This is a genomic window from Micromonospora sp. CA-248089, from assembly GCF_050948515.1.
Classification (GTDB): Bacteria; Actinomycetota; Actinomycetes; order Mycobacteriales; family Micromonosporaceae; genus Micromonospora.
The window spans coordinates 2,107,006-2,335,279 of record NZ_CP192016.1 but is presented as its reverse complement, the minus strand read 5'-3'; the positions used below and the strand labels follow the sequence as shown (position 1 = coordinate 2,335,279).

At 73.4% G+C, this 228,274-nt stretch carries 203 protein-coding genes, 5 pseudogenes and 1 riboswitch (2 of these 209 running past the window's edge); of the genes and pseudogenes, 113 read left to right on the top strand and 95 right to left on the bottom strand.

Features of this window, described 5'->3' with window-relative positions; all coding sequences use genetic code 11:
- Positions 1–1,830 carry the 3' portion of a glycoside hydrolase family 9 protein gene (locus ACQP26_RS11125; RefSeq protein WP_433495658.1) on the top strand. 777 nt of this gene lie to the left of the window's left edge, so the window shows 1,830 of its 2,607 coding nt (coding positions 778–2,607); its start codon lies beyond the left edge, outside the window; it ends in the stop codon at positions 1,828–1,830.
- Between the two features lie 44 nt (positions 1,831–1,874).
- Positions 1,875–2,195 (top strand): DMT family transporter, encoded by a 321-nt coding sequence (locus ACQP26_RS11120; protein ID WP_120570628.1) that lies wholly within the window; start codon positions 1,875–1,877, stop codon positions 2,193–2,195.
- 12 nt (positions 2,196–2,207) lie between these two features.
- Here ACQP26_RS11120 and ACQP26_RS11115 read toward each other — a convergent pair whose 3' ends face one another.
- Entirely contained in the window at positions 2,208–2,738 is a 531-nt protein-coding gene (locus ACQP26_RS11115; protein ID WP_433495657.1) for a DinB family protein, read from the bottom strand.
- Between the two features lie 291 nt (positions 2,739–3,029).
- On the opposite strand from ACQP26_RS11115, the gene ACQP26_RS11110 reads away from it, so the two are divergent.
- Positions 3,030–3,905, top strand: coding sequence for a hypothetical protein (locus ACQP26_RS11110; protein WP_433495656.1), 876 nt, complete (start codon positions 3,030–3,032; stop codon positions 3,903–3,905).
- Between the two features lie 240 nt (positions 3,906–4,145).
- On the opposite strand, the gene ACQP26_RS11105 is transcribed toward ACQP26_RS11110, so the two are convergent.
- Entirely contained in the window at positions 4,146–4,673 is a 528-nt protein-coding gene (locus tag ACQP26_RS11105; RefSeq protein WP_231915570.1) for a GNAT family N-acetyltransferase, read from the bottom strand.
- 196 nt (positions 4,674–4,869) lie between these two features.
- Here ACQP26_RS11105 and ACQP26_RS11100 point away from each other — a divergent pair, with 196 nt between their 5' ends.
- Both ACQP26_RS11100 and ACQP26_RS11095 read left to right on the top strand, forming a co-directional pair.
- A complete protein-coding gene (locus tag ACQP26_RS11100) occupies positions 4,870–6,189 on the top strand; it encodes an MFS transporter (RefSeq protein WP_433495655.1) in 1,320 nt (439 codons plus the stop codon).
- 23 nt (positions 6,190–6,212) lie between these two features.
- Positions 6,213–6,746, top strand: coding sequence for a GNAT family N-acetyltransferase (locus ACQP26_RS11095; protein WP_433495654.1), 534 nt, complete (start codon positions 6,213–6,215; stop codon positions 6,744–6,746).
- A gap of 1 nt (position 6,747) precedes the next feature.
- On the opposite strand, the gene ACQP26_RS11090 is transcribed toward ACQP26_RS11095, so the two are convergent.
- From ACQP26_RS11090 to ACQP26_RS11070, 5 genes are all read right to left on the bottom strand, one after another.
- Positions 6,748–7,005, bottom strand: a complete 258-nt coding sequence (locus ACQP26_RS11090) for a UBP-type zinc finger domain-containing protein (RefSeq protein WP_210894907.1) — start codon at positions 7,003–7,005, stop codon at positions 6,748–6,750.
- A complete protein-coding gene (locus ACQP26_RS11085; RefSeq protein ID WP_269700634.1) occupies positions 7,002–8,582 on the bottom strand; it encodes a Na+/H+ antiporter in 1,581 nt (526 codons plus the stop codon). Before ACQP26_RS11085 ends, ACQP26_RS11090 begins: the two co-directional genes overlap by 4 nt.
- Before the next feature lie 37 nt (positions 8,583–8,619).
- A complete protein-coding gene (locus ACQP26_RS11080) occupies positions 8,620–9,585 on the bottom strand; it encodes a TIGR03885 family FMN-dependent LLM class oxidoreductase (protein WP_281578381.1) in 966 nt (321 codons plus the stop codon).
- An 88-nt stretch (positions 9,586–9,673) separates the two neighbouring features.
- Positions 9,674–11,086: an NADP-dependent succinic semialdehyde dehydrogenase gene (locus tag ACQP26_RS11075; protein ID WP_269700638.1), complete on the bottom strand. Its 1,413-nt coding sequence runs from the start codon at positions 11,084–11,086 to the stop codon at positions 9,674–9,676.
- 12 nt (positions 11,087–11,098) lie between these two features.
- Positions 11,099–11,362, bottom strand: coding sequence for a DUF6343 family protein (locus ACQP26_RS11070; protein WP_433495653.1), 264 nt, complete (start codon positions 11,360–11,362; stop codon positions 11,099–11,101).
- Between the two features lie 162 nt (positions 11,363–11,524).
- Between ACQP26_RS11070 and ACQP26_RS11065 the strand changes: the two genes are divergently transcribed.
- Both ACQP26_RS11065 and ACQP26_RS11060 read left to right on the top strand, forming a co-directional pair.
- Complete coding sequence (locus ACQP26_RS11065) at positions 11,525–12,118, top strand: antibiotic biosynthesis monooxygenase (RefSeq protein ID WP_269700641.1); 594 nt, start codon at positions 11,525–11,527, stop codon at positions 12,116–12,118.
- 99 nt (positions 12,119–12,217) lie between these two features.
- Positions 12,218–13,072, top strand: coding sequence for a GDSL-type esterase/lipase family protein (locus ACQP26_RS11060; protein ID WP_433495652.1), 855 nt, complete (start codon positions 12,218–12,220; stop codon positions 13,070–13,072).
- On the opposite strand, the gene ACQP26_RS11055 is transcribed toward ACQP26_RS11060, so the two are convergent.
- The 3 genes from ACQP26_RS11055 to ACQP26_RS11045 all read right to left on the bottom strand — a co-directional run bounded on the left by ACQP26_RS11055 (position 13,049) and on the right by ACQP26_RS11045 (position 14,920).
- Positions 13,049–13,792, bottom strand: a complete 744-nt coding sequence (locus ACQP26_RS11055) for an EcsC family protein (RefSeq protein ID WP_269700644.1) — start codon at positions 13,790–13,792, stop codon at positions 13,049–13,051. The genes ACQP26_RS11060 and ACQP26_RS11055 overlap by 24 nt on opposite strands.
- Positions 13,793–13,832: 40 nt before the next feature.
- Positions 13,833–13,979 (bottom strand): hypothetical protein, encoded by a 147-nt coding sequence (locus ACQP26_RS11050; RefSeq protein ID WP_166456378.1) that lies wholly within the window; start codon positions 13,977–13,979, stop codon positions 13,833–13,835.
- A gap of 95 nt (positions 13,980–14,074) precedes the next feature.
- Complete coding sequence (locus ACQP26_RS11045; RefSeq protein ID WP_433495651.1) at positions 14,075–14,920, bottom strand: peptidase M23; 846 nt, start codon at positions 14,918–14,920, stop codon at positions 14,075–14,077.
- Between the two features lie 393 nt (positions 14,921–15,313).
- Between ACQP26_RS11045 and ACQP26_RS11040 the strand changes: the two genes are divergently transcribed.
- From ACQP26_RS11040 to ACQP26_RS11030, 3 genes are read left to right on the top strand one after another with little or no spacing between them, the layout of a single operon-like run.
- On the top strand, positions 15,314–16,234 hold the full coding sequence (locus tag ACQP26_RS11040; protein WP_433495650.1) for a proteasome assembly chaperone family protein: 921 nt from the start codon (positions 15,314–15,316) through the stop codon (positions 16,232–16,234).
- A gap of 37 nt (positions 16,235–16,271) precedes the next feature.
- Positions 16,272–17,069 (top strand): exodeoxyribonuclease III, encoded by a 798-nt coding sequence (locus ACQP26_RS11035; protein ID WP_433495649.1) that lies wholly within the window; start codon positions 16,272–16,274, stop codon positions 17,067–17,069.
- A gap of 25 nt (positions 17,070–17,094) precedes the next feature.
- On the top strand, positions 17,095–17,409 hold the full coding sequence (locus ACQP26_RS11030; protein WP_433495648.1) for an antibiotic biosynthesis monooxygenase family protein: 315 nt from the start codon (positions 17,095–17,097) through the stop codon (positions 17,407–17,409).
- A gap of 279 nt (positions 17,410–17,688) precedes the next feature.
- Here ACQP26_RS11030 and ACQP26_RS11025 read toward each other — a convergent pair whose 3' ends face one another.
- Together ACQP26_RS11025 and ACQP26_RS11020 are read right to left on the bottom strand one after the other, a co-directional pair.
- On the bottom strand, positions 17,689–18,453 hold the full coding sequence (locus ACQP26_RS11025) for a class F sortase (protein WP_433496126.1): 765 nt from the start codon (positions 18,451–18,453) through the stop codon (positions 17,689–17,691).
- Between the two features lie 197 nt (positions 18,454–18,650).
- Positions 18,651–19,232: a hypothetical protein gene (locus tag ACQP26_RS11020; protein ID WP_281578385.1), complete on the bottom strand. Its 582-nt coding sequence runs from the start codon at positions 19,230–19,232 to the stop codon at positions 18,651–18,653.
- A 79-nt stretch (positions 19,233–19,311) separates the two neighbouring features.
- On the opposite strand from ACQP26_RS11020, the gene trmB reads away from it, so the two are divergent.
- The 4 genes from trmB to ACQP26_RS11000 all read left to right on the top strand — a co-directional run bounded on the left by trmB (position 19,312) and on the right by ACQP26_RS11000 (position 24,906).
- Positions 19,312–19,998 (top strand): tRNA (guanosine(46)-N7)-methyltransferase TrmB, encoded by a 687-nt coding sequence (trmB, locus tag ACQP26_RS11015; protein ID WP_281578386.1) that lies wholly within the window; start codon positions 19,312–19,314, stop codon positions 19,996–19,998.
- Between the two features lie 117 nt (positions 19,999–20,115).
- The gene (locus ACQP26_RS11010) at positions 20,116–22,620 is read left to right on the top strand and encodes a DEAD/DEAH box helicase (RefSeq protein WP_269700654.1); all 2,505 of its coding nucleotides are present in this window, start codon (positions 20,116–20,118) and stop codon (positions 22,618–22,620) included.
- Between the two features lie 119 nt (positions 22,621–22,739).
- On the top strand, positions 22,740–23,387 hold the full coding sequence (locus ACQP26_RS11005) for a hypothetical protein (protein WP_262012281.1): 648 nt from the start codon (positions 22,740–22,742) through the stop codon (positions 23,385–23,387).
- Positions 23,388–23,646: 259 nt separating this feature from the next.
- Positions 23,647–24,906: an Nramp family divalent metal transporter gene (locus ACQP26_RS11000; RefSeq protein ID WP_281578388.1), complete on the top strand. Its 1,260-nt coding sequence runs from the start codon at positions 23,647–23,649 to the stop codon at positions 24,904–24,906.
- A 55-nt stretch (positions 24,907–24,961) separates the two neighbouring features.
- On the opposite strand, the gene ACQP26_RS10995 is transcribed toward ACQP26_RS11000, so the two are convergent.
- The 4 genes from ACQP26_RS10995 to ACQP26_RS10980 form a co-directional block, all read right to left on the bottom strand.
- Positions 24,962–25,906, bottom strand: coding sequence for an ABC transporter substrate-binding protein (locus ACQP26_RS10995; protein WP_281578389.1), 945 nt, complete (start codon positions 25,904–25,906; stop codon positions 24,962–24,964).
- Positions 25,907–25,938: 32 nt separating this feature from the next.
- On the bottom strand, positions 25,939–26,811 hold the full coding sequence (locus ACQP26_RS10990; RefSeq protein ID WP_433495647.1) for an ABC transporter ATP-binding protein: 873 nt from the start codon (positions 26,809–26,811) through the stop codon (positions 25,939–25,941).
- On the bottom strand, positions 26,808–27,797 hold the full coding sequence (locus ACQP26_RS10985; RefSeq protein WP_433495646.1) for a FecCD family ABC transporter permease: 990 nt from the start codon (positions 27,795–27,797) through the stop codon (positions 26,808–26,810). The genes ACQP26_RS10990 and ACQP26_RS10985 overlap by 4 nt, the downstream gene beginning before the upstream one ends.
- A 146-nt stretch (positions 27,798–27,943) precedes the next feature.
- Positions 27,944–28,990, bottom strand: a complete 1,047-nt coding sequence (locus ACQP26_RS10980) for a FecCD family ABC transporter permease (RefSeq protein WP_433495645.1) — start codon at positions 28,988–28,990, stop codon at positions 27,944–27,946.
- A 105-nt stretch (positions 28,991–29,095) separates the two neighbouring features.
- Between ACQP26_RS10980 and ACQP26_RS10975 the strand changes: the two genes are divergently transcribed.
- Positions 29,096–30,028, top strand: a complete 933-nt coding sequence (locus ACQP26_RS10975; RefSeq protein ID WP_433495644.1) for a MerR family transcriptional regulator — start codon at positions 29,096–29,098, stop codon at positions 30,026–30,028.
- Positions 30,029–30,032: 4 nt separating this feature from the next.
- Positions 30,033–30,392, top strand: coding sequence for a YciI family protein (locus ACQP26_RS10970; protein WP_433495643.1), 360 nt, complete (start codon positions 30,033–30,035; stop codon positions 30,390–30,392).
- Positions 30,393–30,418: 26 nt separating this feature from the next.
- On the opposite strand, the gene ACQP26_RS10965 is transcribed toward ACQP26_RS10970, so the two are convergent.
- The gene (locus tag ACQP26_RS10965; RefSeq protein ID WP_433495642.1) at positions 30,419–30,886 is read right to left on the bottom strand and encodes a cytidine deaminase family protein; all 468 of its coding nucleotides are present in this window, start codon (positions 30,884–30,886) and stop codon (positions 30,419–30,421) included.
- A 147-nt stretch (positions 30,887–31,033) separates the two neighbouring features.
- On the opposite strand from ACQP26_RS10965, the gene hrpA reads away from it, so the two are divergent.
- Positions 31,034–35,029 (top strand): ATP-dependent RNA helicase HrpA, encoded by a 3,996-nt coding sequence (gene hrpA / locus ACQP26_RS10960; protein WP_433495641.1) that lies wholly within the window; start codon positions 31,034–31,036, stop codon positions 35,027–35,029.
- A gap of 139 nt (positions 35,030–35,168) precedes the next feature.
- On the opposite strand, the gene ACQP26_RS10955 is transcribed toward hrpA, so the two are convergent.
- A complete protein-coding gene (locus ACQP26_RS10955; protein ID WP_281578397.1) occupies positions 35,169–36,098 on the bottom strand; it encodes a LysR family transcriptional regulator in 930 nt (309 codons plus the stop codon).
- 134 nt (positions 36,099–36,232) lie between these two features.
- Here ACQP26_RS10955 and ACQP26_RS10950 point away from each other — a divergent pair, with 134 nt between their 5' ends.
- The 4 genes from ACQP26_RS10950 (at position 36,233) to ACQP26_RS10935 (ending at position 40,395) form a co-directional block, all read left to right on the top strand.
- Positions 36,233–36,865 (top strand): succinate dehydrogenase cytochrome b subunit, encoded by a 633-nt coding sequence (locus tag ACQP26_RS10950; protein ID WP_433496125.1) that lies wholly within the window; start codon positions 36,233–36,235, stop codon positions 36,863–36,865.
- Between the two features lies 1 nt (position 36,866).
- Entirely contained in the window at positions 36,867–38,804 is a 1,938-nt protein-coding gene (locus ACQP26_RS10945) for a fumarate reductase/succinate dehydrogenase flavoprotein subunit (RefSeq protein ID WP_269700669.1), read from the top strand.
- On the top strand, positions 38,801–39,553 hold the full coding sequence (locus ACQP26_RS10940; RefSeq protein ID WP_013285329.1) for a succinate dehydrogenase/fumarate reductase iron-sulfur subunit: 753 nt from the start codon (positions 38,801–38,803) through the stop codon (positions 39,551–39,553). The genes ACQP26_RS10945 and ACQP26_RS10940 overlap by 4 nt, the downstream gene beginning before the upstream one ends.
- 134 nt (positions 39,554–39,687) lie before the next feature.
- A complete protein-coding gene (locus tag ACQP26_RS10935) occupies positions 39,688–40,395 on the top strand; it encodes a TetR/AcrR family transcriptional regulator (protein WP_433495640.1) in 708 nt (235 codons plus the stop codon).
- Here ACQP26_RS10935 and ACQP26_RS10930 read toward each other — a convergent pair.
- From ACQP26_RS10930 to ACQP26_RS10915, 4 genes are read right to left on the bottom strand one after another with little or no spacing between them, the layout of a single operon-like run.
- Complete coding sequence (locus tag ACQP26_RS10930; protein WP_433495639.1) at positions 40,381–41,514, bottom strand: acyl-CoA dehydrogenase family protein; 1,134 nt, start codon at positions 41,512–41,514, stop codon at positions 40,381–40,383. The genes ACQP26_RS10935 and ACQP26_RS10930 overlap by 15 nt on opposite strands.
- A 20-nt stretch (positions 41,515–41,534) precedes the next feature.
- On the bottom strand, positions 41,535–42,563 hold the full coding sequence (locus tag ACQP26_RS10925) for an LLM class F420-dependent oxidoreductase (protein ID WP_433495638.1): 1,029 nt from the start codon (positions 42,561–42,563) through the stop codon (positions 41,535–41,537).
- Entirely contained in the window at positions 42,563–43,723 is a 1,161-nt protein-coding gene (locus tag ACQP26_RS10920) for a CaiB/BaiF CoA transferase family protein (protein WP_433495637.1), read from the bottom strand. The genes ACQP26_RS10925 and ACQP26_RS10920 overlap by 1 nt, the downstream gene beginning before the upstream one ends.
- Positions 43,720–44,475 (bottom strand): enoyl-CoA hydratase-related protein, encoded by a 756-nt coding sequence (locus ACQP26_RS10915; RefSeq protein WP_433495636.1) that lies wholly within the window; start codon positions 44,473–44,475, stop codon positions 43,720–43,722. Before ACQP26_RS10915 ends, ACQP26_RS10920 begins: the two co-directional genes overlap by 4 nt.
- A 67-nt stretch (positions 44,476–44,542) precedes the next feature.
- On the opposite strand from ACQP26_RS10915, the gene ACQP26_RS10910 reads away from it, so the two are divergent.
- Positions 44,543–45,223 (top strand): GntR family transcriptional regulator, encoded by a 681-nt coding sequence (locus ACQP26_RS10910; protein ID WP_269700676.1) that lies wholly within the window; start codon positions 44,543–44,545, stop codon positions 45,221–45,223.
- Position 45,224: 1 nt separating this feature from the next.
- On the opposite strand, the gene ACQP26_RS10905 is transcribed toward ACQP26_RS10910, so the two are convergent.
- Positions 45,225–46,715 (bottom strand): aldehyde dehydrogenase family protein, encoded by a 1,491-nt coding sequence (locus ACQP26_RS10905; protein ID WP_433495635.1) that lies wholly within the window; start codon positions 46,713–46,715, stop codon positions 45,225–45,227.
- Between the two features lie 76 nt (positions 46,716–46,791).
- Between ACQP26_RS10905 and ACQP26_RS10900 the strand changes: the two genes are divergently transcribed.
- Positions 46,792–47,943 carry an acyl-CoA dehydrogenase family protein gene (locus ACQP26_RS10900; RefSeq protein ID WP_281578403.1) on the top strand — a complete coding sequence of 384 codons (1,152 nt, stop codon included), beginning with the start codon at positions 46,792–46,794 and terminating at the stop codon, positions 47,941–47,943.
- A 55-nt stretch (positions 47,944–47,998) separates the two neighbouring features.
- Here ACQP26_RS10900 and ACQP26_RS10895 read toward each other — a convergent pair whose 3' ends face one another.
- The gene (locus ACQP26_RS10895; protein ID WP_433495634.1) at positions 47,999–50,146 is read right to left on the bottom strand and encodes a 3-hydroxyacyl-CoA dehydrogenase NAD-binding domain-containing protein; all 2,148 of its coding nucleotides are present in this window, start codon (positions 50,144–50,146) and stop codon (positions 47,999–48,001) included.
- 9 nt (positions 50,147–50,155) lie between these two features.
- The gene (locus tag ACQP26_RS10890; protein WP_433495633.1) at positions 50,156–51,370 is read right to left on the bottom strand and encodes an acetyl-CoA C-acetyltransferase; all 1,215 of its coding nucleotides are present in this window, start codon (positions 51,368–51,370) and stop codon (positions 50,156–50,158) included.
- A 163-nt stretch (positions 51,371–51,533) separates the two neighbouring features.
- On the opposite strand from ACQP26_RS10890, the gene ACQP26_RS10885 reads away from it, so the two are divergent.
- Both ACQP26_RS10885 and ACQP26_RS10880 read left to right on the top strand, forming a co-directional pair.
- Positions 51,534–52,736, top strand: coding sequence for a TetR/AcrR family transcriptional regulator (locus tag ACQP26_RS10885; protein ID WP_433495632.1), 1,203 nt, complete (start codon positions 51,534–51,536; stop codon positions 52,734–52,736).
- Positions 52,737–52,799: 63 nt separating this feature from the next.
- Positions 52,800–53,993, top strand: a complete 1,194-nt coding sequence (locus ACQP26_RS10880) for a TetR/AcrR family transcriptional regulator (protein ID WP_281578407.1) — start codon at positions 52,800–52,802, stop codon at positions 53,991–53,993.
- 12 nt (positions 53,994–54,005) lie between these two features.
- Here ACQP26_RS10880 and ACQP26_RS10875 read toward each other — a convergent pair whose 3' ends face one another.
- On the bottom strand, positions 54,006–55,223 hold the full coding sequence (locus tag ACQP26_RS10875) for an oxygenase MpaB family protein (protein ID WP_269700683.1): 1,218 nt from the start codon (positions 55,221–55,223) through the stop codon (positions 54,006–54,008).
- 139 nt (positions 55,224–55,362) lie between these two features.
- Here ACQP26_RS10875 and ACQP26_RS10870 point away from each other — a divergent pair, with 139 nt between their 5' ends.
- Positions 55,363–56,349: an oxygenase MpaB family protein gene (locus ACQP26_RS10870; RefSeq protein ID WP_433495631.1), complete on the top strand. Its 987-nt coding sequence runs from the start codon at positions 55,363–55,365 to the stop codon at positions 56,347–56,349.
- On the opposite strand, the gene ACQP26_RS10865 is transcribed toward ACQP26_RS10870, so the two are convergent.
- Together ACQP26_RS10865 and ACQP26_RS10860 are read right to left on the bottom strand one after the other, a co-directional pair.
- Positions 56,257–58,119, bottom strand: a complete 1,863-nt coding sequence (locus ACQP26_RS10865; RefSeq protein ID WP_433495630.1) for an AMP-dependent synthetase/ligase — start codon at positions 58,117–58,119, stop codon at positions 56,257–56,259. The two genes, ACQP26_RS10870 and ACQP26_RS10865, sit on opposite strands and share 93 nt — an antisense overlap.
- A gap of 205 nt (positions 58,120–58,324) precedes the next feature.
- Entirely contained in the window at positions 58,325–59,092 is a 768-nt protein-coding gene (locus tag ACQP26_RS10860) for an SDR family NAD(P)-dependent oxidoreductase (protein ID WP_433495629.1), read from the bottom strand.
- A gap of 137 nt (positions 59,093–59,229) precedes the next feature.
- On the opposite strand from ACQP26_RS10860, the gene ACQP26_RS10855 reads away from it, so the two are divergent.
- From ACQP26_RS10855 to ACQP26_RS10825, 7 genes are all read left to right on the top strand, one after another.
- Entirely contained in the window at positions 59,230–60,453 is a 1,224-nt protein-coding gene (locus ACQP26_RS10855) for an oxygenase MpaB family protein (protein ID WP_281578410.1), read from the top strand.
- Positions 60,454–60,475: 22 nt separating this feature from the next.
- Positions 60,476–61,057, top strand: coding sequence for an isoquinoline 1-oxidoreductase (locus tag ACQP26_RS10850; RefSeq protein WP_281578411.1), 582 nt, complete (start codon positions 60,476–60,478; stop codon positions 61,055–61,057).
- A 74-nt stretch (positions 61,058–61,131) separates the two neighbouring features.
- Positions 61,132–62,316, top strand: coding sequence for a zinc-dependent alcohol dehydrogenase (locus ACQP26_RS10845; RefSeq protein ID WP_281578412.1), 1,185 nt, complete (start codon positions 61,132–61,134; stop codon positions 62,314–62,316).
- Positions 62,313–63,257 (top strand): SDR family NAD(P)-dependent oxidoreductase, encoded by a 945-nt coding sequence (locus tag ACQP26_RS10840; protein WP_281578413.1) that lies wholly within the window; start codon positions 62,313–62,315, stop codon positions 63,255–63,257. The genes ACQP26_RS10845 and ACQP26_RS10840 overlap by 4 nt, the downstream gene beginning before the upstream one ends.
- Positions 63,258–63,325: 68 nt before the next feature.
- Positions 63,326–64,474: an MBL fold metallo-hydrolase gene (locus ACQP26_RS10835; RefSeq protein ID WP_269700691.1), complete on the top strand. Its 1,149-nt coding sequence runs from the start codon at positions 63,326–63,328 to the stop codon at positions 64,472–64,474.
- Positions 64,475–64,583: 109 nt separating this feature from the next.
- Positions 64,584–65,261 carry a sugar transferase gene (locus ACQP26_RS10830; protein ID WP_433495628.1) on the top strand — a complete coding sequence of 226 codons (678 nt, stop codon included), beginning with the start codon at positions 64,584–64,586 and terminating at the stop codon, positions 65,259–65,261.
- Entirely contained in the window at positions 65,258–65,902 is a 645-nt protein-coding gene (locus ACQP26_RS10825; protein ID WP_269700693.1) for a NeuD/PglB/VioB family sugar acetyltransferase, read from the top strand. The genes ACQP26_RS10830 and ACQP26_RS10825 overlap by 4 nt, the downstream gene beginning before the upstream one ends.
- Positions 65,903–65,909: 7 nt before the next feature.
- Here the strand turns inward: ACQP26_RS10825 and ACQP26_RS10820 are convergent, their stop codons facing one another.
- Entirely contained in the window at positions 65,910–67,421 is a 1,512-nt protein-coding gene (locus ACQP26_RS10820; protein WP_433495627.1) for a deoxyguanosinetriphosphate triphosphohydrolase family protein, read from the bottom strand.
- A gap of 49 nt (positions 67,422–67,470) precedes the next feature.
- Positions 67,471–68,931 carry a D-glucuronyl C5-epimerase family protein gene (locus ACQP26_RS10815; protein WP_433495626.1) on the bottom strand — a complete coding sequence of 487 codons (1,461 nt, stop codon included), beginning with the start codon at positions 68,929–68,931 and terminating at the stop codon, positions 67,471–67,473.
- A 208-nt stretch (positions 68,932–69,139) separates the two neighbouring features.
- On the opposite strand from ACQP26_RS10815, the gene ACQP26_RS10810 reads away from it, so the two are divergent.
- Both ACQP26_RS10810 and ACQP26_RS10805 read left to right on the top strand, forming a co-directional pair.
- The gene (locus ACQP26_RS10810) at positions 69,140–71,572 is read left to right on the top strand and encodes a Tex family protein (protein ID WP_433495625.1); all 2,433 of its coding nucleotides are present in this window, start codon (positions 69,140–69,142) and stop codon (positions 71,570–71,572) included.
- A gap of 77 nt (positions 71,573–71,649) precedes the next feature.
- Positions 71,650–72,084 (top strand): hypothetical protein, encoded by a 435-nt coding sequence (locus tag ACQP26_RS10805; protein WP_269700697.1) that lies wholly within the window; start codon positions 71,650–71,652, stop codon positions 72,082–72,084.
- Here ACQP26_RS10805 and ACQP26_RS10800 read toward each other — a convergent pair.
- On the bottom strand, positions 72,047–73,060 hold the full coding sequence (locus tag ACQP26_RS10800) for a DUF389 domain-containing protein (RefSeq protein WP_433495624.1): 1,014 nt from the start codon (positions 73,058–73,060) through the stop codon (positions 72,047–72,049). The genes ACQP26_RS10805 and ACQP26_RS10800 overlap by 38 nt on opposite strands.
- Positions 73,061–73,241: 181 nt before the next feature.
- On the opposite strand from ACQP26_RS10800, the gene ACQP26_RS10795 reads away from it, so the two are divergent.
- From ACQP26_RS10795 to ACQP26_RS10785, 3 genes are read left to right on the top strand one after another with little or no spacing between them, the layout of a single operon-like run.
- Positions 73,242–74,372, top strand: a complete 1,131-nt coding sequence (locus ACQP26_RS10795) for a DegT/DnrJ/EryC1/StrS family aminotransferase (protein ID WP_281578417.1) — start codon at positions 73,242–73,244, stop codon at positions 74,370–74,372.
- The gene (locus tag ACQP26_RS10790) at positions 74,369–75,577 is read left to right on the top strand and encodes a glycosyltransferase family 4 protein (RefSeq protein ID WP_433495623.1); all 1,209 of its coding nucleotides are present in this window, start codon (positions 74,369–74,371) and stop codon (positions 75,575–75,577) included. Before ACQP26_RS10795 ends, ACQP26_RS10790 begins: the two co-directional genes overlap by 4 nt.
- Positions 75,577–76,797, top strand: coding sequence for a glycosyltransferase (locus ACQP26_RS10785; RefSeq protein WP_433495622.1), 1,221 nt, complete (start codon positions 75,577–75,579; stop codon positions 76,795–76,797). The genes ACQP26_RS10790 and ACQP26_RS10785 overlap by 1 nt, the downstream gene beginning before the upstream one ends.
- A gap of 54 nt (positions 76,798–76,851) precedes the next feature.
- Here the strand turns inward: ACQP26_RS10785 and ACQP26_RS10780 are convergent, their stop codons facing one another.
- The 6 genes from ACQP26_RS10780 to ACQP26_RS10755 are packed head-to-tail and all read right to left on the bottom strand — an operon-like array spanning position 76,852 to position 83,543.
- Positions 76,852–78,186, bottom strand: coding sequence for a glycosyltransferase (locus tag ACQP26_RS10780; protein ID WP_433495621.1), 1,335 nt, complete (start codon positions 78,184–78,186; stop codon positions 76,852–76,854).
- 49 nt (positions 78,187–78,235) lie between these two features.
- Positions 78,236–79,561 (bottom strand): lipopolysaccharide biosynthesis protein, encoded by a 1,326-nt coding sequence (locus ACQP26_RS10775; protein WP_433495620.1) that lies wholly within the window; start codon positions 79,559–79,561, stop codon positions 78,236–78,238.
- Positions 79,558–80,838, bottom strand: coding sequence for an O-antigen ligase family protein (locus tag ACQP26_RS10770; RefSeq protein ID WP_433496124.1), 1,281 nt, complete (start codon positions 80,836–80,838; stop codon positions 79,558–79,560). The genes ACQP26_RS10775 and ACQP26_RS10770 overlap by 4 nt, the downstream gene beginning before the upstream one ends.
- A 37-nt stretch (positions 80,839–80,875) precedes the next feature.
- Positions 80,876–81,883: an SDR family NAD(P)-dependent oxidoreductase gene (locus ACQP26_RS10765; protein WP_433495619.1), complete on the bottom strand. Its 1,008-nt coding sequence runs from the start codon at positions 81,881–81,883 to the stop codon at positions 80,876–80,878.
- Positions 81,880–82,818: an NAD-dependent epimerase/dehydratase family protein gene (locus tag ACQP26_RS10760; RefSeq protein ID WP_433495618.1), complete on the bottom strand. Its 939-nt coding sequence runs from the start codon at positions 82,816–82,818 to the stop codon at positions 81,880–81,882. The genes ACQP26_RS10765 and ACQP26_RS10760 overlap by 4 nt, the downstream gene beginning before the upstream one ends.
- Complete coding sequence (locus tag ACQP26_RS10755) at positions 82,815–83,543, bottom strand: sugar phosphate nucleotidyltransferase (RefSeq protein WP_433495617.1); 729 nt, start codon at positions 83,541–83,543, stop codon at positions 82,815–82,817. The genes ACQP26_RS10760 and ACQP26_RS10755 overlap by 4 nt, the downstream gene beginning before the upstream one ends.
- A 149-nt stretch (positions 83,544–83,692) precedes the next feature.
- Between ACQP26_RS10755 and ACQP26_RS10750 the strand changes: the two genes are divergently transcribed.
- Complete coding sequence (locus ACQP26_RS10750) at positions 83,693–84,622, top strand: NAD(+)/NADH kinase (protein ID WP_269700708.1); 930 nt, start codon at positions 83,693–83,695, stop codon at positions 84,620–84,622.
- Between the two features lie 6 nt (positions 84,623–84,628).
- Here ACQP26_RS10750 and pgm read toward each other — a convergent pair whose 3' ends face one another.
- Both pgm and glgC read right to left on the bottom strand, forming a co-directional pair.
- Positions 84,629–86,272 carry a phosphoglucomutase (alpha-D-glucose-1,6-bisphosphate-dependent) gene (gene pgm / locus ACQP26_RS10745; protein ID WP_433495616.1) on the bottom strand — a complete coding sequence of 548 codons (1,644 nt, stop codon included), beginning with the start codon at positions 86,270–86,272 and terminating at the stop codon, positions 84,629–84,631.
- A gap of 33 nt (positions 86,273–86,305) precedes the next feature.
- Positions 86,306–87,538: a glucose-1-phosphate adenylyltransferase gene (gene glgC, locus ACQP26_RS10740; RefSeq protein WP_269700711.1), complete on the bottom strand. Its 1,233-nt coding sequence runs from the start codon at positions 87,536–87,538 to the stop codon at positions 86,306–86,308.
- 94 nt (positions 87,539–87,632) lie between these two features.
- On the opposite strand from glgC, the gene glgA reads away from it, so the two are divergent.
- From glgA to glgB, 4 genes are all read left to right on the top strand, one after another.
- The gene (gene glgA, locus ACQP26_RS10735) at positions 87,633–88,826 is read left to right on the top strand and encodes a glycogen synthase (protein ID WP_269700712.1); all 1,194 of its coding nucleotides are present in this window, start codon (positions 87,633–87,635) and stop codon (positions 88,824–88,826) included.
- A gap of 91 nt (positions 88,827–88,917) precedes the next feature.
- Positions 88,918–89,646, top strand: a complete 729-nt coding sequence (locus ACQP26_RS10730; protein WP_433495615.1) for a class I SAM-dependent methyltransferase — start codon at positions 88,918–88,920, stop codon at positions 89,644–89,646.
- A gap of 299 nt (positions 89,647–89,945) precedes the next feature.
- On the top strand, positions 89,946–92,042 hold the full coding sequence (locus tag ACQP26_RS10725; protein ID WP_433495614.1) for a maltotransferase domain-containing protein: 2,097 nt from the start codon (positions 89,946–89,948) through the stop codon (positions 92,040–92,042).
- Positions 92,030–94,132, top strand: coding sequence for a 1,4-alpha-glucan branching protein GlgB (gene glgB, locus ACQP26_RS10720; protein ID WP_433495613.1), 2,103 nt, complete (start codon positions 92,030–92,032; stop codon positions 94,130–94,132). Before ACQP26_RS10725 ends, glgB begins: the two co-directional genes overlap by 13 nt.
- A gap of 240 nt (positions 94,133–94,372) precedes the next feature.
- On the opposite strand, the gene ACQP26_RS10715 is transcribed toward glgB, so the two are convergent.
- Positions 94,373–95,413, bottom strand: a complete 1,041-nt coding sequence (locus tag ACQP26_RS10715) for an App1 family protein (protein ID WP_269700719.1) — start codon at positions 95,411–95,413, stop codon at positions 94,373–94,375.
- Between the two features lie 118 nt (positions 95,414–95,531).
- Between ACQP26_RS10715 and ACQP26_RS10710 the strand changes: the two genes are divergently transcribed.
- The 4 genes from ACQP26_RS10710 to ACQP26_RS10695 all read left to right on the top strand — a co-directional run bounded on the left by ACQP26_RS10710 (position 95,532) and on the right by ACQP26_RS10695 (position 99,733).
- Positions 95,532–97,136, top strand: coding sequence for a hypothetical protein (locus tag ACQP26_RS10710; RefSeq protein ID WP_433495612.1), 1,605 nt, complete (start codon positions 95,532–95,534; stop codon positions 97,134–97,136).
- Between the two features lie 16 nt (positions 97,137–97,152).
- On the top strand, positions 97,153–97,956 hold the full coding sequence (yaaA, locus tag ACQP26_RS10705) for a peroxide stress protein YaaA (protein WP_433496123.1): 804 nt from the start codon (positions 97,153–97,155) through the stop codon (positions 97,954–97,956).
- A gap of 107 nt (positions 97,957–98,063) precedes the next feature.
- The gene (locus ACQP26_RS10700) at positions 98,064–98,711 is read left to right on the top strand and encodes a hypothetical protein (protein ID WP_269700723.1); all 648 of its coding nucleotides are present in this window, start codon (positions 98,064–98,066) and stop codon (positions 98,709–98,711) included.
- A gap of 80 nt (positions 98,712–98,791) precedes the next feature.
- On the top strand, positions 98,792–99,733 hold the full coding sequence (locus ACQP26_RS10695; protein WP_269700725.1) for a TAXI family TRAP transporter solute-binding subunit: 942 nt from the start codon (positions 98,792–98,794) through the stop codon (positions 99,731–99,733).
- A 3-nt stretch (positions 99,734–99,736) separates the two neighbouring features.
- On the opposite strand, the gene ACQP26_RS10690 is transcribed toward ACQP26_RS10695, so the two are convergent.
- Entirely contained in the window at positions 99,737–101,125 is a 1,389-nt protein-coding gene (locus ACQP26_RS10690; RefSeq protein WP_433495611.1) for a sensor histidine kinase, read from the bottom strand.
- A 10-nt stretch (positions 101,126–101,135) separates the two neighbouring features.
- Positions 101,136–101,792: a response regulator transcription factor gene (locus tag ACQP26_RS10685; protein WP_433495610.1), complete on the bottom strand. Its 657-nt coding sequence runs from the start codon at positions 101,790–101,792 to the stop codon at positions 101,136–101,138.
- 84 nt (positions 101,793–101,876) lie between these two features.
- Here ACQP26_RS10685 and ACQP26_RS10680 point away from each other — a divergent pair, with 84 nt between their 5' ends.
- Entirely contained in the window at positions 101,877–102,215 is a 339-nt protein-coding gene (locus ACQP26_RS10680; RefSeq protein WP_269700728.1) for a DUF952 domain-containing protein, read from the top strand.
- 65 nt (positions 102,216–102,280) lie between these two features.
- Positions 102,281–102,823 carry an acyltransferase gene (locus ACQP26_RS10675; RefSeq protein WP_269700730.1) on the top strand — a complete coding sequence of 181 codons (543 nt, stop codon included), beginning with the start codon at positions 102,281–102,283 and terminating at the stop codon, positions 102,821–102,823.
- A gap of 51 nt (positions 102,824–102,874) precedes the next feature.
- On the opposite strand, the gene ACQP26_RS10670 is transcribed toward ACQP26_RS10675, so the two are convergent.
- The 4 genes from ACQP26_RS10670 to ACQP26_RS10655 all read right to left on the bottom strand — a co-directional run bounded on the left by ACQP26_RS10670 (position 102,875) and on the right by ACQP26_RS10655 (position 109,233).
- Positions 102,875–104,623, bottom strand: coding sequence for a CDP-glycerol glycerophosphotransferase family protein (locus ACQP26_RS10670; RefSeq protein ID WP_433495609.1), 1,749 nt, complete (start codon positions 104,621–104,623; stop codon positions 102,875–102,877).
- Between the two features lie 192 nt (positions 104,624–104,815).
- Positions 104,816–106,099 (bottom strand): nucleotide sugar dehydrogenase, encoded by a 1,284-nt coding sequence (locus ACQP26_RS10665; RefSeq protein WP_269700733.1) that lies wholly within the window; start codon positions 106,097–106,099, stop codon positions 104,816–104,818.
- A 3-nt stretch (positions 106,100–106,102) separates the two neighbouring features.
- Positions 106,103–107,671 (bottom strand): glycosyltransferase family 2 protein, encoded by a 1,569-nt coding sequence (locus ACQP26_RS10660; protein ID WP_433495608.1) that lies wholly within the window; start codon positions 107,669–107,671, stop codon positions 106,103–106,105.
- Entirely contained in the window at positions 107,668–109,233 is a 1,566-nt protein-coding gene (locus ACQP26_RS10655; RefSeq protein WP_281578426.1) for a glycosyltransferase family 4 protein, read from the bottom strand. The genes ACQP26_RS10660 and ACQP26_RS10655 overlap by 4 nt, the downstream gene beginning before the upstream one ends.
- A gap of 281 nt (positions 109,234–109,514) precedes the next feature.
- On the opposite strand from ACQP26_RS10655, the gene ACQP26_RS10650 reads away from it, so the two are divergent.
- Positions 109,515–110,705, top strand: a complete 1,191-nt coding sequence (locus ACQP26_RS10650) for a hypothetical protein (protein WP_433495607.1) — start codon at positions 109,515–109,517, stop codon at positions 110,703–110,705.
- A 3-nt stretch (positions 110,706–110,708) separates the two neighbouring features.
- On the opposite strand, the gene ACQP26_RS10645 is transcribed toward ACQP26_RS10650, so the two are convergent.
- On the bottom strand, positions 110,709–112,628 hold the full coding sequence (locus tag ACQP26_RS10645) for a hypothetical protein (RefSeq protein ID WP_433495606.1): 1,920 nt from the start codon (positions 112,626–112,628) through the stop codon (positions 110,709–110,711).
- Positions 112,629–113,067: 439 nt separating this feature from the next.
- On the opposite strand from ACQP26_RS10645, the gene wecB reads away from it, so the two are divergent.
- The 3 genes from wecB to ACQP26_RS10630 are packed head-to-tail and all read left to right on the top strand — an operon-like array spanning position 113,068 to position 117,720.
- The gene (gene wecB / locus ACQP26_RS10640; protein ID WP_433495605.1) at positions 113,068–114,153 is read left to right on the top strand and encodes a non-hydrolyzing UDP-N-acetylglucosamine 2-epimerase; all 1,086 of its coding nucleotides are present in this window, start codon (positions 113,068–113,070) and stop codon (positions 114,151–114,153) included.
- Between the two features lie 34 nt (positions 114,154–114,187).
- Positions 114,188–115,600, top strand: a complete 1,413-nt coding sequence (locus tag ACQP26_RS10635; RefSeq protein ID WP_269700739.1) for a glycosyl transferase — start codon at positions 114,188–114,190, stop codon at positions 115,598–115,600.
- Positions 115,597–117,720, top strand: coding sequence for a glycosyltransferase family 1 protein (locus tag ACQP26_RS10630; protein WP_433495604.1), 2,124 nt, complete (start codon positions 115,597–115,599; stop codon positions 117,718–117,720). The genes ACQP26_RS10635 and ACQP26_RS10630 overlap by 4 nt, the downstream gene beginning before the upstream one ends.
- Before the next feature lie 59 nt (positions 117,721–117,779).
- Here the strand turns inward: ACQP26_RS10630 and ACQP26_RS10625 are convergent, their stop codons facing one another.
- The 5 genes from ACQP26_RS10625 to ACQP26_RS10605 all read right to left on the bottom strand — a co-directional run bounded on the left by ACQP26_RS10625 (position 117,780) and on the right by ACQP26_RS10605 (position 124,125).
- Positions 117,780–119,366: a glycosyltransferase gene (locus ACQP26_RS10625; RefSeq protein ID WP_269700741.1), complete on the bottom strand. Its 1,587-nt coding sequence runs from the start codon at positions 119,364–119,366 to the stop codon at positions 117,780–117,782.
- A 98-nt stretch (positions 119,367–119,464) separates the two neighbouring features.
- Positions 119,465–121,120, bottom strand: a complete 1,656-nt coding sequence (locus ACQP26_RS10620; protein ID WP_269700742.1) for a glycosyl transferase family 1 — start codon at positions 121,118–121,120, stop codon at positions 119,465–119,467.
- Between the two features lie 32 nt (positions 121,121–121,152).
- Positions 121,153–122,178: a Gfo/Idh/MocA family protein gene (locus tag ACQP26_RS10615; protein ID WP_269700743.1), complete on the bottom strand. Its 1,026-nt coding sequence runs from the start codon at positions 122,176–122,178 to the stop codon at positions 121,153–121,155.
- 56 nt (positions 122,179–122,234) lie between these two features.
- Positions 122,235–123,341 (bottom strand): DegT/DnrJ/EryC1/StrS family aminotransferase, encoded by a 1,107-nt coding sequence (locus ACQP26_RS10610; RefSeq protein WP_433495603.1) that lies wholly within the window; start codon positions 123,339–123,341, stop codon positions 122,235–122,237.
- A gap of 151 nt (positions 123,342–123,492) precedes the next feature.
- Positions 123,493–124,125 carry a TetR/AcrR family transcriptional regulator gene (locus tag ACQP26_RS10605; protein ID WP_018784870.1) on the bottom strand — a complete coding sequence of 211 codons (633 nt, stop codon included), beginning with the start codon at positions 124,123–124,125 and terminating at the stop codon, positions 123,493–123,495.
- A 155-nt stretch (positions 124,126–124,280) separates the two neighbouring features.
- Here ACQP26_RS10605 and ACQP26_RS10600 point away from each other — a divergent pair, with 155 nt between their 5' ends.
- From ACQP26_RS10600 to ACQP26_RS10585, 4 genes are all read left to right on the top strand, one after another.
- Positions 124,281–125,183: an ABC transporter permease gene (locus ACQP26_RS10600; protein ID WP_281578432.1), complete on the top strand. Its 903-nt coding sequence runs from the start codon at positions 124,281–124,283 to the stop codon at positions 125,181–125,183.
- Positions 125,176–125,976 carry an ABC transporter ATP-binding protein gene (locus ACQP26_RS10595; RefSeq protein ID WP_433495602.1) on the top strand — a complete coding sequence of 267 codons (801 nt, stop codon included), beginning with the start codon at positions 125,176–125,178 and terminating at the stop codon, positions 125,974–125,976. Before ACQP26_RS10600 ends, ACQP26_RS10595 begins: the two co-directional genes overlap by 8 nt.
- A gap of 105 nt (positions 125,977–126,081) precedes the next feature.
- Positions 126,082–127,584 (top strand): bifunctional cytidylyltransferase/SDR family oxidoreductase, encoded by a 1,503-nt coding sequence (locus ACQP26_RS10590; RefSeq protein WP_269700747.1) that lies wholly within the window; start codon positions 126,082–126,084, stop codon positions 127,582–127,584.
- Positions 127,585–127,603: 19 nt separating this feature from the next.
- On the top strand, positions 127,604–129,280 hold the full coding sequence (locus ACQP26_RS10585; protein WP_433495601.1) for a CDP-glycerol glycerophosphotransferase family protein: 1,677 nt from the start codon (positions 127,604–127,606) through the stop codon (positions 129,278–129,280).
- 6 nt (positions 129,281–129,286) lie between these two features.
- On the opposite strand, the gene ACQP26_RS10580 is transcribed toward ACQP26_RS10585, so the two are convergent.
- The 4 genes from ACQP26_RS10580 to ACQP26_RS10565 form a co-directional block, all read right to left on the bottom strand.
- The gene (locus tag ACQP26_RS10580; RefSeq protein WP_433495600.1) at positions 129,287–130,033 is read right to left on the bottom strand and encodes an alpha/beta fold hydrolase; all 747 of its coding nucleotides are present in this window, start codon (positions 130,031–130,033) and stop codon (positions 129,287–129,289) included.
- Between the two features lie 182 nt (positions 130,034–130,215).
- Positions 130,216–131,070: a C39 family peptidase gene (locus tag ACQP26_RS10575; RefSeq protein ID WP_269700750.1), complete on the bottom strand. Its 855-nt coding sequence runs from the start codon at positions 131,068–131,070 to the stop codon at positions 130,216–130,218.
- 193 nt (positions 131,071–131,263) lie between these two features.
- Positions 131,264–131,406: riboswitch (cyclic di-AMP (ydaO/yuaA leader) on the bottom strand.
- A 309-nt stretch (positions 131,407–131,715) separates the two neighbouring features.
- Positions 131,716–132,480, bottom strand: coding sequence for a hypothetical protein (locus tag ACQP26_RS10570; RefSeq protein ID WP_433495599.1), 765 nt, complete (start codon positions 132,478–132,480; stop codon positions 131,716–131,718).
- Between the two features lie 561 nt (positions 132,481–133,041).
- A complete protein-coding gene (locus tag ACQP26_RS10565) occupies positions 133,042–134,271 on the bottom strand; it encodes an acyltransferase family protein (protein WP_433495598.1) in 1,230 nt (409 codons plus the stop codon).
- Between the two features lie 159 nt (positions 134,272–134,430).
- Here ACQP26_RS10565 and ACQP26_RS10560 point away from each other — a divergent pair, with 159 nt between their 5' ends.
- The 3 genes from ACQP26_RS10560 (at position 134,431) to ACQP26_RS10550 (ending at position 137,865) form a co-directional block, all read left to right on the top strand.
- Positions 134,431–135,756: a polysaccharide pyruvyl transferase family protein gene (locus tag ACQP26_RS10560; RefSeq protein WP_433495597.1), complete on the top strand. Its 1,326-nt coding sequence runs from the start codon at positions 134,431–134,433 to the stop codon at positions 135,754–135,756.
- Positions 135,757–135,796: 40 nt separating this feature from the next.
- Complete coding sequence (locus ACQP26_RS10555; protein ID WP_281578435.1) at positions 135,797–136,432, top strand: alpha-ketoglutarate-dependent dioxygenase AlkB; 636 nt, start codon at positions 135,797–135,799, stop codon at positions 136,430–136,432.
- A gap of 95 nt (positions 136,433–136,527) precedes the next feature.
- The gene (locus tag ACQP26_RS10550) at positions 136,528–137,865 is read left to right on the top strand and encodes a uracil-xanthine permease family protein (RefSeq protein WP_269700759.1); all 1,338 of its coding nucleotides are present in this window, start codon (positions 136,528–136,530) and stop codon (positions 137,863–137,865) included.
- 428 nt (positions 137,866–138,293) lie between these two features.
- Here the strand turns inward: ACQP26_RS10550 and ACQP26_RS10545 are convergent.
- From ACQP26_RS10545 to ACQP26_RS10530, 4 genes and pseudogenes are all read right to left on the bottom strand, one after another.
- Positions 138,294–140,375: pseudogene (locus tag ACQP26_RS10545) on the bottom strand (DNA gyrase subunit A); the annotation flags it as partial.
- Between the two features lie 441 nt (positions 140,376–140,816).
- Positions 140,817–141,602, bottom strand: a pseudogene (locus ACQP26_RS10540) (LAGLIDADG family homing endonuclease); the annotation flags it as partial.
- A pseudogene (locus tag ACQP26_RS10535) lies at positions 141,582–142,070 on the bottom strand (DNA gyrase subunit A); the annotation flags it as partial. The pseudogenes ACQP26_RS10535 and ACQP26_RS10540, both read right to left, overlap by 21 nt.
- Before the next feature lie 32 nt (positions 142,071–142,102).
- Positions 142,103–144,217 carry a DNA gyrase/topoisomerase IV subunit B gene (locus ACQP26_RS10530; protein ID WP_269700761.1) on the bottom strand — a complete coding sequence of 705 codons (2,115 nt, stop codon included), beginning with the start codon at positions 144,215–144,217 and terminating at the stop codon, positions 142,103–142,105.
- Between the two features lie 290 nt (positions 144,218–144,507).
- On the opposite strand from ACQP26_RS10530, the gene ACQP26_RS10525 reads away from it, so the two are divergent.
- Positions 144,508–145,764: a hypothetical protein gene (locus ACQP26_RS10525; protein ID WP_269700762.1), complete on the top strand. Its 1,257-nt coding sequence runs from the start codon at positions 144,508–144,510 to the stop codon at positions 145,762–145,764.
- A 40-nt stretch (positions 145,765–145,804) separates the two neighbouring features.
- On the opposite strand, the gene ACQP26_RS10520 is transcribed toward ACQP26_RS10525, so the two are convergent.
- Positions 145,805–146,437, bottom strand: a complete 633-nt coding sequence (locus ACQP26_RS10520; protein WP_433495596.1) for a class I SAM-dependent methyltransferase — start codon at positions 146,435–146,437, stop codon at positions 145,805–145,807.
- A complete protein-coding gene (locus ACQP26_RS10515; protein ID WP_269700765.1) occupies positions 146,437–146,874 on the bottom strand; it encodes an RrF2 family transcriptional regulator in 438 nt (145 codons plus the stop codon). The genes ACQP26_RS10520 and ACQP26_RS10515 overlap by 1 nt, the downstream gene beginning before the upstream one ends.
- A 155-nt stretch (positions 146,875–147,029) precedes the next feature.
- Between ACQP26_RS10515 and ACQP26_RS10510 the strand changes: the two genes are divergently transcribed.
- The 5 genes from ACQP26_RS10510 to ACQP26_RS10490 all read left to right on the top strand — a co-directional run bounded on the left by ACQP26_RS10510 (position 147,030) and on the right by ACQP26_RS10490 (position 151,914).
- Positions 147,030–148,241 (top strand): globin domain-containing protein, encoded by a 1,212-nt coding sequence (locus ACQP26_RS10510; protein ID WP_269700767.1) that lies wholly within the window; start codon positions 147,030–147,032, stop codon positions 148,239–148,241.
- Positions 148,242–148,542: 301 nt separating this feature from the next.
- Entirely contained in the window at positions 148,543–149,760 is a 1,218-nt protein-coding gene (locus ACQP26_RS10505) for a glycosyltransferase (protein WP_269706876.1), read from the top strand.
- Between the two features lie 92 nt (positions 149,761–149,852).
- Positions 149,853–150,710 (top strand): alpha/beta hydrolase family protein, encoded by an 858-nt coding sequence (locus tag ACQP26_RS10500; protein ID WP_433495595.1) that lies wholly within the window; start codon positions 149,853–149,855, stop codon positions 150,708–150,710.
- An 85-nt stretch (positions 150,711–150,795) separates the two neighbouring features.
- Entirely contained in the window at positions 150,796–151,425 is a 630-nt protein-coding gene (locus ACQP26_RS10495) for a hypothetical protein (RefSeq protein WP_269700771.1), read from the top strand.
- Between the two features lie 111 nt (positions 151,426–151,536).
- On the top strand, positions 151,537–151,914 hold the full coding sequence (locus ACQP26_RS10490) for a hypothetical protein (protein ID WP_433495594.1): 378 nt from the start codon (positions 151,537–151,539) through the stop codon (positions 151,912–151,914).
- A gap of 4 nt (positions 151,915–151,918) precedes the next feature.
- Here the strand turns inward: ACQP26_RS10490 and ACQP26_RS10485 are convergent, their stop codons facing one another.
- On the bottom strand, positions 151,919–152,119 hold the full coding sequence (locus tag ACQP26_RS10485) for a GTPase activator (RefSeq protein WP_269700775.1): 201 nt from the start codon (positions 152,117–152,119) through the stop codon (positions 151,919–151,921).
- 36 nt (positions 152,120–152,155) lie between these two features.
- A complete protein-coding gene (locus ACQP26_RS10480) occupies positions 152,156–153,046 on the bottom strand; it encodes a DUF72 domain-containing protein (RefSeq protein ID WP_433495593.1) in 891 nt (296 codons plus the stop codon).
- A gap of 144 nt (positions 153,047–153,190) precedes the next feature.
- On the opposite strand from ACQP26_RS10480, the gene ACQP26_RS10475 reads away from it, so the two are divergent.
- Complete coding sequence (locus ACQP26_RS10475) at positions 153,191–153,919, top strand: hypothetical protein (RefSeq protein WP_433495592.1); 729 nt, start codon at positions 153,191–153,193, stop codon at positions 153,917–153,919.
- A 23-nt stretch (positions 153,920–153,942) separates the two neighbouring features.
- Positions 153,943–154,695, top strand: coding sequence for a Pr6Pr family membrane protein (locus ACQP26_RS10470; protein ID WP_269700779.1), 753 nt, complete (start codon positions 153,943–153,945; stop codon positions 154,693–154,695).
- Between the two features lie 21 nt (positions 154,696–154,716).
- Here the strand turns inward: ACQP26_RS10470 and ACQP26_RS10465 are convergent, their stop codons facing one another.
- Positions 154,717–156,795 (bottom strand): amylo-alpha-1,6-glucosidase, encoded by a 2,079-nt coding sequence (locus ACQP26_RS10465; RefSeq protein ID WP_433495591.1) that lies wholly within the window; start codon positions 156,793–156,795, stop codon positions 154,717–154,719.
- Entirely contained in the window at positions 156,792–157,169 is a 378-nt protein-coding gene (locus ACQP26_RS10460) for an SCP2 sterol-binding domain-containing protein (protein ID WP_194800863.1), read from the bottom strand. The genes ACQP26_RS10465 and ACQP26_RS10460 overlap by 4 nt, the downstream gene beginning before the upstream one ends.
- A gap of 123 nt (positions 157,170–157,292) precedes the next feature.
- Here ACQP26_RS10460 and ACQP26_RS10455 point away from each other — a divergent pair, with 123 nt between their 5' ends.
- Positions 157,293–158,270, top strand: a complete 978-nt coding sequence (locus tag ACQP26_RS10455; protein WP_433495590.1) for a glycoside hydrolase family 88 protein — start codon at positions 157,293–157,295, stop codon at positions 158,268–158,270.
- Here the strand turns inward: ACQP26_RS10455 and ACQP26_RS10450 are convergent.
- Positions 158,257–158,763, bottom strand: coding sequence for a mycothiol transferase (locus ACQP26_RS10450; protein WP_194800861.1), 507 nt, complete (start codon positions 158,761–158,763; stop codon positions 158,257–158,259). The genes ACQP26_RS10455 and ACQP26_RS10450 overlap by 14 nt on opposite strands.
- Before the next feature lie 99 nt (positions 158,764–158,862).
- On the opposite strand from ACQP26_RS10450, the gene ACQP26_RS10445 reads away from it, so the two are divergent.
- Positions 158,863–159,438 (top strand): 2'-5' RNA ligase family protein, encoded by a 576-nt coding sequence (locus ACQP26_RS10445; protein WP_433495589.1) that lies wholly within the window; start codon positions 158,863–158,865, stop codon positions 159,436–159,438.
- A 147-nt stretch (positions 159,439–159,585) separates the two neighbouring features.
- On the opposite strand, the gene ACQP26_RS10440 is transcribed toward ACQP26_RS10445, so the two are convergent.
- Positions 159,586–160,110, bottom strand: a complete 525-nt coding sequence (locus ACQP26_RS10440) for an N-acetyltransferase family protein (RefSeq protein ID WP_433495588.1) — start codon at positions 160,108–160,110, stop codon at positions 159,586–159,588.
- Positions 160,111–160,235: 125 nt separating this feature from the next.
- On the opposite strand from ACQP26_RS10440, the gene ACQP26_RS10435 reads away from it, so the two are divergent.
- The 11 genes and pseudogenes from ACQP26_RS10435 (at position 160,236) to ACQP26_RS10385 (ending at position 172,799) form a co-directional block, all read left to right on the top strand.
- A complete protein-coding gene (locus ACQP26_RS10435; protein ID WP_433495587.1) occupies positions 160,236–161,345 on the top strand; it encodes a hypothetical protein in 1,110 nt (369 codons plus the stop codon).
- A gap of 23 nt (positions 161,346–161,368) precedes the next feature.
- Positions 161,369–162,196 (top strand): MEDS domain-containing protein, encoded by an 828-nt coding sequence (locus ACQP26_RS10430; protein WP_433495586.1) that lies wholly within the window; start codon positions 161,369–161,371, stop codon positions 162,194–162,196.
- Positions 162,193–163,155, top strand: coding sequence for an anti-sigma factor RsbA family regulatory protein (locus ACQP26_RS10425; RefSeq protein ID WP_433495585.1), 963 nt, complete (start codon positions 162,193–162,195; stop codon positions 163,153–163,155). The genes ACQP26_RS10430 and ACQP26_RS10425 overlap by 4 nt, the downstream gene beginning before the upstream one ends.
- A gap of 136 nt (positions 163,156–163,291) precedes the next feature.
- Complete coding sequence (locus tag ACQP26_RS10420; RefSeq protein WP_281578447.1) at positions 163,292–164,761, top strand: hypothetical protein; 1,470 nt, start codon at positions 163,292–163,294, stop codon at positions 164,759–164,761.
- A 124-nt stretch (positions 164,762–164,885) separates the two neighbouring features.
- Positions 164,886–165,260: a hypothetical protein gene (locus tag ACQP26_RS10415; protein ID WP_433495584.1), complete on the top strand. Its 375-nt coding sequence runs from the start codon at positions 164,886–164,888 to the stop codon at positions 165,258–165,260.
- 43 nt (positions 165,261–165,303) lie between these two features.
- Positions 165,304–166,308: a prolyl aminopeptidase gene (pip, locus tag ACQP26_RS10410; RefSeq protein WP_433495583.1), complete on the top strand. Its 1,005-nt coding sequence runs from the start codon at positions 165,304–165,306 to the stop codon at positions 166,306–166,308.
- On the top strand, positions 166,305–167,129 hold the full coding sequence (locus ACQP26_RS10405) for a metallophosphoesterase family protein (RefSeq protein WP_269700801.1): 825 nt from the start codon (positions 166,305–166,307) through the stop codon (positions 167,127–167,129). Before pip ends, ACQP26_RS10405 begins: the two co-directional genes overlap by 4 nt.
- The gene (locus ACQP26_RS10400) at positions 167,126–167,788 is read left to right on the top strand and encodes a 4'-phosphopantetheinyl transferase family protein (protein ID WP_269700802.1); all 663 of its coding nucleotides are present in this window, start codon (positions 167,126–167,128) and stop codon (positions 167,786–167,788) included. The genes ACQP26_RS10405 and ACQP26_RS10400 overlap by 4 nt, the downstream gene beginning before the upstream one ends.
- Positions 167,789–167,880: 92 nt before the next feature.
- Positions 167,881–170,116: pseudogene (locus tag ACQP26_RS10395) on the top strand (catalase).
- Between the two features lie 88 nt (positions 170,117–170,204).
- Entirely contained in the window at positions 170,205–171,305 is a 1,101-nt protein-coding gene (locus ACQP26_RS10390) for an L-dopachrome tautomerase-related protein (protein ID WP_269700804.1), read from the top strand.
- 120 nt (positions 171,306–171,425) lie between these two features.
- Positions 171,426–172,799, top strand: a complete 1,374-nt coding sequence (locus ACQP26_RS10385; protein WP_433495582.1) for a glycosyl hydrolase family 18 protein — start codon at positions 171,426–171,428, stop codon at positions 172,797–172,799.
- A gap of 43 nt (positions 172,800–172,842) precedes the next feature.
- Here ACQP26_RS10385 and ACQP26_RS10380 read toward each other — a convergent pair whose 3' ends face one another.
- Both ACQP26_RS10380 and ACQP26_RS10375 read right to left on the bottom strand, forming a co-directional pair.
- On the bottom strand, positions 172,843–173,820 hold the full coding sequence (locus tag ACQP26_RS10380) for a DUF2804 domain-containing protein (RefSeq protein ID WP_433495581.1): 978 nt from the start codon (positions 173,818–173,820) through the stop codon (positions 172,843–172,845).
- A 70-nt stretch (positions 173,821–173,890) separates the two neighbouring features.
- Positions 173,891–174,649 (bottom strand): peptidylprolyl isomerase, encoded by a 759-nt coding sequence (locus ACQP26_RS10375; protein ID WP_281578453.1) that lies wholly within the window; start codon positions 174,647–174,649, stop codon positions 173,891–173,893.
- Positions 174,650–174,867: 218 nt separating this feature from the next.
- Between ACQP26_RS10375 and ACQP26_RS10370 the strand changes: the two genes are divergently transcribed.
- Positions 174,868–176,016, top strand: a complete 1,149-nt coding sequence (locus ACQP26_RS10370) for an RNA ligase RtcB family protein (RefSeq protein ID WP_433495580.1) — start codon at positions 174,868–174,870, stop codon at positions 176,014–176,016.
- Positions 176,013–176,618: a peptide chain release factor H gene (prfH, locus tag ACQP26_RS10365; protein ID WP_433495579.1), complete on the top strand. Its 606-nt coding sequence runs from the start codon at positions 176,013–176,015 to the stop codon at positions 176,616–176,618. Before ACQP26_RS10370 ends, prfH begins: the two co-directional genes overlap by 4 nt.
- Before the next feature lie 28 nt (positions 176,619–176,646).
- On the opposite strand, the gene ACQP26_RS10360 is transcribed toward prfH, so the two are convergent.
- Positions 176,647–177,072, bottom strand: coding sequence for a VOC family protein (locus ACQP26_RS10360; protein ID WP_433495578.1), 426 nt, complete (start codon positions 177,070–177,072; stop codon positions 176,647–176,649).
- Between the two features lie 128 nt (positions 177,073–177,200).
- Between ACQP26_RS10360 and ACQP26_RS10355 the strand changes: the two genes are divergently transcribed.
- The 3 genes from ACQP26_RS10355 to ACQP26_RS10345 are packed head-to-tail and all read left to right on the top strand — an operon-like array spanning position 177,201 to position 179,022.
- Complete coding sequence (locus ACQP26_RS10355; RefSeq protein ID WP_269700811.1) at positions 177,201–177,539, top strand: hypothetical protein; 339 nt, start codon at positions 177,201–177,203, stop codon at positions 177,537–177,539.
- On the top strand, positions 177,536–178,165 hold the full coding sequence (locus ACQP26_RS10350; protein ID WP_433495577.1) for a hypothetical protein: 630 nt from the start codon (positions 177,536–177,538) through the stop codon (positions 178,163–178,165). The genes ACQP26_RS10355 and ACQP26_RS10350 overlap by 4 nt, the downstream gene beginning before the upstream one ends.
- Positions 178,166–178,194: 29 nt before the next feature.
- A complete protein-coding gene (locus ACQP26_RS10345) occupies positions 178,195–179,022 on the top strand; it encodes a DUF72 domain-containing protein (protein ID WP_433496122.1) in 828 nt (275 codons plus the stop codon).
- Positions 179,023–179,112: 90 nt separating this feature from the next.
- Here ACQP26_RS10345 and ACQP26_RS10340 read toward each other — a convergent pair whose 3' ends face one another.
- A complete protein-coding gene (locus ACQP26_RS10340; protein ID WP_433495576.1) occupies positions 179,113–179,907 on the bottom strand; it encodes a DUF3152 domain-containing protein in 795 nt (264 codons plus the stop codon).
- Between the two features lie 136 nt (positions 179,908–180,043).
- Between ACQP26_RS10340 and ACQP26_RS10335 the strand changes: the two genes are divergently transcribed.
- From ACQP26_RS10335 to ACQP26_RS10325, 3 genes are all read left to right on the top strand, one after another.
- The gene (locus tag ACQP26_RS10335; protein ID WP_433495575.1) at positions 180,044–180,547 is read left to right on the top strand and encodes a SigE family RNA polymerase sigma factor; all 504 of its coding nucleotides are present in this window, start codon (positions 180,044–180,046) and stop codon (positions 180,545–180,547) included.
- A 5-nt stretch (positions 180,548–180,552) separates the two neighbouring features.
- Entirely contained in the window at positions 180,553–181,272 is a 720-nt protein-coding gene (locus ACQP26_RS10330; RefSeq protein WP_433496121.1) for a hypothetical protein, read from the top strand.
- A gap of 495 nt (positions 181,273–181,767) precedes the next feature.
- Positions 181,768–182,814, top strand: coding sequence for a zinc-dependent alcohol dehydrogenase family protein (locus ACQP26_RS10325; protein ID WP_433495574.1), 1,047 nt, complete (start codon positions 181,768–181,770; stop codon positions 182,812–182,814).
- Positions 182,815–182,881: 67 nt separating this feature from the next.
- On the opposite strand, the gene ACQP26_RS10320 is transcribed toward ACQP26_RS10325, so the two are convergent.
- Both ACQP26_RS10320 and ACQP26_RS10315 read right to left on the bottom strand, forming a co-directional pair.
- On the bottom strand, positions 182,882–186,112 hold the full coding sequence (locus tag ACQP26_RS10320) for an Ig-like domain-containing protein (protein WP_433495573.1): 3,231 nt from the start codon (positions 186,110–186,112) through the stop codon (positions 182,882–182,884).
- Between the two features lie 248 nt (positions 186,113–186,360).
- Positions 186,361–186,933 (bottom strand): winged helix-turn-helix domain-containing protein, encoded by a 573-nt coding sequence (locus ACQP26_RS10315; protein WP_281578461.1) that lies wholly within the window; start codon positions 186,931–186,933, stop codon positions 186,361–186,363.
- 257 nt (positions 186,934–187,190) lie between these two features.
- On the opposite strand from ACQP26_RS10315, the gene ACQP26_RS10310 reads away from it, so the two are divergent.
- Positions 187,191–191,588 (top strand): S8 family serine peptidase, encoded by a 4,398-nt coding sequence (locus ACQP26_RS10310; RefSeq protein WP_433495572.1) that lies wholly within the window; start codon positions 187,191–187,193, stop codon positions 191,586–191,588.
- Positions 191,589–191,957: 369 nt separating this feature from the next.
- On the opposite strand, the gene ACQP26_RS10305 is transcribed toward ACQP26_RS10310, so the two are convergent.
- Positions 191,958–192,446: a winged helix-turn-helix domain-containing protein gene (locus ACQP26_RS10305; protein ID WP_433495571.1), complete on the bottom strand. Its 489-nt coding sequence runs from the start codon at positions 192,444–192,446 to the stop codon at positions 191,958–191,960.
- Positions 192,447–192,698: 252 nt separating this feature from the next.
- Between ACQP26_RS10305 and ACQP26_RS10300 the strand changes: the two are divergent.
- Positions 192,699–192,932: pseudogene (locus ACQP26_RS10300) on the top strand (hypothetical protein); the annotation flags it as partial.
- 30 nt (positions 192,933–192,962) lie between these two features.
- On the opposite strand, the gene ACQP26_RS10295 reads toward ACQP26_RS10300, so the two are convergent.
- Positions 192,963–193,997 (bottom strand): sigma-70 family RNA polymerase sigma factor, encoded by a 1,035-nt coding sequence (locus ACQP26_RS10295; protein WP_281578464.1) that lies wholly within the window; start codon positions 193,995–193,997, stop codon positions 192,963–192,965.
- A gap of 96 nt (positions 193,998–194,093) precedes the next feature.
- Between ACQP26_RS10295 and ACQP26_RS10290 the strand changes: the two genes are divergently transcribed.
- Positions 194,094–194,921 (top strand): alpha/beta fold hydrolase, encoded by an 828-nt coding sequence (locus ACQP26_RS10290; protein WP_281578465.1) that lies wholly within the window; start codon positions 194,094–194,096, stop codon positions 194,919–194,921.
- A gap of 4 nt (positions 194,922–194,925) precedes the next feature.
- On the opposite strand, the gene ACQP26_RS10285 is transcribed toward ACQP26_RS10290, so the two are convergent.
- The gene (locus tag ACQP26_RS10285; RefSeq protein ID WP_433493753.1) at positions 194,926–196,473 is read right to left on the bottom strand and encodes an IS110 family transposase; all 1,548 of its coding nucleotides are present in this window, start codon (positions 196,471–196,473) and stop codon (positions 194,926–194,928) included.
- Between the two features lie 301 nt (positions 196,474–196,774).
- On the opposite strand from ACQP26_RS10285, the gene ACQP26_RS10280 reads away from it, so the two are divergent.
- Positions 196,775–197,002: a hypothetical protein gene (locus ACQP26_RS10280; protein ID WP_269700829.1), complete on the top strand. Its 228-nt coding sequence runs from the start codon at positions 196,775–196,777 to the stop codon at positions 197,000–197,002.
- A 52-nt stretch (positions 197,003–197,054) separates the two neighbouring features.
- Here the strand turns inward: ACQP26_RS10280 and surE are convergent, their stop codons facing one another.
- The 3 genes from surE to ACQP26_RS10265 form a co-directional block, all read right to left on the bottom strand.
- Positions 197,055–197,885 (bottom strand): 5'/3'-nucleotidase SurE, encoded by an 831-nt coding sequence (gene surE, locus ACQP26_RS10275; protein WP_281578466.1) that lies wholly within the window; start codon positions 197,883–197,885, stop codon positions 197,055–197,057.
- Positions 197,875–198,816: a 1-phosphofructokinase family hexose kinase gene (locus ACQP26_RS10270; protein WP_433495570.1), complete on the bottom strand. Its 942-nt coding sequence runs from the start codon at positions 198,814–198,816 to the stop codon at positions 197,875–197,877. The genes surE and ACQP26_RS10270 overlap by 11 nt, the downstream gene beginning before the upstream one ends.
- Positions 198,817–198,884: 68 nt before the next feature.
- Positions 198,885–199,829 (bottom strand): FAD-dependent oxidoreductase, encoded by a 945-nt coding sequence (locus ACQP26_RS10265; RefSeq protein WP_433495569.1) that lies wholly within the window; start codon positions 199,827–199,829, stop codon positions 198,885–198,887.
- A gap of 148 nt (positions 199,830–199,977) precedes the next feature.
- On the opposite strand from ACQP26_RS10265, the gene ACQP26_RS10260 reads away from it, so the two are divergent.
- The 6 genes from ACQP26_RS10260 to ACQP26_RS10235 are packed head-to-tail and all read left to right on the top strand — an operon-like array spanning position 199,978 to position 202,810.
- Positions 199,978–200,391, top strand: a complete 414-nt coding sequence (locus ACQP26_RS10260) for a YbaB/EbfC family nucleoid-associated protein (RefSeq protein ID WP_433495568.1) — start codon at positions 199,978–199,980, stop codon at positions 200,389–200,391.
- Positions 200,388–200,717, top strand: coding sequence for a hypothetical protein (locus tag ACQP26_RS10255; protein ID WP_433495567.1), 330 nt, complete (start codon positions 200,388–200,390; stop codon positions 200,715–200,717). The genes ACQP26_RS10260 and ACQP26_RS10255 overlap by 4 nt, the downstream gene beginning before the upstream one ends.
- Before the next feature lie 3 nt (positions 200,718–200,720).
- Positions 200,721–201,215 (top strand): hypothetical protein, encoded by a 495-nt coding sequence (locus tag ACQP26_RS10250; RefSeq protein WP_281578470.1) that lies wholly within the window; start codon positions 200,721–200,723, stop codon positions 201,213–201,215.
- The gene (locus ACQP26_RS10245) at positions 201,208–201,735 is read left to right on the top strand and encodes an endonuclease (protein WP_269700837.1); all 528 of its coding nucleotides are present in this window, start codon (positions 201,208–201,210) and stop codon (positions 201,733–201,735) included. Before ACQP26_RS10250 ends, ACQP26_RS10245 begins: the two co-directional genes overlap by 8 nt.
- Positions 201,732–202,277, top strand: coding sequence for an SUKH-4 family immunity protein (locus ACQP26_RS10240; RefSeq protein WP_281578471.1), 546 nt, complete (start codon positions 201,732–201,734; stop codon positions 202,275–202,277). The genes ACQP26_RS10245 and ACQP26_RS10240 overlap by 4 nt, the downstream gene beginning before the upstream one ends.
- Positions 202,274–202,810 carry an SUKH-4 family immunity protein gene (locus ACQP26_RS10235; protein ID WP_269700841.1) on the top strand — a complete coding sequence of 179 codons (537 nt, stop codon included), beginning with the start codon at positions 202,274–202,276 and terminating at the stop codon, positions 202,808–202,810. Before ACQP26_RS10240 ends, ACQP26_RS10235 begins: the two co-directional genes overlap by 4 nt.
- A 2-nt stretch (positions 202,811–202,812) precedes the next feature.
- On the opposite strand, the gene ACQP26_RS10230 is transcribed toward ACQP26_RS10235, so the two are convergent.
- Both ACQP26_RS10230 and ACQP26_RS10225 read right to left on the bottom strand, forming a co-directional pair.
- Positions 202,813–203,706, bottom strand: coding sequence for a hypothetical protein (locus ACQP26_RS10230; protein WP_433495566.1), 894 nt, complete (start codon positions 203,704–203,706; stop codon positions 202,813–202,815).
- Positions 203,707–203,753: 47 nt separating this feature from the next.
- Complete coding sequence (locus ACQP26_RS10225; RefSeq protein ID WP_433495565.1) at positions 203,754–204,368, bottom strand: dihydrofolate reductase family protein; 615 nt, start codon at positions 204,366–204,368, stop codon at positions 203,754–203,756.
- A gap of 159 nt (positions 204,369–204,527) precedes the next feature.
- On the opposite strand from ACQP26_RS10225, the gene ACQP26_RS10220 reads away from it, so the two are divergent.
- Positions 204,528–204,890, top strand: coding sequence for an ADP-ribosylation/crystallin J1 (locus ACQP26_RS10220; RefSeq protein ID WP_433495564.1), 363 nt, complete (start codon positions 204,528–204,530; stop codon positions 204,888–204,890).
- A gap of 40 nt (positions 204,891–204,930) precedes the next feature.
- On the opposite strand, the gene ACQP26_RS10215 is transcribed toward ACQP26_RS10220, so the two are convergent.
- Positions 204,931–205,668 carry a VOC family protein gene (locus tag ACQP26_RS10215; protein WP_433495563.1) on the bottom strand — a complete coding sequence of 246 codons (738 nt, stop codon included), beginning with the start codon at positions 205,666–205,668 and terminating at the stop codon, positions 204,931–204,933.
- A 143-nt stretch (positions 205,669–205,811) separates the two neighbouring features.
- Here ACQP26_RS10215 and ACQP26_RS10210 point away from each other — a divergent pair, with 143 nt between their 5' ends.
- Positions 205,812–206,237, top strand: coding sequence for an iron chaperone (locus ACQP26_RS10210; RefSeq protein ID WP_269700850.1), 426 nt, complete (start codon positions 205,812–205,814; stop codon positions 206,235–206,237).
- An 8-nt stretch (positions 206,238–206,245) separates the two neighbouring features.
- Here the strand turns inward: ACQP26_RS10210 and ACQP26_RS10205 are convergent, their stop codons facing one another.
- Both ACQP26_RS10205 and ACQP26_RS10200 read right to left on the bottom strand, forming a co-directional pair.
- Complete coding sequence (locus tag ACQP26_RS10205) at positions 206,246–207,199, bottom strand: FAD-dependent oxidoreductase (RefSeq protein WP_433495562.1); 954 nt, start codon at positions 207,197–207,199, stop codon at positions 206,246–206,248.
- 95 nt (positions 207,200–207,294) lie between these two features.
- Positions 207,295–207,990, bottom strand: a complete 696-nt coding sequence (locus ACQP26_RS10200) for a hypothetical protein (protein ID WP_433495561.1) — start codon at positions 207,988–207,990, stop codon at positions 207,295–207,297.
- 200 nt (positions 207,991–208,190) lie between these two features.
- Between ACQP26_RS10200 and ACQP26_RS10195 the strand changes: the two genes are divergently transcribed.
- The 5 genes from ACQP26_RS10195 to ACQP26_RS10175 are packed head-to-tail and all read left to right on the top strand — an operon-like array spanning position 208,191 to position 210,657.
- Complete coding sequence (locus ACQP26_RS10195) at positions 208,191–208,640, top strand: MarR family winged helix-turn-helix transcriptional regulator (RefSeq protein ID WP_433495560.1); 450 nt, start codon at positions 208,191–208,193, stop codon at positions 208,638–208,640.
- Positions 208,637–209,452, top strand: a complete 816-nt coding sequence (locus tag ACQP26_RS10190) for an NAD-dependent epimerase/dehydratase family protein (protein WP_433495559.1) — start codon at positions 208,637–208,639, stop codon at positions 209,450–209,452. Before ACQP26_RS10195 ends, ACQP26_RS10190 begins: the two co-directional genes overlap by 4 nt.
- Before the next feature lie 53 nt (positions 209,453–209,505).
- Positions 209,506–209,838 (top strand): ArsR/SmtB family transcription factor, encoded by a 333-nt coding sequence (locus ACQP26_RS10185; RefSeq protein ID WP_433495558.1) that lies wholly within the window; start codon positions 209,506–209,508, stop codon positions 209,836–209,838.
- Positions 209,835–210,311 carry an SRPBCC family protein gene (locus tag ACQP26_RS10180; protein WP_269700858.1) on the top strand — a complete coding sequence of 159 codons (477 nt, stop codon included), beginning with the start codon at positions 209,835–209,837 and terminating at the stop codon, positions 210,309–210,311. Before ACQP26_RS10185 ends, ACQP26_RS10180 begins: the two co-directional genes overlap by 4 nt.
- The gene (locus ACQP26_RS10175; RefSeq protein WP_269700860.1) at positions 210,289–210,657 is read left to right on the top strand and encodes a nuclear transport factor 2 family protein; all 369 of its coding nucleotides are present in this window, start codon (positions 210,289–210,291) and stop codon (positions 210,655–210,657) included. The genes ACQP26_RS10180 and ACQP26_RS10175 overlap by 23 nt, the downstream gene beginning before the upstream one ends.
- Here ACQP26_RS10175 and ftrA read toward each other — a convergent pair.
- Positions 210,624–211,625: a transcriptional regulator FtrA gene (gene ftrA, locus ACQP26_RS10170; RefSeq protein ID WP_269700862.1), complete on the bottom strand. Its 1,002-nt coding sequence runs from the start codon at positions 211,623–211,625 to the stop codon at positions 210,624–210,626. The genes ACQP26_RS10175 and ftrA overlap by 34 nt on opposite strands.
- A 70-nt stretch (positions 211,626–211,695) precedes the next feature.
- Between ftrA and ACQP26_RS10165 the strand changes: the two genes are divergently transcribed.
- A complete protein-coding gene (locus ACQP26_RS10165; protein WP_269700864.1) occupies positions 211,696–212,151 on the top strand; it encodes a rhodanese-like domain-containing protein in 456 nt (151 codons plus the stop codon).
- 54 nt (positions 212,152–212,205) lie between these two features.
- Positions 212,206–212,784, top strand: coding sequence for a dihydrofolate reductase family protein (locus ACQP26_RS10160; RefSeq protein WP_269700866.1), 579 nt, complete (start codon positions 212,206–212,208; stop codon positions 212,782–212,784).
- Here the strand turns inward: ACQP26_RS10160 and ACQP26_RS10155 are convergent.
- Entirely contained in the window at positions 212,766–213,476 is a 711-nt protein-coding gene (locus ACQP26_RS10155; RefSeq protein ID WP_269700868.1) for a helix-turn-helix domain-containing protein, read from the bottom strand. The two genes, ACQP26_RS10160 and ACQP26_RS10155, sit on opposite strands and share 19 nt — an antisense overlap.
- A 21-nt stretch (positions 213,477–213,497) precedes the next feature.
- Positions 213,498–214,373, bottom strand: coding sequence for a sulfotransferase domain-containing protein (locus ACQP26_RS10150; protein WP_269700870.1), 876 nt, complete (start codon positions 214,371–214,373; stop codon positions 213,498–213,500).
- A 243-nt stretch (positions 214,374–214,616) separates the two neighbouring features.
- Between ACQP26_RS10150 and ACQP26_RS10145 the strand changes: the two genes are divergently transcribed.
- Positions 214,617–217,889 carry a hypothetical protein gene (locus ACQP26_RS10145; RefSeq protein WP_269700872.1) on the top strand — a complete coding sequence of 1,091 codons (3,273 nt, stop codon included), beginning with the start codon at positions 214,617–214,619 and terminating at the stop codon, positions 217,887–217,889.
- 45 nt (positions 217,890–217,934) lie between these two features.
- Complete coding sequence (locus ACQP26_RS10140) at positions 217,935–218,360, top strand: VOC family protein (RefSeq protein WP_269706879.1); 426 nt, start codon at positions 217,935–217,937, stop codon at positions 218,358–218,360.
- Positions 218,361–218,363: 3 nt separating this feature from the next.
- Here ACQP26_RS10140 and ACQP26_RS10135 read toward each other — a convergent pair whose 3' ends face one another.
- The 3 genes from ACQP26_RS10135 to ACQP26_RS10125 all read right to left on the bottom strand — a co-directional run bounded on the left by ACQP26_RS10135 (position 218,364) and on the right by ACQP26_RS10125 (position 220,863).
- Positions 218,364–219,353 (bottom strand): BtrH N-terminal domain-containing protein, encoded by a 990-nt coding sequence (locus ACQP26_RS10135; protein ID WP_269700874.1) that lies wholly within the window; start codon positions 219,351–219,353, stop codon positions 218,364–218,366.
- On the bottom strand, positions 219,350–220,306 hold the full coding sequence (locus ACQP26_RS10130) for a DUF3800 domain-containing protein (RefSeq protein WP_269700875.1): 957 nt from the start codon (positions 220,304–220,306) through the stop codon (positions 219,350–219,352). The genes ACQP26_RS10135 and ACQP26_RS10130 overlap by 4 nt, the downstream gene beginning before the upstream one ends.
- A gap of 77 nt (positions 220,307–220,383) precedes the next feature.
- Entirely contained in the window at positions 220,384–220,863 is a 480-nt protein-coding gene (locus tag ACQP26_RS10125; protein ID WP_269700877.1) for a DUF4240 domain-containing protein, read from the bottom strand.
- Between the two features lie 179 nt (positions 220,864–221,042).
- Here ACQP26_RS10125 and ACQP26_RS10120 point away from each other — a divergent pair, with 179 nt between their 5' ends.
- Both ACQP26_RS10120 and ACQP26_RS10115 read left to right on the top strand, forming a co-directional pair.
- A complete protein-coding gene (locus ACQP26_RS10120) occupies positions 221,043–221,984 on the top strand; it encodes an ATP-binding cassette domain-containing protein (RefSeq protein ID WP_269700879.1) in 942 nt (313 codons plus the stop codon).
- The gene (locus tag ACQP26_RS10115; protein ID WP_269700880.1) at positions 221,981–222,727 is read left to right on the top strand and encodes an ABC transporter permease; all 747 of its coding nucleotides are present in this window, start codon (positions 221,981–221,983) and stop codon (positions 222,725–222,727) included. The genes ACQP26_RS10120 and ACQP26_RS10115 overlap by 4 nt, the downstream gene beginning before the upstream one ends.
- Here ACQP26_RS10115 and ACQP26_RS10110 read toward each other — a convergent pair.
- From ACQP26_RS10110 to ACQP26_RS10095, 4 genes are read right to left on the bottom strand one after another with little or no spacing between them, the layout of a single operon-like run.
- Positions 222,711–225,848 carry a BTAD domain-containing putative transcriptional regulator gene (locus tag ACQP26_RS10110; protein ID WP_433495557.1) on the bottom strand — a complete coding sequence of 1,046 codons (3,138 nt, stop codon included), beginning with the start codon at positions 225,846–225,848 and terminating at the stop codon, positions 222,711–222,713. The two genes, ACQP26_RS10115 and ACQP26_RS10110, sit on opposite strands and share 17 nt — an antisense overlap.
- A gap of 53 nt (positions 225,849–225,901) precedes the next feature.
- On the bottom strand, positions 225,902–226,588 hold the full coding sequence (locus tag ACQP26_RS10105) for a hypothetical protein (RefSeq protein WP_433495556.1): 687 nt from the start codon (positions 226,586–226,588) through the stop codon (positions 225,902–225,904).
- Entirely contained in the window at positions 226,585–227,406 is an 822-nt protein-coding gene (locus ACQP26_RS10100) for an ATP-binding cassette domain-containing protein (RefSeq protein WP_433495555.1), read from the bottom strand. The genes ACQP26_RS10105 and ACQP26_RS10100 overlap by 4 nt, the downstream gene beginning before the upstream one ends.
- Positions 227,403–227,741 (bottom strand): PadR family transcriptional regulator, encoded by a 339-nt coding sequence (locus ACQP26_RS10095; protein ID WP_174533405.1) that lies wholly within the window; start codon positions 227,739–227,741, stop codon positions 227,403–227,405. The genes ACQP26_RS10100 and ACQP26_RS10095 overlap by 4 nt, the downstream gene beginning before the upstream one ends.
- 136 nt (positions 227,742–227,877) lie before the next feature.
- Here ACQP26_RS10095 and ACQP26_RS10090 point away from each other — a divergent pair, with 136 nt between their 5' ends.
- A protein-coding gene (locus tag ACQP26_RS10090) for a hypothetical protein (protein WP_433495554.1) crosses the window boundary here: on the top strand, positions 227,878–228,274 show its 5' portion. 449 nt of this gene lie beyond the right edge of the window; 397 of the gene's 846 nt are visible here — the first part of the coding sequence; its start codon is at positions 227,878–227,880; the stop codon falls past the right edge of the window.

The window sequence follows — 228,274 nt, the reverse complement described above, 5'->3', positions numbered from 1 at the left end:
CTGACCGTGGACGGCGAGACCAGCCACCCGTTCGACATCTCCGGCGCGCTCTACGACCGGCTGCGCTCCGACTCGCTGCAGTTCTTCTACGCCCAGCGCAGCGGCATCGAGATCGACGGCGACCTGATCGGCGAGGAGTACGCCCGCCCGGCCGGCCACCTCGGCGTCGCGCCCAACCAGGGTGACACCGACGTGCCGTGCAAGGCCGGCGTCTGCGACTACTCGCTGGACGTACGCGGCGGCTGGTACGACGCGGGCGACCACGGCAAGTACGTCGTCAACGGCGGCATCGCCACCTACCAGCTCCTGAGCACGTTCGAGCGGACCAAGACCGCCGAGACCGCCGACGGCGGCGCCGCCCTGGGCGACTCCACGCTGCGGCTGCCCGAGCGCGGCAACGACGTGCCGGACGTGCTCGACGAGGCGCGCTGGGAGCTGGAGTTCCTGCTGCGCATGCAGGTGCCCGCGGGCAAGCCGCTGGCCGGGATGGTCCACCACAAGATCCACGACCGGAACTGGACCGGCCTGCCGCTGCAGCCCCAGGACGACCCGGAGCCGCGCGAGCTGCACGCGCCGTCCACCGCCGCCACGCTGAACCTGGCCGCCGTCGCCGCGCAGTGCCAGCGGCTGTACGCCCCGTACGACGCCGCGTTCGCCGCGCGCTGCGGCACCGCCGCGAAGACCGCGTACGCGGCGGCCAAGGCGAACCCGGCGATCTACGCGCCGGCCAGCGACAGCACCGGCGGCGGCGCGTACGACGACACCAACGTCAGCGACGAGTTCTACTGGGCCGCGGCCGAGCTGTGGCTGACCACCGGCGACAAGGCGTACCTGGCCGACGTCACCGGCTCGCCGCTGCACACCGCCGACGTGTTCGCCCCGAACGGCGCGTTCGGCTGGCAGAGCGTCGCCGCGCTGGGCCGCATGGACCTGGCCACCGTGCCGAACACGCTGCCGGCCGCGGAGAAGACCCGCATCCGCGAGTCGATCACCGCCGCCGCCGACAGCTACCTGGCCACGATCGCCGGCCAGGCGTACGGGCTGCCGTTCCCGGGCAGCGCCGACGCGTACGTCTGGGGCAGCAACAGCAACCTGGTGAACAACGCGATCGTGCTGGCCACCGCGTTCGACCTGAGCCGGGACGCGAAGTACCGGGACGGCGCGGTGCAGGCCGCCGACTACCTGTTCGGCCGCAACGCGCTGAACATGTCGTACGTGACCGGGTGGGGCGAGCAGCACGCCCGCAACCAGCACAGCCGGATCTTCGGCCACCAGCTGAACCCGGACCTGCCGCGCCCGCCGGCCGGTTCGCTCGCCGGTGGTCCGAACGCCGCCCTGCAGGACCCGTTCGCGGCGAGCCTGCTCGCCGGGTGCGCGCCGATGTTCTGCTTCGTCGACGACATCAACTCGTACGCGACGAACGAGGTGGCGATCAACTGGAACTCGGCGCTGGCCTGGCTCGCGTCGTTCCTGGCCGACCAGGGTGACGCGGGCGCGGTCCCGGCGCCGTCCTGTGCGGTCACCTACACCACGCACGGGAGCTGGCCGTCCGGCTTCACCACCCAGGTGACGGTGCGCAACACCGGCACCACGGCGGTGAACGGGTGGAGCCTGCGCTGGGCGTTCCTCGGCGACCAGAAGGTGGACCACGCGTGGTCGGCGCAGCTCGGCCAGAGCGGCGCCACCGTCACCGCGAAGAACATGTCCTGGAACGCGAAGCTGGCGCCGGGCGCGTCCACCACGTTCGGCTTCAACGGCACCGCCTCCCGGTTCCCCAACCCGGATCCGGGGCTGGTCACCCTGAACGGCAAGGCCTGCACGGTCTCCTGACCGAGCTGACCGGGCGCCATCGCAGGACCGGGTACGGTCCTGCGATGGCGTACCTGTTCCTGCTCGGCGCGATCACCGCCGAGGTGATCGGCACCAGTCTGCTCAAGGCCACCGACGGCTTCACCCGCCTCTGGCCGACGCTCGGCCTCGCCGTGGCGTACCTGTCCGCGTTCGGGCTGCTCTCGCTGGCCGTGAAGGACATCCCGGTCGGTGTCGCGTACGCGGTCTGGTCCGGCCTCGGCACCGCCGCCATCATGGCAATCGGCGCGGCGTTCCTCGGTGAGCCGCTGAGCGTGACGAAGGTGGTCGGGGCGGGACTGGTCATCGCCGGGGTGGTGGTGCTCAACCTCGGCGGCGCGCACTGAGCACGGCCCGGCTCAGGCCGGCAGCCCCGCCGCGCGCAGCAGCCGGAGCTGCCCGATCTCGGCCACGTTCTTCATCAGCTCGGCGTTCACCCACGCGGCCAGGTCCGCGACGGTGAGCCCCGCGTCGGCGGGCCAGGGGTACGCGGACGGCCGGTCCAGGTCGTCCTCGGCCAGCGCGTCCAGCGCGCCCGCCCACTCCGTCCGCAGCTCCCGCAGCCAGGCGAGCGTGTCGTCCCCCGGCCCGGGCCAGCGGATGTCGTCGCGTTCCCGCGCCGGCCGCTGCCGCACGTGGTCGGCGGCGACCGACCACCACCAGCCGATGTGCCAGGTGAGCCAGGCGATCGTGGGCACCGGCACCGGATCCGGCTCGGTGTCGGCCCAGGCCGGGCTCCACCCGCCCGCCGGGTCCCGGCGCATCGTCCAGCAGAGTGCGGCCGGCTCCCAGAGGAAGTCCGCCGGCTCCAGCCGGTCGAGGTGGTACTCGGCGAGCGCCCAGGTCAGATCGAACTGCCGGCGCAGCAGGGCGGTCACGGAGGCGGGCACCGCGCGATCGTGGCACGGCAGGCGCCCCCGGTCGACCGGTTAACCCGCCGCGCGGGGTCGGCGTGTTGCCCGGGTTCGGCGTGTCGCCCCGGAAGAGAAGGGTTTCCCCTCCGGCGTTATGCCTCTCAGGCATATTCATGACTGAGAGGCATAGCGCTCAGAGCTCATCCTTCCCGCGGTGCCTGCCGACCGCGCGTCACCCCGCTGACGAGAATCCGGTGGACTCGCACACGCACGTGCGCGACCGTGACCTTCGTGGGCGGCGACGCGGAACGTCGGGTGTGGGCGGCAATGCCAGCCGGTAGCCGCGAGGCGCTCGCCGCGATCCCGGCGGCGGACCTGCGAACGCTGCTTCTCGGCGTCGCCCGGGACCGCGCCGGGGCCGTCCGTCCCGCGCAGGTGCTGCGGCGCTGGAATGAGGACCGCTTCGTCCGGCCGTCCGCTGCCGACCCGCGTGTGCTGTCCCGCTTGGAGGGTCGGATCTGGGCGCTGTTGCCGCCGGATGCGGCAGGGGTGGAGTTGTCGCCGGTGGCGCCACTCGGCACCTGCGCCGCCGTCGCACCGGTCAGCCAGCACCGGATCGTCTCCACGATGCGCGGCACGGAGGTGGTCAGCGACCCGACGAACGCCTTGGCGGTGGAGGCAGCGGCGCGCCGCAGCCAGGCCGACGAGGTGCACCTGGCCGCGATGCACCGGGTGCTGCGGGCACAGGACTTCGGTCCTGACGCGTCCACCCACTTCCGGCTCTGCGCGCTGGTCTCCACCACACGGGACACCGGTTCGGGGCGCACCGAGGCCCGACTGCTTCTGCGGCATCTCACCTTCTGGCGCACCGTGCTGACCGAGCTGGCTCCGGCGGCCGCACCGCGGTTGCACGTCACGGCCCTGGACCCGATCGTCGGCGAACGGCTCCACGACACCGTCCGGCCCGCGTTCGGCGACAGCCTTGTTCCCCTGCACGACGAGCCGGAGCGAAAACGCGGTCGCGGCTACTACCGGGGCGCCGCGCTGCGCGTCTCGCTGCACGACGACAAGCGGGATGTCGGTGACGGCGGCTTCACCGACTGGACCGCCCGACTGCTCGGCGACGCCAAGGAGCGCTGCCTGATCTCCTGCCTGGCGACCGAACGCCTCGCCGACTTGACACCTTGGTCCGACGGACGCTGAACGGCGCGCTCACCGGAGCGCGGGGATTGATCCGCGGGGTGAGCGGCATCGCTTTGTCCAGGGCACCGCGACAGCCGACCCGCGCCTAGCGTCGACCTCATGGCCCCGGCCGGACCCCGCTGATGGGCCGGCCGGGCGCTCTACCTGGCCCGGAACGTGGGACTGGCTCGTACGCGACGGACGGGGTGGCGATCAACCGGAACGTGGCACTGCCCCGATGCCCGGTCGACGGTCAACCGCTCAGTCGGGTAGGCGTGCGGGGACGGGGCGGCGCATCGCGATCCGCTCGGCCGGGTCGAGGCCCAGCGCCGCCTCGGCGGCCAGCAGCTCGATCAGGCCGGGCGTCAACTCCGCGCCGCTCAGCTCGCGGAATCCGCACCGCACGTAGTAGGGCCCGTTCCACGGCACCGAGCGGAACGTGGTCAGCGTCAACGCCGGCAACCCCTGCGACGACGCCCACACCGCCACCCGGTCGAGCAGACGCCGCCCGATGCCACGGCGGGCGTACGCCGGATCGACGCTGAGCTGCTGCACGTGCGCCGCGCCGTCGACCAGATCGGCGAGCACGAACGCGATCGGCCGGTCGGCCGGGTCGGTCGCCACCCACAGCCGGCCGGCGCGCTGCCCGGCGGCCAGCGCCTCCACCGGCAGCGGCGGCATGTCGGCCACCAGGGTCATGCCGATCTCCCGGAACGGGGTGCCGGAAGCCACCTCGATCCGCTGCACCTCGGTCAGTTCCTCGGCCCTGGCGATCCTGCTGCGCTCCACGGCGCCGACCCTGGCAGAGCGGGGACTGGCAGGCGAGCGGATTTCCCGCACCGCGCTCGCTCCGGATGTTTCGGCGGTGACCGGCGGCGGCGACGCCCGGCGGGCTCGCGGTGTGACAGGCGTCGCCCCCCGCGGGGCTCCGGGCCAGCCGGAACAGTCCTAGCGTCGACCCCATGGCCCCCGCCGGACCCCGCTGATGGGACGCGTCTCGCCGCTCCCGCCGCCCGGGCCGCTACGCACCCTCGCGTACGCCACGCTGGTCAACACGGTCGGCGCGGGCCTGTGGCTGGCGGGCGGGGCGCTCTACCTGACCCGGGACGTGGGCCTCTCCGCCACCTCGGTGGGCGCCGGGCTCACCGTCGCCGGGCTGGTCGGGCTGAGCGCGAGCGTGCCGCTGGGCGCGCTGGCCGACAGGTGGGATCCGCGTACGCTCCGGGCCGTCCTCCAGGTGGGCCAGGCGGTCGCCGCGCTCGCGTACCTGCTGGTCGGCTCGTTCCCGGCGTTCCTGGCGGTGGCGGTGCCGGAGGCGCTGCTCGCGGCCGGCAACCTGGCGGTACGGGCGGCGCTCGTCGCGGCGGTGGGCGGCCCGGACGGCCGGGTGCACGCCTTCGCCACGCTGCGCGCGGTGGCGAACCTGGGCATCACCGTCGGTACCGCGCTGGCCGGAATCGCGCTCGCGGTGGACACGCACCGGGCGTACCAGGTGCTCGTGGTCGGCAACGCGGCCACCTACCTGCTCTCGGCGGCACTGCTGCTGCGCCTGCCGCCGCAGCCGGCCGCCGACGCGCGCCGGGCCACGGCGGCGAGGCCGGCACCCGACGCGGAGACGACGCCCGGAACGATGACGACCGGCGGCGGCACCCGACGCGGACCGGGCGCGCGGCGGCGCGGCGGACCGCTGCGGGACGGACGGTTCCTCGCGGTGAGCGGCGCGTCGGCGGTGCTGAGCACGCACGTGACGGTGCTCGTGCTCGTCGTGCCGCTGTGGACGGTGGACCGCGCCGGCGCGCCGCCGCCCGTGGTGTCGGCGGTGCTGCTCGCCAACACGGTCCTCACCGTGCTGCTCGCGGTCCGGCTGAGCCGGGGCGCGGAGCGGGCCGCGCCGGCCGCCCGGAAGCTGCGCCGGGCCGGGCTGGTGCTCGCCGCGGCGACACCCCTGTACGCCGTGACCGGCGTCCTGCCGGTGCTCCCGGCGGTCGTCCTGCTGCTCGTGGCCACGGCGGTGTGGACGGTGGGCGACCTGTGGCACGGCGCGGCCGGCGCGGGCCTCGCCTACGACCTGGCCCCACCCGGGGCGATCGGGGCCTACCAGGGCGCCGACGGCCTGCTCGCCGGGCTGGCCCAGGCGCTCGGCCGGGGCCTGCTCACGCTGCTGGTGCTCGGCGGCGGTCCGGCCGGCTGGCTGGTCCTCGGCGGGGTCTTCGCCGCCGCCGGGCTGGCCGCCCCGGCGCTGGCCCGCCGGGCGATCGCCAACCGGCCGGCGCCGGAGGCCCGGCCCGCCGGGGTGCCCGGGTGAGCGGCGTGTAGCAGCATGGCGGCATGACCGACCAGCAGAGCATCACGATCCGCCCGGGTGGGCCCGGCGACGCCCCGACGCTGCTCCGGCTTCTCGACAGCGCCACCGCCTGGCTGGCCGAACTCGGGCGTACCGACCAGTGGGGCACCGAGCCGGCGTCGATCGACCCGCGCCGCATCGCCCAGGCCGACGCGTGGGCGGCCGGGAACGGCCTGTACCTCGCGGAGATCGACGCGACGGTGGTGGGCGCGCTGGTGGTGGGCGCGGCGACCGAGTACGTGCCGCCGGCCACCGAACCGGAGCTGTACGTGAACCTGCTGGTCACCGACCGGGCGTACGCGGGGTACGGGATCGGGGCGCGGTTGCTGGCGTACGCGGCGGAACTGGCCCGCGACCGCGGCGTCGGCCTGCTGCGGGTCGACTGCTTCCGCAGCCCGGACCGGGCGCTCGTGCGGTTCTACGAGCGCTGCGGGTTCACCGCCACCGAGCCGTTCACGGTGGAGCGGCCGGGCCGCCCGACGTGGACCGGGCAGGTGCTGGAGCGCCGGGTCGGCTGAGTCAGCCGATCTCCTCGTCCACGAAGCACCAGCGCCACGACTCCCCCGGCTGCACCGACCGCATCACCGGGTGCCCGGTGGACTCGAAGTGCTTCGTGGCGTGCTGGTACGGCGACGAGTCGCAGCAGCCCACGTGCCCGCAGGTCAGGCAGGCGCGCAGGTGCACCCAGTCCGGGTTGCCGATCGCCACGCAGTCCGGGCACTCGGTCGTGGTGCCGGGCTCGGCGGTGCCCGCCTCGGCCAGGTGCTGGCAGCTCATTCGACGACCTCCTGTCGCAGCATGGACTCCTCCAGATCCAGATCACGGTAGGCGCGGGTGAGCACCTCCTCCGGGATCTGGCCGGAGTCGCGGGCGGCCCGGAACACCTCCCGCTCCGCGTCGATCATCTCCTGCCGCAGGCGCGCGTACGCCTGGGAGGGGGTTTCCCGTTCGGTGCCGCCCAGTCGCTCCCAGGCCAGGTTGGCGCGGGAGGTGGTCAGCCCGCGCAGGCGTTCCACCACCGCCTCCGGCGCGCCCTCGGCCAGCTCGTCGAGGCGTTCCCGGGCGGCCCGGCTGGCCCGCTGCTGCACCCCGGCGGCGGACAGCGCGTCCTGCACCGGGTCGTCCGGCGGCAGCCGCAGCCGCCGCGCCAGCCAGGGCAGCGTGGCGCCCTGCCCGACAAGCGTCGCGACGATCACCGCGAAGGCCAGCCAGATGAGCAGCGCACGCGGGTACGGCGCGTCGTCGGCGAGGGTGAGCGGCAGGCCCAGCGCGGCAGCGAGCGTCACCACGCCCCGCATGCCGGCCCAGCCGATGACGACGGGGAACTGCACCGGCGGCACCGGGTCGCGCCGGCGGATCCGGGGCACGAGGCGGGCCAGGTAGGTGGCCGGGAACACCCAGACGAACCGGGACAGGAAGACGGCGGCCAGCACCCCGGCGGTGATCGCGGCCAGCGAGCCGATCGGCTCGTCGAGGTCGCGGACCACCTCCGGCAGTTGCAGGCCGACCAGCAGGAACACCAGTCCTTCGAGGAGGAACCGGATCAGCCGCCAGAACGCGGTCACCTGCAGCCGGGAGGCCGCCGACAGCAACAACGGCAACTTGTGCCCGATACCGAGGCCGGTCACCACCACAGCGACCACGCCGGAGGCGTGGATCTCCTCGGCGGCGAAGACCACGGCGAACGGCACGATCAACGACAGCGCGTTGTCCAGCACCGGGTCGGTGATGCGCTTGTGCAGGTAGCCGAAGACCACCACGCCCAGCAGACCGACCAGGATGCCGCCGCCGGCCGCGACGACCACCTCCCGGGCCACCGCGCCGACGCCGACGCCACCGGTGGTGGCGGTCGCGGCGACGATCGCCACCCGCAGCAGCACCAGCGCGGTGGCGTCGTTGACCAGGCTCTCGCCCTCCAGGATGGTGACGACCCGCCGGGGCAGGCCGACCCGCCGGGCCACCGCGGTGGCGGCGACCGCGTCCGGCGGCGCCACCACCGCGCCGAGCGCCAGGCAGATCGCGTACGGCAGTCCGGGCAGGAACCAGTGCACGACGGTGCCCACCACGAACGCGGTGAAGATGACCAGCCCGACGGCGAGCAGCAGGATCGGCCGCAGGTTGAGCCGGAACGCCGGCACCGACGTCTCCAACGCCGCCACGTAGAGCAGCGGCGGCAGGATGCCCACCAGCACCAGGTCCGGGTCCAGCCGCACGTGCGGGAAGAACGGCAGGAACGACAACGCGAGGCCGAGCACCACCAGCAGGATCGGCGCCAGCAGGCCGAGCCGGCGGGCCAGCGCCGCACCGAAGGTCGCGATGGCCAGGAAGACCACGACCTCGAACAGAGCATCCACGAACGACGAGCCTATGTGCCGCGGCGCCGATGTGTGATCAGGCGGCGGAGCGCAGCTTCGGCAGCACCTCGGCGCCGAACGTGTCGATGAAGGCGCGCTGCTCCTGCCCGACGTGGTGCAGCGCGATCTGGTCGAAGCCCAGCGCCACGTACTCCTCCAGCCAGCCGATGTGCCGTCCCAGGTCGGCGGAGACGTTCACCGTCTCGGCGACCTTCGACATCGGCACGTCGGCGCTCGCCACGTCGAAGTGCTCGGGGGTTTCCAGATCCCAGCAGACCGGCGGCGCGAACACGTTGCTGCGCCACTGCTCGTACGCGATCGCCTCGGCCTGTTCCTGCTCGGGCGCCCAGCTCACGTGCACCTGCAGGTGCAGCGGGCCGCGTCCGCCCGCGTCCCGGTAGGCGTCGATCATCTGCCGCAGGTGCTCGACCGGCGCGTTGACGGTGATCAGTCCGTCCGCCCACTCGGCGCACCAGCGCGCGGTGGCGACGCTGACCGCGGCGCCGACCAGCGCGGGCGGCTCCTCCGGCCGGGTCCACAGCTTCGCCCGGTCCACTGTGACGAGGCCGTCGTGGCTGACCTCCTCGCCGGCGAGCAGCGCCCGGATCACGTCGACGCACTCGCGCAGCCGGGCGCTGCGGACGTCCTTGCGGGGCCAGACCTCGCCGGTGATGTGCTCGTTCGCGGCCTCACCGGTGCCCAGCGCGGCCCAGAATCGTCCCGGGTACATGGCGCCGAGCGTGCCGATGGCCTGCGCGATGATCGCCGGGTGGTAGCGCTGGCCGGGCGCGTTCACCACGCCGAAGGACAGGTTCGTGGCCTGGAGCGCGGCGCCGAGCCAGGACCAGGCGAACCCGGACTGGCCCTGCCGCTCGCTCCACGGCGAGAAGTGGTCGGAGCACATGGCCGCGTCGAAGCCGGCGCGCTCGGCGTGGATCACCGCCTCCAGCAGCCGGGCCGGGTGGATCTGCTCGTGGGATGCGTGGAAGCCGAACGCCGTCATGGTGGGCACTCCTACCCACCACGGGGGAGATGTAAGCAGGGGCCCCTTCTTAACGCCTCCGGTAGAGGAAGGGGCCCCTGTTAACACCTCACTCGGAGTGCGCCCCGGCGCCCGCGCCGGCCTGGCCCTCGCCGATCCACACGGTCTTGGTGTTGCAGAACTCGCGCATCCCGGCGGCGGACAGCTCGCGGCCGTACCCGGAGTTCTTCACACCGCCGAACGGCAGCTCCGGATAGGACGTGGTCATGCCGTTGATGAAGACGTTGCCGGCGTCCAGGTCGACGGCGAAGCGCTCCTGCTCGGCCGGGTCGTTGGTCCAGGCGTTGGAGCCGAGGCCGAAGCTGGTGCCGTTGGCGACAGCGATCGCCTCGTCGTACGAGCCGACCCGGTAGAGCCCGGCGACCGGCCCGAACACCTCCTCGCTCCACATCCGCATCTCCGGGCGCAGGTCGGTGACCACCGTCGGCGGGTAGTACCAGCCGTCCCCGGCCGGCTTCTCGCCGCCGCAGAGCACCGTCGCGCCCTGGTCCACCGCGTCGGTGACCTGGGCGTGCACCTCGTCGCGGCCGCGTTCGCTGGCCAGCGGGCCGACGTCGGTGCCGTCGTCCATCGGGTCGCCGACGCGCAGCGCCGCCATCCGGGCGGCGAACTTCTCGGCGAACGCGTCGAAGACGTCGGTGTGCACGATGAACCGCTTCGCGGCGATGCAGGACTGCCCGTTGTTCTGGCAGCGGGCGGTGGTGGCGACCTCGGCGGCGGTGTCCAGGTCGGCCGAGGGCATCACCACGAACGGGTCGCTGCCGCCCAGCTCCAGCACCGTCTTCTTGATCTCCCGGCCGGCGATCTGGGCGATGGACCGGCCGGCCGGCTCGCTGCCGGTGAGGGTCGCGGCGCGGACGCGGGGGTCGCTGAGGATCCGGTCGACCGCGTCCGAGCCGACCAGCAGCGTGGTGAACGCGCCCTCTCCGAAGCCGGCCCGGCGGAACAGGTCCTCCAGGTAGAGCGCGGTCTGCGGAACGTTGGAGGCGTGCTTGAGCAGGCCGGTGTTGCCCGCCATCAGCGCCGGGGCGGCGAACCGCATCACCTGCCACAGCGGGAAGTTCCACGGCATCACCGCGAGCACCGGGCCGATCGGCTGGTAGCGCACGTACGCCCGCTTCGCCTTGACCGCGGCGGCGTCGGCCGGCTCGTCCGCGAGCATCCGGGGCGCGTTCTCGGCGTAGAAGCGGCAGGCGGTGGCGCACTTGGTGACCTCCGCCTTGGCGGCGGCGTACGTCTTGCCCATCTCGGTGGTCATCAGCCGGGCCGTCTCGTCGCGCTCGGCGTCGAGCAGGTCGGCGGCGGCGGTGAGCCAGCGGGCCCGCTGCGCGATGGTGGTGTCGCGCAACTGCCGGAAGGCGAGGTCGGCCCGCTCGATCGCGGCGTCGATCTGCTCGTCCGACATCGCCTCGTACGTCTTGAGCACCTGTCCGGTGGCGGGATTTGTGGTGGCGATGGGCATCTCGTACTCCTGTCACTCGAACAGCGAGTGCCGCACGCCCGGTTCCTCCCGGCGGCGCGCGGCGCGGCGGCGCTGAATCACGACCAGGTCGACCACCGCCACCACGGCGAGCAGCACGCAGACGACACCCAGCCAGACGATGTTCGCGGCGAACGCGAGCACCGCGAAGACGGTCATCACGACCAGACCGAACGTGGCGAGCGCGAGCCGCAGGTTCAGCGCGCTGTTCGCGTGGCCGACCGTGCCACGGGCGCGACGGGGCTGTGATCGGGTCATTCCTGGGGCCTACCCCGGCACGGGCGGGGATAACCGGTCGGGGCGGGACCGCCGGTGATCCGGGACACCCGGCGGGCAGGCGCCGGATGCGCCCGGCGGGCGGGTGCGTTACATCGGTGCGCCGGTACCGGCGGAGATCCCGCGGACGGTGGAGAGGATGGCATGACCACGACGCAGGCCGTACCCGTGACCGTCGCCGTGTCCCGGCGCGCCGACCCGGCGCGTACCGACGAGGTGGTGGCGTGGATGCGGGCCGGGACGGCGCTCGCGGAGAGCTTCCCCGGCTTCCTCGGCGCCGGTTTCGTCCGCAGCGCCCCCGGCTCGGGCGAGTGGCACGTGATGTACCGCTTCGCCGACGCGGACACGCTGCGCGGCTGGGAGGACTCGCCGCAGCGGCGCTGGTGGCTCAGCTCGGCGCAGGGCATCGTCGAGCACACCCGGGTGGAGCGGCGCACCGGCATCGAGGGCTGGTTCGACCCGCCGGTGGACCACGTGGTCGAGACGTTCGGCGAGCCGGAGCCGGCCGCGCCGCCGCGCTGGAAGCAGGCGGTCACGATCTGGCTGGCGTTCTTCCCGCTCAGCCTGGCCGCCACGCTGCTGACCACCCGGTTCCTCGCCGGCGTGCCGCTGGCCGGGCGGACGCTGCTGATGACGCTCGTGCTCACCCCGCTGATGACCTACCTGGTGCTGCCCCGGATCACCCGGTTGCTGCACCGGTGGCTGCACGGCCGGCCCGCGCCGACACGACAGATGTGAACGACGGTGGTCGATGCCCGATAGCCGACAGAACCGCCGCCGGAGCCCCGCCGGGGCATAGGGTCGACGCGCCCGTTGCCGCCGCCGGACGGGGGACCGATGAGACGCTGGATCACCGCACTGGCCTGCCTGGCGGCGCTCGTCGCGCTGGCCTGTGACGGCTCCGGCGACGCGTCGCCCCGGCCCTCCGGCACGCCGCGCCCCGGCGAGCCCGGGGTGCTGGTCGCGCTGGGCGACTCGGTCACCACCGGCTACGGCTCCTGCCTGGTGCTGGTGAGCTGCGAACGCCACTCCTGGTCGACCGGGGACGGCCTGCGGGTGAAGAGCCTCTACCGGCGGCTGCGCGCCGACGCGCCGGGGCTGCGGGCGTACAACCGGGCCGCGCCGGGAGCCCGCGCGGCCGCGCTGACCGGCCAGGCCCGGTCGGCGGTACGCGACAAGGCCGACCTGGTCACCGTGCTGATCGGAGCGAACGACGCCTGCCGGGGCGACGTCGACGACATGACACCCGTGGCGACCTTCCGCGACCAGGTCGACGCGGCGCTGGGCGTGCTGCGCGAGGGCCGCCCCAAGGCCCGGGTGCTGGTGGTCAGCATCCCGGACCTGTACCGGCTCTGGCAGATCGGGCACACCGAGCCCCGCGCCGTGCGGGCCTGGTCGCGGGGCGTCTGCCCGTCGCTGCTCGCAGGCGCCACGTCGAGAGCGCCCGCCGCGGAGGCCCGCCGGGCCCGTGTGAAGGACCGGATCGAGGCGTACGACGGGCAACTGCGCGCCGCCTGCCGGGCCTACGGGTCACGCTGCCGGTGGGACGGCGGCGCGGTGCACCGCCACCGCTTCACGCTGGACCAGGTCAACGCGCTGGACTGGTTCCACCCGAACGCGGCCGGGCAGCGCCGGCTGGCCGAGGTGGCCTGGAACGCCTCCGGCTGGTCAGGGCTGACGCGGGCCCGGTAGCTGCTGCGGGCCGGCGGCGCGGTAGAGGGCGCGCGTACGGTCGGCCAGTTCCTTCGTGGCCGACGAGTTGGCCCAGGTGCCGAGCACGATCGCGGCACCCGGTACGACCTTGGCGAACATCCGCTTGGCGGCGCGCACCCCGGCCATCCTCGCCAGCCGGACGCCGAGCTGGAGCATCACCCGGCCCAGCGCGCGGTCACCGGCGGCGCCGAACAACGCCCCGGCCCGCTCCCGGCCGGCGGCGACCCCCAGCGCGAGGCGGGCGGTCGTGGCGGCCTTGTGCACCCGCTGGAGCACCAGCAGGTCGGTGGCCCGGTCGGGGTGCGCCGGGTCGGCGCCGTAGGCGGCCGCGACGTGCAGCACCAGCCGGGCCTGGGTCCAGGCCAGCACGCCCACGTCGATCACCGCGCCGGGCAGCCCGGCCGCGCCGGACACCGCACCGGAGAGCCGGGCGTGGTTGACGAACTTGCGGACCGCCTGGTCGGCGAGCTGCTCCGGTGGCACGCCCGGCCGCAGCGCGCGCTCCCGGGCGGCCCACTGGGCGGCTTCCGGGCCGAGCCGGCGTACCGCCTCCAGGGCCAGGTGCTCCGGCGCGTACTGCGGGTCCTCCCGCATCCGGTCCCACAGCTTGGCCGGTGGTGCCTCGGGCACCTCCACCGGCGGGACGGGGGCGGTGGGGACGGCGTTGGGCTCCCCGTCGACGGGGGCGGGGTCGGTCACGAAGGGCTCCGGAGGGCTCGTGCGGCGGGGGTGACGCGGGTCAGCGCCGGCGCGACTGCAGCCGGGTCGCGATCTGCCGCAGCCGGGCCTGGTTCTCCGGCTTCGACATCTCACGCCGGCCGCGATCGACCAGCTGCTGGCCCCGCGGCGATCGCAGGAAGGCGGTGATCCGTTGCATCAGCGACATGAGGGTCCTCCCGTCCCGCGGTCCCCTTCATGTGTACCTGGGACCGGCAAGCCCTCTGATACCCGAATCGGCCCTTCGGCAACCACCCGTCCGGGTCAGCCCAGGATCTCGGCCACCACTTCGCCGGCCCGCCACTCGTGCTGGGCGTACGCGTCCGGGAACGCCGAGATCTGCACTGCCTGGGCGGCCACCGAGAGCGGCAGGTCCTGCCAGCCGGGGATCTCGGCCAGCGCGGACAGGAACGCCTTCGTCGCGTACTCCGGGTCCATCAGCTGCTCGACGGTGCCCCAGCCGCTGCTCGGGCGCTGCTGGAACAGTCCGACCGAGTCGTGGTCCCAGCCGATCGCCTGGTGCGGGTAGCTCTGCGACTCGGGCAGGACGCCGCTGGCGTAGTTGAGCAGGGTGCTCTCCTGCATGGCGGTGGCCACCGCGATGACCAGGGCGCGGCGCGGCATGCCCATCTCCTTGCCGGCCTGCACGATCTTCTTGGCGTTGTTCATCTGGGTGCGGTCCAGGCCGGCGACCGGGACGATCTGCCGGACCGTCTTCTTCGGCTTGGGCTTGGCGGTCGCCTTCGGGCTCGCCGTCGCGGACGGGGCGGCGCTGGGGGTGGCGGGGGCGGTGCTCGGCCGGGCCATGGCCCGGGAGGCGGCGTCGGCCTCCGCGCGCTCGGCGACCTCCGTCGAGGGCGCCGGGTCGGCGGCGCGATCGGGGGCGCCGAAGCCGGCCTGGCTGACGCCGACCAGGCCCAGGCAGCAGGCCGCGCCGGTGGCGACCGCGAGCTTCGTCCGGCCGGGCCGGGGGTTCGTCGGCGCCCAGAAGCGGGTACGCCGGACCAGTCCCCGGAGCGTCGCCAGACGGTTGGTGGAGGGGGTATCGTCCGAACGGTCAGCCGGGCGGCCGGAGCCGAACGGGTCGTCGAGGTTGCCGTCGTTACGCATCCGACGAGGCTAGGCAGGGCAAACCGGGATCACCCAGGCCGAAAGGGTGGCCCTCGCCACACTTCGGCTGCCGCTAGCCCGACATCACCCCACAGCCCGCCGCAGGGCGTGACAGACCTCGGGAACCGGGCCAACCACCCGTGCGCCCGGCCCGGCGGTGACGCGGGCAGGAACCTCGCAGACCTCCCGGTCCCGCCCGATGATCGACTAACTCGTCCGTTCGGACGATCCGGATATGGGTCGCCGGACCGGGGCGTAGCCGAATCGTGATCATCATCCGGGCATCGGACGTGGCCGTAACGGAATGGACCACCCGTCCCGGTACGTTGGCCGAACCGGGGAGACCGCACGCTCGGCGCTCCCCCGTACGCGTCGACAGGGAGGACCCCACCGGTGCTCGATCCACACGAGCTCTACGAACTCACCGACGAGCTGCCCGAGCTCGGCCAGCCGGTGCTGATCCAGGCGCTCACCGGCTTCGTCGACGCCGGTAACGCCACCCGGCTGGCCCGGGAACAGCTGCTGACATCGCTCGACGCCCGGGTGATCGCCCGGTTCGACGTCGACCAGATGTTCGACTACCGCTCCCGCCGCCCGGTGATGACGTTCGTCGAGGACCACTGGGAGTCCTACGACGCCCCGGCGCTGGAGCTGCACCTGCTGCGCGACGACGACGAGACCCCGTTCCTGCTGCTCACCGGCCCGGAGCCGGACCTGCAGTGGGAGCGTTTCGTCGCCGCCGTCGCCGGGCTCAGCGCCCGCCTCGACGTCCGGCTCACCGTCGGGCTCAACTCGATCCCGATGGCGGTGCCGCACACCCGGCCCAGCGGCGTCACCGCGCACGCCACCCGCAAGGACCTGATCGCCGGGCACGAGCCGTGGCTGCAGAAGGTGCAGGTGCCGGCCAGCGTCGGCCACCTGCTGGAGTACCGCCTCGGCGAGCAGGGGCGCGACGCCCTCGGGTTCGCCGCGCACGTGCCGCACTACGTGGCCCAGGCCGAGTACCCGGCCGCCGCCGAGGCGCTGCTGTCCGCCGTGTCCCGCAGCACCGGCCTGCTGCTGCCCGTCGAGGCGCTGCGTACCGCCGCCGAGTCGGTCCGGGTGGAGATCGACCGCCAGGTCACCCAGACCGAGGAGGCGGCGACGCTGGTCCAGGCGCTGGAGGAGCAGTACGACACGTTCGCCCGCGGCCGGGGCGAGAAGAGCCTGCTCGCCGGCGAGACCGGTCCGCTGCCCACCGCCGACGAACTCGGCGCCGAGCTGGAACGCTTCCTCGCCGAGCAGACCCGCCCCGGCGACACCCCGGAGCGCTGAGGCGGCGGGGCGGGCGGGGATGCGGCAGGCTGGGGACATGCGCCTGGCGACCTGGAACGTCAACTCGGTGAAGGCCCGCCTGCCCCGGCTGCTCGACTGGCTGGCCACCACGAAGCCCGACGTCGTGTGCCTGCAGGAGACCAAGTGCCCCGACGGGGCCTTCCCGGTCGCCGAGGTGGGTGAGCTGGGCTACGAGGTGGCCAGCCACAGCGACGGGCGGTGGAACGGCGTGGCGGTGCTGTCCCGGGTCGGGCTGGCCGACGTGGTGGTCGGTTTTCCCGGCGAACCCGGGTTCCCCGAGCCCGAGGCCCGCGCCATCTCGGCCACCTGCGACGGGCTGCGGGTCTGGTCGGTGTACGTGCCGAACGGCCGCGCCCCGGACGACCCGCACTACGCGTACAAGCTGGCCTGGTTCGCGGCGCTGCGCGACGCCCTCGAACCGGAGGTGGCCGGCCCGCTGCCGGTGGCCGTGTGCGGTGACTTCAACGTGGCGCCCACCGACGCCGACGTCTGGGACCCGGCGCTGTTCGTCACCTCCACCCACGTCACCCCGGCCGAGCGGGCCGCGCTGGCCGCGTTGCGCGACCTGGGACTCGAGGACGTGGTGCCGACGCCGATGAAGGGACCGCACCCGTTCACGTACTGGGACTACCGGGCCGGGATGTTCCACCAGAACAAGGGCATGCGGATCGACCTGGTGTACGCGAGCGCGACGTTCGCCCGCGCGGTCCGCTCCGCGTACGTGGACCGGGAGGCCCGCAAGGGCAAGGGCCCCTCCGACCACGCACCGATCGTGGTGGACGCGGACCTGGTACCGGCCGTCGAGACGTTCTGAGTCCAGGGCTCGTTAGGGTGGACCCATGGCTGTCGTGAAGATCAACGCGATCGACGTCCCGGCCGGTGCCGGCGAGGAACTGGAGAAGCGGTTCGCGGCCCGGGCCGGCGCGGTGGAGAACTCCCCCGGCTTCCTCGGCTTCGAGCTGCTGCGCCCGGTCGCCGGGGACACCCGCTACTTCGTGTACACGCGCTGGGAGAGCGAGGAGGCGTACCAGGCGTGGGCGCAGGGCCCGTCCCGGGCCGCGCACGCCGAGGGCGGCGAACCCCGCAAGCCCGTCGCCACCGGCGCCACCCTGCTGGAGTTCGAGGTGGTCCAGCAGGTCCCCGCCAAACCCTGACCCCCTTTTCTTTCCGGTCGATCATGAAGTTGGCGGCGCCAGGCGTCCGTTTCGTCACCGCCAACCTCATGATCGACGTGGTCAGGGCCGGGGCGCGCGCAGATCTTGGAAGATTTGGGCCCCCATAGGGGCCGTTTCCTACCAAGATCTCCCGCGGTCCCGGCGCTCCGCGTCTCCGCTCGGCGATCATGAAGTTGGCGGGGACGAAGCGGGCAACCTGCGCCGCTAACCTCATGATCGACGTGGTCAGGGCGGGTCGGGCGGGCCGGGTGGGAGCGGTCAGCGAGCGAGGGACGCGAAGACGATCACGTTGTCCTGGTAGCCGGTCCGGCCGCCTACCCACTCGCCGCCGCAGGTGATCAGGCGCAGCTCGGCCGGGCCCGAGTCGCCGTAGACCCGCGCGGCCGGCAGGTTCGCCTTGTCGAAGTACTCGACGCTGTCCACCCTGAACGTCACCACGCTGCGGTCCGCGCGGGTCACCGTGATCTTGGCACCCGGCTTGAGCGAGCGCAGCCGGTAGAAGACGGCCGGGCCGCTCTTGGTGTCGACGTGACCCACGATGATCGCCCGGCCCGGGTCGCCGGGCACCGCTCCCCTGTCGTACCAGCCGGTCTGGTCGTGCTCGGTCAGCGGCGGTACGTCCACCGACCCGTCCTTCGCCTGCCCGACCGGGGTGACCGGCGCGTTGACCTTGATGGCCGGCACCGACAGGCGTACCGGCCGGCTCGCGGGCTTCCGGACCGGCGCGGCCGCACTCGCCGGTGCCGCCCCGGCGCCCGAACCGCTCGACCGGCTCGACTCGGTCGACGCGTCGGCGAAGTCGAACGGCCCGGCCGTGCGGCCGAGTCCGGCGCCGGTGGCGAACACACCGACCAGCACCAGCACCACTGCCAGCGGCTTCGACCAGGAACCCCGGCCCCGATCCCCCCTGCCCGGCGACGCCGGTGGCGGCTCGACCGGCGGCGGCCCGGCAGACCGTGGGCGCAGGGCCGGCGGCTCAGCCGACGGCGGGTACCACGGCCGCGACGCGGCGGGCGGCGGCATCCACGGCCGCGCCCCGGAGACCGGCGCGGCCGGCGAGCCGGCGGTCGGCCCGCTCCGGGCGGCGGCGTCCGGGTCAGCCCTGGACGGCCGGGCCGCATCGACGGACGGCGCGGCGGGCGGGGGCAGGGCCAGGAACGACCGGCCGGAGCGCCGGGATCCGGCGGACGGCGGAACGATGTGCTCGGCCATGGCGGGCCTCAGCGTCCGGCGGCGCCGCGGGCCTGCCGGCGGGACGCGGCCACGCCGAGCCCGGCGCCGACCACTGTGACCGCCAGCCCCACCGGCACCAGCAGGCCACCGAGGTCGGGACCGGCGGTGCCGCCGAAGCCGGTCGCCGGGCCGCGGCTGGGCAGATGACTGGGCCCGTGGCTCGGCTGCCGGGTGGGCTGTCCCTGCTTCACCACCTGGAGCATGGTCGAGGCGGTCTCCCCGCCCGGGCACTCCAGCTTGACCCGGTAGTTGCCGGGCCGGGTGCGCTCGTGGACCATCGGCGAGGCGGTGAGCAGGCCGCGCTGCGGCTGCACCTGGATCTTGCCGAACGCGTCCGAGGTCACGATCGCCGGTACGGAGTTGTTCCGGCAGCTCGCCCTGATGCCGACGAGGTAGCCGGGGGAGACGGTGCCCGGGGTGACCTCCACGAAGATCACGTCGGCCGGGGGCTGTTCCGGCACCGGTTCGGCGGCGCGCGGCGCGGCCTGGGCGGGCAGCGCGCCGACCAGCGGGGCGGCGCACGCGGCGACCGCGACCAGCAGCGCCTCACGTACCCTCAACGACCCCATGACCCCTCCCGGCGTACGGGATGAATCCTCTCACCCCCGGCCGCACATCACATCCGATCCGGGCTAGGCTCGGCTCGTTGTGACCCTCACCGACCTTCCCGCCACCCGCATCCGCACCTTCCATCCGCGTCGCGGACGGATGAGCGAGCGGCAGCGCGACGCGCTGGACCGGCTCTGGCCCGCGTACGGCCTCGAGATCGCCGCCCTCGACGGGGCGTGCGATCCGACGGCGCTGTTCGGACGACGGGCGCCGCTGGTGCTGGAGATCGGCTCCGGCATGGGCGACGCCACCGCCGCCATGGCGGCGGCCGACCGGGACCGACACTATCTGGCGGTCGAGGTCCATACGCCGGGAATCGCCAACCTGCTCGAGCTGGTCGAACGCCACGGTCTGGACAACGTGCGGGTGGCCGAGGGGGACGCGCTGGACCTGGTCCGGGCCATGCCCGAGGGCTGCCTGGACGCGGTGCACGTCTTCTTCCCCGACCCGTGGCCGAAGACCCGGCACCACAAGCGGCGGATCATCGCGCCGGCGCACGTGGCGCTGCTGCGGTCCCGGCTGGCGCCGGGCGGCACGCTGCACTGCGCGACGGACTGGGCGCAGTACGCCGAGTCGATGCGCGAGACGCTCACCGCCGACCCGGAGCTGGTCGACGTGTACGGCGGCTACGCGCCGCGTCCGGCGCACCGGCCGGTGACGAAGTTCGAACGCCGGGCGCTGACCGCCGGCCGAGAGGTCTTCGACCTGATCCACCGGCGGCGCTGAAGCCGGTGCGCTGAGCCCTGCGCGCTGAGCCCGGTGCGCTGAAGCCGATGCAGCGAACCCGAGGCGTCGAACCCGGTTGGCGCGGCGCGGTGGGATCCAGGCACGATGGGAGCCGCCATGACTCTCACCGCCGCGCTGCCGAAGACCGCCGACCCCGACACCCTCTACGACGCGTTCGCCTCCTGGGCGTCCGAGCGCGGCCTGGACCTCTACCCCCACCAGGAGGAGGCGGTCATCGAGATCGTCTCCGGCGCGAACGTGATCATGAATACGCCGACCGGCTCGGGCAAGAGCCTGGTCGCGATCGCGGCGCACTTCGCCGCGCTGGCCGACGACCGGACGACCTTCTACACCGCGCCGATCAAGGCGCTGGTCTCGGAGAAGTTCTTCGCGCTGTGCGAGGTCTTCGGCGCGGAGAACGTCGGCATGCTCACCGGCGACGCCAGCGTCAACGCGGACGCGCCGATCATCTGCTGCACCGCGGAGATCCTGGCCAACCTGGCGCTGCGCGAGGGCCGCCGCGCCGACGTCGGCCAGGTGATCATGGACGAGTTCCACTTCTACGCCGAGCCGGATCGGGGCTGGGCGTGGCAGGTGCCGCTGATCGAGCTGCCGCAGGCCCAGTTCGTGCTGATGTCGGCCACGCTCGGCGACACCACCCGCTTCGTCGACGACCTGACCCGGCGTACCGGGCGGCCGACCGCCGTCGTCCGCTCGGCCGAGCGGCCGGTCCCGCTCCTCTTCTCGTACGCGACCACGCCGTTGCACGAGACCCTGGAGGAGCTGCTGGAGACCAAGCAGGCCCCGGTGTACGTCGTGCACTTCACCCAGGCCGCCGCGCTGGAACGCGCCCAGGCGCTGATGAGCGTGAACGTCTGCACGCGCGCCGAGAAGGACATGATCGCGCAGGCGATCGGCAACTTCCGGTTCACCTCGGGCTTCGGCAAGACGCTGTCCCGGCTGGTCCGGCACGGCATCGGTGTGCACCACGCGGGCATGCTGCCCAAGTACCGCCGCCTGGTCGAGACGCTCGCCCAGGCCGGCCTGCTCAAGGTCATCTGCGGTACGGACACGCTCGGCGTCGGCATCAACGTGCCGATCCGTACCGTGCTGTTCACCGGCCTGAGCAAGTACGACGGCACCCGCACCCGGCTGCTCAAGGCCCGCGAGTTCCACCAGATCGCCGGCCGCGCCGGACGGGCCGGGTTCGACACGCTGGGCCGGGTCGTGGTGCAGGCCCCCGAGCACGTGATCGAGAACGAGAAGGCGCTCGCGAAGGCCGGCGACGATCCGAAGAAGCGCCGCAAGGTGGTGAAGAAGAAGCCGCCGGAGGGGTCGATCGGCTGGGGCGAGCCGACGTTCCAGCGCCTGGTCGAGGCCGAGCCGGAGCCGCTCACCTCCAGCTTCCAGGTCAGCCACTCGATGCTGCTCAACGTGATCGGCCGCCCCGGCGACGCGTTCGCCTCGATGCGGCACCTGCTCACCGACAACCACGAGGACCCGGCCGCGCAGCGCCGGCACATCCGCCGGGCCATCGCCATCTACCGGGCGCTGCGCGCCGGCGGCGTGGTCGAGGAGCTGCCCGAGCCGGACGAGACGGGCCGCCGGGTACGCCTCACCGTCGACCTCCAGCTCGACTTCGCGCTCAACCAGCCGCTGTCGCCGCTGGCGCTGGCCACCGTCGAGCTGCTCGACCGGGAGTCCCCGTCGTACGCGCTCGACGTGCTCAGCGTGATCGAGTCGATCCTGGACGACCCGCGCCAGGTGCTGTCCGCGCAACAGTTCAAGGCCCGCGGCGAGGCGGTCGCCGCGATGAAGGCCGAGGGCATCGAGTACGAGGCACGCCTCGAACTGCTCGACGACGTGACCTGGCCCAAGCCGCTCGCCGAGCTGCTGGAGTCCGCGTACGAGATGTACCGGCAGGGGCACCCGTGGGTCGCCGACCACCAGCTCTCCCCCAAGTCCGTGGTGCGGGACATGTACGAGCGGGCCATGACGTTCCCGGAGTACGTCCAGTTCTACGGGCTGTCCCGGTCCGAGGGGCTGGTGCTGCGCTACCTCGCCGACGCGTACAAGACGCTGCGCCAGACCGTGCCGGAGGACGCGAAGACCGAGGAGCTGGTCGACCTCATCGAGTGGCTGGGCGAGCTGGTCCGCCAGGTCGACTCCAGCCTGATCGACGAGTGGGAGCGGCTGCGCAACCCGTCGGACGTGGCCGAGGTCGCGGCCTCGCTGGACGACCGGCCGCCGGCGGTCACGCGCAACGCGCGGGCGTTCCGGGTGCTGGTGCGCAACGCGATGTTCCGCCGGGTCGAGCTGGCCGCGCTGCGCCGCTGGGACCTGCTCGGTGAGCTGGACGCCGGTGACGGCTGGAACGCCGACGCCTGGGCCGACGCGCTGGAGCCGTACTTCGAGGCGTACGACTCCATCGGGGTGGGACCGGACGCGCGCGGGCCCGCGCTGCTGATGATCGAGCAGGGCCGCGAGAGGTGGACCGTCCGGCAGATCCTGGACGACCCGGACGGCGACCACGACTGGGGCATCAGCGCCGAGATCGACCTCGCGGCCTCGGACGAGATCGGCGCGGCGGCGGTCCGGATCACCGACGTCGGCCAGCTCTAGGACTACGCGAAAAAGGGCCGCCCGGGATGTCCGGGCGGCCCTTTTCGTACCCTGGGCGATGTCAGACCTGTCGATTAGAATATATGTACTAATCGAGCTGCTGACCTGGGAGGATGCTCGTGACTGCGCCCACCTCCGCGACCCCTGTCACCCCCTACGCCACCCTCCTCGGATTCACCCGGTACGTCGACCGCACCGGCCCCACCAAGGCCACCTTCGTCGGCGGGCTGCGCCGGCAACGGGCCAGCCGGCACGGCTTCAACCCGCACGGCCAGTTCGTCAAGGCGCTCAAGGCCGACGTCGCCTTCCATACCGGTGGCACGCACCTGGCGCAGGTCGCCGACCTGGTCAAGCCGCGCTGGCGCCCGCTCTACGAGACGCTCGTGCCGGGCGCGACCCGCTGGCTGCACTCGCTGGGCGAGCCGGCCGGCGTCGACCTGGCCCAGACCCGCGACGCCCTCGCGATGCTGGGTGACCTGCCCGTGAAGATCAACCCACAGTTCGGCGTCCGGTACGCCGACGGCCGGGCCGAGGCGATCCGGCTGCACTTCGACGAGGCGCCGCCGAGTGAGGAGGCCACCCTCGCCACGCTGCACCTGATGGCCCGGCACATGGACGCGGTACTGCCGCACGCCGAGCCGGTCCTGGTCGACGTGCGGCGCGGCGAGGCGCACCGGATGCCCGCCGACGTCAAGCCCGAGCAGATCGAGCAGTGGCTGGCCGGTGAGGCGGCCGCGTTCCGGGCCATCTGGTCCACCGCCGCCTGACCGAACGGTCCGATCCGGCTCACCGCCGCCCCACCGAACGGCCGTCCCGCACCCGGGACGGCCGTTCGGCGTGCTGCGCCCGGGGCGACCGACCGGGCCGCAGGAGCCGCCGCAGCGGGCGGCACTGTCCCTCGTGTGCGCTTTCCCCTCTGCGCCTCAGATTGGTGGCATATGTGAGTAATAGCCGGGAACAACCCGCCTGACTCCGCCTCGCCCCCCGTTCGTCGTCCCGCCGACCGTCGTCCGTCGAGGAGCACCAGTGGTAACAAACGACTCGCCTGTCGTACCCCCGCTGCGGACCGCCCCCGCCCCGCGCCCGGTACGGGGCCGCCTCATCCTGCTCGGACCGGCGTTCGTGGCCGCGGTGGCCTACGTCGACCCCGGCAACTTCGCCACCAACTCCACCGCCGGGGCGCAGTACGGGTACCTGCTGGTCTGGGTGGTGGTGGCGGCGAACCTGGCCGCCATGCTGGTGCAGACGCTCACCGCCAAGCTCGGCCTGGCCACCGGGCGCAGCCTGCCCGAACTGTGCCGGGAGCACCTGCCCCGGCCGCTCAACCGGGTCATGTGGGCGCAGGCCGAACTGGTCGCCATGGCCACCGACCTGGCCGAGGTGATCGGCGGGGCGGTCGCGCTGTACCTGCTGTTCGGCGTCCCGCTGCTGCCCGGCGGCCTGATCATCGGCGCCGCCTCGTTCGCCGTCCTGGCGCTGCGCGCCAGGGGTTTCCGGTCGTTCGAGATCGCCATCGCCGTGCTGCTCGGCGTGATCGTGCTGGCGTTCGCGGTCAACCTGGTCAGCGCGCAACCGGACGTCTCCGACGCCGCGGCCGGCCTGCTGCCCCGGATGCAGGGCACCGACAGCATGCTGCTCGCCGCCGGCATCCTCGGCGCGACGGTGATGCCGCACGTCATCTACGTGCACTCGGCGCTGACCCCGAACCGCCTGCCCGCCGAGGGCGAGACGCAGCGGCGGGTGATCGCCAAGGGCCTGCGGATCGACGTGCTGATCGCGCTCGGCGTCGCCGGCGCGGTCAACCTGGCCATGCTGCTGGTCGCCGCGAGCAGCTTCCACGGCACCTCGATCCCCGGCACCGACACCTTGGAAGGTGTGCACGCCGGGCTCGCCACCACGCTCGGCACGGCCGCGGCGGTCGGCTTCGCCGTCGCCCTGCTCCTGTCCGGTCTCGCCTCCACGAGCGTCGGCACGTACGCCGGCGAGATCATCATGCAGGGCTTCCTGCGCCGCCGGATCCCGCTGCTGATCCGCCGGATGATCACGCTGCTGCCCGCGCTGGTCGTGCTCGCGATCGGCGTGGACCCGACCCGCGCGCTGGTGCTGTCCCAGGTGGTGTTGAGCTTCGGCATCCCGTTCGCGCTGATCCCGGTGGTGCTGTTCACGCGCCGCCGGGACCTGATGGGCAGCCTGGTCAACCGCCGGGCCACCACCGCCGCCGCGGTGGCGATCACCGCGTTCGTGGTGGCGCTCAACGCGTTCCTGCTCTGGCAACTGGCGGGCTGAGACACGCCCGCGCCCGTCCGGCCTGTGCGGCGGGACGGGCGCGGGTGATCGGGGCTCAGGCGGCCAGGTACTTCTCCAGGTCGTCCAGGATCTTGTTGGCGGCGCCCACGCCGATGCCGGTCATCCAGATCTCGTCGGAGACCACGTGCGCCTTGCCGGCCTTGACCGCGGACAGGCCCTTCCACAGCGTGCCCCCGGTGACCTTGGCCTGCTCGGCGGCGGCCTTCTCGCCGTACGCGGTCACGAACACCACGTCGCCGTCGGCCTCGGCGATGCGCTCCGGGCTGACCCGGTCCATGCGCTTGTCCTCCTTGCCGGCGAGCATCTGCCGCTCGGGGCGGCCCAGGCCGGTGTCGCCGACGACGATGCCGGAGAACGAGTCCGGCCCGTACAGGCGGATCTCGGTCGGCATGAAGCGCACGATGGAGACCTTGCGGGACTCCGCGTCGCCGAGCTTGGCGCCGAAGTCCTTCGCCCGCTTCTCGTACTCGGCCAGCAGGTCCTTGGCCTGCTGTTCCTTGCCCAGCGCCGCGCCGTCGAGGAGGAAGTTCTCCTTCCAGGTGATGCCGACCTTCTCGGTGAACACGGTCGGGGCGATCTTGGCCAGCTCGTCGTAGAACTTCTCCTGGCGGAACTTGCTGCCGAGGATCAGGTCCGGGTTGAGCGCGTTGATCGCCTCCAGGTCCGGCTCGGTGAGCACGCCGACCTCGGTGATGCCGGCGAGCTTGTCCGCGCCGAAGTAGGTGGGCCAGCTCTTCGCCTCACCGGCGGTCGCCGCGCCGACCGGGGTGACGCCCAGCGACAGCGCGGTGTCGATCTTGTCGGTGTCGAGCACGACCACGCGCTTGGGCTCGGCGGGCACCTTGGTGGTGCCCATGGCGTGGGTGATCTCCCGGGTCTCCCCGGTACCGGTGCCGGCGACGGGATCGCTCTCCCCGCATGCGGTGAGGCCGGCGCCGAGAGCGAGCGCGGCGGTGAGTGCGACGGCGAGACGACGCATCAGGTTCCTTTCGGTGGTGCGGGTCGGCGCGCTCAGGCGTCGCCGACAGGGGCGCCGGCCGTGGCCGGCGTGACGGCCGGAGCGGCCGAGGTCTGAGTGGGTCCGGTCTCGGTGCGGCCGGTCTGGGTGAGGGCCGGCACCACGAGCGGGGCGCCGCTGACCGGGCAGGGCACGACCACGCAGTCCAGCCCGAACACGTCGCGGACCAGGTCCGCGGTGAGGATCTCGCGCGGCTTGCCGGCGGCCACCACCGCGCCGTCGCGCATGGCGATCAGGTGGTCGGCGTACCGGGCCGCCTGGTTGAGGTCGTGCAGCACGGCCACCACGGTGCGGCCGCGTTCGGCGCGCAGCCGGTGCAGCAGGTCCAGCACCTCCACCTGGTGGGCCAGGTCGAGGAACGTGGTCGGCTCGTCCAGCAGCAGCGCGTCGGTGTCCTGGGCCAGCGTCATCGCGATCCACACCCGCTGGCGCTGCCCGCCGGAGAGCGTGTCCACGGGACGGTCGGCGAGCGCGCTGACGTCGGCCAGCCGCATGGCCTCCTCGACCGCCCGCCCGTCCTCGGCCGACCACTGCCGCCACCACCGCTGGTAGGGCTGGCGTCCGCGCCCGACCAGGTCGGCCACGGTGATCCCCTCGGGCACCAGCGGGCTCTGCGGCAGCACGCCGAGCCGCCGGGCCACGTCCCGGGTCGGCAGGTCGCGGATCGCCGCGCCGTCGAGCAGCACCGCGCCGCGCCGGGGCGTGAGCAACCGGGCCATCGTGCGCAGCAGCGTCGACTTGCCGCAGGCGTTCGGTCCGACGATCACGGTGAACGTGTCGGCCGGCAGGTCGAGGTCGAGTCCGTCCAGCACGGTGCGGCCCTCGTAGCCGACGACCAGGTCGCGGGTGGACAGCAGCGCGGTCACGACCGCCTCCCTCGGGTGCGCAGCAGCACGAAGATCAGGTACGGCCCGCCGATCGCCGCGGTGAGCACGCCGGCCGGCAGTTGGGTCGGCGCCAGCAGCCGGCGGGCGCCCAGGTCCGCGAGGACCAGCAGCAACGCGCCAAGCAGCGCGGCGCAGAGCAGCGGCGGACGCTCGGCGCGGACCAGCCGGCGGGCCACCTGCGGGGCCACCAGTGCGACGAAGTCGACGGCGCCGACCTGGGCGGTGACCATCGCGGCGGCCAGCACACCGGTGCCGGCCAAGCCGATCCGCCGGGCCACCGGCCGCAGGCCGATCCCCCGCGCCGTGTCGTCGTCGAGCGTGCTGCTGCGCAGCGCCCAGCCGGCCCAGAGCAGCACCGGCAGCAGCACGGCGAGCGTGCCGGCGATCCAGGCCGCCTCGCTCCACCCCTTGCCGGCGAGCGTGCCGATCAGCCAGATCTGCGCGCGCAGCCCGTCGATCGGGTCAGCGGTGAGCATGACCACCTCGATCAGCGCCCGGAACGCGAACGCCACCGCCACACCGGCGAGCACGAACCGCTGGGCCGCCAGGCCGTGCCGGGCGCCGAGCGCGAACACCGCGACCGCCGCGGCCAAGCCGCCGAGCAGCGCCGCCGGCGCCACCAGCACCGCCGCCGCGCCGCTGGTCAGCGCGATCGTCGCGGCCAGCCCAGCGCCCTGGGTGACGCCGATGACGTCGGGGCTGGCCAGCGGATTGCGGGCCACGCTCTGGATCAGCGTGCCGGCCACGCCGAAGGCCGCCCCGGCCACCGCCGCGAGGACCGCGCGAGGCAGTCGCAGGTCGCGCACCACGAGGTCGTACGGGGTGCCCGCGCCGGAGAGCGACCGCACCACGTCCACCGGGGCGACGTACGGCGTACCCAGCGACAGGCTGACCACCACCGCGAGGCAGAGCAGCACGAACAGCACCACCGCCACCACGACCGGCCGCCACCGGAACGGCACCACGACGGCTCCGACCCGCAGCACCCCGCGCCCGCGCGGCCCGCCTCCCCCACGTCGCTGATCTTGCACTTCGGGCCCTTGAGGTGCCCGGAATATCCCGTCCGCCGGGGCAGCGAGTGCAAGATCGCGGGGGTGGGGGGCGGGGCGGGTCATGTCGTTACCGTCTTGGCTCGGTGGACCAGGAAGGCCAGGAGGGGCGCGCCGAGCAGGGCCGTGATGATGCCGGCGGGGATCTCGCCGGGCGGGGCGACGAGGCGGCCGGCCACGTCGGCGGTGAGCAGCAGCGCGGGGCCGAGCAGGGCGGCGACCAGGAGCGTCCACCGCTGATCCGCGCCGACGAGCGCCCGGGCCAGGTGCGGCACGGCCAGCCCGACGAAGGCGATCGGCCCGGCGGCAGCCACCGCGGCGCCGGTGAGCAGCACCCCACCGGCCCCGGCGGCGAGCCGGACCAGGGCGACCCGGTGTCCGAGTCCCCGGGCCACGTCGTCGCCGAGCGCGAGGGCATCCAGGCCACGGGCGGCGAGCGCCGCCAGCAGCACCCCGGCCACCACGAACGGCAGCACCTGCCCGGCCACGCCGACGCCCCGGCCGGTCAGCCCGCCGACCACCCAGAAGCGGTACTCCTCGAACGTGCGGGCGTCGATGCTGAGCAGCGCGTACACCAGGGCGCCGAGACCGGCGTCGAGGGCCGCGCCGACGAGCGCGAGGGTGACCGGGCTGGCGCCCTCGCGGGCGCGGTTGGCGACGGCGAACACGAGCAGCCCGGTGAGCAGCGCGCCGGCGATGCCGAACCAGACGTACCCGGCGAGCGTGCCCACCCCGAACACGGCGATGGCCAGGACCACGCCGAACGACGCCCCGGCGCTGATGCCGAGGATGCGCGGCTCGGCCAGCGGGTTGCGGGTGACCGCCTGGAACAGCACCCCGGCCAGCGCCAGCGCCAGGCCGACGACGAGCCCGAGGACGGTACGCGGCAGCCGCATGTCCCGGACCACTGTGGTGGCGTCGCCGCCGTCCGGGGACACCAGCGCGTGCCACACCTGGTCGACGGGGAGGTGCCGGCTGCCGAGCGCCAGGCTGGCGAGCAGCGCCAGCAGGAGCAGGAGTGCCGCCGTCACGGTGACCGCGACGCGGCGGACGGTGCCGCGGCGGACGGGAGCCCCGGCCCGCGCGGGCCGGACGGCGACGGTGGTCACGAGGGGTTTCGCCTTCCGGTTAGGTGCGCCTTACCTTAGCTGACCTGCTAAGGCGTACCTGAACGGGTTGCGCCTCCACCAGGGGGAGGCGCAAAGGTGGATGCCATGGACGGTGCGGAGCGCTACTCGATCGGTGACCTTGCCCGGCGGACCGGGCTGCCGGTGAAGACCATCCGGTTCTGGTCCGACCGCGGCATCGTGCCGCCCACCGACCGGGGACCGGCCGGTCAGCGCCGCTACGACGCGGCCGCGGTGGCCCGGCTCGACCTGGTACGGACATTGCGCGAGTTGGGTGTGGACCTGCCCACCGTGCGCCGGGTGGTGACCCGGGAGGTCACCCTGGCCGAGGTCGCCTCGGCGCACGCGGACGCGCTGATCGCGCAGATCCGGCTGCTGCGGACGCGCCGCGCGGTGCTCACGGTGATCGCCCGGCGCGGGGCCACCCCGTCCGAGGCCGACCTGCTGCACCGGCTGGCCGGCCTGGTCGCGCGGGAGCGACGGCGGCTGGCCGACGAGTTCCTCGACGCGGCGTTCGGCGGCCTGACCGATCCGGGGTTCGTGGGCATCCGCCGGTCGCTGACGCCGGAGCTGCCGGACGATCCGGACGACGCCCAGATCGAGGCGTGGGTGGAGCTGGCCGAGCTGGCTCTGGACCCGGGATTCCGGGCCGGGCTGCGCCGGCTGGCCGAGCAGCACGCGACGGACCGGGCCGGCGTCGAAGGCGTACGCAGGGACGTGGTCGCCGTGGTCCGGGAGGAGGTGGCCCCGGCGCTGGCCGCCGGTGTCGAGCCGGCCTCGCCCGGCGCCGATGCCGTCCTGGCCCGGGTCGCGGACCGGTACGCGCGACTCTGCGGCCGGCCGGACGACGCCGACCTGCGCCGGCGGATGCTGGACCGGTTGCGGACCGCGCGCGACCCTCGCCGCGAGCGGTACCTGGAGCTGCTCTCGCTGGTCAACGGCTGGCCACCGGCCGAGAGCCTGGCGCCGGTGCTGGACTGGTTGATCCGGGCACTACAGGCCCGGCAGCACCTAGCCTGAGGTCATGCGATTCGACAGGCACACGGTGGTGCTCCTGGTCCGTCCGGACGACGCGCCGGACCTGCCGCCCGACGCCCTCGACCGGATTCAGGACGCCCACCTGGCACACCAGGCCGGGCTGGTGGAGCAGGGCGCGGTGCTCGCGGCGGGACCGTTCCTGGACGGCGACGACGGGCGCGTCCGCGGTTTCGTGGTGCTGTCGGTGGACCCGCAGATGGCCCGTGAGCTGTACGCCAACGACCCGGCGGTCCGCGCGGGCCGGCTCGTCGCGCAGGTCAGCAGCTGGATGGTGCCGGAGGGCCAGGTCCGCTTCGAGCAGGTGCCGGTGCCCCGCTCGATGCTGGAGGCCGCAGCCGGCGACTGAGCGTCGCGGCTCGGCCGGGGCGCGGGTCAGTCCTCGGCGGCCTGCCGGACTCCCGGCACCACAGGGGTGGGCCACAGCGGGGCACGCGGTCCGGCCGGCACCTCGACCTGCTGGTCCGACCAGACGTACGTCTCGGGCAGCAGGTCGGCGATCGGGACCGCGCGCAGCCCGTCGGGCGGGCCGACGATCACCCTGATCGACGGGAAGTAGTCGAGCAGCACCTGACGGCAGCGCCCGCACGGCGGCAGGACGCCCCGGCCCCGGTCCCCCACCGCGACGATGGCCTCCAGGTCACCCGCGCCCTGGGTCGCGGCGGCCCCGAGGGCCACCACCTCGGCGCACGGGCCGCCGGTGAAGTGGTAGACGTTGACGCCACTGAACACCCGGCCGTCGGTGCTGCGTACGGCGGCGGCGACGGTGTGGTTGTCGCTGCGGCAGCGCAGCTTCGCGACGGCGGTGGCGGCCTGCACGAGCGCCCGGTCGGTGTCCCGCATGATCATCCCCGCCCCTCGTCGGCCTCGTCCGTCGGCCTCGTCGGCGGCAACTTTATCCGGCGGGGACGCCCTGAACCGGGAGGGCACGCCCAGCGCCCGGTAACCCGGGGGCGGTCCGCCGCACGGCTGCCTATCCTTGGCGACGACATGCAGAATCCAGCCGTACCCGCCGCCCCTGAGACCGCCCGCGACCTGCACCGCCGCCTCGCCCCCCTGATGTTCCGCGACCAGCGGCGGCTCCAGCGGCGGCTCGACGGCGTGCGCAAGCTGCGCGACCCGCAGCGGCGGGGGGCGGCGCTGGCCGAGATCGCGACCGAGGTGACCCGGGCCGAGGCGCGGCTGGAGTCCCGCCGCGCGGCCGTCCCGGCGATCACCTATCCGCCGCAGTTGCCGGTCAGCGAGCGCAAGGACGACATCGCCGCCGCGATCCGCGACCACCAGGTGGTGATCGTGGCCGGTGAGACCGGCTCCGGGAAGACGACCCAGCTTCCCAAGATCTGCCTGGAGCTGGGGCGCGGCATCACCGGCCTGATCGGGCACACCCAGCCCCGCCGGCTGGCGGCCCGCACTGTCGCCGACCGGATCGCCGACGAACTCGGTACGGAGCTGGGCGACGTGGTCGGCTACAAGGTGCGCTTCACCGACCAGGTGGGCGACAACAGCCTGGTCAAGCTGATGACCGACGGCATCCTGCTGGCCGAGTTGCAGAACGACCGGATGCTGCGGCAGTACGACACGCTGATCATCGACGAGGCGCACGAGCGCAGCCTCAACATCGACTTCATCCTCGGGTACCTCAGGCAGCTCCTGCCCCGCCGGCCCGACCTCAAGGTCGTCATCACGTCGGCGACGATCGAGACCGACCGGTTCGCGAAGCACTTCGCCGACGCCGACGGCAACCCGGCGCCGGTGGTCGAGGTGTCCGGGCGCACGTACCCGGTGGAGGTCCGCTACCGGCCGCTGGTCGAGGTCACCGAGGCCGAGGAGGAGGACGAGGCCGACGAGGAGAACGTGCGGGACCAGATCCAGGCCATCGGCGATGCGGTCGAGGAACTGGCCGCCGAGGGGCCCGGCGACATCCTGGTGTTCCTCAGCGGCGAGCGGGAGATCCGGGACACCGCCGACGCGCTGGGCAAGCTGGTGCAGAAGAAGCGGTCGCTGCTCGGCACCGAGATCCTGCCGCTGTACGCCCGGCTCTCCACCGCCGAGCAGCACCGGGTCTTCGCCGCGCACAGCAACCGCCGGGTGGTGCTGGCCACGAACGTCGCGGAGACCTCGCTGACGGTGCCCGGCATCAAGTACGTGGTGGACCCGGGTACGGCCCGGATTTCCCGCTACTCCAGCCGGCTCAAGGTGCAGCGGCTGCCGATCGAGCCGGTCTCGCAGGCCAGCGCCAACCAGCGCAAGGGCCGCTGCGGGCGTACCTCCGACGGCATCTGCATCCGCCTCTACGACGAGCAGGACTTCGACTCCCGCCCCGAGTTCACCGACCCGGAGATCCTGCGGACCAACCTGGCCTCGGTCATCCTCCAGATGACGTCGATCGGGCTCGGCGACGTCGCGGCGTTCCCGTTCATCGACCCGCCGGACCGGCGCAACGTCACCGACGGCGTGAACCTGCTGCACGAGCTGGGCGCGCTCGACCCGGCCGAGACCGACCCGGCGAAGCGGCTCACCGCGCTGGGCCGGCGGCTGGCCCAGCTCCCTGTCGACCCCCGGCTGGCCCGGATGGTCCTCGAGGGCGAGCGCAACGGCTGCGCCACCGAGGTCGTGGTGATCGCCGCCGCGCTGTCCATCCAGGACCCGCGTGAACGCCCGGCCGACAAGCAGGCCCAGGCCGACCAGGCGCACGCCCGGTTCGCCGACAAGGAGTCGGACTTCGTCGCGTACCTGAACCTGTGGCGCTACCTGCGGGAGAAGCAGCGGGAGCTGTCGTCCAGCGCGTTCCGCCGGATGTGCAAGGCCGAATACCTCAACTACCTTCGCGTACGCGAATGGCAGGACATCGTCAGCCAGTTGCGCCAGGTCCTGCGTACCTCGGACAAGGGTGAGGGCCGGCGCGGCGCCGGCGCCGACCTGCCGGAGGAGATCGACACCCCGAAGGTGCACCAGTCGCTGCTGCCCGGCCTGCTGTCGCACCTCGGCCTCAAGGACGCGCAGAAGCACGAGTACCTGGGCGCGCGGGGCGCGAAGTTCGCGGTCTTCCCCGGGTCGGCGTTGTTCAAGAAGCCGCCGCGCTGGGTGATGGCGGCGGAGCTGGTGGAGACGTCCCGGCTGTGGGGCCGGGTGGCCGGTCGGGTCGAGCCGGAGTGGGTCGAGCCGCTGGCCCAGCACCTGGTCAAGCGCAGCTACAGCGAGCCGCACTGGGAGAAGAAGCAGGCCGCGGTGATGGCCTACGAGAAGGTCACGCTGTACGGCATCCCGATCGTCACCTCCCGCAAGGTGAACTTCGGGCGGATCGACCCGGTGCTGAGCCGGGAGCTGTTCATCAGGCACGCCCTGGTGGAGGGCGACTGGCAGACCCACCACCAGTTCTGGCGGGACAACCAGAAGCTGCTGACCGAGATCGAGGAACTGGAGAACCGGGCCCGGCGCCGCGACATCCTGGTCGACGACGAGACCATCTTCGCCTTCTACGACCAGCGGATCCCCGCCGACGTGGTCTCCGGCCGGCACTTCGACTCGTGGTGGAAGAAGACCCGCCGGGAACGGCCCGACCTGCTCACGTTCACCCGCGAACTGCTCGTCAACGCCGGCCGGGGCGGGGTGGACGAGGAGGACTTCCCGGACGAGTGGCGGGCCGACGGCGTGACGCTGCCGCTGACGTACACGTTCGACCCGACCGCGCCCACCGACGGCGTCACTGTGGACATCCCGTTGCCGCTGCTCAACCAGGTGCCGGCGGAGAGCTTCGACTGGCAGGTGCCGGGGCTGCGCGAGGAGCTGGTGATCGCACTGATCCGGTCGCTGCCCAAGCCGGTACGGCGCAACTTCGTGCCGGTGCCCGACTACGCCCGCGCCGCGCTGGCCGCGATCACCCCGGGTGAGGAGCCGCTGCTCACGGCGCTGACCCGGCAGCTGCGCCGGATGACCGGGGTGACCGTCCCGGCGGACGCGTGGGACCTGAGCCGGCTGCCGCCGCACCTGCGGGTCACGTTCCGGGTGCTCGGCGACGACGACAAGCCGGTCGCCGAGGGCAAGGACCTGCCGGCCTTGCAACGCGAGCTGCGCCAGGAGGTACGCCAGGTCGTGGCGGCCGCCGCACCCGACGTGGCCCGGACCGGGCTGACCGAGTGGTCCGTCGGCGCGCTGCCGCGCACCATCGAGCAGGTACGCGCCGGCTTCGCGGTGACCGCGTACCCGGCACTGGTGGACGAGGGCACGACGGTCGGGGTGAAGGTGTTCGACTCCGCCGCCGAGCAGGAGGCGGCGCACTGGGCGGGCACCCGGCGGCTGCTGCGGCTGACGCTGCCGTCACCGGCGAAGTTCCTGCAGGGGCGGCTGAGCAACGAGGCGAAGCTGGCGCTGTCGCGCAATCCGCACGGCAGCGTGCCGGAGCTGATCGAGGACGCGGCCGGCGCGGCGATCGACAAGCTGATCGGTGACGCGGGCGGCCCGGCCTGGGACGCCGAGGGCTTCGCCGCGCTGCGCGACACGGTCCGCGCGGACCTGGTGGACACCGTGGTCGAGGTGATGGAGCGGGTCCGGCGCGTGCTGGCCGCCGGGTACGCGGTGGAGCAGCGGCTCGGCGCCACCCGGAACCTCGCGGTGGTGGCCGCCCTGGCCGACATCCGCAACCAGCTCACCGGCCTGGTGCACAAGGGCTTCGTGACCGAGACGGGATACGCGCGCCTGCCCGACCTGCTGCGCTACCTGACCGCAATCGAGCGGCGGCTGGACCGGTTGCCGGGCAACCCGCAGCGCGACAAACAGCAGCAGGACCGGGTCGCCGTGGTGCAGAAGGAGTACCAGGACATGCTCGCCGCGCTGCCCCCGGCCCGGCGCCAGGAGGCGGCGGTCCGCCAGATCCGCTGGATGATCGAGGAGCTGCGGGTGAACGTCTTCGCCCAGGCCCTCGGCACCCCCTACCCCGTGTCGGAGCAGCGCATCTACCGAGCCATGGACGACGCCGAGTCCCGCTGACCCGGAGCCCCCGTCGATCTTGCACTTTGCGCCCCCGCGCCGAGGCTTTCGCACCTTTCGCCGGGGCCGAATGTGCAAGATCGGCGCGGCGAGGCGGTGGGGCGGCGGGGGCGGGGCGGGGAGGCGGGGCGGGGCGGGGCTACAAGGGCTCTACGCCTGGGGGGAGTTCGGCGGTGGCGGTGGCGTCGTGGACGTACTCCAGGAGGATGCGGCGCAGCTCGCGCCCGGCGTGGGTGGGCACCACGTCGCGGCGGCGGGCCACCGCGATGGTCCGGCGGACGCCGGGCGGGACGAGCCGGGTGACCCGGATTCCGGGGCGGCGGGCCACCACGATGCCGGGCACCAGCGCGACGCCGAGCCCGGCCTCGACGAAGCTGAGCACCGCGTCCATCTCCCCGCCGTCGACGGACAGCGTCGGCTCGAATCCGGCCGCCCGGCACGCCTGGAGCGTGGCGTCGCGCAGGTCGTAGCCTTCGCGGAACATGACGAGCGGCTGGTCGCGCAGGTCGGCGATGCGCAGCTCCCCGGCTTCCGAGACGCCCGGCAGCGGGTCGACCGAGGCGACCACCAGGCTCTCCCGCAGGATCGGGTCGGCCCGCAACCCGGGGTCGGTGCCGGCCGACGGCATGATGATCAACGCGAGGTCGAGGTCGCCGCGGAGCAGGTCCCGGACGAGGTCCTGCGAGCCGCCCTCCTCCACGCGCAGGTCGATCGTGGGGTGCGCGTCGCGGAACCGGCGCAGCACCGGCGGGGCGAGCGAGGTGGCCAGGCTGGGTGTGGCGCCGAGCCGGACCCGGCCCCGGCGCAGCCCCACCAGCTCCTGCACCTCGCGGGTGGCGGTCTCCACGTCGGCGAGGATCCGCTTGGCCAGCGGCAGCAGCACCTCACCGGCAGCGGTCAGTGTGATGTTGCCCCTTACCCGTTCGAACAACGGGGCCCCCAGGTCGGTCTCCAGCGCGTGAATTTGCTTACTCAACGAGGGCTGGGTTATGCCGACAAGATCGGCTGCCTGGGTGAAATGTCGTACTTCGGCGACCGCTACGAAGTACCGAAGCTGATGGAGCTGCATCTACATAGCTTACGGCTATCAACACTGCGATTTCGATGCATTGGACGCCTGATCGAAGTGCTCCTAGCGTCGACCGCGTGGTAATCACGAAAACTCGGTCGCCCATCCGCTCGAACGTCGGCCTCAAGGCCGTCATGGCGGTGACGGGCATCATCCTCGTGCTGTTCCTGATCGCGCACATGCTCGGCAACCTGAAGATCTTCACGGGCGAGACGGCGTTCGACCACTACGCGCACTGGCTGCGCGACATCGGCACGCCACTGCTGCCGACGACGTGGTTCCTGTGGATCCAGCGCGCGGTGCTCACCCTGGCCGTCCTCGGGCACATCGGCGCGGCCACCGTGCTCGCGATGCGGTCCCGGGCCGCGCGCCCGGTGCGGTACGCGCACCGCCGCAAGATCCACGTGAACTACGCGGCCCGCACGATGCGCTGGGGTGGTGTGATCATCCTGCTCTTCGTGATCTACCACATCCTCGACCTGACCACGGGTCACCTGAACCCGCAGGGCGACCCGGCCAACCCGTACGGCAACGTGGTCGCCGGCTTCGCGCCGGAACGCTGGTACGTCACGCTCTTCTACACCCTCGCGCTGGTGACCCTCGGCTTCCACCTGCGCCACGGCGCGTTCAGCGCGTTCCGCAGCCTCGGCCAGCAGACCCCGAAGGGCGAGCAGCGGGCCAAGATCGCCGCGCTCGTCTTCGCCGTCGCGCTCGTCGGCGGCTACCTGCTGGTCCCGTTCGCCGTGATCACCGGATTGGTGTCCTGACATGGATCTGTACCGCGAAGGCGACCCGATCGCCGACACCCGGGCCCCGGACGGCCCGATCGAGACGCGGTGGGAGCGCCACCGCTTCGAGATGAAGCTGGTCAACCCGGCCAACCGCCGCAAGATGACGGTCATCGTGGTCGGCACCGGCCTGGCCGGCGGCTCCGCCGCCGCCACGCTGGCCGAGCAGGGCTACCGGGTGCGGTCCTACTGCTACCAGGACAGCCCGCGGCGGGCCCACTCGATCGCCGCTCAGGGCGGCATCAACGCCGCCAAGAACTACCGCAACGACGGCGACTCGGTGCACCGCCTGTTCTACGACACGGTCAAGGGCGGCGACTTCCGCTCCCGCGAGTCGAACGTGCACCGGCTGGCCGAGGTGTCGGTGAACATCATCGACCAGTGCGTGGCCCAGGGCGTGCCGTTCGCCCGCGAGTACGGCGGCCTGCTCGACACCCGCTCCTTCGGCGGCGCGCAGGTGCAGCGCACCTTCTACGCCCGGGGCCAGACGGGCCAGCAGCTGCTGCTCGGCGCGTACCAGGCGCTGGAGCGGCAGATCGGCCTGGGCAACGTCGAGATGAACGCCCGCCACGAGATGCTCGAGCTGGTGATCGTCGACGGCCGGGCGCGCGGCATCGTGGTCCGCGACATGGTCACCGGCGAGATCAGCACCGAGATGGCCGACGCGGTAGTGCTCGCCACCGGCGGGTACGGCAACGTCTTCTACCTCTCCACGAACGCCAAGGGCTGCAACGTCACCGCCTCGTGGCGGGCGCACCGCAAGGGCGCGTACTTCGCCAACCCCTGCTACACGCAGATCCACCCGACCTGCATCCCGGTCTCCGGCGACCACCAGTCGAAGCTGACCCTGATGAGCGAGTCGCTGCGCAACGACGGCCGGGTGTGGGTGCCCAAGGCCAAGGGCGACCAGCGCAGCCCCCGGGAGATCCCCGAGGACGAGCGGGACTACTACCTGGAGCGGATCTACCCGTCCTTCGGCAACCTGGTCCCCCGCGACATCGCCTCCCGCGCCGCAAAGAACGTGTGTGACGAGGGGCGCGGCGTCGGCCCGACCGGGCTCGGCGTCTACCTGGACTTCGCCGACGCGATCAACCGGCTCGGCCGCAAGGCCATCGAGGCCAAGTACGGCAACCTCTTCGAGATGTACGAGCGGATCACCGGCGAGGACCCGTACGAGGTCCCGATGCGGATCTACCCCGCCGTGCACTACACGATGGGTGGCCTCTGGGTCGACTACGACCTGCAGTCGAGCATCCCCGGCCTGTTCGTGATCGGTGAGGCCAACTTCTCCGACCACGGCGCGAACCGGCTCGGCGCGTCGGCGCTGATGCAGGGCCTGGCGGACGGCTACTTCGTGCTGCCGAACACGCTCGCCAACTATCTGGCCTCCTCCGGCCCGCTGGACAAGGTCGACGCGAGCCACCCCGAGGCGGTCGCGGCGCGGACCGACGTCGAGGACCGGATCAAGCGGCTGCTGGCGATCAACGGCGACCGCACCGTGGACTCGTTCCACCGCGAGCTGGGCCAGATCATGTGGGAGCACTGCGGCATGGAGCGCTCCGAGGCCGGGCTGCGCAAGGCGATCGACGAGATCCGCGCGCTGCGCGAGCAGTTCTGGCAGCGGGTGCGCGTCCCGGGTGACGGCGAGGGCCTCAACCAGTCGCTGGAGAAGGCCGGCCGGGTGGCCGACTTCTTCGAGCTGGCCGAGCTGATGTGCATCGACGCCCTGCACCGCGAGGAGTCCTGTGGCGGCCACTTCCGGGCCGAGCACCAGACGCCCGACGGCGAGGCGCAGCGCGACGACGACCGGTTCGCCTACGTGGCGGCCTGGGAGTACACCGGCACCGGTGAGCCCGTGCTGCACAAGGAAGACCTGACCTTCGAATACGTCCACCCCACGCAGCGGAGCTACAAGTGAACCTGACCCTGCGCATCTGGCGCCAGACCGGCCCCGAGGACAAGGGTCGGATGGTGACCTACCCGGTGCAGGACGTGTCGCCGGACATGTCCTTCCTGGAGATGCTCGACGTACTGAACGAGCGGCTGATCCTCGACGGCGAGGAGCCCGTGGCGTTCGACCACGACTGCCGCGAGGGCATCTGCGGCATGTGCAGCCTCATGATCAACGGTGAGGCGCACGGCCCGCAGCGCGGCACCACCGCCTGCCAGCTGCACATGCGGCAGTTCTCCGACGGCGACACGATCGACATCGAGCCGTGGCGGGCCCGCGCCTTCCCGGTCGTCAAGGACCTGGTGGTCAACCGCAACGCGTTCGACCAGATCATCGCCGCTGGCGGCTACGTCACCGCGCCGACCGGCAGCGCCCCGGAGGCGCACTCGGTGCCGGTGCCGAAGGCCGACGCGGACGCCGCGTTCGAGTCGGCTGCCTGCATCGGCTGCGGCGCCTGCGTGGCGGCCTGCCCGAACGGCTCCGGCATGCTGTTCACCGCCGCGAAGATCACCCAGCTCTCGCTGCTGCCGCAGGGCCAGCCGGAGCGCTACACCCGGGTGATCGGCATGGTGGACGCGCACGACGAGGCCGGCTTCGGCGGCTGCACGAACATCGGCGAGTGCGCGGCGGCCTGCCCGAAGGGCATCCCGCTGAACACCATCGGCCGGCTCAACCGGGACTACCTGAAGGCCACGGCCAAGCGCTCCGGCTCCTGACCGGACACCGCACGACAGACGCGACCGCCGCGCCCCGCATCCGGGCGCGGCGGTCGCGCTCGCATCGGGGTACGCCCCGGCGATTGGTACGGTGAAGCGCCAGCCGCGTCACCGTCTCTCCCGGGAGGGCACCCATGGCCCGGACCGCTCCCCCGCAGGCGTCCTCCCCGCAGGCGGGTCACGACGGACCGGCCGGCCCGCCGGAGTCGCTGCTGGAACGCGCCTTCACCGAGGCGCTGCACAGCCCCGGCGACAGCGACGAGGTCGCGACCCGGATCCTCGACGCCGCCTACGAGCAGTTCTGCCGCATGGGCATCCGCCGCTCCACCATGGAGGACGTGGCCCGCCGGGCGGGCGTCTCCCGGATCACCGCGTACCGCCGGTTCGCCACCAAGGACCGGCTGGTCGAGCAGGTGGTCCGCCGCGAGTTCCGGCGCTACTTCGACCGGTTCCTGGTCGACATCCAGCAGGCGGAGACGGTCGGTGACCGGGTGGTGCTGGGCTTCGTCAGCGCGCTGGACGCGATCCGCCGCAACCCGCTGATCGGCGGGCTGATGAGCGTCGAACCGGACGTGCTCATCCCCTCGATGATCAGTGACGGGGGGCGGACGCTGGCCACCGTGCAGCGGTTCGTCGCCGGGCAGCTGTGCCGCGAGCAGCGCGCCGGCACCATCGCCGCCACAGTCGACGTGGAGGTGGTGGCCGAGCTGATGACCCGGCTGTCCTGCTCCTTCCTGCTCACCCCGAGCCACGTCATCGACCTGGACGACGCCGACGAGCTGCGGCAGATGGCCCGCCGCTTCCTCGTACCGATGCTGGAGCCCGGCTCACAGGCCGAGTGACCGGCCGATCACCTCCTTCATGATCTCGGTGGTGCCGCCGTAGATGGTCTGCACGCGGGCGTCCAGGTAGGCACGGGCCACCGGGTACTCGCGCATGTAGCCGTAGCCGCCGTGCAGCTGCAGGCACCGGTCCACGACGCGCTGCTGCAACTCGGTGCACCACCACTTCGCCATCGCCGCCGTCTCCGCGCCCAGATCCGGCGCGACCAGGCACTGGTCCACGAAGACCCGGCCCAGACGCAGCTCGGTGGCGAGTTCGGCGAGCACGAACCGGTTGTGCTGGAAGCTGCCGATGGGACGGCCGAACGCCTGGCGCTGCTTGCAGTAGTCGAGCGTCTGCGCGAACACCGTCTCCGCGCCGGCGAGCGCCGCGACGGCTATGGACAGCCGTTCCAGCGGCAGGTTGCGCATCAGGTAGGCGAAGCCCTCGCCCTCCGTGCCGAGCAGGTTGGCCGCGGGTACGCGGACGTCGGCGAAGAACAGCTCGGCGGTGTCCTGCGCCTTCTGCCCGAGCTTGTCGAGGTTGCGGCCGCGCTCGAATCCGGGCATGCCGCGTTCGACCACGAGCAGGCTGATCCCCCGCCGCCCGGCGCCGGGGGCGGTACGGGCCACCACGATCACCAGGTCGGCCAGGATGCCGTTGCTGATGAACGTCTTCTGCCCGTTGAGGACCCAGTCGTCGCCGTCGCGTACCGCTGTGGTGGTGATGCCCTGAAGGTCGCTGCCGGCGCCCGGCTCGGACATGGCGATGGCGGTGACGATCTCGCCGGAGCAGAAGCCCGGCAGCCAGCGCTGCTTCTGCTCCTCGGTGGTCAGGTCGGTCAGGTACGGACCGATGATGTCGTTGTGCAGGCCGAACGCGGGACCGCTCGCGCCGGCCCGGGCGAGTTCCTCGGTCAGGACGGCGTGGAACCGCCGGTCGGTCACCCCGGCGCCGCCGTACCGTTCGTCGACGAAGAAGCCGAGCAGCCCGGCGGCGCCGGCGGCCCGCCACACGCCGCGGTCGACGATGCCGTCGGCCTCCCAGCGCTCGTGATGCGGGGTGATCTCCTTGTCGATGAACGCACGCACCAGTTCGGCGAACGCGAGATGGTCGGCGGTGAAGATCGCGCGGTCCATGTGTCAGCTCCCTCCCCGCGCTACCGGGCCATGTCCGCGACGGCGGCGACGAGACGCCGCGGGTCCTCGCCCAGCGGCGCGACGTTGAGGATCGTCACGCCCGCGTCGCGATACTCCTGGACCCGGTCGCGCACGTAGCTCTCCGGCCCGATCAGGCTGGTGCGTTCCAGCAGTTCGGCCGGCACCGCGGCGGCGGCCTCGGCCTTGCGGCCGGCCAGGTAGAGCTCCTGGATGCGGTCCGCCTCGGCGGCGTAGCCGTAGCGGCACAGCAGGTCGTGGTAGAAGTTGCGGCCCTTGGCGCCCATCCCGCCCACGTAGAGGGCGACCAGCGGCCGGGCGAGGTCGCGCAGCCCGGTCACGCCCGGGCCGATCGCCAGCGGCCCACCGGCCACCACGTCCAGCGGCCCGAGATCAGCCGACCGCTTCGCGCGGCCGGCGGCCAGCGCGGCGCCCCAGACGTCGCCCGCGCGGGCCGGGTCGTAGAGGAACGGCAGCCACCCGTCGGCGATCTCGGCGGTCATCCGGACGTTCCGGTCGCCCAGGCTCGCCACGTGGATCGGGATGCGGTCGCGGACCGGGTGGGTGAGGATCTTCAGCGGCTTGCCCAGCCCGGTGCCCTCGCCGGGCGGCAGCGGCAGCCGGTAGAGGCCGTCGTTCGTCAGCGTCTCGCGCCGCCACACCCGCCGGCAGATGTCGATCACCTCGCGGGTGCGGGCCAGCGGCCGGTCGTAGGCGACGCCGTGCCATCCCTCGATCACCTGCGGTCCGGACGCGCCCAGGCCGAGGATGGCCCGGCCACCGGACATGGCGTCCAGGCCCGCCGCGGTCTGCGCCAGCAGAGCCGGGGTACGCGAGAAGATCGGCAGGATCGCGGAGCCGATGTGCGCCCGGCTCGTCCGGGCGGCCAGGTAACCCATCACCGTGGGCGCGTCGAAGCCGTACGCCTCGGACACCCAGATCACGTCCAGGCCGTCCTGTTCCCAGGCGGCGACCTCGTCGGCGCCGCTCCGGGGGTCGGCGGCGTACGCCAGTGTCGTCCCGATACGCATCAGTGCGTTGCTCCCTGCTTCCGGCCGACGGCGCCGCCGTCCAGCCACCCCGGTAGGTGTTCGCCCAGCCCCCAGTCGGTGAGCACGGGCTCGGTGTCCGCGCCGGGTGCGGGCGGCGGGCCGCCGACCCGGCCGGGTGTCCCGGACAGGCGGGGCGCCACGGCGGGTTGCCGGACGCCGAAGTGCTCCTCGTACGTGCCGCGCGCGGTCAGGTGCGGGTGGCCCGGCGCCTCGGCCAGGGAGAGCACCGGCGCGACGCAGGCGTCGGTGCCGTCGAACACGGCCGTCCACTCGTCGCGGGTACGCCCGGCGAACACCTCGGCGAAGCGGGCGCGCAGCACCGGCCATCCGGTGACGTCGTGCCGGTCCGGCAGGTCCGCGTCTGCGAGCCCCAGCAGCCGCAGCAGTTCGGCGTAGAACTGCGGCTCCAGCGCGCCCACCGCCATGTGCCCGCCGTCGGCGGTGGCGTACACGTCGTAGAACGGCGCGCCGCCGTCGAGCAGGTTGCGGCCCCGCTCGGCGCGCCAGACGCCTTCGGCGAGCAGCCCGGCGAACGGGGTGGTGAGGTGGGCCGCGCCGTCCACGATGGCGGCGTCGACGACCTGTCCTCGCCCGGTGGCGCCGGCGACGTGCAGCGCCGCCAGGATGCCGACGACCAGGTAGAGCGCGCCGCCGCCGAAGTCGCCGACCAGGTTGAGCGGGATCTGCGGCGGCCCGCCGGCCCGGCCGATCGGGTGCAGCGCCCCGGCGACGGCGATGTAGCCGATGTCGTGGCCCGCGGCGCGGGCCAGCGGCCCGTCCTGTCCCCACCCGGTCATCCGTCCGTAGACCAGCCCCGGGTTGCGGGCCAGCACGGCCTCCGGTCCGACGCCGAGGCGCTCGGCCACGCCGGGACGCCAGCCCTCGATCAGGATCGCGGCCCGGTCGGCCAGCGCGAGGACCACCTCGGCACCCTCGGGATGCTTCAGGTCGACCACGACCGAGCGCTTGCCCCGGTTGAGCAGGTTCCGCCCGGGGTCGCCGGCGGCGAACGCGCCGGGCTCCGGCCGGTCGACGCGCACCACGTCGGCGCCGAGGTCGGCGAGCAGCATGGCGGCGAACGGGCCGGGGCCGATCCCGGCCAGTTCCAGGACCCGGACGCCGTCCAGGGGCCCGCTCACGCGCCGGCCCGGGGGGCGAAGCGGGGCGGTCGGCCCTGGGCCCGGCTGAGCAGGGCCTCGCCGAAGTCGGCGCCGGCCAGGGACTCGACCATGAGCCGGATCGCGTCGGTGGCGGCCTCGGCGGCGCCGGTCTCCGCACCCGACCACACCTGCCGCCGGATCACCGCCATGGAGGCCGGTGAGCAGTGCTGCGCCAGGGCCGCGGCATAGGCTTGTGCCTCGGCCAGCACCTCGTCGCGCGGGAGCACGCGTTGCACAAGTCCGATCCGGAACGCCTCGACCGCGTCGACCTTGCGGCCGGACAGCAGCAGGTCCAGCGCGGCGCCGACGCCGATCAGCCGGGGCAGCAGCCAGGCGCTGCCGTACTCGGCGACGAGGCCGAGCCGGCTGAACGAGGTGGACAGGCGCGCCTCCGCCGCCATGAAGCGCACGTCGGCGTAGAGCGCGTGGACCAGGCCGAGGCCGGCCGCACCGCCGTTCATCGCGGCGACGATCGGCGTGCCGAGCGTCAGCGGCAGGTGCGGCGGGAAGCCGAAATCGCCGGCGAGCAGGTCGCGGTTGCGTTCGTCGAGCAGCGCGGCGAGCGCCTCCGGGTCCGCGCCGGCGCAGAACCAGTCACCGGAGCCGGTGACCACCACCGCCCGGACCTCCGGGTCGGCGTCCGCCGCCACCAGGGCCGCGTAGTAGTCGCGGAACATCTCCAGCGACATCGCGTTGCGCCGGTCGGGCCGGTCGAACCAGATGGTGCGCACGCCGTCGCTGGTGGCGGCCCGCAAGCCGACGCCTATTCTGACATTTGACATTTGATACCCTCAGGTGGTGGCGGACCGCGGCAGGATCCAGAACGTCTCTCAGCCCCAGCTCTCCGAGACCGTGGCGAGCCTGCTGCGCGACCGGATCATGTCCGGCCAGCTGCGACCCGGCGAACGCATCCGGCTCGAGGAGGTCGCCCAGGAGACCGGACTGAGCATCACGCCGGTACGCGAGGCGCTGCTGATGCTGCGCGCGGAGGACATGGTCGAGCTGCAACCGCGTCGCGGGCACGTGGTGGCGCCGCTGTCGAGGCAGGACATCATCGACGTGTTCAGCCTCCAGGGCCACATCGCCGGTGAGCTGGCCGCCCGGGTGGCCGTCGGCATCACCCCGGAGCAGCTCGACGACCTGCGGCAGCAGCACGAGCGGCTGCGCCGAGCCGCCCAGGCCCGGCAGGTCAGCCGGGTCGAGCAGCTCGAATACGAGTTCCACCGCCGGATCAACCGGCTCGCCGACGCGCGCAAGCTGTCCTGGCTGCTGCGCACCGTGACCCGCTACACGCCGTCGCGGTTCTACGCCGCCGACCCGGAGTGGCGGGCCGGCATGATCGCCGATCACGAGGCGCTGCTCGACGCGCTCGCGGCGGGCGACCCGGAGCGCGTCCGGCCGGTCATGGCCCGGCACTTCACCGACGGCGCGGAACGGCTGGTCAAGCACCTCGACGGGCTGGGCGTGTGGGCGCAGTGAGTCACCGGCGGCCATGACGCCACGCGAACATCGCCAGCGACCGCTTCATCGCCGACGCGGACGGCTGGAGCGTCATCACCTCGATCAGCGGCCGGAACCGCTGCCACGTCACCGATCGCGGCCGGGCGAACTCGCGCAGGCCGTCCGCGCCGTGGACCCGCCCGAACCCCGAGTCGCCCACCCCGCCGAAGGGCAGTGACGGCACGCCCGCGTATCCCAGCACCGAGTTGACCGACACCGCGCCGGCCCGCAGCCGCCCGGCGAGCGCCAGCCCACGGCGGCGGTCGCGGGTGAAGATCGAGCCGGAGAGCCCGTAGCTCGTCGCGTTCGTCCGGCGTACCGCCTCGTCGGCGTCGGCCACCGGGTTGACCACGAGCACCGGGCCGAACGTCTCCTCGGTGACGGCGGTGCTGTCCTCGGGCACGTCGGTCAGCACGACCGGCTCCACGAACGGGGGCCGCACGGAGGCCGCGTCACCCACCACCGCCCGGGCGCCCCGGTCGAGGGCGTCGGTGACGTGCCGGAGCACGACGTCCGGCTGGGTGGGCGTGGTCATCGGCCCGTACGGCGCGTCCGGCTCGGCACCGGGCCGGACCTGCCGCGCCAGCTCGGTGAGCGTGGCCAGGAACGGCTCGTAGACGGACCGTTCGACGTAGACGCGCTCGACGCCGGCGCAGGTCTGCCCGGCGTTGCCCAGGCCGCCGAAGACCGCCGCCCGCGCGGCGGCGTCGAGGTCGGCGTCGGCGGTGACGATCAGCGCGTCCTTGCCGCCGCCCTCGATCACCACCGGGGTCAGGGTCTCGGCGCAGGCGGCCATGACGGCGCGCCCGGTCGCCGCCGAGCCGGTGAACGCGATCTTGTCGGCCGAGGCGCGGCACAGCGCTGCCCCGGTCGTGCCGTCACCGGTGACCACCTGGAGGACCGGGTGGTCGGGAAGCAGCTCGCGCCAGCGCTCGGCCAGCCACACCCCGACGCCGGGGGTGAACTCGCTGGGCTTGAACACCACCGCGTTGCCGGCGGCGAGCGCGTGCGACACCGCACCCATCGGGGTGTAGACGGGGTAGTTCCACGGGCCGATCACGCCGACCACGCCGTACGGCACGTACTCGACGGAGGCGGCCTGGTTGAACGCGAGCAGGCCGGAGGAGACCGACCGCCGCCGGAGCACCCGCGCGGCGTGCCGGGCCGCCCAGTCCAGGTGCTCGACGGCGAGCATCACCTCGAGCTGCGCCCCGGCGAGGCTCTTGCCGGTCTCGCTCCGGATGATCCCGGCCAGTTCCTCGATGCCGCCGGCGACCGCCGCCTTGTACGCCAGCAGGTGCCGGCGGCGCTGCCTGGCGTCCAGCCCGGCCCACCAGTCGGCCGCCTCGCGGGCCCGCGACACGGCGGCGCGTACGGCGGCGTCGTCGGCGAGGTCGTAGTCGGCGCGGTGCTCGCCTGTCACCGGGTCGACGACGCGCAGCCGGCGAGGGTGCTCCACGAGGGACGTCATCGGCAGCCTCCTGACATTTGATATTCGATAGTCTAGCCTTGCTGTCAATCCCTGCTGACGCGCTGGAGGTACCGCGGTGGAGTGGAGCGACGAGCAACGATCCCTGGTCGAGGCGGTGCGGGACTTCTGCCGCCGCGAGGTGGGCACCCGCGAGCAGCGGCAGAACCTCACGAACGGCGGCCGGGAACCGCACAGCCCGGAGCTGTACCGCAGGATGGCCGACCTCGGTTGGCTGGGCCTGTCCCTGCCGGAGGAGTTCGACGGCGGCGGCGCCGGCATGACGGAGCTGTGCCTGTTCCTGGAGGAGACGGCCCGCGCGATGGCCCCGATCGGCGGCTTCACCACCTCGATCATCGTGGCCGCCACCTACCAGCGGTTCGGCACGCCGGCGCAGAAGAAGCTGATCCTGTCCGGGGTGGCCCGCGGCGTCATCGAGGCGGTCGCGATGTCCGAACCCGAGGCCGGCTCGGACGTGGCGAACCTGAGCTGCCGCGCCGAGCGCACCGACGACGGATACGTCGTCAACGGCCAGAAGACGTGGTGTTCGAACGCCCACCTGGCCGAGCACATCCTGCTGGTCGCCCGCACCTCCGGCCGGGCCGGCGACCACCACGGCCTGACCATGTTCCTGGTCCCCGCCTCGGCGCCCGGCCTGACCGTCTCCGGCATCGACACCATGGGCGGCCGGGAGGTGAACGACCTCTACTTCACCGACTGCCTGCTGCCCGCCGACGCCGTGGTCGGCGAGGTCGACAACGGCTGGCGGCAACTGATGGCCGGGCTCAACATGGAGCGGTTGATCCTCGCCAGCGTCATGCTCGGCACCGCGCAGCGGGCGTTCGACGACGTCGTGGAGTACGTGAAGAACCGGCGGCAGTTCCGCCGGCCGATCGGCTCGTTCCAGGTGCTCCGGCACCGGCTGGCCGACCTGGCCACCGAGATCGAGTGCGCCCGGCTGCTCGTCTACGACACCGCCGCGAAGGTCGACAAGGCGCCGGACACGGTGCTGCCCCGGGAGAGTTCGATGGCGAAGCTCAAGGCCACCGAGACCGCCCGCCGGGTCGCCCTGGACGCGATGCAGATGATGGGCGGCTACGGCTACACCACCGAGTTCGACATGGAGCGCCTGGTCCGCTCGTCGATCGTGTCCACCGTCTACGGCGGCGCCAGCGAGATCCAGCGCGAGATCATCGCCAAGACGTACGGTCTGTCCGAGCAGATGTCCTGACACGAAGTGGCCCGGCCGGTGAGGGGCATACCCACCGGCCGGACCGCGTCGTCGTCTACTCGAACCGCTCCCCCCGCTCGGCCATGGCCACCAGCGTCGGCGGCGGGTCGAACCGCTCGCCGTAGCGCTCGGCGAGCACCCGGGCGCGGGCCACGAAGCCCGGCAGCCCGCCGTCGTACTGGTTGACGTACTGCAGGACGCCGCCGGTCCAGCTCGGATAACCGATGCCCAGGATCGAGCCGACGTTGGCGTCGGCCACCGAGGTCAGCACGCCCTCATCCAGGCACCGCACCGACTCGATCGCCTCGATGAAGAGCATCCGCTCCTTGAGGTCCTCGAACGGCGTGTCCAGGTTCGTGCCGCCGAACTGCTCCCGCAGCCCCGGCCAGAGCCCGGCCCGCTTGCCGTCGCGGTAGTCGTAGAAGCCGGCGCCGCCCGAGCGTCCGGTCCGGCCGCACTCGTCGATCATCCGGTCGATGACCGCGTCGGCAGCGTGCGGTTGCCAGGTGCCCCCGGCGGCAACAGTCGCCGCGGCCGTCTCCAGGCGGATCCTGCGGGGCAGGGTGAGGGTGAGCTCGTCCATCAGCGCGAGGACCGGCGCGGGATACCCGGCCTGGCTGCTGGCCTGCTCGATCGTCGCCGCCGGGATGCCCTCGGCCAGCATCGCCACGCCCTCGTTGGTGAACGTGCCGATGACCCGGCTGGTGAAGAATCCCCGGCTGTCGTTGACGACGATCGGCGTCTTGCGCAGCTGACGGACGACACCCAGCGCCCGGCCCACCGTGGCCTCGTCGGTCCGCTCCCCGCGGATCACCTCGACCAGCGGCATCTTGTCCACCGGGGAGAAGAAGTGCAGCCCGACGAACTCCTCCGGCCGGCTGACGCCCTCGGCGAGCAGCGTGATGGGCAGCGTGGAGGTGTTGGAGGCGATCAGCGCGTCCGGCGCCACCTGCTCGATCTCGGCGTACACCTTGTGCTTGAGCGCCGGGTCCTCGAAGACCGCCTCGATCGCGAGGTCGACGCCGGCCAGGTCGGCGAGGTCGCCGGTGGCGTGGATGCGGCCCAGGATCTCGTCGCGCTTCTCCGGCGTGGACCGGCCCCGGGCGACCGCCTTGTCGAGCAGGCCCGCCGAGTACGCCTTGCCCCGCGCCGCCCCCTCGGCGGTGACGTCCTTGAGCACCACCCGCATCCCGGCGCGGGCGCAGACGTACGCGATGGCGGCGCCCATCATGCCCGCGCCGACGACGGCGACGCTGCGCACCGGCTCGTGGTCGCCACCGGCGGTCCGGGACCGGGCGGCCTGGAGGTCGAAGAAGAGCGCCTTGATCATGTTTTTGGCGACCTGGCCGGTGGCCAGCTCGGTGAAGTACCGCCCCTCGATCGTGAACGCGGTGTCCAGGTCGACCTGGGCGCCTTCGACGGCGGCGGCGAGGATGTTGCGCGGCGCCGGGTAGGGCGCGCCCTTGAGCTGCTTGCGCAGCAGCGCCGGCATGGCCGGCAACTGCGTCGCGAGCCCCGGGCTTGAGGGGGTGCCGCCGGGCATCCGGTAGCCCTTGCGGTCGTACGGCTGGGTCGCGTCCGCGTTCGCGGCGATCCAGGCGCGGGCGGCGGCCATGAGGGCGTCCCGGTCGGCGGCCAGCTCGTCGACCAGTCCGTGCGCGAGCGCGTCCTGCGGGCGGCGGCGCTGGCCACGCAGCAGCCAGTTCGTCAGCGCGGCGGTGACGCCGAGCAGCCGGACGGTGCGCACCACGCCGCCGCAGCCGGGCAGCAGACCGAGCGTGACCTCGGGAAAGCCGATCTCGATGCCCGGGTCGTCGAGCACGATGCGGTGGTGGCAGCCCAGGGCCAGTTCGAGTCCGCCGCCGAGAGCCGATCCGTTGATCGCGGCGACCACCGGACGGCCGAGCGTCTCCAGCCGGCGTACGGCGTGCTTGAGCGCGGCCGCGCCGGCCGCCGACGTCCCGGCGTCGGCGGGCGTGAGCCGTACCAGGGTCTCCAGGTCGCCGCCGGCGAAGAACGTCTTCTTGGCCGAGGTGACGATCACGCCGGCGATCCGGTCGCGCTCGGCCTCGAGCCGGTCCACAGTGGCGGTCAGGCTCTCGCCGAACTCCGCGTTCATCACGTTCGCCGAGCGGCCGGGGTGGTCGAGGGTGAGCAGCACGATGCCGTCGTCGCCGTGCTCCCACCGGATGGTGTTTGCCATTCGTGCTCCTCAGATTCGTTCGATCACGGTCGCGATGCCCATGCCGCCGCCCGCGCACAGCGTGGCCAGGCCGTAGCGGCCGCCGCGTCGTTCCAGCTCGTCGACGAGCGTGCCGAGGATCATGGCGCCGGTCGCGCCCAGCGGGTGGCCCATCGCGATCGCCCCGCCGTTGACGTTGACGATCTCCGGCTCGATCCCGAGGTCGGCGACGAACCGCAGGACCACCGCGGCGAACGCCTCGTTGATCTCGACCAGGTCGAGGTCGTCGACGCCGAGGCCGGCCTTCGCCAGCGCCTTGCGGGCGGCCGGGGCCGGGCCGGTGAGCATGATGGTGGGGTCGGCGCCGCTGAGCGCTGTCGCCACGACGCGGGCGCGCGGGGTGAGACCGGCGGCGACGCCGGCCGCCTCGCTGCCGATCGCGACGAGCGCGGCGCCGTCGACGATGCCGGAGGAGTTGCCCGCCGTGTGGACGTGCTCGATGCGCTCGACCCAGTGGTACTTCTGCAGGGCGACCGCGTCGAAGCCCGCCTTCTCGCCGATCTCGGCGAACGAGGGGCGCAGCGCGGCGAGGCTCTCCGCCGTCGAGTCGGCCCGGATGTGCTCGTCCCGGTCCAGCACGGTCAGCCCGTTGCGGTCGCGGACCGGCACCACGGAACGGGCGAAGTAGCCGTTGGCCCAGGCCTTCGCGGCCCGCGCCTGCGACTGGAGCGCGAACGCGTCGACCGTCTCCCGGTCGAACCCGGCGATGGTGGCGATGAGGTCGGCGCTGATGCCCTGCGGCACGAACCCGGTGGTGAAGTTGACCTCCGGGTCCAGCGCCCACGCCCCGCCGTCGGAGCCCATCGGCACCCGGGACATGGACTCGACGCCACCGGCCAGGACGAGGTCCTCCCAGCCGGAGCGCACCTTCTGCGCGGCGATGTTCACCGCCTCCAGGCCGGAGGCGCAGAAGCGGTTGAGCTGCACGCCGGCCACCGTGTCGGGCAGGCCGGCCGCGACGGCAGCGGTCCGGGCGATGTCGGCGCCCTGGTCGCCGAGGGGGGACACCACCCCGAGCACGATGTCGTCGATCAGCGCCGGGTCGAGGCCGGGCATCCGCCGCAGGGTCTCCTCGATCAGGCCGGTGATCAGCGAAACCGGCTTCACCCCGTACAGCGATCCGGTCGGCTTGCCCCGCCCGCGCGGCGTGCGCAACGCGTCGTAGATGAACGCATCGGTCGTCATGCCAAGCTCCTCATTGCTCACCCGCATGCGAATTTCGCCTAACTTTTCTTGAGCCTGCTGCTGCTTGTCAAGAAGCGTCAGGCGCTGCCCGGCTTCAACCTCGGCGCAGGAATCCGCCGAGGGGCGCCACGGGATCCGCGCGAGGGGGCGCTAACGTGTAGCTGTGCGACGAGCAGCAGGCGACACCGCCCCGGCACCGGTCAAGCGGCCCAAGGACCGCAAGGCCCGCATCGCGCTCGCCGGGGCCGAGCTGTTCTGCGAGCGGGGCTACCACGGCGTCTCGGTGGACGAGATCGCCGCCGCCGTCGGCATCAGCGGGCCGGCCGTCTACCGGCACTTCCCGAACAAGTACGCGATCCTCGTGCACGCCACCCGGGAGGTCGTCGGCGCCCTGCTCGCCGCCACCGGACAGCCGACGGCGAGCAGTGCCGACGGGCTGCTCGACGAACTGCTGCGCGCGCTCGCCGAGGTCGCGGTGAGCAGGCGGCGGGTGGCCGGGCTGTACCAGTGGGAGGGCCGCTACCTGACGCCCGAGCACCGGCAGGAGTTCGCCGCGTCGATGGCCACTCTCGTCGGCCGCGTCGCCGGGCCGCTGCGCGAGCTGCGCCCCGAGCTGACCGCCGAGCAGGCGGACCTGCTGGTGAACGCGGCGCTGAGCGCGTTCGGCAGCGTGACCACGTACCGGGCCGCCGGCGCCGACACCGAGCACCTGCTCACCCGGGTCGCCTGGACGCTGCTGCGGACCGACGCGCCGGCGGTGCCGCCCCGGCGGCGTCCCGCGCCGGACGGCGCGCCCGCCACCGGGCCGGTGCGTCCGGCGTCGCGCCGCGAGCTGCTGCTGATCGAGGCGATGCGCCTGTTCCACAGGCACGGCTACCACGCCGTCGCGGTGGAGGACATCGGCCGCGCCGCGGGCATGCAGGCCTCCAGCGTGTACCGCTACTTCCCGGGCAAGGCCGACCTGCTCGCGGCCGCCTACTACCGGGCCACCGACCGGCTGACCGGGGCCACCACCGCGGCGATCGCCGAGGCGAGCGACCCGGCCGACGCGCTGCACCGGGTGGTACGGGCCTACGTCGACTTCGCGTTCGGCCAGAGCGATCTGATCGCGGTGTACCTGGCGGAGAACAACAACCTGCCGGACCGGGACCGCCACCAGTTACGCGGCGCGCAGCGCCTGCACGTCGAGGAGTGGGTGGGGCTGGTCCGGGCGGTCCGGCCGGACCTGCCGGCCGCCGACGCCCGGGTGCTCGTACACGCCGCGCTGAACGTCGTCACCGACGTCGGGCGGCTCGGCCGCTTCGACCGCACCGAGGGCTACGACGACCAGACCGCCCGGCTCGCGCTCGCCGTGCTGCACGCCTGACCGGGGCCGTCGCGAGCGCGCGGGCGGCGTGAGGCGCTGTGGTTGACTGACACCCATGGTTCCGTGCCCGTCCGCGTCCTCCCGGACGACCCGGTGACCACCGGGCCGGCCGCGGCCACCCGGCCCCGCAACCGCAGGCAGGTCATCGTCGAGTCGGCCGGGCAGGTGTTCAGCGAGCGCGGCTACCACGGCGCCTCCATGGAGGAGATCGCCGCGGCGGTCGGGATCAGCGCGCCCGCGCTGTACCGGCACTTCCCGAACAAGTACGCGTTGTTCGCCGAGTGCGCGAACGTCATGGTGGACAACCTGGTCGAGGCCGTCGACGCGTGGCCGCCGGACGCGGCGCTGGCCGACGTGCTGCTGGCCCTCACCCGGGTCACCGTCGCGCACCGCGCCTCCGGCGGCATCTACCGGTGGGAGGCCCGCTATCTCGGGCGCCCGGACCGCCACCTGCTCCGCGCGAAGTTCGGCCACGTCGTGGGCCGGGTGACCGAGATGGTACGGCGGGAGTACCCGCTGCCCGACGAGCGCCTGCGGGCGGTGGCTGCGCTCGGGGTGATCGGTTCGGTGACCATGCACCGCACCTCGATCGCCCAGCGCCGGATCGAGGATCTGGTGCTGCGCTCCGCGATGCGGGTGGTGGCCACCGACCCGGCGACCGCCGCCGGGACGGCGGGGCTGGTGGAGCTGCCCGCCCAGCCGGTGCCCCGGACCCGGCGCGCGGAGATCCTGGCCGCGGCCGTACCGCTGTTCGCCCGGGACGGGTTCGCCACGGTCACCAACGCGCAGATCGCCCAGGCGGTGGGGCTGGCCCCGTCGGCGATCTACCGCCACTACCCCGGCAAGGTGGACATCCTCGTGGCCGCCTGCCTCCAGGCGGCGGAACTGCTCGCCCAGGCGGTGGACCGCAGCCTCCAGCGGGCTGCCGACCCGCGTCAGGCGGTGGTCGCGCTGGCGGCGGCGTACGTGGCCTACTGCTTCGAGCACAACACCCTCAACAGCGTCGCCGAGGCCGAGGTGGCCGGGCTTCCGGAGGACGTCCGGCGTCCGCTCGTCCTCGCCCAGCGGGAGCACATCGCGGTCTGGGAGCAGCAGTTGCGGGCGGTCCGGCCGGACCTGGACCGGCGGCAGGCCCGGCTGCTGGTGCACGCCGGGTTCGGCGTGGCGGTGGAGGCCGGGCGCGCCCTGCGCTGGCAGGACTCGCCCGGCCACCGGGACGCGGTCACCGCGCTGGTCACCGGTGCCCTGACGCTGTGACGCGGCACCTGATCAGGTGCCCGGCCGGTTCATGACCGGGATCGTGATCGGGGTGTGCGACGCGGACGAGCCGTTGTTGAGGAACAGCATCGCCAGGCCGCGGATGAACCTGTCGAACAGGCCGAACGTCTCCGGCATCAGCGGCGAGAGCCCTTCGCGGAACATCACGTACGTGGGCCAGCCGGCCTCGATCACGCCCCGGGAGATGTAGTCGCGGGGCAGCCGCAGCCAGTCGCCGATCCGGTCGGTGAGCACGTAGCGCGCGAACTCCCGCTGGAATCCGCGAGTGACGCCCAGGTCCACCGAGGACGTCAGGTTCAGCAGGATATCGGCCAGGTCGATGCCCTCGGGCGTCGGCGCGAGGAGCGGGTTCAGCGCGTACCGGGACTGCTCCTCGGCGGCGGCCCAGCTGTTCGGGATGAACTCGTCGCGCACGCCGAGCAGGTGCAGCGCGACCTGCCACATGTGCAGGTAGGCCTCCTCCTCCGCGGCCGACATCCGCAGTCCCCAGCGACGCCAGTCGAGCAGCTTGCGGTGCACGTACGTGCCGAGGCTGTGGAAGGTGATGAGGATGTCGCCGTTGCTGATCGGGATCGGGTGGTCGGTGACGCCGCGCCACGGCGCGGACTGCGGCAGCAGGTGCCGTACGGCCGCGTGGGTCAGCCGGGTCTTGTGCGAGGTGACCACGAAGCTGCCGGTGGCCTTGAACGCGTCGGGGGCGCTCAGGTCGTAGCCGTAGGTGAAGGTCTTCGCGGCGCGCGCCTTCATGTCCGCGCCGCCCTCGGACCAGTAGACGTTGCGGGCCTCGCGCGGGATCACCGTGCTCATGATCCCGCTGCCCAGGCCGTAGAGCAGGAACAGGTACATGCTCATGCGCTTGTTGAACTGGGCGGCCCGGTCCAGCTTGGCCTGGTCGGCCCAGGACGGCAGCGTGTTGACGCGCCGCAGGTAGGTGGTGAGCGCCGGGGGCAGGCCGGCGGGCAGCGCGTCGCCGTTGCGGATCCAGGACGCGAACGCGGTGTTCACCGCCGGGATCTGGCCGGCGTCCAGCAGCGAGGCGACGAGCGGGTCGGTGTCGTCGTCCCAGACGTCCCACGGGTCGGTGACCGTGTCGGTCCCGGCGATCGAGCCGGACGACGACCACGCCCACGCCTTCGGAGTGTCCGCCACCGCTACCAGTCCCAGCGCGGCACCGAGCGTCAGGACGCTTCGTCTACTGAGATTCTCCATTAGCACCACTTCCCGGTTTCGACCGGACATCGCCCTGAACACCGGCTCGTGAGGTGCGCACAAGCAGGTTTCGAGTTATCCGGGGATGTGATTTTCTATTAACATAGAGGAGCTTGACTGCATCGGCAAGGGTGGGACGGTGGGGGTGGTCGCGATGGCCGAGGGCGGGCGGTACCGCTGGTTGCGCCGGATCGAGACGCTCGATCCGGTCCGCGACCATCACGAGATCTACCGGCTCTCCGCCGGGTACGAGTTCCCCTTCGACTACCAGCGGGCGCTGGAGCTGGCGCTGCTGCGCACGTTCTGCGTGCCGAGCATCTCCGCGCTACTCGACGCGACAGGCGAGTTCCGGCTGCGGGCGCAGCAGCGCTACGACGACACCGCGCTGCTGATGGCCGAGCTGCTGGAGCACGGGTACGACTCGCCGCGCGGCCGGGAGGCGCTGCGGGTGGTCAACCGGGCGCACGGCCGGTACGCGATCTCGAACGACGACATGCGCTACGTGCTGTCCACGTTCGTCTACGAGCCGATCGACTGGCTGGACCGGTACGGCTGGCGCCCGCTGCACGAGCACGAGCGGCTGGCCGCGTTCCACTACTACCGCGCGGTCGGCGCGCGCATGGGCATCCGGGACGTCCCGGCGGACTTCGACGCGTTCCGGGACTTCAAGGACGCGTACGAGCGGGACACGTTCCGCCGCACGCCGAGCAACGAGCGGGTCGCGGCGTACACGCTGGAGCTGTTCGCGTCCTGGTACCCGGCGCCGCTGCGCCCGGCCGCGCGCCTCGGCGTGCGCGCGCTGCTGCCGCCCGAGATGCGCGCCGCCTTCGGGCTGCCGGCCGCGCCGCGACCGCTGCCCGCGCTGGTCGGCGGCGCGCTGCGCGCCCGGGCCGCAGTGGTGCGGCTGCTGCCCGCGCGGACCGTGAGCCGGTTGACCCGCGCGCCGCGCAACCGCACCTATCCCGGCTACCCGCGGGGGTACCGGCCCGCCGATCTCGGCGCGCCGCCACCCCCGCCCGGCATCGACCCGGCGCTACTGGGTAACGGGCTCCGCCGCCGCGTCACCCGGCCGGTAGAGGGCGTCGATCCGGTCGCCGTACCGGTCGACGATGACCCGGCGCCGTAGCTTCAACGTCGGGGTCAGCTCGCCCGACTCCGGCGTCCACGCCGACGGCAGCACCTGGAACGTCTTGACCTGCTCGGGCCGGGCCAGCCGTGCGTTCGCCGCGTCCACAGCGGCCTGGATCTCGGCCCGCAGCACCGGATCCGAGGCCAGGGCGGGCAGCTGCGGGTCGCTGATGCCGTGCGTACGCGCCCACTGGGGTGCCACCTCCTCGTCCAGCACGATCAGCGCCGTGACGTACGGCCGCCGGTCGCCGATCGCGACTGCCTGACCGATGAGCGGGTGCGCCCGCAGCAGGTTCTCGATCTGCGCCGGCGAGATGTTCTTCCCGCTGGACGTGATGATGAGTTCCTTCTTGCGGTCGGTGATGGTGAGGAACCCGTCCTCGTCGAGCGTTCCGACGTCGCCGGTCGCCAGCCAGCCGTCCGCGTCGACCACCGGCTCGACGCCGCCGTCCTCGCGCAGGTAGCCGGAGCAGACCAGCGGACCCCGGACGAGGATCTCGCCGTCGTCGGCGAGGCGTACCTCCATGCCCACGTTCGGGCGGCCGACCGTCCCGGTGCGGAAGCAGTAGGGGGTGTTGAGGGTGGCGGTGCCGGTGGTCTCGGTCAGACCCCACACCTCCAGCACGTCGATGCCGAGTCCGGCGAGGAACCGCAGCACGTCCACCGGGATCGGGGCGGCGCCGCTGCCGGGCCAGACCATGTTCTGCAGCCCGAGGCTCGCCTGCAACGGTCGCAACACGGTGTCCCGGGCCTGCGCCACCCGGGCGGCCAGCTCGTCCGGCACCGGCTTTCCGGCGGCGCGCAACTCGTACGCCTCCAGTGTCACAGCGCTCGCGGCGGCGACGGCGGCGCGGACCGCGGGCTCGGCGGTCGCCAGGTGGGCCTGGACGCCGGCGGCCATCTTCTCCCAGACCCGCGGCACCCCGAAGAACGAGGCGGGACCGACGGTGCGCAGCGCCGCGACGAGCTGCGTGGCGTCGGGGCAGATGGTCACGTGCCCGGCGCGGTAGATCGGGTTGTAGATGCCGAGGAACCGTTCGGCGATGTGCGCGAGCGGCAGGTAGGCCACGGTCGGCGCGTGGTCGGGGACGGACACCATCGCGTCCAGCGCCACCGCCTGGTAGATCACGTTGTGGTGGCTGAGCACGACGCCCTTCGGGTTGCCGGTCGTCCCGGACGTGTAGAGCAGCGTCACCGGCTGCCCGGGCCGGATCGTGCGCCAGCGCCGCTCGAAGGCGTCCGGGTCCGCCGCGTGGGCGGCCCGGCCGAGGGTACGCACGCGCGACAGCGGCACGGTGTCGGTGGCCGCTTCGGCGGGCTCGTCCACCAGCACCACCCGGAGCAGGTCCGGCAGCTCGGCCAGGATCGGCCGCCAGCGCTCCAGCTCGGCCGGCCCTTCCAGCACGAGCACCTGGGCGGCGCTGTGCCGGGCCAGGTAGCGCATCTGCTCGGCGCTGAGCGTCGGGTAGATCGTGGACGGCACCGCGCCCAGGTGGACCGCGGCGAGGTCGACCAGCCAGTGCTCGGTCCGGCCGGACATCATGATCAGCATGTGCCGCCCGGTCTCCAGGCCGATCTCGGCCAGGCCGGCGGACAGCTCGGCGACCTCGTCGCGCAGCTGCGACCAGGTGCGGGTGTCGTCCCGGCCGAGCGTGGTCAGGGCGGGCCGGTCGGCGTACTCGGTGGCGTTGCGGTGCAGCAGCGCCGGGACGGTCAGGTCGGCGGCTTTCTTGGCGCAGTCCTCGGCGAGGACGTCGGCGGGGTCCATGGGCTACTCCTTCACACGCAACCGGGCCTGGTGGTGGCAGAGCTGGCCGCACCCCTCGCCGTGGTGCCCGCGCGGGTTTCCGCAGCCGATGGCAGCACTGTAAACGAGGGTTAACTTTCTGGGAAGAAGTCCCGGTGGATCGCGCCTGAACCGAGCCGCCGCGATGATCCGGCGACGAACCTGGACTAACCAAACGGGTCCCCGGTCACTGCGCGGTCCAGCCACCGTCCACGTGCAACACACTGCCCGTGACGTAGCTCGCGGCGTCCGAGGCCAGGAACAGCACCGCGCCGACGACCTCCTCGGGGCGGCCGAACCGGCCCATCGGGATGCGCTCGCGCAACCGCTTCGACCACTGCTCGTGGCCGCGCAGCCCCTCCGTCATCGGGGTCTCCAGGTAGCCGGGCGCGACCGCGTTGACGCGTACGCCGGCCGCCGCCCACTCCAGCGCCAGCGTGCGGGTGAGCTGCTCGACGCCGCCCTTGCTGGCGCTGTACGCGGCCAGTCGTGGGAACCCCACCTGACCGTGCACGGAGGACATGTTGACGATGCTGCCCGCACCCTGCTCGACCATGAGCGCGCCGGCCGCGCGGGCGCAGACGAACACGCCGGACAGGTTGGTGTCGATCACCTGCTGCCAGTCACCGAGACTCAGCCGCTCGCTGCGGTGCAGCGCCGGGCTGATGCCGGCGTTGTTGACGAGGACGTCCAGCCGGCCCCAGCGCTGCCGCGCGAGGCCGACGACGGCGTCGGCGGCGGACTCGTCGGCGACGTCCCCGGCGACCACGGCCGCCGTGCCGCCGCCGGCCGCGATCCGGTCCCGCACCTCGTCGAGCGCGTCCGGCCGACGGGACTGGAGGATCACCGACGCGCCGGCCCGCGCCAGCCCTTCGGCGATCGCCGCGCCGACGCCCTGACTCGCGCCGGTCACCCACGCCACCTTGCCCGACAGCATCCCCTCGACCTGCGCCACCGTGGACTCCCCTCATCGCAAAACATCGACAGATGTCGTCATGGGCCTTGTGGACACCGTTACCACGTGCTCTCATGTGATACACGGGCGCAATATTTGTTTCACCGTATCAGCGGCCTCGACCCCGAGGAGTGGACGTGGAACCGGTAAGCAGGCGCAAGATGTTGAAGGCCGGCGGGGCACTGGGAGCGCTCGGCGCGCTGAGCGTCGCCGCCCCCGCGCAGGCCCGATCGGCGTGGACCTGGTCCCCCACGGGATCAGTGGCCGGCGCCGGGGCGGGCGTGGACCCGCGCTGGGTGTGGGACGAGGAGGCCGACCCGCTCGTCGCCTCCCTCCTGGACCGGGGCGACGCACCACTGGTCAACCAGCTGCTGCGGACGTGGACGAAGAACGGCCAGCCGCTGCCGTCCGGCCTCCCGGCGGACGTCCGCGCGTTCATCGAACGCGCACGCGTGCTGCCGTCCTGGGTGGACCAGGGCAAGCTCGCCACCGCCGTGCGCTTCAACGAGAAGCGCGGCCTTTACCTCGGCGTGCTCTACGGCCTGGCCAGCGGCATGATGAGCACCGTCATCCCGAAGGAGGCGCGCGCCGTCTACTACTCCAAGGGCGGCGCGGACATGAAGGACCGCATCTCCAAGACCGCCAAGCTCGGGTACGACATCGGCACCGCCAACGCCTACCAGCCCGACGGCTCGATGATCGTGACCGCCGTGAAGACCCGGCTCGCGCACGCCGGTGTGCGTCACCTCCTGCCGCAGTCGCCCGAGTGGGCCGACGTCGCGCCCGAGGACATCCCGATCAGCCAGCGGGACCTGATGGTCACCTGGCACAGCCTGCCGACCACTGTGATGCGGAAGCTGACCGACTGGCGGGTGCCGATCCCGGCCGCCGAGTCGGCAGCGTTCCTGCACCTGTGGCAGGTGGCCGCGCACATGCTCGGCATCCGGGACGAGTACATCCCGGCCACGTGGAGCGAGGCGAACTCCCAGGCCGGCGAGGTCCTCGACCCGATCCTCGCGCCCACCCGCGAGGGCAACGCGCTCGCCGACATCCTGCTCGGCCTCGGCAAGGAGATCGACGCCGGGCTGCTCAGCAAGCCCATCCTCGGCTCGTTCACCCGGTTCATGCTCGGCAACCAGATCGCCAACTGGCTGGAGATCCCGCGCGACCTGCTCTGGGACACGCTGCTGCGGACGAGCTGGGGCCCGTTCGTCGCGGTCCGGGAGGCGCTGCTGCCGTTCCCGCTCGCACCGGAGTGCTACTGGCTGTTCGACGAGTTCCTCCGCAAGCTCGCCCTGCTGTTCCTGTCCGAGGGGCAGTCGATAAACATCGAGATCCCGCTCGGCAACCGCGAGTTCTGACCACCGGGTCGCGGTGAGCACCATGACCGCGCCCCTCCCCCCGTTCCTGGGGTACGTGCTCGCCGCGCCGGTCCTCGTGGCCGCCGCCGAACTCACTGTGGGATATCCGGCCACCGCCCGCACGCCGTCGCCGGACGTGGCCGGACTGCTCGGCCTCGGCGAGATCATGACGGCCACGGCCCTGCCCGGGGCGGCCCTGATCTCCGTCGAGGTCGGCCCGGACGGGACCGTGTCGTTCACGCCGCCGCCGGGCCGCTGCGGGTACGACTGCCACACCTCGGCCGCTGAACTGATCGCCGACGGGCTGTCGGTACCGCGCCGGCGCGTCCGCGTGCCACCGCCACGGCCGGCAGCGGGCCGGACCCGTCGCGCACCCCATCCGGCCGCCGGCACCCGTACCCCGCTCCGGGTCGCCGTGGCGGTGGCCCGGCGACGGCTGCTGGAGGCCGCGTCGGCGGCGCTCGGCACGCCCGTCGCCGACCTGCGGCTCGCGGCCGGCGCCGTCACCGACGGCGCGGGCCGCCGCGTCGACATCGGCGCCCTCGCCGGCTCCGCCGCCAGCACCAGCACGATCGCCGTGCCGGTCGACCTCGAGCCACGATGACCGGCGCCGCCGATTCAACGGGCCTGTGCCGGGTAGCAGTCCGATGGACGGCACCGGAGAGGGGACATACAGGCATGAAGGCACTGACCTGGCACGGCAAGCGGGACGTCCGCGTCGAGGACGTCCCGGACCCCCGGATCAAGGAGCCGACCGACGCGATCATCCGGATCACCTCGACCGCCATCTGCGGTTCCGACCTGCACCTGTACGAGGTGCTCGGGCCGTACCTGAAGCCCGGCGACATCCTCGGGCACGAGCCGATGGGCATCGTCGAGGAGGTCGGATCCGGCGTGACCCGGCTCAAGAAGGGCGACCGGGTGGTCGTCCCGTTCAACATCTCCTGCGGCTCGTGCTGGATGTGCGAGCGGCAGCTCTACGCGCAGTGCGAGACCACGCAGGTGACCAGCCAGGGCAAGGGCGCGTCCCTGTTCGGCTACACCTCGCTGTACGGCTCGATCCCCGGCGGCCAGGCCGAGTACCTGCGCGTCCCGCAGGCCCAGTTCGGCCCGATCACCATCCCGGACAGCGGCCCGGACGAGCGCTGGCTCTACCTGTCCGACATCCTGCCGACCGCCTGGCAGGCGGTGAAGTACGCGGACACCCCGCCCGGCGGCACGCTCGCCGTGTTCGGGCTCGGCCCGGTCGGCCAGTTCAGCGCCCGGATCGGCCGCCACCTGGGCGCCGGCCGGGTGATCGGCCTGGACCTGGTGCCGGAGCGGCTGGAGATGGCCCGCCGCCACGGCATCGAGGTGCTCGACGTCAGCCAGCTCGACGACGTGCCCGGCGCGCTCATCGACCTGGTCGACGGGCGCGGCCCGGACGCGGTGATCGACGCGGTCGGCATGGAGGCGCACGGCGCGCCGCTGGGCAAGATGGCCCAGACCGCCGCCGGGCTGCTGCCCGACAAGCTGGCCCAGGCCATGACCGACAAGGCCGGTGTGGACCGGCTCGTGGTGCTGCACGCCGCGCTCAAGGCGGTCCGGCGCGGCGGCACCGTGTCGATCTCCGGCGTGTACGGCGGCGAGCAGGACCCGATGCCGCTGATGGAGATGTTCGACAGGGGCATCCAGCTGCGCATGGGGCAGTGCCACGTGCGGCGCTGGGTCGACGAGATCATCCCGCTGCTGGAGCGCGACGACGACCCGCTGGGCGTGGAGGACCTGCGCACCCACCGGCTGCCGCTGACCGACGCGCCGGGGGCGTACGAGATGTTCCAGAAGAAGGAGGACGGCTGCGTCAAGGTCGTGCTCGCGCCGTGACCCGGACGGTGGTCGTCACCGGCGCGACCAGCGGGATCGGCCGGGCGACCGCCAGGGAGCTGGCGGGCCGCGGGGACCGGCTGGTCCTCGCGGCCCGCTCCCCCGCCACCCTCGACGAGGTACGCGACGAGTGCCGGGCGGCGGGCGCGCGGGCGATCGCCGTACCGATGGACGTGACAGAGCCCGGCGCGGTGGCCGCGCTCGCCGACGCGGCGCGAGCCGAGTTCGGCCGCGTCGACGCCTGGGTGCACACCGCCGCGGTGATGTCCTACGGCCGCTTCGACGAGACCCCGGCCGAGGTGTTCGAGCAGGTGGTCCGCACCGACCTGCTGGCCGCCGCCGCGGTGGCCCGGGAGGCGCTGCGCCGGTTCCGGGACAACGGCGGCGGCACACTCGTGCTCACCGGCTCGGTGCTCGGGCACATCACCGCCCCCTACATGAGCGGCTACGTGGCCGCCAAGTGGGGCCTGCAGGGGTTGGCCCGCACCCTGCAGCAGGAGGCGCGGGAGACGCCCGGCATCGCGATCTGCCTGGTCAACCCGGGCAGCGTCGACACACCCGTGTACCGGCAGGCGGCCAACTACCTGGGCCGCGTCGGCCGGCCGCCGCCCCCGATCGCGTCGCCCGAACGGGTGGCGCGGGCCATCGCGCACTGCCTCGACCGGCCGCGCCGCGAGGTCTCGGTGGGACGGCTCAACGTGATCATGCGCTTCGGCTTCACCGCCCTGCCCGGCGTGTACGACGTGCTGGTCGGGCCGCTGATGCGCCTGGCCGGGCTGACCCGGACGCCGGTCGCCGCGCACCAGGGCATCGTGTTCACGCCCAACCCGGCCGGCGAGGCGGTCCGGGGCGGATGGCTGCCCGACGTGTCCCAGGTGGTCCGGGCCGTGGGCGGACGCGCGGCCACTGTGGCGTCCGCGGTGCGGCGCCGGCTGCCCTGACCGTGGCGTGGGCGGGCCGGGACGACTGTGGTTACCGTGTACGGCGGGACACGGCGGAGGGGACGAGCATGCGGGAAGCAACGGGGCGGGAACCCGGCCGGACGCGCGGCGGGCGGGTGTGGAAGCTCGCCGGGCTGGCCGCCGTCGCCGGGCTGGCCTGGGCGGCGCGGGACGTACCGGCGCAACTCGGCGGCCGGCTCACCGGCACCCGGGCGGAACGGGCGGCCCGGTCACCGCGCTTTCGCGACGGCACGTTCCACAATCCGGCCGGCGCCAGCGCCACCATGGTCGCCGACCCGGGCCGCAACCTGCTCCGTGAGCTGATCTTCGGCAAGCAGAAGCGGCGACCGGGCAGCCCGGTGCCGCTGCTGCGTCCGGGTGCCGCGCCCGCCGCCGCCGACCCGGCCCGCGAACTGAACGTCATCTGGTACGGCCACGCCTCCACGCTCGTCGAGATCGAGGGACACCGGGTGCTGCTCGACCCGGTGTGGAGCGACAGGTGCTCCCCGTCCGGGCTGGTCGGCCCGCGGCGCATCCACGAGCCGCCGGTCCGCCTGACCGACCTGCCCCCGCTGGACGCCGTGCTGATCTCGCACGACCACTACGACCACCTGGACATGGAGACCGTCCGCCGGCTGGCCGATCTCCAGTCCGCGCCGTTCGTGGTGCCGCTGGGCGTCGGCGCCCACCTGGCCCGCTGGGGCGTACCCGAGCACCGCATCGTCGAGCTGGACTGGTCGGAGAGCCACCGGGTCGGCGGCCTGACGCTCACCGCCACCGCCGCGCAGCACTTCTCCGGGCGCGGCCTGCGCCGCGACGGCACGCTCTGGAGCTCCTGGACGATCACCGGCGCGCACCGGAAGGTCTTCTACACCGGCGACTCCGGCTACTTCGATGGGTACGCCGCGATCGGCGCCGAGCACGGCCCGTTCGACCTGACGCTCATGCAGATCGGCGCGTACGACAGGGCCTGGCCGCACATCCACATGTTCCCGGAGGAGGCGGTCGCCGCCCACCTCGACGTGCGCGGCGGGCTGCTGGTGCCGGTGCACTGGGGCACGTTCAACCTGGCCCTGCACGACTGGTCCGAGCCGGTGGACCGGCTCTGGGCCGAGGCGAAGGCGCGCGACGTCCGGCTGGCAGTGCCGCGTCCCGGTGAGCGGGTGGTGGTGGACGAGCCGCCGGCGGTGGACGGGTGGTGGCAGGCGGTCGCCTGAGACGCGCCGAAAAAACCGGACAAGGCATTCTTCTGCGCATATTTGCGTACTCTGTTCGCTGACGAGTCAGCGGCCGGAGGACAGCATGCAGGTTCGCCTCTCCCCAGGCGTGGAAGATCTCCGTACACCCACCCCGCCGGCGAGCGGCGCCGCGGCCGTCAAGCGGGGTGTCGACGTCGTCGTGTCGGCCACGGCCCTGCTGGTGGCGGCGCCGGTCCTCGCCGTGGTCGCGGTCGCGGTGCTGCTCGGGATGGGCCGTCCGATCATCTTCCGGCAGCGGCGGATCGGCCGGCACGGCCGGGAGTTCACCATCCTGAAGTTCCGGTCCATGGCGGGCGGGGGCGACAGCTTCTCCCCCGGCGACGACCAGGCGCGGCTGACGCCCCTGGGGCGGTGGCTGCGCGCCACGAGCCTGGACGAGCTGCCCAGCCTCTGGAACATCCTGCGCGGTGACATGAGCCTCGTGGGCCCGCGCCCGTTCCCGACCAGCTACCGCGACCTCTACACACCGCGGGAGTTCCGCCGGCACGACGTCCGGCCCGGCCTCACCGGGCTCGCGCAGGTGAACGGCCGCAACGCGCTGGGCTGGGCGGAGCGTTTCGCCTACGACCTGCACTACGTGGAGCACTGGAGCCTGCGGCTGGACGCCCGCATCCTGGCGCGGACCGCGGTCGCCGTGCTCCGCCGGCAGGGCATCAGCGCGCCCGGCGCCGCCACCGCACACGAGTTCCGTGGCACCGCCTCGGAGCAGGCCGTGGCGGCGACAGCGGGAAGCGGATCCCGGTGAGCCTCGACCTCGTCGTCGTCGGGTGCGGCGGCCACGGCCGGGAGATCGCCCAGATCGTGGCGGCGGTGAACGAGTCCTCGGCCCGGCCACCCTGGCGGCTGGCCGGCTTCGTCGACGACGACCCGTCCGAGTCGAACCGTAAACGCGCCGAGGCGTGCGGCGCGCCGTTCCTCGGGACCCTGGCGGCGATCGGTCAGCTACCGCCGGAGACCCACGTCGTCATCGGGGTGGGCGACCCACGGGTCCGGCAGAAGGTGGCCGCGCGGATCGACACGTACCGGAGGCCGGCGGCGAGCCTCGTCCACCCGGACGCCACCGTCGGCCCGGACCTGGTGTCGGCCGAGGGTCTCGTGGTGTTCGCCGGTGGCCGGATCACCACGAACGTCACCGCCGGACGGCACCTGCACGTCAACCAGAACGCCACGCTCGCGCACGACTGCGTGGTCGGCGACTACGTCTCCCTGCATCCGCTCGCGGCCGTGTCGGGCGACTGCCGCCTCGGCACCGCCGCGCTGATCGGCGCGGGCGCCGTGGTGCTCCAGGGCCTGCGCGTCGGCGCCGGCGCGACGGTCGGCGCCGGCGCGTGCGTGGTGCGCGACGTGCCGCCGCGGACAGTGGTCAAGGGCGTGCCGGCGCGCTGAGCCGTCCTCAGAGCACGAAGGCGTCCGTCCACAGCGCGCCCGAGCGGCCCGACAACGCGTCCAGCATCGCCACCGCCTGACCGTCGGTGAGCTGCGCGACGAAGTCGATGATGGCCCGGCCCCGGGCCCGGCCGATCCGGTCCGGGGTACGCGGGTGCAGCTCCGCCTCGGCCAGCTCCACCAGGTCGTGCAGCCGGCGCGGCAGCCGGGACTCCTCGTCCGGATCCAGCAGCCACTCCCAGAGCGCCTCCACCAGCGTGCCCAGCAGCCGGGCCTGGCCGCGCTGGTGCAGGGCCAGGTCCGGGCGGGCCAGCACGAACCGGTGGTGCACGAACTTGAGCACCTGCACCTCGTGCCACTGCGCCTTCGCCAGCAGCACATAGCCGGAGCGGACGTCCGGGTCCGGCGTCACCGTGATGGCGTCCACGAAGCGGGTGGACCAGCGGGCGGAGAAGCGGGCGACGTACTGCTCCGCCTCGATCGAGCCGTCGAACGGCAGCGCCAGCAGCCCTTCCACCAGTTCCTCGCGCACATGCTCGACCGCGTCGGCGAACGCCTCGTCGTCGGCGATCCAGCCGTCCTTGCGGTGCAGTTGCCGGCGCAGCCGCTCGATCGCCGCGCCCGGCCGCCGGGCCGCCGCCTCCAGCGCCGAGGCGGTGATCGACCGCAGGTGCCCGCACTCGCGCTGCCAGGCCATCAGCTCGGCCGCCACGGTGCCCTGCTGCAGCACCCCGACGCGGTAGAAGTCCTCCACGTCGTGGATCGCGTACGCGATGTCGTCGGCGGTGTCCATCACCGACGCCTCGGGGGTCTGCTGCCAGTCCGGGATCCGCCCGGCGAACGGCTCCCGCGCCTGGCGCAGGTCGTCCAGCTCGGTGCGGTACGCGCCGAACTTCACCGAGCCGCTCTCCGGGTCCTCCGGCGGGGCCGCCGCGCCCCGGGGCGCCGGTTCGAGGTGGCGCGGGTGCGGGTCGGGATGGTCGAGCCGGGTCCACGGGTACTTCAGCATCGCGGCCCGGACCGCGGCGGTCAGATCCAGTCCGGTGGTCGCCGCGCCACGGATCTCGGTGCTGGTGACGATCCGGTACGACTGGGCGTTGCCCTCGAATCCGTCGGCCAGCCCGAGCCGCTGCCGGGCCAGCCGGTCGAGCACCCGCTCCCCCAGGTGCCCGAACGGCGGGTGCCCGAGGTCGTGCGCGAGCGCGGCGGCCTCCACCACCTCCGGGTCGCAGCCGCCGAGCTTGTCCAGCAGGGCCCGGTGCGCCGGATCGGCGGTCAGCCGCTCGGCGATCGCGCGGGCCACCTGGGCCACCTTCAGGCTGTGGGTCAGCCGGTTGTGTACGAGCAGCCCCGATCCGCCCGGGCTGATCACCTGGGTCACGCCGCCCAGCCGGGCGAAGAACGGCGACCCGACGATCCGGTCCCGGTCGGCCCGGAACGGGCCGGCGGCCAGGTCGCCGAGCGCCCGGGCGCTGCCTCCGAAGAGCCGCCGGGCCCGCGGATCCGCAGGTACCTCCATGATCGCCACGCTAGCGCAGCCGTACCGGACGGCGGGCCGCGACCTGTGCCTAGGCCAGCGGGGGCGCGTCCCCCAGCACCAGACCGGGTGCCGCCGGCAGCCAGTAGCCGAGGTAGGTGCCGGCGGTGACCTGGTAGCTCAGGCGCCCGTTCACCCAGGCGCTGGCGCTGAGGAACGCGCCCGAGGCGCGCGGGAAGGTGACGGTCTTGGACCCGACGACCTGCCACCTGCTGTCGTACGCGTAGCCGGTGTAGGTGCCGGGCTCGACGGTCAGCAGCCGGGTGGGCGCGTACGTGTGCTCGACGAACTTCCCGGCGAGCCACCGGTTCTGCGCGTCCTCCGCCACGAACATGCCGGCGAACACCCCGTTCGCCATGCGGTAGTGCACGCCCCGGCCGGTCACCCGGACGCGCTGGTCGGCGGTGGCGGTGGAGAACCGGATCAGGTTGATCGACTTCTGCGCGACGACCCGGCCGGCGGCGTCGAACTGGTAGGCGACGTGGGAGCCGGGACCGAACCACACGATGCCGTCGACAGGCGGGTACGGGTAGTCGGCGCGCAGCACGTCGGCGTACGCGGCGAACACGCCGGCGTGGGTGAGCTGGTGCAGCGCGAGCATCTGCTGGGTGTGCACCTGGTGGTAGCTCGGGTAGGACCGGGCGCAGCCGACCGAATAGCGGCTGGCCCACTGCGGGACGCGCAGCGTGGCCGGCACGTAGCGCCGCACCGTCGTGGCCGTCCCGTCCATCAGGCTCACCGCCCGGCTGTCCCGGGTGATCCGCCAGTAGTCGTACACGCCGTAGAACGCGTAGATCATGCCGTTGAGGACCCGTTCCCCGCGCACCCCCGGGCTGTCCGGATACTCCTCCAGCCACAGGTAGCCGTCCGTGTCGGTCCAGCTCACCCAGGGCACCCCGAGCTGTGGTCCGAGGGTGAGGCTGAGGAACGTACGGTCCGCCGCCGTACGCCAGGTGGCGTCGCCGGTCACCTCGTACAGCCGCACGAACAGGCTGAGCAGCTCCCCCTGTGCCATCGCGCTGTACCAGGGCGCCTGGAGCACCAGCCCGGTGCACCGGGGCAGGTCGAAGGGGTACGAGTACCACCACGCGCCGCGGGACTCCACCTTGCGGTCCAGGTTCCGCCGCGCCTGCGCGATCGCCCGGTCGAGGAAGAACCGGTCGCCCGTGACCTGGTAGGCGTTGAGGTTGTCCAGTCCCCAGTCGGCCTGGACCACCGGGTGGTCGTAGAGGACGCCCTGCCAGGTGAAGAGCCGCACACCGGAGGCGTCGTGCGCCAGCGGGTCGGTCCGCGGGACTGTCATCTGACGCGAGGTCGGTGAGACCGAGCCGGGCAGCAGGCGCGGCAGGTAGCCGTCCCGGGCGTACGCGGCGAGCGTCGCGCTCCGCCCGGAGAGTGCGGTGGCGGCCGCCGCGCCGGTCACCGGCGTCCCCGTCAGGCCGACGGCGAGCACCGCCGCCACCCACGCGCGCCAGGCCAGCCGGATCCTCATGGGACCTCCAAGGTCGGGAGTGTCCTCCCATCCCAGCAACCGCATGTCGCTTTTGCCAGACTCCTTTCATCATGCGTGGAATAGGCGCACATAACATGAGTATTCGTGACTGTTACCGACCGTCCGGCGAGGCGGGCGGGCGCGCACGCCGGTCGCGGGCCGGGACGGCAGAATGCACGGGAACCCACCCGAGAAGGCGGATCAGATCGTGACCCAGTCAGTGCACCAGCGCATCGCCGAGGAACTCGGCGTCGCCGAACGGCAGGTGCGGGCGGCAGTCGAGCTGCTCGACGGCGGCGCCACAGTGCCGTTCATCGCCCGCTACCGCAAGGAGGCCACCGGCCTGCTCGACGACGCGCAGCTGCGCACGCTGGAGGAGCGGCTGCGCTACCTGCGCGAGCTGGACGAGCGGCGCGCGGCGGTGCTGGAGTCGATCCGGAGCCAGGGCAAACTCGACGAGGCGCTGGAGGCGCAGATCCTCGCCGCCGACTCCAAGTCCCGCCTGGAGGACATCTACCTGCCCTACAAGCCGAAGCGGCGCACCCGCGCGCAGATCGCCCGCGAGGCCGGGCTGGAGCCGCTCGCGGACACGCTCCTGGCCGACCCGGCGCAGGACCCGAAGACGGTCGCCGCCGGGTTCGCCGACCCGGACAGGGGCGTCGCGGACGCCGCGGCCGCCCTGGACGGGGCGCGGGCCATCCTGATCGAGCGCTTCGCCGAGGACGCCGACCTGATCGGCACGCTGCGCGAGCAGATGTGGTCGCGGGGCCGGCTGGTCTCCCGGGTACGCGACGGCCAGGAGACCGCGGGCGCGAAGTTCGCCGACTACTTCGACTTCGCCGAGCCGTACCCGAAGCTGCCCTCGCACCGCATCCTCGCCATGTTCCGGGGCGAGAAGGAGGGCGTGCTGGAGCTGACCATGGACCCGGAGGGCGAGGGCGACGCCGACGCGGCGACCGGACCGAGCCGCTACGAGGCCGCCGTGGCCGGACGCTTCGGCATCAGCGACCAGGGACGGCCCGCCGACAAGTGGCTGGCCGACACGGTGCGCTGGGCCTGGCGTACCCGGATCCTCATCCACCTCGGCGCGGACCTGCGGATGCGGCTGTGGCAGGTGGCCGAGGAGGAGGCCGTGCGGGTCTTCGCCACCAACCTGCGTGACCTGCTGCTGGCCGCACCGGCCGGGGCGCGGGCGACGATGGGCCTCGACCCGGGCCTGCGTACCGGGGTGAAGGTCGCGGTGGTCGACGCCACCGGCAAGGTGGTCGCCACCGACACGATCTACCCGCACGAGCCGCGCCGGCAGTGGGACGCCTCGCTGCACACGCTCGCCACGCTCGCCGCCGCGCACGGCGTCGAGCTGGTCGCGATCGGCAACGGCACCGCCAGCCGGGAGACCGACAAGCTCGCCGGTGACCTGATCAAGCGGCACCCGGAGCTGAAGCTGACCAAGGTGGTGGTCTCCGAGGCCGGCGCGTCGGTCTACTCCGCCTCCGCGTACGCCTCGCAGGAGCTGCCCGGCCTGGACGTCTCGCTGCGCGGCGCGGTGTCGATCGCCCGCCGCCTCCAGGACCCGCTGGCCGAGCTGGTGAAGATCGACCCGCGGTCGATCGGCGTCGGGCAGTACCAGCACGACCTGTCCGAGGTGAAGCTGTCCCGCTCGCTCGACGCGGTGGTCGAGGACTGCGTCAACGCGGTCGGCGTGGACGTGAACACCGCCTCCGCGCCGCTGCTCACCCGGGTCTCCGGCATCGGCGCCGGGCTGGCCGAGAACATCGTGCTGCACCGCGACGCCAACGGGCCGTTCCGCACCCGCGCCGAGCTGAAGAAGGTGCCGCGGCTCGGGCCGAAGGCGTTCGAGCAGTGCGCCGGCTTCCTGCGCATCCCCGGCGGCGACGACCCGCTCGACTCCTCCAGCGTGCACCCGGAGGCGTACCCGATGGTGCGCCGCATCCTCTCCTCCACCGGGCAGGACCTGCGCGGTCTGATCGGGAAGTCGGCCATCCTGCGCGGCCTGCGCGCGACCGACTTCGTCGACGAGACGTTCGGCCTGCCCACCGTCACCGACATCCTGGCCGAGCTGGAGAAGCCCGGCCGTGACCCGCGCCCGGAGTTCCGCACCGCGACGTTCGTCGAGGGCGTGGAGAAGATCGGCGACCTGACGCCGGGCATGGTGCTGGAGGGCGTGGTGACGAACGTGGCCGCGTTCGGCGCGTTCGTCGACGTGGGCGTGCACCAGGACGGCCTGGTGCACGTCTCGGCCATGTCGCACACCTTCGTGAAGGATCCGCGCGACGTGGTGAAGTCCGGCGACGTGGTCAAGGTCCGGGTACTCGACGTGGACGTGCCCCGCAAGCGGATCTCGCTGACGCTGCGGCTGGACGACGAGGCGCCGGCCGGCGGTGGTCGCCCGGCGGGCGGCGACGGACGGCGGGACCGGGGCGGGCAGGGCGGCGCCGCTCCGCGGGCCGGCGGCCAGGGTCGCGGCCAGGGCCGGGGCGGGCAGGGCGGCGGTGGCCAGCGGGGTGACCGGGGCGCGTCGCGCGGCGGCCAGCAGCAGCGGCCGGGGCGCGGTGGCGGCGGTTCCGCCCCGCTCAACGACGCCATGGCCGAGGCGCTGCGCCGCGCCGGGCTGGCCTGATCTCCCGGGGTGCGCTGCCGAGCTGTCGACTCAGCTCGGCAGCGCGCCGTGCGCGCGGCGCGCGTACCCTCGCGGTCGTGGGTGGCGAGGACGACGAGCGGTGGCGGGAACGACGACGCCACGCGGTGCGGGCGCACGCGGAGGCCGCTGATCGGGAACGCGCCGCGGAGCAGGCGGAGGCCGCGGAGCTGGTGGCCCGGTTCGCCGCCGAGGCGCTGCGGCGCGGGCTGCGCACCGACCGGCTGACCGCGACCGGCCACGACGGGCGCGGGCGTTACCGCACACGACTGACCGGGTGGTACGTGGACCGGGCGCACAGCCGCGCGGTGGACACCGACGGGTGCTTCTACCTGCTCACCGTGACGCCCGGTCTGCGCGCGCGGCTGTTCGGGGCCGACCCGCGGCCCAGCGCACCGCCGCTGGTGGTCGGCCGGGGCGGTCGCGACGGCGAGTCGGTGCCGCTGGCGGCGCTGCTCAGCCGGCGTCTCGACGCGGGCGACGACTGGCGCTGAGGGCGGCGGCCGGCCGCTGATCGGCCCGCTGCCGCGGCACCGGGCGCGCGGCGCGCCGGGCGACGTGCCGCCACCAGCACAGCTGCACCACGAGCGTGAGCAGCCCGGCGAGCACGATCGCGGCCAGGTTGATCACCAGTTGGAGGGCCGAGCCGGCCGCCTCGTGCCACACGCCGTACGCGGACGCCACGGCCACGTTCGCCGCCGCCGGCACGGTGGTCACCGAGATCAGCACGCCCACGAGCGAGCCGGACTTCTTCGACGTCAGCGACAGCATGCCGGCGATGCCGGCGAGCAGGCCCACCACCCAGGACAACGCGTCCGGGCGCCAGATGAAGTCGGTCATCGGCCGCTCGGCCAGCAGCATGTCCCGGCCGACCAGGCCCGCTGCGGTGAGCGCCCAGGTGCTCAGCACTGTCGCCGCCATGGCGACCAGGAAGCCGACGGTCAGGGCCTGCACCGAGCGGCCGGCCACGCGCGGCTGCCGGCGCAGCAGCGCCACGCAGAGCGCGGCGAGCGGACCGAACTCGGGGCCGACCACCATCGCGCCGACGATCAGGATCGGCTGGTCCAGCAGCACGCCGATGCCGGCGATCATGGTGGCCACCACGATCAGGGCGAGGAACGTGCCGGTGAGCACCGTCTGCTCGCCGGTCTTCGCGGCGATCTCGTCCCAGACCACGGCGTCCTCGCCGTGCCCCGGCGCCTCCTCGGCGGCCCGGTCGGCCGCCTCGGACAGCGTCAGCTCCACGTCGTCGGCCGCGATCGCCCCGTGCGCCTCGACACCCAGTTCCTGGAGCCGGCTCAGCACGCCGTCGGCGCTCTCCCGGACGACGTCGCAGGTGACGTAGTCACCGGCGGGCTGGCGGGCGGCCCCGGGCAGCACCACGAGGTGCGTGACGCCGGGATCGGCGGCCAGCAGGTCCACGACCGCCGACGACTGGTCACTCGACGCGATCACCCTCAGGTGCAGCACTCGGGGCTCCTGGCTCGTCGATTCCTGTGCGGGGCCGCCGAACTCTACTCGGTCGCGGCCCGATCGTGTGCTTTTCGGCACGAACCCGGCGTACGCCATCACCCCTCGGCAGGTCGGCCGTTTTACCGTCCGTGACCCTTCGATGCCACGACTGTGATCCCACCGCGGGGACGGAGGCTCGATGACCGGCCGAATCTACCTGTCGCCGCCCGATGTCGGGCCCCTGGAGGAGTCCTACGTGCTCCGCGCGATCCGCTCGGGCTGGGTCGCGCCGCTCGGCCCCGAGGTGGAGGCGTTCGAGCGGGAGGTCGCGCAGCGAGTCGGGGCGGCTCACGCGCTGGCCCTGAACTCCGGTACGTCCGCGCTGCACCTGGCCCTGCTCGCCCTGGGGGCCGGGCCGGGAAGCGTGGTGGCGGCACCGACCATGACCTTCGCGGCGACCGCGAACGCCGCCGTCTACACCGGCGCCGAACCGGTCTTCGTCGACTGCGACCCGGCGACCGGCAACATGGACGTGACAGCGCTCGCCGAGATGCTCGACCGGCTGGGCCGGTCCGGCGAGAAGGTCGCCGCGGTGCTGATCGCGGACATGTTCGGCACCTGCGCCGACTACGACGAACTGCTGCCGGTGTGCGAGGCGGCGGGAGTGCCGGTCGTCGAGGACGCCGCGCAGGCGCTGGGCGCGACCTACCGCGGGCGTCCGGCCGCCTCCTTCGGGCGGCTCAACGCGCTGTCCTTCAACGGAAACAAGATCATCACAACCTCCGGCGGAGGGATGCTGCTCTCCGACGACGAAGCGTTGCTCGCCCGCTGCCGACACCTGGCGACCCAGGCACGCGAACCCGTGCCGCACTACGAACACGTCGACGTGGGTTACAACTACCGGCTCAGCAACCTGCTCGCCGCCCTGGGGCGGGCGCAGCTGCACCGGCTGGACGGGATGATGCGGCGCCGCCGGCTGCTCCGCGAGCGCTACGCCAAGCTGTTCTCCGGCGTTCCCGGCGTCCGGCTGCTCGGCGACGGGGACGAGGGCTCGAACTGCTGGCTGACCAGCATCGTGGTCGACCCCGAGCGGACCGGCTGGCCGGCGGCGGACCTCGGAGCGCACCTGGCCGCGCGCGACATCGAGACCCGGCACGTGTGGAAGCCGATGCACCGGCAGCCGGTCTTCGCCGGGTGCCGGTCGGTCGTCACGGGCGCCGCGGACCGCCTGTTCGCCCAGGGTCTCACCCTGCCCAGCGGTTCCGCCCTGGACGACGACCGGGCGGCGCGGGTCATCGGTGCCGTCGAGCAGTTCCTGGACGCCCGGTGACGGCCGGCGCGGGCGCGCGTCCGCTGCGGATCGTCGTCCTGCTGAAGACGGACCAGGGCGGGCTCTGGGTCCTCCCCCAGGTCGAGGAACTGCGCCGCCGCGGGCACCAGGTCGTCGCGGTCCTGCCGCGCACCACCGGGCGCCTGACCGGCGAACTCCGGCAGCGAGGCGTCGAGGTGCACGACTCGCCGTTCGACTTCCGCTTCCGGCCGCGCCCGTCGACGCTGCGGGACCTGTGGCGGCTCCGCCGCCTGATCAGCCGGCTCCGCCCGGACGTCCTCAAGTACCACCTGTACGCGTCCGCGCTCGCCGCCCGCTTCGCGAGCCTGCGCCTGCCGCTGCGTCGCGTCCACATGGTGGCCGGGCCGCTCTACCTGGAGTCTCCGCTGATCAAGGTCGTCGAGCGGGCGTTGTGGCGGCTCGACCACGTCACCATCTGCGGCACCGGCCACACCTCCGGTCTCTACGGCGCACTCGGGTGTCCCGCGCCCCGGCGCCCGGTCGTCACCTACGGCGCCAGGGCCGCGCACTTCGCCGAACTCGAGGGCGCGGCCGGCCGGCGAGAGGTGCGCGCCAAGGCGCGCGCCGAACTCGGCATCGAGGAGGACGCTTTCGTCGTCATCATGGTCGCCTACGTCTATCCGCCGCGCCGACTGGTCCACCAGGGCCGCGGCATCAAGGGCCACGACGTGCTGCTGGCGGCCTGGCGGGAGTTCCGCGCCGACCACCCGGACGCCCGGCTGCTCCTGGTGGGCGCCGGCTTCTCCCCGGCCGGAGAGACACACCGGCGGGAGCTGATCCGGCGCTTCGAGGTCGACCGGGATCCGAGCGTGACGTGGTTGACGTCGGTGTCGGACGTGCGGGACTGCTACCGCGCCGCCGACCTGAGCGTCAGTCCCTCCCTCTCCGAGGGGCACGGCGCGGCCTGCGAGGCGGGAGCCTCCGGGGTGCCCAGCGTCGTCAGCGACGCCGGCGGCCTGCCCGAGACCGTCGACGAGACAACCGGGTGGGTGGTGCCGCGCAACGACGTGCCGGCGCTGGTCGCCGCGCTGCGCAACGCCCACCGGGAGTTCACCGACGGCCGGCTCCGTCTGCGCGGTGAGCGGGCCCAGCAGTTCGCCCTGCGGCACTTCGACGACACGGTGGCCGCCGCCGCCGTGGCCGACGTGGTGGAGGCCACCTGCCGGACCGGCGGGAGATCCTGATGCGGGTCGTGGTCACGTCGGAGTCGCGCTTCAGCCGGACTCCGGACGGTGCGGTGTGGGTCGAGGCCGGCCCCGACCACACGATCTGGCGGCGGTACCTGGCCGCCTTCGACCGCGTACGCGTCGCCGCCCGGGTCCGGGACGTCGCGCAGCGGCCGCCGGCCGCCTCCCGGGTCGACGGGGACGGCGTCGAGGTCTGGGCGCTGCCGTACTACGTGGGGCCACGGGGCTACCTGCTCGGGCGGCGGACGCTCGCCGAAGCGGTGACCGCCGCCGCGGAGCCTCGGGACGCCGTGGTGCTCCGGGTGCCGTCGCCGATCGGCGCGCTTCTGGCCCGGGCGCGCAGCCGGGCCCGCCTCCCGTACGCGCTCGAGGTGATCGGCGATCCGTACGACGTGCTCGCCCCGGGGGTCGTCCGGCATCCGCTGCGGCCCGTGCTGCGGACGCTGTCGACCCGCACGCTGCGCAGGCAGTGCCGGGAGGCCGCCGCGGTGGCGTACGAGACGGAACGGCGCCTGCAACTGCGGTACCCGACGCTGCCGACCACGCCGACGGCGGGCATCTCCAGCGTCGACCTGCCACCCGCGGCGTTCGTCCCGCGAGCCCGGCCGCTCCGGCAACCGCCGGCGGAGCCGACGCTGGTGTCGGTCGGCTCGCTCGAACAGCTCTACAAGGGCATCGACACGCTCATCTCGGCGCTGGCGCTGATGCCCGCCGACGGGCCGCGGGCCCGGCTCGTGCACGTCGGCGTGGGTGCCTACCGGCCCCACCTGGAGCAGCTGGCCGCCCGGTCGGGCGTGGCCGGCCGGGTGAGCTTCACCGGCCCTCTCCCCGACGCCGAGGCGGTCCGCCGGACGCTGGACTCGGCGGACCTGTTCGTGATGCCGTCGCGCACCGAAGGTCTGCCCCGGGCGCTCATCGAGGCGATGGCCAGGGCGCTCCCGGCCGTGGGTTCGACCGCCGGCGGCATCCCGGAACTGCTCGAACCGGACTGCCTGGTGCCGCCCGACGACCCGGCCGCCCTCGCCGCCACCGTCACCGCGATGCTCGCCGCCCCGGACCGGCTGGCGGCGGCCTCGGCCCGCAACCTCGGCCGGGCCCGTGACTTCTCCGCCGAAACGCTCGACGCCCGCCGGGCGTGGTTCTACCGGACCGTCGTCGAGGTCGCCGCCGGCCGGCCGGACCGGCGGTCACCGGTCGCCCTGCGGTCCGGACGCTGACGTACGGCGCCGGCGCACCTCCGAGGTGCGCCGGCGCCCCGCGGCCGGGACCGCTCAGTGCACGGGGTGTCCCGGACGCACGTCCCCTCGGGTCACGCCTCGGAGGATGTCGAGGTAGCGGCCGAGCTGGTCCTCCCGGAACAGTCCGTCGAGCGCGGTCGCCGGCACCGCCGGCACCCGTCCGGTCCGGTCCTTCACGGCCAGCCACTCCCGCAACCGGGCCGCGATCGCGGCCGGATCGTTCGCCACGACACCCGCGCCGCGATCACGCAGCAGGCGTGCGGCCACGCCGTCCGCGAAGCCGAGCAGGAGGACGGGACGGCGGGCCTGGAGGTAGTCGAAGATCTTGCCGGTCATCGTGCCGGCGTCCCGGGGGTCGTTCCACATGAGCAGCACGAGCGCGTCCGCGTCCGCCTGGATCCGCCACGACTTCTCCGGCGAGACCTGGCCGAGAAGGGTGACGGAGTCGGTCACGCCGGCTCGTTCGGCGGCGGCGCGGACGATGCCGTGGTCCTCCCCCGCGAAGATCACATGCACCTTCGCGGCGTCCGGCCCGAGCAGGGCGATCGCGTCGAGGAGAGGACCGGGGTCACGCTTGCCCGGATAGATGTAACCGGTGTGCGCGAGCGTGAGTGTGCCGTACGGCACCTCGACACCGGCCGGGGTCGCGGGTGCGGGCCGGCGGTCGATGCCGTTCATGACCACGTGCGTCCGGACCCCGAACGTGCGGCGGATCGTCTCGGCCAGCGGCTCCGAGATCGTCACGCACGCTGCCACGGTACGCAGCACCCGGCGTTCCAGCCGCTCGTCGACGGCTCGGCGCAGCGGCGTCCGTACCCAGTGGTCGTTGCCGACGGACCACAGATCCCGGTAGTCGGCGACCCAGGGCACCCGGAACCGCCGGGCGAGCGTCGCGGCCACGACGAACCCGGAGAAGGGCGGGCCGGACACGAGGATGACGTCCGGGCGCCAGCCCGCCGCGAACCTGTCGAACTCGCGCACCGGCGGCCGGATCCAGTTGAGCTGTGGGTCCGGCAGCAACAGCTCCATGCCGGCCCTGACCAGCAGCCGTCGGGCACCCGCGCGGGTCCGGCCGAGGCGGGAACGCACGGGTGCCGGGCCGCCCGCCGCCGAGCCGTGCCCGGTGCCGCCGGGCCGGGGAAGACGCGGTGCCGGCGCGATCCGGATCAGCCGGTCCTCGGGCACCGGGACGGGAGCTCCGCCCTGGTCCGCGCCGACGGCGGTGAGTACCCGGACGTCCCACCCCTGTCGCGCCGCGTACGCCGCGAGGGCGGCGGGCCGGCGGGCACCGACGGTCTCCGCCGGCGGGAAGTGGTACGAGACGATCAGCAGGCGCGGAGTCGGCTCCGGGTGCGGGTCGTTCGTCATAGCGGGGTCAACCATTCCTTCCGGTACACGGACATGACGACGAGGAGCCTCAGCTCTGCGGGACGAGTCGCGGCGCGGGACGAGGACGGCCGTGTTCGCGTCCGGCCGCCGTCACGACGCGCAGCGACATCAGCCACCCGACCCCGTACGCCAGCGCGCCGGACACCCCGAACGCCCACACCGCGGTCAGCGGTGACCCGCCGGCCAGCGCCACCACCGAGACGGCACCGGCCACCACCACGACCCGGCCCGCGTCCCAGACGAGCTGGAGAGCCTGGCGTTCGTACACGACGAGCGTCTGCGACAGCGGCGAGACGACGAGCTGAGCCGCCATGAAGACGGCGAGGGCCTGGGCGTAGACGCCGCTGCTGTGCCACTGCGCGCCGAAGACCAGGCTGAAGGCCGTGGGCGCGGCGACCACGACGAGGAGCGCGCCGGGACCCGCGATCAGTGCGAGCTTCCGGCTGGCGTCCAGGAAGACGCGCCGGCCGCCCCGCGGCTGCTCCCGCGCGATCCGCGCGATCTCCCCCAGGTAGACCTGCGCCACCGCGGACGCCACGAGCGCGGCGGGCATGGCGATCATCCGCTGGGTCAGCCCCAGCCAGCCGGCCACCGCCGAGCCGTACCAGTAGGCGATGAGCAGCACCGGCAACTGCATGCCGAGGATGTTGAGCAGGCCGGACGGAGCCAGCAGGAAGGGAAACCGCCGGTAGCGGCGCGCCACCGCCAGCAGGCGGGGCCGCCGCCGAGGCGTCCGGGCGGTCGCGTCGCGTCCACCGGCGCCCCGGAGCAGGACCGCGGCGGCCGCGACCTGGCCGAACCCGAAGCCGAGCGCCAGGCCACCGGGACGAAGCCCCGCCACCCCCGCCCCGACCTGGGTGACCACGACCGCCAAGGACTGCAGGAGGTTGCGCCGGCCGATCACGCCGTAACGACGATGCCGCACCGCGAACTGGTTGAGCACCAGGACGACACCCATCGCCGCGGCGGAGGGCGGCACCACCCAGAGCCAGTGGACCAGCTCGGGCTGACCGAACCAGGCGGCCACCCGGTCTCCCACCAGCAGGACCACGACCGATCCCAGGAGCGCCGTACCCGCGGCCGCGGCGAGACCGAGCCGCACCAGCGCCCGTGCGTCCTCCTCCCGTTCCGGCAGCGGAACCGCCATCTCGAACCGGAGCGCGGCCACCGTGCCCACGATCACCACCAGTGCGGCGATCACCGCGAGGACGCCGAAATCGACAGGGCGGTAGAGCCTCGCCAGCAACGGCGCCGCGGCCAGCGCCAGCAGTTGACCGCCGGCCGATCCGGCGGCGATGCCCACCACTCCGCGCCGCCCGCTCGACATGGCGAGCCGCCTGGCACGCCACCTCACCCAGGGACACCCGGCCGGTCGGCCGGCCGTGTCCGCCCGCCGCGGACCGGCATACCGGTGCGCTGCGTCGCACCGGCCATCACGAGCACACCGAGAGCCAGTGCGGCGAAGAGCGGACGGCCCGCGTTCACGTCACCGGAGGTCGACACCGCCACCACGTTGAACGCCAGCACCGCCAGGACGAACCCGGCGACCGGGTCACGCCGGGTCGCGCGCCAGAGCCCCGCGGCCACGACGAGAGTGGCCAGGATGAAGGCCCCGCCCACCAGCCAGCCCGCTTCGGCCGGCAGCTCCAGCCAGAGGTTGTGCGGGTAGTTGTGCACCAACATGCCGGAGTAGTCGGACCAGTTGCCGTAACCGACCCCGCCCGGATGCTCGGCGATCATCGGCACGCTGACGTCACGCATCTCCGCCCGGGCGGTGCCGACCATCTCCTCGCTCGGGTCGACCAGGAGCGCGTACACCCGGGGCGGCAGCAGCGACGGCATGGCGATGACGGCCAGCACCAGGGCACCCATCAGGCCCAGACCGACCCACTCGCGCCGGCCCCGCCGCAGCTTGAGGCGGAACCCGGCCAGCACCAGGACGAAGAGGGCGACCACGGTGGCCAGGAGCGGTCCCCGGGAGCCGGTCGCGAACAGTGCGAGGCCGAGCAGCACCGCCAGGCCCGCCGCCCACCAGGCCGCCACCCGCTTCTGCAGGTAGAGCCAGGTGAGAGCGACGAGCGCACCCCCGATGGCCCGGGCCAGCCAGATCGGGTTGGAGCCGAAGCCGTCGGCCCGCCCGTCCTGCGGATCGCCGGTGAGCGTGGCGATCGCGAGCACCACCCCGGACAGCACGAACACGGCGGCGAACATCTCCACGTCACGTCGTCCGCGCAGCACCGCGACCGCCAGCGTGGCGAACATCGTCAACGTCAGGAGCAGCAGGAACTTCTGCCGGCCGTAGTCGGTCTCCGGGGGGTGCAGGAAGCCCGGCAACGCGAGGACACCGAAGACCACCAGAACCCAGAAGATCACCGTGCGGGCCCGGGAGGACGGACGGAGGATCTCGTGCAGGAGCAACGGCACCGCGAGCACGACCGCGGCGATGAGGAAGCCGCGGCCGACCTCACGCGTGAACTGGTCGAAGTTGAGCAGCAGCACCACGGCGGTGGCGCGCAGCACCGCCGAGACGAGACCACCTGTTCGCCGTACCGGTGCCTCCGGCCGGGCGGGCCCGGCGGCGCCGCGAACCGTACCGATCGCCGACGACCGCCGGTTGTCCTGCATCACCATCACGTTCGAGCCTCCTGCGGCACCGAGCTGGGAACCCTCACACCGCCCGGTCGGAGCGGTAGCGCGCGAGGTTGGCCGGATCGAGGAACCACTCGACGGTCGCCTTGAGCCCCTCGTCGATGCTCGTGGCCGGCTGCCAGCCGGTCCGCGCCCGGAGCAGGCCGGCGTCGCCGAGCAGGCGCTCGACCTCGGACTCCGCGGGGCGGAGCCGGGACTCGGAGACCTCCACCTCCGGCTGGACGCCGAACATCGCGGCGATCTTGCGCACCAGGTCGCCGATCGAGGTCTCCCGGCCGGTCGCGGCCTGGAACACGCCGCCCACGACCGCCTCGTCGGGCGCGGTGCCGACGGCTCGGAAGGCCGCCACGGTGTCCGTCACGTAAAGCAGGTCGCGGGTGGTACGCAGCGCGCCGAGCCGGACCACCCCGCCGTCCTTGGCCAGCTGGCTGATGATGGTGGGGATGACCGCCCTGGTGGACTGACGCGGGCCGTACGTGTTGAACGGCCGGAGGGTGACCACCGGCAGGCCGAAACTGAGGTGGTAGCTCTCGGCCAGCTTGTCCGCACCGATCTTGGAGGCCGAGTACGGCGACTGCCCGCGCAGCCGGTGCTGCTCGGTCATCGGGACCGTGGTGGCCGTCCCGTACACCTCGCTGGTGGAGGTGACGACGACGCGGCCCACGCCGGCGGTCCGCGCGCTCTCCAGCACGTTGAGCGTGCCGGTGATGTTGGTGTCCACGTAGGACTGCGGTGCCAGGTACGAGTACGGGATGCCGCCCAGCGCGGCCAGGTGGTAGACGGTGGAGGTGCCGTCGACCAGCCGCTGCACCATTCCCCGGTCGCGGATGTCCCCCGCCACGACCTCGACGCCCGTCAACTGGTCCGGGTCGAAGGTGTCCAGCCAGCCGTGCGATCCGGCGCCGTTGTAGTGCACGAGGGCGCGTACCGGGTGGCCCGCGGCGACGAGGGCCTCGACCAGGTGGGACCCGATGAAGCCACCGGCTCCGGTCACCACCACCGGTCCGCCGGACGAGTGTGCCGTCATGGTTCGCTCCTCCTCTGCGCCGGTCCGGCGGTGACCGGTACCGGGTCGGTTCCACGAGCCGGTGCCGCCTGACTCCACAGCGCACCGACCGAGTCGTACAGGTCGTGTTCGGGGACCCACCCCAGGACCGAGGCGGCCCGGCCGACATCGGCGCGCATCCAGCCGACCTCGGCGGACCGGGGGGACGGTGGGCGGTCCTCCCGGATGCGGACCGGCCGGCCGGCGACCGAGATCAGCAGGTGGACGACGTCGCGCACCGGCACCGCCCGGCCGCTGCCCACGTTCAGGACACAGGCCCCTGGCGCGGTGATGGTCACGGCCCGCCGGACCGCGGCGGCCACATCCCGGACGTCGACGAAGTCCCGGTACGCCCCGAGCGGACCGGTGCGCAGGTCCTCGCCGGGCGCGAGGCGGGCCAGCAGCGCCGCCACCCGGCCGAGCAGTGTGGTGCCGGGCATGCCGGGGCCGACGGGGTTGAACACCCGGAGCACGACCGCGTCCACCCGGCCGGCGTCGGCCGCCAGCTCCATGAGCCGGGTCGCCGCCGCCTGGCTCACGCCGTAGGCGCTGACCGGTGCCGGGGGAAGGTCCTCGGTGGCCGCGGTGCCGAACGGCACCGGACCGTACTCGGCCGCGGAGCCGAGACGGACCAGCCGTGCGCCGGGCGCGGCGTCGGCGACCGCGTCCACCAGCTTGGCGGTCGCCGTCGTGTTCGCCCGGACGAGATCCTCGGCCGCGCCGCTGACCGCGCCCGCGCAGCTGACCACGGCGTCCGGCCCGGCCCGGCCGAGCAGCGCCCGCAGCGCCTCCGGCGTCGCGGTGACCAGGTCGCACTCGGCGCGCGACGGGCACACCACCTCGGCGGTGGTCGCCAGTTCCCGTCGTACGTGCGCGCCGATGAAGCCGGAGGCGCCGAAGAGGAGGACGCGCATCATGCCCCGGCCGGCGCGCCGGCGGGCAGGAGCACGTCCCGCAGCTCGGCGAAGCAGCGGTTGGCCTCGTCGTAGTCCTCGGGGCGGCCGATGTCCAGCCAGTAGCCGTCGAACTCGTAGCCGGCCGGTGGCTCCCCCCGGCCCAGCAGGTCCAGCACCAGCTGGTCGAACCCGAACGGTTGCCCCGCCGGGTAGTGGGCGATGGTGTTCCGGGAGAGCCCGTAGACACCCATGCTCACCCGGTAGTGCAGGACGGGCTTCTCGGAGAAAGAAGTGATCTTGTCGCCGGCCAGCTCCAGGACCCCGAAGTCGATCTTCACGGTACGCCGGTAGGTGGCGACGGTCAGCGGTGCGCCCGACCGCGCGTGAGTGGCCAGCAGGTCGGCGTAGTCGAGGTCGGTGAGCACGTCGCCGTTCATCACCAGGAAGTGCTCGGGCAGGCGGTGCCGGATGCCGAAGAGCGGGCCGATGGTGGACAGCGGCCGGTCCTCCTCGACGTAGTCGACGGCCAGGCCGAACCGGGAGCCGTCGCCGACGAAGGCCCGGATCAGCGCGCCCAGGTGGTTGATCGCCAGGGTGACGTGGGTGAAACCGCGATCCGCGAGCTGGCGCAGCACGATCTCGAGGATCGCGTAGCTCTCCCCGATCGGCACGAGCGGTTTCGGCAGCGTGGAGGTGTAGGGACGCAGCCGGACCCCCGCGCCGCCCGCCATGATCACGACATGCATCGACTCTCCACTCGTCCCCACGCCCTACCTCGCGTCCAACGAGCCGGACCGGCACCCGGGTACGGAAATCACCTGTTCGGGGCACGTCCCCCGCGTCACGCCTGCGGGTAAGGCCGGCGGGCGGCACGCCGCTGTGATGAGCTGTACCGGTGGCGGGAGATGTGCTGGGGCTGGTGCTGCACCCCACCCGGGACGTCTCCGAGGTGGTGCGGATCATCGCGGACTGGGCCGCCCGGCACCGGATCACCCTCGCGGTACGCGCGGAGGACCGCGCGCGGGTACCCGCCTCGGTGGAGGCGATCGCCGCGGACGAACTGGCCGACCGCTGCGCCGCGCTGATCAGCATCGGCGGCGACGGCACCATGCTCGGCGCGCTGCGGATGGCCGTCCGCGACCCGAAGCCGGTGCTCGGCGTACATCTGGGCCGAGTGGGCTTCCTGGTCGAGGTGGAGCCGCCGGACCTGCCCCGGGCGCTGGAACGGCTGGTGGAGCACGACTTCACCGTCGAGTCGCACGCCTGCCTGGCCTGCGACGTCTGCGGCGACGACGTGGTGGCGTTCAACGACATCGCCCTGGTCCGGCAGCCCGGCGCCGGGTTCGTCACGGCCACGCTGGCGGTGGACGGCCAGCGGTACGGCTACTACCGCTGCGACGCGCTGGTGGTGAGCACGCCGACCGGCTCGACCGCGTACAGCTACGCCGCGGGCGGGCCACTGATCTCACCGGCCACGGAGGCGATGGTGGTGACGCCGTCCGCGCCGATGGCCGGGATCTCCCGCTCGGTGCTGCTCTCCGCGCACGAGACGGTGCACCTGGAGCTGCGCGCGGACTCGGCACCGGTGGCGGTGGAGATGGACGGCCTCCTGATCCGCCAGGCGGCGACCGAGGGTTCGGTGCACATCCGGTACGTCAAGGACGCCGGCCGCGTGGTCCGCCTCGACCCGCGCCGCTACCAGGAGCGCAACCAGCTCAAGCTGAGCCTGCTGGACCTGCCGCTGCTGCCGGACCAGCTGCGGGAGCTGTTGCCGGACGGGTTGCGGGAGCAGCTCAACCGCCGGGAGCTGCCCCCGCCCCGCTGAGCCGGGTCAGACGGTGGCGAGCACCCCGTCGACCAGCGCCTTGGCCTCCTCCTGGATCCGGGCCAGGTGCTCCGGGCCCTGGAACGACTCGGCGTAGATCTTGTAGACGTCCTCGGTGCCGGACGGGCGGGCGGCGAACCAGCCCGACTCGGTGGTCACCTTGAGCCCGCCGATCGCGGCGCCGTTGCCGGGCGCGGTGGTGAGGGTCGCGGTGATCGGCTCACCGGCCAGCTCGGTCGCGGTGACCTGCTCCGGCGAGAGCTTCGCCAGGACGGCCTTCTGCGCCCGGTCGGCCGGCGCGTCGATCCGGGCGTACGCGGGCGCGCCGAAGCGGTCGGCCAGCTCGGCCCAGTGCTCGCTGGGCGTACGGCCGGTGGTGGCGATGATCTCGGCGGCGAGCAGGCAGAGCAGGATGCCGTCCTTGTCGGTGGTCCACGTGCTGCCGTCGCGGCGCAGGAACGACGCGCCGGCGCTCTCCTCGCCGCCGAAGCCGACGGTGCCGTCGAGCAGGCCGGGCACGAACCACTTGAACCCGACCGGCACCTCCAGCAGCGGGCGGCCCAGGTCGGCCGCGACCCGGTCGATCATCGAGGAGGAGACGAGCGTCTTGCCCACCGCCGCAGCCGGGCCCCACTGCTCCCGGGTACGGAACAGGTGGCCGATCGCCACAGCCAGGTAGTGGTTGGGATTCATCAGGCCGCCGTCGGGCGTGACGATGCCGTGCCGGTCGGCGTCGGCGTCGTTGCCGGTGGAGACCGCGTAGTCGTCCCGGGCGGCGATCAGCGAGGCCATCGCGTTCGGCGACGAGCAGTCCATCCGGATCTTGCCGTCGCCGTCGAGCGTCATGAACCGCCACGTCGGGTCCACGAGCGGGTTGATCACCGTCAGGTCGAGGCGGTGCCGCTCGGCGATCTCCCCCCAGTACGCCACGCTCGCCCCGCCCATCGGGTCCGCGCCGATGCGCACACCGGCGTCGCGGATCGCGTCGATGTCCAGCGCGGCGGGCAGGTCGTCGACGTACCGGGCGAGAAAGTCGTACTCGCCGGTGGTGTCGGCGGCGCGCGCCCGCGCGTACGGGATGCGTTTCACCTCCTTGAGCCCGGCGGCGAGGATGGCGTTCGCGCGGTCCTGGATCCACTTGGTGGCGTCGGTGTCGGCGGGCCCGCCGTTGGTGGGGTTGTACTTGAAGCCGCCGTCGGACGGCGGGTTGTGCGACGGGGTGATCACGATGCCGTCGGCGAGGCCGCTGGTCCGCCCCCGGTTGTGGGTGAGGATGGCGTGCGAGACCGCGGGCGTCGGGGTGTAGCCGTCGCGACTGTCGCGCAGCACCGTGACGTTGTTGGCGGCGAGCACCTCCAGCGCGTCGGCCTCGGCCGGCGCGGACAGCGCGTGGGTGTCCCGGCCGAGGAACAGCGGCCCGGAAAGGCCCTGCTCGCGGCGGTAGTCGCAGAGCGCCTGGGTGACCGCGAGGATGTGGTCGGAGTTGAAGGCGTTGCGCAGGCTGGACCCGCGGTGCCCGGAGGTGCCGAAGGAGACCTGCTGCGCCGGGTCGTCCGGGTCCGGGTGCTCGGCGTAGTAGGCGGTGACCAGCCGGGGCACGTCGACCAGGTCGTCGGGCTGGGCGGGCCGGCCGGCACGGGGGTGGGCCACTGCGGGATCCTCCTCGGGAAACGGTGGGACTGCTCAGGGCTCGACGCGCTGACCCTTGCCGATGACGACGATGCCGTTGTCGGACACGGTGTAGCGCTGGCGGTCCTTCTCCAGGTCGACGCCGATCTCGGCGCCCTCCGGGACGTGGACGTTCTTGTCCAGGATCGCGCGCCGGACGACCGCGTGGCGGCCGATCTGGACACCCTCCATCAGCACGGCGCCGTCGACGTGCGCCCAGGAGTGCACCTTCACCTTCGGCGCCACGATCGAGTTCTCCACCAGCGAGCCGGAGATCACCGAGCCGGGCGAGACCATCGAGCTGACCGCGCGGCCCACGCGCTCGCCCCAGGCGTGCACGAACTTGGCCGGCGGGTACGGCGGCTGCTCGGTGTAGATCGGCCACTCGAAGTTGTAGAGGTTGAACACCGGGTGCACGTTGATCAGATCCATGTGCGCGTCGTAGAACGAGTCGAGCGTCCCCACGTCCCGCCAGTAGCCGCGGTCGCGGTCGGTGCTGCCCGGCACCTCGTTGTCCTTGAAGTCGTAGACGTTGGCCTCGCCGCGCTCGACGAGCATCGGGATGATGCTGCCGCCCATGTCGTGCTTGCTCGTCTTGTCCGCCGCGTCGCGCTCGACCGCCTCGCACAGCGCCCGGGTGGTGAACACGTAGTTGCCCATCGAGGCGTAGATCTGGTCCGGCGCGTCGGGCAGCCCGACCGCGTCGGTGGGCTTCTCCCGGAACGCGCGGATGCGCTTGCCGTCCTCGCCGACCTCGATCACGCCGAACTGGTCGGCCGTCGACAACGGCTGCCGGATGCCCGCGACCGTCACCCCGGCCCCGGAGGCGATGTGGTCGTCGACCATCTGCCGGGGGTCCATCCGGTAGATGTGGTCGGCGCCGAAGACGATCACGTAGTCGGGCTGCTCGTCGTTGATCAGGTTGAAGCTCTGGTAGATCGCGTCGGCCGAGCCGGCGAACCACCACGGGCCGCGGCGCTGCTGCGCGGGCACCGGCGTGACGTAGTTGCCGAGCAGCGTCGACATCCGCCAGGTCTTGGTGATGTGGCGGTCCAGCGAGTGCGACTTGTACTGGGTCAGCACCACGATCTTGAGGAAGCCGGCGTTCGCCAGGTTGGACAGGACGAAGTCGACCATGCGGTACATCCCGCCGAAGGGGACGGCGGGCTTCGCCCGGTCGGTCGTCAGGGGCATCAGGCGCTTGCCCTCCCCGCCGGCCAGGACGATCGCGAGCACCTTGGCAGCCATGCTCAGACGCTAACGACCTGGACCCGACTTCACCACTCGGACGCCCACACTTGCGCACCGCGTGGGACACCCGGCTCTGCACTAGGGTGCGGGCATGGCACCGATGCGCGTCGACCTGCTCACCCGCGAGTACCCGCCGGAGGTCTACGGCGGCGCCGGGGTGCACGTGGAATACCTCGCCCGCGAACTGCGCCGGCTCGCCGACGTCCGGGTGCACTGCTTCGGCGCGCCCCGCGACGAGAAGGGCGTGACCGCGTACGCCGAACCGGCCGCGCTGGCCGGCGCCAACGCCGCGCTGCGCGTCATGGGCGTCGACCTGGAGATGGCCGCCGGTACGGCCGGCACCGACGTGGTGCACAGCCACACCTGGTACGCCAACCTGGCCGGGCACACCGCGAAGCTGCTGCACGGGGTGCCGCACGTGGTGACCGCGCACAGCCTGGAGCCGCTGCGCCCGTGGAAGGCCGAGCAGCTCGGCGGCGGGTACGCGCTCTCCTCCTGGTGCGAGCGGACCGCGTTCGAGGCGGCCGACGCGATCATCGCGGTCAGCGCGGGCATGCGCCGCGACGTGCTCACCGCGTACCCGGCGGTGAACCCCGACCGGGTCCGCGTGGTCTACAACGGCATCGACACCGCGCAGTACGCCCCGGACCCGGCCACCGACGTGCTCGACCGGCTCGGCATCGACCCGGGGAGGCCCAGCGTCGTCTACGTCGGGCGGATCACCCGGCAGAAGGGCCTGCCGTACCTGCTGCGGGCGGCCCGCGAGCTGCCCGCCGACACCCAGCTGGTGCTGCTCGCCGGCGCGCCGGACACCCCGGAGATCGCCGCCGAGGTGGAGGGCCTCGTGGCGGAGCTGCGGGCGAAGCGCTCGGGGGTGATCTGGGTGGCGGCGATGCTGCCCAAGCACGAGGTGATCCAGGTGCTCACCCACGCCACCGTCTTCGCCTGCCCGTCCGTCTACGAGCCGATGGGCATCGTCAACCTGGAGGCGATGGCCTGCGAAACCGCCGTGGTGGCGACCGCCACCGGCGGCATCCCGGAGGTGGTCGCCGACGGCGAGACCGGGCTGCTGGTGCCGATCGAGCAGGCCGGCGACGGCTCCGGCACGCCGCTGGACCCGGAGCGCTTCGTGGCCGACCTGGCCGCGCGCATCAACGAGCTGCTGGCCGACCCGGAGCGGATCGCGGCGTTCGGCGCGGCAGGGCGGCGGCGGGCGGTCGAGCACTTCTCCTGGGACGCGATCGCCCGCCAGACGCTTGAGGTCTACCGCTCGGTGGGGGTGTAAGGAAGGGCCCCTTCTTAACGCCTGCGGTAGAGGAAGGGCCCCCTTCTTGACAGCACGCCCGGTCGCGGTCGGCGGGGGATACAGTCCCCGGATGCCGGATGCGATCTTCGCCCATCCTCGGCTCGCGCCCGTCTACGACGCGTTCGACGGCGACCGGGACGGCCTGGACGCGTACCTCGCGATCGCCGACGAGCTGGACGCGCGCGTGGTGCTCGACCTCGGCTGCGGCACCGGGAACCTGGCCCTGCTGCTCGCCCCGCACGGCCGTACCGTCGTGGGGGTCGACCCGGCCGAGGCGTCCCTCGCCGTCGCCCGGTCGAAGGACCGCGAAGGCCGCGTGCGCTGGGTGCACGGCGACGCCACGACGCTGCCACCGCTGCGCGCCGACCTGGCCGTGATGACCGGTAACGTGGCGCAGGTGTTCTGCACCGACGACGACTGGGCGCGCACCCTGCGGGGCGTCCACGCGGCGCTGCGGCCCGGCGGGCATCTCGTGTTCGAGGCGCGGCGTCCCGAGCGCCGGGCGTGGGAGGAGTGGGCGGCGGACAGCGCGCCGGTGACTCGGGACGTGCCGGGCGTCGGGCCGGTGGAACGACGTCTCGAGGTCACCGCTGTGGAACTGCCGTTCGTGTCCTTCCGGTTCACGTACCGGTTCCCGGCCGACGGCGCCGTCCTCACGTCGGACTCGACGCTGCGGTTCCGCGACCGGGACGAGGTCGAGGCGAGCCTGGCGGCCGCCGGCTACCGGGTGCTCGACGTGCGGGACGCGCCCGACCGCCCCGGCCGGGAGTTCGTCTTCGTCGCCCAGCGGTCGACCTGAATGTCGCTGTCGGACGGGCCAGAGCGCCCGGAGCCCGCCGACCCTGTGCCCGAGGCGCGGACAGAGGCCGTTCGTGGCACCGGGGCCGGCCGCCGGAAGTCCGCCACCCGTTCGGTGGAACGCCATGGGTGCCTCAGCGCCCATTTGACACCCATAGCGTTCCACTCACCGCAGCCCACGCTCGTTCGGTGGAACGGCACGGGTGCCTCACCGGCACGGACTCGACGCCCTCGTGAGCGGGTTGAGGGCTGAGGTGAAGTCGCCGAGCGCGAGAGGATCTCGCGCAGTAGGTTGAGCGGGTGACTGGACGGTTCCCGATCGAAGACGTCTCCCCCGTCGTCTCCTGCGGTCGCTACCCGGCCAAGGCGGTGGTCGGCGAGGTCGTGCCGGTGTCGGCACGGGCCTATCGCGAGGGCCACGACGCGCTCGGGTGCAACGTGGTCTGGCTCGGCCCGGACGGCGTGGCCCGCCCGTTCACCCGGATGCGCCCGGGCGAGCCCGGCCAGGACCGCTGGCACGCCACCATCCGCCCGGACGCGGTGGGCCTGTGGCGCTTCGCCGTTGAGGCGTTCGGAGACCCGTACCTCACCTGGCAGAACGCGGTCACCAAGAAGCTCGCCGCCGGCCAGGGCGCGGCCGAGCTGGCGAACGACCTGGCCGAGGGCGTACGCGTGCTCATCGCCGCGCTCGACCTGGTGCCGAAGGCCGACCGGGATCGCGTACGCGAAGCCGTGCGGGCCCTGGCCGACGACGACCTGGACCTGCCGCGGCGGGTGAGCGCGGCGCTGGATCTGGCCGACCTGCTCTGGGAGCACCCGGTCCGGGAGCTGGTCACCACCGGCGAGGAGCGCACGCTGTGGGTGGACCGGCCCCGGGCGCTCTTCTCCGCCTGGTACGAGTTCTTCCCCCGCTCGGAGGGCGCGGTCCCGGCGACCGTCGACGCGCCGGCCCGTTCCGGCACGTTCGCCACCGCGATCCAGCGGCTGCCGGGTGTCGCGGCGATGGGTTTCGACGTGCTCTACCTGCCGCCGATCCACCCGATCGGCCGGGTCAACCGCAAGGGCCGCAACAACGCGCTCACCGCCGGGCCGGACGACGTGGGCTCGCCGTGGGCGATCGGCGCGGCCGAGGGCGGCCACGACGCCATCCACCCCGACCTGGGTACGCCGGAGGACTTCCGCGACTTCGTCGCGGCCGCCGCCGAGCAGGGGCTGGAGGTGGCGATGGACCTGGCGTTGCAGTGCGCGCCGGACCACCCGTGGGTCACCGAGCACCCGGAGTGGTTCACCACCCGGGCCGACGGCAGCATCGCGTACGCGGAGAACCCGCCGAAGAAATACCAGGACATCTACCCGCTGAACTTCGACAACGACCCGGAGGGCATCCGGGCCGAGGTGCTGCGGGTGGTGCTGCACTGGGTCGGCGAGGGCGTCCGGATCTTCCGGGTGGACAACCCGCACACCAAGCCGTTCGACTTCTGGCACTGGCTGATCGCCGAGGTCAAGAAGGTCGACCCGGACGTGCTGTTCCTGGCCGAGGCGTTCACCCGGCCGGCGATCATGCACGGGCTCGGCAAGATCGGCTTCACCCAGTCGTACACCTATTTCACCTGGCGCACGACGGCGGTTGAGATGCGGGAGTACTGCGAGGAGCTGGTCGCCTCGGTCGACTGGATGCGGCCGAACTTCTGGCCCAACACGCCGGACATCCTGCACTCGTCGTTGCAGCACGGCGGCCCGCCGATGTTCAAGATCCGGGCGGTGCTGGCCGCGCTGCTGTCCCCCTCCTGGGGCATGTACGCCGGGTTCGAGCTGTTCGAGCACGTGGCCCGGCCGGGCGCCGAGGAGTACCTGGACAACGAGAAGTACGAGCTGCGGCCCCGGGACTGGGACGCGGCGCTGGCGCAGGGCCGGTCGCTGGCGCCGTTCATCACCACGCTGAACCGGGTACGCCGGGACAACCCCGCCCTGCACCAGCTGCGCAACCTGCGGTTCCACGACATCGACAACCCGGCGCTGCTGTGCTGGTCGAAGCACGACCCGGAGACCGGCAACACGGTGATCGTGGTCTGCTCGTTCGACTCCCGCGAGGTGCAGTGGGGCAACACCACACTCGACATGCCGGCGCTCGGGCTGGACTGGCACGAGCGGTTCACCGTGCGCGACGAGCTGACCGGCGCCGAGTACGACTGGGGACAGCGCAACGCGGTACGCCTCGACCCGTACCTGCAACCGGCGCACGTGCTGACCGTGCGCCGCCCGGCCGCACCGGCTCCCGCCGAACCGGAGCACCCGGCCGCGCCCGACCTGACAGTGGAAGACGTACCCGCCGACCTCTCCGGCGGCACCGCCCCGACCGCACCGGCCGACAAGGACGACGCCCGATGGACCAGCTGATCACCGGCGAGGTACACGACCCGCACGCCGTGCTCGGCGCGCACCCGGCCGGCGGGAGCACCACGATCCGGACGCTGCGCCGGGGCGCCGGCGAGGTGACGGTGCTGGTCGACGGCGAGGCGCACCCGATGAAGCGGGTGCACGACGCCGGTGTCTTCGAGGCGGTGCTCCCCGGCGAGGTGCTCGACTACCGGGTCGAGGTGGACGGCACGACGCACGACGACCCGTACCGTTATCCGCCCACGCTCGGCGACCTCGACCTGCACCTGATCGGCGAGGGCCGCCACGAGCGGCTCTGGGCGGCGCTCGGCGCCCGCGTGTTCGACGAGGGCGTCGCGTTCACCGTCTGGGCGCCCAACGCGCGCGCGGTGCGGCTCGTCGGCGACGTGACCGGCTGGGCGCCCGACGACGGATGGCCGATGCGGTCGCTCGGCTCCAGCGGCGTGTGGGAGATCTTCGTGCCGGGCCTACCGGTGGGCAGCCGCTACAAGTACCGCATCCTGGGCGCCGACGGCCGGTGGCGGGACAAGGCCGACCCGATGGCCGCGCGCACCGAGGTGCCGCCGGCCACCGCGTCGGTGGTGCACGAGTCACGGTACGAGTGGGGCGACGCGGACTGGCTCGCGCGCCGGTCCCGGCAGGCGCCGCACCAGGAGCCGATGAGCGTGTACGAGGTGCACCTGGGCTCCTGGCGGCCCGGCCTCGGCTACCGGGAACTGGCCGAGCAGCTCACCGCGTACGTGCTGGAGATGGGCTTCACCCACGTGGAGTTCCTGCCGGTGATGGAGCACCCGTTCGGCGGCTCGTGGGGCTACCAGGTCACCGGCTACTACGCGCCGACCGCCCGGTTCGGCGACCCGGACGACTTCCGATACCTGGTGGACCGGCTGCACGCGGCCGGCATCGGCGTGCTCCTGGACTGGGTACCGGCGCACTTCCCCAAGGACGAGTGGGCGCTCGCGCGCTTCGACGGCACCCCGCTGTACGAGCACCCCGACCCGCGTCGCGGCGAGCACCCCGACTGGGGCACGTACGTCTTCGACTTCGGCCGCAACGAGGTGCGCAACTTCCTCGTCGCCAACGCGCTGTACTGGCTCGACGAGTTCCACATCGACGGGCTGCGGGTGGACGCGGTGGCGTCGATGCTCTACCTGGACTACTCGCGCTCCGACGGGCAGTGGGCACCGAACGTGCACGGCGGCCGGGAGAACCTGGAGGCGATCGCGTTCCTCCAGGAGGTCAACGCCACCGTCTACCGGCACCACCCGGGCGTGCTGATGATCGCCGAGGAGTCCACGGCGTGGCCCGGCGTCACCAGGCCGACCTCCGAGGGCGGGCTCGGGTTCGGGTTCAAGTGGAACATGGGCTGGATGCACGACACCCTGCTCTACACCTCCAAGGACCCGATCTACCGGCAGCACCACCACCATCAGCTCACGTTCTCGCTGGCGTACGCGTGGAGCGAGAACTACGTGCTGCCGATCAGCCACGACGAGGTGGTGCACGGCAAGGGGTCACTGGCGGGCAAGATGCCCGGCGACACCTGGCAGCGGCTGGCGACGGTACGGGCACTGCTGGCGTACATGTGGGCGCACCCGGGCAAGCAACTGCTGTTCATGGGCTGCGAGCTGGCCGACGACAGGGAGTGGAGCGAGGAACGCGGCCTCGACTGGTACCTCACCCACGACCCGGCCCGCGCCGGTGTGCAGCGGCTGGTCGCCGACCTGAACCGCGTCTACCGGGCCAGCCCGGCGCTCTGGGCGCAGGACACCGACCCGGCCGGTTTCCGCTGGATCGCCGGGGACGACGTCGCCAACAACGCGGTGTCGTTCATCCGGATCGCCCCGGACGGACAGACGCTGGTGTGCGTGGCGAATTTCTCCGCGTTGCCGCTGGAGGACTACCGGATCGGTCTGCCGGCCGCAGGTACGTGGGCCGAGGCGCTGAACACCGACGCCCACCACTACGGCGGTTCCGGCGTGGGCAACCTGGGCGAGGTGCACGCGGAGAACGTCCCGTGGCACGGCCTGCCCGCGTCGGTCGCCCTGCGCGTCCCCCCGCTTGGCGTCCTCTGGCTCCGCCCGGCCTGACGGCGTCGCCCGATGGTCGGCCGGCCCGATCGGCGACCGCCCCACACCGCACCCTGCTCCCGGCCGGCAGATCACCCTCGCCGGTGCTGCCCGGGCCGGCGGAAGGTTCTCGGTTTGAGCGTTATGACTCAGAGGCATATTTATGCCTCTGAGTCATACCCGTCGCGGGGAGTAGTTTCCTGGGGCGGGACTACGCAACGTGTTGAGGGACCGCCCGTCGGCGCGGGCCGACCGCAGGAGTCAGACCAGGTCGGCTTCGCGCAGGAGCTTCCAGAGGCCGGCGCCGTCGGGGGCGCTGAGCCACTTCTGGCCCACCGGGCCCGAGGACGACCGCCCGGCCGGTGCGGGCAGGCTGCCGGCCAGCACCGACTGGGTCGGGGACAGCTGCCGGATCGCCACCCCTGCGACGTGGTCCGGGTGCGCGGCGGCGAACTCCCGGTAGATCTCCGGGTCGTGCTGCCCGTCGTCGCCGATGAGCAGCCACCGCACCTCGGGGAACTCCCGGGACAGCCGGGCCAGCGTGGCCCGCTTGTGTTCCCGGCCGCTGCGGAACCACCTGTCGGCGGTCGGCCCCCAGTCGGTGAGCAGCAGCGGCCCGGCCGGGTAGAGGTGCCGGGACAGGAACCGGGTGAGCGTCGGCGCGACGTTCCAGGCGCCGGTGGACAGGTAGAAGACCGGCGCGCCCGGGTGGGCGGTGGCCAGCCGCTCGTACAGCACCGCCATGCCGGGCACCGCCGTACGGGCGTGCTCGTCCAGCACGAACGTGTTCCACGCGGCGAGCAGCGGCCGGGGCAGCGCGGTCACCATGACGGTGTCGTCGATGTCGGAGATGATGCCGAACCGGACGGCCGGGTCGAGGACGCGGACCAGCGCCTCCACCGGCTCGGCGTCGGCGACGCTGAGGCGTACGCAGCCCCAGCCCGGGGTGAAGTCGGCCTCGATCACGGTGTCGACGAAGCCGCTGCGGTCGGCGGTCACCTCCTGGCGCACGCCGTCGGCCTCGATGGTCACCTTCACGTGCTTGGCGGGCAGTGTGGCGAAGCTGCGCCAGCCCCGCACCTTGTCCAGCCGGCCCCGCCGCCGCGTGTCCGGACGCCCGAGCAGCACCCGGCAGAGCACGCGCGCCCAGCCCGGGGCGCCGTAGCCCGCGTACGCGATGATGTTCGGCTGCCACCCGGTGCGCCGCAACCGGCGCTCCACCAGGCCGTGCACGGCGTCCTCGAAGCGCGCGGCGCGGTGCAGTTGCGGTACGGCCAGCTGGTCCGGTGGTGTGGGTGGCACACGGCAACAGTGCCACAACCGGCCCGGCCGGGCCACGCGAGTGATCCACGCCGATCCGCCCAAAGGCCGGGCGCCGCCGTGACAGACTTCGGTCGGGACGACGACGGGGGCGTTGGTCGTGTCGACGACGAAGCGGGACCGGGTACGGCCGCGTCCGGACGCGGCGGCGCTGGTGGCGCTGCTGCTCGGTGCCGCGGGGGTCGGCTACCGGCTGGTGCTGACACTGCTCACGGTGCCCGCGTCGAACAGCGACGAGGCCACGTTCGGCCTGGCGGCGCTGCACATCGCCGCCGGTGACGAGCGGCCGGTCTTCCTCTACGGCCAGCGCTACATGGGCGTGCTGGAGTCGTACCTGGCCGCGCCGCTGGTCGGCTGGGCCGGGCCGAGCTGGCCGGTGCTGCGGCTGCCGCTGCTCGCACTGTTCGCGGTCTTCCTGTGGCTGGCGTACCGGCTGACCCGCCGCCTGTTCTCCCCCTGGCTCGCCGTCGCCGTGGTGGGCCTGCTCGCGCTCGGCTCGGAGCGGGTGGTCCGCGACCAGCTCACAGTGGTCGGCGGTCGCCCGGAGGTGAAGCCGGCGGTGCTGGCGATGCTGCTGATCGCGGTCGCCCTCGGCGACCGGCGGATCCGGCACCACTGGCTGGCCACCGGCGCGTTCGGGCTGCTCGCCGGGCTGGCCCTCTGGTCGGACTGGCTGATCGCGCCGTACCTGCTGGTGGCGGCCGTGGTGCTCGCGGTGGCGGTGCCCCGGGACCTGATCGGCTGGCCGGGCGTGCTGCTGGTCGTGGGCTTCCTGGCCGGGATCGCCCCGGTGGTCAAGGACAACCTCGTCGCCCCGCCCGGACAGGACTCGCTGTCGGTGTTCCGCGAGATCAGCACCAAGGAGGGGGTCGCGCCGTCGCTCGCCGAGCGGCTGCGCGGCGGGCTGCTGGAGGGCGTGCCGCTGGCCTCCGGCATGTGCCCGATGGACGGCTGCGCGCGCTGGGCGCAGTGGTTCGGCGTGCTCTACCCGGTGCTGCTGGTGGCCGCCGCCGCGCTCGGGCTGGTCGCCTACCGCCGGGCCGCCGACCACGCCGCGCGGGTCCGGGCCGTGGCGATCCTCGCCCTGGTCGTGGGCGCGGCGCTGACCCTTCTGGCGTACGTGCGCAGCCCGCTCGCCGCGACCGACCCGCTCGGCAACGCCCGCTACCTGTCGGTGCTCCAGATCTCGCTGCCGGCCGTGCTGTGGCCGCTCTGGCTGGCCGCCGCGCACGCGCTGCGGGCCACCGCCGGGTGGGCGGCCCGGCTCGGCGGCGCCACGGCGGCGGTGGTGCTGGCCGCGCTGACCGCCGCCACGCTGGCCGGCACCGTGGCGTTCCTGGCCGGCGTGCCGGGCGTACGGGACGAGGAACGCGCCGCCCGCCGCCTGGCCGACGCGGTGCGGGCGGCGGGTCTGCACGAGGTGTACGGGGACTACTGGACCTGCAACCGGATGATCTTCAACACCGGCGAGGCGGTGGCCTGCGGTGTGCTCGACGAACGGCTGACGCCGGGGCAGAACCGCTATCCGGCGTACTGGCGGCGGGTGGCGCGCGCGGACCGGCCCGGGTACGTGCTGGCCGCCGGCTCCCCCGCCGAACGCACCCTGCGGCGGCTCCTGGGCGAGCGTGCCGACGCGGCGGTGGTGGCCGAGGTGGGCGGCAGTCGCGTGTACCACCCCGACCGTGCCGTGCGGCCGTGGCGCTGAGCCCGGCCCGTACGCTGTGCCGGTGCTCATCCTGCTGCCCCCGTCGGAGGGGAAGGCCGAGGCCGGCACCGGCCGCCGGCTGGACCTGTCCCGGCTGTCCCTGACCGCGCTGAACCCGGCCCGGGAGGCGGTCCTGACCGCACTCGTCGACCTGTGCGCCGGGCCGGACGAGACGGCGGCCCGGACCGCGCTGGGCCTGACCGAGGGGCAGCGCGGCGAACTGCGGCGCAACGCCCGGCTGCGGGAGGCGGCGACCGCACCGGCCGGGCGGCTCTACACCGGGGTGCTCTACGAGGCGCTCGGTCTGGACACGCTGCCGCCCGACGCGCAGCGGGCGGCCCGCCGCCAGGTGCTGATCAGCTCCGGCCTGTGGGGCGCGGTACGCCTCGCCGACCGGATCCCGCCGTACCGCTGCCCGATCGGGGCGCGGCTACCGGGCCTCGGGGCGCTGTCGGCGTACTGGCGGGAGGCGCTCGGCCCGGTGCTGGAGCCCGCCGCCGGACGCGGCCCGGTGCTGGACCTGCGCTCCGGGGCGTACGCGGCCACCTGGACGCCGCGCGGCGCGCTCGCCGAACGCACGGTGACCGTACGGGTGCTCCACGAGCGGACCGTGGACGGCACGCCGACCCGGTCGGTGGTGAGCCACTTCAACAAGGCGACGAAGGGCCGCTTGGTGCGGGACCTGCTGCTCGCCGACGCCCGGCCGCGCACCGCCGACGCGCTGGTGGGGGCGCTGCGGGAGCTGAAGTACACGGTCGAGGAGGCGCCCCGGGCGACCGGCCGGCCCCGGCAGGTCGACCTGGTGGTCACCGAACTCTGAGGCGCGCGCTTCCCGCAAATTTTCCTCAAGGCTCGGGCGCAGCGGTTCCCGGTCCGGCGCTCGGCAGCGACGGTAGAGGTACCCCGACTCTGACCGAGGAGCGCGCCATGCTCACCACGCTGCTCGACCGCCCGCGACCGTCGCCGCCGCCGCTGGACTGGCTGACTCTCACCGACGCCTTCGAGATCGCCTGCATGGTGCGCTGCACGCCGCCGCCGGCCGCCGACGTCCGCCGGCTCGACTCCGGACCGCACCGGGGTGGAATCGCCGAGTTCAACCGCGAGGACGCGGCGCAGCGGATGCGACAGCTGCTGGGACGCCTCGACGTACCTGTGGAACACGAACTGACCACCGGTGGCCTGCGCCGCCGCTACGAGCTGCACCGGCTGTCGGTGCCGCCGCCGCACCGGGCGGCGTACGCGAATCTGCTGACCGCGGGCTGGCGGCAGGGTCGCCGGGAACTGCTCGGCGGGCCGTTCCCCGGCGCCTCGACGGCGCGCCGGCTGTGGCGTCCCCGGCTGGCGGCGGCGGCCTGGCGGGCCGCGCTGCTGGCGGGCGGGCGGCACGTACGCCGGCACTGCCTCGGCATCCGGCTCGCCGACCGGGACCTGGCGGCGGTGCTGGTACGCGGCGCGGCGCTGCTGGACGTGCCGGCGGCGCTGCGGCCCGGTTCGGGCTGTTTCCTGGTGGTCGTGCCCAACGGCGAGCACCGGGAACGGATCACCGAGAGCGCGGAGCTGGCCCCGGCGAGCTGACCGGCCCGGTGCGGGCGCTCGGCGGTGCCCGCACCGTGCGGGCTTGCGCCGCGACGGGTGCACGGCGCAGAGTGCAGCCCGTGAGCCGACACTGGCCTGTGCGCGCCGCCGCCCCGCTCGTGCTGGTGCTGCTGCTCGTCGCCGGGCTGGCCGCATGCCGGGACGAGCCGTCCGAGCCGACCCGGATCCGCATCGCCACCGGCAGCCCGACCGCCGTCTACCACGCCTTCGGCCAGTCGCTGGCGTCCCTGCTCAACCGGGAGGTGCCCGGCGTACGGGCCGAGGTGGTGGTCACCGCCGCGTCGGCGCAGAACGTCCGGCTGGTCGGCGCCAGGGAGGCGGAGCTGGGCTTCACCCAGGCCGACGTGCTGCCGCCGCGCGAGCCCGAGCACCCGTCGGTGCTCGCCGTAGCCCGGGTCTACGACGACCTGCTGCACCTGGTCACCCGCGCCGGCGGGCCGATCCGCACGCTCGGCGACCTGCGCGGCCGGCGGGTGTCGGTGGGCGCCGACGGCTCCGGTACCGAGATCACCGCCAGCCGTCTGCTGGAGGTGGCCCAGCTCGGCGGGAACCGGGTCCGCCAGGAGCACCTGGGGCTGGACGACTCGGTGGCGGCCCTGCGGGAGGGGCGGATCGACGCGTTCTTCTTCTCCGGCGGGCTACCCGTACGCGGCGTCGCCGAGCTGGCCCAGCGGACCTCGCTGCGGATCGTGGACCTGGGCGACTGGACCGAGCCGCTGCGCCGGGCGTACGGGCAGGTCTACGTGACCCGGGACGTGCCGCGTTCGGTGTACCGGGCCGACCCGGTCAGCACCGTGGCGAACCCGAACTATCTGATCGTCCGCGCCGACCTGCCCGCCGCGCTGGTGCGGGAGGTGACGCGGCTGCTGATGGACCGCCGGCAGGAACTGGCCGCCGCACACCCGGCGGCGGGACGGATGAGTCCCCGGTCGGCGATCGTCACCACCCCGCTGCCGCTGCATCCGGGCGCGGCCCAGTGGTACCGCGCCGCGAAGCCCTGAGGATCAGCACCGCACCGGCACGTCGGCGGGCGCCGGGAACCACAGCTCGGCGACCAGGCCGCGGGGATCGCCCTGGCGCATGGTGAGCCGGCCGTCGGAGGCGTCCACGAGCACCGCCGCGATGGTCAGCCCCAGACCGGCGCCGTCCACGTTCTGCGCGTCCGGTGCCCGCCAGAACCGCTCGGTGGCCTGGTCGAGCTGACTCGCCGTCATGCCCGGACCGGTGTCGCTGACGGTCAGCACCGTCCCGCCGCCGTCGGCGCGTACGGTCACCGTCACCTCTCCCCCGGTTCCGCTGAACTTCACCGCGTTGTCGATCAGGGCGTCCAGCGCCTGGTCGATGGCGGTCGGCACGGTCCAGGCGTACACCGGCGCGTCCCCGGCGTCGAGGCGGAGCGTGACGCCGCGGTGCCGGGCCAGCGGCAACCAGGCCGACACCCGGGAGGCGGCGGTGGCGGTGGCGTCCACGGTCACCCGCTGGTTCTCCTCCCGCTCGGCGCGGGCCAGGGTGAGCAGCGCGTCGAGCACGGTGGCGAGCCGGTCGGTCTCCTCCAGCGCCAGCCGGTGCTCGGCGCGCCCGTCCGGGTCGGTCAGGCTCGGGCCCAGTTCCTCCACCCGCAGCCGCAGCGCGGTCAGCGGGTTGCGGAGCTGGTGGCTGGCGTGCGCGACGAAGGCGCGTTGCCGGTCCATCACGTCGGACACCGCGTCGGCCATGTCGTTGAAGCTGGTCGCCAGCCGGCGCAGCTCGGGCGGACCGAGCCGGGCGCGGACCCGCGCGGTGCGGCGGCCCTCGGCGATCTCGTGGGTCACCGCGTCCAGCTCGGTGACCGGGCGCAGCACCCAGCCGGCCAGCCCGAACGCGGTCGAGACGCAGGCCAGCACCGCCAGCAGGCCGATGCCGGCGAGCAGCAGCCACCACACGGTGACGGTGCGGCGGACCCCGTCGGCCGGGCTGGTCGTGACGACGGCGCCGAGCACCTCGCCGCCGTCGTTGATCGGCACCGCCGTCACCACCGGGCCGCTGACCCAGGGCCAGACCGACTCCGGGCCGCTGAACTGCTGCCCGGACAGCGCGGTGTCGAGCGCCGGGCCGGTGCCCGCGTCCGGCTCCCACCCGGACGAGGCCACCACGGTACGGCGTTCCCGGTCCACCACCGCCGCGCCGATGCCGTAGAGCGCGTCGTAGGCGGCCAGTTCCCCGTCCAGCGGCCCGGGACCGCCGCCCCGCAACGCCGGCCCGGCCAGCGAGGCGAAGCGGGTGGCGTCGGCGAGGCGGTCGGCGCGTACCCGGTCGGTCTCCCGGGTTGCCAGCGTGGCCGCCAGCGGGGTCTCCAGGGCGATCAGGACCAGCACCATCAGCAGCAGGTAGCTGATCACCAGCCGGCGGCGCACGGACCCCTCCTCACGCGTCGCGGAGCCGGTAGCCGACCCCGCGTACGGTCTCCACGATCGTCGGGTCGCCGAGCTTGCCGCGCAGCGACCCGACGTGCACCTCCACGGTGTGCCGGTCGGCCCAGGTGGTGCCCCAGACGTCGAGCAGGATCCGCTCGCGCGGCACCGCCACCCCCGGCTGGCGGGCCAGGGACAACAGGATGTCGAACTCCTTGCGGGTGAGCGAGACGTCCCGGCCGGCCACCGTCACCGTCCGGCCGCCCACGTCGATGCGGACCGTGCCGGCCTCGATCAGGCTGCGCTGCGGCGCGGTGTGCGCGGCCCGGCGCAGCACCGCCTCGATCCGCGCCTGCAACTCCACCATCGAGAACGGCTTCACCACGTAGTCGTCGGCGCCCAGCCGCAGCCCCAGCACCCGGTCGCGTTCCTCGCCGCGCGCGGTCACCGCGATGATGCCGAGCCGGCTGCTGCGCCGCCGCAGCTCGCGGCACAGGTCGGTGCCGTCGCCGTCGGGCAGCCCCAGGTCGAGCAGCACCAGGTCGCAGGGGGCGGCGGAGAGCGCGGCGGCCACCGTCGCGGCGTGTTCCACCTGGTAGCCGCGCCTCGTCAGCGCGGACGACAACGCCGCGGCGACCCGGCGGTCGTCCTCGACCAGGAGGATCCGCACCCGTTGCCTCCCTCACTCGACGTGTTGCCCTGCGAATGGTGGCAGACGCGCCGCCGGGACGCGAGGCCGCTCTAGGCTGCTGCCGTGATCTACAAGATTCTCTCCGACGACGAGTGGGCGCAGGCGCGGGCGGACGGGCGGTTCGCCGGCACCGCGATGGACCGCCAGGACGGCTACGTCCACCTCTCCGCCGCCGACCAGGTGGTGGAGACCGCCCGGCGCTTCTTCGCCGGGGTCACCGGCCTGACGGTGCTCGCTGTCGACGAGGCCCGGCTCGGTGACGCGCTGCGCTGGGAGGAGTCCCGCGGTGGCGCCCTGTTCCCGCACCTGTACGCGGCGCTGCCGGTGGACGCGGTCCTCGCCGCGCACCCGCTGCCGGCCGACCGGCCCGCCGCCGACGCGGTGGCCGAACTGCTCGGGTGAGCGCTCGTTATGCTGCGTCGAGCCCGCCCGACGGCGCGACGCGCCCTGGCATGATGCGAGTTGAGATGACTGACAGCAACGACCGGTCCGCCTCCGTCTTCGTCCACCCGACGGCCGACGTGGAGGACGGCGCCCAGGTCGGGGACGGCACCAAGGTCTGGCACCTGGCGCACATCCGGTCCAGCGCCCAGGTCGGCGCCGGCTGCGTGATCGGCCGCAACGTCTACGTCGACGCGGGCGTCACCGTCGGCGACCTGGTGAAGATCCAGAACAACGTCTCGGTCTACCAGGGCGTGACCATCGAGGACGAGGTGTTCGTGGGCCCGTGCGCGGTGTTCACGAACGACTTCCGGCCGCGCGCCCAGAATCCGGACTGGACGATCACCCCGACGCTGGTCCGCCGGGGCGCGTCGATCGGCGCCAACGCCACGCTCGTGTGCGGCATCGAGGTCGGCGAGTACGCGATGATCGCGGCCGGCTCGGTGGTGACCCGCGACGTCAAGCCGTACCAGCTCGTGGCCGGCAACCCGGCCCGCCCGAAGGGCTGGGTCGACGCCAAGGGCGAGGTCATCTCCCGCGACGTCGACAACCCGCCGCAGCAGGGCTGAACGCGACGAGGGCGACGACCGCGCCGGTCGTCGCCCTCACGTCGGTACGCCTCAGCCGCAGAGCCGGCCGATCTCGTCCCGGAACCGGTCCATCGGATTCGACCCGGCCGGGCCGAGCAGGTACTCCTTCAGCTCCCGCCGCGCTCCGGCCATCGGATCGTCGGCGGCCCGGGACACGTCGAGGATCTTCGCCAGCTCGCCGCAGTCCGCCGAGAGCAGGTACGCCGCCCGCGCGGTCGGGAACTGCCGCCGGAACTCGTCCTCGGGCAGGCCGGCCGGGTTGGCCACCACGTACGGGCGCTCGCTCTGCACGAAGTCGGAGACCACGCTGGACACGTCGCTGACCAGCAGGTCGGTGACGTTGAAGCAGTCGAACAGCCCCGGGGTGCGGCCGGTGACGACCAGGTGCGCAGCACCGTCCAGTGAGGACGGATCGGTCTCGCCGCCGGCAGCCTTGATCCGGGACACGATCCGCTCGTGCACGGCGCGGGCCTTGGGCGAGCGCGTCCCGGTCAGCGGGTGCGGCTTGTAGATCACCCGCACGTCCCCGGCGGCGAGCAGACCGGACACGATCCGCTCCCCCATCAGCACCAGCGACGTGTGGTACGGGTCGTCGTCGAGCCAACCCTCCCAGGTGGGCGCGTACAGCACGGTGAAGCGGTGGTCGGCGGCCCCGGAACCGAACGTGTGCACCCCGGCCAGCTGCGGCCGGCCGATCTCCACGATGTCGCGGTCCAGCACGCCGACGTCGGCGCGGGCGTACCGTTCCCGCCCGGCCGGCCCGGCCACCCAGACCTCGTCGTACACCTTGCTGTACGGGTTGACGCTCGCCTGCTTGTCGCTGTCGCCGTGACCCACGAAGACGTGCTTGACGCCCGGCTCCCGCAGCAGGTGGATGTTGGCGCCGACGTTCGCGGCGTACAGCGCCACGCGCAGCGAACTCAGGTCCAGGTTCATGAAGTCCACACCGGCCGGCACGCAGATCACCGGCAGCCGGGTGTCGGCGAGCTGCCCGAACGCGTCCGCGGCGCGCAGCAGCACGACCGCCCGGCGGCCGGTCGCCTCCACCGGGGCGAGCCACATGTTGGCCTGGTAGACGTCCTTGGCCGGGCCGGCGAAGTAGAGCGCCACCTCGGGCCGTTCCCGGGCCATCCAGTCGTGCACGGCGGGCAGCACACCCGGTGCCTTGCCCCGGCCGCGCAGCGCGGTGAGCGCCAGCACCGCGGCGGTGACCAGGCCGGCGGCGAGCGTGACCAGGCCGGTGACCACCACCGGGGCGACCCGGTCGAGCGCGGCGGCCACCACCGCGGCCGGCACCAGCAGCACGTTCAGCAGCGGCATGCGCAGCCCGGCCAGCTGCCGCGCCCAGGCCGGCGGCACCGGGACCCGCCGCAGCGCGCCGAGGTCGATGTTGCGGGTGTACGCCGGGGGGTCGACCCGGCCGTCGATCACCTTGGTCACCGCGCCTGTGGCGACGGCCAGCGTCCACAGTGCGGCGGGCAGCAGCAGGACGGCGACGGTGCCCGCCACGCCGGGGCGCACCGCGGCGATCACCAGCAGCACCACCGACAGGTCCCGCACCAGCCGCCGGAACGTCTCGCCGAGACCGGCCTTGTCGAGCAGCGTGGCGGTTCCGGTGTGCCGCCCGGCCAGGGCCAGCTCACCGGCGACGGCGACCACGGCGGCCACCGCGTACGGGACCACCAGGCCGAGGACTCCGGCGAGGACCATGACCGCGTAGCCGAGGAGCGTCGCGCCGACCGCGGCGAGACCCTGCTGGCTGCGTACTCTGCTGAACAACGACACGCTCCCTGTCTGTCCCGCCGATGTCGGTCCGAGTCGATCTCCGACGGCTGCGACCCTAAACGGGCCACATGACACAAGTATTGCCGGGGTGTCCGGCAGGTGAACTGCGGACGGCGTCATCCCGGCGACGGCATGCGACAGGCCCCGGCCGTTCGAGACGGCCGGGGCCCGCGAAGCCGGTGGGGATCAGCCCCCGATGACCACCCGGCGCACGCCGGTCCAGCGCGCCGGGTCGGTGACCCGGCGGCCGTCGACCAGCACCGTCACGCCCGGCAGGTCGGCCGGGGCGAGGGTGCGGTACTCCGCGTGGTCGGCCTGGATCACCGCGGCGCCGACCGGCTCGCCGTCGTAGCCGGGCAGGCCGTGCGCGACCAGTTCCTCGTTCGTGTACATCGGGTCCGAGACGTACGGCACGGCGCCCCGGCGGCGCAGCGCGTCCACGGTCGGGAAGACGCCGGAGAACGCGGTCTCCTTGACGCCACCCCGGTAGGCGGCGCCCAGCACCAGCACACCCACACCGGTCAGGTCGCCGTACGCGGCGGCGAGCAGGTCCACCGCGTACTCCGGCATGGCCGCGTTGGCCTCGCGGGCCGAGCGGACCACGGTGGCGGCCGGGTCGTTCCACAGATACATCCGCGGGTAGATCGGGATGCAGTGGCCGCCGACCGCGATACCGGGCGAGTGGATGTGGCTGTACGGCTGCGTGTTGCACGCCTCGATGACCTTGGTGACGTCCACGCCGACGGTGTCGGCGAAGCGGGCGAACTGGTTCGCCAGGCCGATGTTCACGTCCCGGTAGGTCGTCTCGGCGAGCTTGGCCAGCTCGGAGGCCTCGGCCGAGCCGAGGTCCCACACGCCGTTGGGGCGGTCCAGGTCGGGCCGCTCGTCGAAGTCGAGCACCGCCTCGTAGAACCGCACGCCGTGCGCGGCCGACGCCTCGTCGATGCCGCCGACCAGCTTCGGGTAGCGGCGCAGGTCGGCGAAGACCCGGCCGGTGAGCACCCGCTCCGGGCTGAACACCAGGTGGAAGTCGGTGCCGGCGGTCAGGCCGGAACCCTCGGCGAGCATCGACGCCCACCGGGTACGGGTGGTGCCGACCGGCAGCGTGGTCTCGTAGCTGACCAGCGTGCCCGGCTTCAGCCCGCGGGCGATGGCCCGGGTGGCGTCGTCCATCCAGCCGAAGTCCGGCACGCCCTCGGCGTCCACGAACAGCGGCACGACCACGACGACCGCCTCCGACTCGGCGACCGCGGCGGCGGTGTCGGTGGTGGCCGACAGCAGGCCGGCGGCCACCGTCTCCTTGAGCTTGACGTCCAGGTCGGCCTCGCCCGGGAAGGGCACGGCACCGTCGTTCACCAGCTGGACGACCCGCTCGGAGACGTCGGCGCCGATCACCCGGTGCCCCTTGGACGCGAACTGCACGGCCAGCGGCAGACCGATCTTGCCGAGCGCGACGACGCAGATGTTCATGAACTACTTTCCTCCAGAGGGCCAGATTCGGCGCAGGCGGGCAAGGAACCGACCGGGGGTCACCGGCGTGATCGCGACGATCACCTGGCCCTTGTGGTTCGTGGTGGGCGTGACGAGGTGCCATCGGACACCGCGCCGGGCCACCAGCCGGGGTGCGGAGACCGGGCGGTCGGTGCGCATCGGCGACGAGCCCGTCCCGCCCAGGGCGGAGACCTCGGCGCGTACGATACGACGCTCGTCCGTCCCCGCGACGACCGCCAGCAACCGGTCCACCGCGAAGTCCGTCCGTACGACGGTACCGGGGCCGGACGCCTCGATCGACGTGGCACCCGTCAGGTCGCCCACGCTGACGCGCAGCGCCTCCGCGTTCAGCTCGGCCAGCTCGGCCCAGCGGCTGCGCGCGGTGACCACCAGGGCCCGTGCCCCGGCGGCGTCGCGTCCCCAGGCCAGCTCGGTCGCGGTCAGCTTGGCCAGTATCGCGGCGGCACGCTCGGTCACGTCGTACCAGTCGTCCGGGTAGCCGAACGCCGGGTCGCGGAAGCCGACCTGGTCGGCGTACCAGCGGTCGCCCTCGATGACGACATCGGACAGCGACCGGTCGGACTGCTGGCCGACGAGCGTGCGCAGCGCGTCGAGGTCACCGTCGCGCGCCACCGCAAGCCGCACCCGCTCCTCGGGCGCCATCCGGGCGGTGACCCCCTCGGTCAGGTACGCCTCGGCGAGCTTGCGGATCCGGTCGTGGACGTGCCGCTGCACGTCCGGGGAGAGGGCGAGGAACTCCGTGCGGAGCAGCTTCGCCACCTCCCAGGTGAAGTGGCGCACCAGCACCGCGTCCCGCCGCGGGCCGGGCTCGATCAGCCCGGCGACGAAACCGACGAGTTCCTCGGCGCAGCGCAGCCGCTCCTCGAACCGGCTCGCGTACGTGATGTTCTGGGCGTTGTCCCGCTTGACCGCGTAGTAGTACTCGTAGTCGCCGAGGACCGACACCTTCTTCGCCCGGAAGCACGCCTCCAGCGTGAACGGCTGGTCGCTGCCCATCGGCATGTCGGTGCGGTACCGCAGGCCGTACCGCTCGATCAGGTCCCGGCGGAACAGCTTGGTGTTCGACAACGACCAGGGCAGGTCGCTGTCGAACAGGTCGAGCCGCTCCTGGGTGGTGGCGTAGACGGCCTGGTGCACGTAGCGCTTGTTGGTGCCGACCATCCGGCCCAGCACCACGTCGGAGTCCCACCGGTCGGCGGCGTCGACCAGGCGCTCCAGCGCCTCCGGGCCGAGGTGGTCGTCCGAGCCGATGAAGAAGACGTACCGGCCGCGGGCGTGGTCGAGCGCCACGTTGCTCGGCGCCGCCGGGCCGCCGGAGTTGGCCTGGTGCAGCACCCGGAACGTGTCGGGGTACCGCTTGGCGTAGCGGTCCAGTTCGGCGCCGCTGCCGTCGGTGGAGCCGTCGTCGACGGCGACGACCTCCAGCCGGTCCAGGCCGATGGTCTGCCCGACCAGCGAGTCCAGGCAGGCGGTCAGGTACGGCATGGTGTTGTAGACCGCGACCACCACTGTCACGTCCGGCCCGCTCATGCCCCCACCTCCACCTGTGCCGGCTCCACCGGGGCGAGTGCCGGCGCCGGCCGGGGCGGCGCACCGGGCAGCAGCCGGGAGTAGACCTCGTCGAGCACCCGGGCCTGTGCCTCCCAGGTCCATCCGGCCAGCAGGCCCGGCCGGTCGTACGCGGCGCGGTACCGCTGCGGGTCGGCGAGCACCGCGGTGACCGCGCGGACGAAGTCGGTCACGTCCTCGGCGCGGAACACCTCGCCCTGACCGGTCTCCCGGACAGTCTCGGCCATGGTGCGCACGTCGGAGACGACGAGCGGCAGGCGGGCGTGTGAATACTCGAAGAACTTGGTGATCAGCGCGATCTCGTGGTTCGGCCAGTGCTGGATCGGGATGACGCCGACCTGCGCGCCGCTGAGGAACCGGACCACCTGGTGGTGCGGCACGTACGGCAGCACGTGCAGCCGGTCCGCCACGCCCAGTTCGCCGGCCCGGGTGACCAGGCCCCGGACGTACGCCGAGTCGGGCTTGTTGACCACGAACGCGACGTGCGCCCCGGGCAGCCGGGGCAGCGCCTCGACCATCACCCCGAGGCCGCGCTTGGCGGCGGCCACCCCGCTGTAGACCAGCAGTGGCTCGTCCGGCCCGAGTCCGCAGCGGGCGCGAATGTCCGGCACCGGCTCGGCCGGGTCGGCCGGCAGCTCGTCCACGGCCGGTGCGTTCAGGACGACCGCCGGCCGGTCGGTCAGCCCGTGCTCGGTGCGCAGCAGGTCGGCCAGGCCACCGGAGACGGTCATGGTGGCGTCGGCGTACGGCACGTACTCCCGCTCGTGCGCCACGTTGCCTGGTAGCCAGCGGGCGTTGTCGCGCCACGGCTGCACGCCGGGCAGGTATTCGTGGGCGTCCCACAGCAGGGCGATCCGGCGCCCCTTCGCGGCGGCCCGGACCTTCGCGCGGGCGCCGACGCCGAGCATCCGGAAGTCGTTGGCGTGGATCAGGTCCGGCGCCAGCTCGTCGACCACCGGGCCGTAGGCCAGTTCGTAGTCCCACAGGCCCGGTTCCAGGCGCCGCCACGCGCCGTCGCCGCGCAGCCGGCGCCAGAACAGCGTGTACGCGCGGTCCCAGGGGCCGTCCAGCTTGCGGCCCTTGCGGGCCCGGGTGAGCTGACGGTTGCGGAACCCGACCCACTTGCGGGTGAGGCCGGACAGCTTCTCCTCGGCGCGCAGCGCGGCCCAGGGCAGCCCGCCCGGCCGGCCCGCGCCGGACTCCCGGGCCGCGACGGTGAGCGCCGCCCGGCGGACCGCCAGGTCCGCGCGCCAGGCCTTGACCGCCTGGGTACGGTGCGCCGCGATGCCGCTGGGCGGGTAGGCGAGCGGGTGCCGCAGCCAGGCCCGGCGGAACTCGTGCCGACGGCGGGCCAGCGGTTCGGGCATCGGCACGAGGCGTACCTCGGCGGCGCCGAGGCGCCAGGTCTGCGGGCTGCCGACCGGCGCCCGCCCGAGCAGCACCACGTCCCAGCCGGCGTCGGCGGCGGAACGGGCCGCCTTCTGCACCCGGGAGTCACCGATGACCCCGTTGTCCACCAGCATGACGACCCGTCCCCGGGTGCCCGTCGCTGCGGTCGTGCCGTCAGATCCCATTCCTGCCCGTTTCGTCGTCGCCAGCACCGCGCCCGCGGACCCGAGCGAGTCTACGACAGCGGATCGGGCCCGGACGCCCGCCGCCGCCGGTGCCCCCCCGACCTGCTGTGACTGTTGCTACCCTCCACCCTGTTCAACGACCGGCGCCCGCTCCGGGTCGTTCGCCGGGTCGCCGGTCGCGCCACGCGGGCCTTCGGCCAACCCCAGCTCAGCGCGAACGGGACCGCACAATGGACGTGGTGACCACCGAGGAACCCCGCCGGCCCGCACCAGCCCCGCCGACCGGGCCGGCCACAGCCGAGCGCGCCCGGCCGGGCCCCGTCCGACGGCTGCGCGACGCCGCCCGGGACGCGGCGCCCGCGCTGGCGGTGTACGCGGTGATCCGGCTCGTCGGCGTCCTTGCCGTCTACGTCTGGGCCCGCTCGCTCAACCTCTCCCCGGTGCGCGAGCTGACGCTGTCCGACGCCACGTACTACCTCGCCATCGCCCAGCGGGGCTACGACGGGTACGAACGGGTGCAGAGCGACATGGCGTTCTTCCCGCTCTACCCGGCCCTGATCGGCGTGGTCGAACGGGTCACCCCGCTCGGCCCGCGTACCGCCGGGCTCGCGGTGGCCGCGCTGGCCGGCCTGGCGGCGGCCTGGGCGCTGTACGCGATCGGCTCGTACCTGCACGACCGTCGCACCGGCGTGCTGCTCGCCGCGCTCTGGGCGGCGCTGCCGCACGCGATCGTGCAGTCGATGGCCTACAGCGAGACGCTGTTCACCGCCCTGGCCGCGTGGACGCTGTACGCGCTGCTGCGCCGCCACTGGCTGACCGCGGGCGTGCTCTGCCTGTTCGCCGGCCTGACCCGGCCCACCGCCTCGTCGCTGATCCCGGTGGTCGGCCTGGCCGCGCTGCTCGCCGTCATCCGGCGCCGGGACGGCTGGCGCCCGTGGGTGGCCATGCTGCTCGCCCCGGCCGGCTGGCTCGCCTACCTGGCCTGGGTGGGCGTCCAGACCGGGCGGCCCGACGGCTGGTTCCACATCCAGTCCGCCGGCTGGCGCAGCCACTTCGACTTCGGCGTGGACACGTTGCGGCGCGGACGCGAGGTGCTGGCGGTGTCCGCGACGCCGCAGATGCTCGTGGTGAGCCTGGTGCTGCTGCTGGCGCTGATGTTCTTCGTGCTGAGCGTGATCGACCGCCAGCCCTGGGAGCTGCTGCTGTTCAGCGGGCTGATGCTGGTCACCACGATCGGCGCGGCGGGCTACTACCACTCGAAGGCGCGGTTCCTGGTGCCGGCGTTCGCGCTGCTGCTGCCGGCCGCCGTCGGCCTGGCCCGGGCCGGGCGGGCCCGGGCCGTCACGGTGCTGGTCGCGCTCACCGCGTTCTCGACCTACTTCGGCGGCTACCTGCTGCTCATCTGGACCAGGTCGCCGTGACGCTCACCGGGTGAGCGGGCGGACGTCCCACAGCCAGACGTCCGCCACCCGCTGCCCCGGCCCGTAGAGCGCGTCGAGCACCACCTTGAGGTCGTCGTGGCGGCGGGCCCGGTCCGGCAGCGCCACCGCGTCGGCCTTCCAGTGCCGGACGTCGGCGCGGGCCTGCTCGACGTCGGCCGGGCCGACCGCGGTGTCCCGCTGGCCCCGCGACACGGCGGTGAGCAGCTTCGCGGTCGGCTGTGGCTCGACGCCCCACCGGCCGGTGTTGTCGGTCTTGGAGACCGGCGCGAGGAAGTACCCCTCCGGGACGGCGAAGCCGGCCAGCGCCGCGGAACTCCAGTACAGCGACGTCATGCCGTCGACCGGGACCGGCACCAGGGTGCGGCCGGGGGCGACGTGGTCCTTCCAGACGCCGGCGGTGACGAAGTCCGGCACCGGGTTGCGCCCGCGCGCCTCCAGCGGGGTCGGCAGGATCGGCAGCAGCGCGGCGAACAGCGCCACCGCGGCCAGGCGGGGCACCAGCCGGGACTGGCCCGCCTCGCCGACCCGTACCCGGGCCACCCGGTCCCCGGCGACCGCGAACAGCACGCCGAGCGCCACCGTGGTGATCAGCGCGAACCGGGACACCACCACCGAGTCGAACACCGGCAGCTCGGACACCAGCGCGAACGGCGCCGGCACGTCGGTGCGCCGGGTGCCGACGGTCCAGGTGGTGCCGATCGAGAACACGGCCGAGATCAGCGCGACCACGGCGAGCACCCGGACCACGATCTCGCGGCGCAGCCACCAGGCGGCGCCGACCGCGAGGATCACCACCGACCAGCCGTAGAAGCTGGCCTGCTCGGTGGTGTTCGGGCCCCAGCGCAGGGCACTGGTGGGGCTGCCGGCCACGGACTCGGTGGCGTACCGCACGAACGACCCGAGGGTCAGCGCGTAGACGTCCGGGTTGCCCGGGTGACCGACCCGGTGCTGCGGGCCGGCGAACTGCATCCACAGCGGGTACGCGGCGGCGGCCCCGACCAGCACCCCGGTCACGGCGAGGCCGCCGAGCATCGGCCGGGCCCGGCGCAGCGCCTCGCGCGGCCGGAAGATCACGTAGCCGATCACCATCATCAGGCAGCCGAGCGCGGTCAGGAACAGGATCTCCAGGCTGACGAAGAACTGCGCCGTCACGAGCGCGCCCAGCACCAGGCCGTCGCGCACCGGGCGGCCGTCCCGGGCCAGCCTGATCACCTGCCAGAGGATGAACGGCACCAGCCACTGGGCGGTGATGTGCGGGTGACCGTTGCTGTGCGACACCAGCGCCGGCGCGAAGGCGCAGAACAGGCCACCGGCGAACGCCGCCACCCGGGACGAGACCAGGTTCCGGGACAGCACGTGGTACCAGGCGTACGCGGTGCCGGCCAGGTTGAGCGTGATGAACAGCAGGTACGCGAACGGCGCCCCGAACAGCAGGGTGACCGGGGACAGCACCAGCCCGGGCAGCTGCATGCCGACGTTCGTCATCAGGTTCACGCCGTCCGGGGCGTTCTGCAACGTGGTGAAGAACGGGTTCTCCAGGTTGCTGACCGCGTGCGCGGCGTACGCCAGCATCCACTCGTTGAAGCCCTGGTCGTTGGGGCGGCTGCCGAGCAGCCGGCCGTCCGGGTTCACCCAGCCCCGGCCGGTCACCCAGAACGCGCCGGCCAGGAAGATCGCCGCGACCAGCAGGTCCGGCCGCATCCGGCGCCGGCGCGCCGGGCGGTCGGTGTCGGTGTCCTCCGCCGTGGCGGCCTCCGGCTGCGCCGGGCGCGGCGGCGTGGCCTCGACGGGCCGGTCCGCGCCGTCGGCGGCCGGCGGCTTCGCGGTCTCGTCGGTGGCGTCGGCCACCGATTCACCGGCGTCTGCGGTGCGGGTACGGGTCTCGGGCCCGGGGGCGGTCATGGCGCCGTAGTGTACGCAAGCCGGGCTGCGGCGCCGGGTCAGGCTCGCCCGGCCCGGTGAAGAGTCGGCGACGATCCGCCGACGGCGGGACGTACCCGCGGTGACCGGGCCGCGCCGCGGCGGGCGCACCCCGCCGGCCGGGCACCCGGCGGGCCGGGGTGATCCGGCCGGTTCGGTTAGGCTGGTCCCTCGTGTCCCGTTCCATGCCACCGGTCACCGTGCTCCCCGTCGGGGCGGCGGCGTCCGGTGACGGCGGGTGGCCCGGCCCACCATCGCGCACCGGCCGTGTCCGCGTACGTCGTCCGGCGGCGGCCGGGGCACTACTATTCCTAGGGCCTGCGGGCACCGGCCCGGCCACCCGGCCGGGGTCCACGGCCTCCCGACTCGGGCGGCGGCCGGTCCGCACCGAGAATCCGTCGCAGATCACGAGGAGTCACGTGTGAAGGTCGTCAGCATCGTCGGCGCCCGACCGCAGTTGGTGAAGCTGGCGCCCATCGCGGCGGCGTTCGCCGAGGACGGGTGCGAGCACGTGATCGTGCACACCGGCCAGCACTACGACGCCGACCTGTCCGACGTCTTCTTCTCCGGTCTCGGCATCCCCGACCCGGACGTGCACCTCGGGATCGGCTCCGGCAGCCACGGCGTGCAGACCGGCAACACGCTGGCCGCCCTGGACCCGGTACTCGCCGCCGAGGCCCCGGACTGGGTGCTGGTGTACGGCGACACCAACTCGACGCTGGCCGGCACGCTCTCGGCGGTCAAGCAGCACCTGCGGGTGGCGCACCTGGAGGCCGGGCTGCGGTCGTTCAACCGGCGGATGCCGGAGGAGCACAACCGGGTGCTCACCGACCACGCCGCCGACCTGCTGCTCGCCCCCACCGAGGAAGCCGTCCGGCACCTAGCCACGGAGGGCCTGGCCGCCCGTACCGAACTGGTCGGCGACGTCATGGTGGACGTCTGCCTGCGGGTCCGCGACGACGTGGCCCGGGGTGGGCAGCCCCGCCCGGCGCTGCCCGACGGCATCGACCCGGACGCGCCGTACCTGCTCGCCACCCTGCACCGCGCGGAGAACACCGACGACCCGAAGCGGCTCGCCGCGCTGCTCGACGCGCTCGCCGACCTGCCCGTGCCGGTCGCGCTGCTGGCCCACCCGCGGCTGGTCGCCCGCGCCGACGAGCACGGCCTGAAGCTGACCCGGGGCGCGCTGCACGCCGGCCGGCCGCTGCCGTACGCCGCGATGGTGGCCGCCGTGGTCGGCTCCGCCGGCGTGGTCACCGACTCGGGCGGCCTGCAGAAGGAGGCGTACCTGCTGGACCGGCCGTGCACCACGCTGCGCACCGAGACGGAGTGGGTCGAGACGCTCGCCGACGGCTGGAACGTGCTGGTGCCGGACCCGCGCGAGCTGGGCGCCCGGTGGGCGGCCACCGCGACGCGGCCCGCCCCGGACGCGCCGCGCGGCACCCCGTACGGTGACGGCCGGGCGGCCCGGCGGGTCGCCGAGACGCTGCGACGGCACCTGGCATGACGACGCGCTCCCTCCTCACGATCGGTTATCCGCGATGACCAACCGCCCCGTCCCGCTCCCCCGCTCGCGCGGCGGGAAGCGGCCGCACGCCATCTACCTCGCGATCGGCTTCCCGCCCGCGGCGAAGAGCAGCGCGTACCGGCTGCGCGAGACGGCGAACCAGTTCGTCGCCCAGGGCTGGGACATCACCGTCATCACGATCTGCCAGCAGGCGTGGGAGCGGGAGTACGGCCTGGACCACACGCTGTCGGAGAAGGTCGACCCGCGGGTGCGGGTGGTCGAGCTGCCGCTGATCCGGGAGGACCTGGAGACCGACATCCGGGCGTTCTCCGAGGAGCGCTCGCTGGACCCGGCGGGCTGGATCAAGCGGCTGCGCAAGCGCGAGCAGCAGGCGTTCCCGGAGCCGGTGTTCGGCGGCTGGCGGTACGAGCTGGAGAAGGCGGTGCTGCGGCTGCACCGCGAGCACCCGGCCGACCTGCTGCTCGCCTCCTGCGCCCCGTACGTGAACCTGGCCGCCACCCGGAAGCTGTGGGAGGAGCACAAGGTCCCGTACGCGGTCGACTTCCGCGACGGCTGGTCGCTCGACGTGATCGGCGGCGGCGAGGCGTTCACCCGCGACTCGGTCTCCGGCCGGTGGGAGTCCTCCGTGCTCGAGCACGCGCTCGCGGTGTGGTGCGTCAACGACCCGATCGCCGGCTTCTACCGGGAGCGGTACCCGCACCTGGCCGACCGGGTGCACGTGGTGCGCAACGGCTACGACGAGGACAGCCTGCCGGACATCTCCGGCCGCTCGCCGGACCCGGCGGCCGGGCTGACCTTCGGCTACCTGGGCTCGGTCAACTTCAGCCCGGCGTTCCTGGAGTCGGTGCTGGACGCCTGGCGCATCGCCCGCCGCGACGACCCGTTGCTGGCCCGCTCCCGGTTCGAGGTGCGCGGGCACATCGGCGCGGGCGCGTCGCGTGAGGCCAACCGGCACATGGACCTGCTCAAGGAGGCCGCCGTCGACGGCGTCAGCTTCGGCGGCCCGGTGCCGAAGGCGGAGCTGGCGGCGACGTACGGCTCCTGGGACGCGCTGGTGCTGATGCTCGTCGGCGGGCGGTTCGTCACCTCCGGCAAGGTGTACGAGTTCATGGCCAGCGGCCTGCCCGTGCTCTCCGCCCACGACGTCGACCACGACGCCAGCAACGTGCTGGCCGGGCATCCGCTGTGGACCGGGGCGGTCGGGCTCGACCCGCACCGCCTCGCCGGCTCCTTCGTGGAGGCCGGCCGGCTGGCCCTGAAGGCGACCGACGCGGACCGGGCCGCCGCCCGGGAACTGGCCCGCCGTTACGCCCGGCCCGCCGTGCTCGCCCCGGCGGTCCGCCGCCTCACCGAACTCGTCCGGCCCACCGGCGCCGGCGCGGCCACCCCGGCCACGACCTCCTCGACGGGAGATGCCCGACAGTGACCACAGTGCTCATCGTGGCCGCCGCCGCACCGAAGCAGCCGGCCGTGCTGATCGAGGCGCTGGAACGTTTCCGCAGCCGTGGCGCCCGCGTCACCGTCGCCTGCTTCTTCGACAGCGCGGAACTCCCGGTCGACCCGGCGCTGGCCGAGGTGCGGTCGTTCGTCGTACCCGCCGAGAAGCGCGACGCCCGGCTGCGGCGCGCGCTCGGCCGGGCACAGGCCAACCGCAAGATCTGGCTGCACGCACAGCGCCACTCCTGGCTGCGGCAGCGGTTCCGGTCGGCCGACCTGCTGGTGGCCCTCGACCCGCGGTCGGTCTACACGGTGTGGGAGATGGCCCAGCGCAACACCCGGGCCGGCGCGCACTACGGGCTCGTGCCGGCGCAGCGGGCGCTCGACGCGCCGCGTACCGAGCCGGTCGGCAAGCGGCTGGAGCGGCAGGTCGCGGCCGCTGCCGGCATCGGCACCCGGGGCGCCAAGCGGGCGGCGGTGGAGACGGTGCGCACCACCGTCCAGAAGGCGACCGGCCAGCGGATCATGAGCAACCCGGCGGGTGCCTGGTTCTGGTCCCGCGCGGTGGCCGCGCCCCGCGTACCGGACCGGCTGCGCAGCAAGCTGGCGGTACGGCTGCACGACAGCGCGGTCAAGGCGGGGCGCCCGGCGGTCGCCGCCCGGACCGCCGCGGCCGCGGTCAGCCGGATCAACAGCGCCGCCACCCGCGCGGACGTGCTCACCAAGGCCGCGCAGGGCGAACTGGCCCTCGGGCACGTCCCGTCCGGCCTGCACGACGCGATCCGCGCCCAGCTCGCGCTGGCCGACGCCCGGCTGCCGAAGGACCCGAAGAAGGCCGCCGCGGCGGTGTCGCGGGCGTGGAGCCTGGCGTCCAACCGGGTGCTGCACTTCGACCGGCTCTCCTCGCCGATGAGCGACGACCCGGGTGCCTTCCTGGCGCCGTTCCGGGAGAGCGCGGCGGCGCGGAAGCTGTCGCAGCCGCGGGGCCGGCTCGCCCCGGCCGCCCCGGCGCCGACCGACCGGCCGCTGCGGCTGCTGGTCACCACGCTGATCAACGACAACTTCCTCCAGGAGATCCTGGAGCGCTACCGGGCCATGCCGAACGTGGAGGTCCGTTTCCTGGACCTGTACGAGGACCCGGTGACCCGCCCGCTGGCGCTCAGCGGCAGCACGGTGATGGAGCACCTGCTCGGCGCCGAGTCGACGTACGGCGCCAAGATCGAGGAGTGGCTGCGGCCGCACCTGGACTGGGCCGACACCGTCTTCGTCGACTGGTGCCAGGCCACCGCCGCGCTGTTCACGCTGCACGACCCCGGGACGGCCAGGATCATCGTCCGGCTGCACAGCTTCGAGGCGTTCAACTTCTGGCCGCACCTGGTGGACTTCTCCCGGGTCGACGACGTCGTCTTCGTCTCCGAGCACCTGCGGGACCTGTCCACCGCGGTGCTGCCCCAGCTCACCGGCGAAGGCGCGCCCCGGCTGCGGGTGGTCGACAACGCGATGGACCTGCAGCGCTACCCCCGGGCCAAGCCGGCCGACGCCCGGTTCACGCTGGGACTGGTCGGGTTCAGCTCGGTGGCGAAGGACCCGCGGTGGGCGATCGACGTCCTGCGGAAGCTGCGCGAGCACGACGAGCGGTACAACCTGACGCTCATCGGCAGCAACTTCAACAACCGGACCAGCAAGCCGGCGAAGGACTACGGCCGGCAGTTCGCCAAGGACCTGGCCGAACTGGAGCCGCTGGGCGCGGTCCGGCGCTACGGGCAGACCGACGACGTGCCGGGCGCCCTCCAGGAGGTCGGCGTCATCCTCAGCACGTCGGTGCGGGAGAGCTTCCACTGCGGCCTGGTGGAGGGCGCGGCGAGCGGCGCGGTGCCGGTGGTGCGGGACTGGCCGTTCTTCGCCGGCAAGCCGCACGGCGCCCGTACCCTGTTCCCCGCCGACTGGGTGGTGGACACCCCGGCGGAGGCGGCGGAGCGGATCCTGGCCGTCACCGCGACCGAGCAGGCGTGGGCGGAGGCCGGCCGGGCCGCCTCGGAGCACGTGCTGAAGACCTGGGACTGGGGTGTCAGCCAGGCCGACTACGACCGGTTGCTGCTGGGCGACTGAGCAGGCGCAACGACAGCGGGGCCCGGCCGGTCGGCCGGGCCCCGCCGCGTTGTCGCCGGTCAGCGCGCCGGCACCGTGGCCCGCTGGTTCGGCACCGGCACGACGGCGGTGTCCGCCGGCGCGACGGGCCCGGGGTGGTGCGGCAGCAGCCGGGTGTAGACCTCGTCCATCACCCGGGCCTGGGCCTCCCACGTCCACTGCTCCAGCACGCCCGGCCGGTCGTACGCGGCCCGGTAGCGCTGCGGGTCGGCCAGCACGGTACGCACCGCCCGGACGTAGTCGGCCAGGTCCTCGGCCCGGAAGACCTCGCCGTGCCCGGTGGCCCGGGTCGCCTCGGCCATCGTCCGCACGTCGCTGACCACCATCGGCAGGCCACCGTGGGCGTACTCGAAGAACTTGGTGATCAGCGCGATCTCGTGGTTCGGCTTGTGGTGGATCGGGATGACGCCGAGGTCGGCCGGGGAGACGAACGCGGACACCTGCCAGTGCGGCACGTACGGCAGCAGGTGCACCCGGTCCGCCACGCCCAGCTCGGCGGCCAACTCCTCCAGCTCGTACATGATCGGGGCCTTGCCGTTGGGGTGCACCGAGACCAGCGCGACGTGCGCCTCGGGCATCTCGGTGAGCCCGCGGATCATGATGTCCACGCCGCGCGACGGGTTGATGCCGCCGCAGTAGACCAGCAGCGGCGTGGCGGCGCCGATTCCGCACATCGCCCGGATGTCCGGCACCGGCGTCGCCCGCTGTTCCGGCGTGAGCGCGCGCGGCGGCGCGTTCAGCACCACGGCCGGCTGCTCGGGCAGGTCGTGGCTCTCCCGCAGCAGGTCGGCCAGGGTGGACGAGACGGTGATGACCGCGTCGGCGTACGGCGCGTGCTCCCGCACGTAGGCGATCTGGGCGGGCAGCCAGCGCAGGTTGGCCGGCCGGCCGATGATGCCGGGGACGAACTCGTGCGCGTCCCAGAGCAGCTTGACGTCCCGGCCGCCGGCCCGGGCCCGCATGACCGCCCGCGCGCCCACGCCGAGCATCCGGAAGTCGTGCGCGTGGATCAGATCCGGCCGCAGCTCGTCCACCACCGAGGCGAAGGCCAGCTCGAAGTCCCACAGTTCCGGGTCCAGCCGACGCCAGGCCCGGTCGCCGTGCACCCGCTGCCAGAACCGCAGCGCGGCGCGGTCGAGCCGGGAGTTCGGGTCCTGCTGGCTCTCCTGGAGCCGCCGCAGCTGCGCCGAGCGGAACTTGACCCACTGGAACATCGCCCTGTTGAGGAAGTACGGCGCGGCCAGCCGGGCCTTGCCGGCCAGCTCGGCGAAGCGGGGGCCGCCCGCCGCCCGGTTCACCTTGATCTCGGAGAGGCGGAACGTCAGGTCGTCCCGGCGGGCCCGCAGCGTGTTCAGCCGCCGCTTGGCGTCCGGCCCCGGCTTGTACGCCAGCGGCCGGCGCAGCAGCGCGCGGCGGTACGCGACCGGATGCGTCAGCCGCCGGGGCATCCGGATCAGGCGGACCTCGGCGTCGCCGATGCGCCAGCTGTCCTCGGTCGCCGCGCCCTTGAGGATGCCGACCAGGATCACCTCCCAACCGGCCTCGGCGGCGGAGCGGGCGGCCTTCTGCACCCGGGAGTCGCCGTGGACCCCGTTGTCGACCAGCATCACCACCCGTCCCCGGGTCGGTCGGGCATCGCTACTCGGGACAGCTTGCATCGGGTGCTTCTCCTCGTCGAGGGGGCGGTGCACGGGCGGTCGGCGGGTCACCGCAGGAAGGCGTCGAACACCTCAGCGGTCCGCCGGCCGTCGTGGTGGTCACGGACGTAACGGGCGCCCTCCGCGGCCAGGGCGACCGCGGCGGGTCTGTCGTCGAGCAGCGACTCGATCGTCTTGACCAGCGTGCCGGGTGTGGCGTTGGCGATCGGCGGCTGGACCCCGGCGGCCCGGTGCGGCCCTTCACTCACGTACGCCACCACGACCTTGCCGGCGGCCATCCCCTCGCAGGAGAACGTGCCGTAGCTGCCCATCACCAACTGGTCGACCACGATGTCGCAGTCCTGCACCAGGCGGCGCATCTCGCTGTGCGGCAGACCCTCCACCAGGCGCAGTTCGATGATCCGTCGATCGTGCAGCTCCTGCAACCGGGGCAGCAGCCGGTCGGTGCCCTTGGTCCAGCGGTTGGACGGGGCGTGCAGCACCACCGGCCGGGTGCGTTCCAGCACCGGACGGTCGCAGGCCCAGGCGTCCACGTCCACGATCAGCGGCGCCCAGGTGGCGAACGGCACGTCGTCCAGCAGGTCCGGAGTGGTCACGAAGAACGGCAGGCCGCTCTCCTGCGCGGTACGCCGGTTCCGCTCGGTCACCACGGTGAGCCGCTCGCGCAGCTCCTCCGGGGCGTCCCGGAACGCGGACTCGGCGTGCCGCTCCAGGTGCGCGCCGGGGTGGCGGATCTCACTGCCGTGCGCCAGCAGCGCGACCTTGATCCGGGCCCGGCGCAGCGCGGGCAGGTCCCCGGCGATGTCGTCGCCGTTGAGCCGGCCGAGCACCGGGCGGAAGGCGTCCACGATCAGGTGCGTGTACCAGCCGAGCACCCGCGCGGCCTGCTGCATCTGCACGTCGAGCCGGTGTTCGCCGGGGAAGTGCAGATAGCGGTCGGCCGGGTAGCGGTAGGTGGCCGGCGGCTTGGCCACGACCAGTTCGATGCCGACGTCCGTCCGCGCGGCGCTGATGGCCGCCGCGAGGGCGGAGAGCTGACCGGCGTAGTTCGCCGTGCCCAGTCCCAGCCGGACCGGCCCGGCGCCGAGCGCCCGCCACCGGCCCGGTGTGCCGGCCTCGACCGGCGCGACCGGCGGGTCCTGCTGCTCCGGCGTCTCCGGGGCCTCGTCGCCGCCCCGCTGCCAGGCCCGTTCCACCGCCTTGGCGAAGGAGGGCACCGAGCCGGAGGCGAAGAAGTCGCCGGCCCGGTGCCGGGTCAGGTGCTCGCGGACCGCCCGGCTGTCGGCCGCGACGATCCGCAGCCCGGCGGCGAGGCAGGTGTCGAGCAGCCCGAGACCGGCGTCCGGCGTGAACCCGACCACGGCCACGTCGGCCGAGGCGAGGAACGTGGCAGTCACCGTGCGGGGGCGCGGGACCGGGTGGACCCGGCGGCGGGCCTTGCCGGCCCGGCGGACCAGGTCCTGGGCGGTCGTCTGCTCCGCCGGGTCGCAGACCAGCGCCAGGTGGAACTCGGGCAACCGGGCCAGGGCGCGCAGCACGCCGTCCAGCGCCCGGTCACCGGTGATCCCGCCGGCATGCACCAGCAGCGGCGTGCCGGCGGGAAGTTCACACAGTTCGCGTACCGAAGGGGTCTCCCAGGGCCGCGCGCCGGCGGCGGCCCGGCGGAGCGCGATGCGCCACCGCCGGGGAATCCGCCGTCGCACCGCGGAGACCGTCCGCCGCACCGGCGCCGGGCTCATCGCAGTGCCGGCTCCGCGTCGCTGCCGCTGGCCGTGACGGACACGACCTTGCCGTCGGCGGACGACTCCAGGAGAGCCGCCGCGACCTGCACGGTACGCAGGCCCTGCCGCAGCGTGACGATGTCGCTCTGCTTGCCCTCGACCGCGTCCCGGAAGCGCTCGTGCTCGACCAGCAGCGGCTCCCGCTTCGGGATGGCGTAGCGGACCATGTCGCCCTCGGCCACGCCGCGGAACGCGCGCAGCGCCTCCCACTCGGTGTCGATGGCGGCGTTGGCGTAGAACGTCAGGTCGGCGGTGAGCGTGTCGGCCACGAAGCAGCCCTTGTCGCCGGTGACCACAGTCGACCGCTCCTTGAGCGGGCTGAGCCAGTTCACCAGGTGGTTGACCATCGTGCCGTCGGCGAGCTGGCCGACCACGGCGACCATGTCCTCGTGCAGCCGGCCGCTGCGCGAGACGGTGCGGGCGGCGACCGAGGCGTACTGCTGGCCGGTGACCCAGGCGGTCAGGTCGATGTCGTGGGTGGCCAGGTCCATCACCACGCCGACGTCGGCGATCCGGTGCGGGAACGGGCCCTGGCGCCGGGTCACGACCTGGAACACCTCGCCCAGTTCGCCCGCCTCGAGACGGGTACGCAGGCTCTGCAGCGCCGGGTTGTAGCGCTCGATGTGCCCGACGCCCGCGACCAGGCCGGCGTTCTCGAACGCCTCGACCAGCCGGGTGGCGGCGTCGACGGACTGGGCCAGCGGCTTCTCGATGAGCGCGCAGACGCCGTTGGCGGCCAGCTCCATGCCGATCGGCTCGTGCAGCGCGGTCGGGCAGGCCACCACCGCGTAGTCGACGCCGATGGCGAGCAGGTCACTCAGCTCGGGTACGACCGGCGCGCGCAGCGTGCCGGTCACGTCGCCGGCCGGGTCGACCACGCCGACCAGCTCGACGCCGTCCAGGTTGGACAGCACGCGGGCGTGGTTGCGCCCCATCGCGCCGAGGCCGATCAGGCCGGCCCGCAGCTTCCGTCCGCTCACTGCGCTCTCCTTCGTTCGCGACTGCGGGGCTCGCAGACCCGGCTCACTCCTCGCGCTCACCGGGCACCGGCGGCCAGGTTCGCGCCCTCGGCGATCCGCTCCAGCTCGGCCTGGGTCAGCGACGGGTGCACCGGCAGCGAGACCACCTCGGCGGCGGCCCGCTCGGTCTCCGGCAGGTCCCACGCGCCGGGCTTGCCGTCGACGAGGTACGGCTTGAGCCGGTGGATCGGGGTCGGGTAGTAGACCGCGTTGCCGATGCCCAGCTCGGTGAGGCGGGCCTGGGCGGCGTCACGGTCGCCCCGCACCCGCACCGTATACTGGTGGTAGACGTGCTTGGCGCCGTCGGCGACCGGCGGGGTGACCATGCCGGTGATGGCCGAGTCGAGGAACTTGGCGTTGGCGCGGCGCTGCTCGGTCCAGTCGGCGAGCTGGGTGAGCTGCACCCGGCCGATGGCGGCGGCCACGTCGGTCATCCGCATGTTGGCACCGACGATCTCGTTGGCGTACCGCTGCTCCATGCCCTGGTTGCGCAGCAGCCGCAGGGTGCGGGCGAGGTCCGCGTCGGCGGTGGTGATCATGCCGCCCTCGAGGGAGTGCATGTTCTTCGTCGGGTAGAAGCTGAAGCAGCCGGCGGTGCCGAACGCGCCGACCGGGGTGCCGTTGCGCTCGGCGCCGTGCGCCTGCGCGGCGTCCTCGACCACGGCGAGGCCGTGCTGCTGCGCGATCTCCATGATCCGGTCCATGGCGGCCGGGTGGCCGTAGAGGTGCACCGGCATGACCGCGACGGTCTTCGGCGTGATCGCCGCGGCGACCGCCTCCGGGTCGACGCAGAAGCTGCCCGGCTCGATGTCCACGAAGACCGGCTCGGCGCCGACCAGCCGGACCGCGTTGCCGCTGGCGGCGAAGGAGAACGACGGGACGATGATCTCGTCGCCCGGGCCGAAGCCGAGCGCCATCAGCGTCAGCTGCAGCGCGGAGGTGCCGGAGTTGACGGCGACGCAGTGCCGGCCGCCGACCAGGTCACCAAACTCCTCCTCGAACGCGGCGACCTCGGGGCCCTGCACGACCCGGCCGCTCCGCAGCACCCGGACGGCCGCCTCGATCTCGGCTTCGCCGATGATCGGCCGTGCGGGGGGAATGAACTCTGGATGCGGCCCGACCATGGGGCTTCCTCCTGTCGACGCGTGGTTCATGAGAGACATTTCGGGGGATCGTAGCGGTCTGTCGGGAGAAACCGCGTATCGCACGGATTGTCCGACCGGTTGTGACCTTCTGTTCATGATCGACGACGGCCCTCCGGGGGCGGCCCGGGGTTCAGACTTCCACCTCGTCGCGCACAGGCCCCACGCATGCTACCCGCAGGGCGGCGACGATCGCGGCCGCCATCCGGGGCACCTCGGCGGGTTCCAGCGGGGCCCGGGAGATCGCCATCCGCCAGTAGACCGGGCCGACGATCAGGTCGACCGCGGCGCGCCGGTCGGTGTCCGGGGACAGCTCACCGCGCTCGACCGCCCGGCCGATCAGGATCCGGCCCACGGCCTGCTGGTAGTCGTCCAGGGCGGCCTGCAACTTCTCCGCGATCTGCGGGTTGCGCGCCGCTTCGGCCAGCAGATCCGGGATGATCTGCGCGGCCAGCCGGTGACGCAGTGCGCGCGCCATCACGTGCAGCAGAATCTCCAGGTCACCGAGAAGGCTGCCGGTGTCCAGCAGCGGGATGTTGCGCCCCGCCACCGCCGAGACCATGTCCAGCACCAGGTCGAGCTTGGAACGCCAGCGGCGGTAGATGGCGGTCTTGCTCACACCGGCCCGGCGGGCCACCGCCTCGATGGAGAGGCGACCGTAGCCCACCTCGGCCAACTCCTGCATCACGGCGGCGCGGATGGCACTGGTGATCTCCCCGCGCAGCACCGCCGCGCCGGCCGGAGCACGCCTCTTCTCGGTCGTCACGTGGAACAATGTAGCGCAACGACGGTACGGTTGCGTCCCGACGTTCGGTGGACTACCTTCCATGCAGCAGCGAGGCGGCTCCTCCCCGCCCGGCCACGCTGGATCTCTTTCACCGCACTGCTCCCCATCAGCACGAAAGATCGGAGCGCCTGAACATGGCCAACACCGCGGTGGCCGACCCCGAATCCGGGCTGACCCGGGCCGAACTGGCCCGGCGGTACGGGCTACGGGTGGCCGGGGAACGACCCGCCCTGGGCGAGTACGCCCGCCGGTTGTGGGCGTACCGGCACTTCATGACCGCGTACTCCCGGGCGAAGGTCGCCTCCTCGCTGAGCAACACCCAGCTCGGCCAGCTCTGGCAGGTGCTGACACCGCTCACCAACGCGGCCGTCTACTTCCTGATCTTCGGCGTCATCCTGGGCCAGCACCGGAACGTGCCGAACTTCATCGCGTACCTGTGCACCGGCGTCTTCATCTTCATCTTCACGCAGACCGCCGCCTCGAACGGCGTCAGCGCGATCACCGGCAACCTGGGCCTGATCCGGGCGCTCCAGTTCCCCCGGGCGGCGCTGCCGATCACGGTCACGCTGGTGCAGCTCCAGCAGCTGCTCATGTCGATGGTGGTGCTGGCCGGCATCGTGCTCGTCACCGGCGAGCCGCTCACCTTCCGCTGGGTCCTGATCGTCCCGATGCTGCTGCTCCAGACGATCTTCAACGTCGGGCTGAGCATGGTCATGGCCCGCCTCGGCTCCAAGGTCACCGACCTCAAGCAGGTCATGCCGTTCGTGATGCGCACCTGGCTGTACGCCTCCGGCGTGCTCTACCCGGTGACGCTCATCCGCGAGCACCTGCCGAACTGGGCGGCCAACGTCCTGGAGTGGAACCCGCCGCTGGTCTTCATCGAGCTGGCCCGCTACGCGCTGCTCGACTCGCACCAGGCGCACCTGGTGAGCTCCCCGGCGAAGCTCTGGGCGCTCGGGTTGTTCTGGGCGGTCGTGGCGGGCGTCGGCGGGTTCGTCTACTTCTGGCGCGGAGAGAAGGAGTACGGCCGTGGCTGAGCAGACCCTGCCGCTGAACGCCGGCCCGGTGACCGACTCGGGTCGCGTCCCCACCGTGGTGGTGGACGACGTGCACGTGATCTACCGGATCCACAAGGGCGCGACCGGCGGCACCAGCCCGGTGTCCGCGCTCAAGCGGATCGTCTCCCGCACCAAGGCGCCGAACATCCGCGAGGTGCACGCGGTCAAGGGCGTGAGCTTCACCGCGTACGAGGGTGAGGCGATCGGCCTGATCGGCAGCAACGGCTCCGGCAAGTCCACACTGCTGCGGGCCATCGCCGGGCTGCTCCCGCCGGCCCGCGGCGCCGTCTACACCCAGGGCCAGCCGTCGCTGCTCGGCGTGAACGCCGCGCTGCTCAACGACCTGTCCGGCGAGCGCAACGTGGTGCTCGGCTGCCTCGCCATGGGCATGCACCCGGACGAGGTCAAGAGGATCGCCCCGGAGATCATCGAGTTCTCCGGGATCAACGAGCGCGGCGACTTCGCCTCGCTGCCGATGCGCACCTACTCCTCCGGCATGGGCGCGCGGCTGCGCTTCGCGATCTCCTCGGCGAAGAAGCACGACGTGCTGCTCATCGACGAGGCGCTGGCCACCGGCGACCGCAAGTTCCGGGTCCGCAGCGAGCAGCGGGTCCGCGAACTGCGCGACAGCGCCGGCACGGTCTTCCTGGTCAGCCACTCGATCGGCTCGATCCGGGACACCTGTGAGCGGACCATCTGGCTGGAGAGCGGCGTCCTGAAGATGGACGGCCCCACCAAGGAGGTCTGCGACGCGTACGAGAACCAGAAGTAGCGCCCCGGAGCGCACCGCACCGGGTTTCCGCCCGGAGCGGTGCGCTCCCGCGTACGCGTTAAGGTTTTCGGACCCATCCCCTTTCACCCAGAGTGAGGTACGGCAATGACGCAGGACCACACCACCGCACCGGACGCCGCGCCGGCGAGCCCGGCACCCTGGCGCCCCGCGCGTACGGTGGCCGTGATCCTCGCCGGGGGGACCGGCACGCGCCTGGGGCTGGGCATCCCGAAGCAGCTCCTCAAGATCGCCGGCAAGCCGATCATCGAGCACACCCTGGCCGTCTTCGAGGCCGCACCGGAGATCGACGAGATCATCGTGCTGATGGCCACCGGTCACGTGGACGACGCGCGGCGCATCGTCGCCGACGCCGGCTTCCGCAAGGTCACCAAGGTGATCGAAGGCGGCGAGACCCGCAACGACACCACCCGGATCGCGCTCGACGCGGTCGGCGAGGGCGACGTCAACATCCTCTTCCACGACGCGGTCCGCCCGCTGGTCAGCGCCCGGATCGTGCGCGAGTGCGTGAACGCGCTCTGGACCTACTCGGCCGTCGACGTGGCCATCCCGTCCGCCGACACGATCATCCAGGTCGACGCGGACGACTGCATCACCGACATCCCGGTCCGGTCCCGGCTGCGCCGCGGCCAGACCCCGCAGGCGTTCCGCTCCGGCACCATCCGCGAGGCGTACCGGCGGGCCGAGGGCGACCCCGACTTCGCCGCCACCGACGACTGCGGCGTGGTGCTGCGCTACCTGCCCGGCACGCCGATCAAGGTGATCGACGGCTCGGACGAGAACATCAAGGTCACCCACCCGGTCGACGTGCACCTGGCCGACAAGCTGTTCCAGCTCGCCGCCGCCCAGGCGCCCCGCCTGACCGACCACCGCAGCTACGCCGAGGAGCTGACCGGCCGGACCATCGTGGTCTTCGGGGGCAGCTACGGCATCGGCCACGACCTGGCCGAACTGGCCCGCTCCTACGGCGCCCAGGTCTTCCCGTTCAGCCGCTCCACCACCGGCACGCACGTCGAGCGCGCCGAGGACGTGGCCGCCGCGCTGAAGACCGCGTTCGAGGCGACCGGCCGGATCGACCACGTGGTGGTCACCGCCGGCATCCTGGAGAAGGGCGCGCTGGCCGAGATGGACTCGGAGACGATGGACCGTCTCCTGCACGTCAACTTCGTCGGCCCGGTCACCATCGCGCGCCAGTCGCTGCCGTACCTGCAGCAGACGAAGGGCCAGCTGCTGCTCTACACGTCCAGCTCGTACACCCGGGGCCGGGCCCGCTACGCGCTCTACTCCGCCACCAAGGCCGCGCTGGTCAACCTCACCCAGGCGCTCGCCGACGAGTGGGCCGAATTCGGGGTACGCGTCAACTGCGTCAACCCGGAGCGCACCGCCACCCCGATGCGGACGCGGGCGTTCGGCGAGGAGCCGGAGCACACGCTGCTCTCCTCCGAGGCGGTCGCGCAGGCGTCCCTGGACGTGCTGATCTCCGAGCTGACCGGCCAGGTGGTCGACGTGCGCCGCTCCCCCGGCGAGCCGGTGGCCGCCGTACCGGCCCAGCCCGGCGCCGACCGGTCCGAGCTGTCCACCGGCGCCTGAACCCGACGGGACGTGTCAGATGCGTGGTGACCTGGTCCGCAAGCTGCTCGCCCGGGTGCTGACCACCGGGCTGGCGGTGCTGGCCTTCCTCGTCGTGGCGCTCACCGGGGCCACCGGCTGGGGCCTGGCGCTGGCGGTGGCCGCGCTCGCCGCCACCGCCTGGGAGCGCCGCGTCCGGCCGTCGGCCGACGGTCTCGCCGAGACGGTGCTCGTCGCCGCCGGCATCCTGGTCGGCTACGCCCGGCGCCTCGACGACGGTTTCGACCCGGCGCTGACCGCCACCGCGCTGGTGCTGCTCGGCCTGGTGCTGCTGGTCGGCCCGCTGCGGCAGGCCGGCGCGCTGGAGATCCGCGCGGCGAACCTCCCGGTCCGCACGTGGGCACCCGTGGTCGCCGCCCGGCTGGGCGACGCGCTGCTGGTGCTGCTCGCCGTGGTGGCGCTCGCCGCCGCCCTGACGCTGCCGGCCTGGACGGCGCTGGCCGCCGCGCTGCTGGTCGGCGCCGGATGCGGGGCGGTCGCGCTCGACCTCGCCCGGCGCCGGTTCCGGCCGCCCGCCGGAGGTGGACCGGTCGGCCGGGCGCTGCGCCACCACCGGCCCGAGTTCGTGCTGCACTTCTCCGCGCCGCCCGGCTCGGAGTACCAGGTCACCATGTGGCTGCCGTACCTGGAGCGGATCGGCCGCCCGTTCGTGGTGGTGCTGCGCGAGCCGGAGCTCCTGCCCGCGGTGGCCGCCGCCACCCGCGCCCCGGTGGTCCTCTGCCCCACGCTGAAGGCGCTGGACGAGGCGCTGGTGCCCAGCCTGCGGGTCGCCTTCTACGTCAACCACGGCGCGAAGAACGCCCACCTGATCCGGTTCAACCAGCTCACCCACGTGCAGCTGCACCACGGCGACAGCGACAAGGCACCGAGCGCCAACCCGGTCTCGGCCATCTTCGACAAGATCTTCGTGGCCGGGCAGGCGGCGATCGACAGGTACGCCCGCGCCGGCGTGGAGATCCCCGCCGACAAGTTCGTCGTGGTCGGCCGTCCCCAGGTCGAGGCCATCGAGGTACGCCGGGAGCCGGTCACCCCGTCGGCGCACCCGACGGTCCTCTACACCCCGACCTGGACCGGGCACCACGCCGACGCCAACTACTGCTCGCTGCCGGTGGCCGAGACGCTGATCCGCCGGCTGATCGACAGGGGGGCCACGGTGATCCTGCGCGCCCACCCGTACACCGGCAAGAACCCGGCCTCGGCCCGCCAGCTCGCCCGCCTCACCGAACTGCTCGCCGCCGACCGGGCCAGGACCGGCCGGCCGCACCTGTTCGGCGCCGCCGCGAGCCGCGAGCTGACGCTCACCGAATGTGTCAACCGCGCCGACGCGCTGGTCTCCGACGTCTCCGGGGTCATCTCCGACTGGCTCTACTCCGGCAAGCCGTACGCGGTCACCGACACTGGCGCCGACGGCGAGCACTTCGTCGAGCGGTTCCCGCTGGCGGCGTCCGGCTACGTGCTGCGGCGCGACATGTCCAACGTGGACGAGGTGCTCACCGACCTGCTCGACGCCGACCCGAAGGCGGCGCAGCGCTGGGCGGCCCGGACCCGCTACCTGGGCGACTTCCCCGCCGACGGCTACGCCGAGGCGTTCCTCACCGCCGCCCGCCGCGAGCTGGAACCCGAATGGTCGGTCCCGGCGCCGCGCGCCGTGGTGTAGGCCCGCTCAGAGGTACGGGTCGAGCAGGGCGAGCACCGCGGCCGGGTCCTCGACGTGCGCGTTGTGGCCCAGCCCGGGCAGCGTGGCCACCGGCACACCCAGTTCCTTGAGCTGCGCGTCGGTCACCATCGGGTCCTGCTCGCCCCGGGCCAGCAGCACCGGCACGTCGGTGGCGGCCAGCAGCGCCGCCAGCCGGGGCTCCCCGACCGCGAACGCCGCCGGATCCATGGCGAGCCGCCAGCGGCCGTCCTCCCGCCGCAGCCCCGCCTCCACCACGGGATGGTCCGGGGCGAACAACCCGGCGAGCCCTGACACCCGCAGGTAGCGGCGAGCCGCCTCGTCGCGGGTGGCGAACCAGGTGACCGGCCGCGCGGCCAGTTCCTGCGACTTCGCCAGCTCGGCCGGGGACCAGACCGCCTTGATGCCGAGCCCCACCACCGCGTCGACCGGAAGGGCCCGCTGCCGGGCGGCGAGCGCCAGCGCCACCACCCCGCCGAGCGAGTGCCCGAGCAGCACCAGCCGGTCGGTGGGGCCGAGCCGTACCGGGCCGAGCCCGTCGGCCACGCGTTGGGCGAGGGCCTCGAACGAGTAGCCGGGCAGCGGCGGCGACCAGCCGTGACCGGCGAGGTCGGGGGCGAGCCAGCGGCCGGGCCAGCGGCGCTCCAGCAGCGGCGCCCAGGGCAGCCACACCTCGCCGGTGGCACCCACGCCGTGCAGGAGAATCAGGTGCCGCTTCCCCGTCGCATCGCCCATTGGCGCAGTCTGCCACCGCCCGCCCCGCACACGCGAGACCGAACCCCGCCACCCCCGGCCCCCACCAGCCCGTCGATCTTGCGGTTTCGGCCCCCGGGATGCCCGGCTCACCCGTTATGCCGGGGCCACAACTGCAAGATCAACGGGGCGAGGCGAGGCGGGGCCGGGGTGGGGTGGGACGGTCAGGCGGAGTAGCCGCGGCTGGCGATCCAGTGCGCCAGGTCGATCGTGGTGAGCCAGTACGAGGGCAGCGACGGGTCGGCCGAGTCGGCGATCCGTACGGTCCGGCCGTCGTCCTTGTAGCCGACCACGGCGACGTAATGGCCGCCCGGGAACGAGTGCCAGCCGCCGTTGGTGTCGGTGGCGGTACCGGCGACGTTCGCGACGACCGCGCGGCCGTTGCTGATCGCCTCGACGACGTCGGCCTGGAGCCGGTCCATCTGGGCCGGGGTGGCGGTGCCGGGAATCATGCGGGTCCGGTACGGGTTGCCCTTGACCTGCTGGTTGAGCACCCGGGTGGTGTCCTCGGCGGAGTTGGTGCCCATCTCGGTGGTGCCGAGCGGGCCGGCGAGCGCGTCCTGGCTGCGCTCGATGCCGGCGGCGCTGAGCGCGTTGCGCACGGCGGCCGGGCCGCAGTAGAAGTAGTTGATCTGCGCCTGGTAGTCGTAGTCGAGCGACTTGCTCGACGGCGGCTTCGGCTTGGCCTTCCGGGTGAGGTCCGGGTCCGCCGCCGCCTTGGCCGACGGGGAGGCGCTCGCCGACGCGCTGGGCGCGGCCGAGGCGCTGGGCGACGCCGGCGGTACGGCGATGCGGGCCTCGCCGCGGCTGGCGGGCTGCTCGCCGAGGCGGGCGGCGCCGAGATCGGCGACCGCCGCGGTGTTCTCCTGGACCGGGGCGTCGTCACCGGCGGCGGCGACGGTGCCGGCACCGGCGGCCAGCACGAGCGCGGCGGCCGATCCGGCGATGATCTGGTACGGGCGTTCGGTGACGATCCGTCGCAGCTGACGCTTCAGGTGGTGCTTCACGAAATCCTCCACGGGGCGTGAGCGGCACACGCCGGCCCGGCACGCGGAGGAACTCACACGTGCTGGCGGGGCCGGATGGCCGGGGGATCGGGAACGCCCGTGATGCCGGGCGCCCAGGGGGCGGTTGCCGGTCGCGCGTCAGGCGAGCGCGGGCACCGCGGTGCCGTGGAGGCGGGGGGACGATCGAGGGGTGGGCAAGAGGGGTAACTCCTTCCGTGGCCGCCGACCGGGTTAGCTGACGGATTCGGGCGGGAAGTACGCCCTACCGCGGGCCGTGGGCTCGCGGATTCACCCCGATGGTGCTCATGGGTCCCCGGTTCGTGGAACTCGATTAGGCGGGTCGGTGCGGCGTCGCCGTCGGCGATCGATTACCGCATCGGACGCGCCGACACTACCGGTGGGTATGTCCCATGCCAAGCGCTCCCACCTGCGTAAACGTGATCCGCGGTAACGGATTTCGGAACACCCGGTTACTGACTTCACTCAATGGGACAAGCAGTTTCGACGGCACCCGGCGGCGGAAACAGGACAGACGGCGAGCAGCCGACCGGCAATTGCGCGACTCGATGACCCGTTCTGCGCCCCACGCCCGATTCGGCGGCCCGGGTGACCGGGCTCACCATATTCCGGGTAACAATTCGGTCGAGACGGGTCGCCTCAGCCGACCCGGGCCGGGCGCCACCGCGCGTTCCGGACCGCCGCGGGCACCGGCAGGGCGCTCGTCGTCGCGCTCCGGTACGGCAGAGCGGGCCGCAGGGCCACGGTTGCCGCGTACGCCTCGGCGGCGAGGGTCCGGGCGGCCTCGGCGGCCAGTTCCGCGTCCCGCCAGGCCGCCCGCTCCCGCGCGGCGGCGCGCTCCCATCCGGCCCGGCGCCCGTCCCGGACCGTGCGGGCCAGCACGATCTCCTGCTCGGCCGGGTGCCGGCGCGGATCCCACCCGTTGCGGTGCGCCAGCACGTCGGCGAGCTGACGGGCGGTCAGGTCGCCCCGCCAGTGCGCCGTCATGGCGGCGTGGTGCAGCCAGCGCTCCCGGGCCGCGTACTCGCCAGGGGTGCGCGGGGTGCGCGGGGCACCCAGCGCGGCGGCGCCGGCCAGGCGGCGGGCGGCGCCGTCCGCCTCGTCGTACGCGGTCCAGGCCCGGTCCGCCTCGTCCTGCGCGGCCAGCCACCGCTCCCGGCGGCGACGGGCCGTCTGGGCGGCCCCGGCGGCGGCCACCGCCACCTCCTCGGCGTAGCGGACCAGATCGTCGCGGCGGACGGCGTCGGCGTCGGCCGGCTCGGGGACGGCCTCCGGCTCGGGGTCGCGTTCCGGCCGGGCGACGAGCGCGGCGAGCAGGCCCAGGGCGAGCAGCAGCAGGAAGGACCAGATGGCGGCGGCCTCGGGCACCGCGGTGAGGAAGTGGTACAGAGCGGTCTGCGACATGGTCGGCACCTCACGGGAAGAACCTGACGGGAGGACCCGCACGACCTCGCCGGGGCGGGCCGGTGGAACGGGCCGCCGGGGCGGGTGCGGGGATGACGTTCGGTGGGTGCGGTGAACGGGCGCGGCCCGTGGGCGGATCAGCGGGCGGGCGGGGCCCGCGGGCCGGCCGGCGCGGCGACCCGGCCGGCCGGGACCGGCTGCGGTGCGGCCGGGCCGACGGCCCGGGAGCGGGCGCCGGGACACCGGCGGGAAGGGCCTGCCGCTCGGCCGCGCGGTCGGCCTCCGGCCGCACGGTGGCCGAGGCACCGGCGACGGGGTACGCCGGGACGGCCGCCGCCGGAGCCGGGGCGGCAGCGGCGACACCGGACGGCAGCGTGGCGGCGCCGAACGAACAGGCGACGACCACGGCGAGACTGGCGAGCATCCGGGCGGTCCAGCGCGCCACCCACCACACGGGGCAGGTGAGCGCGATCGGAAGCACGGGTACAAATTACCGCCGAACCCCCACGAACGCACCGCCGCACGGCGTGTCGCGAATCGACCGGCCGACGGGTGCGCGTGTCAGTCCGGGCGACGCCGCCCGGCGTACTCGATGCCCTCGCCCGGACCGGCGACGGACGTCGCGCCGTCGTCGGCGGCCGGGGTGGCGGCGTCGTCGGCAGCCCCGCGCGGAGCCGGCACGGCCGGCGCGGCGGCTCGCACGCGGGACGCGGCGCGGGCCCGGCGGGACGGGCCGAGCAGGCGCATCATCGGCACCTCCACCCAGCGGTGCAGCGCGGCGGCCAGCGCGAGCGTGACCACCAGGAAGCCGAGGACCGCGAGCGGGCCGCGCCAGCCGGGCAGGCCGCTCCCCCAGTGCCCGGTCAGCCGCAGCACGGTGACCATGACCAGCACGTGCACCAGGTAGAAGGCGAACGACACCTCGCCGAGCCAGACCATGGCGCGGGACCGCCAGGGGGTGGGCCGGCCGCGCACGTCGGCGTCCGCCGCGGCGGCGATGACCAGCAGGTACGCGACCGCGAGCAGCGCCGCCCAGAACTCGGCCGGGATCCACAGCGCGGCGACGACCCAGGTGGTGACGAAGACGGCGGTGGCGACGGTGAGGTTCGGGCCGCGCCAGCGGTGCCGGCGCATCAGCTCGGCGGCGGCCACGCCCATCCAGAACTCCAGCGACCGGGTCACCGGGAAGATCTGCGTGAACCACCACCGCTGCTCCTCCGGCACGAGCTGCTGACCGGGCCACAGCGCCAGGATGAGCAGCGGCGCCGCGATCAGCACGGTCCGCAGCACGCCGGTACGGGCCCGGCGCAGCCACGGCACCACGAGCGGCAGGCACAGGTAGAAGGCCAGCTCGCAGGAGAGCGACCAGCTCACGTTGTTGACGCTGTAGAAGTAGCCGCCCAGCGGGATCCACGCCTGGACCAGGAAGAAGTTGGCGATCGCGGCCCACGGGACGATCGGGTCGGCGAACCAGGCCGCCACCGCCACCGCCGCGACGAACGTCACCACGTGGTTCGGGTAGATCTTGGCGAACCGGCGGCGCAGGAACGTCCACGCGCGTTCCCCGTCCCGGTACGACCAGACCAGCACGAACCCGCTGAGGATGAAGAAGAACTCGACGCCGGACAGGCCGAGGCTGAACGCCTTGTCGATCAGGGGCTTCAGGTGCGGCTCGGCGACGATGCCCATGGTCCCGGCGTGGAAGCCGAAGACGAGCAGCGCGGCTACCCACCGCAATCCGGTCAGCGACGGCAGTCGTGGGGCACGGGTGACGGTCGGCGCGCTGGTCATTCCGGGCACCCTACCCCGGGGAACCGGGACGTTCCCGGCGAGCCGACGTCCGCCGGGTCTCTCAGGGGCGGCGGATAGGATTTCCGTTCCTGCACGCGCGGGCACCCCACCACGGCTCCCGCCCGGACGCCGTGCCGTACGGAAGGTGAGCGAAACCGGATGCACCAGCGGATCCTGCTCCGCGCCCGCAAGGGCCCGTTCGACGTCCTCACGCCGGAGGAGACGTTCGCCGGCAACTGGATCGGCGACAACAGCGGCAACCTGGTCTTCAGCCACGCGGCGCACAAGCTGCTCGCCACCTCCACGGCCGAGATCACACCGACCCGCACCCCGGCCGACCCGCGTCTCGCCGACGAGATCAACGAGCGGCACGACGTCTTCGTGGTGCCGCTGGCGAACGCGTTCCGGCGCAGCTTCATCCACCGGCTCACGCCGCTGACCCGGCTGATCGAACGGCTGAAGATCCCGGTGGTGGTGCTCGGCGTCGGCGTGCAGACGAACGTCGACGGCGACCGCGAGTACCTACGCCCGATCGACGAACCGGTCCGCGCGTTCTGCAAGGCCGTGCTGGACCGGTCGCACAGCATCGGCGTCCGCGGCGAGGTGACCGAGAGCTACCTCAACACGCTGGGCTTCTCCGACGTGGAGCAGATCGGCTGCCCGTCGATGTTCCTGCACGGCGACACGTTCCGGCTCGAGAAGGACCGCCCGGAGCTGACCGCCGACTCGAAGGTCGCGCTCACCATCTCCCCGTACGTCCGCTCGATGGCCGCTGTGGTCCGCCACCACCAGGAGCGCTACCCGAACCTCTGCTACGTGCCGCAGGACCTGCGCACGCTCGGCACCCTGCTCTACGGCGACGCGCCCGAGCACCGGGGCCAGAGCAGCGACATCCCGCTGCACACCTCGCACCCGCTGTTCGCCGAGGACAAGGTGCGCATGTTCGTCGACCCGTGGACCTGGATGTCGCACCTGTCCGGGTACGACTTCGCGTTCGGCACCCGCATCCACGGCACCATCACCGCGCTCGTCGCCGGCACGCCCGGCTACCTGTTCGCGCACGACTCGCGCACGCTGGAACTGGCCCGCTACTTCGGCATCCCGCACCGGATCATGCGGGACGTGCCGGCCGACGTCGACGCCGCCGACCTCTACGCGGAGGCCGACTACACCGCGCTCAACGACGGCCACAAGGCCCGCTTCGAGACCATCACCGCGTTCCTGCGCAAGCACGACCTCGGTACCTCGTTCGCCGACGGCGACAGCGCCGCGCGCTTCGACCGGCAGGTCGCCGAGACGGTGTTCCCGCCGGCCGTCCGGCCCGCCGCCGCCACCCCGCCGGCCGAACTGCTGACCCGCATCGAGCGGCTGCGCGACGAGAACGCCAAGCTCACCGCCACCATCGACGCGCTGCGCTCGCAGCAGCTCCGGGAGCGGATCAAGCAGGCCGTCCCGGGTACCGTCCGCCGGATGCTGCGGCGCTGACCGTCGTACGCCTGTTCGAGAGCGCGGTACGATCGGCGACGTGTCCGACGCGTACCAGCCCTCGATGCTCGACCTGGCCGAGCAGGGCCCGGCCCTGGGCCCGCTCGCCGGGGCGCTGCGCCGGCACGAGCTGAGCCGGGGCGCCTGGGTCGACCACCTGCCCGGCTGGGTCCGGGGCTCCGACGAGGTGCTCGACACGCTGCGCCACGACGTGCCGTGGCGGGCCGAACGCCGCACCATGTACGACACCGCTGTCGACGTACCCCGGCTGCTCTGCTGGTACGCCGCCGGCCGGCCCCTGCCGCACCCGGTGCTCACCGCGGCCCGGGACGCGCTCACCCGGCACTACGCGCCCGAACTGGGCGAGCCGTTCGTCACCGCCGGCATGTGCCTGTACCGCGACGGGCGCGACAGCGTCGCCTGGCACGGCGACACCCTGGGCCGCTCCGCGCACACCGACACCATGGTGGCGATCGTGTCGTTCGGTTCCCCGCGCGCGCTGCTGCTGCGCCCCCGCGGCGGGGGCGGCGGCAGCCTGCGGTTCCCGCTCGGCCACGGCGATCTCGTGGTGATGGGCGGCTCCTGCCAGCGCACCTGGGAGCACGCGGTGCCGAAGACCACCCGGCCGGTCGGCCCCCGGGTCAGCGTCCAGTTCCGTCCCACCGGCGTCGCTTGAGCCCGGGCCGGGCCCCCATCCGGCCAGGGCACGTGCTAGAAACAACTCCCAGGGTCGATCACGCCCCCGTCACCCGATGACGCGAAGGGCGACCGATGACCCAGTCCCCCACCTCCCGCTGGTCCCCGTGGACCCTGCACGGCGACGGCCGCCAGGTACGTCCCGGCGACGTGGTCGCGCCCGACGAGCGGCTCTCCTGGCCGCGCACCATCGGCGTGGGCGTGCAGCACGTGGTCGCCATGTTCGGCGCCACCTTCACCGTCCCGCTGATCACCGGGTTCCCGCCCGCCACCACGCTGCTCTTCTCCGGCCTCGGCACGCTGCTGTTCCTGCTGATCACCGGCAACCGGCTGCCCTCGTACCTCGGTTCGTCGTTCGCGTTCATCGCGCCGGTACTGGCGGCGAAGACCGACGGCGGCATCGGCGCGGCCCTCGGCGGCATCGTGGTCGCGGGCGTCGCGCTGGCGCTCGTCGGCGTGGTGGTGCAGGTGGCCGGTTCCCGCTGGATCGACGCGCTGATGCCGCCGGTGGTGACCGGCGCGATCGTCATGCTGATCGGCCTCAACCTCGCGCCGGTGGCCTGGGACGGCGACGGCTCCGGCACCGGCGTCAAGGCGCAGCCGCTGATCGCCGTGGTCACGCTCCTCGCGATCCTGCTCACGACGGTGCTGTTCCGGGGCTTCGTGGCGCGGCTGTCGATCCTCGTCGGCGTGGTGGTCGGCTGGGTGCTCGCCGCGCTCACCGGCAACCTCGACCAGCAGGCGGTCAGCGGCCTCCGCCAGGCGGCCTGGGTCGGTTTCCCCGAGTTCCACACGCCGAGCTTCGACGCTCGCGCCGTCGTGCTGGTCATCCCGGTGATCCTGGTGCTGATCGCGGAGAACGCCGGGCACGTCAAGGCGGTCGCCGCGATGACCGGCCGCAACCTGGACCGCGACATGGGCCGGGCGCTGCTCGGTGACGGCGTCGCCACGGTGCTGGCCGGCTCCGGCGGCGGTTCCGGCACCACCACGTACGCGGAGAACATCGGCGTGATGGCGGCGACCCGTGTCTACTCCACCGCCGCGTACTGGATCGCCGGCGGCACGGCGATCCTGCTCGGGCTGTGCCCGAAGTTCGGCGCGCTGATCCTGACCGTCCCGGCCGGCGTGCTCGGTGGCGCCACCACCGCCCTGTACGGCCTGATCGCCATCCTCGGCGCCCGGATCTGGATCGAGAGCCGGGTCGACTTCCATGACCCGATCAACCTGTTCACCGCGGCGGTGGCGGTGATCATCGGGGCCGCCAACTACACGTTGACGGCCGGCGACCTGTCGTTCAACGGCATCGCGCTGGGCACTGCCGCCGCCCTGGCGATCTACCACGGCATGCGCCTGATCGCCCGCCTGCGCGGCACCACTCCCGAGTCCCGCCAGTCCCCCGACCCCGAACTCTGACCCCTCACCCCACCCGCCCCGCCGCCTTTTGCCCCGCCGCCCCGTCGCTCCGTCGATCATGAAGTTAGCGGCACAAATTGCCCGATTCACGCCCGCCAACTCCATGGTCAACAGACGGTCGGGCGCGATCGGGACACCCGAGGGCCCGACCGCGTCGATCATGAAGTTACGGCGATCGGTGTCCGTTTTGCCGCCGCTAACCTCATGATCAACCGCGCAGGGCGGGGCGGGTCCGCACACACCCGCAACTCGCCAGCCACCCGCGCGCCCGCCCCGTTGATCAAGGAGTTTGTGGTCGGCGGGAGGCGTGAAACGCCCACAAACTCCTTGATCAACGGGGTCGGGCAGGGCCGCTGGGTGCGCGGGCGGGAGACGGGCGGGCGCGACTGAGCGGTAGGGCGGGTGCGCCAGGCGCCCGCCCTACCTCGTCAGTCGCGGTCGATGTGGTGGCCCACCACCGTGGGGCCGAGCATGACGGCGAAACCGGAGCCGTCTCGGCGCGGGTCAGCAGGGGGCAGTTCCACCGGGTCGCCGGTGGCCGTCGCGCCCACCGGCCGCGGACCGATCCATGCCACCGACAGCTCCACCTCACCCTTGAGGAACCGCTGCGCGCGGACGCCGCCGGTCGCCCTCCCCTTCGCCGGGTACGCCTTGAACGGCGTCACCTTCACCGTGGCTCCGGTCGAGGTGACCACCATCGGCTCACCGTGCTTCGCGTCGTCGGTGCGGATCGCGCCGAAGAAGACCGCCCGGGCGTCGCCTGGCAGGTTGATGCCGGCCATGCCGCCGCCCTTAAGCCCCTGCGGGCGTACCACCGATGCGGCGAAGCGCAGCAGCGACGCCTCCGAGGAGACGAACGCCAGCGTCTCGGCGCCGTCGGTCAGCCAGGTCGCGCCGATCACCTCGTCGCCGTCGCGCAACGAGATCACCTCGAACTCCTCGGAACGGACCGGCCAGTCCGGGGCGCACACCTTCACCACACCGGCCCGGGTTCCGAGCGCCAGACCGGGCGAGCCCTGCGCGGACGGACCCAGCGGGGCCAGCCCCACCACTGTCTCGCCCGGCTCCAGCGGCACCAGTTCCGCCGCCGACATGCCACCGCGCAGCGACACCGTGCCGGACTGCTCCGGCAGCACCGGCAACGGCAACACGTCGATCTTGAACGCGCGCCCGGCGCTGGTCACCAGCAGCACGCGGCCGCGGGCGGTGGAGTGCACGAGCGCGCGTACCGCGTCGTGCTTGACCCGGCCGCTGCGCCGGCGCGCCTCGGCGGCCTCCTCCGACTCGGCCGCGGTCCGCGCCACCAGCCCGGTGGCGGAGAGGATCACCTGGCACGGGTCGTCGGCGACCTCCAGCGGACCGGCGGGCACCGAGGCGGCGAGCACCTCCTTGAGGTCGCCGTCGACGAGCGTGGTGCGCCGCGGCGCGCCGAACTGCTTGACCACGGCGGCCAGCTCGTCGGAGACGACCTTCCGCAGCACCTTGGGATCGTCCAGGATCTTCGACAGCTCGGCGATCTCGCCGCGCAGCTTCTCCTGCTCGGCCTCCAGCTCCAGCCGGTCGTACTTGGTCAGCCGGCGCAGCGGAGTGTCCAGGATGTAGCTCGCCTGGATCTCGGAGAGCTTGAACTTCTGCATCAGGCCGTCCTTGGCGGCCTGCGCGTCCTCGCTGGCGCGAATCAGCTTGACCACCCGGTCGATGTCGAGCAGGGCGATCAGCAGACCGTCGACCAGGTGCAGGCGCTCCTCCCGCTTGCGCTTGCGGTACGCGCTGCGCCGGGTCACCACCTCGTAGCGGTGCGCCAGGAACACGTCGAGCAGCTCCTTGAGCCCGAGCGTGCGGGGCTGACCGTCGACGAGCACCAGGTTGTTCACGCCGAAGGACTGCTCCAGCGGGGTGAGCCGGTAGAGGTCCGCGAGCAGCGCCTGCGGGTTCACGCCGACCTTGCACTCCACCACCAGGCGGGTGCCGTTCTCCCGGTCGGTGAGGTCCTTGACGTCGGCGATGCCGGTCAGCCGCTTGGTCTTGTTCACCTCGTTGGTGATGGCCGCGATGACCTTCTCGGCGCCGACGCCGTACGGTAGCTCGGTCACGGTGATGGCCTGCCGGCCGCGGCTGCCCTCCAGCGGGCCGATCTCCACCCGCCCGCGCATGCGCACCACGCCGCGCCCGGTCTCGTACGCGCGGCGCACCTCGTCCAGGCCGAGCAGCAGCCCGCCGGTGGGCAGGTCGGGGCCGGGGACGAACTCCATGAGCTTGTCGAGTGTGGCGTCCGGGTGGTTGATCAGCCAGCGGGCGGCCTGGACGACCTCACCGAGGTTGTGCGGGATCATGTTGGTCGCCATGCCGACGGCGATGCCGGACGCGCCGTTGACGAGCAGGTTCGGGAACGCCGCCGGCAGCACGGTGGGCTGGGTCAGCGAACCGTCGTAGTTCGGCTCGTAGTCGACGGTGTCCTCACCCAGCTCGCCGGTGAGCAGCATCGCCTCCCGGGACATCCGGGCCTCGGTGTTGTGGTTGACGAAACCACCGGCCAGGAAAGAGTGGTCCGCGGATTCGACTCGAACGGAAAAGACCTCCGCCGGCTCGTCGGGAGCAACCGCGACGACCTTCTCGTACCGATAGCCCGCATCCATGACGGGCAGGATCGTGGCAAGGATCTCGGTGTCCTTGATGCGGTCGATGATGCGGAGTCGTTCGGTTTCCCACCGCTCGACACGATCGAAGTTGTGGCTGGTGAGCCACTTGCGTCCGCTGCCCCGACGATCGAAGTCGATGCTGCTGCGCACGTAGTCGGCCACAAAGGGGACATGGTCCTGACTGAGCCGATGCGGGCGCAGCGGCGCGTGCCGCAGCATCTTGGCCAGCACCGCCTGCTTGGTACGGAGAAAGCCGACACGAGTTGCGAAAGCCCTGATGTTTCGCGTCCCGGAAACCACCAAGCGGTGCTCCACCGAGCCACTGGGCCGGGTGTAGTGGCGTCGACAGGCGATCACACCGAACTCCGCGAGCAGTTCTTGCACCTCCCGAGTCAGACGCTCGCTGTAGCTGGTGTACTGGATGGTGAAGCTGCTGTTGGCGACGCGGACTCCGCCGTCACCTTCGAAGAGGGCCATCAGGAAGGCCCTCTTGATGCCCCACCCCCCTGCCCAGACGAATTCGGGCACGAACTTGTCTCTCGCCTGGTGACCGATGAGCTCGGCGAGTGGACTCGCCCGGAAGGCGTCCATCCCGCCGGCGACGTCTTGGACGTCAAGTTCGTGAATACGGCGACGGTCTCGGCGCGTGTGCCGGTCGTTGACGTAGCGGCGTCCAGCCACGACCTGGTCGTAGGCATGCAGGACCTCGCCGAAGAAGTGCTCATCGGTATTGCTGAATCCTGCCCGCGACTCGCTGGCGAAGCCTTCAGAGACCCAGGCGCCGCCGAGCACGCCGAGCATGTATTCACGAGCGGTGGGGACGACCTGGTTCCATGCGTTCCGCGCGATACAGACCACGGAGCCCGGCGTCACCTCATCGAGCCGACGCCATTGGAAGACAGGGACGCCCATCGGAGCTTCGAGGCAGAGAACCAGATGATTCTCACTACCACGGAGGGAGAATCCGGTCTCAGTTGTGAACCGGATCGTCGGGTGGACACCCGAGTTGAAGACCTTGTTGACGCGAACCGCTTTGCCGTCCTTGTCGAGGACTTCGAAATCGGCCTCCGCCTCGCTGTTCGGCGGCAGGTCGACCACATCACCGATCCGTGGGCTGCTGCCATCGGCCAGGCGGATCCGGGTGTCACCGACGACGCAGTAGCGCGCCGCGGCCGGTCCGTCGTCCGGGGAACCGAAGTTGCCGTGCCCGTCGATGAGCGGGACGTTGAGCGAGAAGTCCTGCGCCAGCCGCACCATCGCGTCGTAGATGGCGGTGTCGCCGTGCGGATGGTACTTGCCCATTGTGTCGCCGACGATGCGGGCGCTCTTGACGTGGCCGCGGTCCGGGCGGTGGCCCTGCTCGTGCATCGACCACAGGATGCGCCGGTGCACCGGCTTGAGCCCGTCGCGCGCGTCGGGCAGGGCGCGGGAGTGGATGACCGAGAACGCGTACTCCAGGTAGGAGTCCGAGACCTCGGTGACCAGCGGGTTGTCGAAGACGCGGGCGCCGGCCTGGTCGAAGGCGGCGAGGTCCGCCTTCGCGCGGTCGTCCTTGCGGCGTGCCATGGTGCGGTTCCCTTCCGAGAAGAACCCGTTGGTCAGGCGTCGATGGCGTCGCGGTCGACGCGGTCGGCGGAGTCGATCAGCCAGTTGCGGCGGGGTTCGACCTTCTCCCCCATGAGCAGTTCGAGGATCCGCTCGGCGGCGTCGACGTCGTCGAGCGTGATCCGGCGGACCGCCCGGGTGGCCGGGTTCATGGTCGTCTCCCACAGCTCGTCGGCGTCCATCTCACCGAGGCCCTTGAAGCGCGGGATCGGCGTGACGATCTGCTTGCCGGCCTTCTCCAGCTTGCGCACCGTCGCCTCCATCTCCGCCTGCGTGTAGGTGTAGACGGTCTGCGGGTTGCGCCCCTTCGTGGTGATCTTGTGCAGGGGCGGCATCGCCGCGTAGAGCCGCCCGGCCTCGATCAGCGGCCGCATGTAGCGGGCGAACAGCGTGATCAGCAGGGTACGGATGTGCGCGCCGTCGACGTCCGCGTCGGCCATGATGAGGACCCGGCCGTACCGCAGGGCCGACAGGTCGAACGTCCGGCCGGAGCCGGCGCCGAGCACCTGCACGATGGCGGCGCACTCGGCGTTGTCCAGCACCTGCTGGAGGTTCGCCTTCTGCACGTTGAGGATCTTGCCCCGGATCGGCAGCAGCGCCTGGTATTCCGACGAGCGGGCCATCCGGCTGGTACCGAGGGCGCTGTCGCCCTCCACGATGAACAGCTCGCTGCGCTCCACACCGGTGGCCCGGCAGTCGACGAGCTTGGCCGGCATGGCCGCGCCCTCCAGCGCGGTCTTGCGGCGGGCGGCGTCCTTCTGCTGCTTCTGGGTGAGCCGCACCCGGGCCGCGTCGACGATCTTCTGGAGCACCGTCCGGGCCTCGGCCTTGGTGCGGCGGTCGTCCAGCCAGCTCTTGAGGTGCGCCTCGACCAGGCCCTGAAGCACCTTGGTGATGCCGGCGGTGGACAGTTCGTCCTTGGTCTGCGAGGTGAACTGCGGCTCGGGGATGCGCACGTGCACCACCGCGGTCATGCCCTCCAGGACGTCGTCCAGGGTGGGCGCGTCCTCCTTGGGCTTGAGCAGGCCGCGGGCGTTGCGGGCGGCGTCGGCGAGGGTACGGGCCAGCGCCCGCTCGAAGCCCTTGCGGTGGGTGCCGCCGTGGGCGTTGCGGATGGTGTTGGTGAAGCACTCGACGGTGCGCTCGTAGCCGGTGCCCCAGCGGAAGGCCACCTCGACCTCGGCGCGCCGCTGCACGTTGGACTGCATGACGCCGTTGGCGTCGGCGGCGTTCTCCCGGTAGGTGCCCTCGCCGGTGACCAGCAGCGTGCCGGAGACGGGCCGGTCGCCGGCCGGGGCGAGGTATTCCACCATGTCGGTGAGCCCGTTCGGGAAGTGGAAGCGCTCCTCGACGGATTCCTCGCCGGTGTCGTCGCGCAGCCGGTAGGCCACGCCGGGGACGAGGAACGCGGTGTTGCGCAGCTTGAGCCGGACCGCCTCGGTGTCGAGCGCGGCACCGGTCTCGAAGTAGCGCGGGTCGTGCCACCAGCGGATCGAGGTGCCGGTGCGCTGGCCGCGCTTCATCGCGCCGACGATCTGCAGGCCGGGACCGGGGGTGAACGGCGCGTCCGGGCCGTCGCCGTCGAAGACGCCCGGTACGCCGTGGCGGAACGACATGGCGTGGACCTTGCCGCCGCGCCGGACGGTGACGTCGAAGCGGCGGGACAGCGCGTTGACCGCCGACGCGCCGACGCCGTGCAGGCCGCCGGAGGTCTTGTAGCCGGAGCCGCCGAACTTGCCGCCCGCGTGCAGGCGGGTCAGCACCAGCTCGACGCCGGAGATGCCGGACTTGGCGTGCACGTCGGTGGGGATGCCCCGGCCGTCGTCGTCGACCTGGACCGAGCCGTCGGCGTGCAGGATCACGTCGACTCTGGTGGCGTGACCGGCGACACCCTCGTCGGTCGAGTTGTCGAGGATCTCGTTGACGAGGTGACCCACGCCACGGCTGTCGGTCGAGCCGATGTACATGCCCGGGCGCTTGCGGACGGCGTCGAGGCCTTCCAGGTGCGTCAGGTCGTCGGCCCCGTAGAGGGTGTCAGGCTGTGCGGTCAACTGGTCGTACTCCCAGGTCTCGGCGGTGTGGTGCCGTTCACCGTGTGATCCCCCCACGATGATCGCCGGGCGCGGCGCGCCGGAGCGAGCCTAGCCGGGTGCCCCGACAGGTCGGCGGCACCGGGGCGGTGCGTTGCGCGATCGGCCTGCCGGCCGGGTCCGCGCCGAGGCCGCGTACGGCGGTCCGGCGGGACGGGTGGGGCGTCCAGGCGGCACAACGATCCGCGCGCCCGGTGTCTTCCCCGGCGAGGGGCCCTGGATGTCGGGGCATTGACGTCCGTCACACGCGCGTGATCTGATCGCCATCCCAAAGAATCTTTCACATTTCGATGTCTGGGAGGTCGGGCATGTCCGTGTTCCGTCGTTCCGTGCTCGCGGCGGCGCTGGCGCTCGCCACGGTGGCGTTACCCGCCGCCGCGGCGCCCGCCCGGCCGGCCGCCGCCGCACTGCCCACCGCCGCCGTGGCGCTGGGTGACAGCTTCATCAGCGGTGAGGGCGCCGGGGCGTACGCGCCGGTGGCGGACGTCAACGGGGTGGCCCAGGGCTTCCCCGGCTGGTCCGCCGCCAACGCCAACGCCTACTTCTGCCACCGCTCGCCGAACGCCTCGCTGTTCCAGGCCGACCTGCCCGGCATCTCCGCGCGGTTCAACCTGGCCTGCTCGGGCGGCCAGCCGTACGACATCGCCAACGCGTCCGCCACCCGGGCCAAGGGGCGGCAGGTGGCCGCCCAGCTCGACCAGCTCCGAGCGGTGGCGCGGACCCACGACATCGACCTGGTGCTCGTCGGGCTCGGCTCGAACAACAGCTCGTTCACCTTCGGCAGCGTGGCGGAGAAGTGCGCCAACCGGTTCATCGCCGACGCGTGGACCGGCTGGTGGGAGTTCTGGGCGTACCTGGGCGGGCCGGTGGAGCAGAAGCCGTGCACGGACGCCGACCTGGGCACCGCCGCCCAGTTCGCCGCCGCGACCGCGGAGACCACCACGGCGCTGCGGCAACTGCTGGCCACGCTGGACGAGGTCGACGCCGACGGCCGGCACCGGGTGGTCTTCCAGGACTACACCAACCCGCTGCCGTACGAGCTGGACCAGACCTACTGGACCGAGGACAGCCGCGACGACACCCGGGACAAGTTCCGCGCGCTGGGCGCCGAGCGGTACGCGGCCGGCTGCCCGATCCACCGGGCCAGCCTGGCGCCCGGCCATCGCTTCTCGCAGGGGCTCGGCACGCTCGTCAGCTCGGTGCGTGGCACGCTCGCCGGTGAGTTCCCGCAGGACGACCTGGTCTACCTGAACGTGCAGCGCGCGTTCGACGGCGCGCGGCTCTGCGAGTCGACAGGCAGCCCGGGCAACGCCCTGGCCACCCCGATCCGGCTGATGGACGGCCCGACCGGCACGTTCGTCACCAGCCTCTCCGGGTACGACAAGCTCGACATCCAGCGGATCGCCAACGCCTGCGGCACGTACTTCCAGACCTGCCAGGAGTCGTGGCACCCGAACGCCGCCGGGCACAAGGTGCTCGGCCGGTGCCTGGCCGGGGCGGCGACGACCGGTGCCCGTACCGTCTCCTGCGTCCGCGCCCCGGACGGCACGGTGAGCGTGAGCTGACCGCGCGAGGACCGGGCCGGATCTCCGGCCCGGTCCGGCGTCAGGGCCGGATCGCGGTGCCGAGGACGTGCGGCGAGGCCGGAGCGGGCAGCCCGGTCGGCGGGAAGCGGAAGCGGTCCAGTTCGGTCACCTCGAAACCGGCGGCCCGGATCGCGGCCACCGTGTCCCGGGCGGTGTGGCAGCCGGCGCAGAACAGCGGCCAGAGCGTGGCGTCGGCCAGGCGCTGGGCCCGCCGCAGGCCGGGGGTCTGCGCCACCACATGTTCGTAGAAGCGCAGTTCGCCGCCGGGCCGCAGCACCCGGTGCGCCTCGCGCAGCGCCACCGCCTGGTCCGGCACCGAGCAGAGGACGAGCGACAGCACCACCGCGTCGGCCGCGCCGTCGGCGACCGGCAGCGCCTCGGCCAGCCCGGCGGTGACGCTGACCGGCACCGGGGCGCCCGGTGCGGCGGCGCGGGCCAGGGCGCGCAGGCGCGGCTCCGGCTCGACGGCGAGCACCCGGATCACGCCCGGCGGGTAGTGCGCCAGGTTGCGCCCGTTTCCGGCGCCGACCTCCACCACCCGACCGCGCAGCCCGGTGACGAGGCGGGAGCGGTGCGCGGCCATGCCGGCCTGGTCCATGGCGACGCTGGCGCGGGCGAAGAGCCGCGAGAAGACGGGATGCGAGACGGCCATCAGCGACCGGCCGGTGGCGCGCCGAGGCTGAGCAGGAGCGGGCCGGCGGATCCGTGGACCAGGTCACCGAGGCGTACGCCGTCGAGCACGGCGAGGAACGCGGCCTGCGCGCGGCGCAGCTCACCGCGCAGCCGGCACTCCGCGACCAGCGGGCAGACCGGCCGCGCGCAGTCGACCACCTCGCCGTCGCCCTCGAAGGCGCGGACCACCTCACCGACGGTGATGTCCGCGGCGTGTTCGGCGAAGGCCACACCGCCGGAGCGGCCCCTGATGGTCACCAGGACACCGATGCGTTGCAGCCGTTGCACCACCTTGGCGACGTGGCTGCGGGGCAGCGCGAGCCGGTTGGCGAGTTCGTCGACGGTGGCCCGGACCGGGGCCGCGGCGGTCAGCATGGCGATCCGCAGCGCCATGTCGGTCGACCGGTTGAGCCTCACGCACCGACCCTAGCCATTCGGTGCCGTCCGCGACACCGACAGATTCACGGTGACCCATGCCACCCCGGCGGCGGGACCTTCGGCCCTAAAAGAGGAATCTAGGAATCCTGTTTCGTGGGGATCGACCTGTTCGAGTCCCAGAAGGAGATTCGGTAGTGCTCACGCAATCCTCAGCAGCTGTGGTGACCGCCACCCTGCCCGTCGTACGGGCGCACGGCGAGGCCATCACCGGCCGCTTCTACCAGCGCATGTTCGACGCCCACCCGGACCTGCTGGACCTGTTCAACCGGGGCAACCAGGCCACCGGGGCGCAGAAGGCGGCGCTCGCCTCGGCGGTGGTCGCGTACGCGGCGCACCTGACCGGCGAGACCGGCATGCCGTGGGGGCCGGTCCTGGACCGGATCGCGCACAAGCACGCCTCGCTCGGCATCACCGCCACCCAGTACCCGATCGTCGGCCGGCACCTGCTCGCCGCCGTCGGCGAGGTGCTCGCCGACGCCGTCACCCCGGAGGTGGCCGCTGCCTGGGACGAGGTCTACTGGCTGCTGGCCTGCGAGCTGATCGCCCGCGAGGCGCGGCTCTACGCGGGCGCCGGCGTGCCCGAGGGCGGTCCGGTGTGGCAGGACTGGCGGGTGACCGGCCGGGCCCGGGAGAGCGCCGACGTCGTCTCGCTCACCCTCGCGCCGGCCGGCGGCGGCGCCGCGCCCGGCTTCACCCCCGGCCGGTACGTCTCGGTCGCTGTCGACCTGGACGGAGGCCGGGGACAGCAGATCCGCCAGTACAGCCTCTCCGGCCGCCCCGGCGCCGACACCTGGCGGATCACCGTGAAGCGGGTACGCGGCGAGGGCGGCGCGCCCGACGGCATGGTCTCCGGCCACCTGCACGAGCGGGTGTCCGTCGGCGACACGCTGCGGCTGAGCCCGGCGTTCGGCGAGGTCGACGCCACCGGCGGCGACGGGCCGCTGCTGCTGGTCAGCGCCGGTATCGGGCTCACCCCGGCGATGGCGGCGCTGGCCCACCTGGCCGACCGGGACCCCGGACGCCGGGTGACGCTGGCGCACGCCGACCGGGACGCCGAGGCGCACGCGCTGCGCGCGGAACTGCCCGCGCTGCAGCAACGGCTGCCGAACCTGGCCGTCCACCTCTGGTACCTCGACGCCGCCGGTGCCGACCTGCCCGGCCTGAAGGCGGAGGTGTCCGCCGGGCTGATCGACCCCGACCGGCTCCCGCTGCCCACCGGGGTCGCCGCGCACCTGTGCGGCCCGGTCGCGTTCATGAACCTGGTCCGGGGCAACCTGCTGCGCCGGGGTGTGCCGGCCGAGCGGATCGCCTACGAGGTGTTCGGCCCCGGGATGCTGCCGGGCTGACGCCCCGCGGTGAAGTCGACGATCTCCTGGTTAGGGGCGCAAGCCGAGGGTAGGGGTCCTCCATGCGCATCCCCGGCATCAACGCGACCTTCCGGCCACCACGGAAGCGGTGGACGCCGCCCCACCGGACGCCGGGGCGCCGGCCACCCGAGTCGACACGCTCGTGGCGGTCGCGCGCCGGCTGACCGGGGACGCCGACGCCGCGTACCGGCTCGGCGCACGGGCACGCGAGGTGGCGAAGGAGCGGTCCGGTCCGGACCGCTTCCTCGCCGACTGGGACCGGATCCTGGAGGACGAGAACATGCGCATCGCGATGATTTCCCAGCACGCCAGCCCGCTCGCCGCCCCCGGCGAGGAGGACGCGGGCGGCCAGAACACGCACGTGGCGGAACTCGCGTCCGCGCTCACCGTTGCCGGCCACGACGTCCGCGTCTACACCCGCCGCGACTCCCCGGCGCTGCCCGAGGTGGTCAGCGCGGCGGACGGCTACCAGGTGTGCCACGTGCCGGCCGGTCCCGCCCGGCGGGTGCCGAAGGACGACCTGCTGCCGTACATGGGCGAGTTCGGCAGCCGGCTGGCCGACACCTGGCGGCACGGCGGCTGGACCCCGGACGTGGCGCACGCGCACTTCTGGATGAGCGGACTGGCCACTGTGCACGCCGGCCGCCGCACCGGGGTGCCGACGGTGCTGACGTACCACGCGCTCGGCACCGTCAAGCGCCGTCACCAGAGCACCCGGGACACCAGTCCACCGGGGCGCGCCGGTTACGAGCGGGCACTCGGCCGGGCGGTGGACCGGGTCGTCGTGCAGGGCTCGGACGAGGTCGCCGAACTGGTCCGGATGGGCGTACCCCGGTCCCGGATGGCCCTGGTCCCGTCCGGCGTCAACGAGGCGGTGTTCCGCCCGAACGGTCCGGTCGCGCCCCGCGACCCGGCCCGCCCGCGCATCCTCACCGTCGGGCGGATGGTCGAGCGCAAGGGCTTCCTGGACGTGGTCCGGGCGCTGCCCGCGGTGCCGGACGCGGAGTGTGTGATCGTCGGCGGCCCGCCGGCCCACCTGCTGCCCGCCGACACGTTCGCCCGCCGGCTGTCCGCGCTCGCCGACTCGTGCGGCGTGGCCGACCGGGTACGGCTGCTCGGCGGCGTGCCGCGCGAGGAGATGGCCGCCTGGTACCGGTCGGCGGACGTGCTCGTGGCCGCACCCTGGTACGAGCCGTTCGGGCTCACCCCGTTGGAGGGCATGGCCTGCGGCGTGCCGGTGATCGGCACGAACGTGGGCGGCATCGCCGACAGCGTGGTGGACGGGCTCACCGGCGACCTGGTGCCGCCGCGTGACCCCCGCGCGCTCGGCACCGCGCTGCGCCGGCTGCTCGGCGACAACGTGCGCCGGTTCGCGTACGCCACCGCCGCGCTCGACCGCGTCCGCAGCCGGTACTCCTGGAAACGCTGCGCCGAGCAGCTCGGTGCGGTCTACGGTGCGCTGACCAGCGCGGCCCGGCCCGCACCGGCGGTGGCGTGAGGCGGGCGCGCACCCGCTGCAGGCGTGCCGGCGCGGTGGACGCGGACACCCCTTACTACCCGCCGGTAGGTTAGGGCCGTAGGCTGGTCCGGGTGAGCGGGGACTACACCCAGGAGTTCGTGGACGTCGACGGCGCACGCATCGGCGTGCAGGTCTACCCGGAGCCGGCCGGTCCGCCCGGCGCGCCGGTGGTGCTGATCTGGCCCGCGATGGGCGTGCGCGCCCGCTACTACCGGCCGTTCGCCGCGGCGCTGCGCGACGCCGGGCTCGCGGTGATCGTGGCCGACCTGCGCGGCACCGGCGAGAGCACCCCGGCCCCGTCGCGCGCCTGCCGGTACGGCTACCAGGAGATGGCCACCGACATCGGCGCCGTGCTCGACGCGCTCAAGCCCCGGCTGGACGGCCGTGCCCGGCTGCTGCTCGGGCACTCCCTCGGCGGTCAGGTCGCGGTGCTGCACCAGGCGCTGCACGACGCCGACCGGGTGGACGGGCTGGCCCTGGTGGCGGTGGGGCTGCCGTGGTGGCGGCGGTACCCGGGTCTGCGCGGGTGGGGCGTGCTGCCGTACACCCAGGGGATCGCGGCGACGGCCCGGCTCCTCGGCGTCTGGCCCGGCTGGGGCTTCGGCGGCCGGCAGGCCGCCGGCGTGATCCGGGACTGGGCGCACACCGCCCGCACCGGCCGGTTCCCGGCGCTGGACGGGGTGGACACGGAGGCCGCCGTGCGGCGGATCCGGACGCCGGTGCTCGCGGTCAGCGTCGACGACGACCAGTACACGCCGCACGAGACGCTCGACCACCTCTGCGAGAAGCTGGCCGAGGCACCCGTGACGAGGCACCGCTACACGGTCGCCGAAGCGGGGGCGCCGCTGGACCACTTCACCTGGGTACGCGCGTCGGCGCCGCTGGCCGCCCGGATCGCCGCGTTCGCGGGCACGCTCCCCCGCCGCTGAGCCCTCCTCCTCCCCGCCACGCCGGGGCGTGAGTCGCCCGATCGTGGGTATGCCGCACCGCCCGAACACGGCGGAGGGGGATCTGATGTCAGAACGGCACACCACGCTGCGCTCGATGCACGACCTGGGCCTGGCGGCCTGGTTCGGCGGCTCCCTGATGGGGGCGCTGGGCGTCAACGGCGCGGCGGCGCGGATCAACGACACGACCGAGCGGCTGCCGGTGGCCTCGGCCGGGTGGGCCCGGTGGACACCGGTCAACGCGGCGGCGATCGGCGCGCACCTGGCCGGCGCGGTCGGCGAGCTGGTCACCGAGAGCCCGCGGATGGCCCGCCAGGCGGGCGTGGGAAAGATGAGCGCGGTGAAGACCGCGCTGACGCTCGGCGCGCTGGCGGTGACCGGCTACAGCCGGCTGGTGGGCATGCGGCTGGAGAAGGCCGGCGGGCCGCCGGTCGAGGGGACCACCGAGCCCAACCACCACACCCCGGCGAACGTCGCCGCCAGCCAGCGGCAGATGAAGCTGCTCCAGTGGGCGGTACCGGCGATGACCGGCGCGCTCGTCGTGGTGTCGGCGTACATGGGCGAGCAGCAGAAGCCGGGGCAGGTGTTCCGGGGCATGCTGGACCGCGCGGGCGGACTCATGTCCGCGCCGAAGAACATCGGCAAGGTGGCCGCCGTGGGCGCGGCCGGACGTTCCCTGGTCGGGGCGGCCCGTTGACCACCGCGCGGCCGGTGACCCACATCGGGGTGGGTCACCGGCCGCGCGGTGCACCGGAACCGGACCGGCCGCCGACGGGCGGCGCGGGCACAGCAGCCAGGTGAGGTGACCATGACCAGCAGGAACCGGCCGGGTGCCGGGCGCGGGCCGGAGTCGGCCGCGCCGTGGGGCAGCACCGGCGGCTTCGACGCCGACGCGCCGTGGGGCGCGGGCGACGACGACCCGATGGACGAGGGCAGCGAGGAGACCGCCGTGCCCGAGGGACGGCTCGGTGAGCGGCAGGCGGCCGGCGCCGGGCCGGGTGGGCCGAAGGCGGGCCGGCACGGCTTCGGAAACGTCGAACCGACCCGGACACCGGTGGCCGGGCCGGGCGCGCCGCCGGATCCGGCGCCGTCGGGACGGACGTTCCCGGACGACCGCGCGGACGGCGACCTCGGCGACAACGCGCTGGAGGAGGCGACCGGGATGCGCCCGGAGACGCGTCCCTAGGCCGTCAGGAGCCGGTGCCGTCCTCGCCCGGCGCCGACGGCTCGTTGTCCGGCACCGGTGACTCGGCCACCGGGTGCCCGGTGTCGTCCACCAGGCCCGGCGCCATGCTGCCGCCGTGCGCCTCCTCGGCCTCCCGGGTCGCTCGCGGGTCCCGCTCGTCCTCACCGCGCCGCTGCTCCACAGATCCCCCTTCGCGGTCGTCCATGAACCCGGCGGTACCCGGGAGGCGGCCGGGAAAACCTCAGGCGCGCGCGGCGGCGGGCGCGACGCCGAGCAGGCCGGCCAGCCGGGCGGCGTCGCGCTGGGCCTGGTCGCCGCAGCAGTTGTTCATCAGCACGTGCAGCTCGGCGCACTCGTCGGCCAGCTCGCGCAGCAGCACCGACCAGTGCCGCAGTTCCTGCTCGCCGTAGGCGTAGCGGAACCGCTCCTGCTTGTCCCCGCTCTCCCAGGCCGCGCTGTGCCCGTGGAACCGGATCACGGCCAGGTCGGTGGTGGCGACCAGGACCGGCGGCACCGAGGAGACGTGCCCCTGCGGCATGTCCACACAGGCGTACCCGAGGTCGTGCTCGCGCAGGAACGTCACGGTCTCGGCCATCGCGTCGCCGTCGAACCAGGACGAGTGCCGCAGCTCGACGGTGACCGGCCAGGGACGGCAGCGCCGCGCGGCGTCCAGGATCCGCCGCCGGGCCGCCTCACCGCGGGCCAGCCACGGCGGGAACTGCAACAGCACGGCGCCGAGCCGGTCGGCCGCCGCGAGCGGCGCCAGCGCCGCGTGGAACCGGTCCCACAACTCGTCGTACGCCCCGGCGGGCAGGTCGCGCCAGCGGATCCGGCTCGGGCCGCCGGCCGGGCGCAGGTCCTTCGGCAACGCGTCGATCGGCGTGTGGTGGCCGGTGAACAGGCGGAACGCCTTGACGTCGAAGGTGAACCCGTCCGGGGTGGCGTCCGCCCACGCCGCGGTGGTCTCCGGCACCGGCACGGCGTAGTACGACGTGTCCACCTCGACCAGTCCGAAGCGCTCGGCGTAGAAGCCCAGCCGGCCGGCGGGCGTGTTCACACCGCGCGGATACCAACCGGAGCGGACCAGCATCTGGTCGGCCCACGAGGACGTGCCCACCTTGATGACACCCATGTAATTCAGTTCACCGCGACCGCCGGACATCGGCAACCGGAGATGCGATCCGGGTCGTGACCGGCGCGGGGTGACCGGGCTCACCAGGGTTCCGCCGGGCCGGGGTGTGACGCGGGGCCGGGTGGCGGCGCTGAGGGTCACGAGATGGACGCATCCGGCCTGGACCAGGAAACCGTCGAGCGGCTGCTCGCCGGCCGCCCCGGCGACACCTCGTCCGCTCCGCCGCGGCTGGTAGCCGTACTGGCCGCGGTCCGGGCCGCGCCCGGCGCGGGCGAACTCGACGGGGAGGCGGCAGCGGTCGCGGCGTTCCGGTCGGCCCGGCGGTCGGGCCGTCGCCGCGGCGCCCGGTTCGGCCTCCCGGCCCGGTTCGGCGTCCCGGCCCGGCTCGGCGTCCGGGTGGCGGTGACCGCGCTCGCCGCGTCCCTGACCGGCGGCGTCGCGCTCGCCGCCACCGGGAACCTGCCGCGCGCCGTCCGCCCGGCGGCGCCGCCGGTCGTCACCGCACCGCCCACGCCGCCGGACCGCCCGAGCCGGCCGGCCGTCTCAACGGCGCCCGAGGCACCACAGCCGTCCGAACCGTCCGGCCTGTGCGTCGCGTACCGGGCCGTCGCCGAACCGCAACGGGGCCGCGCCCTGAGCACGCCCGCCTTCGGCGACCTCGTCAGCGCCGCCGGCGGCCGCGACCGGGTGCCGGACTACTGCGCCGGGCTCCTGGGCGACGACGATCCGCCGGGAAAGGCCGGCGACGAGCGGGGCGGCGGCAGGACCGAGCGTCCGGTCCACCCGTCCGGCGGCCCGCCGGGCCCGGACGTGCTCCCGTCGGGGCAGGCCAAGCGGCCGTCCGGCACCCCGCCCGGGCGGCGTACCGGCTGACGACCGGCTGGTAACTTGCCCCCGTGACCCCCCGGCGCCGTCTACCGGCGATCCTCCTCCGCCTCACCCTGGTGCTCGCCGTGCTGGCCGGCATCGTGCTCACCGCGCTCGGCCCGGCCACGGTGACCGGCCTGCTGCCGTACTTCACCATCCAGAGCAACGTCGCGGTCGGCGTCCTCGCCGGGTACGCCGCCTGGTGCGCGCTGCGCGGCCGGCCGGAGCCGCCGAGCGTCCTCAAGGGAGCGGTGACCCTCTACATCACCATCACCGGCACCGTCTACCACCTGGTGCTGGCCAACCCGGCCAGCCCGTTCGCCATGACCCAGCCGGACCGGCAACCGGGCGAGTGGTGGGGCAACCAGTTCCTGCACACGGTGGTGCCGCTGCTGGCGGTCGCCGACTGGGCGCTGTTCGACAGGCGCGGCCGGCTGCGCCCCCGGTACGCCGCCTGGTGGCTGGTGTTCCCGCTCGGGTACCTCGGGTTCGCGCTGGTACGCGGCCTGATCGTGGACCGCTACCCGTACCCGTTCATCGACGCGGGCGAGCTGGGCTACGCCGGGGTGGCGATCAGCGCGACCGGGTTCGCCGCGGTGTTCTGGCTGCTGGGCCTGCTGTTCGTGGGCGTGGACCGGCTGCTCGCCCGGATCGGGCGCGCCGATCCGTCTGCGGCCGGGCCGGCGCAGCCGCCGATGTCCGAGCCGACCGGGTCCGATCCGGCCGACTCCGGGCCGGCCGGGTCCGAGCCGGCGATGCGGGAGACCACCGGCTCGGGCTGAGCGGCCCGTCGGGTCAGCGGGTCAGGCGGCCCGATGGGCCGGCTCCCCCACGCGCATCCGCCGGCCCGCGCCGCGTTCCCGGCCGTACGAGTCGGCCCGCCCCCACCGGCCCGGCACGTCGAGCAGCTCGATCCGCCCGTACCCGGTCGGGACGGCCGGGTTCACCAGCAGGTTCTCTCCGCACGGACGCAGCCCCAGCATGGTCGACAACAGCATCAGCAACCCGCCCGACGCCCACGACTGCGGTCGTCCGGCCTCCGGCAACTGGACCGGGTACTTGGTCACCGCACGGGGGTAGCCGGCGATCGTCTCCGGGACCGATCCGCCGAGCGTCTCCGCCATCGCGAACACTCCGGCGACGATGTCGGCCGCCGCCTCGTCGTAGCCGTACCGCCGCAGCCCCGCCGCGACGATCGCGTTGTCCCACGGCCACACCGCGCCGAGGTGCGCGCCGACCGGGTTGTACGGCCGCTGCCCCTGCGCGTAGGTGCGCACGCCCCAGCCGGAGAACAGGTCCGGTCCGCACAGGTGCCCGGCCAGCGCGTCGGCCCGTTCCGGCGCCACGATGCCGCTCCACAGCAGGTGCCCCAGGTGCGAGGTGAGCGCGTCGACCGGCTCACCGTCCGGGGTGAGCGCCAGCGCGTAGTAGCCGCGCTGCGGCAGCCAGAAGTCGCGATCGAACCGCTCCCGCAACCGCGCCGCGTCGGCCTCCAGGCGTTCGGCGTAGGCCGGGTCGCCCCAGAACTCCCGGGCCAGGCGGGCGCCCCGGATCCGCGCGTCGTACGCGTACCCCTGAAGCTCGCACGTCGCGCGCGGGTACGGCGGCTCCACGCCGTGCCGGTCGACGATCGCCGCCGGCGAATTGCGCCAGGTCTGGTTGGCGACCCCGGTGTCGGTGTTGCGCGGCTGGTAGCGCAGGTAACCGTCGCCGCACTGGTCGCCGTAGCGGGTCAGCCAGTCCAGCGCCATCCGCGCCGGGTGCCGCAGCTCGTGGACCAGGTCGGCGTCACCGGTCCAGCGCTCGTACTCGTCGAGCAGGATCACGAACAGCGGGGTGGTGTCGGCGGCGCCGTAGTAGAGCGCGGTGGGCTGCTCGTCGAACGCGGCCGCCTCGCCGTACCGCAGCTCGGCGACGATCTTGCCGGGTTCCTCCTCGTGCCGGTCGTCTAGCCGGCCGCCCTGCACCATCGCCAGCATGTGCAGCGTTCCCGGGGTCAGCTCGGGCGTGAACGGCAGCGTCTGGAGGCAGGTGATCAGCGCGTCCCGCCCGTACAGCGTCATCGCCCACGGCATCCCGCCGACCGGCACCCGGTCGGTGTAGGCCAGCGGCATGTAGCGCAGGGCGGCCAGGTCGGTCAGCGCCTGCCGGTACACGGCGGACAGCGCGGGCCGGTCGGCGAACAGGTGCGGCGCCCGGTCGAGCCACCGCTCCAGGTCGTCGCGCATGTCCTGCCGAACGTGCCGGCGGTGCGACTCGATGCCGGCCCGCAGGTCCCGCCCTCCGGCACCCTGGATGATCATGGCGACGTGCAGGTCGACGTGCCACTTGCCCTGCGGCTCGACGCGGATCCGGAAGGTCATCCCCCGCGGGTCCACCTCGGCCGGGACGGTGCTGGAGACACACGTCTCCCGCGCGAACCGTCCGCGCTCGTACCGGATCCGCAGCCGCTGGTGCTCCGGCTCCGGGACGACCGTCGGGCGCCGCGGGCCGGGCCGCAGGATCTCGGAGGTGTCGGCGAAGTCGGCAGCCATCTCCACCCGCACCGTGTACTGGGCGGGTTCGGCCGAGTGGTTCAGCACCGTGAGGCTCTCGTGGTACGCCTCGTCGATCGAGCGGTGCCGGATCACCGAGACGTCGGCGTCCACGTAGTGGCTGGCCGCGCCCGGCACCAGCACGAATCGGGTCTCGAAGTAGGTCAGGTCGTCGCGGGACAGCGCGTGCAACCGCTCGCCGTCGATCGTGAGCACCCAGTGGGACAGGAACCGGGTGTCGAACGAGAACAGGCCGATCGGCGCGGACGGGTCGCGTTCCATGTCCCCCTGCGCGTCGCTCACGGCGAACGCGTTACCGGCGAGGACATGGACCAGCTCCTGCCTCATCGGGCCGCCACCCGGGCGCCGGCCACGTCCCGGGGGTCTCGGGCGTCCGGCGGGCCGGGGAAGAGCCGGCGCAGCGTCATCAGCAGCTTGAGTTCGCCCCGCGCGGCGAGGTCGTTGCGCAGCAGCGCGGCGGCCGGGTGCAGGCGTCCCGCCGCGATCCGGTCGAACACCTCGCGGTCCGCGCCGACCACCAGGTCCGCCTCCTCGGCCAGGCGGTCCACCCGGACGTCCTGCCGGTCGATGGTCAGGTACCAGTGCTCGGTGCGGCCGTCGTCGCGCAGGTCCAGGCGGATGGTGCCGGAGGTGGTCTCGGGCAGCTCCGGGTGCCGGCCGGCGGTTCCCCGGGTCAGGTGTTCCACGGCCGAGACGCTCATCGGGCCCTCCTCGTCGGTGGTCGCGGCCGGCGCCGCTCGTCCCGCAGCGTCCCCGCATCGCGGGTGAGGCGAACTCACCCGGACCGGGTGAGGCACGGCGGCGCGGCGGGTATCCCTGCGGCCATGCCGACGACCGGGGACGCCACCGCCGACCGGGTGCTGCTCGCGCTGCTGACCATGCAGCGCGAGTCCTGGGAACAGGGCATCCTCGGCCAGGCGCTGCTCGACCTGGGCCTGGACGAGGCAGCGGTACTGGTCGCCGACGCCGTGGTGACCCGGCAGCGGCCGGACGGCCGGCTCGGTGAACCGGCCGGTTCGGTGGGCGCGGTGAACGGCGCCGCGTGCGGCGAGGTGGTCCGGCACGCCGCCCGCCGCACCGGCGACCGGCGGTACGCCGAGGCGCTGGACGCCCAGCTCGACTGGCTGGCCCGCCGGGCGCCGAGGGCCGCCGACGGCACGCTGTTCCACCTGCTCGACGGCCGCCAGGTGTGGGCGGACACGATCTACATGGTGGTGCCGCTGCTGGCGCTGACCGGCCGGACCGGGGCGGCCGCGGCGCAGGTCGCGGGGCACCGGCGACGGCTGTACGACACACGCACCGGCCTGTACGCCGCCCGCTGGGACGAGGACCGCTGCGAGCTGGACCGGCCCGGGCCGTGGGGCACCGGCAACGGCTGGGTGGTCGCCGGGATCGCCCGAGCGCTGCGGCTCGCGCCGGACCGGCCGGACGGCCTCCGGGCCGAGCTGGCCGGGCACGCCGAGGAGGTGCTGACCGCCTGCCTCGCGTACCGGGGCGCGGACGGGCTGTTCCCGGACGTGCTGGACGAGCCGGGCGCGTTCCGGGAGGCCAACACCGCCCAGTTGCTCGGGTACGCGGCCCTCACCGGGGTGGCCGACGGGTGGCTGTCCCGGTCGTGGTTCGAGGTGGGGACGGGCCTGCTCGCGGCCGCCGCCCGGCGGGTCGACGCGTACGGCCGGGTGACGGGGGTCAGCGGGGCGCCGGACTTCGAAGGCCCCGGCACCTCGCCCGAGGCGCAGGCGTGCCACCTGCTCGGGCTCGCCGCGCTGCGCCGGGCCGGCGCGACGCTCAGCGCAGGATGAGTCCCCGCACGTACGCGGCCTGACCGACATGCTGGAGGTCGTCGTCGAGCACGCTCACCAGCCGCACCCCGAGCGTCACCGGCGGATCCCAGTTCTCGTCCACCACCCGGTCGAGGTCGGCCGGGCGCAGGCCGCGCAGGTACGCGAGGCTCCGGTCCACCACCGCCCGGTGGTAGTCGAGCAGCACGCCGCCGTTCTCGGGGCGTACCGCGGCGATCTGCTCCGGGCCGTGCCCGAAGCCGGTGTCGGCTGGGTCCGGCGGCAGGCCGCAGCGCGCCGCCCAGTCGCCGGTGGCCCACAGCTGTGGCTCCCCCATCACGTCGGCCACGTGGTCGTCCTGGATCCGGGTCAGGTGCCAGACCAGCCAGCCGACCGGGTTCGCCCCGTCGGCCGGCGCCCGCCGCAGCTGGGCCGCGTCGAGCCCGTCGAGCGCCCCGGCGACCAGGTCGGGCAACCGCCCGTACGCCTCGGTCAGCACGTCCGTCGCGTCCACGTGTCCCTCACTCCCTGCCGACTCCTGCCGTCCCCTCGGGCAGTACCGCCCAGCGTGCCCGGCAAACCTCGGCGCGGGCCCCGCCTCTAGGGTGATCGCGTGGTCGCGGCGCTGGAGCTGTATCTGGACACCGACGCCACCCGGCGGATCCGGGTGCTGTGGGACCTGCTGGAGTCCGACGGGGTGCCGAGCATGCGGTCCCTGCTGGCGCAGCGGCACCGCCCGCACGTCTCGCTGGCGGTCGCGCCCCGCCTGGACCCGCACCGCGTCGCCGAGGCGCTCGCCGGAACGGTGGTGGCCGCGCCGCTGCGGCTGGAGTTCCAGCACGCCGGGCAGTTCGTCGGGCGGGTGCTCTGGCTCGGGCCGGCGCCGACGCCCGAGCTGCTGGCGCACCACGCGGCGGTGCACGAGCGGCTGGCGCGGGCCGGCGTCGAGGTGGTGGAGCACTACCGCCCGGGCCGCTGGGTGCCGCACTGCACGCTGTCGATGCGGGTGCCGAACCCGCTGATGGGCGCAGCGGTGCGCCGCTGCCTGGAGGTGCTGCCGCTGACCGCGACGGTGGTCGGCGCGGCGGTGGCCGACCACGCCCGCGACACTCCCACCCCCTGCCCTGATTCCCCTTCTACACCCGTGATCCACACCAGTTCCCCGACGTGGTGCCATCCCGCTCCATGATCAACGCCAGCTCGGGGAAATGGTGGCATCCCGATCCAAGATCGACACCAGCTCGGGGAAATGGCGGCATCAGACCACCATTGATGGAGCCACCTCCCCGAACTGGTGTTGATCTTGGGCGGGGGCAGCGCAGGTGAGGCGGTTGCGTCAGGGGAAGGTGGGGTCGGTTCCGGTCAGATCGAGGAGGAACGTCGGGTAGTCCGGCTGCGGGCACCTGTCGCCTCGGTGGCCGAGCCGCTCGTAGAACGGCGCCGCCCGCTCGTGGTGGGCCTGCCACTCCAGGTACCGCGCCCGCCCGGCGGCCCACCGGCGGACCGCGTCGAACAACGACCTGCCCACCCCGTCGCGGCGGCGGTCCGCCCGGACGTACAGGTCGTGCAGGCGTACGGTCCGGTGCGCGTCACCGGAACGCAGGTGCGGGCCGTGGTCCTGGGCGGCGGCGTACCCGACCGGCCCGCCAGCGTCGACGGCGCCGAGCAGCGCCCAGCGGGGGTCGGCCAGCAGCGCGGCGAACCGCAGCCGGTGGACCTCCGGCGGCTCGTCGCCCACGCCCATGTCCCGCAGCATCGGCCACAGCTGCGGCCAGTCCGGCACGCGCAGGTCCCGCACGATGATCGGCATCGGACCAGGATGCGGGCGGGACAGCTCGGCGGCGACCGGGTTTCGCGCCATCTGCGGCCACCCTGACGATCGGGGCCGAACCGACGCAAGCTGGTAAAAGCGCAGGTCAGAGCCATTCTGGCCACCCGAAGACGTGCGGCCGGAGCGGCAGCGAAGCACGTCGAAGGAGAGCCCTCATGGCCGCACCCGTCGTCCGTTCCGTCACCGCCGACCACACCGTCCTGCTGCCCGGGCAGTCGACCACCGTCCGGGTCGACGCCTACCACCCCGACTCCCGGCTGCTGACGCTCGCCGGCCGGGTCAGCGACCCCACCGGCGTCACGTGGGACAGCCCGGTCCGGGTGGACCTGAGCGTCCCGCTGACGATCCAGCTCGCCGGTGCCTCGCCGGGGGTGACAGTCACACCGAGCGGCGCCGAACCGGGCCGCTTCACAGTCACCGTGCTGGCCGGCCGGGGCACGGTGACGCTGACCGCGACGGCGCGTGACGGCGCCGGACGCACCGGTACGGGCACCACCACGCTGACCGTGCCGCTGCTGGTCGGGATGAGCGCCGAGAAGGGGGCGCGGACGCAGCGGGCGGTGGCCGACTACCCGGGCATCCGTTACATGCGCGACTTCGGCACGGACGGCCCGGACGCGGACGCGCTGCCGGAACTGCCCGCGCTGACCACCGGCAAGTTCGCCGACGCGCCCTCGGCCGTCATGCACGTCAGCTGGAAGGACGACGTCGAGCAGCTGGCCGGCTGGCTCGACGGCGTGGCCCGCCCGATCTACCTGACCTGGTACCACGAGCCGATGGGCGACGTGGCGCCGGCGACGTACCGGGCGACGGCGAGCCGGGTGACCCAGATCGTGGCCGCGCACCGCAACCGGCGGTGGGTGCTCGGGCACGGGCCGATCGTGACCCGCTACTGGCTCGACGAGGGGCGCGGCAACCCGGCCGACTGGGGTTACCCGGGCATGACCCACTACGGCGTGGACTGCTACTCCCGGGACACCGCCGCGTACTGGCCCGCCTCCCGGATGTTCGGCGTGGCCTTCGGCAAGGTGCGCGCCGCGTACCCGGGGATCCGGCTGCTGGTGCCCGAGTACGGGCTGAGCCGCATCGCCGCGGACACCACCGGCGCGGGCCGGGCGCGGACGATCCGGGAGCACGTCACCTGGCTGCGGCAGCAGAACGACGTGGACGCGATCGCGTACTGGAACAACTGGGCCGAGTTCGAGCTGGGTGACCCGCCACTCGAGGCCACGGCCTGGCGCGATCTCCAGGGGGGCGCGGCATAGACTGCGCCCATGAGGCGGAGCCGGTGACCAGCGGGAGCGTGACGTACCCGGGCTACACCCATGGCTGCCTCGCCTACGACGACCCGGCCACGCTGCGCGCGCTGGCGGTCGAGCAGGTCAGCGCCGGTCTCGCCGCCGGTGAGCAGGTCTGGGTGGTTTGTCCGGAGGATCGCGCCACCGTCGCCGGCTGGCTGGCCTCGGTTCCCGGGGTCGACGCCGCGCGCCGGCGGGACGCGCTCCGGCTGGTTCCCGTCGGCGAGGCGTACCGGCACGACGAGATCGTCGACCCCGGCCGGCAGGTCCGGGCGTACGTGCGGGCCACCACCGAGGCGCTGACCGCCGGGCACACCGGCCTGCGGGTGCTGGCCGAGGCGACGAGCCTGGTCCGCACCACCGCCCAGCGGGACGCGTTCGCCCGCTACGAGCACCGGATCGACCACTGGATGCGGCACCGGCCGATGTCGGCGATCTGCGCCTACGACCGCCGGCAGCTGGACGACGCGGCGATCGCCGAGCTGGCCTGCCTGCACCCGGAGACCAACGCGGACGTGCTGTTCCGGCTGCACGCCGGCGGCGACGACTCGGTGGTGGCGCTGGCCGGCGAGCTGGACCCGTCCAACCACCGGGACTTCGCCGCCGCGCTGGAGCGGGCCGACCCGCGGCCGGTGGCGGGCCGGGTCGTGTTCGACGCCGCCGGGCTGCGTTTCGTCGACCACCGCAGCCTGCTGCACCTGCGCGACCACGCCCGCCGGCACGACGCCGTCGCGGTGCTGCGCACCCCGAGCCGGGTCCCGGCCCGGCTGGTCGACCTGCTCGGCCTGTCCGAGGTACGGGTGGAGGTCGTCGGATGAGGAGCGGCGCGGCCTCCGGCCACGTGGGCTACTTCCACGAGGCGTTCGTCTACGACTCCGACGAGGAGTTCCTGGCGGTGGCGCTGCCGTTCCTGATGGACGGGGTCGCGGCCGGCGAGCCGACGGCGGTGAACCTGGACGAGCGCAACACCGAACTGGTGCGCCGGGCGCTGCCGCCGGGTGCCGATGTGACGTTCCTGCCGGTCGGCGACGTCTACGCCCGGCCCAGCGTCGCGCTGCGCTCCTACCGCGAGCTGCTGGCCTCGTACGTGGCGGCGGGCGCGGCGCAGATCCGGATGGTGGGCGAGCTGCCTCCGGTGCTGCTCGGCGCGACCTGGGACTGGTGGGCGCGTTACGAGTCGGCAATCAACCACGCCTACGACGACTTCCCGCTCTGGGGCATCTGCGCCTACGACCGCCGGGGCACGCCCGCGCACGTGCTCGCCGATGTGGCGCGTACCCATCCCCTGGTGGCGCGGCCGGACGGCGGGCACGAGCCGGCCGGTCTCTACACCGAGCCGACGAGTTACCTGACCGAGTACCGCCCGGCGCCCACGGACCCGGTGCAGCGGACCGCGCCGCTGGTCGAGCTGGTCGACCCGACGCCGGCGCGGGCCCGCGCGGAGGTCCGCGCCGCCGACCGCGGCCTGCTGCCGCCCGACGGCCTCGACGGTCTGGTCATCGCGGTCAGCGAGGTGGTGAGCAACGCGCTGCGCCACGGCGAGCCGCCGGTGCGCCTGCGGTTGTGGCGCGCGCCGGACCGGATCGTGGTGACCGTCCACGATCGGGGGACGGGCCCCAAGGACCCGTACGCCGGGCTGCTGCCGGCCGGTGACGGTTCCGACGGCGGGCTGGGCCTGTGGATCAGCCACCAGAGTTGCGACCATGTGACGTACCACAGGGACGCGGGCGGCTTCACCATCCGTCTGACGGCGGGGAACCCGCACTTCCCGGTCTGACCCCGACGCCGGTCGGCGGGCAGGGGGGCGGGGTGGGGCGAGCCTCGCGCGCGGACGCGGTACCGTAGCGCCTCATCGTGCCCTGCGGGGCGGTCATCCGCCGGCCTGGCGCTGGCGAACCGACGGAGGATGGCGCATGTCCAACGGTGCCGAGCCGTTCGCACCCCATGACGACCTGTCCGCGCGGCCGCGGTTCGACCCCGCGTTGCGCGGCTACGACAAACGCCAGGTGGACCGGTACGTCGAGCAGATCGACGCCGAGGTGAGCGCGCTGACCGCCGCGCGGGACCGGGCGTACGCGCAGGTGCGCGACCTGACCGCGCAGGTGCAGCGGGCACAGGCCGAGGCGGTGGAGCTGCGCGACCGCCCGTCGCCGGTGGACCGGGCGTCCTTCCGCGACCTCGGCCCGATGGTCGACCAGATCCTGGACCTGGCCGAGAAGCAGGCCGGCCAGATCACCGACGTGGCCAACCGGCGCGCGGATGAGGTCCAGGGGCAGGCGGAGAAGCTGCTGGCCGCCGCGCAGGAGCAGGCCGCGCGGGAGCGGCGTGAGCTGGACGAGGAACTGTCCGCCCGCCGGGCCGAGCAGGACCGGGTGGACGAGGAGCGGCGGGCCGCCGCGCAGGCGGAACTGACCGCCGTGCGGGAGCTGGCGGAGAAGCTGCGCGCCGAGGGCCAGGCCGTGCACGACCGGGCCCAGCAGGAGGCGAAGCGGATCACCGAGCAGAGCGCGCAGCAGGTCGAGCAGGCGCGCTCGGCGTCCGAGGCGCTGGTGAAGGCGGCGCGGACGCAGATCCAGCAGGAGGTCCAGGCCAACCGCAGCAAGGCGCAGCAGGAGCTGGCCCAGTGGCAGGCCACCATGGCCAAGGAGTTGGACGAGCGGCGGGCCGCCGCCGAGCAGGAGCTGGCCGACCGGGCCGCCGCCGCGGAGAAGGACATCGCCGCGCTGGTCGCCGAGGCGCAGCAGTACGCCAACGAGGTCCGGGAGCGGGCCGACGAGGAGACGGCGGCGCACCAGGAGCAGCTGGCCGGCGTACAGCGGGAGATCCAGCAGCGGCAGGAGACGCTGACCGGGCTCAAGGCCGAGCTGGAGGCGGTGTCCCGGCAGCTGGAGGACACCCGCCAGGAGATCGCGACGATCGAGCAGACCGGCGCGGAGCTGGAGGAGCGGCTGGTCGGCGTACGCCGGGACCTGGCGGCGGAGAGCAAGCGGCTGGACGAGGCGCGGCGCGCGGCGGACCTGGCCGAGCAGCACGCCAAGGAGACCCGGGCCCGGGTGCAGCGGGAGGCCAAGCGGGTCGCCGACCTGGCCGCGGCGGCGGTCATGGCGGCCGCGGCGGGCGGCGGCGAGACCGCCGAGTACCCGCAGGTGTCGGTGCGCCCGGCGATCGCCGTCCCGGCCGAGGTGGCGCCCCGGGCCGTGGACGGGCGGACCGAGCCGGACGCGATCGAGCCGGACCGGTCGGAGCCGCCGGCCATCGAGCCCTTCGTCGAGCGGCTGGACGGGCCGAGCTTCGACGCGTTCGCGGTTCGCACGCCGGCCCCGCGCGGGGTGCCCGAGGCGGAGACCACGGGTACGGACAACGGCGTACCGGCGACCGCCTGAGCGTTCGGTGCCGCCGGCCCAGGCCGGGCCGGCGGCACCGCATCTTGCTCATCGAGCTTGCTCTATGCAAATATTTGGATCGTTCTGCTGGTGCATCTCGATCCTTTTGCGGGAGTTGACGGGCATGCGGAAGATCTCCTCCATCGGCGCCTCCGTCGTCCTGACCGTCGCCGCGGCGGGCGCCGTGCTGGTCGGTTCGGCCGGACCGGCGAGCGCCGGATGCAGCCACTCGCACTCCAACGTGGACAGCAAGTTCGGCCAGCTGTTCAACGCCACCAACGTCAACATCCGCACCGGCCCGCACACCACCTGCGGGTCGGTCGGGTACGGCCAGCTCAGCCACACCGTCGACTTCCACTGCTTCGCCAGCGGCGACCGGGTCACCGCCAACGGCAAGACCACCTACACCTGGACCTACCTGCGCGACGTCACCACCGGCAAGTCCGGCTGGGTCGCCGACGCGCTGCTGGACAACCTCGGCGGCAACGTCGCCTGCTGACCGGGACCACCGGGAGGCCCCTCGGCGGGCAGAATGAGCGGGCATGACCGGCCTGCACCCGCCCGTCGAGCCGTACGCCACCCACCGGATCCCCGTCGGTGACGGCCACGTCCTGTACGTGGAGGAGGTCGGCCGGCGCGACGGCGTACCCGTGGTGTTCCTGCACGGCGGGCCCGGCGGCGGCCTGGTGCCCGCGGCCCGCCGGTTCTTCGACCCCGCACGCCACCGGGCCGTGCTGTTCGACCAGCGCGGCGCCGGCCGCAGCACCCCGCACGGCGAGGTGCGCGCCAACACCACCTGGCACCTGGTGTCCGACCTGGAGACCATCCGCCAGCGGCTGGGCATCGGCTCCTGGCTGGTGTTCGGCGGGTCGTGGGGCACCACGCTCGGCCTGGCGTACGCGCAGGCGCACCCGCGGCGGGTGACCGGCCTGGTCCTGCGCGGTGTGCTGCTGCTGCGGCGCGGCGAACGAGACTGGTTCTACCAGGGCGGACTGCGCCACCTCCAGCCCGAGGAGTGGGAGCGGTTCGTCGCGCCGATCCCGGCGGACGAACGCGACGACGTGCTGGCCGCGTACCACAGGCGGCTGCACGGCCCGGACGAGGCGCGGGCCCGGGAGTACGCGCGGGCCTGGGGCCGGTGGGAGGCGGTCAACTCGTCGCTGCGGCCCGACCCGGAGATGCTCGCCCACTTCACCGCCGACGAGCACGCGCTGCCGGTGGCCCGGATCCTGTCGCACTACGCGGTGAACGGCGGCTTCCTGACCGAGGGCCAGTTGCTCGACGGCGTGGATCGGATCCGGCACCTGCCCGCCGTGATCGTCAACGGCCGCTACGACCTGTGCTGCCCGCCGGTGTCCGCGTACGACCTGGCCCGCCGGTGGCCGGAGGCGACGCTGCGGATCGTGCCGGAGGCCGGGCACTCCGCCGCCGAGCCGGCCGTGACCCGGGAGGTGCTGCGCGCGCTCGACGAGGTGACCGCGCGGGTGGAGAGCCCGGCCGGCGAGCCTGGTCATCCGGAAGCGCCGCTGGCAGGATCGGCCGGGTGACGGGTGCGCTGTACGCGGTCAGTGACCTCCACGTGTCGTACGCGGAGAACCGCGCGGTGGTGGACGGCCTGCGACCGGAGACGGCGGACGACTGGCTGATCGTGGCCGGTGACGTCGGCGAGGTCTTCGCCGACGTGGAACGGACGCTGCGGCTGCTGCGCGACCGGTTCGCGCGGGTGGTGTGGGCGCCGGGCAACCACGAGCTGTGGACCCACCCGAAGGACCCGGTGACGTTGCGCGGCGTGGCCCGCTACGACGCCCTCGTCGCGATGTGCCGCGAGCTGGGCGTGCTGACCCCGGAGGACGACTACCCGGTGTGGCGGGGCGCGGGCGGGCCGGTCACCGTGGCGCCGCTGTTCCTGCTCTACGACTACTCGTTCCGCGCCCCCGGCACCGCGACCAAGGAGGAGTCGCTGCGCGCGGCGTACGACGCCGGTGTGGTGTGCACCGACGAGATGCTGCTGCACCCCGACCCGTACCCGGATCGGGAGTCCTGGTGCGCGGCGCGGCTGGAGGTGACCCGGCGGCGGCTGGAGGCCACCGACCCGGCGCTGCCCACGGTGCTGGTCAGTCACTGGCCGCTGGTGCGGCAGCCCACCGAGGTGCTCTGGTTCCCGCAGTTCGCGCAGTGGTGCGGCACCGACCGGACGGCCGACTGGCACGTACGCCACCGCGCCGCCGTCGCGATCTACGGCCACCTGCACATTCCCCGCACCACGCACTACGACGGCGTGCGGTTCGAGGAGGTCTCGCTGGGCTACCCGCGCGAGTGGCGGCGCCGGGGCGGCGAGCCGGCGCCGATGAAGCGGATCCTCGGATGATCGGCACGCTGCTGCCGGCCGGGGCGATGGCCGTGGAGGCGTTCGCCGACCGGCCGGGCGAGACGCCGTACCCGGGCGAGGAGGACCTCGTGGCCCGCGCGGTGGCCACGCGCCGCCAGGAGTTCGTCACGGCCCGGCGCTGCGCGCGGGAGGCGCTGGCCCGCCTCGGGTACGCCCCGGCGCCGATCCGCCCCGGGCCCCGCCGGGAGCCGGTCTGGCCGGCCGGCGTGGTGGGCAGCATCACCCACTGCACCGGCTACCGGGCGGCGGCGGTGGCCCCGGCCGGGGCGCTGGCCGGTCTGGGCATCGACGCCGAGCCGCACGAGCCGCTGCCCGACGGGGTGGCCGGGGTGGTCACCGTGGCGGGTGAGCCGGAGCGGCTGGCCGTGCTGCGCGCCGCCGACCCGGCGACGCACTGGGACCGGCTGCTGTTCAGCGCCAAGGAGTCGGTCTACAAGGCGTGGTACCCACTGACCGGGCGCTGGCTCGGGTTCGAGGAGGCGGAGCTGACCTTCGACCGGGACGGCCGGTTCACCGCCCGGATCCTGGTCGACGGCACCCGCGCCGACGGCGGCCCGCCGCTGGACGTCCTGGACGGCCGCTGGCTGGTAGACGGTGGGCTGCTGCTCACCGCCGTGGCCGTACCGCACCGGTCCTGACCAGCGATACCGCGATTGTTCCGGTTTGCCCGCCCCGAGCTGGGGTAGGGCCGAAGGGGCCTGGACATTTAGCTGTAGGAGGACAGGTCCTGATGGAATCCAGCAAGCCCGCCCAGATCGTCAAGGGTGTCGTCGAAGCCGCCGTCGAGAAGGTCGGTGACGCGCTGACTCCGGACGTGCCCGGCGCTCCCGGCAGCGCGCCGCCACCGCTGGAGGAGCCGACCACGCCGCACGGCCCGCTGCCGCCCAAGGCCGAGCAGGGCGCGCCGGACACCCGGACCCCGACCGGCGCCGAGACCGGCGTGCCGAAGATCGCCAAGGGGCAGCAGGGCGCGTACCTCACCACGGCCAACGGGGCCCGGCTGCGCGACACCGACCACTCGCTCAAGGCCGGTCCGCGCGGCCCGGTCCTGCTCCAGGACCACCACCTGCGGGAGAAGATCACCCACTTCGACCACGAGCGGATCCCGGAGCGGGTGGTGCACGCCCGGGGCGCCGGCGCGCACGGCACGTTCGTCGCGTACGGCACCGCCGAGGAGGTGACCCGGGCCGGCTTCCTGAAGAAGGGGCGGGAGACGCCGGTCTTCGTCCGCTTCTCCACCGTGCTGGGCTCGCGCGGCTCGGCCGACACGGTCCGCGACACCCGGGGCTTCGCCACCAAGTTCTACACCGACGAGGGCACGTTCGACCTGGTCGCCAACAACATCCCGGTGTTCTTCATCCAGGACGCGATCAAGTTCCCGGACGTCATCCACGCGGGCAAGCCGCACCCGGACCGGGAGATCCCGCAGGCGCAGAGCGCGCACGACACGTTCTGGGACTTCGTCTCGCTGCACACCGAGGCGCAGCACCACACCATCTGGAACATGTCCGACCGGGGCATCCCGCGGTCCTACCGGACCATGGAGGGCTTCGGCGTGCACACGTTCCGCATGGTCGACGAGGCCGGGGCGACGGTGCTGGTCAAGTTCCACTGGAAGCCGAAGCTGGGCGTGCACTCCCTGACCTGGGAGGAGGCCCAGCTGATCAGCGGCATGGACCCGGACTTCCAACGCCGCGACCTGTACGACGCGATCGAGGCCGGCGCGTACCCGGAGTGGGAGCTGGGCATCCAGGTCTTCCCGGACACGCCGGAGGAGACGTTCGCCGGGATCGACCTGCTCGACCCGACGAAGATCGTGCCGGAGGAGCTGGCGCCGGTGCAGCCGATCGGCAAGCTCACGCTGAACAAGACGCCGCGGAACTTCTTCGCCGAGACCGAGCAGGTGGCGTTCCACGTCGGGCACCTGCCGCCGGGCATCGACGTGACGAACGACCCGCTGCTGCAGGGCCGTCTCTTCTCGTACGTGGACACGCAGCTCACCCGTCTGGGCGGGCCGAACTTCACCCAGATCCCGATCAACCGGCCGCACGCCGACGTCAACGACATGCTGCGTGACGGCTTCCACCAGCACGCGGTGCACGCCGGGGTGGCGCCGTACCGGCCGAACTCGCTCGACGGCGGCAACCCGTTCCCGGCCGGCGACCGGGAGCACGCGTTCGTGGACACCCCGGTGACGGTGGCCGAGGCGCCGAAGGTGCGTGCTTCGCCGGCCTCCTTCGACGACCACTACAGCCAGGTACGCCTGTTCTGGCAGAGCATGTCGCCGGTGGAGAAGGAACACATCATCCGGGCGTACACGTTCGAGCTGGGCAAGTGCTACCACCAGGCGATCAAGGAGCGGCAGCTGCAGTGCCTGGCGAACGTGGACCCGGTGCTGTGCGAGCAGGTGGCGATCGGCCTGGGCCTGCCCGTGCCGCAGCCCACCGTGCCGCTGGCGGAGGTGCAGCCCAGCCCGGCGCTGTCCCAGGTGGGCCGGGAGTGGCCGGCCGACGGCCGGATGGTCGGCATCGTGGTCGACGCCCAGGCCGGCCTGGACGACGTGCACGAGGTACGCCGGGCGGTGGCCGCCGCCGGCATGGTGCCGTTGCTGATCGCCGCGCACGGCGGCACCGTCGACGGGCTGCCGGTGCAGCGCACGTTCGCCACCGGCCGCTCGGTCGAGTTCGACGCGGTGCTGCTGGCCGGCGCCGGCCCGCGACGCCAAGGCCGGCGCACCGGGCGGGGCCACCGTCGATCCGCGGGTGCTCCTGCTGGTCGAGGAGGCGTGGCGGCACGCCAAGGTGATCGGCGCCTGGGGCGCCGGTGCCGAGGTGCTGAACCAGGCCGGCGTCACCGGCACGCCCGGCGTGGTCACCGGTGGTTCCGGTGCCGAGGTGCTCGCCGAGGTGCAGCGGCTGATGGCGGCGCACCGGGTCTGGGAGAGGTTCCCGGCCTCGGTCGCCTGATCTCGTCGAAGTGCGTGGGGGCGGTCCCGGATCCGGGACCGCCCCCACGCCCACGTTTGCCGCGGCCCCGCCCGGGAACGAGCAGTGGATGAACGGGCCTGTGGCCGACGAACCGGTCGGCGAGCTGGAACTGGTGCACACCTTCACCGGGGCGATGCCGACCGGGGTGAGCGTGTCGCACACCGGCCGGATCTTCGTCAACTTCCCGAAATGGGGCGACGAGGTGCCGGCCACGGTGGTCGAACTGCGCGACGGCCGTGAGGTGCCGTTCCCCGATCAGGGCTGGAACGACCCGTCCGGCGACGACGACGCGGGCGCGTTCGTCTCGGTGCAGAGCATCGTGGTCGACCCGGCCGACCGTTTCTGGGTGCTCGACACCGGCAGCCCGATGTTCCAGCCCACGAAGCCGGGCGGGCCGAAGCTGGTCCGCGTCGACCTGGACACCGACTCCGTCGGGCAGGTGATCACCTTTCCGGCCGACGTGGCGCTGCCCACGACGTACCTCAACGACGTCCGGTTCGACCTGCGCCGCGGCGAGGCGGGTCTGGCCTACATCACCGACTCCTCCGACTCCGGTCCGAACGGCCTCATCGTGGTGGACCTCGCCACCGGGGAGTCCTGGCGCCGGCTGCACGAGCATCCGTCCACCAAGGCCGAGCCGCTGTCGGCGTTCCGGCCGGTGGTGGAGGGGCGGCCGTTCCTGCAACGCCCGGCGGACGGGCCGGCGAAGCCGGTGTCGATGGGTTCGGACGGCATCGCGATCTCCGCCGACGGCGCCCGGCTGTACTACTGCCCGCTCGCCTCGCGCCGCTGGTACAGCGTGGCCACCGACGCGCTGGCCGACCGGTCGCTCGGCGACGAGCAGGTCGCCGCCACGGTGGTGGACGAGGGCGACAAGGGCACCGGTTCCGACGGTCTGGAGACCGACGACTCCGGGGCGCTCTACCTGACCGCGTACGAGCACAACGCGGTGCTGCGGCGCCGCCCGGACGGGGAGTTCGAGACAGTGGTGCACGATCCGCGCCTGCTGTGGCCGGACACCATGTCGGTCGCCGTCGACGGCCACCTCTACGTCACCGCGAACCAGTTGCACCGGCAGGCGACCTACCAGGGTGGACGTGATCTGCGGCGCAAGCCGTACGCGCTGTTCCGGGTGCCGATCGGTGCCGGGCCGGTACTGCTGCGCTGACCGAGGGCGCATGCCGCGTCACGTATCGAAGTGCGTCGTTGACGACTTAGTTAATACTATTTAATATTCGGGCCACCTCGAGGAACACCCCATCCGCCCCCGTCCCCGGGAAGGCCCTCGATGCCCAGACCTCACCTCCGGCGGCGCCTGGCCGCCGGTGCGCTCGCGCTGGCCACCACCGCCGCGACGCTCACACTCGCCCCCACCGCCGCCGAGGCGGTGGTGCTGCCGAACAACTTCAAGAGCGTCGGCTACATGCCCTCCTGGAGCGGCAACGTCAACACCATCCAGTACGGCAAGCTCACCCACATCAACTACGCGTTCGTGCTCCCCAACGGCGACGGCAGCCTGCGCCCGGTGGAGAACCCGAGCAAGCTCTCCTCACTCGTGTCGCTCGGGCACGCCAACAACGTCAAGGTCTCCATCGCCGTCGGCGGCTGGAACGACGGCGACGACTCCGCGTTCGAGGCGCTCGCCGCCAACTCCGGCACGCGCACCGCCTTCGTCAACAACCTGATCGCCTTCGTCAACCAGTACAACCTCGACGGCGTCGACATGGACTGGGAGTACCCCGACCCGGGCGCCTCGGCGAACAACTACACGCTGCTGATGCAGCAGCTCGGCAGCGCCCTGCACAGCCGCGGCAAACTGCTCACCGCCGCCGTGGTCTCGGAGGGCTACTACGTCGACGGCGTGCCCACCGCCGTCTTCGGCTCGGTGGACTGGCTGAACATCATGGCGTACGACGGCGGCAGCCCGCACGCCAACTACGACTGGTCGATCGCGAGCATCACCAGGTGGAAGTCGCGCGGCCTGCCCGCCGCCAAGGCGGTGCTGGGCGTGCCCTTCTACAGCCGGCCCGGCTACTACACCTACTCGGCGCTGGTCGGGATGGACCCGGCGAACGCCAACCGGGACTGCACCACAGTGGGCGGCGCCCAGCAGTGCTACAACGGCGTACCGACGGTGAAGCGCAAGACCCAGTGGGCCATGGCGAACGCCGGCGGGATGATGAACTGGGAGCTGTCCCAGGACACCACCGGTTCGACCTCGCTGGTCAGCGCGATCTACGACACCGTCACCGGCGGCGGCAACCCGCCGCCGTCCGGGCGTACCGGGCCGATCACCGGCATCGGCGGCGCCTGCGTGGACGTCGCGGCCGCGAGCACCACGAACGGCACCGCGATCCAGCTGTACGGCTGCAACGGCACCGCCGCGCAGAGCTGGACCGTCGCCGGCGACGGCACGCTGCGGGCGCTTGGTAAGTGCCTGGACGTGACGAGCGCCGGCACCGCGAACGGCACCACGATCCAGCTCTGGGACTGCAACGGCACCGGGGCCCAGGTCTGGGCGGCCCAGAGCAACGGCACGCTGCGCAACCCGGCGTCGGGCCGCTGCCTGGACGCCACCGGCAACACCTCCGCCAACGGCACCCGGCTGCAGATCTGGGACTGCTTCGGCGGCGCGAACCAGGTCTGGCGGCTGCCGGCCTGAGCGGGCGTCCCCGCCGGGCGGACCGGCCCGGCGGGGACCGGCCTCACCAGCGGTTGCGGGCCTCCTCGGCCCAGCCGACCAGGCCGTCCAGATCCACGCGCTCGCCGTCGTCGGTCGCCGCCCAGCCGGTGAAGTGCCCGAAGCACTGGTGCGTCTCGCCGGCCAGCACGAGCAGGTTGGTACGCGCCACCCGCTCGTGGAACGGGTGGAACGTCACGTCCACCCGGTCGCCGGTGATCCGCCACGGCCGCAGCCAGTCGGCGGTGTCGTACTCCCAGGTCAGATCGGCGCCGATCTTGTGCAGCCGCCCGTCGACGAAGACCGCGTTCTCGGTCGAGCCGGTGCCGTCGGTCCACTTGCCGCCGAGCTGGATCGACCGGCCCGGCCCGCTGCCGGCCGCCCAGTTCCACCGCACCGCGTACCGCCACTTGCCCCGGCCGTGGTCGAGCGCCGCGTACGACCCCTCACCCACCGGGTACGCCGTGCCGTCCACGGTGATCGTGCCGTGCACCGGACGGCCGATGTCCTTGACCGTGTACTGGAACCGGCGGGTGCTCCACGGCACCACCACGCCGAGCGACTCGTGCCCCGCCGGCAGCGGCACGGTCAGGTCCACCTCGACGCCCGGCGCGGTCGCCCGCACGGTGCTGCCGTCCGGGCCCTGGTCCACCGCGACGGTCAGCTTGCCGCCCCGGGCCCGGACCGGACCGGTGCCGCTGACCGGCGGCAGCACCGTGCCCCGGGCGAACGGCACCACCGCCTCCGCAGTGGTCTCCCGGCCGGTGCTCCGGTCGAGCAGGTAGAGGCTCTGCACCCCGGCGTAGTCCAGCGACGACGCGACCAGGCCGAGGATGTGCGTCGGCGTGACCACGCCCCAGTGCTCCCACCGCTTGGCCCGGCCCCAGCCGCGCAGGTTCGCCCGGTGCAGCGGCCGGCGGCTCCAGCCGACCGCGTCCGGGTTCAGCCGCCCGTCCGGCCGGCACAGGTCGACCGGCTCGGTGATCTCCCGCTCATGCGTCATCGCCGCAGGCTACCGGCGACGACGCGGGCCCGGCGGGCGGCCTCGGCAGCCGTCCCGCCGGGCCGTTACGTCAGCGGCCCTGCTTGGCGCGGCAGATCTCCACCGGCACCGCCGGGGCGCCGTCGACCGGCGCCGGATCCTCCGGGGTGGGCGCGATGCCGCCGGCCGAGATCCGGTCCAGCGTGGCCAGCCCGGCCGCGTCGACCTGGCCGAACACCGTGTAGTTGGGGCGCAGCGCCGAGTCGGCCTGGACCAGGAAGAACTGGCTGCCGTTGGTGTCCGGGCCGGCGTTGGCCATGGCCAGGGTGCCGCGCGCGTACAGGCGGCGTACACCGGTCGGGTCGGTCGGCGCGGGCGGCAGGTCGGTGGGCAGCTCGTCGCGGTACCGGTAACCAGGACCGCCCGAGCCGGTGCCGGACGGGTCGCCGCACTGCAGCACGGTCAGCGTCGGGTACGCGGTGAGCCGGTGGCAGGGCGTCCGGTCGTAGAAGCGCTTGCGGACCAGGTGCAGGAAGCTCTGCACGGTGCACGGCGCCTGCTCGCGGTCCAGCGTCAGCCCGATCGGCCCCTGGTTGGTGCGCAGCGTGACCCGCACGGTGCCCCGGTCCGGCGTCCGGCGCGGGTCCGGCGGCAGCGACACCGGCCGGGCGGCCGGCTCGTCCGGCGTCGGCGTGTACGCGCACGGCCCCTTGGTGGGCGCGGGGTCGGCGGGCGGCGCCGCGGTCGCGGCGACACCGGCGGCGGCGACGATCGTCGCGGCGGCCACGCTCACCCCGGCGAGGCGGGCCAGCAGGGGTAAGGCGGCGTGCGTTCGGGTTTCGCTCGACACGGTGGTCCTCCCTGGACTCGTGGTACCAGAACGACCGGAGTCTATGGATCAGGTCATCCGATGTCGACGCGGGCGCTCGGCGGGTCGAAAGTCGGTTGCCGGCCCGCGCCGCTTCCGAGAAGGTGATCGGCATGACGTTCTGACGGATCGCACCCAGCCCGCAGGCCCCTCCTCGCCGCCTGCCGTTCCCGCTTCTCTTTCCGCAGAATCGAGCGTCTGTGTCCGCGTACCCCTCCGGGCGGGCCGTCGTGCCCGCCACCGTCTCCGTCTTCTCCTCCCCCGGCAGCTGGATCGAGTCCGCCGCGCTCGACCAGTGCCGTCAGGTCGCCGCCCTCGACGGCATGGCGCACGTCGCCGCCATGCCTGACCTGCACCCCGGCAAGGGCGCGCCGATCGGCGCCGCCATGTCCTCGACGGTGCTCTACCCGTTCCTCGTCGGCTCCGACATCGGATGCGGCATCGCGGTCTTCCCGATCGCGCTGCGCCGGGTCGTACCGGAACGGCTCGCCGCCCGGTTCCCCGACCTGGACCGGGCGCTCGACCCGGACGACGACGACCCGGCCTGGTCGGTGCTGGACGGCGAGATCCCGGCCGGTCACCTCGACGGGCTCGGCACCGTGGGGCGCGGCAACCACTTCGTCGAGCTGGCCCGCGTCGGGCCGATCCTCGCGGCGGAGCACGCCGCTCGGCTCGGGCTGGACGCCGGTGACCTGGTCCTCGTGGTGCACTCCGGCTCGCGTGGGCTGGGCGAGCGGATCCTGCGCGAGCACACCGAGGCGCATGGCGCCGGTCCCGCGCCCGACCCGGACGCCTACCTGGCCCGGCACGACGCGGCGGTGCGCTGGGGTTCGCTCAACCGTCGGCTGCTGGCCGCGCGGGTCGCGTACGCGCTCGGCGCCGAACCCACCGAACCGGTCGTCGACCAGTGCCACAACCTGGTCGAGATCCGCGACGGGCACTACCTGCACCGCAAGGGCGCGGCGCCGGGCGACGGACGGGACGTGCTGATCGCCGGCACCCGTGGCACGCCCTCCTACCTGGTGGCCGCGGACGCCGGGCCGGACGCCGGCTACTCGGTGGCGCACGGCGCCGGGCGCAAGATGTCCCGCGCCGACGCGCTGCGCCGGGGCCGCGCCAAGCACACGGTCGAGGAACTGCGGCGTACGCCGGTCGGCTCGATCGTGGTGTGCGGCGACCGGCAGCTGCTGTTCGAGGAGGCGCCCACCGCGTACAAGCGCATCGAGCAGGTGATCGGCGACCTGGTGGCGCACGACCTCGCCACGCCGATCACCACCACGGTTCCGCTTGTCACCTACAAGACGCCGGACGCGGGCCGCCGCGACGAGCGCCGGAAGGGCCGCCGGTGACCGAGCTGCTGCTGTCCGCCGGGCGCGGACCCGCCGAGTGCGCGTGGGCGCTGGCCCGGCTGCTGTCCCGTCTGGAGGGCGAGGCGGCCCGGCGAGGTCTGCGTACCGAGCGGGTCGAGACGGTGACCGGCGACCGGGCCGGCACGTACCGGTCGGTGCTGGTCCGGATCAACGGCGCCGGGGCGGAGGCGTTCGCGGCCGGGTGGACCGGCACGCTCTGCTGGCAGGCGCCCAGCCCGTACCGGACGGGTCACGGCCGGAAGAACTGGTACGTCACCGCGCGGACCTGCCGGACCGACGTGGTGGTCACGCCGTTCCGCGAGGCGGACGTGGAGTTCGTGCCCTGCCGCACCGGTGGGCCGGGCGGCCAGCACCGCAACAAGGCGAGCACCGCCGTCCGGGCCACGCACCGCCCGTCCGGCCGGACCGTGGTGGTGGACACCGAACGGCACCTGCACCTCAACCGCCGTATCGCGGTCGAGCTGCTGCGGCAGCGGATCGCCGCCGACGACGAGGCGGCCCGGCGCGCGGGCGTCGACGCCCGCTGGCGGATCCACGACGACCTCGTGCGCGGCGACCCGGTACGGGTGGAGCGGCCCTGACGCGGCCGTGACCCGTGCTCGCCCTGCCTCAGGCGACGAAGACGCAGAACGGGTGACCGGCGGGGTCGGCGTACACCCGTAACGGCTCGTCCGGGTCGTCGGACCGGTCCCGCAACAGCCGCCCGCCGAGCGCGAGCACCCGCTCGTGCTGCCGGTCCAGCTCGGCCACCGACGGCACGGTCAGGTCGAGGTGCAGCTGCTGCGGCACCTCCCCTTCCGGCCAGGTCGCCTCCGGCAGCCGGTCGACCTGCTGGAAGGCCAGTTGCGGCACGCCTTCCGCGGTCCTCAGCACCAGCCAGTCCCGGCCATGCTCGTCCGGTTCTCCGGCCGCCGGGGGCTCGTCACCGGACCGGTAGACCAGGCCGAGCAGCACGCGGTAGAACTCGGCCAGGGCGCGCGCGTCGGTGCAGTCCAGCACCACCTGGCACAGCCGCAGACCCGGTCCGTCGGTCATCGTCACCACCTCCGGCCTCCTCTTGCCCCGCCGGTCGCGGCCCAATCCGCGGTCCGTGACCGTCCCGGCTACCGTGGGCGCGGCGGACGGGCGGCCCGGCCCGCCAACGTACTGCGCGAGGAGGACGGATGCGACGGAGAAGGACCGGTCCGGTGACGGCGCTGGCGACACTGACGCTCGCCCTCGCCGCATGCGGCGGGGACGCCGGGACCGATCCCGAGACCTACCTCCGCGACGCCATGCGCGAGGCCGTGTCCGTCAAGCAGGAGACCGGGCAGTTCCCCCGGGGCGTGAGCGACCTGTCGGTCGGGGACTACGACGGCATCGGCGTCGTCACGTTCGTCACCAACAACGACGCGTCGGCGCTCTGCGTGCAGCTGTCCGTGCCGGACGCCAAGCGCAGCGTGTACTCCGCCGACCCCGGGCAGGTCACCGAGGGCGCCTGTGACATGGACCGCGTCCGGTGAGCCCGCTCGTGCAGCGCTTCCGCGCCGTGGTCGCCATGTGGATCTTCGTCGGCGGCGGTGGGTTCCTGCTGGCCGGGTTCCTCGGCCTCGCGTTGCTGACCCAGACGGGTCCGTTCGCGGCCGCGTCGACCTTCTCCGCCGCCGCCGAGTTCGCACCCGGCGCCGAGATCAAGGTGCGGGACACCGGCGTACGCCCCGGCAACATCCTCATCCTCGCGTCGCCGGCCGACGTGGACCCCGCCACCGTCCGGTGCACCGCGAAGAGCCGCGTCTACACCAGCGGCGAGCAGCGCAGCAGGGAGCTGACCGGGGCCCGGCCCGAGGGGACAGCGTCGGTGATGACCGACCGCGGTGACCCGCGGTTGTTCACTCCGGTGCTGGCCACCGAGGGCATCACCTGGATGGACACCGACTTCGTGAGCTGCACCGGTGACGGCGTGGAGGCGTTCACGCTGACGTCGGCGAAGGGCCTGCAGAGCGACCGGTTCCGGCTCGGCGCCGGCCTGCTGCTCATGCTGCTCGCGCCGGTGTTCGCCGGGTTCGGCTGCCTCGCGCTGTACTTCACCCGGAAGTGGAACCGGGAGGCGGCGCTGCGCGGCGGCTCGACGAGCTGGCCCTACCGGTGACCGGGATGCGCCTGCACGTGGGCTGTGCCATGTGGACGCACAAGTCCTGGTCCGGCCGCTTCCTGCCGCATCCGCTGCCCGCGCACGAGCGGCTGCGCGCGTACGCCGCGTGGTGCGACGCTGTGGAGGGCAACACCACGTTCTACGCCACCCCGGCCCGCCGGACGGTGGCGTCCTGGGCCGAGCAGACCGATCCGGGCTTCCGCTTCCTGCCGAAGCTGCCGAAGGTGGTCACGCACGAGCGCCGGCTCACCGGCGGCGAAGCGGAGCTGCGGGCGTTCCTGCACGCCATGGAGCCGCTCGGCCCCCGGGTCGACGCGCTCTGGATCCAGTTGCCCGGCTCGTTCGGCCCCGACGACGTGCCCGACCTCGACCGGTTCCTGCGCACGCTGCCCGCCACCCACAGGTACGCCGTCGAGGTCCGCCACCCGGCCTTCTTCACCGAGGCCGGTGCGGTACGCGCGCTGGAGGCGACGCTGCACCGGGCCGGCGCCGAATGGATCCCGTTCGACACCACCGCGTTCTTCCGGACGCCGCCGACCAGCGACGCGGAGCGGGAGGCGTGGACGCGCAAACCGCGTCTTCCGCTGCGTACCCGGGCGCTGACCGACCGGCCCGTCGTGCGCTACCTCGGCCGGGACGACCCGGCCCGCACCGTCGAGGGCTGGCAGCCGTGGCTCGACGTGGTCACCGGCTGGCTGCGGGAGGGCCGCTCGCCGACCGTGTTCGTGCACACACCGGACAACGCGGACGCGCCCGAGCTGGCCCGCCGCTTCCACGACCAGGTCCGCGAGCGGGTGCCCGGGCTCGCGCCGCTGCCGGAACCGGAGCCGGTCGGCCCGGCCACGCTGTTCTGAGCGCCGGATGGGATCGCCGACGCGGCCGGGCACACGCGCGCCCGGCCGGACGGTCCGCGCAGCCCGGCCACGCGGACCCGGCACCGGACCTCAGCCCGGCCGGCCGCCCTCCGGCGGGGGCAGGCGATCGTCGTACACGCCGGAGGGGCCTGTGTACCGCTCGCCACGCAGGAACGGCAGCGGGTTCGGAGTGCAGCCGTGCAGGCCGAGTGTCTGCTGCTGCATCACCGGCGCCGGCCGGCCCCGCCCCGGGCAGCGCTCGTGCCCGTGACCCAGGCGGTGGCCGACCTCGTGGTTGACCACGTACCGGCGGTACGCGGCGAGGTCGCTCCCGTACGCGGGCGCGCCGAGCACCCAGCGGGCCACGTTCACCACCACCCGGCCCCCGTTACGGCAGGACGTGTACCGGTCCAGGCCGTCCCCGCACAGGTCGTCGCGCGTACCGGGGGTCGCGAGGTAGACGGTGAAGTCGGCGGGCTCACGGGCGCCGACGCGGCGCAGGGCGATCCGTCCGTCGGTCGTCCAGCCACCCGGGCCGGCGAGGATGCCGGTGACCTGCGCCCCGAAGTCGGCCGCCGGCAGACCCGTGATGTCGCGCTCCACCGCCACCCGGTAGCGCAGCAGCTTGCCCGTACCCCCTGTGGTGGCCGGCTCGGCGGCGGCGAACCGCCACCGGTTGCCGCCCTCGGCGGGATAGCCGATCCGCGCCGGCCGGGGCCGGACGGGCGCCGCCGCCGACGCGGCCGGCGCGGCAGCGGACGGCCCGGCCGGCCCGGACAGCGCGACAGCGGGCTGGTCGGCCACCGCCGGTGTGCAGCCGGCCAGCGCCACCGCCAGCGCGATCACCGCCGCGCCGCCGCGTGTCCGGTCCACGGTCCTGGTCATCTCGTCTCCCCTCGGTGCCCGGTCGGGGGCACGGGGATGAGGACGGGTGATCCGTCGCGAAAGTTGGTCCGGCGGGGACTCAACCTTTTCCGCGTCCCGCACGTCCCTACCGGGGTGAGAGGTGCAGAGGACCGGCATGGCCCGGGGTGACGCGGAGTTCGTCGAGTTCGCGCGGGCGTCCTCCGCGCGGCTGACGCACGCCGCCTTCCTCATGACCGGCAACCACCACCACGCCGAGGACGCCGCCCAGACCGCGCTGGTGCGCACGTACGCGTCCTGGTCCCGGATCCGCAACGGCGACCCGTACGGCTACGCCCGCTCGGTGCTGGTGAACCACCTCGTCGACACCTGGCGGCGGCCGATCCGCGAATACCCGAGCGACGACCTGCCGGAGCGCCACGGCGGCGACATGGCCGAGGAGGTGGCGACGCGGCGGTGGCTGGTCACCGCGCTCGGCACGCTCACCGCGCGCGAACGCGCCGTCGTCGTGCTACGGCACTACTTCGACCTACCGGAGGCTCAGGTGGCCCACGAACTCGACGTGTCGGTCGGCACCGTCAAGAGCACCTCGTCGCGGGCGCTGGAGAAGCTGCGTACCGCCGGCCTGTCCGCACCGCGACCGCAGGAGACGTGCCGGTGACCGAGATGGACGAGCTGCGCCGCGTGATGCGGGTGACCGAGCGGGCCGACGGCCTGGACATCGCGGACATCATGCGCCGGGGCCGCCGGCTGCGCCGCCGCCAGCGGATCGGCACCGGGGTCGCGGCGGCGGTGGCGACCGTCGCGGTGGCGGTCGGGGTCACCGCCGTGGCGTCGCGGCCCGGCCCGCCGGACCTGCCGGCCGGGGAGCCGGTCGCCACCGCGTCCGCCGCCACTCCCCCGCCCTCGCCGACCGCCGCGCCGGCCCCGACCGAGGCGCCGCCGCAACCGCTCGGGACCGTCGTGGGAAGCGGCATCCGGTACGGCGCCGACGAGCGCGTGTTCTTCGTGGTCCCGGTGGACGTGCCGGAACTGCCGCGCGTGACGATCGGCCTGGTCGCCGGGCGGCGCGCGCCGGACGGCCGCCTGACCTCCGACTTCCTGGTCAACGACGTGTCCGGCAGCGACCGCCGGGCGGGGTTCCACGAGATCGGGTACGACCAGCAGCGAGCGCCTGCCGACACGTCCGTCCCCACGTTCGGCTATTTCGTCGGCCCGGCCGCCCGCATCGTCGGGACAGTCGACGGCCGGCAGGTCGACGCGAAGCTGGCCCGCTGGAGCGAGGACCCCCAGGTGGTGATCTTCTGGTTCGACCCGGAAACCCTCACCCCGGGAACCCCGCTGGACGGCATCACCGCCCAGGACTCCAAGGGCCGCCGCCTGTAGCCCACCCTCTCCCTCCCCCTCCCCCCTCCCCCTCTCCCGGTGATCAAGGAGTTTGCGGACTGACGCCACCCTGATGAGGACACAAACTCCTTGATCACCGGGGTCAGGAGGGCGAGGCGTGAGAGCCGAGCCCGCCCCAGACTCCGTGATTCGCCGCCCGAGCCGCCCCGCCCACCCTCCCCCGTCCCGACAGCCCGAGCCGCCAGCAGATCTTGGTACGAAACGGCCCCAATGAGGGCACTTTCGTACCAAGATCCACTACTCCCGGGATACGGACCACGCATCTCGGACCCGACGCGCCTGGGATGGGCAGGTGAGGTGGCGACCGGCAGCCCCTGCCCCCCGCTCGCGGTGATCTTGCACTTTCTGCCCGGCCAGATGGGGCATTCAGGACATCGACAGGGCCGCAAGTGCAAGATCGCGGGAGCGGGGAGCGGGGAGCGGGCGGGTGGGGGGTGGAAGGAGACGCGGGGTGGGGGTGTGAGGATCGGGGGCATGCGTGCTGTGGTGTTCGAGCGGTTCGGGGTGCGGCCGGAGATTCGCGACGTGGACGATCCGACGCCGGCGCCGGACGGGGTGGTCGTCCGGGTCGGTGCGACCGGCCTGTGCCGCAGCGACTGGCACGGCTGGCAGGGGCACGACCCGGACATCCGCCTGCCCCACGTACCGGGGCACGAGTTCGCCGGTGTCGTCGTGGCGGCCGGCGCGGACGTCCGCGGGTGGCGGCCCGGCGACCGGGTGACCGCGCCGTTCGTCTGCGCGTGCGGGCGGTGCCCGTCCTGCCTGGCCGGCGACCAGCAGGTCTGCGAGCGGCAGACCCAGCCGGGCTTCACCGGATGGGGCTCGTTCGCCGAGCTGGTCGCGGTACGGCACGCCGACGTCAACCTGGTCCGGCTGCCGGACGAGCTGGACGAGGCGGCCGCCGCCGCGCTCGGCTGCCGGTTCGCCACCGCGTTCCGGGCTGTCGTCGCGCAGGGCCGGGTGGCGGCGGGCGAGTGGGTCGCAGTGCACGGCTGCGGCGGCGTCGGCCTGTCCGCGGTCATGGCCGCGGCGGCGAGCGGCGCGCGTGTGGTGGCCGTGGACGTCTCCCCCGCCGCGCTGGAGCTGGCCCGCCGCAGCGGCGCCGCCGTCTGCCTGGACGCGAGCGCGCTCGGCGGTCCCGGCGAGGTGGCCGCCGCGATCCGGGAGGCCACCGGCGGGGGCGCCCACCTCTCCCTCGACGCGCTGGGCAGTCACGCCACCTGCGTGGCGTCGATCGAGGGCCTGCGCCGGCGCGGCCGGCACGTGCAGGTCGGGCTGCTGCCCGCCGCGCAGGGCCGCCCGGCGCTGCCGATGGACCTGGTGATCGCGTACGAGCTGGAGCTGCGCGGCAGCCACGGCATGGCGGCGCACGCGTACCCGGAGATGCTGCGGCTGGTCACCGCCGGGGTGCTGCGCCCGGGCGAACTGGTCACCCGCACCGTCGACCTGGCCGCCGCGCCCGATGCGCTGGCCACCATGGACCGGCCGGCAGTCGCCGGGATGTGCCTGATCGAGCCCTGAGAACGGGCACGGGCCGGCCCGGCGCCGGGAGACCCGGCGCGGACCGGCCCGCGAGGCCGCGTGATCGTCAGTCGGTGACGGTCACCGTGACGGTACGGGGCGGCTGCTGGTACTGCCCCCGGTTGTCCATGCCGCGGATCGTCACCGTGTACGTGCCGGCCGGGATCACCGGCGACGTGTACGCGAAGTTCGACCCCGGCGAGCCCGGGCTGGTGAGGAACGTGGCGATCCACGGCCAGTTGCTCGGCGCGCCCGCCCGGCCGAACGTGCCGGCGGAGTTCATGCCCTGCCCGGCGCTGTTGCCGATCTGCACCTCGACCTTCTGCATGCCGCCGTCGTCCACGGCCCGGCCGGTGATCACGATCCGGCCGCCGGTGTACGCCTGGCCCTCGACCGGAGTGATGCTCGGCTCCAGCGTCGGGTCGGTGTCACCCGGGTAGACCAGGTAACGGGCGGTCGCGCCGCTGGTCGAGTTGTCCTGCTGACCCGAGGTGTCCACGGCCCACGCCTCGACGCTGTAGGTGCCCCGGGTGGGCAGGTCGATCGAGAGCGTGAACCCGGTGCTGGTCGCGCCGGGCGAGGCGAGCGTCGCGTCGACGGTGGCGAACGCGGCGGCCATGGTGCCGTTGGGCTGCACGTACCGGCCGGTGTCCAGGTCGCGCAGCGCGATCCGGACCGCCCGCACACCCTTGTCGTCGGTGGCGGTGCCGGCCAGGTCCAGGTGCAGCTGGTCGATGTCCTGGTTGGTGCCGGTGAAGCTGAGCAGCCCGTTGGGGAAGGCGTCGCCCGGCACCTGGGCGGTGACGGTGAGCCGGCCCATGTTGGTGCTGGACGTGGTCAGGCCGAGCTTGTCGGTCGCCCGTACCCGGAAGTCGTAGACGCCCGGGGTGAGCGGCACCGTGGTGAACGACCAGTCGAACGTCGCGGCGTCGAGGTTGGTCGGCGAGATCCGGTGGTAGCCGGCGACCGAGTCGGCGCCCCACGTACCGTCGCTGGCGAGCGCCTCGCGGGTGGTGTTGTTGCGCAGATAGATCTCGACCGACTTCAGGGCGTCGTCGTCGCGCGCCGTACCGGCGAACGTGATCGTGCCGCCGGGCGCGACGGTGAGCGGCGCCGGGTTGCCCGGCGGGGTCATCGCCACCGGCGAGGTGATCGCCACGGTCGGCGGTACACCGGTGGCGGAGACGGTCCAGTCGCGGGTGTCGCCGCGCAGGTCGCTCTGCCCGGTCGTGTCGACGGCGGTGGCGGTCATCTTCCACTGCCCCTCGATCGGCAGCGTGACCTCGTACTGCCAGGTGGCGGACGTCGCGCCGATCACGTCCGGCTCGCCGCGGAAGGTGTTGTAGACCGCGGCGACGGTGCCGTCGTCCTGCAGGTACCTGTTGTCCGGGGTGCGGAACGAGTAGATCAGCGAGTTGACGCCCTTGTCGTCGGTGGCGGTGCCGGAGGCCACGAACGTCTGCGTGGCGACCAGGCCGGCCGCCGGCGAGCCGATCCGGGTCGTCGGCGGCAGGTCGTCGAAGCGGAACGCCTCGATCTTCTTGACCGCCTTGGTGGTGTCGCCGGCGCCGTTGCGGTCGAACGTCTTGGCCTGCAACTGGTAGACCCCGGCCGGCAGCGTCACCGGCAGGCTCCACGTGGTGGAGGTGGCGTTCGGCGCGGCGACCGTCGTGTTGATCGCCTTGAACGCGCCCCAGGTGGTCATGTCGGCCTGGAGGTACTTGCCGCTGTTGCGGTCCTGGATCTCCAGCTGGACCCGGGCCACTCCGGCCGGGGCGAGCGCCTGACCGCTGATGGTGAACGACTCGCCCGCCGGCTTCACCGCGCCCTCGATCGGCGTGGTGATCGTGGTGTCCAGCGCCGCCGGCGCGGGCTCCTTGGAGAGGTCGAAGAAGGCCACCCGGCCGGTCGTCTTGCCGCCCTTGACGTTGCCGTCACCGCCGACGAGCAGGCCGCGCGAGGTGGCGAGCATCGCCTTCTCGCCCTCGTACGAGTTGGAGCCGGGGTTCCACTCCAGGGCGGTGCCGGTGAGCGGGTCCAGCGCGCCGAGGTGGTCGCGGCGGACCACCTGGTCGCCGAGGCCGTAGCCGCTGAGTCCCTGGCCGGTGCCGTAGCCGACGTTGTCCAGGCCGGGCCACGGCACGTTCGACGTGGGCGACTCCTGCCAGCTGAAGTGACCGCCGACGTAGACGGCGGTGTCGGTGATCGCCACCGAGTAGATGCTGTCGAAGTGCCGGGAGATCCAGAGCGGCTCGACGTTGTCGTTTCCGGTCAGCGAGTACGCGATGGCGGTGTCGTTGATCGGCGGACGGTCACCGCCGGAGCCGCTGGTGACCACGAAGTACGAGTCGTCCGGGGCGATGTCACCGGCGAAGACCCGCTGGATGCCGCCGACGAAGGAGAGGTTGTCCTCCCACAGCCGGGTACGCCAGGGCAGCAGCGCCTTGCTGGCCGTACCGATGAGCGCCACGCCGTAGCGGTCCTGGCCGGCGATCTGGCGGCCGGTGTGCACGACCAGCAGCTTGCTGCGGTCGTGGGTGAGCTTGAGCTGCTGCACGGTGAGCATGCCGCCGACGCCGATGCCGCCGGTCAGCGGCAGGTTGAAGCCGGTGTCGACGGCGCCGGTGGTGGGGTTGAGCGCGGCCAGGCCGCTGCGGCTGACCCCGTTGACGGTGGCGAACTGGCCGCCGACGTAGACGGCGTTGCCGCTGACCGCGAGCGCGGTGGCCCGCGCGTTGGCGGTGGCGGTGAACGCGGCGATCGGCGCGCCGTTGGTCGGGTTCAGCCGGGCGATCTTGCGCTTGGTGACCCCGTTGATCGTGTTGAACGCGCCGGCGATGTAGAGCGACGAGCCGTCCGGCGACGCCTCCACCGCGGCGACCGCGCCGTCGATGACCGGCTTGAACCCGGTGTCCACCTTGCCGGTGTCCAGGTTGTACGACGCCAGGGACCGCTGCGTGATCGCGGACCCGCCGACGTTCGCGATCGATGTGAACGTGCCGGCGATGAAGACGCGGTTGCCGATCACCTCGATGTCGGTGATCTCGCCGTTGGTGATCCGCGGCGTGTCGGTGCGGGGCGTGGTCGGCATCAGCCGGGTGTCCCCGGGGGTGACCAGCGCACGGGTCGCGGTGGTACGCGCGGCGCCGAGCGCGGCGTTGCTCCCCGTCGCCTGGGCGCCGGTACGGCCGGCCACGCCGGCGTCCCGCACGGTGACGGTGGCGGCGAGCGCCGGCACTCCCGCCACCACGACCGCGCCGGCGGCGACGACCGCCACCGCGCGAAGCCAAACTCGCATCGAGACAACTCTCCCTGTCCGCCGGGACGGCCCCCTCGGGTGATTCCCGATTCCCCTCCGTCCGCGTGCCGGACGCCACCGTAGGAGGCAAAGACCTCTCGCGATACGTGCCGCACCGGTAATCGACCGGTCGCCATCAATTCCGGCCACACCGGTAGGACGCCTCCACCGATCGGGTCACCCGCTGTCACCGTCCGGCCGTGCGCGGCGTCGGCACGCGACGCCGATCGGCCACAGCGGACCCAGAGTCAGTCGCCCCGCACCCGGGGGTGGCGGTGGTCGGTCAGCCGCAGGCCGACGCCGCGTACCGCCGCGATGGTGACGCCTGTGCCCAGCTCGTCGAGCTTTCGGCGCAGCCGCTTCACCAGGGACTGCACGTCGGCCCGGCCGTGCGTCGGCGCGTCGTGCCAGACCGCGTGGTGCAAGTCGGCGTAGCTCCACACCCGTACCGGCTCGGCGGTGAGGCAGGTCAGCAGGTCGCGCTCCAGCCGGGTCAGGGCGGTCTCGCGGTTGCCCCACCGGGCGGTGGACCGGGCCGCGTCGATCACCAGCGCGCCGTCCGGCGCGGGCTTGTCCCGGGGTACGGGCCGGACCGGCGCGACGGCCGGCGCCAGCGCGGGGGCCGGGGCGGGCGCGCCGGTCATGATCAACTCGCGCAGCTCGTCGAGATCGGCGACCATCAGAAGGGGCGCGACGCCGTCCAGCAACTCGGTCAGCCGCAGCCGCTCGGCCGGCGACGACGTCACCCCGATGACGAGCGAGAAGGGGCGCTCCGACGGGTCGGTGCCGGAGTCCGCCGCGTTCGTGCCGTCAGTCGTCACCGCGCCCCACCGTGACTAAAACTGTCAACAGGCCGCCCATTCCGGGGGCCTGTTGGTGACATGTTGCTCACGTACGGTCATTGATCGTTCCTTACTGTCGATCATAGTGTCCACTCAGGCGTCCGGCGCAGACCCGCACGGCGCCTAGGGGGCCTGGGGGGTTCTTTTCACACCGGTGTCGCAGTCGGGAGTTCGTCTCCTGGCCCTTCTGCCATGGCTCGATCATCAGCGGGTCATCGGAACAGGAGGCAGCACCGATGCTGAGACGTCCACACAGATGGGGCCCGGCCCGGCGGCTGGTGAGCGCGGGCGCGGCCCTGGTGCTCGCCGCCACCACGCTGGCCGTGACCGGCACGGCGGCACAGGCCGAGACCGGCGCGGGCGCGTCGGCCGACGACAAGATCCGTCCCGAACTCACCCGCCAGCTCCAGGGCAAGAGCGAGGGTGACTTCTGGATCCACTTCGGCGCCAAGGCGGACCTGAGCAAGGCCGCCGCGATCAAGGACTGGAACGAGCGCGGTGCCGCCGTCGCGGCGGCGCTGAAGAAGACCGCCGCCGACAGCCAGTCGAAGATCCGCGCCGAGCTGGACCGCTCGGGTACGAAGTACCAGACCTTCTGGGCGACGAACGCCATCAAGGTCACCGACGGCTCGCTGACCATGGCGCAGAACTTCGCCGCCCACTCCGAGGTGGACGGCCTGTACGCGCCGGTGGAGTACAAGCTGCCGGAGACCACCCCCGGCACCGACGAGAAGACGGCGAACGCCCTGGAGTGGGGCATCGCCAACATCAACGCCGACGACGTGTGGTCCCAGTACGGCGTCAAGGGCGCCGGGATCACCGTGGCGAGCATCGACAGCGGCGTCCAGTTCGACCACCCGGCGCTGGTGAACTCGTACCGGGGCAACAACGGTGACGGCACCTTCGACCACGACTACAACTGGTTCGACGCCGCCGGCGAGTGCGCCACCGCGCCGTGCGACTCCGACGGCCACGGCACGCACACCATGGGCACCATGGCCGGTGCCGACGGGGCCAACCAGATCGGTGTCGCCCCCGAGGTCAAGTGGATCGCCGCGAACGGGTGCTGCCCGTCCGACGACGCGCTGGTCTCCTCCGGGCAGTGGATGCTGGAGCCCACCGACCTCAACGGGCAGAACCCGGACGTCAGCAAGCGGCCGAACATCATCAACAACTCGTGGGGCACCAGGACGCCGTCGAACGAGCCGTTCATGGAGGACATCACCGACGCCTGGACCGCATCCGGCATCTTCGGCGTCTGGTCCAACGGCAACAACGGCCCGTCCTGCCAGACCAGCGGCTCGCCGGGCAGCCTGGCCAGCAACTACTCGGCGGGCGCGTACGACGTCAACAACAACATCGCCAGCTTCTCGTCCCGGGGCACCGGGCAGAACGGTGAGATCAAGCCGAACATCTCGGCGCCGGGTGTGAACGTGCGCTCCAGCGTGCCGACCGACTCGTACGCCAGCATCAGCGGCACCTCGATGGCGGCGCCGCACCTGGCCGGCGCGATCGCGCTGCTCTGGTCGGCGGCGCCCACCCTGGTCGGGGACGTCACGGCGACCCGCGCGCTGCTCGACGACGCGGCCATCGACAAGGGTGACACCCAGTGCGGCGGCACCACCGACGACAACAACGTCTACGGCGAGGGCCGCCTGGACGCGCTCGCGCTGCTCGCCGCCGCCCCGATCGGCGACAACGGCACGCTGGCCGGCAAGGTCAGCGACGCCGCCACCGGCGCGGGCATCGCCGGGGCCACCGTCACCGTGTCCGGCGCGGCGGACCGCACGCTGACCACCGGCGCGGACGGGACGTACTCGTCGCTCCTGCCGGCCGGCGACTACCAGGTGGTCGTCTCGGCGTTCGGGTACGCGACCCGCACGCTGTCGGCGACGATCACCGCGAACACGACGACCACGCTCGACGTGGCGCTCACCGCGGTGGCGAGCGTGACGGTCAGCGGGCAGGTCACCGACGGGCCCGGGCACGGCTGGCCGCTGTACGCGAAGGTGAGCGTCGAGGGCACGCCGATCTCCGACTACACCACGCCGGCGACCGGCCGCTACAGCCTGTCGCTGCCGTCCGGGGCCACCTACCGGCTCACTGTCGAACCGCAGTACGCCGGCTACCTGACCACCACCAAGGAGATCACCGTCGGCACGGGCAACGCCGTCGCCAACATCGCGGTGCAGGCGAACCCGGAGGCGTGCACCACCGCCCCCGGCTACACGACCAGCTCCGACGGCGAGTACGAGACGTTCGACGGCACGGGCGTGCCGGACGGCTGGACCGTGGTGGACAACGCCGGCACCGGCCAGGTCTGGGAGTTCACCGACGCCGGTGAGCGCGGCAACCTGACCGGCGGCAGCGGTAACTTCGCCATCATCGACAGCGACAACTACGGCAGCGGCGGGCGGCAGGACACGTCGCTGGTCAGCCCGGTGGTCGACCTGACCGGCGTCACCGCGCCGGTGATCCGGTTCAACCAGGACTACAACTGGCTCAACAGCGACCGGGCGGACGTCGACCTGAGCCTGGACGGCGGCACCACGTGGAGCAACGTGCTGCGGCAGGCGGCCGACGTACGCGGCCCGCGGGTGACCGAGGTGCCGATCCCGCAGGCGGCCGGCCAGTCGCAGGTGCGGGTGCGCTTCCACTACTACGAGGCGAGCTGGGAATGGTGGTGGCAGGTCGACAACGTGCTCATCGGCAGCAAGCTCGTCTGCAAGCCGGTGAACGGCGGCCTGGTGCTCGGCCACGTCCGCGACAAGAACGACAACGGCTACGTCAACGGCGCCACGGTGACCAGCAAGGACCGCCCGGCGGAGAAGGCCACCACAGTGGCCACGCCGGACGACACCGAGCTGCCCGACGGCTTCTACTGGATGTTCTCGTCGCTGACCGGGACGCACCCGTTCACCGCCAGCGCCGGCAACTACGTGAGCCAGACCAAGCAGGTGACGGTCGAGGAGGACTGGGCCACCGCGGCCAACTTCCAGCTCGCCGCCGGCCGGCTGTCGGTGAAGCCGACCTCGATCACCGGCACGGTCCGGATGCCCAGCGGGAAGGTCAGCAAGACCTTCACCGTCACCAACACCGGCGGGGCCCCGGTCACCGCCGAGTTCAGTGAGCGCGACGGCGGGTTCGTGCTGCAGCGGGCCGACGGTTCCCAGTTGTCCCAGCAGCAGGTGCTCGGCTCCACCGGCGCGCCGCTGCAGCGGCTGACCGCCGCCACCTCGTTCGCGGCCCGCTCGTCGGGCAAGTCGTCGAACGCGATCGCCGCCGCCGCACCCCAGGCGGACCCGTGGACCACCATCCCGGGCTACCCGGCGAACGTGATGGACAACCGGGTCGTCACCGTCGACGGCTCCGTCTACTCCATCGCCGGTGGCGACGGCACCGCGTCGAGCGCCAAGAACTACCGGTACGACCCGATCGCCCAGACGTGGACCGGGATCGCCGACCTGCCCGGCGCGCGCAACGCCATGACCGTCGGGGTGGTCGACGGCAAGATCATCGCCACCGGCGGCTGGGGCGCCGCCGGTCCGGACGCCGCCACCTTCTCGTACGACCCGGCGGCGAACACCTGGACCCGCAAGGCCGACAACCCGGCGCCGCGCTCGGCAGCCGGCCAGGCGGTCGCGGGCGGCAAGCTGTACGCGATCGGCGGCTGCACCACCGCGAGCTGCACGCCGATGGCCAACTCGGTGGTCCGGTACGACCCGGGCGCCGACGCCTGGGAGACGCTGCCGGCGTACCCGAAGTCGGTGGCGTTCCTGTCCTGCGGCGGGATCGACGGCATCGTCTACTGCACCGGCGGCAACGACGGAACCACGTCGCAGAAGGTCGGTTACGCCTTCGACCCGGCCGCAAACGCCTGGACCGCCATCCCGGACGCGCCGGCCGACAGCTGGGCCTCCTCGTACGCGGTGGCCAATGGCAAGCTCCTGGTCGTCGGCGGGTCGCAGGGCGGCGCCATCACCAACGCCGGCTTCGCGTTCGACCCGGCGACCAACTCGTGGGCCAACCTGCCCAACGCCAACACCGCCCGCTACCGGGGTGGCGCGGCCTGCGGGTTCTACAAGATCGGCGGTTCGTCGGGCAGCTTCACGGCCACCAAGGACAGTGAGGTCCTGCCCGGCTTCGGCGAGTGCTCGGAGGCCGCCGCCGACGTGAGCTGGCTGACCGTCGACAAGTCGAAGGTCACGCTGGCGCCGGGTGAGAAGGTCACCGTCACCGTCACGATGACGGCGAACGTCGACCAGCCGGGCACGTACTCCGCGTCGGTGGCGATCAAGGAGGACACTCCGTACACCGTCGAGCCGGTGGCGGTGACCATGATCGCGCAGCCGCCGACCACCTGGGGCAAGCTGTCCGGCACGGTCTCCGGCACGAGCTGCCAGGGCACCACCGCGCCGCTGGCGGGCGTGACAGTGCAGGTCGACTCCTGGGCGAACTCGTACACCTTCACCACCGACGCCCAGGGCCGGTACGCCTACTGGATGGACCGGCGCAACAACCCGCTGACCCTGATCGTCGCGAAGGACGGCTGGAAGCCCCAGACGCGCCAGACGAAGATCAACAGCAGTACGCCCACGGTGGAGGACTTCACCCTCTCCCCCACCCGCTGCTGACCTCAGCACCGACGAGGACGGCCCGCCCGGCACACACCGGGCGGGCCGTCCCACTCCTGTTGATCTGCGAGCCCGGCGAGATCTTGGTACCAAACGGCCCCCATAAGGGCACTTTCCTGCCAAGATCTCCGCCAATCCCACCACGCGGAACGCGCGTCTCGCCTGACGGGAGGCTCGTCGCGGCAACCAGCCGCACGAGGATCTCCGGCACACACCCGCGCCTCCACCGGCGGCGGATCTTGCACATGCGGCCCTGGCAAAGTGCGCCAAAGGGACACCCCCGGGGCCAAAAGTTCAAGATCGCCGGACCGGACCGGACCGGACCGGGCCGGGCCGGGCCGGGGTGGGGCGGGGCGGGCGGGGGCGCGGTCAGGGAGTGAGGCGGAAGCCTACGCCTCGGACGGCGTGGATCGTGGCGGAAGCGTCGAGGCGGCCCAGCTTGCGGCGGAGGCGGCGGACCACCGAGTGCATGTCCGAGCGCCGTCCGAGGTGGTCGTTGCCCCACACGGTGCGGTGCAGCCGGGCGTACGTCCACACCTGGCCGGGCGTGCCGGCGAGGCAGACCAGCAGGTCGTGCTCCAGCGGCGTCAGCCCGATCTCCCGCTCCCGCCAGCGCAGCACCCGCCGGTCGGAGTCGACGGCCAGATCACGCCCGGGCGGCTCGGCCGGTGTCTCGGCCTCCACGGCCGCGGGCGGCGGGGTGAGCGCGGGCCGACGTACCAGGTCGAGGAAGCGACGGGCCTGGTGGGCGCTGGAGACGATCAGGAACGACTCGGTGCCGCCGAGCAGTTGGGCGAGCTGCCGGCGCTCGGCCGACGAGGACGCGATGCCGATGACCAAGGACGGGAGCCCTGTCATCCGTTCCCACCTTTCCGGCAGGCCGAACCACAACGCCGGGCGGCCGCCAGGCACGACGTTGCGGAGGCACCTGGCTTGCGGAGTTCGACCCGAGGGGTGCGGGAGCTGCGGTTTCGTGAGGCTTCGGGGTGAACTACCGGGATCATATAGCCGGGCACCGATGATTGGTATAGCAGTTAACGTCGATGTAACTGCCTGCAACAAGGTGTTCGAGGCAACCTGCGCCGGGCCGGTTTCGCCACGCGCGTACCGATGAGAGCCGGGAGGTACGGCGGTCCAATGCGTGTGATCACCCACCTGCTCTGTCTGGCCGACGGGACGCCCACCCGCGCGGACATCGCGGCGCGCTGCGCCGAACTGGCCGAGGCGCTGCGTGGCCGCGACGGGGGCGTGGTGGTGTGCGACGTGTCCGCCGTGACCGCACCCGACCTGGTCACCGTCGAGGTGCTGGCGCGGATGCGCCTGACCGCGCGGCGGTTCGGCTGGCGGCTGGAGGTACGCGGCGCGGGCGACGACCTACGCGAGCTCGCGGGCCTGCTCGGGCTGGCCGGCGCCCTCCTCCAGCCGGGCGGGCAGCCCGAACAGCGGGAACAGGCGGTCGACGTCGAGGAAGTTGTTGAGCGACGTGATCCGGTCGCCGGAGACGCCGAGCACGATCAACGCCCAGGGCACGTGGCCTGAGCCGTCGGGGTCACGCCGGTAGTGCCCGAACGCGGGCATCCCGTTGGCGGCGGTCGGTACGAGGCGGGAGCCGCGGCAGCCGCTGCCGGTGCCCGCCATCCACGCCGCGATGTGCTCGGGGCCGTGCAGCCACAGCGGCAGCGGCGGCATCGACAGCGTCGCGTCCTCGTGCAGCAGGGCGGTGAGCGCCGTCAGGTCGTACGCCTCGAAGGCGCGCACGTAGCGCGCGAGCAGCGCCTGCTGCTCGGCGTCGAGCGGCCGGCGCACGTCGGCCTCGGTGTCGGCGGAGGCGAGCGTGGCCCGCGCCCGCTGCAGGGCGCTGTTGACGCTCGCCACCGACGTGTCGAGCAGTTCGGCGACCTCCTGCGCCGACCAGGCCAGCACCTCGCGCAGGATGAGCACTGCGCGCTGCTTCGGCGGCAGGTGCTGCAGCGCCGCGACGAACGCCAGCCGGACCGACTCCCGGCCGGCGACCACCTCGGCCGGGTCGGCGACCTCCGGCAGCACCCGGTCGTCGGGCGCCGGACCGAGCCAGATCTGCTCCGGGCGCGGCTCGCCGGGGTGGGTGGCGGTGCCGACGCCGGCCGGGCCGAGGTCCATCGGCCGGACCCGGCGCTGCGCGCTGGTGGACATGGTGAGGCAGACGTTCGTCGCGATCCGGTAGAGCCAGGTCCGCAGCGCGGACCGCCCCTCGAACTTGTCGAAGTTGCGCCAGGCCCGGACGAACGTGTCCTGCACCGCGTCCTCGGCCTCGAAGGCCGAACCCAGCATCCGGTAGCAGTAGCCGGTCAGCTCCGACCGGTACGCCTCGAGTTGCGCCTCGACGGGGACGCTCGCCACCTCGCTCACCTGGCTGAAACTAGCCCACATGCTGCGTGAACGCGAGCACGTTCGAGCCCGTGCCGATGAGTACGCCCGGCCCGCGCGGTCCAACTGTCGTCAGGTCACCACGTCCGAGGAGCACCGATGACCACAGCGCAGCGCGACGAGACCCACGCCCCGGGGCGGTACGCCGACGTCAACGGCGTCCACCTGTACTACGAGACGCACGGTGCCGGGCGGCCGATGATCCTGCTGCACGGCGGCCTCACCTCGGGTGAGATGTTCGCGCCGATCCTGCCCACGCTGGCCGCGAAGCACCAGGTCGTCGTGGTGGACCTCCAGGGCCACGGCCGCACCGCCGACGTGGACCGGCCGCTCGACATGGCGCTGATGGCCGACGACGTCGCCGCGCTCATCGACCACCTCGGGCTGGACCGCCCGGACGTGGTCGGCTTCTCCCTCGGCGGCGGCGTCGCCCTGCACACCGGTTTCCGGCACCCGGAGAAGGTGGGCCGGCTGGTCGCCGCGTCCGCGCACATCCGCCGTGACGCCGTGTACCCGGAACTGCTGGCGCAGCAGGGGCAGGTGAACGCCGCGGCGGCCGAGTACATGAAGGACACGCCGATGTACGAGCTGTACCAGCGGGTCGCGCCGCGTCCGGAGGACTTCCCCCGGCTGCTCGACAAGATCGGCGAGGCGATGCGGAAGGACTTCGACTTCACCGAGCAGGTACGCGCCCTGCGGGTGCCGACACTCGTGGTCGCCGCCGACGCCGACATGGCCCCGCCGAGCCACTTCGTCGAGGTGTTCGGGCTGCTCGACGGCGGCCTCCGCGACGGCGGCTGGACGGGCGAGGGCCGCCCGGCGGGCGGGCACGCGCTGGCGATCCTGCCCGGCCTGACCCACTACGACATCGACCAGTCGCCGCTGTTCGCCGCGGTCACCCTGGACTTCCTCGACCGGGACCGCTGATTCCCTATCGGGGATCGGCTGTCAAGGTGGTGGCCGGCTTGACCTTGTAGGTCGGCTGGTTGGACGATCGTTGGCGGGGAAGGTCGCCTCGTTTGTCGGCGCTTTGCGCGTCTGACCTGACATGTCCCGCGAGGACTCGTTGAGGGGCCTTCCCCGCCTTCGTGTCGGTGGTTTTGGTGCTGCGCCGGCGGGCGCGGACGCTGGCGGGGACGGTCCACTGTTCGGTGATGAGCTGTTTCGCCTGCTGTGGGGTGACCGGGGTGCCGTCGAGGTCGCAGATCACGTAAGGCATGCGGCGGCGCATCACGGCCCAGAGCCGTTCGGCGAGCCGGGCCGCGACGACGCAGCTGGCCTTGAGGTGCTCGGCGCCGCGTTCGACCATCTGCTGGTGGTAGACCCGCGCGAGCTGGGGATCCTGCTTGCGGGCCCAGTCCGCGGCCCGGATCAGGGTGGCCCTGGCGAGCCGGGAGCCGGCCTTGGACATCGGCTGGCCCTTGCGGTTGGTGTCACCGGTCTCCGACGCCCGCGGCGCGAGTCCGAGGTAGGACTTGAAGTGCGCCGCCGTCGGGAACCGGGCGGCGTCACCGATCACCGCGGTCATTGCCGGTCCGCCGACCTCGGCCAGGCCGGGCAGGCTGCGGGCCAGCTGCATCGGGTCCACCCACCGGTAACAGGATTCCCGCTCGGCCGCGTGCGAGGCCAGTTCGGCGTCGATGGCGCGTAGCAGCCGCACCTCGGTCGCGATCTCCGCGGCCAGGTCGCTGAACGCGACCGCCGGATGCTCACCGTAGAGGTCGACCGCGGCCCGGGCGGCGACCAGCCACAACTCGGCCCGCGCCTGACCCTGGTGGTTGTTCGACGCTTTGACAATCAGCGCGGTCAGCCGGGCCCGCCCGAGCCGTAGCAGCGCACGCGGGTCGGCGTAGCGTTCCAGCACCGCCAGATCGGCCTTGCCCAGATCACCGGTCAGCGGCGTGCACGGCCTCACCTGCCGGACCAGGTCCTTGATCCGCACCTTGTGCTCGGACGCGGCCATCGTCAGCCGATCACACGCCCGCACCCGCCGGTCCAGTGCCGCCGCGGCCGCATCCGGCAGTTCCAGGGGCCGCAACCCGTCCGGATCGATCAACGGCAGCCGGGCCAGGGTGTCCGCGTCGATGCCGTTGGACTTCGCATGCCGCGACAGGAATCGACGCAGATCCGCGGCCTTCGCACTCGACACCCGGAACACCAGATGCCCGCGGGCGGTAAAGAACACCGCGATCGGCAACCACGCTGGCCCGGTCGGCTCCATCACCACCTCCAACCGAGTCCCGGCCTCGGCGCCTGCCAGCGCCGCCGTCTCAATCGCGGTCAGACTCTGCAGCGTCGGCTCGCACCGCCGCCTGCACACCTCCTGCCCGGCCTCGTCACGCACCCGCACCGTGTGCGCCGACGCGATCCCCAGATCGATACCGACCAACCTGCGCTGCACTTGCCGCCTCCCGCGCACCGACCAACCACCTACTCCGGCGATCCGCGCGGGAACACCGCACAACAGCCACGGTCCCAAGGAGGCAGAGCAATCCGACGACGGCTCCCACTCATGTGCTGCAACCGGGCCCGACCTCAACAGGGCCGACCCACTTCCCTCATCCGGGGCATCCGTGGCCAGACCAGCGGTGGCAATCAGCGGTACGAGGCTCTCCCTCAGACCCCAACTCGACGCCACCCACCGGACCAACCGGGATGCTCATGCAATCCCAGGACCCCCGCGCTGATCAAGCACCGGAGTTCCTTACATGAGTCCACGCGTGTGCCGCGTCCCGTCCCGGGGTACCGCTTTCCGCAGGAGCACTGGTGAGGAGGACGAGATGACCGACCCCAGGTACGCACCGATCGGGCTGGCCACTGCCGGGCAGTTGGTCCCGGACGACGGGGAGACCGGCGGCGGTGAGGTCGTCGGCGCCGACGACGCGGCGGCGGACGCCGCCCGGGCCGGCGCCGACGTGGACCTGTCCCGGGCCGACCGGGACAGCGACGGCACCCCGGTGGGCGCCGCCGACGCCGAGGCCGACCGCAGGCGCGCCGCCGGCGAGTGAACGACCGGTTCCGTCCCGCCATCCGTACGACGGTGGCGGGGCGGAGCCGTCCTCAGCCGTCGACCGGAAGCTCCACGTCGGGCAGGTGGCCCAGCGCCCGGATCGCGGTCACGGCGGCGTACCCGTCGGCCAGCCAGGCGATGTCGGTGCCGGGGACCGCGCGGACCGCGTTCTCCTCGACCGCCGTCCGCACGAAGCCCTCGCCCCGCTCGGCGATCGAAACCTGCACCTGGCCGAACGGCGCCAGGGTCGCCCGGCGCAGCCCGGCCACCTGGTCGGCCGGCAGGTCGGGCACGTTGAGGTTGAGCACGGTGCCCGGGTCCGCCTCGGCCAGCCACGGCAGCAGCGTCGCGGCCAGCTCGGCGGCGCTCGACCAGTGGCGGGACTCGTCGTCCACGCTGTCCAGCACCGCGATCGCCGCGCCGCCGCTGCCGGCGCTCGCCGCCGCCGGGGTGAGCACGTCGAGCGACACGGCGAGCGCGCGAATACCGTTGTTCCCGGCGGTCAGCGCCGCGCCGACAGTGCCGGAGTGCAGGACCGCGTGGCCCGCGTTCGCGCCCCGGTTGATGCCGGACAGCAGCAGATCCGGGACCGGCCCGAACACCCCGAGCCCGGCCAGCACCGCGATGTAGGCCGGGGAGGCGGCCACCGCGTACGCCGGCACGTCGGGCAGCCCGTCCAGCTCGGTCTCGCGGAACACCAGACGCCCGTCCTCGGTCACCGCGGACAGCGCCGCGCTCATCCCGCTCGCCTCGGCCTCCGGCGCCGCGACCACCACGTCCAGCCCGCGCTCGTACGCGGCCCGGGCCAGCGCGCGGATGCCGGGGGCGTGCACGCCGTCGTCGTTCGTCACCAGCACCCGGGGCGGCCGGTCAGCCGTCATCGTCGCCACCGTCCAGCGGGGTCAGCCGCACCCGGCCGGCCAGTTCGCGTACCGCCTCGGCCCGGCCGGTGCCCAGCCCGTGCCGGGTCACGTTGAGCGCTCCGGCGGCGGCGCCGACGTGCAGCGCCTCCCGCATGTCGCCGCCCCGGGCCAGCACCGCCGCCACCCCGGCGGTCATCGAGTCGCCGGCGCCCCGGTGGTCGGCCAGTTCCAGCGGCGGGGCGTGCACCAGCAGCGGCTCGCCGTCCTCCGGCAGCGCCAGCGCCGGCTCCCCGGCGCGGCTGATCAGCACCGTCCGTGCGCCGCGCTCCTGGCAGCGGCGGCCGGCGTCGCGCAGCGCCTCGACGCTGTCGTCCTTGGCGAGGCCGTCGTCGAGCAGTTCCTCGTGGCTGACCTTCAGCACGCTCACCCCGCCGTCGAGCACGGCCTCCAGGTACGGCCCGGACAGGTCCGCCACCACCGTGCCGCCGTTGGCGCCCAGGTCGGCGGCGAGCCGGCGGTAGATGTCCGGGTCCACCACCTGCGGGTCGGCCGGCCCGCTGAGCACGCTGACCGGGGCACGCAGCCCTTCGGTGAGCGTCACCGTGTACAGCTCGTCGATGTCGTGCCGCACCATCGGCGCGCCCGGGTGCTCGGCGATCTCGACCCGCTCGCCGTCGCGCCTGTCGTGCACGTACCAGCCGGTGCCGGATTCCCGCCGGACCACCCGTACCGTGACCTCCTCGTCGTCGAGCAGCTTGCGGACCGCGTCGCCGACCTCGCCGCCGAGGCCCACGCACAGGGTCACCGGTACGCCGAGCGCGGCGATCATCCGGGTCTGCCACACCCCCTGCCCGCCGGGGTGCAGGTGCAGCTCGGGTACGTCGCCCTGCTGCTCGATCGTCACAGTCAACAGCGGGGCCGGGGCGAACACCATCACCTTCTGGTCCATCCACCAGTGGTGCCCGCTGACCGGCCCCGGTAATCCCCCAGGTCAGTGCGGGTGTGCGGGCGCGGCGGTCAGCCGCCCAGGACGAGATCCGCCACCTCGGCGGCGCAGCCCCAGGACAGCGTCACCCCCGCGCCGCCGTGCCCGTACGCGTGCACCAGCCGTCCGTCCGCCGGGTCCACCTCGACGCGGGGGCCGCCGTGCCGGGCCGGGCGCAGCCCGATCCGCTCCCCGACCAGCGGCGCGTCCGCGAGCTGCGGCACCAGCGCCACGCACCGGCGCCGGATCGCGGCCGCCTCCTGCGGGTCGGGGCGGGTGTGCCACACCCCCGCCTCGCAGGTGCCGCCGAGCACCACGTCGTGGCGGCGCGGATGCACGTACGTGATGCCGGCCGGGTCGTCCTCGTCGCGTACTGAGACGGTCAGGCCCGGATTCGCCACCAGCAGGACGTGCCCGCGCGCCGGGTACACGGCCGGGTCGGCGGCGACGCGGCCGGCGGCCAGACCGGTCGCGTTCACCACGACCGGCGCGACCTCGTACGCCTCGGCGAGCGCGCCCAGGGGACGGCGGACGATTCGGCCGCCGCCCGCCTCCAGGCGCTGCCGCAGCCAGGTGAGGTACGGGGTCATCTCCACCGACGGGGCGGTGAACCGCAGCAGCGCGGTGTACGGCGGCTCCGCCGGCTCGGCCACCAGGTCGCCGCAGGCGTCGGCCCACCACGGCGGCCCGGCGTAGCGGTGGCGCAGCCACATCCGGGTGGGCCGGTCGACCACCCCCGGCACGCCGTCGGCCGCCTGGCGGCGCAGCTCGGCGTGGGTGTCCCGGGCCCAGCGCAGCACCCTGGGATCCTCCTCGGTGTGGCTGGGGTACCAGACCGCGGCGGCCACCGTGGACACGGTGTCGGCCGGGTCGTGGGCGGTCAGCACGGTGACGTGTGCGCCGCGCCGCTGGAGCGTGAGCGCTGTCGTCATCCCGATCACCCCGCCGCCGACCACCACCACGTCCGCCTTCGTCATGATCCGCTCCCGTCACCAGTACCCGCGTGTTCCCGCCGATGGTGGCCGCCCGGACGGCTGGTGTTCAAGACGGATCGGGCGGCGTACGGGACCAAATCGCTTTGTCCGTCTCGGTTACGCTCGTGGCGTTTGGCCTTGGGGAGGGCTCATGAGTGCGGATCCTTCGATGAGCGGCGACTTCACTCGCATGCTCGACGCCACGATGGCGGCACTTCGGACGGTGGGTCCGCCACCGGAGGGCGAGGCGGAAACGCCGGCGGTCGGCGAGGCGGCCGACGGGCAGGTACGCGCCGAGATGGGACGCGACGGCAAGCTCCACTCGCTGCACGTCGAGCCGCGGCTGATGCGGCTCGGCTCCGAGGAGCTCACCGCGCACATCGTCACCGCCGTCAACGCGGCGATCGACGGGCTGCGCGCCGGCCCGGCCCCGCAGGTGGCGGACATGTCGCAGCTGCGGGAGCAGTTGCAGGAGGTACGGGACACCGCCGTACCCCGGCTCGGGTCGTTCCTCGACGCACTCACCGAGGCGCAGGAGCGGCTGGCGCGGGGCGGGCAGCGATGAGCGGCGACGGCTTCGAGGTGCACCCGCCGCTGATCCGGGCCGCCGGGCGCGGCGTCACCGACCTCGCCAAGCGGTTCGCCGGCGAGCTGGAGGCGTTCGAGGCGCGGATGCAGGGCTTCGGCGAGCCGTGGGGCGCCGACGACATCGGCTCGTTGATCGGCATCGCCTACACCGAGGTGGCGAACTACATCTTCGACTGCGTCGGCATGGCGGCCGACGAGTTCACCTCGGCGGGCGCCGACATCACCGGGATGGCCGACGCGTACGAGCGGGTCGACGAGGACGGCGCGGGCACGATGCGCTCGCTCGCCGGCGGGCTGGGGTGAGCCGTGGGACTGCAACTACCCGGTGAGCTGGTCACCGCGCTCGGCTGGATCGGTTACACCTGGCCGCAGGCCGACGAGGAGAAGCTCTTCGAGATGGGCCAGGCGTGGCTCGAGTTCGGCGGCCGGATCGGGGCGGCGGCCGGTGAGGTGGACGCGGCGGCCGCACAGGTGTGGACGCAGAACGTCGGCCCGGCGATCGCGGCGTTCCAGAAGTGGTGGGGCGGCGAGCAGAACGGACCGCTCGTGCTGCACGACAGCATGCCGGCGGCCATGCTGCTCGGCACCGGGCTGATCATCTGCGCGGCTATCGTCCTGGCGCTGAAGATCGCGGTGATCGTGCAGCTCGCCATCCTCGCGTTCCAGGTCGCCCAGGCGATCGCCACCGCCGTGGTCACGTTCGGCGCCTCGCTGGCCGAGATCCCGATCTTCCAGATCATCACCCGGGAGATCGTCGGCGCGCTCATCGACCAGGTGATCGGAAGACTGCTCGATGCCTAGCCCGAGGCGCGGCCGGGGCGCCGCCGCGAAACCGGCGGCCGGCAAGATCGTCCGCAAGGCGGTCGAGAAGCTGGAGAAGCCGATCGTCCGGGTCACCGGGCCCAACCGGAGCCTGCCCACCAAGGTCGTGCGGGTGCAGCGCCGGGACTTCCACGCCACCGCCCAGTTCCGGCGCAAGATGGCCGCGCTGAAGAAGCTCAGCGACTCCGGCAAGCTCTACAAGGCCACCAACCCGGTTGCCCGCGACAAGAGCATCACCGACGGCTACAAGGACCGGATCCGGCAGAAGATCTGGGACAAGTACTGGCCGCACGACAAGGACCTCGCCAACCGGCTCAGTCAACGGCTCAGCGACTACCACCCCGACCACGTGTGGGAACTGCAGCTCGGCGGGCCGGACACCGTCGACAACCTCAAGCTGCTGCATGGTAGAACCAACACGGACATCGGCTCCCAGATCTGGGGGCAGATCCAGAATCTGCCGGACGGAACCCCGATCCGAATAGAGGTAGTGGATTGACTTCCGATCTCGCGCAGCTTCTCGGCGAACTCCGCGCGGACCTCGCCGCGGACGAGCCGGCCAGTCTCGCGTACGCGCAGATCGGCGAGCCCGCCGACGCCGGTGACGTGCCGGCGGACCTGCCGGCCGGCCTGCGTGATCTGCTGCTCGCCGCCGACGGCCTGCGGGCCGGCGCGTTCGAACTGGCCTCGGCCGGCCGGCTCGCCGGGGTGCAGTACTTCCTCGACTACGCGCCCGACTTCTCCCCCGTCCCGCAGGACAAGGGCGGCTGGCTCGTCGTCGGCACGCGCAGCGACGAGCCGATCTTCCTGGAGCGGACGACCGGCGCGGTGTGGTACTTCCCGCCGACCGGCACCGAGTGGTTCATGGGAGACGCGTTCGAGGAGCTGGCGCCCGACCTCGACTCGTTCGTGCACTACTACGTGCTCGGCCCCGGCTACGCCGAGCTGGTCACCGACGACGACGGGTGGTACGCGTTCCTCGACCGGCAGGGCCTGCTCGACGAGGCGGACGAGGTCGACGAGGACGAGGCGCAGCCGTGACAGTGACCCGCGAACAGCTCACCGCCTTGTGGGGTGAGCGGGGTGTCATCTACTTCCCCGACCAGCGCTTCGACGCGATCCTCGGGCCGCTCGGACCGGAGGTGTTCCCGCCCGACGGCGCGCTGCCGGTCGAGGTGCCCATCCTGTTCACAGTGGACGTCTCGGTACCCGACGTCGAGCTGTTCTCCACGCTGTCGATCGAGCTGGGCGATCAGGGCCCCCGCCCGTACGTCGTGCTCGGCGCCTCGCCGGAGGACCCGGCACTGCTGTTCTGCCTGGACGCGGGCACCGGCGCGGTGATCCTGCTCGACCTGGAGACACCGAACCTGGAGACGGTGAACAGCACGTTCGCCGCGTTCGTGGAGTTCCTCTACCGGCTCGGGCAGCTCATCGCCACCGATCCGGGCGGGCGGGAGCGGGCCGCCCGGGCGGCGGCCATCCGCGACGACCTGCGCCCGGTCGACCCGGCCGCGTTCGCGGAGCCGGAGTCGTGGTGGAACATGGCCTTCGACGAGCTGGAGTCGACCGCCTGACGTCAACGGGCGACCGGCGCGGGGGCCGCCGGTGCGGCGCGCCGCGCGCCGGTCAGCCCGGCGACGAGCAGCAGGTACGCGGCCAGCTCCACCACCGCCGTGAGCGCCGGTACGGGCTGCGGCAGCATCCGCGTGGGTGTGATGGCGTACCAGGCGAACAGGGCGGTGTCGGCCGAGTCCGGCAGGCCCAGGGCCTCGATGCCCGCGTCGAGCAGCGGCAACGCGAGCACCGCCAGCAGTGCCGCGCCGGTCGCGGCGAGCCGCCGGCCCCGCCCGGCCAGCAGCACGGCGAGCACCAGCGCGGCGAGCGCGAGCGCCAGCGGCGGCAGCAGCGCGAGGACGAGCGCGGGCACGACGTCGGCCTGGTCGTACCCCGGGCCGCCGACCCGGGTCAGCGTGGTCTCGGTGCGGACCTCCACGAGCCGGGTGCTCGCGGCCACGGCGGCGCCGACGTCGGCGACCCGGACAGCCGCGTACCCGAGGACGGGCGCGGCGGCGACCGCCGCGGCGATCAGGTGCCGGCGCCGCCCACGACCCCGGAACGCGACCAGCAGCACCGCCACCGCGACCAGCGCCGCCCAGCTCCCCGCGAACGCCGCGTCGAAGCCGGCCGTGACGTCGAAGCCGCTGTCGCCACTGCCGTACACCAGCCAGCCGACGTCCCCGGCGCCCGGCTCGGCCGGCATCGTGCGGACCGCGTCCACGATCAACGGTACGAGCGCCGCCGGCACCGCCCAGCGCGGCGCCGGCAGTCCCGCGGCGACGGCGTAGCCGAGCAGCAGCGCCAGGCTCAGCACCTCCGCGCCGCGCCAGAGCGGTGCGGCCACCAGGACGCCGACGACGTGGGCGACGGCGGACACGGCCGCGAGGATCAACAGCAGCGGAGCGCGACGCACCGGCGGATCCTTTCACGACACACCGGCCCGCCGCGGCCCCGTGATCGTCAGTTCCCGGCCGGCACCTGGTCCTTGACGTCGTCGTAGCCGACCGCGCCCGGCGCCGGCGCCGGGGTGTAGATCACCCGGATCACGCCCGTCGGGTACGCCTCGGTCGCGGCCACCCGCAGGTGGTACGGCGCGTCGCCCTCGTCGAACAGCCGGCGGCCCTTGCGGGCGGCGACCGGGTGCACCAGCAGCCGCAGCTCGTCCACCAGGCCCGCGGCGAGCAGTTGCTGCACCACCGAGATCGAGCCGGGGATGAGGATGCCCTTGATGCCGGCGTCGGCCTTGAGCGCGCGTACGGCGTCGGTCAGGTCACCCTGGATCAGCTCGGAGTTGCGCCAGGAGAACTCCAGCGGCTGGCGCGAGACGACGACCTTGCGCATGTCGCCGAGCTGCTTGGCGAACGGCGCGTCCTCACCGCCGGCGGCCTCCCGGTCCGGCCAGGCGCTGGCGAAGCTGTCGTACGTCTCCCGGCCGATCAGCAGCACGTCGGAGGTGTCGTAGTCCTCGGTGACGGCGCGGCCCATGTTGTCGTCGAAGTACGGGAAGTGCCAGTCGGGGTCGATCTCGGCGACACCGTCGGCCGAGATGAACAGCGTGGAGATGACAGTGGCCATCGCGGTGCTCCCTACCTGTCTGTCTGGGATGTCGACGGGTGGACCGCCGAGGCTTCGCGAACTCATCGCATCCGCTGTCGATTCTGCGGCCGAAACCCGATGGCCGGTCGCGGCGCGCCGCCGGTACGGTGCCACAACCGTCGCCGAAGGGGGTACGCGATGACGGAGACGACGACACTGTGGCGCCCGACCGGTCCACGAGAGCTCGACCTCGTCCGCGCCTCCGGCTGGCGGGCCTGGCCGCCGCGGCTGCCGGACCAGCCAATCTTCTATCCGGTGCTCAACGAGCAGTACGCCGTCATGATCGCCCGGGACTGGAACGTGCCGGCGTCCGGCACCGGCTACGTGACGCGCTTCCACGTCGAGCGCGCGTTCGCCGCCCGCTACCCGGTCCGGCAGGTCGGTGGCCGGGAGATCCTGGAGCTGTGGGTGCCAGCCGAGGAGCTCGACGAGTTCAACCGGCACATCGTCGGACCGATCGAGGTGGTCCACGAGTTCCGGGCACCGGAGCGGGCGGGCTGACCGGCGCCGGGCGGGTGGTCGCGCCCGCCCGGTCCGCGGGTCAGCCCGGGGTGAGCAGGCAGAACTCGTTGCCCTCCGGGTCGACGAGCACCCGCCAGTGGATGTGGGCCCCACTGACGCCGGCGGCGGTGGCGCCGAGCGCCAGCAGCCGGGCCTCCTCGGCGTCCAGTTCGTCGCCCGGGTAGGGGCGGACGTCGAGGTGGACGCGGTTCCAGCCGGTCTTCGCGTCGGTGCTGCGGGCGAACCGCAGGTACGGCCCGACGCCCTGGGCGGAGCGCAGCACGGCCTGCTCGTCGGTCGCCTCGTGCACGGTCCAGTCGGTGGCCCGGCTCCAGAAGTCGGCCATGACGCGCGGGTCGGCGCAGTCGACCACCACCTCGGCGATCGGCCCGGTGTCCGCGTGCCGCGGGTTCGGCTCCCGTACGCAGAACTCGTTGCCCTCCGGGTCGGCCAGGACCGTCCACGGCACGTCGCCCTGGCCCACGTCGGCGGGGGTGGCGCCGAGAGCCCTCAGGCGCGCGACCAGATCCGCGTGGTGCTCGGCCGAGGTGGTCGCGAGGTCGACGTGGACGCGGTTCTTCGCCGTCTTCGGCTCGGCGGAGACGACGAGATCGACGTAGAGGAAGCGGGGGTCCGGGTAGGTGAAGCCCTCGGGTTCGAGGTTCGTCACTCCGGGAGCCTCGCTGGAGATCCCCCAGCCGAGCACCTTCGCCCAGAAACCGCCGAGCGTCACCTCCTCGTGGGCCTTCATGTTGATCTGCACGAACCGCGTTGCCATGGCCGCGATGCTAGAGCCCACGCCGCGCCGGCGTGGTCCCGGCAGACGATCAGGAATCGAGAAGCGCCCGGTCACCGGCACGCCATAGCGTTGCCGTCAGCGGTCGGCACCACGCGGACCGCAAGCCACGAGGGGGAATCGAGATGTCCGACGGGTTCAGTGCCGAGGAGCGCGCCGCGATGAAGGAGCGCGCGGCCGAGCTGCGCGCCGAGGGGAAGAAGGGCGCCAAGAAGGCCGACGACCTCCAGGCGGTGCTCGACCGGATCGCGCAGATGGCGCCGGAGGACCGCGAGCTGGCCGAGCGCGTGCACGTGACGATCATGTCCGCCGCGCCGGAGCTGTCGCCGAAGACCTGGTACGGCATGCCCGCGTACGCGAACGCCGACGGCAAGCTCGTCGTGTTCTTCCAGGACGCGGGGAAGTTCAAGTACCGCTACTCGACGGTGGGCTTCCAGGAGGCGGCGAACCTCGACGACGGCGACATGTGGCCGGCGTCGTTCGCGCTGATGCGGTGGAGCCCGGAGGTGGAGAAGAGGCTCACCGAACTGGTGCGGGCCGCCGTGTCCTGATCACGCGGTCAGGCGGACGGCGCGGCGCCGAGGGCGAGCGCCGCCGCCGCGGCCGCGCAGCCCCAGGACAGCATCACCCCGTTGCCCGCGTGGCCGTAGTTGTGCACGACGAGCGCGTCACCACGCCGTTCGGCCTCCACGCGCGGCGCCGCTCGGCCGGGACGCAGGCCGACTGTGTGTTCGAGGACGTCGGCGCCGGCCAGGGCGGGTTCGATGGCGGCGCACCGGGCGATCACCTCGGCCTCCTCGGCCGGGTCGGGCGTGGTGTCGTCGCTGCGCCGCTGCCCGCCGCCGAGCACCACGTGGTCACCGTGCGGGAAGATCGACGCCCAGGCCGGCGCCATCGGCGCCTCCATGAAGAACCGGTCCAGGCCGGGGTTGCGCACCACGATCCGGGGCCCGCGCACCGGGTGCAGGCCGGTGTCGCCGGTCAGGGCCCGCGCCGCCAGCCCGGCGCAGTTGACCACGACCGGGGCCAGCGCCGCCGCCTCGTCGAGCGAGCCCACCGGCTCCTCCCGTACCTCGCCGCCGCCGTCGCGGAGGCGGGCCAGGAGGTACGCGAGGTAGACCGGCATGTCGACGAGGGGCAGCCGGACGGTGAACGCGGTGCCGAAGCCGGCGGGCCGCTCGTCGTCGCCCAGGTGCCGGAAGCCCGGCGTCTGCTCGGCGTACGGCGGCGTCGCCCCTTCCGGCCGGGCGGCGAGCGTGCCGTCGCGCCATGCCACGCCGGGCATCGGCTCGGCACCGAGCACCCGCAGCGTCTCGTCGGTCCAGGCGCGCTGCGGGTCGCCGGGCGGGGACAGGTTGGGGCCGACCATCGCCCCGGCCAGCGCCGACGTGGTCCGCGCGGGCGGCGCCGCGGTGCGCACGAGCACCCGGGCGCCGTTCTCGACCAGGCGGATGCCGGTGCTGAGGCCGCTGACCCCGGCACCGATGACGAGGACGTCCGGACGTGTGGCCATCGCGGGCTCCATCCGCTCGACGGTCGCGGCCCGGCCCATTCTCCACCGGTCGGTCCCGTCTGTTTGTCCCCGCAGCGACGTCCGCCGGTAGGCGGTCAGCGCTGCCAGGAGTCGAGGCCGCGGACCGCGGCCCCGGCGATGTCGTCGGCCAGCCCGGGGTCGTTACTGGTGCCCTCCCAGCCCTGGTCGTGGACGACGGTGACCGCGTCGGCGACCCGGATCACGATGATCTGGCTGGTGGCCTGCCCGTCGGCCGGGCTGCCGTCGAGGGCGGTGGCCGGCCGGGTGACAGTCACCAGCAGCGCCTCGTCGCCGGTGCGGGCCATCGGCTGGGACCGGACGGTGACGGTGCCGCCGGCTTCCTTGAACGACCGGCAGGACTCCATCGCCCCGCGGACCCGGCGCAGGTAGTCGGCGGCGCCGGTTCCTTCGAAGGCGAAGACGGTCTGGTGCAGCGTGCCGTAGGGGACGTTCTCCGGCGGGTCCTTCGGCTGCTTGTAGGTGCTCATCATCGCGGCGCTCGCGGTGACCGACCGTCCACCGCTGCGGAACTCCTCGGCGCACAGTTCGGGCAGCGCGTCGGTGACCTCCATCGGCTGCGCGTCGTTCTTGCGCAGCGCCGGCGGCAGGTCGGCGAAGGCAGACTTCGGGATGGTCACGGGCCCGCCGGACGACGGCGACGCCTCCGGCGTCGCGGGGGCGGTCGCCGAGGTCGCGCTCGGGTCCGCGGTGCCGCCGTCGCCGCAGGCGCCGGCCAGCAGCGTGGCGACGAGCAGGGGTACGCCAAGCATCCGCCTACGGCGACCCGGTGTCCTCATGTCGACCTCCGTCCCGTGCCCGTCCCGACGACGTTCCCGATGCCACGCCGCCCGAAACGGCGCGCCCGTTTCCCCTGCTCCCCCAACGGCTGGGCACCCCGCCACGTTCCGGTGCGCAGCCACCCCTTGACTTTTCGTTAGGCGGCTGACAATCTTGTCAGGTGCCTAACGCAATGAACGCCTCCGAGCTGAACGCTCCGGGCGTCTGGGCGAAGAAGTACTTCTTCGCCAGCCGAGCCCTCATGGAGTCCGTGCTGCGCCCCTACGATCTCGGGAACACCCAGTGGTACGTGCTGTACCGGCTGAGTGAGGGCCGGCCGGTCGGTCAGCGCACCCTCACCCGCGAACTCGAGGTCGAACGGGCGACCCTCAGCGCGGTCATCGCGGCGCTCGTCCGCAAAGGGCTGATCGAACAGGTGCCCGACCCGGCCGACCAGCGTCAGAAACAGCTGCACATCACGCCGGCCGGCGTGGACCTGTGGCACTCGCTCCCCGATCCGATGGCGTTGATCGCGGAAGTCGCCTTCGGCGGAGTCGACCCCGCGGACATCGAAACCATGAACCGCGTCCTCAGCGGCGCGACCAGACGACTCATCGACTACCGGAAGGAGCACGGATCATGACCGTTCTCGTGACCGGCGGAACGGGCCTCGTCGGCTCCCGCCTGCTCGGACGACTCACCGCGGCGGGGGTCGAGTGCCGCGCCCTCGTCCGTCCCGGAAGAGACGTCCCCGAAGGCGTGCGGCGCGTCGAGGGTGACGTCCTCAGCCCCGACTCCCTGCCGGCGGCCGTGGACGGCGTCACCGCGATCATCCACCTGGCCGCCGTGTTCCGCACCCGCGACGACGACCAGATCTGGGCCGTCAACCGGGACGGCACCCGCAACCTGATCGCCGCCGTTCAAAAGCACGCGCCGGAGGCCCGGTTCCTGCTGGCCAGCACCTCCAACGTCTACGGCTTCGACAGCACGCACCCCGGGCGTGAGGACGACCCCGTCGCGCCGACGCTCGCCTACCCCGCCAGCAAGATCGAAGCCGAGCAGATGCTTCGCGCCAGCGGCCTCACCTGGGGCATCCTGCGGCTTCCCTTCATCTACGGCGATCGGGACGGGCACCTCGAATCGCTGCCCGAACTCGCGGCCGGCATGGGCTGGCACCCGGCACAGCGGTTGAGCGTCTGCCACCACGCCGACATCGCCACGGCGTTCGCACTGGCCCTCACGGGAGCGTTCGACAACCGCACCGTCAACATCGCCGACGAGTCGCCCCTGAGCATCTACGAGATGTCCCAGCTCGTCGGCTACTCCTACGCCCCCTCCGCAGAACCGGTCGGTCAGCCGTGGAAGGGGCAGATGGACGTCAGCCTCGCCCGCAGCCTCGGCTTCACGCCGACGATCAGCACCATCTACGAGGCCGTCCGCGCAGGCGCGCTCTGATACAACCACAAACCATCGTTTGCGCAAACGAATGTTTGTGATAGCGTGAGGGCATGCAGTCCGATCCGGACCTCGACCTCGCCTTCGCCGCGCTCGGCGACCCGGTCCGCCGCGCCCTGGTCACCCGCCTGACCCGGGGTGAGGCCACAGTCGGCGAGCTGGGTGAGCCGTTCGACCTGACGCCGCAGGCGATCTCCCACCACGTCGGCGTCCTGCGCCGGTGCGGCCTGGTCGAGCAGCGACGGGAGGGCACGCGGCGGCCGTGCCGGCTGCGCGTCGACCGGCTCGCCCGGATGAGCACGTGGATCGACGAGCAGCGTCGCGCCTGGGACGACCGCCTCGACGCGCTCGAGGAGCACCTCTCCGGTCCGGAGGCGACCCGGTGAGGGCCCGTACCGAACGCCACGGCGACGAACTGATCGCGCTGCGCCACCTGCCCGCCACGCCGGACCGGGTGTGGGCGGCCTTCACCTCACCGTCCGGCATCGCCGCGTTCTGGGGCGGCTCGCACGCCACGGTGCCGCCAGGCTCGGTGACCGTCGACCTGCGACCGGGCGGGGAGTTCGCGCTCGACACCCGCGCCCCGGACGGTCGGACCGGGCGTCTGCGGTTCGTCTATGTGTCCGTCGATGCGCCGCGTGAGCTGGTGTTCGACGAGCCGGTCACCGGCCTGCGCACCACAGTCACGCTGCGGCCCGCCGGAGACGGCACCGACCTCACCGTGCACCAGCGCAAGCTCCCGCCCGAGCTGCGCACCGATCAGGCGGCCGACGGGCTCGCCTCGATCCTCGACGCCCTCGCCGCGCACCTCCGACACCACGACGATGGAGACAGCAGTGACCCGAGCAACCCAGCGTGACCTGGTCGCCGAGTACTTCGACGGCTTCCGGGCGAGCGACCACGAGCGCATCCTCGCCACGCTCACCGACGACGTCGAGTGGGTCATCCACGGCCACCGCACCACCCGGGGCCGCGCGGAGTTCGACGGCGAGATCGAGAACCCGGCGTTCACCGGCAGCCCGCAGCTCGACGTCGAGCGTGTACACGAGGACGGACCGGTCGTCGTGGTCACCGGCGAGGGCCGGGGCGTCAGCGTCGAGCACGGGCCGTTCCGGTTCGCCTTCAACGACCTGTTCACGTTCCGGGACGGCCTCATCGCCCGCGTCGACTCCTACGTCGTACCGCTGGGGTCCGCCGGGTCGTGAGCGCGGCGGCCGCCGGGCCGGGTGAAGGCCCGCCGGTACGCCGACGGCGAGGTCCGCATCGCGGCGGTGAAGTGGTGCCGGAACGTCACGGCCGTCTCGAACCCGACGGTCGTGGCGACCTCCTCGATCGGCGCGGTGGTCGTCTCCAGCAGCGGCAGGCTGGCCTGGACGCGCCGGTCGATCAGCCACCGGATCGGGCTGGTGCCGGTGGCCCGCGCGAAGTGCCGCAGGTAGGTACGCGCCGACATGTGCGCCCGCCGCGCCAGCCGGTCGACGGTGATCGGGGTGTTCAGGTTCGCCAGCGCCCAGGACATGCTCGCCGCGAGCCGGTCGTCCTCCGGGTCGCCGGGCACCGGCGCCTCGATGAACTGCGCCTGGCCGCCCTCGCGGTGCGGCGGTACGACCAGCCGGCGGGCGACCGCGTTGGCGATCGTCGGGCCGTGGTCGCGGCGTACCAAGTGGACGCAGAGGTCGAGGCCGGCCGCGCTGCCGGCGCTGGTGAGGATGTTCCCGTCGTCGACGTAGAGCACGTCCGGGTCGACGCGTACCGCCGGGTGGCGGCGGGCGAGCAGGTCGGCGTACCGCCAGTGGGTGGTGGCGCGGCGACCGTCGAGCAGTCCCGCGCCGGCCAGGGCGAACGCGCCCGAGCAGATCGTCACGATGCGGGCGCCGCGCCGGTGTGCAGCGCGGAGCGCGTCGGTGAGCGCGGGCGACGGGTCGGCGTGCACGTCGGCGACGCCCGGCACGATCAGCGTGTCGGCGGCGGCGAACGCGTCGAGTCCGTGGCCGGTGTGCAGCGTGGCGCCGCCGACCAGCCGCACCGCGCCGGGGGTCTCCGCGCACACGGTCAGCTCGTACCAGGGGACGTCGAACTCCGGCCGGGGCAGGCCGAAGACCTCGGTGACGATGCCGGTCTCGAACACCGACATGCCCTCGTACGCCAGCACCGACACGGTGGAGCGGTTCATGGCGGGATCTTAGCGACAGGCGTCGCTCGCGCCACTGGAGCGGCCGGACGGCGGCCACCACGATGGGGTCATGCCGAACGTCCTGCGCATCCCCGCCGCCCGTCCCGCCGACGCCCTCGCCCACTTCGCGGCCCGGCTCTCGTTCGAGGCCGACGTCAGCGACGTGCACGCCGACCTGGAGGCGGGCGTACCGGGCCTGGTCGTGGTCGACTCCCGCTCCCTACCGGCATGGCGGCAGGGGCACATCCCCGGCGCGGTGCACCTGCCCACCGCGGAGATCGCCGCCCGGGCGGGCGAGCTGGTCCCGCCGGGCGCCACTGTGGTCACCTACTGCTGGGGGCCGGGCTGCAACGGGGCCACCCGCGCGGCGCTGGAGTTCGCCCGGCTCGGCCGCCCGGTCAAGGAGATGATCGGCGGGTACGAGTACTGGGTGCGGGAGGGTTTCCCGGTACGCACCGAGGCGGGGCTGGTCCGGCGGCCCGCCGACGACCTCACCGCCCCGGCCGGCGTCTCGTGCGGCTGCTGAGCCGTGTCGGTTCCGTACAAGACGGCAGGTGGTGGCCGTTCCTAGCATGGCCGCATGCGTGATCTTGTCTACACCGGATTCATGTCGCTCGACGGCGTGGTGGACTCCCCCGGCGGTGGTCCGGGCGAGGACCACCGCAGCGGCGGCTGGGTCGTCAAGGACGTCGAGTTCCTGCCGGAGGCGTTCTCGCTCAAGGGCGAGGAGTTGGCACAGACCACGGCGCTGATGTTCGGCCGCCGCAGCTACGAGGCGTTCGCGCCGACCTGGCGCGACTCCGAGGACCACGCCGCCTACCGGGACCTACCCAAGTACGTGGTGTCGTCCACCCTGCCCGACGACGCGCTGGTCGACGGCTGGGGGCCGACGACGGTCCTGCGCAGCACCGCCGACGTCGCCGCGCTCAAGCAGGGCGACGGCGGCGACATCTTCATCCACGGCAGCGCCGAACTCGCCCGCCGTCTCGCCGAGGCGGACCTGATCGAGCGGTACCACCTGCTCGTCTTCCCGGTGCTGCTCGGCGCCGGCAAAAGTCTGTTCACCCAGGCGGACCGGGACCGGCAGAAGCTGCGTCTGCGCGACAGCGCCGCCTACCCCAACGGCGTCGTCAAACTCATCTACGACGTGACCCGCTGAGCCGGGTCCAGCGCGATCGCGCCACCGGCGCCCGCGCGCAGCTCACCGGCCGTCCGCCCGACGTACCGGCGCAGCGCGCGGGCCAGGTGCGGTTCGTCCACGTACCCGAAGGTGGTGACCGCGTCGGCGGGCGGGCCGCCGGCGGCCAGCAGCACGGCGGCCCGGCGCGCGCGGTCGATCTGCCGCACCGCTCCCCGGGTCAGCCCGGTCGCCGCCCGGAACCGACGTTCGAGGGTACGCGGTGACGCCGGTGGACGGCCGCCGCGCAACGCCTCGGTGACGAGCGGGTCGCGGACCACCACCCCGGCGCGGACCAGCCGCTCCACAAGCGCCTCCGCGTCGTCCGGGCCGGGTGTCTCCCACCGGCCGCCGTCGAGGCGGAACGTGCGGCGGCCCGCGTCGGGCAGCTCGGCGCCGCCGTCCACAAGCGCGGGCGTGGGTACGAGCCGCAGCGAGGTGCCCACCGCGAACTCGATGCCGACGAAGCTCGCACCCTCGGGCACCGGCGCGGTGCCGGTAGCGGTCTCGGGGCCGGAGAGGGCCGCGTACGAGCGCCCGTCGCGCTGCCAGAACACCAGTCCCCAGCACGGCGTCGCCACCGAGGTCATCTCGTCGACCCGATCGCTGACGCAGGTCCACACGGTGTCGACCCAGGCCGAGTCGGACGAGCGTGTGGTGAACCGCAGCTCCACGGCAGGAGCATACGGCGATCGTCAGCGGGCGGGTGACTCGTCCCGGGCGGGGTAGCCGAGGATCTCCGCGAGGTCGCCGGCCGCCTTCGTGTACGCGGCGTAGATGTCGTCGTCGAAGTGGTTGCGCCAGTCGCCGGACGCGCCCTTGCGGTAGTGGGAGATCCGCCCCGGGGTCTCCTTCGACTTCTTCATCTTGGTGAAGCTGTAGCGAGCCAGCAGGGCCTCCAGCTCGGCCGGCGGCAGCGTGATCCCACAGTGCCGCATGAGCTGGTCGACCTCCTCGGTCTGCCGCTCGCCGGTCAGGTCCTCGTAGCGGAACAGCCGGAACGTCTCGTCGGCCGGCGCGACCGCCCAGGAGCGCATCTGCCCGAACTGCTTCTTGTCGCGCAGCCGGTCGATGACGTAGAGCATGCCCTCCTTCTTCGGCAGTTCCTGGAGGGCCTTGCGCGCCTGGGGGATGTCGCCCATCGGGGCGTGCGAGTTGCGCAGCGAGAAGTAGCTCGACACGACCACGTCGCGCGGGTCGCGGATCACGAAGAACGCGCGGTAGCTGCCGGCCTTGGGCACTGCCTCGAACCGCTTGTGGGAGAGAAAGATCGCCAGGCCCACGCGGCCGGCCGGCACCGGTGCGGTCGCCCCGCCAGCGTAGAAGCGCGGGTCGTACGGCAGCAGCCCGCAGTGGCGGTAGACGGCCGGGTCGCTGAACAGCGCCTTGATCCACTGGCTGCCGGTCTTGCGGACGGTGCAGTGGAAGATGTTGGCGAACTCGCTCCGTGCCACCACCGGAACGGTGAGTCGCATACGGGCGTTGCGCGCTTCCATCTGCGCCCGCCGGGCCTTGACGCGCAGAGAATTCGGCGAATTGTGCTTGGCGAATTCGACGGCCCGATTAATCATTTCCCAACCTCACCCGGGCCCCGCGGAGCAGGGGCAGCACGAACACCTTTCCGCACGTCACGCAGGTGAAGTCCGCAGACCTCGCCTGCTCCGCCCCGCGCCCCGACGCGCCGCTAGGAATATCCCCGACGGTCCGATTAATGTCAATCCCGGTCAGCTGGGAGAACGCTGAAAATCTACAATTTCCATAGGAATTGCGGAATAGTGCGGCGGGGCAGCAGCGCACGCTCGTGCACCGGCACAATGAGCGCCGTGCTCACCCCCACCCGCGATCTGCTGACCGCACTCGACCCGCTGTCCCACCGTGACCGGGCGCGGCGCCTCGTGGCGTGGGCACGCACCGCACCCGACCGTGCGCAGGTCTGCGCCGACCTGCGCCGGCACGGCAGCTACGAGCGGCGACTCGCGCTGCTCGCCGCGCTGGCCACCCGGGACACCGCGGCCGTCCTGGCCGCGACGTTCGATCCGGAGCCGTCGATCGCCGCCACCGCGCTGACCGCCGCCGTGCGGGCCGGCGTGACGCCCGCCGACCTGACCGACCGGCCGGCGGAGGCGCGGCGGCGCGTCTACCGGGCGCTGCGCCGCCGGCCGTCACCGGCCGTCGCCGACGCACTGATCATCGGGGTACGCGAGCGGTTCGGTGACCACGAGGCCGCCGCGTTGCTGCCCGCCTGCGGCCCCGAGACGGTACGGACCTGGCTGCCCGACCTGGAGCACGCGCTGAACCCGGAACGGCTGATGCGGACGCACTCCGACATCGTGCTGGCGCGCACCGGTGAACGGCTCGCCTCGGCCCCGCCCGAGAGGCGCGGGCGGCTCTGGGCGGAGGTCGCCGCAGCGGTGCTGCACGGCGATCCGGCGCGGGCACTGGACCTGCTCGACGCGTACGCGCCCGAGGAGTCGCTGCCCGGCCCGCTCGTCGCTTACGGGCGGCTCGCCACACACGACGCGCGCCGGGTCGTACGCCTGCTCGTCTCCCCGGCCCGCGCGGCCTGGCTGGCCCGGACCGCGCTGCCCCGGGCGCTGCTGCGCCGCCTCGCCGCGCTGCCCACGGACGAGCTGATCCCGCTCGCCGCCCGGCTGCGGGAGCGCGACCGGGCGCTCGCCGGTTTGCTGCACGCCGTCGCGCCGAGCCGCCGCGCGGAGCTGTACGACGGCGCGCTGGCCGACACCGACACCACCGCGCTGCTGCCCGGCACCGCGGTGATGGAGGTGCTGCCGGCCCCGGTGCGGGCGCGCGAGGCGGCCCGGGTGCTGACCCTGCCTGCGGTCCGCGAGCGGGAGGAGCAGGTGCGGTTCTGGAGCGCGTACCTGCCGTGGCCGCAGGCGTCCGCGTCGGCGAGCGCGGCGCTGCGCTCGGGCGACGCGGAGGAGCGCGCGGACGGCTGGCGACTGCTGGTGGCCGCGGCGCGCCGCTCCCGCGACCCGCGCACGGTGGCCCAGGTGGTGGTCCGGCTCGGCCGGCTGCGCAACGAGCAGGATCCGGTACGCGCGGCCGCGCTCACCGCGCTGGCCGGCGTGGCGCCGCTGCTCACCGCCACGAGCGCGGGCGGACTGACCGGGCTCACCACCGACGCGGTGGACGCGCGGGACACCTCGGCGACCACCACCACCGCGTTGAGCCGGCTCGCCGTCGACGTCCTCACGCTCCACGTGGACGTGCCGGAGCTGGCCGAGTGGGCACTGCTCACGATCGACGCGGTGAGCAGCGACGCGAACGTACCGGTGCTGCGCCGCCTCGACACGGTGCTGCGGCACGGCCAGGAGGCTGTGGTGTTCGACCGGCTGCGCGGCCGGATCGAGGCCGGTATGGCACGCGCCCGGTACGGGCTGCTGTTCGCGCTCACCCACGCGCTCGGCCGGCGGGCCTGGCGCCTGCCGGAACTGCAGGACCTGCTGCGCCGGGCGATCGGGCCGGACACCCTGCCCCCGGTGGCCCACACGGCGACCAGGCTGTGGCTCGCCGATCCGCGTACCCGCTCGCAGCGCGTCGCCGAGGTGCTCGACGTCGACGCCTCGGCGGTGGCGCTCCACGAGGTGTGGACGATCGTCTGCACCTCCCGCACCGACCTGCTCGACCGGGTGCTGGACCGCGCCCCGCGCGGCCGGTTCGTGGAGAAGGGAAAGCGGTGGGTGCCCGGCCCGGCCCCGCACGCCCAGCGGTGGCTCCCCCGCCACCAGGACCGGTTCGTCGCGCTGCAGGCCCGCGTCATCGCCGACTCCGGTCACCGGGTGTGGCAGCGGGCGGCGGCGATCCGGGCCGCAGCCGGGGCCGGCCCGGCCGGGCGCGAACTGGTGCTGCGCCACGTCGACGCGTCCGAGGTGCCAGTCGCCGAGGCGGCGCTGGGTGCGCTGGTCTGGACCGATCGGCCGGACGAGGCGTTCCCGGTGCTGCTGCGGTACGCCGACGGCGACCGGGCACGCGTCGCGCTGTACGCCGCCGGACGGGCCGCCCGGTACGTTCCGCCGGCCCGCCTGACCGAACTGCTGGGCGGGGTGCTGACCGGCGCCGCGAAGGTCACCAGCCGCAAGGAGGCCGCACGGCTGCTGGCCCGCTACGCGCGGGTGGACGCGATGGCGACGCTCGGCGAGGCGTACGCCGATCCGGGCACGCACCGCGACGTGCGCGCGGCGATCGTCTCCGCCGCCCGGCAGCGGCTGGGACCCGAGGCGACCTGGGCCGTGCTGCGCGCGGCGGTGCACGCCAGCCGGGAGGAGCGGCGCGCGGTGCTCGGCGCGTACCCGTCGGGGATCTCGGAGCGGCACCGCCGCAGCTACGCCGGCCTGGTCGTGGCGGCGTGCCGTGCCGACGACCGGGAGGTCCGCCGCGCCGCGTTCGACGCGCTCGGCGAGTGGTCGCAGTGGCTGACCGGCGTCACCGACCTGGTCGTGGACCGGCTCACCGACCCGGACGAGACGACGCCGAGCATCGGGGTGGCGAACCTGCTGCGAGCCGGTGGGGACGAGGCCTTCCGGGCCGCGCTGGAGCGGCTGGTCCAGCGGGACGCGACCGACGACGACCCGGGCGGCCCGGTGACCGACCGGCCCGCCCGGCGGCGCGTCGAGTCGCTCGCCGAGGGCGCGGCCCTGTGGTCCGACAGCCGCCCCGCGGGCGCCGACCGGGCCGGGCTGGTCGAGGCCGCGCGGTGGCTCGCCGGCCGGGACGGCTTCCTGGGTACGGCCACCGGCCTGCTCGTCGACCTCGGGCGGCTCGACGACCTGGACGAGGTCGCCGCGCTCTGCGCGGACCGGCCCGTGGTCGCTGTCCGTACCGCGCAACGCGTCGGTGATCGTCTGCTCACGATGCGGCGGCGGCCCGACCCGGCGGCCCTGGCCGGCACCGTCGCCCACCTCGCCGGGCGCGGAGACCTGGCCGGTGGGCTGTTCGCGGTGGCGCTCGTCGCGCGCGGGTCGGAGTTCGGCTGGAAGACGCCGTGGCGGGACCTGCTGATCGGGTTGCGCCGCCATCCGGACGCCGACGTGCGGGAGGCGGCGTACACGCTCGACATGAGCTGACCAGGCCGGACGCCGTCCTATGCTCGAGGCGTGACGCTTCAGCGGATGGACCACGTCAGCGTCGTGGTGGACGACCTGCCGGCCGCGATCGCCTTCTTCACCGAACTCGGGATGGAGGTGGAGGGCGAGATGCCGGTCGAGGGGCAGTGGGTGGACCGGGTCAACGGCATCGACGGCGTCCGGGTCGACATCGCGATGATGCGGACGCCCGACGGCCACGGCAAGCTCGAACTGACGCGGTTTCGGGCACCGGCGCTCGTCGCCGCCGAACCGGCGGGCGCGCCGCCGAACACGCTGGGCCTGCGGTCGGTCATGTTCGCCGTGGACGACGTCGACGACACGGTGGCCCGCCTGCGGGCCCACGGCGGCGAGCTGATCGGTGAGGTGGCGGACTACGGGGACGTCTACCGCCTCTGCTACCTGCGTGGCCCGGCGGGCGTCATCGTGGCGCTGGCCCAGCAGCTGAGCTGACGGCTACCCGGCGTCCACGGCCGCCAGCACCGTCATCGCCTCGCGTTCGCGCACAGCCAGGTCGGCCAGGACCGCCGACGCGCGGGTCAGGTGGGCCGCGTCGCCGGTCCGCCCGGCGTCGGCGATGTGGTCGGCGACGGCGGTCCACAGTGGCGCGATGTCGGCGTACATCAGCTGTGCCCGGCGCAGGTGGGCGTCGCCGGTGACGGTGGCGGCCTCGGCGAGGAAGTCCCGGTACAGGGCGCGGAACAGTGCGCCGCCGGTGCCGCCGCGTTCCATCAGCGTCGCGGCGAGCGGAAGGCCCCGGGCCGGGTCGGCGGCGCGGTCCAGCCAGCGGGTGACCCGGCCGGCGGCGGTGGCGATCCCCCGGTGGCCGAGGTTGGCGATCGGCGGGTCGAGGAACGCCCCGGCGTTGGCGCGTACCGCCGCGCGTACGGCGGCGGCCAGGTCTGGCGGGGCGCCGGGCGCGGTGAGCGTGTACGACAGGTGGCGCGCGGTCATCGGTCCACGCGCGGCGCGGGCCCGGGCGAGGCTGTCCAACGTGGTGGTCACCGCGCCGCCCTGCTGGGCGGTGTCGACCAGGTGGGCGTGGGTGTCGTCGTAGCCGTACATCGCGACGGTGTGCCCGCCGAAGTGGACCTTGGTGGTGAAGTAGTCCAGGTGGTACGAGTCCAGTTGCAGGCCGACCGGCTGTCCGGCGTCCAGCGCCTCGGTGACGTTCCGCCACGCCCTGGCCGCCGACGTCGTCTCCCGGACGCGCAGGTCCAGGCCCAGGTGGCCGGCGGCGGCCCGGGTCACGCACAGCGGCTTGGTGCGCCCGCCGAGGAACGGCACGTCCATGCCTTTGGCGTCCCAGTAGACGAAGCCGAGCCCCTCGCCGAGGCCGAACAGCATCGGCTCGGACAGGCTCAGGCCGGCGTGCCGGGTCAGCACGCCGAGCGTGGTGGTCTCGCAGTGCACCCCGCCGGTCGGCGTCACGTCGTCGAGGATCACGACGGCTCCTGTACGCCGGGCATCCGGCGGGCCACCCCGGCGAGCAGGTCGGCGGCCTGGACGCGGGGGTCGTCGCGCGAATCGGTCATCACCAGCCCGGCCAGCGGTGACGGGCCGGGCGGATCACCGGCGGCCAGTGCCGTCTGGAGGCGGCGCAGCCGGTCCTCGGTGAGCGCGCTCTGCTCGTCGTGGATCACCAGCACCCGCCGCCGGCCGCCGCTCCAGTGCAGGACGGTCTCGGCCAGCGCCGGCAGCAGCGGCTCCAGCGGCGGCGGGATCGTCCGGTCGCCCGCGTACAACCGGGCCTGCACGGCTGCCACCCGGGCCGGGTCGAGCGCGTCGAGGACCGCGCCTGCCTGCGCGTCGCCGACGTGGCGCCGCAACGCGTCCCGCGCGGCGAAGAACCGGTCGACGCTCCGGTCGTCCGCCCGGTCCCGCCGCTTGGTGCGCAGCATCTCGACCACGGCGGCGAGGAAGCCCGCCCAGTCCGGCCCGGCCGCCCGCCCGGCCCGGTGCAGCGCCGCCGCGGCCGGACGCCGGTCACCGGCGAGGCGGGTGCCCGCCGCGTACGACGGCTCGGCCAGCAGCAGGTCGACGACCCGGGTGGCGAGGAAGAACTCCTTGTCGACCAGGTGCACGTGCGCCCGGCCGCGCAGCGCCGACAGGAACCAGCCCACCGCCTCGGCGGCTTCCCGGCGGCGCAGGAACTGCCGGGACTTGACCTCGTCGGGCGAGAACCGGAACCCGGACCGCAGCGTGCGGATCAGCTCGGCGGCCTCGTCGCGGCTCAGGTCGACGCTGGCGTGGACGATCACCGGGGTTGCCGGGTCGAGCAGGTTGGTGCCGGAGAAGCCGGACTCGTCGCAGGCGATCTCCCGCACCGCGCCGGTCAGCGCCGCGCCGGGTGGCAGCCCGCCCTGCAGCGGCAGCCTCGCACCCGTCGATCCGGCCATGCCGACCATGCTCGCCCACCCGGGCCGCGACGGACCAGCGGTTAAGCCGGATCGGGTCGGGCGGCGGGTCGTGGACCTCATTCCACCGGCCGGTAGATCGCGGTCAGGCGCGGCAGCCGGGCGCGCATCTGCTCGTCGTCGTCGAAGTCGAAGTCCTCACCGGCCGGGTCGGCCGGCTGGGCGGGAGCGGCGCGGTCGGCGGCGTCGAGCGCCTCCCAGAACGCGTCGGTGCCGGCGCCGGTCGCCTCGGCGTACGCGTCGCCCGCCGCGCTCAGCACCGCCTCGCAGTCGAGCGCGTCGTCGTCCGGGTCGACGCCGGCGTCGGCGAGGGAGTCGGGATCGGCGACGGCCCGCTCCCAGACCGCCCGCCCCTGCGCCACCAGCCAGCCGCGGAAGTAGTCGAACCCGTCGTCCGAGCAGCCGCCGCGCATCAGGTAGGCGGCCGTCCACAGATCCCAGCGCCACCCCTCGGACGTCACGTCGTCGTACGCCTGCTCGAAGCCCACTATCGTCGCCGGACTCAGCGCCGACAGCTCCGCGACCAGGTGCCGGGCCACGACGTCGGCCCCTCGGCGGTGACCGTCTCGCGTCCCGCGGCGCGACGCGCCCGCTCCACGATGTCCCAGAACGTCTCCCGATCCACGGCGGGACCGTACGCCGCCCCACCGACAAGCTGTCAGCGGCCGTGTCAGCGCCGTGTCAGGGCGGTGGCGGTACGGCCGCCCATGGTGGTCGCATGACGAGTTCAGCGATAGCGGTCTCCGGGCTGCGCAAGGCGTACAAGGACCGGGTGGTGCTCGACGGCATCGACCTGGACGTCCCCGCCGGGACGATCTTCTCCCTGCTCGGCCCGAACGGGGCCGGCAAGACGACGACGGTGAACATCCTGACCACGCTGATCCGCGCCGACGCCGGATCGGTGCGGGTCGCCGGGCACGACGTGGCCACCGAGGCCAGGGCGGTCCGCGCGGCGATCGGCGTGACCGGGCAGTTCGCGGCGGTGGACGAACTGCTCACCGGGCGGGAGAACCTGCAACTCATGGTCGACCTCGGCCCCCGCAACCGGGTGACCGGCAAGCGCGTCGTCGCCGAGCTGCTGGAACGGTTCGACCTGGTCGAGGCCGCCGACAAGCTGGTGTCGGCGTACTCCGGGGGCATGCGCCGCAAGCTGGACCTGGCGATGACGCTGGTCGGCGAGCCGCGGATCATCTTCCTGGACGAGCCGACGACCGGGCTGGACCCGCGCAGCCGGCGCACCATGTGGTCGATCATCAGGGAACTGGTGGCCGGCGGCGTGACGGTCTTCCTCACCACCCAGTACCTCGACGAGGCCGACCGCCTCGCCGACCGGATCGCGGTGCTCGACCAGGGCCGGCTGGTCGCCCAGGGCACGTCGGAGGAGCTGAAGCGCCGGATCCCCGGCACGCACGTGCGGTTGCGGTTCGGCACCGGCGCCGAACTCGACGCGGCGGCGCTGGTGCTGCCGGAGGCGGTACGCGACGAGGAGGCACTTGCTCTGCGCGTGCCCACCGACGGCGGGACCGCGGCGCTGCGCGCCCTGCTCGACCGGCTCGACGCGCACGCGATCAGCGCCGGCGACCTGTCCGTGCAGACCCCCGACCTCGACGACGTCTTCCTGGCCCTGACGGGCCGCGCCCCGGAGGTGGCCGCGAAATGAGCAGAAACCACTCGGTCGTCATGCTGCGCCGCAACCTGACGCACCTGCGCCGCAACCCCACGTCGGTGTTCAACGCCGTGCTGATGCCGATCATCGTGATGCTGATGTTCGTGTACATGCTCGGCGATGCGTTCTCCGTCGGCGTCGACTACGTCGACTACGCGACGCCGGGCCTGATGCTGCTGGCGGTCTGCTACGGCCTCGGCGGCACCGCGACGTCGGTGAACTCCGACATGACGAAGGGCATCATCAACCGGTTCAAGGTCATGCACGTCTCCCGGGGCGCGGTGCTGACCGGGCACGTCGTCGCCACCGTGCTGACGAACGTCCTCGCGGTGTCGGCCCTGGTCGGGGTGGCGTTCCTGCTCGGCTTCCGCCCGCCCGCCGAGCCCCTGCACTGGCTCGGCGTGGCCGGCGTGGTGGTGCTGCTCAGCGTCGCGGTCAGCTGGTTCACAGTCGCGCTGGGCCTGTTCGCCAAGTCGCCGGAGTCGGCGGGCATGGCCTCCGTGCCGCTGGTCCTGCTGCCGTTCTTCAGCAGCGCGATCGTGCCCGCCGACAAGATGGGGCCGGGACTGCGGCAGTTCGCCGAGTACCAGCCGTTCACGCCGATCATCGAGACCCTGCGCGGCCTGCTCGAAGGTGCGCCGTCGGCCGGCGACGTGATCCCCGCGCTCGCCTGGTGCGCCGGCATCGCGGTGGTCGGCTACCTGTGGGCGCGGTCCACGTTCACGAAGCGAGCGTGACCTCGACCAGCCGCTCCCAGCCGGTCTCCCGGCCCGCTGCGACCGCCTCGGCGAACCCCGCGTCGCCGAGGCGGTCGCGCGCTGCCGCCTCGATCCGGGGCACGTCGGGGTGGGCGCGGTCGAGCAGCCCGCGTACCGCGGTGGCGGCCCCGAGCAGCCGCGCCGCCTGGTCCGGCCGGTCGAGCCGCACCGCCAGGTCCGCGACGCCGACGAGCACCTGCGCGGTCAGGGGCGCGTAGCCACCCTCGCGCGCCGCCCGGCACGCCGCCGCCCGATGGGTACGGGACTGCTCGACGTCGTCGGTCAGGTAGCCCAGCAGATCCTCGATGCCGGCCCGGACGCCCGCCAGGTTCGCCTCGTCGCCGAGCAGCGCCGACACGGACCGCAGTTGTGCGTACGCCTCGTCCGCGTCACCGTCGTGCCGGGCCAGGTACGCCTTCGTCAGCGCCAGCTCGGCCAGCGCGCCCGGCCAGGCGACTCCTGCCGCGAGCCGCTGCGCCTCGGCCAGCGCGGCGGCGCTCGCCGCCTCGTCGCCGTCCAGCCGGTACAGCCACGCCAGCCGCGCCCGTATCCGGATCACGTCCTCGACGGCACCGACCTCGGTCACCGCCGCGACGGCCTGTTCGTAGTAGTCGCAGGCGGCGGCGACGTCACCGCGTACGGCGGTCAGCTCGGCCAGCTCGCTGAGCGCGAACGAGATCCCGAAGCGTTCCCCGATCGCCCGGAACTCGGCGAGCGCCTGCCGTAGGCACGCCTCCGCCTGCGCCGCCTCGACGCCGAGGATGACCCGCAGCTTGCCCAGATGCAGCCGGGCCAGCGCGCGTACCCAAGGGTCGCCGTGGTCGAGCAGCGACTCCCAGGCGGGCAGCAGCGCGTCCGGTTCCCGCAGCATCCGCTCCAGCGGCACGACCAGGGCCATCTCCCGGTAGGTGCCGCGGCCCTCCGCGCCCAGCCGGTACGCCTTGTGGATCCACTCCGACGCATGCTGCGCGTCGCCCGGCCCGGAAGTGAGGAACAGCACCACGAGTCCGTACACCACGGCGCGGGTGTCGTCGGGCGCCTCGCCCGGCGCCTCGGTGGCCGCGATGATCAGCTCCATGCCCTCGCTGCGGTGGCCGCCGAGCCACCAGTACCAGCCGGCGCCGGCCGCGAGCCGCATCGCCTCGCGCCCCTCCCCCGCGGCGAGCGCGCCGCGCATCGCGGCGGTGATGTTGTCGTGCTCGGCTTCGAGCCGGGCGAGCCAGGTGAGCTGGTCGGCGCGGCGCAGCCGCGGCTCGGCCGCCTCGGCCAGCGCGGTGAAGTACGCCAGGTGCGCGTGGCGCGCGGTGTGCGTCTCCCCCGCCTCGGCGAGCCGCTGCGCGGCGTACTCCTTGATGGTGCCGAGCATGCGGTAGCGCGGCGCGACGTCGCCGGCGGCGACCAGCAGCGACTTCTCGGTGAGCGCGGTGAGCAGGTCGAGCACGTCGCCCGGCTCGACGGCGCCGCCGGCGCAGACCCGCTCGGCCGCGTCCAGGCCCGCCCCGCCGGAGAACACCGACAGCCGGCGCAGCACCGTGCGTTCGGCGTCGGTGAGCAGTTCCCAGCTCCAGTCGACCATGGCGCGCAGCGTCCGGTGCCGGGGCAGGGCGGTCCGGCTGCCGCCGGTGAGCAGCCGGAACCGGTCGTCGAGCCGGGTGGCGAGCTGGTCGACGGACATGGTGCGCAGCCGCGCCGCGGCCAGCTCGATGGCCAGCGGCATGCCGTCGAGCGCGCGGCAGACGCGCGCCATCGTCATCGCCGTCCGGGCGTCGAACACGAGGTCCCGGCGTACCGCGGCGGCCCGGTCCCGCAGCAGGCGAACGGCGGGCGACGACTCGACCTCGGCGACCGGGGCGTCGCCGCCGGGCAGGCCCAGCGGCGCGACCGGCCACAACGCCTCCCCGGTGATGCCGAGTGGTTCCCGGCTGGTGGCCAGGATCCGCAGCCGCCGGCACTCGCCGAGCAGCCGGTGCGCCAGCGCCGCCGCCGCCTCGACGACATGTTCGCAGTTGTCAAGGATCAGCAGCATCGCCCGGTCCCGGATCGCCGCGACGAGCCGGTCCGCCGGTTCCGCGCTGCCCGCGTCGCCGAGCAGCGCGTCGCGCAGGCCGAGCCCGGAGATCGTCGCCTGCACCACGTCCCCGTCGGCGCTGATCGCGGCGAACTCCACCAGCCACGCCCCGTCCGGCAGGTCTCCGGTCATCCGGCGGCCGGTCTCGGTGGCCAGCCGCGTCTTGCCGGAGCCACCCGGACCGGTGAGCGTGGTGAGCCGGTGCTCGGCCACCAGCGCGCCGACGGCGGCGAGGTCGGCGTCCCGGCCGACGAAGCTGGTCAGCTCGGCGCGCAGGTTGGTCCGGCGGGTGTCGTCGCGGCGTGCCGTCTCGCCGCGCAGCAGGGCGACGTGCAGCGCCGACAGCTCCGGCGACGGATCGGCGCCCAGGGCGTCGGCGAGCGCGTCGGCGGTGCGCTGGTAGACCATCAGCGCCTCGGTGTCCCGGCCGGCCGCGACCAGCGCGCGCATCAGCGCCATGGCGAGCCGCTCACGCACCGGATGGGCGGCCACCAGGTCGGTCAGCTCCGGGACGAGGTCGGCCTCCCGGCCGAGCCCGATCTCCGCGTCGTACCGGTCCTCGGTCGCGGTCAGGCGCAGCCGTTCCAGCCGGGTGGCCGCCGCGTCGAGCGCCGGGCTGTCGGGCAGGCCGATGTCGCGCAGCGCGTCGCCGCGCCACAGGCCCAGCGCCTCGCGCAGCAGCCGTACCCGCTGCGGCCCGTCGCCGTCGCGGGCCCGGCCGACAAGACGTTCGAACCGTACGGCGTCGACGGTGTCGGGCTCGACGGCGAGGCGGTAGCCGTCGGGCAGCCCGTCGACGGCGCCCGCCGGCAGCGCCTTGCGCAGCCGGGAGACGAGGCGTTGCAGCGCGTTCGAGGCGTCGGCGGGCGGCTGCTCGCCCCAGATCCAGTCGACGAGCGTCGCCTTCGGGACCACCCGGCCGGGCTGGAGCGCGAGGGCGGCCAGCAGCCCACGCAGCCGCGCGCCCGGCACGTCGGCCGGGACGCCGCCGTCGACGGTGACCTGGAACGGCCCGAGCAACCCGATCTGCACCCGGCCGATCCTGCCACGCCCTGCGATTCGATCCGGTCCGCCGGGCGCGGGGGTCAGGTGGCCAGGCGCAGATGCCGACGCTGCCGCAGCCGCACCGCGGCGGCCACCACGACCAGCACCGTGAGCGCGACAGCGAAGACCAGCCCGTGGGTCAGGCCCCGGGTGAGGTAGCCGCCGTCGGTGTGGTCGACGGCGTACGTGGCGAGCTCGCGGCTGAACCAGAACGGCAGCGCCCGGGTGGCGCTGCTCGCCGGGTCCATCACCATCTGGAGACCGACCACCGTCAGCAGCACCAGCGTGCCCTCCAGCTCGCGCGGCAGCACGGCGCTCAGCAGCAGGCCGAACGGCACCGACACGAACACGGTCAGCACCATGATCAGCGCGATCGCGCCGTACCGGACGTCGCGCTGGTCGGCCAGGACGAGCAGGAAGTACGGCGTGGACAGCAGCACGCCGACGGTCCAGAGCGCGAGCAGCCGGCCGAGCACCAGATGCCGGCTGCCGTAGCCGGAGAGCCGCAGGCGGGGTTCCATGCCCCGCGCCGCGCTGCCCGCGAACAGCGCGGCGGTGCTGAGCGCCCAGGCCAGGCCGAGACAGACGAAGCGGATCGACTGCCCGAGAAAGTCGCCGCGGCGGCTCAGGTAGAAGGCCAGCGGCATCAGCAGCAGGATGACCAGCACGGTACGGCGGCGCAGCAGCTCGCGCAGGGCGGCCTCGGCCACCACGAGGGTCCGGCTCATGCGTTCCGCTCCCCGGAAAGGTCGAGCACGACGTCGACGCGGTCGAGCTGGTTGAGCAGGTGGGTGACGACCACGACGGCCTTGCCGGCGTCGCGCCACCGCCACACCTCGTGCCAGAAGTCGAGGTAGGTGCCCCTGTCGAACCCCTGGTAGGGCTCGTCGAGCAGCAGCACGTCCGGCTCGCCGAGCCGGGCCAGCACCAGGTTGAGCTTCTGCCGCGTGCCGCCGGAGAGGTGCCGCGCCTGGGTGCGCCGCGGCGGCGTCCACTCCAGGCCGGCCGCCTCCGCGCGCCCGGCCCGCCGCGCCGCCGTCCGGCCCAGCCCTCGGCCGGCGCCGATCAGCACGAAGTGCTCGTCGGGACTGAGGAACTCGGCGGTGCCGCCGTCCTGCGGGCAGTAGCCGAGCGTGCCGTGCACGTCGACGGTCCCCGCGTCCGGGCTCAGCAGGCCGGCGCAGATCCGCAGGAACGTGCTCTTGCCGGCGCCGTTGGCGCCGACCACCGCCGCGATCTCGCCCGCCCGGACGGTGAGATCCACCTGGTCCAGGACGGTCCGCCCCCGGTAGCGCTTCGTGATGCCCCGCGCGGCGAGCCGCACCGGTCCGGGCTGGCGGCGCGGCGGACGCACGTCGGGGCCGCCGAGGCTGTCGACCACCGCCTGGGCGTACGTCTGCGGCGCGCCGAAGACCCGCAGCGGCGGTTCCCCGCTGTCGAGCAGGTGGGTGGCCGCCTCGGCGACGACGTGACCGGTCAGGTCGGGCCCCACCCCGTGCCGGCGCAGCTCGCCGGTGAGGGCGGCGAGCCAGAGGTCGTGGTTCACCGCTTCGGCTCCTCGCTCAGTATCGTGCCGACGCTCGACGCGAAGGCGCTCCAGTCGTTCGCGGCCGCCCGCAACGCCGCGCTGCCCTCCGGGCTGATCCGGTAGTACTTACGCGCGGGGCCGGTCCCGCCCTCCCGCCAGTGCGCGGTGAGCAGGCCGGAGCGCTGCAACCGCAGCAGCACCGGGTAGAGGGTGCCGCCCTGTACCGCGCCCAGCCCGTGGGCGCGCAGCGCCTGGGACAGCTCGTACCCGTAGGACTCGCCCCGGCTCAGCAGCGCGAGCACGCAGAGGTCGAGCACTCCGCGCAGCCACTGCGCCCGCCGTTCCTGGTTCATCCCGCTCCTGACGCGACGTTCACACCGGACGACGGTAGCGCCGCCATCTAGGTAGCGCAACCACCTAGTACGGGCATCCCCGCGCGACGGATCCTGATAAGTTGCGCGCTCGCACGGGTTCGACGGGGGAATGCGCATGTCCGACACGGGGGCCGGATCGGATCAGGGAGCGGCGTGGGACGCAGAACTACCCGCAGTGGTGGCGTGGTCGGCCGCGCCGTACGGGCCGTACCCTCCGCCCGGTCCGCCGTCGACCGGCCGCAACCGGGGTCTGGTCATTGCCGTCGCGGTGCTGAGCGTGCTGCTGCTGGTGGCGTGCTCGGGCCTGATCGGCGGTGCGTTCCTGCTGGGTTCCTCGCCGCGCGAGGCCTCCGAACCGGAGCCGGCCGCGCCGCCGGTGGCGCCCTGGCGGTCGTCCGGCGCGACACCTGCGCCCGGTACGACGGCGAGCGTGGAGCCCTCGACGCGCGGGCCGCAGCCCAGCGACTTCCCGGCGGCGCAGATCTCCGACCTGAACGACGTGTGCGACGGCG

Bases quoted from the DNA above. Each gene is read 5' to 3' on its own strand.
- ACQP26_RS10865 (WP_433495630.1), bottom strand. From the start codon at position 58,119: ATGGACCCCGCCGACGTCCTCGCCGAGGACTGCGCCAAGAAAGCCGCC.
- ACQP26_RS10200 (WP_433495561.1), bottom strand. From the start codon at position 207,990: ATGCTTGGCGTACCCCTGCTCGTCGCCACGCTGCTGGCCGGCGCCTGC.
- ACQP26_RS10975 (WP_433495644.1), top strand. From the start codon at position 29,096: ATGGACGGTGCGGAGCGCTACTCGATCGGTGACCTTGCCCGGCGGACC.
- hrpA (WP_433495641.1), top strand. From the start codon at position 31,034: ATGCAGAATCCAGCCGTACCCGCCGCCCCTGAGACCGCCCGCGACCTG.
- ACQP26_RS11020 (WP_281578385.1), bottom strand. From the start codon at position 19,232: ATGGGGTCGTTGAGGGTACGTGAGGCGCTGCTGGTCGCGGTCGCCGCG.
- ACQP26_RS10700 (WP_269700723.1), top strand. From the start codon at position 98,064: ATGCTCACCACGCTGCTCGACCGCCCGCGACCGTCGCCGCCGCCGCTG.
- ACQP26_RS10145 (WP_269700872.1), top strand. From the start codon at position 214,617: ATGAGCGCCGTGCTCACCCCCACCCGCGATCTGCTGACCGCACTCGAC.
- glgA (WP_269700712.1), top strand. From the start codon at position 87,633: ATGGCACCGATGCGCGTCGACCTGCTCACCCGCGAGTACCCGCCGGAG.
- ACQP26_RS10340 (WP_433495576.1), bottom strand. From the start codon at position 179,907: ATGACCAGGACCGTGGACCGGACACGCGGCGGCGCGGCGGTGATCGCG.
- ACQP26_RS10130 (WP_269700875.1), bottom strand. From the start codon at position 220,306: ATGGCCGGATCGACGGGTGCGAGGCTGCCGCTGCAGGGCGGGCTGCCA.
- ACQP26_RS10785 (WP_433495622.1), top strand. From the start codon at position 75,577: ATGCGGGTCGTGGTCACGTCGGAGTCGCGCTTCAGCCGGACTCCGGAC.
- ACQP26_RS10345 (WP_433496122.1), top strand. From the start codon at position 178,195: ATGTGGACGCACAAGTCCTGGTCCGGCCGCTTCCTGCCGCATCCGCTG.
- ACQP26_RS10355 (WP_269700811.1), top strand. From the start codon at position 177,201: ATGCGACGGAGAAGGACCGGTCCGGTGACGGCGCTGGCGACACTGACG.
- ACQP26_RS10565 (WP_433495598.1), bottom strand. From the start codon at position 134,271: ATGACCAGCGCGCCGACCGTCACCCGTGCCCCACGACTGCCGTCGCTG.
- ACQP26_RS11065 (WP_269700641.1), top strand. From the start codon at position 11,525: ATGACCACGACGCAGGCCGTACCCGTGACCGTCGCCGTGTCCCGGCGC.
- ACQP26_RS10255 (WP_433495567.1), top strand. From the start codon at position 200,388: ATGAGCGGCGACGGCTTCGAGGTGCACCCGCCGCTGATCCGGGCCGCC.
- ACQP26_RS10380 (WP_433495581.1), bottom strand. From the start codon at position 173,820: ATGACGCATGAGCGGGAGATCACCGAGCCGGTCGACCTGTGCCGGCCG.
- ACQP26_RS10570 (WP_433495599.1), bottom strand. From the start codon at position 132,480: ATGTCGCAGACCGCTCTGTACCACTTCCTCACCGCGGTGCCCGAGGCC.
- ACQP26_RS10220 (WP_433495564.1), top strand. From the start codon at position 204,528: ATGACGGAGACGACGACACTGTGGCGCCCGACCGGTCCACGAGAGCTC.
- ACQP26_RS11010 (WP_269700654.1), top strand. From the start codon at position 20,116: ATGACTCTCACCGCCGCGCTGCCGAAGACCGCCGACCCCGACACCCTC.
- ACQP26_RS11025 (WP_433496126.1), bottom strand. From the start codon at position 18,453: ATGCCGCCGCCCGCCGCGTCGCGGCCGTGGTACCCGCCGTCGGCTGAG.
- ACQP26_RS11100 (WP_433495655.1), top strand. From the start codon at position 4,870: ATGGGACGCGTCTCGCCGCTCCCGCCGCCCGGGCCGCTACGCACCCTC.
- ACQP26_RS11080 (WP_281578381.1), bottom strand. From the start codon at position 9,585: ATGACGGCGTTCGGCTTCCACGCATCCCACGAGCAGATCCACCCGGCC.
- ACQP26_RS10655 (WP_281578426.1), bottom strand. From the start codon at position 109,233: ATGCTGGTGGACAACGGGGTCATCGGTGACTCCCGGGTGCAGAAGGCG.
- ACQP26_RS10845 (WP_281578412.1), top strand. From the start codon at position 61,132: ATGAAGGCACTGACCTGGCACGGCAAGCGGGACGTCCGCGTCGAGGAC.
- ACQP26_RS10420 (WP_281578447.1), top strand. From the start codon at position 163,292: ATGTCCAACGGTGCCGAGCCGTTCGCACCCCATGACGACCTGTCCGCG.
- ACQP26_RS10140 (WP_269706879.1), top strand. From the start codon at position 217,935: ATGGACCACGTCAGCGTCGTGGTGGACGACCTGCCGGCCGCGATCGCC.
- ACQP26_RS10675 (WP_269700730.1), top strand. From the start codon at position 102,281: ATGACTGACAGCAACGACCGGTCCGCCTCCGTCTTCGTCCACCCGACG.
- ACQP26_RS10105 (WP_433495556.1), bottom strand. From the start codon at position 226,588: ATGAGCCGGACCCTCGTGGTGGCCGAGGCCGCCCTGCGCGAGCTGCTG.
- ACQP26_RS10425 (WP_433495585.1), top strand. From the start codon at position 162,193: ATGAGGAGCGGCGCGGCCTCCGGCCACGTGGGCTACTTCCACGAGGCG.
- ACQP26_RS10505 (WP_269706876.1), top strand. From the start codon at position 148,543: ATGCGCATCGCGATGATTTCCCAGCACGCCAGCCCGCTCGCCGCCCCC.
- ACQP26_RS10465 (WP_433495591.1), bottom strand. From the start codon at position 156,795: ATGAGGCAGGAGCTGGTCCATGTCCTCGCCGGTAACGCGTTCGCCGTG.
- ACQP26_RS10955 (WP_281578397.1), bottom strand. From the start codon at position 36,098: ATGCAGCTCCATCAGCTTCGGTACTTCGTAGCGGTCGCCGAAGTACGA.
- ACQP26_RS10415 (WP_433495584.1), top strand. From the start codon at position 164,886: ATGCGGAAGATCTCCTCCATCGGCGCCTCCGTCGTCCTGACCGTCGCC.
- ACQP26_RS10525 (WP_269700762.1), top strand. From the start codon at position 144,508: ATGTCCGTGTTCCGTCGTTCCGTGCTCGCGGCGGCGCTGGCGCTCGCC.
- ACQP26_RS10160 (WP_269700866.1), top strand. From the start codon at position 212,206: ATGCGTGATCTTGTCTACACCGGATTCATGTCGCTCGACGGCGTGGTG.
- ACQP26_RS10475 (WP_433495592.1), top strand. From the start codon at position 153,191: ATGGACGCATCCGGCCTGGACCAGGAAACCGTCGAGCGGCTGCTCGCC.
- ACQP26_RS11095 (WP_433495654.1), top strand. From the start codon at position 6,213: ATGACCGACCAGCAGAGCATCACGATCCGCCCGGGTGGGCCCGGCGAC.
- ACQP26_RS10290 (WP_281578465.1), top strand. From the start codon at position 194,094: ATGACCACAGCGCAGCGCGACGAGACCCACGCCCCGGGGCGGTACGCC.
- ACQP26_RS10875 (WP_269700683.1), bottom strand. From the start codon at position 55,223: ATGGAGAATCTCAGTAGACGAAGCGTCCTGACGCTCGGTGCCGCGCTG.
- ACQP26_RS10770 (WP_433496124.1), bottom strand. From the start codon at position 80,838: ATGGTGATGCAGGACAACCGGCGGTCGTCGGCGATCGGTACGGTTCGC.
- ACQP26_RS10585 (WP_433495601.1), top strand. From the start codon at position 127,604: ATGCGTGGTGACCTGGTCCGCAAGCTGCTCGCCCGGGTGCTGACCACC.
- ACQP26_RS10815 (WP_433495626.1), bottom strand. From the start codon at position 68,931: ATGAGGATCCGGCTGGCCTGGCGCGCGTGGGTGGCGGCGGTGCTCGCC.
- ACQP26_RS11075 (WP_269700638.1), bottom strand. From the start codon at position 11,086: ATGCCCATCGCCACCACAAATCCCGCCACCGGACAGGTGCTCAAGACG.
- ACQP26_RS10970 (WP_433495643.1), top strand. From the start codon at position 30,033: ATGCGATTCGACAGGCACACGGTGGTGCTCCTGGTCCGTCCGGACGAC.
- ACQP26_RS10520 (WP_433495596.1), bottom strand. From the start codon at position 146,437: ATGGCCGTCTCGCATCCCGTCTTCTCGCGGCTCTTCGCCCGCGCCAGC.
- ACQP26_RS10480 (WP_433495593.1), bottom strand. From the start codon at position 153,046: ATGGGTGTCATCAAGGTGGGCACGTCCTCGTGGGCCGACCAGATGCTG.
- surE (WP_281578466.1), bottom strand. From the start codon at position 197,885: ATGACGGCTGACCGGCCGCCCCGGGTGCTGGTGACGAACGACGACGGC.
- ACQP26_RS10660 (WP_433495608.1), bottom strand. From the start codon at position 107,671: ATGAGCGGGCCGGACGTGACAGTGGTGGTCGCGGTCTACAACACCATG.
- glgC (WP_269700711.1), bottom strand. From the start codon at position 87,538: ATGGCTGCCAAGGTGCTCGCGATCGTCCTGGCCGGCGGGGAGGGCAAG.
- ACQP26_RS10305 (WP_433495571.1), bottom strand. From the start codon at position 192,446: ATGACAGGGCTCCCGTCCTTGGTCATCGGCATCGCGTCCTCGTCGGCC.
- ACQP26_RS10270 (WP_433495570.1), bottom strand. From the start codon at position 198,816: ATGGACCAGAAGGTGATGGTGTTCGCCCCGGCCCCGCTGTTGACTGTG.
- ACQP26_RS10965 (WP_433495642.1), bottom strand. From the start codon at position 30,886: ATGCGGGACACCGACCGGGCGCTCGTGCAGGCCGCCACCGCCGTCGCG.
- ACQP26_RS11060 (WP_433495652.1), top strand. From the start codon at position 12,218: ATGAGACGCTGGATCACCGCACTGGCCTGCCTGGCGGCGCTCGTCGCG.
- ACQP26_RS10400 (WP_269700802.1), top strand. From the start codon at position 167,126: ATGATCGGCACGCTGCTGCCGGCCGGGGCGATGGCCGTGGAGGCGTTC.
- ACQP26_RS10165 (WP_269700864.1), top strand. From the start codon at position 211,696: ATGCCGAACGTCCTGCGCATCCCCGCCGCCCGTCCCGCCGACGCCCTC.
- ACQP26_RS10435 (WP_433495587.1), top strand. From the start codon at position 160,236: ATGGCCGCACCCGTCGTCCGTTCCGTCACCGCCGACCACACCGTCCTG.
- ACQP26_RS10590 (WP_269700747.1), top strand. From the start codon at position 126,082: ATGACGCAGGACCACACCACCGCACCGGACGCCGCGCCGGCGAGCCCG.
- ACQP26_RS10935 (WP_433495640.1), top strand. From the start codon at position 39,688: ATGGCCCGGACCGCTCCCCCGCAGGCGTCCTCCCCGCAGGCGGGTCAC.
- ACQP26_RS10665 (WP_269700733.1), bottom strand. From the start codon at position 106,099: ATGAACATCTGCGTCGTCGCGCTCGGCAAGATCGGTCTGCCGCTGGCC.
- ACQP26_RS10260 (WP_433495568.1), top strand. From the start codon at position 199,978: ATGAGTGCGGATCCTTCGATGAGCGGCGACTTCACTCGCATGCTCGAC.
- ACQP26_RS10995 (WP_281578389.1), bottom strand. From the start codon at position 25,906: ATGCGTCGTCTCGCCGTCGCACTCACCGCCGCGCTCGCTCTCGGCGCC.
- ACQP26_RS11045 (WP_433495651.1), bottom strand. From the start codon at position 14,920: ATGCGTAACGACGGCAACCTCGACGACCCGTTCGGCTCCGGCCGCCCG.
- ACQP26_RS10895 (WP_433495634.1), bottom strand. From the start codon at position 50,146: ATGGCAAACACCATCCGGTGGGAGCACGGCGACGACGGCATCGTGCTG.
- ACQP26_RS10360 (WP_433495578.1), bottom strand. From the start codon at position 177,072: ATGACCGACGGACCGGGTCTGCGGCTGTGCCAGGTGGTGCTGGACTGC.
- ACQP26_RS10205 (WP_433495562.1), bottom strand. From the start codon at position 207,199: ATGGCCACACGTCCGGACGTCCTCGTCATCGGTGCCGGGGTCAGCGGC.
- ACQP26_RS10120 (WP_269700879.1), top strand. From the start codon at position 221,043: ATGACGAGTTCAGCGATAGCGGTCTCCGGGCTGCGCAAGGCGTACAAG.
- ACQP26_RS10600 (WP_281578432.1), top strand. From the start codon at position 124,281: ATGGCCAACACCGCGGTGGCCGACCCCGAATCCGGGCTGACCCGGGCC.
- ACQP26_RS10495 (WP_269700771.1), top strand. From the start codon at position 150,796: ATGTCAGAACGGCACACCACGCTGCGCTCGATGCACGACCTGGGCCTG.
- ACQP26_RS10330 (WP_433496121.1), top strand. From the start codon at position 180,553: ATGGACGAGCTGCGCCGCGTGATGCGGGTGACCGAGCGGGCCGACGGC.
- ACQP26_RS10490 (WP_433495594.1), top strand. From the start codon at position 151,537: ATGACCAGCAGGAACCGGCCGGGTGCCGGGCGCGGGCCGGAGTCGGCC.
- ACQP26_RS10210 (WP_269700850.1), top strand. From the start codon at position 205,812: ATGTCCGACGGGTTCAGTGCCGAGGAGCGCGCCGCGATGAAGGAGCGC.
- ACQP26_RS10930 (WP_433495639.1), bottom strand. From the start codon at position 41,514: ATGGACCGCGCGATCTTCACCGCCGACCATCTCGCGTTCGCCGAACTG.
- ACQP26_RS11050 (WP_166456378.1), bottom strand. From the start codon at position 13,979: ATGTCGCTGATGCAACGGATCACCGCCTTCCTGCGATCGCCGCGGGGC.
- glgB (WP_433495613.1), top strand. From the start codon at position 92,030: ATGGACCAGCTGATCACCGGCGAGGTACACGACCCGCACGCCGTGCTC.
- ACQP26_RS10755 (WP_433495617.1), bottom strand. From the start codon at position 83,543: ATGCATGTCGTGATCATGGCGGGCGGCGCGGGGGTCCGGCTGCGTCCC.
- ACQP26_RS10245 (WP_269700837.1), top strand. From the start codon at position 201,208: ATGCCTAGCCCGAGGCGCGGCCGGGGCGCCGCCGCGAAACCGGCGGCC.
- ACQP26_RS10265 (WP_433495569.1), bottom strand. From the start codon at position 199,829: ATGACGAAGGCGGACGTGGTGGTGGTCGGCGGCGGGGTGATCGGGATG.
- ACQP26_RS10190 (WP_433495559.1), top strand. From the start codon at position 208,637: ATGACCGTTCTCGTGACCGGCGGAACGGGCCTCGTCGGCTCCCGCCTG.
- ACQP26_RS10730 (WP_433495615.1), top strand. From the start codon at position 88,918: ATGCCGGATGCGATCTTCGCCCATCCTCGGCTCGCGCCCGTCTACGAC.
- ACQP26_RS10645 (WP_433495606.1), bottom strand. From the start codon at position 112,628: ATGACCGCCCCCGGGCCCGAGACCCGTACCCGCACCGCAGACGCCGGT.
- pip (WP_433495583.1), top strand. From the start codon at position 165,304: ATGACCGGCCTGCACCCGCCCGTCGAGCCGTACGCCACCCACCGGATC.
- ACQP26_RS10820 (WP_433495627.1), bottom strand. From the start codon at position 67,421: ATGGAGGTACCTGCGGATCCGCGGGCCCGGCGGCTCTTCGGAGGCAGC.
- ACQP26_RS10335 (WP_433495575.1), top strand. From the start codon at position 180,044: ATGGCCCGGGGTGACGCGGAGTTCGTCGAGTTCGCGCGGGCGTCCTCC.
- ACQP26_RS10795 (WP_281578417.1), top strand. From the start codon at position 73,242: ATGACCGGCCGAATCTACCTGTCGCCGCCCGATGTCGGGCCCCTGGAG.
- ACQP26_RS11070 (WP_433495653.1), bottom strand. From the start codon at position 11,362: ATGACCCGATCACAGCCCCGTCGCGCCCGTGGCACGGTCGGCCACGCG.
- ACQP26_RS10310 (WP_433495572.1), top strand. From the start codon at position 187,191: ATGCTGAGACGTCCACACAGATGGGGCCCGGCCCGGCGGCTGGTGAGC.
- ACQP26_RS10455 (WP_433495590.1), top strand. From the start codon at position 157,293: ATGCCGACGACCGGGGACGCCACCGCCGACCGGGTGCTGCTCGCGCTG.
- ACQP26_RS10150 (WP_269700870.1), bottom strand. From the start codon at position 214,373: ATGATTAATCGGGCCGTCGAATTCGCCAAGCACAATTCGCCGAATTCT.
- ACQP26_RS10390 (WP_269700804.1), top strand. From the start codon at position 170,205: ATGAACGGGCCTGTGGCCGACGAACCGGTCGGCGAGCTGGAACTGGTG.
- ACQP26_RS10650 (WP_433495607.1), top strand. From the start codon at position 109,515: ATGGACGTGGTGACCACCGAGGAACCCCGCCGGCCCGCACCAGCCCCG.
- ACQP26_RS10325 (WP_433495574.1), top strand. From the start codon at position 181,768: ATGCGTGCTGTGGTGTTCGAGCGGTTCGGGGTGCGGCCGGAGATTCGC.
- ACQP26_RS10550 (WP_269700759.1), top strand. From the start codon at position 136,528: ATGACCCAGTCCCCCACCTCCCGCTGGTCCCCGTGGACCCTGCACGGC.
- ACQP26_RS10835 (WP_269700691.1), top strand. From the start codon at position 63,326: ATGCGGGAAGCAACGGGGCGGGAACCCGGCCGGACGCGCGGCGGGCGG.
- ACQP26_RS10460 (WP_194800863.1), bottom strand. From the start codon at position 157,169: ATGAGCGTCTCGGCCGTGGAACACCTGACCCGGGGAACCGCCGGCCGG.
- ACQP26_RS10195 (WP_433495560.1), top strand. From the start codon at position 208,191: ATGAACGCCTCCGAGCTGAACGCTCCGGGCGTCTGGGCGAAGAAGTAC.
- ACQP26_RS11120 (WP_120570628.1), top strand. From the start codon at position 1,875: ATGGCGTACCTGTTCCTGCTCGGCGCGATCACCGCCGAGGTGATCGGC.
- ACQP26_RS10185 (WP_433495558.1), top strand. From the start codon at position 209,506: ATGCAGTCCGATCCGGACCTCGACCTCGCCTTCGCCGCGCTCGGCGAC.
- ACQP26_RS10760 (WP_433495618.1), bottom strand. From the start codon at position 82,818: ATGATGCGCGTCCTCCTCTTCGGCGCCTCCGGCTTCATCGGCGCGCAC.
- ACQP26_RS11110 (WP_433495656.1), top strand. From the start codon at position 3,030: ATGCCAGCCGGTAGCCGCGAGGCGCTCGCCGCGATCCCGGCGGCGGAC.
- ACQP26_RS11035 (WP_433495649.1), top strand. From the start codon at position 16,272: ATGCGCCTGGCGACCTGGAACGTCAACTCGGTGAAGGCCCGCCTGCCC.
- ACQP26_RS10320 (WP_433495573.1), bottom strand. From the start codon at position 186,112: ATGCGAGTTTGGCTTCGCGCGGTGGCGGTCGTCGCCGCCGGCGCGGTC.
- ACQP26_RS10485 (WP_269700775.1), bottom strand. From the start codon at position 152,119: ATGGACGACCGCGAAGGGGGATCTGTGGAGCAGCGGCGCGGTGAGGAC.
- ACQP26_RS10215 (WP_433495563.1), bottom strand. From the start codon at position 205,668: ATGGCAACGCGGTTCGTGCAGATCAACATGAAGGCCCACGAGGAGGTG.
- ACQP26_RS10635 (WP_269700739.1), top strand. From the start codon at position 114,188: ATGACCAACCGCCCCGTCCCGCTCCCCCGCTCGCGCGGCGGGAAGCGG.
- ACQP26_RS10440 (WP_433495588.1), bottom strand. From the start codon at position 160,110: ATGGCGCGAAACCCGGTCGCCGCCGAGCTGTCCCGCCCGCATCCTGGT.
- ACQP26_RS10295 (WP_281578464.1), bottom strand. From the start codon at position 193,997: ATGTGGGCTAGTTTCAGCCAGGTGAGCGAGGTGGCGAGCGTCCCCGTC.
- ACQP26_RS10905 (WP_433495635.1), bottom strand. From the start codon at position 46,715: ATGACGTCCCTCGTGGAGCACCCTCGCCGGCTGCGCGTCGTCGACCCG.
- ACQP26_RS10280 (WP_269700829.1), top strand. From the start codon at position 196,775: ATGACCGACCCCAGGTACGCACCGATCGGGCTGGCCACTGCCGGGCAG.
- ACQP26_RS10925 (WP_433495638.1), bottom strand. From the start codon at position 42,563: ATGCGTATCGGGACGACACTGGCGTACGCCGCCGACCCCCGGAGCGGC.
- ACQP26_RS10950 (WP_433496125.1), top strand. From the start codon at position 36,233: ATGGCGGTGACGGGCATCATCCTCGTGCTGTTCCTGATCGCGCACATG.
- ACQP26_RS10385 (WP_433495582.1), top strand. From the start codon at position 171,426: ATGCCCAGACCTCACCTCCGGCGGCGCCTGGCCGCCGGTGCGCTCGCG.
- ACQP26_RS10560 (WP_433495597.1), top strand. From the start codon at position 134,431: ATGCACCAGCGGATCCTGCTCCGCGCCCGCAAGGGCCCGTTCGACGTC.
- ACQP26_RS11090 (WP_210894907.1), bottom strand. From the start codon at position 7,005: ATGAGCTGCCAGCACCTGGCCGAGGCGGGCACCGCCGAGCCCGGCACC.
- ACQP26_RS10890 (WP_433495633.1), bottom strand. From the start codon at position 51,370: ATGACGACCGATGCGTTCATCTACGACGCGTTGCGCACGCCGCGCGGG.
- ACQP26_RS10945 (WP_269700669.1), top strand. From the start codon at position 36,867: ATGGATCTGTACCGCGAAGGCGACCCGATCGCCGACACCCGGGCCCCG.
- ACQP26_RS10625 (WP_269700741.1), bottom strand. From the start codon at position 119,366: ATGCTGGTCGACAACGGGGTCCACGGCGACTCCCGGGTGCAGAAGGCC.
- ACQP26_RS10225 (WP_433495565.1), bottom strand. From the start codon at position 204,368: ATGGCCACTGTCATCTCCACGCTGTTCATCTCGGCCGACGGTGTCGCC.
- ACQP26_RS11030 (WP_433495648.1), top strand. From the start codon at position 17,095: ATGGCTGTCGTGAAGATCAACGCGATCGACGTCCCGGCCGGTGCCGGC.
- ACQP26_RS10850 (WP_281578411.1), top strand. From the start codon at position 60,476: ATGACCGCGCCCCTCCCCCCGTTCCTGGGGTACGTGCTCGCCGCGCCG.
- ACQP26_RS10095 (WP_174533405.1), bottom strand. From the start codon at position 227,741: ATGAACCAGGAACGGCGGGCGCAGTGGCTGCGCGGAGTGCTCGACCTC.
- ACQP26_RS10780 (WP_433495621.1), bottom strand. From the start codon at position 78,186: ATGACGAACGACCCGCACCCGGAGCCGACTCCGCGCCTGCTGATCGTC.
- ACQP26_RS10580 (WP_433495600.1), bottom strand. From the start codon at position 130,033: ATGGGCGATGCGACGGGGAAGCGGCACCTGATTCTCCTGCACGGCGTG.
- ACQP26_RS10765 (WP_433495619.1), bottom strand. From the start codon at position 81,883: ATGACGGCACACTCGTCCGGCGGACCGGTGGTGGTGACCGGAGCCGGT.
- ftrA (WP_269700862.1), bottom strand. From the start codon at position 211,625: ATGAACCGCTCCACCGTGTCGGTGCTGGCGTACGAGGGCATGTCGGTG.
- ACQP26_RS10115 (WP_269700880.1), top strand. From the start codon at position 221,981: ATGAGCAGAAACCACTCGGTCGTCATGCTGCGCCGCAACCTGACGCAC.
- ACQP26_RS10610 (WP_433495603.1), bottom strand. From the start codon at position 123,341: ATGGTCGGGCCGCATCCAGAGTTCATTCCCCCCGCACGGCCGATCATC.